Here is a 204,910-nt window from a genome sequence, read left to right on the forward strand (position 1 = left end):
CCGAAGACCGGCTTGCGGCTGAAGACCGGGATGACCTCGGTGATGATGCCGAAGAACGGCAGCGCCACGATGTACACCTCGGGATGGCCGAAGAACCAGAAGAGGTGCTGCCACAGCATGGGCCCGCCCGTGGCCGGGTCATAGACGTGGGCGCCGAGAATGCGGTCGGCCGCCAGGGCGAAGAGCGCGGCGGCCAAAAACGGGAAGACCAGGATCACCAGAAGGCTGGTGACCAGGATGTTCCACGTCATGATCGGCATGCGGAACATGGTCATGCCGGGGGCGCGCAGGGTCACGATCGTGGTGATCATGTTGACCCCGCCGAGGATCGTGCCCAGACCCGAGAGCGCCAGACCGACCACCCACATGTTGCCGCCGACGCCCGGGGAGTTCGGCGAGTCGCTGAGCGGCGCGTACGCCGTCCAGCCGAAGTCGGCCGCGCCGCCCGGGGTGAAGAAGCCACCGATCGCGATCGCCCCGCCGAACAGGTAGAGCCAGTACGCGAACGCGTTGAGCCGCGGGAAGGCCACGTCGGGCGCGCCGATCTGGATCGGCACCACGAAATTCGCGAACGCGAACACGATCGGCGTCGCGAAGAACAGCAGCATGATCGTGCCGTGCATCGTGAAGAGCTGGTTGTACTGCTCCGGTGAGAGGAACTGCATGCCCGGGCGGGCCAGTTCGGCCCGCATCATCAACGCCATGAACCCGCCGAGCATGAAGAACACGAAGGCCGTGATCATGTACATGATCCCGATCTGCTTCGCGTCCGTCGTGCGCAGGACACGGGCCAGCGCCGTGCCCTTGACCTGCCGCCGCACGGGATACGGCCGGGCCACCACGGGGCGAGGGGTAACTTCGGTCACCCGAACCTCCTCGACGTCGAGGGGCGGCCCACGATCTCGAGCCGCATTCTTCCGACCGTACTCACGACGGCACGCTTGTAAACGCGCACGCCAAGACCAACTTTGACGGTCCCGGCCCGGTGGTTCCGGACCGCGCCGACGACCTCGGCGTCGCTTTCCTCGACACCGCCGAAATGCACGCCGCGCCCTGATGCTTCTCGCCACTCCGGCCGCCCCGGCGGATCGCGCGATCAGGTGATGCGGCCGGCCCGCCGCGAGGGAAACAGTGGGGCGTGAACAGCTCCTTGTGGCGTACGCGATTGCGCGCCGGCCGACGGCCCGCGTGGGACACCGAGCGGCTGATCCTCGAGACCGAGCGCAAGGCCCTCCTGCGGCTCGGCGCCCTGGCCGGCAGCGCCCCCATCCAGGAGTTGTTCGATGCCATGGCCGAGGAACTGGGCCGCATCGTCGACATCGAGACCGGCGCGACCTTCCAGGACATGGCCGGCGTCTCCCGGTTCGACCCGGACGGGCTGATGACACTGGTCGCCAAGTGGGGGCGGCGTCCCGACTGGCCGTCCCCGCTCGGGTCCCGATGGTCGCTGGACGGTGACAGCGCCAACGCCCGCGTGTTCCGCACCGGCCGCCCGGCCCGCCTGGAGGGGAACATCCCGGTCACCGGGTCGATCTCCCGGCGGCTGGACTCGATCAACGCGATGTCGTCGGTCGCGGTCCCGATCTTCGTCGACAACCGGCTGTGGGGGTCCGCGACCGTCGTCTCCGACCGTCCGCGGCGCCTGCCGGCCAATACCGAGTCGCGGCTGTCCGGGTTCGCCGCGCTGGCCTCGACGGCGATCTCGAGCGCGCAACGCCGCGAGGAGGTGCAGCGGCTTTCCGACGAGCACGCGGCCATGCGCCGGGTCGCCACCATGGTCGCCCGGCAGGCGCCGCCCGACCGCATCTGTCAGACGGTGACCGAGGAGCTGGCCGCCCTGCTCGGCGTCGAGGACGTGCGGATCTTCCGCTACGACCCGGGCGGCGCGGCGACCGTCGTCGGAAGCTGGGGAAAGCCGGCCGGCGGCTCCACCCACGAGAGCCCGATCCTGATCGGCGAGCGGCTGTGGGGGGTGCTCACCGTCACCTCGTCGCAGCCCGGCCCCGTCCCCGACCGGGTCCAGCAGACGATCTCGGACTGCATCGACCTGATCGCGACAGCCGTTCACAACACCGACGCCGAGGAGAAGCTGCGCGCCTCCCGCAAGCGCATCGTCACCGCGACCGATCACGCGCGTCGGCGCTTCGAACGCGACCTGCACGACGGCGCCCAGCAACGCCTGGTCGCCCTGGCCCTGGAACTGCGCGACACCGACGTGCTGCAGGGGCAGGCCCTGGCCGAAACGGCCGGCGAGGTCGACTCGATCCTGACCGACCTGCGGGGCCTGACGCGGGGGCTTCATCCCGCCGTGCTCTCCCAGAGCGGCCTGTCCGCCGCCGTGCGATCGCTCGTGCGTCACTGCCCGGTCCCGGTGACGCTGACCCTGCCCGGCTCCTGGGCCGGGGTCGACGACCTGGTCGAGATCGCCTGCTACTACGTCGTCGCCGAGGCGCTGACCAACGTGGCCAAGCACGCTCGGGCGTCCGTGGTCGAGCTCGAACTGGCCGTCGAGGACCCGGACGTACGGGTCACCGTCAGCGACGACGGGGTCGGAGGCGCTGACGCCGTGGCGGGCACCGGGCTGCTCGGGATCGCCGATCGTGTCGAGGCGCTGGGCGGCTCCCTGGCCGTGGTCAGCCCACGCGGTGAGGGCACCAGACTGGTCGCACGGGTGCCGAGCGCGAGGCGTAGTACGGGAAGCGGGGTCAGACCAGATCGGGCACGAGGTTCCGAATAGCCGTGACCGACAACTCGGACTTGCCCACGAAACCGGCGGCCGGCGCGTTTTCGAGGAGCTCGACGTAATCTTCGGCGTCCCGCGTGGAAATCATGATGACGTGCCCGCGCAGATAGGGATAGCGGTCGACGAGCAGCCCCAGCAGACCGAATCCGCTCTCGGCGCCGAGCGACACGTCGACCAGTACGACGTCGGGATGCCCGAGCGCGACCGCACGCAGCGCGGATTCGGAATCGGTGGCGACGTCGACCGCCTCGACGCCCTGACGGCCGAGGCTACGGCGCGCGACGTCGAGAAACCGCTGATTGTCGTCTACCACCAGACAGCGAAACCGCACCCGGACAACAGTGTCAGACCGGGCGGCCGGTGCCATTGCAGCTAACCGGTAGGAATCGTTGTGCCGGTGGACACCCGGGGGCCGATAGCGTGATCGCGTGATGTCCGCCGATTCCCGGTTCGGCACTATCGAATCATGTTCTCGCACCAGCAAATCCCTTCTGTCTCCGAGGTCGGCGCCATCCGTGTGGCGGGCGAGGTCGACATGGCGACGATGCCGATGTGGGAGGTCGCACTCGAGGCCCTGAGCCGGGCCGCCGGGGACGCCGTCATCGACATGGCCGACCTGACGTTCATCGACGTCGGCGGCCTTCGCGTCCTGGTGCTGACGTCGCTGGCCATGAGCGCCCGGGGCGGCCGGTTGAGCCTGCGAGGGGTCTCGCCGGCCATCCGCCGGGTCATGGAGGTCCTCGGCTGGGCCGAGCTGTTCGGCTACCCCGGTTCGCGCGAGGGACGAAGCCACCCGCAGCCGGCCGCGTCAGCCGTCGTTGTCCCGTAGGAGGTTTGCCAGCTGCACGCGCGACCGGATGCCGAGCTTCGCGAAGGCGTGCCGCACGTGGGAACTCACCGTGTGCGGGGAGAGGAAGAGCTGCTGAGCCGCGCCACGGTTGGTAGCCCCGGCCGCGACCAGCCGCACGACCTTGAGCTCGGCGTCGGTGAGGCTGGCCCAGCCGTCGGCCGACCGCTCCCCCACCAGCCGGGACGAGGTGGCGTGACCGCGCAGGGAGCGGCTCACCCGCCGGACGTCGACGACCGAGCCCGCACCGCCGAAGATCTCCCCCGCCGTCGTCAGGTGAACCACCGCGACGTCCTGGTGCCCCTCGCGGATCAACCGCTGCCCCGCGTCCTCCAGAGCCAGCGCGGCCAGCAACGGGCGATCCGCGGCGAGCAACGCCCGCGAGGCCGACACGAGCTGATCGGGCGAATCGTCCAGAAGCCCATCGACGTACGCGGCACCGGCCGCGAAGGCGGGTGCGCCGGCTCCCCCGGCTCTCATCCGGCCCGCCGCGGCCGCGGCCCGCTCGATCAGCGAACCGTCCCCGGCGGCGGCGCCGATCCAGGTCGCCAGCACCACCGCGCCCATGTCGGCCGGAAGCGCCATCCCGCACGCCTCGAGCGGATCGTCGGCGAGCAGCCGCGCCGCGTAGAGCACATCGCCGCGGGCCGCCGCCGCGGTCGCGAGCACCCGGTGGGCCCACCGCCGCCCGACGACGCTGTCGCCGACCCGCAGGCGCCGGGCGATCGAGGTGGCCGCCCGCCCGAGCTTCGCGTCGCCGAGGTGCTGGGCCAGGGCGGCCGCCGTGGCCATGCGCAGCACCGTCACGACGGTGACCGGCGCGTCGTCGCCCTCGCCGGCTCCGGGTGTCTCCAGGTCGGCACGGGCGGCGACGAGCTGTCCGGTCATCATGTTCGTCAGCGCGGAGAGCTGGGTGCCGAGACTGCCCAGCGGCGCGTCGTGATCGCGGCGGGCGTGGCGAGCACCGTCGGAGAGCGTGGCCTTCCCCGCGCCCGTACGACCGAGGCAGTGCAACAGATTCCCGGTGTGCAGGTCGAGCATCGTGCCGCGGCGACGGGGCATGAGGTCGAGCTCGGCCGAGGCCGCCGTGCCGTCGAAGCGCCCGGCGTGAACGGCGGCGAGCGCCAGCCGGGCCGGCGCGGTCGACTCGTCGGCCGTGTGCGCGAGGACCTGCCTCGCGTGGTGTTCGGCGCCGGTCGCGTCGCCGCTCTCCAGCAGGTTGTAGGCGAGCCAGGCGCTGTGCTCACCGCGGTCGCGCGTGGTCAGGCCGCTCAGCGCGAGTGCCTGGCGGTTGTCCTCGACCCGCTCGCAGGCCGCCCGGACAGCCACCGTCGACTCGATCAGCCGTACAGCCGCCTCGTCCTCGGCGGAGAGAACGCCGGCCAGTGCCCGGTGCGCCAGCTCGGCCGCCTCCTCCGTGCGCATCACGCGGTGCAAATGCGTCAGCGCCGAGACGACCAGAGTGCCCCGGTCGGCGGCATCGGGAGGGCACAATTCCCAGGTTCGCCGGAACAGGTCGGCCGCCGTGCCCGGGTCGGCCGCGGCGATCGCGTGCGCCGCCGTCCGCAGCGTGGCGATCGCCTCGGGGTCTCCCGGCTCGGCGGTACGCGCCAAGATCTGGGCCACCTCGACCGTGTCGGTGCCGGTGCGCAGCAGCACGTCGATCGACTCGCGTTCCAGCAGCGAGCGCAGCGACGACGGCAGTGACTCACGCGCCGCCTCCCGCACCACGTCCTGCACGAATCGGATGCGCTCACCGCCGACCGTCAGCAGATCGGCCCGTACCGCGTCTTCGAGGGGTTCGATGAGGTCGGAGGCCGGGCACCGGGCCAGCCCCGCGAGCTGCGCGGCAGTGAACGAGGGCGGCAGCAGCGCGGCCATCCGGATCACGCGGCGGCCGGCGGCCGGAAGCTCCAGCAGCCTCTCGTCGACCGCCGTGGTGAGCCGGCGAGGCAGCTGCGACCCCTCAGCCCCGGCGCGGCCCTCGCTCGTCCGCAACCGATCCTCCTCGTGCAGTCCGCGCAGCAATTCGATGATCCAGTACGGGTACGGCTGCCCGTCGACCCTCTCGGTCATCGCGAGCAACGAGGGCTCGACCTCGACGCCGACGAAGTCCTCGACCACGGCGGCGGCCGCCGGCGCGGAGAGACCGCCGAGCCGCAGCGTCTCGGCGCCGGCGCTCTCGAGGCCGGCGAGAAGATCGCTGATGACCGGGCCGGCCTGGCCCCGCCGCACGGCCAGCACCCAGACGACGCCGGCCTGACGAAGGTCGGCCGCCAGGGTCCGGATGGCCGTGGCCGTCTCCGTGTCCGCCCACTGCAGATTGTCGATCACGATCATCAGCGGGCCGGCCTCGGCCGCCGTCGTCAGCGCCGAGTGAAGCCGCTGGACGATCCAGAACGACGCCCCGATGCCCTCGAGGAAGGACTGCGGGTCGGCGATCGGTGGCCGGGCGCCCAGCACCGCGGTGAGCAGGGGTGTGAACGGCGCGGCCCCGCCCCGGGCAGCCTCGGCCCGCAGGACGCGCATCCCGCTGCGCTCGGCCCGGTGAACGACCTCGTGCGACAGTCGTGACTTGCCGATGCCGGCCGGGCCGTCCACGATCAGCACGCCTCCCTCGCCGGCCCGGGCCGACGACAGCAGACGATCGGCCAGCGCGATCTCCGCGTCCCGCCCCCGTAACGGACTCGTACCGACCGGATCGAACTCGAGCGTCCGGCTCCGAGAATTGATTGCCATCGCAGCCTCTCGCGGTTGTGCAGCGGTGTGCCGGGGCGCCCGCGAGCGGGCCCGCCTCGGTCATGACCGTCATCCTCTCGGCCCGGGGCGGCCGGTGTCCTCGAAGCCTGCTGGGGTCTCGCCTACCAACCAGCCGGGGTGTCAAGCCCCCGCAAACGCGTATTCATGCGATGCCGCCGGCCTTCTCCCGTGTCAACCATTGGCAGTGAAAGCGCAGACGGACGAGGAGCGATCCCGTGAAGACTTCCCTGGTACGACCCCACTCCCTGGCGGCGGCCGCGGCCGTCCTGGTCATCGCCGCGGCCGGTTGCAGTTCGGGCAAGGGCTCGTCGATGACGGGGACTCAGCCCCCGACCGCGGGCGCATCCGCGCCGGTGCCGGCCCCGGCCGATCTGGTCAACATCCAGAACTTCGCGTTCAACCCGAACACGCTGACTGTCCCGGCCAAGACCGCGGTCACCTGGAAGTTCGACGACTCGACCGATCACACGGTCGTCGCGGACGACAACTCGTTCGCCTCGCAGCCGATGGGCAACGGTCAGACGTACAGCCACACCTTCGCGACGGCGGGCACCGTCGCGTACCACTGCTCGATCCACCCCTTCATGAAGGCCACGGTCACCGTCGAGTAGCGGCTCGGCGTGATGACGGTTCTCGACGGGGCATGGGGTGTGGGATGCGGATAGTGGTCGCCGACGATGACGTTCTGCTGCGCGAGGGCCTCGTCAGCATGCTGACCAACCGGGGCTTCGAGGTGGTGGGCAGCGCCGGGAGCGGGCCCGAGGCGATCAGCCGGATCCGCGCGACCAAGCCCGACCTGGTGATCCTCGACATACGCATGCCGCCCACGCACAGTCGGGAGGGCCTCGACGTCGCCCTGGCCATCCGCGCCGAGATGCCGCAGGTCGGCATCGTCATGCTGTCGGCCTACATCGAGGTCGACCACGCGACCGAACTCCTCCGCAGCGGCCGCGGGGTCGGTTACCTCCTCAAGAGCACGGTCACCGAGGTCGACCAGTTCTTCGACGCCCTCGACCGCGTCGGCCGGGGCGGCCTGGTCGTCGACCCCGAGCTGGTCGGTGAGCTCATCGCGGCGCCCCGGCGGTCGAATCCGCTCGACGGGCTGACCCGGCGCGAGACCGAGGTCCTCGAGCTGGTCGCCGAGGGGCGCTCGAACGTGGGGATCGCGCGGGAGCTGTTCATCAGCGAGGGAACCGTCGAGAAGCACGTTCAGAGCATCCTGAGCCGCCTCGGACTGTCCGAATCGGCGCAGGACCACCGCCGGGTCCTGGCCGTCCTCCGCTATCTCGAGGCCCCCCAGAACGGGAAAGTCGGACATAAAACTCCGGGCGGTTGAGATCGAGGGCGACCTCGCCACCCGGGCTGGGGCACGACCGTCCAGGCCCGTCTGCCGCTGCCGTGATCGGCCAAGGCCAGGAGGTGTGATGGAAACGAGAATCGCCGGCCGGCTCGCCGGTTGTGCCGAACGCTGCGCCGAGCTGGAAGCCTCGCGGCTGCGGCTCATCGCGGAGCACGACGCCGAGGTCGAGCGGATCGAGCGTGAACTGCACGACGGTCTGCAGCAGCGGCTGACCACGGTGGGCATGGAACTTCAGCTTCTCGAGTCGGCTCGGCCGTCCGGCGACAACGCGCTGGCCACGCTCGGCGAGGAGCTGGCGGCCCTCGCGGCCACCGCCCGGCGGCTGTCGCGCCGCGTCTTCCCGGCGATCCTCACCGAGGCCGGCATCGGTGCGGCGCTGCGATCGTACGCCCGGCAGGCGCCGCTGCCGGTCGAGCTGAACCTGCCCGGGCTCCGCCGCTATCCGGCCGTGGTCGAGATGACCGCCTACCGCCTGGTGGTGGGCGTGACCGAGGGCGCGTCCGGGACGTACGTCTCGGTGCGGGGCGGCGACAAGACCGGCCGGCTGCGGCTGATCGTCGAGGCCGACGGCGACGCCGGGGTGCTGATCAGCCCGCCGATCCGTGATCGCCTCGACGCCCTGAACGCGACGCTGCGTCTCGAGAAGGCCGCGGACGGCGTCCGCGCGGTGGTCGAGTTCGCGGCCGCGCCCGCCGTCACCGGCCGATGATCGACTCGACCGTGCCGTACCCGTAGTAGTAGATCAGGCGGCCGCCGAACGACTCGACGGTCAACGCGACCTCCAGGCGCTGGTCCGGCGCACAGGGGATGACGGCCAGGAACTCGCCGTCGGTCAGGCCCTCGGTGTAGACCTCGAGAATCTCCCGGTAATACGTCCAGTCCTGCATCAGGCGGGTCAGCCGCGCGGAGAAGCCGTGCCGGACTCCCCTCTGGTCCAGGATCCGCAGGCCCTCGTCGCCGTGGATCACCTCGACCACCTCGTCGTCGTCGAGGTCGACGGCCAGGGCGGCGGTCAGCCCGTCCACCCGTTCACGATCGGGCAGCAGAGCGGTCAGCGCATAGGTCGGGTGCACCTCGAAACGGTCGATGTTGTCGTCGATCGTCGGCATTTCTTTTCCCTTCGGACAACCGGCCGGGCAGAGTAGCCGGGCCGTGATCTCGTACTACCGTCTTTGCATCAAGGCGCCGCCAGCATCGTTCATTCATGCGATCTCTTTCGTCGAGTGATGTCATTTGTTTTCGAGGGTTTCCGTTACCGAGTTCATGCGATGCGTCCATGGCCTCGCGTCGCGTCCGGCCCCCGCCTACGTCACATGGTGGGAAAAGCCCTGCCCGGGGGCCGTGCCGTTTCTCACTCCGGTGGCTCCTCGAACCGGTGTCCTGCCACGGAAAGCACTGAAACCGCCTGATCGGGCCGCCTGGCATCGTCGCCCGGCCACCGCGGGTGTGGTGGAACACAATGGCTAAGCCCTGACGCGCCGGGCACCATTCGTTCGGATCAGCGGCGACGAGGAAGGCAACATCAGGGTGCGAAGGCGGGCGAGCAGTGGTCACGGACGACCTCGGGGGATCCCGGGCACGTGATCCCCGAATCCGAACGTGCGGCCCTGCTCCGCCTCGGCGTGCTGGCCGGAACCGCACCCATCCAGGACCTGTTCGATGCCATCGCCGACGAACTGAGCAACCTGGTCGACCTCGAAACCGGCCGGACGCGTCAGATCATGTCGGGGATCGGCCGTTTCGACGCCGACGGGATGATGACCGTCGTCGCCACACGCGGGACGCGCCCCGACTGGCCCGGCCCGGTCGGCTCGCGCTGGAAGCTCGACGGCGACAGCTCGAACGCCCAGGTCTACCGCACCGGCCGCCCGTCGCGGATGGAGAACGGCATCGAGGTCAACGGATCGATCTCGCGGCTGCTGGAAAGCCTGCACGCCACGTCGTCGGTCGCCGTCCCCCTCTTCGTCGACGACCGGCTGTGGGGCTCGGCGACGGTCGTCTCCGACCAGCCCGCCCCGCTGCCCGCGAACATCGAGTCGCGCCTGGCCGAGTTCGCCGCCCTGGCCTCGACCGCGATCTCGAGCGCCCAGCGACGCGAGGAGGTGGAGCGGCTGGCCCGCGAGCACGCCGCGCTGCGCCGCGTGGCCACCCTGGTCGCCCGGACCGCCGAGCCCGAGAAGATCTGGGACGTCGTGCTCGATGAGCTGGGCGAACTCTGCGACGCGCCGCTTTCCAGCCTCGTCCGCTTCGAGTCCGCCGACGCGGTGACGGTCATCGCGGCTCGCACCCCCGCCGGCCCCGTCGACGGCCTGCCCTCGCGGTGGCCGGCGGCCGGGAACACCATCTCGGCCAAGGTCGCGGCCCAGCATGCGGTCGTTCGCATCGACTGGTCCGGCGTCGAGGGCGCGATCGGTGAGATCGTCCGGGAGCGTACGAGCCTGCGGACCTCGATCATGGCGCCGGTGTTCGATCAGGGCGAGCTCTGGGGTGGCCTGGCGGTGCACGCCCCGAAGGAACAGTTTCTCGCGGCCGACACCGAGCGGCGGCTCGCCGGGTTCGCCGAGCTGGTCAGCACGGCCCTGGCCAACGCGACCGCCCGGGCCGAGGTCCGCCGCATCGCCGAGGAGCAGGCCACGATCCGGCGCATCGCCACCCTGGTCGCCCGGCAGGCGCCGCCGGCCGAGATCTGCCAGACGGTGGCCGACGCTCTGGCCGCCCTGTTCGAGGTCGAGGACATGCGGCTGTTCCGCTACGACCCCGGCGACGAGGTGACCGTGGTCGGCAGCCACGGGCTGATGGCCGGCGACTACCCGGTCGGCTCGAGCCATCGCCTTCTGGCCGGAACCGCCGTCGACCTCGTACGCCGTGACGGGGTGACCACCCGGCTCGACGGCTATGACGACATCGCCGGCGAGCCCGCGAGCGCCGCCCGGACAGCCGGCCTGCGATCGACCGTCGCCTGCCCGGTCTTCGTCGGCGACCGGCTCTGGGGCGCGCTGGCCATGGCCTCGCTGCAGCCGGGCCGCATCCCCGACCGGGTCCTGCCCCCGATCTCGGACTGCGTCGACCTGATCGCGACCGCCATCCACAACGCCGAGGCCGAGGAGCGGCTGCTGGCCTCGCGCGCCCGCATCGTGGCCGCCACCGACGAGGCCCGCCGCCGGTTCGAACGTGATCTGCACGACGGCGCCCAGCAGCGCCTCGTGTCCCTCTCCCTGGAGCTGCGGGCCACCGAGACCCTGGCCGGCGAGGCGCTCCGGACGGCGACCCACGAGCTCGACGCGATCCTGACCGATCTTCGTGACCTGTCGCGCGGGCTTCACCCGGCGATGCTGTCCGAGGGTGGTCTGCCGTCGGCCGTCCGGTCGCTGGTCCGCCGCTGTCCGACGCCGGTGCGGCTCGTCCTTCCGGACACCTGGGCGAACGTCTCCGAAGTCGCCGAGATCGCCTGCTACTACGTCGTCGCCGAGGCGCTGACGAACGTGGCCAAGCACGCCTCGGCCAGTGCGGTCGATCTCGAGCTGACCCTGGACGACCAGGGCGTACGGGTCACGGTCGCCGACGACGGCGTCGGCGGGGTCGACACCGGGGCCGGTTCCGGGGTGATCGGGATCGCCGACCGGCTCGAGACGCTGGGCGGGAGCCTGTCGGTGATCAGCCCGCCCGGCGGCGGCACCACACTGGTCGCCAAGCTGCCGGCCGCCAGGGTCGCCTCAACGCTGAACACCTGCCCATTCGGCTGAGGCTCGGAGCCGGCCGGCCTCGATCAGCGCGAGCAGGTCGGCCGGCCAGTGCTCGAGGTAGCGGAGGAACTCAGCGGTGCGGGAGTCGGCCTGCGGCCTCGAGGACACCGCGACGACGTCGCTGCGGCAGATCTCCGTCCAGCAGGGAACAGGGATGCCGGCCGAAGCCGCCATCAGCGACGCCATCGCCTCGCGCCTGGGATCTTCAACGGTGCAGCCAGTCGATCAGTTCGGGCGGGGCCAGCCGGGCGACCCGGGCGTCGTACCGGGAAAGCTCTTCGCCGGTGAGGATCTCGCGGGCGGCGCCTGAGGTGCCCCGGCGGAAGAACAGGGTGTTGTCGGGCCGAATCCCGGGCGGGGGCGGCACGAGAACGTCGTCTCGGGCTCTCATGCGCTCGAAGGTGGCCGCCTCGACGAGGGCGGGCCACGACTGCTCCGCGACGGTGATCCCGAGCCTGGCGGCGAGGCCGCGCATCTGCCCCTCGAGGTCGGACAGCAGGTCGTCGTAGTGCACCAGCACGACGTTCGGATCTGCTCGCCGGGTCCACGCTTCGGACAGGTGCCGCATGGTGGCGGGGAGGGAGGTCACCACGTCGTCGCCGTCGATCCACTTGAGCAGGGCGTCGCGCAGTTCCTGACGCGATACGTCCGGGGGCCGCGGCGGTGGCGGGCCGGGCGGCGCCTCCGGTGGCGGGCCGGGCGGCATTCCCGGCGGCGGGCCGGGCAACATTCCGGGCGGCGGGCCGGCCGGCATTCCCGGCGGCCCAGGCGGCGGCCAGGGTCGTGGGTGGTGGCCGGGCGCCGGCGGGGGTGCCATCAGCCGCTCCTGGTGGACCATCGACACGAACGCGTCGACCGGGTTGCGGGCGGTCACGACGTACGTGACCCCGGCGTCGGACGGAATACCGGCGAGCGGCGTGTGCGTCTTGATGAAGCGCCGGTGTCGCTGTGCGGCCAACTGGGCGTCGACGTGCTGGGGCGGCACGTCCGGAGTGTCCAGCCATGGCGACAACCGCCAGAGTGGAGCCGGCAGATCGGGCGTCTCGAAGATCAGTAGCGCGCAGATCATCTGCATCCAGGTCGTCCCGGACTTGCGGGGTGTGCTGATCACGATGTCGCCGGGCCGGAAGCGGAAGCCCAGCCATCGGCCGGATGTCATGCGGTGAGCGTAGCCACTAGTACTAATGACGTTCGCGAATGGATCGGTCGGCTGTACTGCCGCCCGGGACGCCGGTCGTAGCATGTTGGGTGGTCCAGGCCCGAGGGCGCCTGGCCGTCCAACGGGGAAAGAGCTCTTTACATGATTCGTCATGAACATGTTCTGGGGCCAGGAAACGCTCACACGCCGGACGCGGCAGCGGTGATCGCGGCCGTCGCCGGCGCGTTTCCCGACCGATCCTATTCGCAGGACGAGATCGGATCTCTGCTCGGCCTGGAGAACCGGGTCGTGCGGAAGCTCCTCCGCTCGCCCCACATTCGGCGCCGCCACCTATACCTGCCTGACCCGGACCCGTTCACCGGCCGCGCGCACACCGAGAGCCCGGCCGAACTGCACGCGAAGTTCCGGAACGGCGCGCTCGACATCGGATCACGGGCGATCCTCGACGCGCTCGGCCAAGCGTCCCTGGCACCGACCGATGTCGACTATCTGATCTGTGTCACGTCGACCGGCTTCCTGGTGCCCGGCCTCAGCTCGCTGTTCTCCCGCGAATTGGCGTTCAAGCGCGATCTCCTGCGCACCGACGTCGTCGGCATGGGGTGCAACGCCGGGCTCAACGGCCTGAACCCGCTCGCCGAATGGGTGCGTCATCGGCCGGGCCGGGTCGGGCTGCTGGTCTGCTGTGAGATCAATTCCGCGATCTACGTCGTCGACGAGACGCCGCGTACAGGCATTGTCAACAGTCTCTTCGGCGACGGCGCGGCCGCGGTCGTACTGACCGGCCATGACGGCAACGGCACCGGGCCGGCGCCCTCGTCCCGCACCCCGCGCGTCGTCGATTTCGAAAGCTTCTGCCTCCCCGAACAGTGGGGGTCCATGCGTTTCGACTGGAACGCCGAAGCCGCGAAGTGGAGCTTCTACGTCGACCGCGATATCCCGTACGTCATCGGCTTCAACGTGCGGGAGCCGGTGGAGACCCTGCTCAAGCGGAACCGGCTCGACCTCCCGGCGATCAAGCACTGGATCGTGCACACCGGCGGCGGTCTGGTCATCGAATCCGTGCGGCGCGGCCTCGGCCTCGAAGACCACGACCTGCGGCACACGAGTTCCGTTCTGCGCGACTACGGCAACATCTCGAGCGGCAGCTTCCTGGTCAGCCTGCAGCGCCTGCTCGCCGAGGGGCGCGTGGCCGAGGGCGACCGGGGCGTCATGGTGACGATGGGCCCGGGCGCACAGATCGAAACCGCGCTGCTCGATTTCGGCCGACCGGACAGCGACGAAGCCGCGCACAACGACGTAGCCGCGCACAACGACGTAGCCGCGCACAACGACGAAGCCGCGCACAACGACGTAGCCGCGGACAGCGACGAAGCCGCGGACAGCGACGAATAACAGGTTCGACGACGAGGAGCGGACATGTCGGATCGAAGCTCGCCTTTTACCGGAACCGTCCTGCCCCGGGGCCGGCCGTTCTGGATCGTCGACGGACGCGCCTACGACTTCACCGAATGGATGAAGCTGCACCCCGGTGGCGCGATGTGGTTCCGGCAGACCGAGGGCCGGGACATCAGCGCCCTCCTGCACACCTATCACCGGGAGCCGGCCCGGCTGCGGAAGTTCCTCGCGAAGTACGAGATCGAGGAACTCATCGGCAAGACCGTCCAACCCAAGATCGTCGTTCCGCCGCGAGCCAGCGAGACGCCATTTCCCACCGACAACCCACCGCCGCCCGCCGAGGGCGATCTGCTCCCGAAACTGGGCATCCCACCGTTCCTGCTGGCGCCCGACTTCGACGCGCGTACGGATCTGCCGAAGCTCGACTATCGCGACAGCGGAAGCCTGCTCGCCGAGATCCGTACGAGGTTGAACGCCACCTTCTCCAAGAAAGACCTGAAACGGTACGACCGCAGGTTCGACATCGTCACTTTCATCATCGGCGCCGTGCACGTGGCCACGCTCGTACTCCTGATCATCGACCTCCTACCCGCCTGGGCTTTCGTCGCCATCATGGTCGTGACGCGGACCTCACTGGCCGGCTCGGGTCACTATCACCTGCACCGGAAATGGAAAGACCAGCGCCGCTACACGATGCCGATCGGGAAGGCGCTCTTCGATATCAACTACGTCGGGACGAGCCTGATCGGATCTGACGGGCACGTCCTGTTGCACCATCCCTATCTGGGCTCCGGCGCCGACGTGAAGAAGACGTTCTTCGACAGCATGCTGCAGTTGCACCCGGCCCTGCGGATCCCGGGCTACACGCTGCACAAACTCGGCATCTGCCTGACCGGGTTGTCGTTCCGGGCCCGGGAGATCGCCAAGTTCGAGCGGCCCCGGCGCGAGGAGTCGGGCGTCGTCGACGCGATCCGGACGGACTTCTGGTTCATCCGCGCGTGGATCCTCGTCGAGTTCATCGCGTGCCTGGTGACGGGTCACATCGTGGCGTGGCTGGTGCAGTTCGTCATCACCCTGTGGTTCAACACGTTCCTCGTCGTCGCGAGCCACGACTTCGAGGAGGAGACCGAGGACGAGCTCGCCGCGATCCCCGAGCCGCTGCGCAACGACTGGGCCGCGCAGCAGATCGTGCTGAGCTACGACCTCACCGTCGTCGGCAACCGCTGGGTCGACCTGTTCCTCAGCGCCGGCCTCAGCCCGCACCGCGTTCACCATGTGCTGCCGTGGCAGGGCTCCGGATTCGCCAACCTCGCCAGCGAGACGACGGTGCGGGATGCGTGCGCCGAGGCCGGCATCGCCTGGGAGCGTCCGCGGAACCTGATTTTCAACCGTTTCCCGGCCGTGATGAAGCATTACCTGCTGTGCCCGGCGAAGCCGCCGACCATGCTCCCGCCTCCCCCGGGCGCGCCGCCGCCGCCGGAACCGCACCCGGCGCCACCACCGTCAACGGCCCGGCATCAGGTCGGTGCCCTCGCGCGCTACGCGGCCGACGGCTGGAGAGGGGTCGGTGTCTGAACCTCCGCGGGGGCGTCCAGGGCTACGAACTGCAGACCTCGCGCCTTGAGGGCCGGGATGACGACGCTGAGGGCGTTGTACGTCTGGGACCGGTCGCCGCCGCCGTCGTGGCACAGGATGATCTGACCCGGCTTGGTCGACAGCATGCGCTGCTCGATCTTGTTGACGCCGGGCCGGGCCCAGTCGCGGGGGTCGACGGTCCAGTCGAGCGCGAGCAGGCCCGCGTGCGCGACCTCGCGCAGAAGCTGCGGCGACCAGTCGCCGCCGGGGGAACGGAACAGCGTGGGGGCGTACCCGGTGGTGTTCTTGATCTTCGCTTGGGCCTTGACCAGCTGCTTCTGCACGAACGGGCCAGGCTTGGCCGCCAGCTTCGTAGGGTGACTCCACGTGTGGTTGGCCAGCTGGTGCCCGGCCCTGGACACGGTCTGGGCGACGGCCTCGTGGCCGAGCACCTGATTGCCGATCATGCAGAAGACGGCCGGGACGTGGTGCTTGTCGAGCAGCCGCAGGATCTTCGGCGTCCAGAGCGGGTGCGGCCCGTCGTCGATGGTCAGCGCGATCGCGTCGGCGGGGAACGGCGCGGCGCCCGTGGCCGCTCGGTATTCGGCCAGCGTGGAGATCGGGCGGCGCTGGACCGGCAGTTGCGGGGTGACGGCCGCGCTCTCGGGAGTCCGCGGCCGGGTGACGGCGGGCGACGACGGGGGCGGCGGCGCCGCAGCGGGTTCTTTGGTCGCGGAATGAGCGGCAACAGCGCCGGCGACGACCGCCACTCCGGTCACCCCCGAAAGCCCGATCAGCAGTTGCCGCCTGGTCAGGGAAAAGCCGGTGCGGGTCGCCCCGGGAACGGATTCCGCGACGGCCGGCTCCGCGGCACCCTCATCATCGGGAGCACCCGAACGAACGGGAACGGTCGACTCGTCGGAGGGGCCGGCAACCATCACCGCCGAATCCCGCACCGGCGCCGCCGCGAGCAGCGCCACCGTCGCCTCATCCGGCACCGCCGGGGTCAACGCCACCGTCGCCTCATCCGGTGCCGTTGCCACGGTCTCCCCGTCCGAAGCAACAACCGCGGGCAACGCCACCGTCGCCTCATCCGGAGTCGAAGCTTCGCCGGCGGTTACTTCGGAATCCACAGTGCCGGGCTCGAGCGGGGAAACTTCCGCAGTGGGCTCGTCCGACATCCGGCACCTCCGCTTCGGCGGCGCGACCCACCGAACCTGTCCGCGGTGCCGACCGTCAATTGATCATCCAGAGCGGGCGACGCTAGCACATCTCCTCAAATGCCCCCATCAGTGCGATAGTCCACAAAGGCCGTCCTCGAATTCCGGGCAAACCAACCGCATCGCGCCGGACACACCGCGCAGCAATCACCCTCCGGAACGGAGAGTCAGACTCCCGGCACGCCTGGTCAGCGAGCGCCCGGTCAGCCGACGGGAACCCGCGAGACCGGCGCCGGGGCAGCCACCGCCGGCCGCCACCAGTTCCAGCGGCCGAGCAGCGACATCGTCGCCGGCAGCAGCAGCCCGCGCACCACCGTGACGTCGAGCAGAACGGCCACCGCCATCCCGACGCCGATCTCCTTGACCGCGACCAGGCCACCGAGCACAAAGCCGAGGAACACGACCCCGATCGCCAGCGCCGCCGTCGTGACCACCGGCCCGGTCGCGGTGATCCCGGCCAGAACGGCCCGATCGTTGGCCGCGCGGCCGGAACCCGTACGCCGGTCCCACTCCTCCTTGATGCGAGCCAGCAGGAAGACCTCGTAGTCCATCGACAGCCCGAAGGCGAACACGAACAGCAGCAGCGGCGTGGTCAGGTCGAGCGCCCCCCACGGTTCGAACCCGAGCAGGCCGGCGCCCCAGCCCCACTGGAAGACCGCGACGAGAACACCCATGGTCGCGGCCAGCGTCAGCATGTTCAGGACAAGAGCCTTGACCGGTACGACCACCGACCGTGTGAGGGCGAACAACAGCGCCCCGGTCGCCAGCACGATGATCGTCAAGGCGAGGGGCACGCGCCCGGCCACCGACCGTTTGGCGTCGACCAGTTCCGCCGCGGGACCGGCCACCAGCACGGTCGCGGGCGCGTCGAGGGCCCGCAGGCGCGCCACCAGCGCCTGCGCCGCCGGGCCGTCAGCACTTCCGATCGGCGTCACGTCGACGACGCTCACCCCGGGCGGCAGGTCGGACCGCTCGAACATATCCGACGATTCAGGCAGGGTTTTCACCGTGGTCAACAACTCTTTGACCACGGCCGGATCCGCCTCGATGATCAGGGTCAGCGGCTGCTTCGGCGGGTCGTCGAATCCGTCCTGCACCGCCTCGTACGCCTGCCGTGCCTTGCTGCTATCCGGCAGCGAGCGGACGTCCGAGTTGGCGAACTCCACGAAGAACAGCGGACCGCTCAACACCAGCAAACCGACCGTCGCCGCCAACGCCACCGGACCCGGCCGGCGTTGAGCGAACGCGGCCAGACGGGACAGCACCCCGGGTCCTCGGGACTTCCGAGAAGCAGGAATGCGCCGGTGCGCAACCGCGATCAGCGCCGGTACGAGGGTCAGCCCGGTCGCCGTGGTCAGAGCGACGACCAGCGCCCCGCCCATCGCCATCGCCGACAACAACGGATCGCCGAACGCGAACAACCCCACCAGCGCCGCGGTGACAGCCGAGCCCGACACGAGAACCGCGCGCCCGGCCGTGGCGACCGTACGTGACATGAGCTCGGCCAGCGGCGCGCGCGGATCGGCCGCCCGTTCCTCCCGGAACCGCGCGATCATCAGCAGCCCGTAGTCGACCGCCAGCCCGATGCCGAGCAGCGTGACGACGTTGACCGTGTAGTCGCTGACCGGCAGGAAACTGGTCAGCCCGGTCAGCGCCAGCAGAGTAGCGGTGACCGCACCCAGCGCGGCGGCCAGCGGCAGCAACCCGGCCACCAGACCGCCCAGCGCGACGATCAGCAGCAGCCCCACGCAGACCAGCGCCACCGACTCGCCGATCGCCGCGTCGCGTACGGCCTGGTCGCCGAATTCTCGCTCGGCCAGCAGCTCCCCACCGATGAGGATCTCGGGAGCGTCGATGCGGTGCAGAGCCTCGCTCACCCGGTCGGCGACCCGCAACGCCTCCTCGTCGCTCAGATCCGGCTTCAACTCGACCGTGATCAGCGAGCTGCGGCCGTCCTTCGAGATTTCCCGAAACCCTGTGGTGTACGAGTCCTGCACCTCGGCCACGCCGGGAATCGCGCGGATCTCGAACGCGATGCGGGTGACGCTGCCGACCAGATCGGTGGCGTCGACCTCGCGTCCGGAGATGACGGCGACCAGTCGTTCGCCCTCGGGTGACAGGGTGTCGAGACGCTCCTGCGCGATGGTGGCGGGTGCTCCGGCGGGCAGCGTGTCGATCGTCTGCGTGCGGTCGTAGACGCTGCCCCCGAGCGCGGCGCCGGCCAACGCGACCACCACCCACACAGCGATGATCGCAAGACGCCGTACGTAGACCGTACGGCCGAAAGCAGCAAGCATGACGGCCTCCTGACCGGTGCCGGAGGGACCGTCGCGGCAACATCGAATCACCGCGCGCCCGCGTCACGCAACCACCAGGCCGGAGGCGACCCGATCGTCGGCTGACGGTCATCCGATAAGTGCCTTCACGAGGCACCACCACGATGATTGACTGGCGACCTGATCCCCTGTGGAGGAAGATCATCGTGAGTACGGGAACCACGCCGCAGACCGGTGCGCCAAGCGAGCCCACCGCGAATCCGCCCGCTCCGCCTACCCCGCCCGCGGCGCCGACCCCGCCCGCGGTGGTTCTCGGCCCGCTCGAGAAGGCGATCGCGGTGGCCCTGATCGCCCTGTTCCTGGTCTTCATCGTGGTGCTGATCTTCCTGCGGGCCTCGCCGCACTGGGATCGCCTGATCTTCCTGTTCGGCGGCCTCGAGGCGCTGGTCTTCGCCGCGGCCGGCGCGCTCTTCGGCACCGGCGTCCAGCGGGCCCAGACCGTACAGGCTCAGCAGGTGGCCGACCAGGAACGGCAGCGCGCCGACGCGAACGAGAAGGACGCGATGCACGGCCAGGCCGTCGCCGCCCTGGTGCGGGCCAAGACGGACAGCCGTGGTGGCGGCGACGGGCCGGAAGGGCGCGGAGCCCGGCCGATGCCGGGTGGCGGGCCTGTCCAGGGTGGCGGACCGGCGCAGAACGGTGGGCCGTCCGACCAGTCCCTGGCCGACCTGCGGCAAGTGGTCGACGAATGGTTCCCCCGGAGACGCTGATGCCGGCCGGTCAAGCGTCCACGCTGGTCATCCGAATCCTCGAGTCGGATGCGGAGTCGTTCCGCCTCGAACTCGACGACGGCGCGGGCACCCGGCTCGCCGAGGGGGTTCTCCCTCGCGTGCTTCCCCCGTTCGGCGCCGGCCAGGACGAGGATCCCGACCTGCTGATCCGCCAGGCCGTGCTGGAACAGTACGGCGCGGGCGCCGGCAAGATCGAGACGATCGGCGCCTACCTGTTCCAGTTGCTGGCCGCCGGCGGCATCGGCAACGCTTGGCACCAGGCCCGGGCGGCCGCGCCCGGCGCCCGGACCGTCCTCGACGTCCGCGCCCGCGCGATGGCCCGCCTGCCGTGGGAGCTGCTCAGCGACGACGGGTTGCCCGCCGTCCTGCCGCCGGGCGGCGGTCTGGTCCGCGGCGAGTTCCCGTTCCGGCCGGCCGCGGAGCCCGCGCCCGCGAACGGGACAGGCCCGCTGCGGGTGTTGATCGTGGTCGGCTCGGCCGAGCCCGATCTGAGCGCCGAGTCCGAGGTCGCGGCGATCCAGCGGGCGCTCTCCCGCCAGCCGTGGCGCGTGCACACCGAGGTGCTGGTCGAGCCGAGTCGCGACGACTTCTACGGCCGGGCCGGCGAGCTCAGACCGCACGTGCTGCATTTCCTCGGTCACGGTCGGTACGCGGCGGGCACCGAGACGCCCGTCCTCGCGATGAAGGACGCCATCACCGGCAAGGCGTGGTCGGTCTCGGCCACCGACATCCGGATGGGCCTGCTCGGCTTCGTGCCGCGGCTGCTCGTGCTCAACGCCTGCCGCGGCGCCGAGATCGACCTGCAGAACGGCGTCTGGGGTGTCGTCCAGGCGGGCATGGCGGCCCACATGCCGGCGATCGTCGCGATGCAGGGCCTGGTCGACTCGGCCGTCGCGGTGCGTTTCTCCGACGCGTTGTACGGCGCCCTGATCGCCGGTGAACCGGTCGACGTCGCCGTGGCGAAGGCCCGGCTCGACATCATCCAGGCGATCGGCGCCGAACAGCGCGACTGGGCGCTGCCGGTCCTCTACCTCAGCACCGACCCGGCCGAGGTCCTGCCGGTCACCTGCGGGCTGACCGCCGACGAGCGCGACACCCTGCGGCGGGTCGAGGAGTTCGAGGAGATGCGCAAGCTCGTCGACCGCGACGAGCAGCGCCGCAGCATGTGGTGGGCGATGGACCTGCCCGGCGGGCGGCCCGCGGGCCTGTTCGGGGTCACCGGGCCCGAGAAGGCGGGCCGCACCCGGCTGGCCTACTCGGCGCTGCTGACCAGCGCCAGCCGCGGCCATCACGCGCGCTACGTCGACCTGCGGGGCGTCCGGCGCATGTCGTGGCTCGAGGTGCTGTACGCCGTCCGGGACGGTCAGACCGGCGGGTCGTCGCTGCGCTCCCCTCTGCCGGCGGCCGCGTTCGCCGAGTTCAACCGCGAGATCGAGCGCCTGGCCGCGGGTCAGGAGCCACGCGCCGACGACCCGGTGCCCGCCGTGCCGCCCAGGCCGGGCTTCGTCGCCACCGGCGAGCACGCTCTCTCGTACGCCCAAAGGATCTTCACGCGGTTCACCGAGGCGCTGACGAAGGCCGCCGAGGACAGGCCGTTGACCGTGGCCATCGACCATCTCAGCATCGGTGCGCAGGGCGGCGTGCTCGCCGAGGACGTGCGCACCCATCTGAGCCCGATGCTGTTCGCTCCCGCGGCCCGGGGTGAGCTGAGACGCGTACGGCTCATCGTGGTGCTCCGGGACGATGAGCGCGATCTGCTGGGCGGGCCGGTCCGGGAGCTCATGCAGCCGGTCGAGGTCATCGGGTTCAGCCGCCGGCTGTTCTACTTCCTGCACCGCGAGCACTACGCCCGATCCGGGCACCCGGACGAGTCCTGGGACAAATTCGAGTTGATCCTGCAGGCCATCGCCGGCGACCTCGACGAATTCTGGCCTCCCAGCCTCTTCGCGTGGATCGAGACAGCCGTCAAGGGGTGGGGCAGCAGATGAACGACGCCTACCTTGACGAGCTGCTCAGCCGGCTGACCGCGGGACAGGACCCGTGGCAGGCACAGCGGTCGATGGTCGCGTCCGACCGGCAGGAGATCCTGCGGCGCTGCGCGGTGCCGCGCTCCTTCGACCGTACGATCTTCGACGAGGTGCTGAACCGGCCGGCCAAGGCGCCGTTGGACGAGCTCGTCCACGACGGGTACGCCGAGTCGGTGCCCGGTCCGGAGTCGCTGTTCCGGCTGCGGTCCGAGATCCGTGACGACTGGCTGGCCGAGTGGCCGGCCGGGCCCGAGGACAGGGTGCCGCCCGGGGTGGTCGAGTTGTGCGGCCGGCTCGCCGACGCCCACGCCGCGCACCGGGATCGTCTCGAGGAGCTGTACTACCTCGCGGTCGCCGATGGACGGCGGGCCGTGACCCTGGCGACGGAGTTGTTCGACGAGGCCGACCGCCGCTTCGACCTGGCCGGCTGCCAGGACGTGCTCGACACGCTGAGCGAACCGGGCCGCCTGCAGTGGCTGGGACCGGAACTGGCCGCGATCCGGGCCGACCGGCACGCCTACCTGCGGGCGAGGTCGTACTGGTCGACCGAGTTCCTGCAGTCCGCCCGCTATCTGAACCGGCCCGCGCTCGACGCCCCGCTCGAACGGCTGATCACCGGCGACGGCCCGCGGGTGCTGCAGATCCACGCTCCCGGCGGCAGCGGCAAGACGATGCAGCTCCGCTGGTTCATCGCCCGCTGGTGCGTGCCCGAGCCACGCCGCATCCCGTGCGCGCGCATCGACTTCGACCAGGCCTCGCCGACCGCGGCCGGGCAGCGTCCCTGGCTGCTGCTGCTCGAACTGGCCGACCAGCTCAACCGGCAGTTGCCCGGCGCGCCGTTCCAGGAGCTGCTGAACGACCGCGGGGTGCTGCGGTCGCTGCTCGACATCGTGCCGTCGCGCACGCTGGCCACCGCGCACGCGACCGGGCAGCTCAGCGCCGACCATCAGGTGTCGAAAGAGGTGACCGACCGCTTCATCCGCACCCTGGCCGAGACCGCCGGCGACCGGCCCGTGGTGCTGGTCTTCGACACCTTCGAACAGGTGCTGCTGCACCCCGAGGGCCGGCCCGGCGCGATCCTCGAGCAACTGGCCGAGGTGGTGCGAAGATGCCCGGCCGTACGGCTTCTGGTGGCCGGCCGCTACGACCTGCGCGACCCGGACCGGGTGCCGGATCTGGACGAGATCCTGCCCGGCCTGACGACCGTGGCGATCGGACCGTTCACCGAGGACGAGGGCCACGCCTACCTCACGAAGCGCGGTGTCACCGACGCGGGACTGGCCGGCGCCATGATCCTCAAGTCGGCCGGCGACCCGTTCAAGCTGGCCCTCTTCGCCGACCTGGCCCGCGACCAGGACGGGCTGACGATCGAGGAGGTGCTCGACTACGACGACCCCGAGACGATCAAGCTGGTGGAACGGATCATCTCGCGGGTCGACGACGGCCCGATCCGCTGGCTCCTGCGGTACGGCGTGGTTCCGCGACGGCTCAGCCGCAGCTTCGTCACCCAGGTGATGCCGCCCTATCTGCGTGCGGCGATGTCCGGGAACTCGCAGCTGGACGAGCCCAGGGACGACGCGCTGCCCGGGGCCGAGGAGGGCCGTCTCTTCCGCACCGACCTGCTGGCCAGCCGCGACGAGCCACTCGATCTGAACCCGGTGTGGCAACGGCTGACCCAGTACGCGTCCGCCTCCTCGTGGGTGTCGTTGCAGGTCGAGCACCCGGACTCGGTGCTGTTCCACCCCGACCTGCTCACCCCGATGCGCCGGGTGCTGCGCAAACAGGGCGTGTTCCTCGACCTGCACGCGGCCGCCGCCACCTACTGCGACCTGCGGGCCGAGCAGGAGCCGGACTCCTGGGTCGCCTGGACCCTGGACGCGGTCTTCCACCGGTTCCAGGCCGGCGCGGCGGACGCGGCCGATCGGTGGCTCGACGCGCTCGGCCGGGCCGAGAACCGCGGCGGTCCGGAAGACCGGTCCCGCGTGGCGGCCGAGCTTCTCCGCCCCGACTACGTCGACGACGAGGGCACACCCCTGCCCTTCGTGGACGACAGCGATCGGCTCCTGGTGCCGTGGACGCTGCTGGCCCGGGCTCATTTCGAGCGGGCCCGGGCGACCGTCCTGCGGGCCGAGCAGGCGGGGGCCGGGGCGGCGATCCGGATCGACGACGCCCTGGCCGAGCTGCGCCTGGCCGAGCGGTTGTGGTCGGACCACGGCCCGGCCGATGCGCCGACCGGCGAGATCACCCTGGTCCACGCGGTCGCGAGCCGGCTGACCGGCAACGTGGGCGAGGCCGGCCGGATCGCGGAGCGGGCGTTGCCGGACGCGCACGGGGCGGATCAGGTGGCTCTGCGTGAGCTCGTCGCCGACGGCCTGGTCGAGCGGGAACCCGAGCGGGCCATCGCCCTCTACTACGAGATCCTCGACGACGCGGACCTCCTGGCCCGGCGCGGGGTCGGGCAGAAACTGGCCCGGGTGCTGGCCGGACTCGACCAGACCCAGCAGGCGCTCGCCGTTCTCGGCGGCCTCGGGCACGAGCCGGCGCCGACCGACGCCGACGCGCCGGCGCTGATCGAGGAGGGCCGGATCTGGTTGCGCGCCGGTGATCCGGCCGGCCTCCTCGACCGGCTGCGCAACACGCCGCCCTCCCCGGCCCGAGCATGGTGCGTCGCCGCCGCCTACCTGGCGCAGGGCCGGCCGTTCCGGGCGCTCGCCCAGCTGAACCAGGCGATGGGCCAGCAGACGACTCCGCCGAGCGGGGTGCACGTGCGGCTCAATCTGGAGATGGCCGAACTGCACGCCGTCATCAACGCGACCCTGCTGAACCTCGACGCGGCCTACGCCGAGCTCGAGTACGTGACGTCGGGCTGGCGCGAACTCGGCGACGTCGAACGGTCCTGGTCGGCGGCCGGGGAACCGGCCGACTTCGACCTGCGGGGTGTGGCGACCCTCGGCCGGCACGCCGAATACCTGGTGTTCGGCTCGGGCGACGCCGAGGAGCACCGGGGCGGCGAGGGCTGGTTCCGGCGCCGGCTCAGCGAGCTGCGCACCGCCGTGGAGACCGGGCGGCCCGACCGTGACGAGTTGTTCCAGCAGACCGTACGGGTGATGGGGCCGGGCATCGCGCCGCACTGCACGGTGCGGCTCGGGCTGGTCATCCTGCCGGTCGACAGCGAGATCGGCGTACGGATGCTGCTCGAGGGTCTGCGGAGGATGGACACCCCGCGGGCCCGGCTCAGTCTGCTGGCACCCCTGCGCCGCAGCGAGCGGATCGACATCACGCCGTGGGAGCGGGACGAGCTCGACCAGCTTCTCGGCCTGCCCGAGGAGCTGCGCGACTCCGGCATCCTGCAGTTGATTCGTGCCGACGTGCAGCGCGTGTTCGGTGACCGGCGGCAGGCCCTGGACGCGATCGAGGACCTGGCCCGGCGTTGGCCGTCGGAGGAGGAGCTGCAGGACAGCAACTACCGCACGTGGCTGCTGCGGGACGCCGCCGAGCGCCTCGAACCCGGCAGCCGTGCCGTGGCGCACCTCGGCTATCCGATCTGGGAGGAGGAGTACGCGCCGGTGCTCTCCGGGTCGGGTGGCGTGCTCTGGTCACTGTCGAATCCCGGGCACCGCGACGTGAACAGCGTGCTCGACCAGGCCGAGACCCTGCTGGCGCGAGGCGGCGCGGCCGGGTCGCCGTGGGAGGCCTACCTGCACATCGGCCGCGCGCTGCACGGTCTGGCGGTCGGTGACGCCGGCCGGTGCCGGCAGTTCTGGCAGCGGGCCGAGCTGGTCTGGACCCGGATCAGGCCCCTGCTCCCGGTGCCGTACGCCGAGCGGTTCGGCGGGATCGTCGCCCCGGAGCTGCCCGACGAGGCGCCGCCGGCCGACCTTGATCCCACGATCGCGGCCTGGGCGCGGCGCCAGGCCGTCGTCGCGCTGACCCGCAGACGTGACGACCTCACGGTGACCCTGCGTCGCCCGCCGGGACCCGACCGGAAGTATCCCCGCGAACTGGCCCGGTTCGCCGGAGACGTCCTGTCGGCGCAGCTCGACGCCGTGGTCGACGACCTCCTCGGCTCCCGGACCACACTGCGGCCGCTCGTCGAGACCATCGCCCTGCTGGAGGAGGGCGCGTGGACCGATGCGATCGCCCTGCAGACCGACTCGACGCTGGTCGGCGCGATCCCCTGGGAACTCATCCCCGGCTCCTTCTGCCGGGTGCTGCGCGACTCGCTCACCGTCACCCACACGGTCGCCGCGCTGCAACGCGGGCTGCGGGCCGCCCTGGACGTCACGATCGCCGTCGACGGCTTGAACGGCCCCGAGACCGGGAACACCACCCGGTCGTTCCTGGCCCGCTCGGGCCGGTCGGGCCGGTTCGACGAGGCCGACTGGGAGGCCCTGCACCGCGCCGGCCGGAAGCCAGATCGGCGACCCGAGGTACTGGTCGTGCGGCCGAGCACCAGCCGCGAGCTGTCGCACGGCCGCGGCGGGCTCAGCGAGGGCGTCGACATCGCCCTGCTCTACGAGCGGCACGGCTTCGAGGTGACGACGACCGTCAACACCGATCCGAAGGCGCTGGCCGACCGGATCCGTAAGACCACCCTGCGCGGGCGCTTCGCCGTGCTGCACGTCGCGGGCGGTTTCGGGGCCAGCAGCAACGAGGTGTACGTCGAGTTCGCCTCGGCCCAGGAGGTGTCCGACCTCGGCAAACGGTTCGGCATGAGCTCGTCGTCGGCGCTGTTCGGCACGACCTTCGACCGGGCGTTCGCCGCCCTGCCACCCGAATATCCCCGTCCGCTGGTCATCCTCGACCCCGGCCGTCCGAAAGGGGACAGCGAGGCGATGCGCCAACTGGTGCTGCGCAACGCCTTCACCCACCTGCTGCTCGAACTGGGCAACATCCCGGTGGTGCTGGCCATGGGTCTCGACAGCACCTCGCAGTACGAGCGCCGCAACGACCTCGTACGCCTTCTGGCCGACGGCGGCACCGCGGCCGCGTTCATGCGATTCGAGGACGACAGGTTCCCGGCCGTCCTGTCCACGCACGTCCCGCCGTACGTCATGCAGCGCTGGTGGACCACGTGACGGCCGCGGACCGCAAGCGGGCCGAGCTGGCCGCCAAACTCGACAGCGTCCGCACCGAGCTGGCCGAGTGGCGCGCCCACAGCGAGGCCGGCCGGCCGCTGGAGAAGCACCACTCGCAGATCCAGCGCATCACCACGCGTATCGACGTGCTCGCCGACCTGGTCGCCGCGGACCTGGACGCCGAGAACGATCTGCTCGGGAACTGGCAGCAGATCGAGCTGCGCCTGCTCGACCTGCACCACGTCTGGGACTTCTTCCGCAGCAAGTTCGCCCTGCGCTGTCCGGCCTGGATCCGCGACACCCTCGTGGTCGCCGACGAGCTGATCTGGGCCTGCTACCAGCCGGCGCAGCAGCAGGCGGTGAAGGCGGGCGGTGTCGATCTGGCCGCCGTCCGGGAGCCGCCGCTGGCCTTCTTCGGCACCGACACCTCGCCCCTGGCCCTGTCCCGCCACGCGGTCTATCGCCGCCGGGGCCGGGCGGAAGACCTCTACACCACGCTCTTCGCCGACGAGCTGAAATCCCTGCCGGTGCCGGTCACCGTCATCCCCTGGCACCAGGCCGGGCACGTGCCCGACCTGCTGTTGCTGGCTCACGAGACCGGCCACCAGGTCGAGGACGACTTCGGCCTCACCCCGCATCTGCGGGCGGCGGGCCGGGCGGCGCTGTCGGCGGCCGGCGCGCCCGAGCATCGCGTAACGGCCTGGATGGGCGGCGACGACTCGGGCTGGCTCGGCGAGGTCTTCGCCGACATCTACGGCGTGCTCGGCGTCGGAGCGGCCTTCGTCGTCGCGCTCACGGATTTCCTGGCCGCGCCGGCCGAGGCAATCGCCGCCGAACAGGCGAGCGCCGCCTACCCGACGGCACACCTGCGCATTCAGGTGGCGCTGGCCGCGCTGCGGGTCACCTGCCCCACCGACCCGCGGGCGGCCGAGCTCACGGCCGCCTGGACCGGGGCGCACGCGCTCAGTGACTTCTCCATGGACGTCGAGCCACTGGTCAAAGGCCTGCTGGCCGGCCCGTACGCCGTCTTCGGCGGCAGGTCGCTGACCAGCGTGCTGTCCTTCGGATCGCGGTGGCCCGAGACCGCGATCGACGTGGCCCGTCTGGCCGAACCGGACCAGCCGTTGCAGGCCGGCGACCCCCGCACGCTGCTCGCGGCCGCGACCCTGTCCTTCGCCGCCGACCCGGCCGCCTACCGCGAGCATCACGTGGGGACCCGGGTTCTGGAGCGGGTGCGGGACCAGCAGGCCAAGGGCACCCGGTTCCGCAGCGCGGTGGCCGTGCGACCCGGCCTGATCGAAGCCGACCGGGCTGCCGCCGTAAAGCTCTACCAGCGCCTCGCCGACGCCCGGTCACGGTAAAGGCTCAAGCGGTCAGGGCGATGTACTTCTCCTCCAGATATTCGAGGATGCCGTCGCGCCCGCCCTCGCGCCCCAGCCCGCTCTGCTTGACGCCGCCGAAGGGCGCGGTCGGATCGCTGACCACACCACGGTTGACGGCGACCACGCACCGCCCGATTCCCCGGGCCGCCCCGGTCACCACCGCACTCAGCTCCACGGGGCAGCTTCTCCTCCGTCGATAGAACGACAATCAAACACACGACGCGGTTCAGGAACCGATGATCGGAAGCCAGTTCGAGTTGTCGACGCAGCCGCCGAAGGTCATGTTCTCGACCATCCGCACGAGGGACGCGTACGGGATCGACTCGCGGTCACGAACGCCGATGGTGACCGCGCAGGAGCCGGCCTGGATCATCATCTGACTGCCGGCACCGATGCGGAAAGGCGACGTATCACGGTCGATGTACCAGGTGCGGTGGCCCGCGATGGTGCGCATCGGCAGCTCGGTGTAGTTCTCGCCCCACAGGGTCATGATGCCCTCCATCGACATCATGCTGACTCTCAGCGGAGTGTCGCGCGGCATCGAGAGGAACGGGCCGGACGTCTCGCCGGGCCGGTCGGCCGGGGCGCCGAACCCGACCTGGGCCGACACCCCGTGTTCGGCCACGTCCCGGATCTCGGCGAAGCTGAGCGGCAGATCGAGCGGCACCCAGCCGAACCGCACCGGCGTCCGCGCCGTCGTCGGCGCCGTCAACCGGATCTTCTCGGCGACCCGCAGCATCGTGGCGCGATCCGACCCCTCGGAGACGGTGATCCAGACACCGGACGGGTCCTGCCAGCCCACCGCGGCCCCCCTGCGGTACGGCACCTCATCACGGCCGGGGATCGGGGCGCTGGGACCGGCCGACGGCACGGGCGGATCGAGATTCTCCACGTAGAAGGCCGGCCGCCCCTGCACGGTGACGCGCTCGCCACGGCGCAGTCGAGTGGGGTCGAACGTGCCGGGGTCGTATGCGGTGGCGGTGGCGCCGGAGTCGTTCCGGAGGTTGTCGATCGGCCGGACGATCAGGAACTGCGTCTTGTCCCGCGTGCCGAACAGCATGTTGAAGTAGATCGGGTCGGGCGCGAGCTGCAGGCTGAGCTGATGCGGCTCGCGGTAGTGGGTCATCGGCCCGGCCGGGTTCGGCGGCGGTTCGGCGGCGAACGTCCGGACGACGGCCGGCACGCCCGACACGAGGGCCACAGCGACGATGACGGCGGCGACCGCCCGCATCCGGTTGCGGTGGCGCAGCCGTACGGCGCCGGCCCGCGCCTGTTCCACCAGGCCGCTGCCGTCGGGAGCGAGAGCGGCGCCGCGCTCGAGGGTGTCCTTGAGCTTGTCGAGACTGGTCACAAGAAGATCCTTTCGCCGGCGGCCGGCTCGTCGAGTTCGATCCGTAACGCGGCCAGCGCCCGGCTGGCGTTGCTGCGCACGGTTCCGGTGCGGCGGCCGAGCACCTCGGCAATCTCCAGATCGGAGAGGCCCTCGTAGTAGCGCAGGACGAGCACCGCCCGTTGCTGGCGCGGCAACTTCATCAGCAGGCGCCACAGGTCGTCGTCGGGCTGGGCCTGTTCCGGAGCGTGCGGCGCCGACGAACCGTCGACCGCCTCCGGGCCCAGCGGCACGGTTTTCACGCGCCGTCGCCGCCGCAGCGACAGGAACTCGTTGGTCACCATCCGCCGCACATAGCCGAACGGGTCCGTCACCTGGCCGATCCGGTCCCACTTCACCAGCGCCCGGGTCAGCACCTCCTGCACTATGTCGCGAGCCTCTTCGCGGTCGCCGCTGAGCAGCACCGCATATCGCAGCAGCGAGGGCAACCGCGCCGCTGCGAACTCCTCGAAGCGCATCCGTCCTCCTGTCGGTGTCACCGCCTAGGATTGGAACGCGTTCCTTGCCGGATCCGCTGCATCGGTCATCTGGTGATCGGTTTGCAGTTGCCGGTCTTGTAGGTGGATTTGTTGTCCGGCACCAGGCCGTGACCGGCGACCGCGATGCGGATGCAGACCTTCTTGGCGTTGCCGATCACGCTCTTGTAGCGGTCGTCCTTCAGCGACAGCACGGACGGCTGGTGATCGTCGTAGTAGTACTTGCCGCGCTGGGCCTTCGGGGCGTGCGAACCCATCGTGTAGTCGGGCGGGTTCGTGCCGTCGCTGCCGTAGAAGTGCACGTGATATCCGGTGCTGATGTTCGGTTTGGAGCCGGCGTAATCGACGTCGTACGCGAGGGTCAGCTTCCCGTCGGTGACGACCGCCGACTTGAGGCACGCCCAGCGTTCGTTGCTCTTGATCTCCTCGGTGCACAGTTCGTCGGCGGGCGCGGTCGGTTTCGGCGACGCGCTCTGGCCGGCACTCGGCACCGTGGCGGCGACGTTGTTGGCGCGTTGGCCGTCATCGTCGCGCCCGAACTGTGCGTAGGCCACACCGCCGCCGACGAGCACCACAACCAGCGCGATTCCGGCGGCCACCAGCAGCCGGCGTCGCGACGCCGGAGCGGCGGGTGGTCTGCTGACCGGCCCGCCGGATGGTCTGCTGCCCGGCCCGGCAGGCGATCCGCTCACCGGCCCGGCGGATGGTCCGCTGACCGGCCCAGCGGGTGGTCCGCCCACCTGGTCGATGACTGGTCTGGTGACCTGGTCGTCGCCCGCCTTGCTCGCCGGGGATGGCACCGGGCTGCCTATCGGGGCTCGGGCCGTTCCGGTGAACGTCGCTTTGGGCAATTCCGGCCCGGTGGCCGCCTCCCGCCGCCCCGCTTCTTGCCGCCCCGCTTCATGTCGGCCTGCTTCTTGCCGCCCCGCCTCCTGCCGCTCCGCATCCGCCATGATCGGCGGCTCGGCTGCCTGACCGGCCGAGGCGCCGCCGGCCAGCCAGGCCGCGCCCAGCGCAACAGCGTGCTTCGGATGGGTGTCGACCGCTACCGGGCGGCCGATCTCGGCGCTGACCAGCTCGGCGACGATCGGCATCCGCGACGAGCCGCCGACCAGCAGCACCGAGTGCAGTTCCTCGGGAGTGCAGCCGGCCGACCGGATGGCCCGCTTCAACGCCTCGACGGAGCCGTACAGGACCGGTCGTACCATCGCCTCGAGCTCGGACCGGGTGAGCCGCACCTCGGTGACCACGTTGGGCAGCAGCACCGGAATGGACGTGTCGGTGTCGGCCGACAGCGCCTCCTTGGCCTGCACGCATTCCTCGCGCAGCCGCGCCACCGCCGCCACCGCGGCCGGGTCGTCCTCGTCGAGCTCGGCCAGCCGGCCGCCCAGGGCGTCGCTGACATGCTGGAAGACCGCGGCGTCGAAGTCGATGCCGCCGAGCCGTTCGATGCCCTCCGGCTGTCCGAGGATCTCGAAGCCGGATTCCGTCTTGCGCAGCACGGCCGCGTCGAACGTCCCGCCGCCCAGGTCGTACACCGCGATGATGTCCCCCGGGTCGATGCGGGACTGCTGTGCGTAGCTGACCGCCGCCGCCTCCGGCTCGGTGGTGTACGTGATCGTCCCGGGCGGGTCGGCCATGCGGACGGCCTGACGCAGCAGGTCGGTCTTGTAGGGGCCCCAGTTCGCCGGATGGGATACGCAGATCGCCGACGGCGGGCCGCTCTCCCGGCTGATCACCTCGTCGACAACCGAACGCAGCAGGTGGGACGTCAGCGCCTCGGCCGACTGGGGCACGCCGCCGAGCAGGATCGGCGTCGTGTCGCCCATGCGGCGTTTGAACTCGCGGGCCACCCGGTGCGGCTCGGTCAGTCCGCGACGGTTGGCCGGCTCGCCGACGAGGAACGTCTCGTCCTCGCGCAGCAGCACGACCGACGGGATGGCGGCGTTGCGGCTGCCGAGCGAGACGATTTCCGCGTGGCCGTCGCGCCAGGTCGCCGCGGCGGTGTAGGTGGTGCCCAGATCTATGCCGAGCGTGTACATCGGGTCGCTCCAAGGCTCGTAGTCGGACGGGATTGGGGGCAGGCCGGGGGGTTTCCCCCAGCCGGACCGGGGTCTGCTGCTCGTAGGCTGAGGACATGGCTTCCGCCCGTCCCCTCCGTGATGTGTTCGCCGACCTCACCGGCGCGCCGAGCGCCGCCGGCGACCCGGCCGGGCTGCTGCGCGACCAGGGCCACCCCGGGCTGCCCGACGAGCTCGTCGCCGAGGCCGTGGTCAGCTTCGCCGAGACCGCGCCGGTCGAGGTGGCCGAGCACCTGGCGCCCTACGTGACGGCGCACAGTGCGGTCGGCGCCGAGCCGGGGGCCGCCGACGTGGACGCCGACTGGTTCGACCTGGTGGGCACGACCCCCGACGTCGCCGCCGAACAGCCGGCCGGCCTCGACGATCTCGACGAGCTCGATTTCGGTACGGGCGCCGGCCCGGCCCTCCCCGACGACGATCTCGTCGGGGAGGGGGCCGAGACCGAGCTGGAGGTCGTCGAGCCCGACGCCGGACCGGGGCCGGAGCTGGACGACGGCGCGGACTGGGCGCCCACCGATCTCGAGACCGACCTGACCGCCGAGGAGCCCGACGACACCGACAACGACGGGGACCCGCTGGGCTGAGCCCTTCATCGGGATCGCCCCAGTTCGGCCAGCATCCCCTCGCAGGAGCGCACCGCCACCCGCGCGGCCACGGTCATCTCGTACGCGGTCATCGGGTTCTCGGCCCGGCGCTGCCAGCGGACCAGCGCCTGCTCGGCCGCCGCGGTCAGTTCGGGGACGGAAGCGTCCGGCGTCAGCCGCAATCGCTGCCCGGCCGAGTTGCCCGACCCGCCGATCACCTGTTCCAGATCGGCCACCACGTCGGCCTTCCCGGTGACCCACCCGGCCCGCAGGCTCGACAGCACCCGCAGCTCGTTGAACGGGTGCGCCGAAGCGACGATCCCCTCGACTTCGGCGGCCAGCGCCGCGCTGCCCGGCCGCTCGCAGGAGCGGGTGATGTCGGCCAGCGCGAGCAGCGCCGACCGGCTCTTGAGCACGTCACGGCGCTCGAGGAACAGCGACCCGATGATCTCCCGCAGGTGGTTGAGCCCGCTGCGTTCGGCCAGTTCCCGCGACAGCTCGGTGGCGGTGCCGGCCACCGCGCGGCGCAGCAGGGTGCTGGTCAGCCGTACGCCGAACAGCCCGAACCGGGCCAGCAGGGCCTCGCGTTCGAGCGATGTCAGGCCGAGCTCGGGCCTGGCCTGCACGAACCGGTCGACCGAGAGCAGCAGGTCCTCGGCCTGCCGCACGGGCAGGGCGGCTATCCGGCGCAGGTGGGCGACCTCGGTCTCGGTCAGCGTCACCGCGGTCTCGGCGAGCAGCCCGGCCACCGGCACGACCGACTGCACGAGCCGCCGTACGTTGGGGTCGTTGCCGAGCCGGGTCGCGATCCGCCGCGCGGAGGCCATCGAGTCGAGCCGCCCGGCGCCGATCTCGTCGGCCCGCGACAGCACGCCGATGGCGTTCACCGGGCTGGGCCGGGACACCTCGGTGTCGTGGAACGCCCGCAGGAATTCGACGTCGTTGGCGTGCAGGTGGCGCAGCAGGTAGATGACCGCGTCGGCCGGGGTCTCCTCGTCGTCGGGCACGAGCAGCCCCCACGTGCTGCGCGAGATCTGCTCGGACAGCGACCCGATGCCGGGCGTGTCGATCAGTGTCACCGACCGCAGCGCCTGCGACGGCCAGGTCACGACGAGCTGAGCCACGTCCTCCGCACGCAGGTCACCGAGGTCGATGTCGATGACCCCGTCGTCGCGGGTGAACCGAAGCCGGCGCGGCGAACCCTGCTGAGGGGTCGCCGTCACCCGATACGCGTGCCCGTCCTGATACCAGGTCACCACGCGGGTGCACTCGCCCGCGTCGGTCGGCGCCAGGCGCTCCCCGATGAGCGCGTTGAGCAGGGTCGACTTGCCGGCCTTGACCCGCCCGGCGACGGCGACCCGCAGCGGTTCGTCGAGCCGGTCGCGCACGGCGGCGAGACGTTCGTGGTAGCCGGTGCCCGCGTACACCGACAGGGCCTGTGCGAGCGTGTTCCGCGTACGGTCGATCAGGCTCATCCCATGACCGCCTCGGCGCGCTGCCGGAGCTGGCGAACGCGGCTCAGTTCGGACTCGACGTCGCGCAGCCGTTGTTCGCGGTCGGCCTGGGTGCGTTTCGCGGCCTCGGCCGCCCCGGCCAGCGCCTGGGCGTTCGACCGGTTGAGCTCCTCGGCGACCGCGCTGTAGTGATCGCGGAGCTGCCGCTGAACCCGCCGCAGCGTGTCGCGTGAGTCCTTGCCGGCCACGAAGATGACCTCGTCGCAGTAGCGGCGGATCGCGTTGCGGGCCTCGGTGCGCCGCCGCTGCACGTGGCGTTTCTTCTCCTCGCGCAGGCCGCGATGCCCCATCACCAGTCCGATGCCGAGACCGATCGGCCCGAGCTGCACGCCGACCAGGCTGCCGAGAATGATGAACATCAGGGCCCCGCCGTACGCGTTCTTGAGCGCGACCATGGCCTGTTTGGTCACCCGCATCCGCTGCAGGTCGATCTTGTGCTCGAATCCGTCGAGCGTGGCCAGCGACGCGGGGTCGTGCACCGGCGGCAGGCTTCCCGACGCCTCGTGGAAGTGGTGGCCGACCCGTTCGCTGAGCCGGCCCGCCCGCTCGCGCAGCAGCTCGTAGTTGCCGAGCAGCTCGTCGGCCAGCCTCGACTGCAGCCAGGGCTCCATCTCGGCCCAGGTGTCGGCCGGGTCGGTCGTCTCGACCGCGCGGTCCGCCTCGGCGATGACCGTACGCACCCTCGCCCGCAGATCGTGGTCGATGTCGGACGTGAGGTCGGTGATGCCGTCGTTGAGCGTCTGGTTCCACTTCGCGGCCGAGGTCTTGAGGACGTCGACGTGGGCCTTGACCGCGGTCAGTTCCCGTACGATCCGAGCGGCCGACTCGGGATCGGCCAGGGCCGCGCGTTCCGCCTCGAAGTGCGCCTCGAGCTGGTCGCACAGGGCGGCCACCTCGGCCACCGCGTCGTCGGCGAGCCGTTCGGCGGCCGAGCGTCCCAGCTGGTCGTTGAGGAACCTGACCACGTGGGTGTAGCCCGATTCGGCGTTCAGGCCGGTGTCGTTCGTCTTGACGGCCCGCGAGCGCATCGGCGACGACACCGGCATCACCGGCACCGGGCAGTGCTCGGCCAGGTGCTGCTCGTTGAGCTCGCGCACGCGGCGCCAGGCCGGGTAGAAGTCGGTCTTGGTGATGACGCAGGCGACGACCGGGCAGAGGTCGCTGGCCCGCCGCAGGAAGTCGACCTCGCTGCGGGTGAGCTCCTGGGCGGCGCCGGTCACGAACAGCACGGCGTCGGCCATCGAGACCGCGGCCAGGCTGGCGGCCGCGTGCGGGGAGGCGAGGCCGCCGACGCCGGGCGTGTCGACCAGGACCAGGCCACCGGCGAGGATCTTGCGGGGAAGCCGCACCTCCACCCCGCTCACGCGGTCGACCTCGGAACCGGAGCCCGGTTCGGCCTCGACGACGTAGCGGCGCACGTCGGCCATCGCGATGTTCTCGCGGCGCGGGCTCTCCTCGGTCTCGATCAGCAGGTTGGCCTCGGGCTGAGCGCCGTGCCGCACGTAGGTCGGCACGGCCGTGGCCACGTCGTCCTCGACCGGGCAGACGGTCGCTCCGACCAGGGCGTTGACCAGGGAGCTCTTGCCCTGTTTGAACTCGCCGGCCACGACGACGTGCAGCACCGGATCGTCCAGGGCGCGCCGGGCGGCGGCCAGCCGGGCGGCCGCGTCGGGCCGGTCGTAGGCCTCGCATGCGCGCAGCCCCAGGTCGACCACCGCGACCGCCTTGGCGGCGGGACCGGTGGTGGTGACGGCCTCGGTCATTGCTCCTCCCAGGTGGTGGTCGAACCGGCCGGGATCAGGCACGGCAACGGGCTGGTCCAGGCTCTCTCGGCCCGGCCGGCCCGCTGCCGTGCGACTTCGCCGCACGGTCAGCCGGTCACGACGGTGTTGTCGTCGCCGTTGACCACGTTGTCGTCATCGGTGGTCGTGGTGTCGACGTCGGTGATCGTGGTGTCGTTGTCGGTGACCGCTGTGTCGTTGTCGATCGTGGTGTCGTTGTCGGAGACCGTGGTGACCTCGACGTCGTCGTCGCTGGTCGTGATGTCGTTGTCGTTGACGGTCGTGTCGTTGTCGATCGTGGTGTCGTTGTCGTTGATCGTGGTGTCGTTGTCCTGCCGACTGCCGCCGGCGTTGCCGCCGCCGACGGAGACGGCCGAGCCGTCGTCGACGGTGTTGTTCGAGGCGTTGCCGGCGTCGCCCTCACCGAACGCGACCGCGCTGTCGGTGATCTCGGCGTCGGGCAGGTTGGCCACCTCGCCGTCGCCGAAGTTGAACACCGACTCGTCGGCGTCGCCGTCGACCTGGGCGCTCTGGTTGCCGTCGCCGACGACCGCGTTGTCGACGTCGTCGGCCACGATGCCCGTGTTGACGCCGGTGTTGACCGTGCCGGAGATGTCGTCGCCGGCCTGCACGGCGCCGTCGCCGGTGTTGGCCTGACCGAAGTTGTCCCCGTCGAGCAGCAGAGCCTCGTCGCCGGTGTTGGCGAGACCGTCGTTGTCGCCGTCGATCAGCAGCGCGCCGTCGCCGACGGCCGAGTTCACGTCGCCGTCGATGACCTGCGAACCGTCGCCGGTCGCCGCGTTGACGTCGCCGTCGCCTGAGCCGGCCACCGCGCCGTCGCCGGTCGCCGCGGTCACGTCGCCGTCGCCGGTGCTCGCCACGGCCCCGTCGCCCGAGTTGGCCACGGCCTCGTCGCCCGCGTTGGCGACCGCGCCGTCGCCGTTGGCGGTGACGTTGGTCAGGTCGCCGAAGACGTTGCTGTCGACGTCGACGTCCACGCTGTTGTCGTTGATGTTGGTGAAGTTGAGGTCGAGGCTCTGGGTGATGAAGTCGTCGCCCTCGTACGTGGCGTAGGTGACCTGGTTGAGGTGCTGCGCGACGTGCTCGACGGACTGGGTGCCGGCCGCGGCCGCGGGGGCGGCGGCCACGGTCGAGCCGACGGAGCTGCTGGCCGCGCTCGAGCCACCGGCGCCACCCGCGCTGCCCGCATTCGCACCCGAGCTGGTGAAGCTCTGCAGCGCCAGGCGCGCCTCGTCCGGAACCTGCGGGCTCTCCGCGGCCACGCTGACGGCGGCGGGGACGTCCACGGCCGACAGGTCGACGTCGGTCAGGCCCTCGGCCGTCAGGGTCCCGATCGGGTCCTCGGCGTACCGGCCGGCGAACTCGCGGTCGGACAGCAGGTTCGTCACGAATTCGGTCAGCAGATCGGTCGCGTTGGTGATCATTGTTCCTCCTCGCTCGGCGTGCATCCGGCTTCTTCATCCGGGCACAGCCCCAGCGTGCGGCCGACCAGTGGGTCCGAGCATCGGGGCGTCCCCCCTGCTGCGGGGGGACGACTAGGGGATCGGGGACGGCCCCTCACTCGCCGAGCACCTCGCGCAGCATGGCCAGCAGCTCGGCCCGCGTGCCCGCCCCGAGCTTCCCGCGGATGCGGGCGACGTGGTGCTCGACCGTCTTCGGCGCGATGTAGAGCTGCGTGCCGATCTCCCGGTGGGTGCTCCCGGCCAGCACCAGCCGCGCCACCGCCACCTCGCGGTCGGACAGGTTGCCGGCCCCGGTCGGCGCGGCGGTGGTCTCCGGCTCGGACAGCTCCCGGGCCCGTTCCAGCAGGTGACGGGCCGCGACCGGATCAGCCGTACGGATCGCCGCCTGACCCGCCAGCCGGGAGGCCTCCCACGGCAACTGGGCCGCGTGCAACCCGCTGGTCGCGGCGAGCACGGCCTCCGGTTCGACCTCGCCGGCCAGGACCGCCGCCCAGCTCGCGGCCGCGTCGCGCTGCGCGAGCGGCCGCGTTCCCCCGCCGGGCACCAGGGCCAGCCGGTCGGCGACCTCGGCGGCGGCGTCCGCGTCGTCGGCCGCGATCGCGATCATCAGCCGGACCCAGCCCAGGCCGATCACCCAGGTGGCCGACCCGTCGACGATCTTCTCCAGCAGGTCGAGCACCGGCTCGACCCGCTCCGGGCGGCGCAGCCGCGCGGCGGCGACCGCGAGCTCCTCGACCGGTTCGAGCTGCCACAGGTCGACGGCGCGGCGCGCCAGCAGCGGCTCGACGCCGGTCCACACGTCGCGCAGCCCGGCGATGTCGCCTCGCCGCCGGGCGATGCCGGCCGCCAGCGCGGCCCGCAGGAGCCGGTCGCGGCCCAGCGGCTCGGCCCCGGGCGGGCGCCGCAGCTCGCGCAGCGCGGTGTCGTAGCGGCCGGTCCGCATCCTCGCCCAGGCCAGCAGCAGGCGATGCCGCTCCTCGGCCACCGGCCCGCCGACCCCGGCGGCGTGCGCACGCCCGAGCAGGTGCTCCGCCGACGCGACATCGCCCGCCGCGACCGCGAGCAGGGCACCGACCGCGTGCGGGGTGTCCGGCAGGACGTACGCCGGGGGTTCGCGCTCCACCGCCTCGGCTGCCTCGATCAGCAACGGCAGTGCGGTCAGCGGATCACCGGCCGCGAGCATCGCCTCGGCCCAGCGCCGAAGCGCGGTCGGCCCCGGACTGTCGGCCACCGCCCGCGCCTCGGCGACCCGTCCGACCCCGGCGAGGGCCGGCACGGCCAGGACCGGTCCGGGAACGGCGGCGTCCAGCAGCAGCTCGGCGGCGCGCGCGGTGCGACCCTCGTGGGCGGCGACCGCACCGGCGACGAGAGCGAGCCGGGTCGAGCCGGCCATGCCGAGGGCGAACCGGTCCACCTCGACCGGCAGCCCGAGCAGCGCGCCGGCTTCGGCCCGGCCCTCCACCAGCGCGGCCGGGTCACCACCGGCGTCCGCGGCATCGTCGAACCAGGCCACCGCGGCGGCCGGATCAGAGAACCGCAGCCGCTCGCCCGCCTGCGCGTACACCGTGGCAGCGGCCGGTGTTCTGACCTCGGCCGCGCGGAGCTGCACGGCGGCACCGGCCGGATCGGTCCCGGCGGACAGGAGCGCGCCGGCGACCGCGTCGTGAATGCGCCGCCGCTCGGCCGGGGGCAGCTCGCCCAGCACCGCGTCGGCCACCGCCGGGATCATCCGCTCGCCGTCCGGCACGAGCAGGCCCTCGTCGCGCAACGTCCGCAGCCCCGCGGCCAGACCGTCCACCTCGAGGCCGGCCGCGGCGGCGAGCACGTGGTCGGTGAGGTCGAGCCGCAACGCGAGCACCCGCGCGGCCGTGATCACCGGACGGTTCAGAACCGCGAAACGCCGCTGCAGACGAACCACCAGCACGGGCGACGCGGTGGCGACCGCGGCGGCCACCGCGGGCATCCCGGCCGACGCCTCGAGAACGGCCGCGACGATCTCCGGTGACACCGGACGGCCCGTCACGGTGGCGACCAGCCGCGCCACACCGTCACGGTCGAGCGGGCCGAGCAACTCCACCCCATCGGCCGCGACCACCTCGTCGAGCCCGGCGAGCTCGGGCCGGTCGATCGTCGGCCGTCGGGAGATCGCCATCGGGGCGCCGTCGCGAGCGGCCCGCGTCAGTTCCCGCAGGGTGGCCGCGTCGAGGCGGTGAGCGTCGTCCACGATGATCAAACAGCCGTCGGCCCGCGCGGTCGCGAGGCCCTCGGATCCGGAGAACCACCACACCGGAGTGGCCGCCAGCGCGGCGAGACGGCGCAGCCGATGCGTGCGCCCGGCTCCGTCCACTCCGACGACGACGGTCACGGTCAGCTGCCTCCGTTCCCGCACGACGGGCCGGCCGTCACGAGCGAGGGGTGGTCGGCGAACACATTACGCTCCGTCGCGCCGGATGACAGTCGGCTGGCTTGTCCCCCGCGCGAGCTACCCGCAAGTGTCCACCGAGCGGTGATGCCTACGGGCCAGTAGATCCATAACTTTCTCTGTGATCGCGGCACCGGGCCGCGCCGGTCACTGGGGACGTCATCATGCGATTCGTCAAGCAATTGCTCGCCGTGGGCGCGGTGTGGGTCGCCGGAGGTCAGGCCGTCATGGCGGTCGACGGGAACGTCTGGCTGACCCTGCTTCTCGGACTCGTCACCGCCGTACTCGCTGTCATCGTCTACGCCTGGGTCGTCCGGAGCACCGAACGTCGTACGCCCACGGAGGTGGCCCGGGCCGGGGCGGCCGGACGGCTGCTGCGGGGCGCGCTGATCGGGGCCGGCGTGTTCGCGGCCGTCATCGCCAACATCGCCTTCCTCGGCCACTACGACCTGCACGGCCTGGGGTCGGTCGGAGGCGCGCTGGGCCTGCTCGGCTTCGCGGCCGCCGCGGCCACGACGGAGGAGCTTTTGTTCCGCGGCGTCCTGTTCCGCGTCCTCGAGGAGCGGGCCAGCACCTGGATCTCGCTGCTGGTGACCGGGCTGCTGTTCGGCGCGTTGCACCTGGCCAACCCCGACGCGACCCTGTGGGGCGCGGCCTGCATCGCGGTCGAGGCCGGCTTCATGCTCGGCGCCTGCTACGCCGCCGTCCGCAACCTGTGGGTGCCGATCGGTCTGCACTTCGGCTGGAACTTCGCCCTGGGCGGCATCTTCAGCGCCCCGGTCTCGGGCACCGGCGAGTCGAAGGGCCTGCTGGACGCCACCCTGTCGGGCCCGTCGCTGATCACCGGCGGCGCTTTCGGGCCGGAAGGCAGCCTCTACACGGTCGGCGCCGGCCTCATTCTCACGGTGGCCTTCCTGTGGCTGGCCCGCCGTCGCGGCAACCTTCGCTCCCGCGTGCGGCCGACCGTTACAGTCGCGCACTGATCGACACCCGGCGATTCCTGGACCGGTGGCGCCGGCTCGACGTCACGGTCCGGGATCTCCCGCTGGCCCTGGCGATGGTGGTCGCGTCGTTCGTCCCGGGGCTGGAGAACTACGGGACGCAGCTGGGCGACCTGCCGCACCGGCCCTTCGACGCGCTGACGGTTCCCGCGATCCTGCTGCAGTGCCTTCCGCTGGCCGTACGCCGCCGGTGGCCGGCTGTCTGCCTGGTGCTGGTGTCGCTCGGCTTCGGGTTCGACCAGCTTCGCGGCTACCACACGGTCGCCGGCACCGCGTTCCCGCTCGCGCTGCTCAGCGCGGGCGCGCACCTCGAACGGCACCGGCGGCTGGTCATCCTGCTGATCTGCGCGGCCTACGTGCCGTACGCGACAGCTCTGGACCGGGCCGGCTCGGGCGAGGGGATCGCCGGGTTCACGACGTTCTTCCTGGCCATGGCCCTGTTCTGGGGCGCCGGGGCGTGGCTGCGTCAGACCCGGGCGGCCGAGGAGGACCGCCGGGCGCGGCTGGCGGTGAGCACCCGCGCCGCCGAACGCGTCCGCATCGCGCGCGAGCTGCACGACGTGGTCACCCATCACGTGACGGCGATGGTGGTGCAGGCCGAGGCGGCACGCTACCTGACCGCCGCACCCGACCGGCTCGACCAGACCCTGACCGCGGTCTCCGACACCGGCCGGCGCGCCATCCGCCCCGCCGAGGGCGCTTCGGGCAAGAGTGGGCTGACCCCGCGCGAACTGGAGGTGCTGCGGCTGATCGCCGACGGCCTCTCGAACGGAGAGATCGCCGCCGCTCTGGTGATCAGTCATGAGACCGTGAAGACGTACGTGTCCCGGATCTTGACCAAGCTCGATCTGCGCGACCGGGTGCAGGCGGTGGTCTACGCCTACCGCAACGGCTTGGTGTCCTGAGGCAGCAGCCGTCGCATCACCTTGCCGGTGGCGTTGCGGGGCAGTTCGTCGAGGAAGACGACGTCGCGCGGCACCTTGTAGCGGGCCAGGTTCGCCCGCACGAAATCCTTCATCGCCTGGGCGTCGCGCTTCGCGTCGGCGGTGGGGACGATGAACGCGCGCAGGCGGGTGCCGAACTCGGCGTCGTCGACCCCGATGACGGCCGCTTCGATCACGTCGTCGTGCTGGGCGAGCAACGTCTCCACCTCGAGCGGATATACGTTCTCGCCACCCGAGATGATCATGTCGTCGGCGCGGCCGTCGATGAAGAGCAGCCCGTCGGCGTCGAAGTGCCCGCGGTCGCCGGTGTCCATGAACCCGTCGACGATCCGCCGGTCGCGGCCGTCGGTGTAGCCCTCGAACGGGATGCCGGTGCGCACGAACACCCGCCCGATCTCGCCGGGAGCCTTGACGGGCCGGTCGTTCGCGTCGAGGACTCTGACGTGGACGGTGACCGGGGGCCGGCCGACGGTGCCGGGAGCGCGGCGTGACTCCTCGGGGGTGGCCACCGACGCGACGGCGACCTCGGTGGAGCCGTACACGTTGTACACGACGTCGCCGAAGACGGTCTGGAAGCGGTTCGTCAGCTCGGGGCTCAGGGGCGAACCGGCCACGAAGACGGTCCTCAGCGACGTGGTGTCGTACCGGCTGATGATCTCGGGGCCGAGGGACAGGATGCGGGTGAGCATGGTCGGGACGGCGACCAGCATCTCGGCGCGATGCTCGGCGATCAGGCGCAGGATGTGCTCGGCGTCGAAGCGGCGGGTCAGCACGGCGTGGTTGGCCAGCGACAGGCCGACGGTCCAGGCGCCGAACCCGGTGCTGTGGAACAGCGGCGACGCGATCACCGCCGCACCCTGGCGCGGGAACGGGATGCGGTCGGCGATGACGGCGCTGGCCAGGGGCGACACCTTGGTGCGGGGAGCGCCGCGGGGCAGTCCGGTGGTGCCGCTGGTCAGGATGACGAACCCGCCGGGCCGCCCGGGCAGCGGTGGTGGCGTCACCGGATGGGCCGCGATCAGCTCGTCGATCGAGCCGTCGGTGACGTAGCGGGTGACCTCGGCCGGCAACCCCTCGACCACGTCGGCGAACTCGCTGTCGTGCAGCATGACGCGGACCTTCTCGCGCGCCGCCACGTCGATGAGCTGCTGCTTGGCCAGCCCGGTGTTCATCAGCGCGAGCCGCAGCCGGGCCCGGGCGCTGCCGCTGATCGCGAGGAGCAGGCCGCGGTGGTCGCGGGCCAGCACGGCGACGATCGAGCGTTCGGGCAGGCCGAGCGCGAGCAGGGCGTGGGCGAGGGCGTTCGACTGCTCGTCGAGCTGCCGGTAGGTGAGGGTGCCGCGTTCGTCGGTGACCGCCGGGGCGTCCGGGTGTTCGGCCGCGGCCTTCATGATCAGGGCGGCTTGGGGGCCGAGCCGGGCGTTGTTCCTGGCCGCCCGCAGCAGCCTGGCCGGCCGCAGCAGGTCGATGATGCCGATCTGGTGCATGCGGTGGACGGCGCGCAGGTGTTCGAGAGCGGGCATCGACGCCTCCTGGTGGTCTGCCGTGACGGTATGCGAGTGACCGGTGCCACGACAACCTGTACTCTTCGCCGGACCGCTCATCCCGGAAGGTGCCCCCCGACTTGCGCGCGTTGTTTGTGATCGCCCTCGCTGTACTGGCCGGGTTTGTCCTAAGTCCACTCATGCGCGCCGAGGCCGACTGCAAACCGGCCCCGGCGGCAGCCCCCGACGGCTGGAGCAACGAGCAGGTCGCCATGGCCCGCGTCATCGTCACCGTCGGAACCGACCGGCGGGTGCCCGACGAGGCCCTGGTCATCGCAGTCGCCACCGCGATGCAGGAGTCGAGCCTGCGCAACCTCAAGGGCGGCGACCGCGACTCCATCGGCCTGTTCCAGCAGCGCCCGAGCCAGGGATGGGGAACGCCGAAACAGCTGACCGATCCGAGGTATCAGACCGGGAAGTTCTACGACAAGCTGCTGCGCGTCGACGGCTGGCAGAAGATGCGGGTCACCGAGGCGGCCCAGGCCGTTCAGATCTCGGCCTTCCCGGAGGCGTACGCGAAGCACGTTCCCGCGGCCACCAGCCTCGTCGACATGCTGAACGCCCCCGCCTCCTGCACGGTGTGAGGCAGGCGGGCCGAGCGGGCCGGCTCGTGCAGCGGATGACCGACGCGGAAGACGGCGGCCGGCGTCGCGCCCACCCGATCGCTCAGGCGAGCCGCGGTGTCCGGGCAGTCCAGCAGCTGGCTGAGCGGGTGGACGGCCAGCCCGAAGCGGGCCAGCAACAGCCAGGTCCGCAGCAGGCGCCGGCCCGTGTCCCGCAGATCGTCCTCACGCCTGGTCACGACGAGCACGCTGCCGTCGTACCGCAGAAGGTGGTGACTGGTCGCCGCGAGCAGGGCGGGCAGCCCGAGCCGCCGCATCAGCGGATAGGCCCGCAGCGCACCGGAGAGCACCCGCGCCTCGACCCGGCTCAGACCCAGCGCCCGGTCGGTCAGCCCGTCGCGGTGATAGCGCGGGTCGCGCGGGTTCAGCCGAAGCCAGGAACGCAGCTCACGGGCCACCGGCGGGGCGCCGAACATCCAGCGATCAGCCACCGTCAGATCATCGGCCAGGGCACGGCTGCGCACGTGCACGATCCCGCCCTCGAGAGCGGCGAGAAGAACCAGATCCAAGAGCCCAGGCGCGTACGGTCCCCGCGCGACCCGCCGTGCGTCGACGTCCACGCGGTGGAAGATCGTGTCGTAGCGCTGCGCCGCCGGCACCAGCCGGATCCGCCGCGGATCGCTGAGGTCGCACGCCACGGACAGGCCCGCGTCGGCCGCGACGATCAGGCAGGTCTCGGCGAACGCGCCCATGCTCAGGGCCAGGTCTCGCCCGGTCGGGTCGGAGTGGGGCAGCGACCGGTCGGGGTCGACGCCGATGACGATCTCGTCGGCGCGGTAGTCGATGGTCCACGGCTGGGTGTTGTGCGCGCTGGGCGCCCGCCGGAACAGCGACTCGTGCTCACGAAGAACATTTACCCAGGTCATGTCGCACCTCTCTGATAGAAGGTGTATCCGTGCAGGGGCCGGCCGCCGGCCCGGCGATAGGACGCGGCCGACGCTTCGTTGTCGCGTTCCACGAAGGTGCTGCGCAGCGTCCGGTAGCCGCCCGCTTCGAGATGCCGGTGCACCTCGCGGCTCAGCAGCGTCATGTAGCCCCGGCCCTGCGCGCCGGGCACCACGCCCTTGATGACGAGCACCGCGTCGCGGCGGTAGCGCGACCGGGTGGCCAGCAACCGCACCTGTTCGACGAGGCCGAGGCGGCCGCCGGTGCGCATCAGGAACTCGGAGATGTCGGGGACGGCGACCACGAACGCCACCGGCCGGCCCGCCTTCTCCAGCCAGACCAGCAGGCCCTCGTCGAGCAGGAAGGCCAGGCCGTCGGTCTGCTCGGCGAGCTGGGCGGCCGAGATCTCGGTGTAGTAGCCGAGCTGGGCGAAGCTGGCGTTCAGCATCGCGCGCAGGATCGGCAACTGGTCGCGCAGCCCGCGGCGGGAACCGTGCCGGATCACCAGGTGTTCGGCTTCGAGGCGACGGTCGTCGAACCGGTAGGACGCGCCTGGAACCTCGACGACCCACGTGTCGGCCTCGAAGCGGCGGGTGAAGCCGTGTCGTTCGTACATGGCCGGGTAGTAGGCCGGGTTCCACGCCGAGTCGACGAAGCCGCGGGCGTCGAAGCCGCTGGTGATGACGCCGCCGGTCTGGTTGGGCAGCAACGCCACCGGGCCGAACAGCGCGCGTCCGTCGGCGGCGCTGCTCACGACGCCGGTCAGCGCGGTGAAGACGGCGTCGTCGTCGACGAACTCGGTGTGCCCGAAAAGCTGGCGGGGGCCGGCCTTGGCGTCGAAGGCCGCGTCGCGGTGCGTGCTCGTGCGGCCGACGACCCGGCCGCGGCTGTCGCGCACGACGTAGAGCGCGGCGACCCGCCGGTGCCTGGCGATGACCGACTCGGGCAGGGGCACGTACCGGTCGCGGGGGTGCAGCCGCAGCGGCAGCTCGCAGAAGTCGCGGAGGTCGGCCCGGGTGCGTACGAGGGTGGCTTTCATCCGCGGTGCACCGCCGGGCCTGCGTCTTCCGTGGACAGCGGCGTCCAGGTCGGCATGTGCGACAGGGTGTTGTCCTCGGCCCGCCACGCGCCGTTGCTGTAGCCGTGCGGCTGGGCGGCGAACAGCCGGATGAAACCGGCGGTCGCGTTGCGGCGGTCGCCGTCGTCGGTGAGCCAGCACATCAGGTCGCGGTGGTGGCGACTGCGGGCGAACTTGAGCATCGCGTCCTGGTCGCTGAAGAAGGCGATCGTGCCCAGCGTGTACGGGAACCGGTAGTAGACGGTGTGCCAGCGGTATCCGGACATCCGCTTCATCTGGCGGATCATCGGACCCCAGGCACGGATCGTACGGAACATCGCACGCGGCCCGGAGTAACGAGTGGCTCCGATGAACATCGCGCCGGCCCGGCCCTGCGGCGGGGCGGCGGTGAAGTCGGTCGTCCTCATGCCGCTTGCCCCTTCACCAGGTAGACGTTCTTGATCCTCGCTTCGGTGAACGGCCCTTCGCCGTGCTCGTGAACGACGACCCGCACATCGGCGGCGGACGGGTCCTCGGCGATCGACTCGGCGAAGTCGCGGCTCGAGCGGGTCAGATGCGCCAGCACCCCGACCCGGCACGTCTCGGCCAGCAGATCGTTCTGCGCGGCGTCAACACGTACGCCCGAACGCAGTTGAAGGTGGACCGTCGGGCGGCTCTCCAGATCGGCGCCCTGCACCAGCTCGAGACAGAAACCCTCGAGCAGATGCGCGTACGGATTGTCGTCGTACAGGCCGTACTCGATGTCCTGGGGGTAGAGGTTCGCCCCCATGTACGAGATCGTGCTGTCCTTGCGCCCGAACAGGAACAGCAGCGGCAGGTGCATCCCGTCGACCCGCATCGCCGCCGTCGCCTCGGCCCGCGCGCCGGGATCGCTGATGGCGTCGAGAAGCTCGGGCAGCGTGGCCAGCCGGCCCTCGTCGCCGATGTTGTAACGCACCTTCGGGTTCACCACGGCGGTCGAGTTGATCGTGCACAGGATCTCGGAGTCGGCCGTGGTCTCCAGGTACGTTTCCAGAGGGTTGTACTGGAACACCATCGGCAGCCGCTCCTCCCCCGGTCCGAGCAGCCGGGCCCGCAGCTCGGCGTCGGTGCGCAGCCGGCGGCGGACCCACACGCTGAGCTCGGTCTCGCCGGCCATGCCGATGGTCAGGTCGCTGGCGCCGTAGCCCGAGCGGACCTTGCGGAAGCGCTTCTCCAGGTAGTCGCGTAGTGCCTCGGTCATGCCCTCGCCGCCGACCAGCCCCGAGATGCGGTAGTCGGCCCACGGGAACCGTTCGGCGTCGAGCTCGTCGAGCAGGCGCTTGAGGAACGGCGGGTACGCGGTCACCACGTACTCGAAACCGGGGCCGAAATGCCGCAACGTGTCGATGATCTTGCGTACGTCGGGACCGATGTTCTTGACCATCGCGATGCGGGACATGGCAATGCCCGTGTTGGTGCCGGTCGCCCACGCCCCCATCGAGTAGGCGTTGATGACGAACCGCCGCTTCCCCGGGAAGATCATGGTCGCGTACGCCGCCAGGTTGCGATGCGTCGACGCCAGCTCGGCCCGGCTGCGGACCCAGTTGAACGGCTGCCCCGACGACCCGGACGACTCGTCGACCACACTCCCGGCGACCTCGAACCGGCCGTTGCGGCACCGCTCGTGCTCCGGGTAGGCCCGCACGTAGCCGGCCTTGCTGGTGGGCGGGTAGCCGGCCAGGTCGAACCAGCGGAACTCCCACCCGTTACGGCGCAGGAAGTCGGCGTAGGCCGGTACGTCGAGGGCGGCGAACTGGCAGGTCATCCAGGCGTTCAGGCGGGCGAAACCACCCATCCGCGGCCGGTAGTGCCGGGCCATGAAACGCCACACGGCCGGGTGCGACCGGTAGAGAGCGTAGGTGCCGCTGAGCGCGTAGCTGACAAGCCGGAGCGTCCACTGCCGCAGGGTCGATATCACGGGTATGACGCTATGAACTCCCGCCCGTCAGCACGTCCCCACGGCTACTCAACCCTTCTGAGTACGCGACCTCAGATGTCGCGGAGCCGTCCCGGCTGTGCTTGTCCGGGTCTTTGCCTCACGGTTACGTGCCAGCCGGTCCCATGATCGCGTTCCGCGCTCGATCGACAGCGGACGGTGACGGCATGAAGAAAATCGCCTGTGTCCTCATCGCCGCCGCCGCTGTCACCGTCGCCGCGATCCCGTCCCCCGCTGCCGCCGCCGTGGAACGCACGCCGCGGTGCACCTCCGTGCGACCCTCGCCGGACTTCTACGCCGGTGGGCGGGTCGCCTCGACGCCGATCGACGCCCGGTGCACGACCGTCTCGATCTCCCACGTTCGCGACGTTGCCCGCCCGTCGGACAGGTGCCAGACGTTCCTGGTCGCCCTGCTCTCCGCCGACGGACGGGATCCCACCTACACCGAGCCGGTGCGGGTCTGCTCGCCCTCAACCCGGACGCGCACGGTGATCGCCACCGGCGTTCCCGCCGGGTCGCAGTTCCGCGTGCTCTACCAGGTCGACTATCTCGAGCAGTCCGTTCGCTTCACGGTCTGGCGCTGATTCTCAGGCCCGCGCGTTCTCCCACATCACCGTGTACGCCTCGGCGCCGTTCAGCAGGTCCCGGCGCAGCGCCGTCGCGTCCGGGCCGGCCTGGTTGATCGCGTCGACGATCCAGTCGGCGTAGAGGCCGTACTGGGCCACGCCGTCGGTGTTGAGGTCGAACGTGCGGGAGCCGTACACCTGCTTGGTCACCTGGGTGCCGTTGGTCGCGGTGAACGGGTAGGTGAGCGGGCTCGACCCGGCGTTCAGGCGCGGGGCGGCCTGCACACCGAGACCGTTCACGTCGGTGCCGACCCCGTACCCGCTGATCCTCGAGCCGTTGGCCAGACCCTTGTTGGCCCGCCACTCCTCGAGGAACGTGGCCGTGTCCTGCCCGTCGTCCGAAGCCGCGAAGGCGTACCCGGCGACGAACCCGCCGACCCCGAGCATCCGGTTCACCATCGTGGGATCCGACCAGCTGTGCACCGACGCGACACCCGGATAGTTCGCCTGCTCGGCCAGGTCCAGCACGGCGGACGCGGCCCGCACGCTCATGTGATCGATGTGGATGATCATGCCGCGGTCCATCATGCGTTCGATCAGATAGCGTCCGAGCTCGGTCAGACCACGTACGTTGCAGATCTTGCCGCTCGGATAGACCGGCAGGATCGCCCCGGCCGGCAGGCCCACCCCGAGCTGCAGCAGCCGGGCGAAGTCGTCGTTGACCAGCGGCTGCTCGTTGTCGGAGGGCCCGGTGCACGAGGTCGCCTGCCACCAGTGACCGGTCGAGATCAGGTTACCGACGTTGACCGCGGCGCCGGTGACCCCCTCGTCGAAGCGGGTGCCACCGAAGGCGTTGTCGAACTTGTGCACGGGGTAGATGCCGCTGACGCCCATGCCGGCCAGCTCGTCGAGGCCCGCGTCGATCTGGGCCCGGGTGCACTGCGGCACGTCGTTGACCTCGCGGCAGCCGAAGATCTCGGAGTTCTCGACCCCGATGGTGACGGCCAGCTTGCCCTGGGCGGCGATCTGGCGCACCTGGGCCGGAGTCGTGGCCAGCCGGAACCAGCCCCGGCCGGGACCGCCGCTGCGGGCGTCCACATAGTCCTGCATCTTGCGCAGATAGGTGGCCTGGGCGCGGATCTGGTCCATCTCGTCGCAACTCGTGTGTTCCAGGGTCAGGCCGCAGATCACCCGGTTCGCGACCAGCAGCACGTTCAGCACCCGCTGCCCGGACTTCCAGGATCGTTCAAGGCTTCGGAAGTACGACGCCTCGTGCAGCATCGTGTCGTGCTGCGGCCAGTCGCCGAAGGTGGGCCAGCCGTCCTCGGCCGAATTGATCGGATCGGTGCCGGCGATGATCGCCTCGAGCAGCGCGCCCCAGCCGAGAGTCGCATGCGACGGACAGCCCTTGAGCGCGACCGGGGCTCCGCCCGGGGCGTACGCGTCGCCGCAGTGCAACGATCCGCCGAAGGCCTCGGCCGCGGTGACGTGCGCGTGGGCGTCGATCCAGCCGACGAGCTTGCCGTTGGCGTCGACGCCGGGAGCCGGGGTTCCGCTGATGCCGGTGGCGATGTCAGGGATGGCGGCGCAACCGGAGGCCGGGGCGAGCGCGATCGTCGAGTTACTGTTGCCGGCGCCGAGGCCGCCGAGGTAGACGCCGAGCTGCTGACCGGTCGCGGTGGAGACGAAGCGGTAACGGCCGTCGGCCACGCTGACCGTCCAGTCGGCCCGATCACCGTACGCATCACCGGCCCACACCCAGCCGAGCACGCTCTGATAGGGCGGCTTGCCGGTCGAGTCCCTGAGCAGGTAGCGGCCGAGCTGCGTGGCCTCGAACCGGAAGGGCTCGGCGCCGGCCACGGTGTTCTTGAACCCGTAGCCGACAGAATCTCGCCAGACGTAACCGCGAGAGGTCGCCCCGTCGAAGACCTGCAGCGTCGCGCACAAGCCTTCCAGGTCGTTCGCAGGGCTCCACGACGCTGATGCGGCTCGGGCCGCCGAGGCGGGCGCCGCCGCACCGGCAGACCCTGGCGCGGCCCAAGCTCCGACGAGCCCGAGCATGAGCACCAGCAGCCCCGCGGCCAATCGGCGCATACGTACGCCCCATCGCCTTCCGCGATGTCCTCCACTGACCGATGCCGGGGTCGACGCACTGGTGGACGGCAGCCTCGACATGGGAGCCCCCTCTGCTTGATCGCTGTCGGGCGAGTGTAAGAAAGCTCACACCTCATTCATAGATGTAAATGTGAAATTTTCTCTCAGACGCGTTCTCCACCGAACCGGCCGCCTCGCGCTCGGCCCGCATCCCACGTGACATGCAGAACCGGACGCAACCAGCCGGCGGACGCCCGACCCGGACCGCCAACGACAGACGTCCACGGCGAAAGCTTTCCATCGGGCAGGACTCGGCGTGAACGCGCAGGAGCCGGCGCGAACGCGCAGCACCCGGTGCGAACACGCAGCACCCGGCATGAACGGGCAGGGCGCGGCGAGCGGGGCCGGGCGCGTCAGCGGCGTCCGGCCCCTCGATGCGGTCAGCGGCGGAACTGGATCCAGTTGACGTTGACGAAGTCGTTGGGCTGGCCGCTGGTGAAGGTCAGGAAGACCGTGTGGCGGCCGGACACGTTCGCTACGTTGCCGGGGACGGAACGCCAGCTCTGCCAGCCGCCGGTGTTGCCGATCGCGAAGCTGCCGATCGGGGCGTTGCCGCGGCTGTCGACGCGTACCTCGACCAGGCCGCTGATTCCGGACCCGGCGCCGGAGGCCACGCGGGCCACGAAGTCGCGGACGCCGCCCGAGCCGAAGTCGACGTTGTCGAACTGCACCCAGTCGCCGCCGCGGATCGCGCCGATGTTCTGGCCGCCCTCGCTCGACGCCTCCACGATCACGCCGGACTGCGCGTTGAACGATTCGGCCTGGATCTGCGAGTACGCGTCCCGGACACCACCGGGAGGCGGCGTTGTCGTCGGCGGCGGGGTGGTGCTGCCGCCGCCCCGGGTGTAGACCGCCACGTAGTCGACCAGCATCGGGTGGCCCGGCACGGTGGCCGCGGTCGGCGTGCCGAAGCCGGCGACGCCGTTGGGGAAGCCGCCGCCCATCGCCACGTTGAGCAGGATGTGGTAGCCGGCATGGCTGGTCATGTTGGTCCAGTGGGGTTCGCCGACCTGGTTCTGGTTCACCGAGTGGAACTGCTGACCGTCCACGTACCACCGCAGTTGGTTGGGCGAGACGCTCCGGTCCCATTCGAAGGCGTACGTGTGGAAGTTGCCCTGGCAGGTCGAGCCGGGGCAGGCCCGCGAGGCGCCGATGCCGTTGGTCTCGTTGCACGGCCCGCCCGGGTTGACGCCGCAGTGCAGCACACCCCAGACGGAGTTGATGCCGTTGACGTTCTCCATCACGTCGAACTCGCCGATGACCGGCCAGCTGTACCGGTCGGCCCGGTACGGCGCGCCGAGCGCCCAGAACGCGGGCCAGTAGCCGAGGGCCGCGTTGCCGGTGACGTTCGGCATCTGGATGCGGCCCTCCATGCGCAGCACGCCGCCGGACGGGGCCTTGAAGTCGGTGCGCTGCGTCTCGATGCGCGCCGACGTCCACTGGCCGGAGCCGTTGCGCAGGGGCGTGATGCGCAGGTTGCCCGAGCCGTCGTGGGCGACGTTGGCGGTGCTGTTCGTATACGTCTGGATCTCGCCGGTGCCCCACTGCGGCGGGCCGCCGGGGTAGCTGGTGCCGGTGTCGATGATCCAGTTGGCGCTGCTGGGCAGGGTGTTGGCGGCGCCGGTGAAGTCGTCGGCCCAGACCTGGGTCCAGCCGCTGGGCGGCGGAGGCAGGGCGGCGCCGGCGGAGACGGCCATCGCCACCGAACCGGTGACGACGACGGTCGCGGTTGCGACGGCCAGGAGGCGGGTGCGGATAGTCATGGACATGCCCTTCTTTTCGGGCTGCACACGCTGACGGGGATAGAGCGCTCTCAGAAAAGTTTCAAGCGCGTTACGCAGGGCTGTCAATATTAACAACTATCGATGCCCGTTCGGGCAAGCCCGGCACCCGCCCGGCCCGCTCCTCAGATCCCGGGCGACCCCTTGAACGGGATGCCCGCGTCCGGCCCCGACGGCGCGGTGAGAGCCTCGGCCACACTGACCAGCCACTCCCGCGTACTGATCTCGTCGAACTCCGGGTCGTAATACGCCCCGGCCTCGGTGAGCCAGATCCGGGACAGGTCCTCCTCGGTGGCATCCGATTCGAGCAGGGTCGCGATCTCGGCCCGCAGCGCCTCGACGACCTCGGCGGATTCGCTGTCGCGGAACCTCTCCACGACCTCGATGGGCTCGTCGGCCTCGTCCTGGAAGTCCTGGTGGAAGTACGACTGGGCGAGGTAGGCAAGGTTGGTGTACATGTCACGGCTCCGGGAATGAAGTGATGATTCTGAATCCGCCGGGGGCGGTGGGGTCCTTCTGCAGGACGGTCGACACCTGCGAGACGCCGGTCTGGCTGATCGTCCCAGGGGTCGGGTTGGCCTTGTTCTTCGGCCCGAGACGAGTGATGCCGTCGGTCGACGGTATCGGGTTCTTGATGACGAGCCGGTCAGGCTTCCCGCCGGGTCCCGCGGCCGGGGCGGCGAGGAAAGCCGCGATCTGCGCCTGATTGGCCGAGATGTTGTCGGAGGTGGCCCTTTCCGCCACCGTGATGTCGGTGAAGGTCGAGGCGCTCGGAATGGGCCTGACCGCCTTGACGCCCGGGCTCGCCTTCGTTCCGTTCAGACGTTGATCCAGGTCGGCCTGGGTCTTCCCGACGTGGCGGTCGATCGCGTGGCCACCCTGCAACTCCTGAGCCTTGAGGTCGATGCCCCCATCGGTGTTCAGGGGAAGACCCAGAGAGGCCGGTACGGTTCCCGGCGCCGGTGTCGTGAGGCTCGACGGCGTGGCGATCGGTGCGCTTCCGCCCGGCAGGCTGCGCGTTCCGTTGCCGCCAGGCCCGGTCTTGACCGGGATGCCGCCGGCATTCGAGCCCTTGGAGATCTTCGAGCCCGCCACGCCGCCGGCCACTCCGCCGGCCGCCCCGAGAGCGCCGGCCCCGAGGATCGCCCCGGCGTCGAACCCGTCGCCCTCGGCCGCCTGGTTGATGACCTCGGCGCCGGCCTCCTCGCCGAACCCCTTGATCCCCTCCCCCGCGGCCTTCCCGCCGGTGCTGTTCACGAGCGGACCGATCGTCTTGGTGGAGCCGAACGACGTGCCGATCCCGTTGATGCTGCCCTTGCCCGCCTTGGTGACGGCCGGCGCCACCTTCGCGACCACGCCGGCCCCGGCCTTGACGCTCGCACCCGCCGCCTTCAGCAGCGAACCGCCGGGAACCAGGCCGACCAGCCCGAGCAGGAAGTCCCCCGCTTTGAAGTTCCCGCTGGCTATCGCCGATATCTGGGTGACCGCGAAGAGCGCTCCGCCGAGCAGAAGGCCGGCCACCGGGAAGAAGACGGCGACGGCCGCGATCAGCAGACCGAGCAGAATCTGTACGAACGGGAAGTCCGCGAAGAAGTCGGAGATCTTCTGGAAGATGTTCCGTTCCGGGATCGCCTCCGAAGCGGCCCGATCCAGCGCGTCGGAGGCGACTCGTTCGGCGGTGTCCCGCATGCTTTTCGCCTGCTGCGCCAGGCTGCGCGCGGCCGACATCTGCTGCTGCGCGGCCTCGATCTCCTGCTGCTGCCGCGCCTGCTCGGCCTGCTGCTCGGCGGTCGGCTCGGTGCCGCCGGCCGCGTCGGCCACTGAGCTCACGACCCCGGCGAGCGACTTCGCCGCCGTCGCCGCGACCGGTTCGGCCTGGTCGACCGCCCGGTCGAACGTGTCCTGCGCCTCTTGCAGCTGCGGCAGGTAGGCGCGGTAGGCGTCCGCGGCGTCATGATAGGACTGCGCGGTCTTGCTCAGCTTGTCGGGCAGATCGTCGCCGATCTTCTCCCGCAGCTTGTCCATCGCCGAGCCCCGGCCGCGAGCGACGTCGCCGTCCCGCTTGAGGACGTTCAACGCCTTCTCGGCCGCGTCGCCGATGTCGCCGTACCGTCTGATGACCCCCTGGATCTCGTCCGGATCACCGGGTACCGGGTCCGAGCTCATCCCGACGAGCTCGAAGTCCGCTGGCGTCGCGTGTCGCCGAGCCATCCTCACCTCTCCAGGTCCCTGGGGACGCCACCGGACGACGTCCCGGGACACACGGAACGGGGTCTCCCTTTGGTTCAAGGCCGTGACAAGTCGAACGCTGACGCCCGTACGACCGGCCGCGCTTACCTTTGGCAGGGGCTCAGCCCTCAAGCGTAGGCACAAATAGCGCGTCGTCACGCTTCCGGACAGGTCCCGCGGCGGTATCGTTCCCTGTCGTCGACGCAGCGGCGCGCGAAGGGGGCACGATGGCCGTCCTGGGAGTTCTTTCCCCGTTCCTGGGCGGGTGGTATTTCGGTGGGCTTCTCGAGGGGATCGCGCAGACCGCAGCCGACGCCGACACCGCCGTGGTTGCCGTACAAACACTCGACGCGGGCACCGACCAACTGGAACTGACCGAGCCGCCGCACCCGCCGTACCCGCTGGCCTGGGACCACGCCGCCGGCTTCGTCGTCATCGTGAACGCGGCGAGCCCCAAGTACCTGCACGAGATCCAGTCCTCCGGCCGTCCCGTCGTCGTGGTCAGCCACGAGTTCCCCGAGCTCGACTGTTCGACCGTCTTCCCCGACAACCGGGTCGGGGTGCGCGACGCGGTCGAACATCTCATCCGGCACGGGCACCGGCGGATCGCCTTCGCCGGTTTCCTGGGCGCGCTCGACCAGCAGGAACGGTACGAGACCTACCGCCGCACGCTGCGCGCCCACGGCATCGAGCCCGACCCCGATCTGGTCTTCGCGGCCGCCGACAATCAGGAGGCCGGGGGTGCCGGGGCGGCCCGCGCGATGCTGGCGGCCGGGCTGCCGTCGACCGCGGTCGTCGCGGGCACCGACCTGAACGCGATGGGCATCCTGCGGGTGCTGACCGGGGCGGGCTGCCGGCTGCCCGACGACCAGGCCGTCGTCGGCTTCGACGATCTGTCGGACGCCTCGTTCACCGAGCCGCGATTGACCACCGTACGGCAGCCGTTGTTCCAGGTCGGCGAGGTCGCGGCGCGGGTTCTGCTGGCGGCGATCGCCGGCACCGGCGGGCCGCCGAGGCGCCACGAGGTGGCGACCGAGCTGGTGGTGCGCGAGTCGTGCGGCTGTCCCGATTCGCACGGCAAGGAGTCGTTGTGGGCCGAGGGGAAGTCGCAGTACCGGGAGCGCACCCGGTTGCAGCGTTCGCTGAGCAGCCAGTACGACATCAGCCTCGACCTGTTGCGCAGTCACGAGGAGGATCCGCGGCAGTTGGGCTGGCTGCGCCGCACGTCGGCCCGGGCCGGTTGCCTCGGCATGTGGACGCCCGGCGAGCCGAGTCTCGAGATAGCCGGTCACTTCGACCGTTCGGCGTCCTTCCCGCTCACCTCCACCCGGGTTCCGCCCGGCGAGTTCCCGCCGGCCGGCATTCTCGACGAGGCCCGCGCCGAGCCCGGCTCGCTGACCTTCGTCGTGCCGGTGCGGGTCGGCGACCGCGACTGGGGACTGCTCGCCACGGTCGACCAGGTGGACCTGCAGGCGGCCACCGGACGCGAGCAGATCAACCAGTGGGCGGCGCTGCTGACGATGGCGCTGGACTACCAGGAGGTGCTGCGAACCCTGCGCGAGCAGGAGGAACAGCTGCGGGCGAGCGCGCTGCACGACCATCTCACCGGCCTGCCCAACCGCACCCATTTCCTGCAGCTGCTGGCGGCCGCGATCGAGCGCGGCCCCGACGTCGCCGTCCTGTTCGTCGACCTCAACGGCTTCAAACAGATCAACGACACGTACGGGCATGCCGTCGGCGACCAGATCCTGGTGGAGGTGGCCGACCGGCTGCGGGCCGAGCTCGGCGACCACGGCACGGCGGGCCGCTTCGGCGGCGACGAGTTCCTGGTGCTGCTGGACGCGCTCGACGACGACCACACCCCCGAGGCGACCGCTCGCCGGCTGCTGTCCGCACTCGACCGTCCCCACCGCCCGGACGGACGCCACCTTCTCGTCTCGGCCAGCATCGGCGTCGCCCTGACCCACGGTGCCCCCTTCGCCGACGCCGACGCGCTGGTGCGCGAGGCCGACACGGCCATGTACCGGGCGAAGTCCCGGCGCAGCGGCGTGGAGTCCGGGCACGCCTCAAAGGGTCGTTGACCTGGGAAGTCTGACCTAAAGGGCACCGTCTCGCTGGCTAATCTCCGAGGAGCGCCCCGGGTGTGCGGACGCCGCGCTACCCGGGCAGCGAACCGGACGGAGGGCAGGGCATGAGACGACTACTGGCGGCCGCCGTAGCCACGACGGTCGGGCTGACGATCGGCGGCACGATCCCGGCCGCGGCGCAGGCCCACCACGATCCCCCGAGCTACACGCCGCCGCCGATCGCGTGGGGCGCCTGTACCAACGCGACGCTGAAGGCGCGCGGCGCCGAGTGCGGTTTCGTGGTCGTCCCGCTCGACTATGCGAACCCGGGCGGCACAAAGATCAAGATTGCCGTCTCGCGGATGAAGCACAAGTCCGCCGCCGCTGACTATCAGGGCGTCATGCTGGTCAATCCGGGCGGTCCCGGCGGTTCCGGCCTCCTGTTCGCGGTGCTGCAACCGGCGATCCCCAACAATGTCGGTCTCGACTACGACTGGATCGGGTTCGACCCACGCGGCGTCGGCGCGAGCGTGCCCAAACTGACCTGCGACGGGAACGTCGCCGGCTACAACCGCCCCTACTACGTGCCGGTCACCCGAGAGCTGGAGCAGACCTGGCTGGACCGATCGAAGGCGTACGCCGAGGCCTGTGCCCGCACCGGCGGCCCGCTGCTCGACCACCTCAAGACCACCGACAACGTGAACGACATGGAGAGCATCCGCAAGGCGCTGGGCCGGCAGCAGATCAACTTCTACGGCTTCTCGTACGGCACCTATCTCGGCCAGACGTACGCCACGTTGCACCCCGAGCGCGTACGCCGCATGGTGTTCGACGGCGTCGTCGACCCGCGCGGCGTCTGGTACGACAACAACCTGAGCCAGGACGTCCAGTTCGACCGGAACATCGACACGTACTTCGACTGGGTCGCCAAATACGACGCGGTCTATCACCTGGGCGCCAGCGGCGAGACCGTCAAGGCCAAGTACTACGCCACGCTGCAGAAGCTGCGGAAGACCCCGGCCGCCGGCAAGATCGGCCCGGACGAGTGGACCGACATCTTCACCTCGGCCGGCTACTACGTCTTCGGCTGGCAGAACGTCGCCGCCGCATTCGCCGCCTACGTCAACGACGGGAAGACGACCGGGCTGCTCGAGCTCTACGCCGAGCCCGGTCCCGGCACCGACAACGGCTACGCCGTCTACCTCGGCACGCAGTGCACCGACGTGCAGTGGCCCACCAAGTGGAAGAAGTGGGAACGGGACAACTGGCGGCTCTACCAGAAGTACCCGTTCCTCACCTGGAGCAACGCCTGGTACAACGCGCCGTGCGTGTTCTGGGCGGGTGACGTCGGCCGGCCGGTCCGCGTGAACGGCGAGAAGGCCCCGCCGATCCTGATGATCAGCGAGACCGAGGACGCGGCCACCCCGTACGCGGGCAGTCTCGAGGTGCGCCAGCGGTTCCCGCGCTCGGTTCTCGTCGAGGGGGTCGGCGGCACGACGCACTCCGGCTCGCTGAGCGGGGTCGCCTGCACCGACAACACGATCGCGGCCTACCTGGACACCGGCGCCCTGCCCGACCGCGTGCACGGCGACCGATCCGACAAGCAGTGCGGCGCGGTGCCACCGCCCGACCCGACGGCCCCGGCTGCCCAGTCGCTGTCATCGGGCGGCAGCCTGAGGCCCGCCGTGCGGTGAGGTCCGACGCGTCAGCGGTCCTCGTCGGGGACCGCTGACGCCGGTGCCTTCTGCCGGTCGAGCCACTCGTCGAACCCGCTGGACGCGACCGGCTTGGAGACGTAGTAGCCCTGGATGACGTCGCACCCGATGCCGTCCAGCTCGGTCCAGGTGGCGCTGTCCTCCACGCCCTCGGCGATCACCTGGAGCCCGAGGTTGCGGCCGAGCTCGACCGTGGAGCGCACGATGACGGCGTCACGCTCGTTGGTGGTCATGTTGCTGACGAAGGACCGGTCGATCTTCAGCTCGTCCACCGGCAGGTTCTTGAGGTACGCCATCGACGAGTAGCCCGTACCGAAATCATCGATCGACAGATGCACTCCCAGAGCGTGCAACTGCTGGACGACCTGCAGGGCGCGGGCCGGATCAGCCATGATCGCGCTCTCGGTGATCTCGAGCGTGAGCAGCGGGGGCGGCACCTCCCAGCGAGCGAGCAGATCGGCCACCTCGCCGGGAAAGCCGAGGTCGAGCAGCCGGTGGGCCGAGACGTTGACGGCCACGCCGAGCTTCTCCCCGTTGAGCAGCCACGTCCGGCACTGCTGCAACGCCGTGTCGAGCACGAACCGGGTCAACGGCGTGATCAGACCGGTGTGCTCGGCGAGCGGGATGAACTCGTCCGGCGGGATCAGACCGTGCTCGGGATGCTGCCAGCGGACCAGCGCCTCGGCGCCGAGGACGGCACCGGTCCTGGCGTCGACCTTCGGCTGGTAGTGCAGCAGCAGCTGACCCCGCTCGATGCCCGCGCGCAGGTCGCCGGCCAGGGTGAGTTTGCGCGGGTCGCTGCTGTCCTGGCTCGCGTCGAACAGCACGTAGCCCGTACGCGTGGCCTTCGCGGTGTACATCGCGATGTCGGCCCGCTGCAGCAGTTCGTCGGCGGTGTCGCCGTGCTCGGGGCACAGCGCCGCGCCGATGCTGCCGCCGACGCTCAGGTTGAGCCCGTCGAGCGCGAACGGTTCCTCCAGCGCGCGCTGCAGCCGGGCCGCGACCTCGGCGACCTTGTCCGCGCCGGCGACCTCGGGCAGCAGGACGGCGAACTCGTCACCGCCGAGCCGGGCGACCATCTCCCCGCGGCGCAGCGCCTTCTGCATGCGCCGCGCGACCTCGATCAGCAGATGGTCGCCGTAGTGGTGGCCGAGGGTGTCGTTGACCTCTTTGAACCGGTCGAGGTCGATGAGCAGCAGGGCGGCCGAGCTCTGGTCGGCGCGGGTCCGGTCACCCGCGGCGGCGACGTGCTCGTGCAGCAGCACGCGGTTGGGCAGCCCGGTCAGGGCGTCGTGGGTGGCCTGGTGGGTGGCCCGCCGGAACGCCCGCGCGCGGATCCGCTGGGACTGCACCACCAGCAGCACCACGACGACGGCCGCGCCGCCCAGGATCAGCCAGGTGCCGAGGACGGCTCGGGTGCCGGCGTCCTCGGCCGTACGCCGGTAGTGCTGGTCGGCGTCGTCGATCGCCGCGGTCAGCCGCTGGAAAGCCGGGGCGCCCTGCCGCGCGTCGAGCTGCTGGGCGCGCGCGTGGTCGCCCTCGGCGAGCAGGTCGAACTCCTCGTCGATCACCAGGTCCCAGGCGACGTACGCGTCCTGCACCGCGCGGGCCTGAGCGTTGCCCGGATCACGCTGCTCGAACTCGCCGCCGATGGCATCGAAGACGTCGCAGATGTCATCGTGTGCCCGAACCGCCGCCGGGGTCAGGACCCGCGCCAGGACGACCTGCGATCGGAGCTCGCTCTGCTGCCAGGCCGCGGTCTCCATCTCGGCCATGAGCATCCGCAGCTCGCCGCGGTGCGTCGCCGAACTCTGAAGCTGAGCGATCGCCGCCGCGCTCACGCCGGTCACCGCGACCGCGCTCAGGATCACCAGCCACATCAGGCCCATCCGGACCCGGGGCGTCACACGGGCATCGACCACGCGACCGGTCCGTCGCCGCAGTGAGATGAAGGCCCGCATGAGCCCACTATCGGCACACCCGCCGTCCGGCCTGAGACCGAATCTGTCCGGGCGACGCGACCGGCTTCTGAGAACGCGCTGGTACCTGAGTACCACCGCGCGGCCGCAAGAGCCGACCGCGGTACCACGATCGGGGCGCGGCCCGAACCTAGCGTTGGGAGCATGATTCAGGTACGTGAGGTAACCAAGCGGTACGGCGCGAAGACGGTCGTCGACCGTCTGTCGTTCACCGCGCAGCCCGGACAGGTCACCGGCTTCCTCGGCCCCAACGGCGCCGGCAAGTCGACGACCATGCGAATGATCGTCGGCCTCGACGCGCCGACCTCGGGTGACGTGCTGGTCAACGGCAAGCCGTACGTGTCGTCGAAGGCCCCGCTGCACGAGATCGGCGTCCTGCTGGAGGCCAAGGCCGTGCACCCCGGGCGTACGGCGGTCAGCCACCTTCTCGCCCTGGCCCGCACGCACGGCATCGCGCGCTCGCGGGTCGACGAAGTGCTCGACCTGGCCGGCCTGTCGGCGGTCGCCCACAAGCGGGTCGGCGCGTTCTCGCTCGGCATGGGCCAGCGGCTCGGCATCGCCGCCGCGCTGCTCGGCGACCCGGCCGTGGTGATGCTCGACGAGCCGGTCAACGGGCTCGACCCGGAGGGTGTCCTCTGGGTGCGCAATCTGCTCACCGGTCTCGCGGCCCAGGGCCGTACGGTGATGTTGTCGTCGCATCTGATGAGCGAGGTATCGCTGATCGCCGACCACCTCGTCATCGTCGGCCGCGGGAAGCTGCTGGCCGACACGTCCGTGGCCGATTTCGTGACCACCGAGGGCGTCCGGGTCGTCACCGCCGCCCCCGACGAGCTGCGCGCCCTGATCGCACGCCCGGGCGTCACGGTCACCTCGACCGGCGCCGAGGAGTTGCTCGTCGCCGGCGTCTCGGCCCGCGAGATCGGGCTGGCCGCCGCCACCCGCGGCATCCCGCTGTTCGAACTCACCCCGCAGAACTCCTCGCTCGAAGAGGCGTTCATGGACCTGACCCGCGACGCTGTCGAATACGAGGCCGCCCGATGAAGATCACCGCTGGTGGCGTCGTCGCCGCCGAATGGACCAAGTTCTCCACGCTGCGCTCCACCTGGCTCACGACCGGCATCTCGGTCCTCCTGCTGATCGCCTTCGGCGCGATCGCCTCGGCCTCATTCTCGGGCGGCGGGCTGACCTCGGTCGATCTGGCCCTGTCGGGCAGCGTCCTGGCCGCGCTGTCGGTCGGCGTGCTGGGCGTGCTGCTGGGGGCGAGCGAGTACACGACCGGCATGATCCGGGCGACTTTGGCCGCGGTGCCGCGCCGGCTGCCGGTGCTGTGGTCGAAGAGTCTCGTGGCCGGGGCGGCCGCCTTCGTCACGATGACCGCCGGCGCCTTCGCCGCGTTCGCGGTCGGGTCGGCCGTGCTCAACGACAGGGTCGCCGGAATCGGGCTCGGCGACGAGGGTGTGGTGCGGGCCCTGCTCGGCGCCGGCCTCTATCTGGGACTGGTCGCGGTGCTCGGCGTCGCGCTCGGCGTGCTCGTGCGGTCCAGCGCCGGCGCCATCGCGATCCTGGCCGGCGCGCTGCTGGTCGTGCCCGGCCTGGCCCCGCTGCTGCCCGACTCGATCTCCGACGCGATCACCCCGTACCTGCCCAGCAACGCGGGCGGCGCCGTGATGGCGCTGACCCACACGGACGGCTCGCTGGCACCGTGGGCCGGTCTCGCGGTCTTCGCCGGGTACGTGGTCGTGACGCTCGCCGCGGCGGCGTACCGGCTCAAGAAGACGGACGCGTAGGGGAGACTCGGGCGATGAGCGCGCAGGGATGGCTCGTGGACCGGCAGGCCTGGCTGCGGGCGTTCGACCGGCGCCACCCGTGGGTCATGGACACCCTGGTGGCCGTTCCGATCGTGCTCTTCAGCATCCCGAACATCATCGAGAAGCCCCTGCCGGCCACCCTCGCGACCCTGGTGCTGCTGCCGCCGCTGTACTGGCGGCGGCGGTACCCGTTCCCGGCGTTCCTGGTCGCGGGGGCCGTCGACGCGATCCTGGGCTGGCTCGACGTCAGCGTCGGCGCCGGGGTGGTCCTGCTGGTGCTGCTTTTCGGCGTGGCCTCCCGAGGTACGTGGCGGTCGCTGGCCTGGGCCTCCGGGCTCACGGTGGCGCTGCTGCTCACCCAGATCTACCTGTTCGAGCCGGAGACGCCGAACCGCACCCTTACGTCGCTGCTGGCGCTGGGCACGGCGGTGGCCGCGATCGCCTCCGGGGTCGCGGTGCGCACCCGCCGGGCGTACCTCATCGCTCTGGAGGACCGCGCCGCCCGTCTGGAGGTCGAGCGGGATCAGCGGGCCCGTCTCGCCGTGGCCGACGAGCGAGCCCGGGTGGCCCGCGAGATGCACGACATCGTCGGCCACCACGTGTCGGTGATGGTCGGCCTGGCCGACGGGAGCGCCGCCCTCGCCCGGTCGCGGCAGGAGCAGACCGCCGAGCCGCTGCGGCTGATCGGCGAGACCGGCCGGCAGGCGCTCGCGGAGCTGCGGCGGGTGCTGGGCGTGCTGCGCGAGGAGGACGCTGATCCGGAACTACGGCCGCAGCCGGGCATCGACGATCTCGACCGGCTGCTGCCGAGCGTACGGGCGGCCGGGTTGCCGGTGACCTACTCGACCTCCGGTGAGCTCCACGCTCTCGGCAAGGGGCTGCAGCTCGCGGTCTACCGCATCGTCCAGGAGGCGCTCACCAACATCCTCAAACACGCGGGACCCGGCGCGATCGCTGACGTGAGTCTCAGTGTCACCGGCGGAGAGGTACGGGTTCGAGTGCGCGACAACGGCCGCGGCGCACCGGCCGCCCCGAGTCACGGCCTGCTCGGCATGCGCGAACGCGCCGCCATGTACGGCGGGGTGGTGACCGCCGGCCCGGCCGAGCGCGGCTGGGTCGTCGACGTCGTCCTCAAGGAGCCCGCATGACAACCGTGCTGATCGCCGACGACCAGCCGCTGCAGCGCATGGGGTTCAAGATGCTGCTCGACGGCACGCCCGGGATGGTCGTGGTCGGCGAGGCCTCGAACGGCGCCGAGGCGGTGCGGATGGCGGGCCAGACCCACCCCGACGTGGTGCTGATGGACGTCCGCATGCCCGGCATGGACGGCATTGAGGCGACCCGCCGGATCACCGCGGCCGGATCACGCACCCACGTCCTGATCCTGACCACCTTCGATCTCGACGAATATGTCTACGCCGGGTTGCGCGCCGGGGCGAGCGGCTTCCTGCTCAAGGACGCCCGGCCCGAGGAACTGATCGCCGGCATCCGCGCCGTGGCCGACGGCGACTCGGTGGTGGCTCCCAGCCTGACCCGCAAGCTGATGGACGCCTACCTGCAGGATTCGGCGCCGGACACGTCGGTCGATCCCCGCCTGAACACGCTGAGCGAACGCGAGCGAGAGGTGCTCGAGGCGATCGGTCAGGGCGCCACCAACACCGAGATCGCCCAACGCTTCACGCTGACCGAGTCGACGGTGAAGAAGCACGTCGGCCGCGTCCTGTTCAAGATCGGGGCCCGCGACCGCATCCAGGCCGTCATCTTCGCCTACGACAACGGCCTGGTTCACCCGCGCACGTGACGACCCGATCAGCGTCCGGTCAGGGTGAGGGCGGCGTCGACGATGGACACCGCGTCGATGCCGTGCAGGCGGTGGGCGTCCTCGAGGTCGGAGGACTGGCCGAACTCGGTGACGCCGAGGTTGCGGGTGCGGTCGCCGCGCAGCCCGGCCAGGAAGGCGAGCGTGTGCGGGTGCCCGTCGAGGACGGTGACCAGCGGGGCCGGCTGCGCGTCGGGGAACAGCACCCGCGCGATGTCGCCGCCCCGGCCCTGCGCCGACGAGAAGACCAGGTCGGGGCTGGTCAGGCAGACCACCCCGGCGGTCACCCCCAGCCCGCTCAGGTGGTTCGCGGCCGCGATGACCTCGGGCATCATCGCGCCGACGCCGACCAGGGTCACCTGCTCGGTACCGGGCGCGTGGTCGGTCAGCCGGTAGCCGCCGGCGACCACCTGCCGCCGGCGCCGTTCGCGCAGCACCTCGTCGTCGGGAACCGCGGCCAGGGCCGGATCGATCGGCCGGGTCGACAGGCGGAAGTACGCCGAGGTGCCGCCGGGCACGCCGACGTGGCGCATCGCCTCCAGCAGGCACCACTCCAGGTCCTGCGCGAACGCCGGTTCCCAGGCCACGCAGCCCGGCTGTTCCAGGCCGATCGACGGCGTCGTGATCGACTGATGCGCACCGCCCTCGGGCGCGAGCGTGACACCGGACGGCGTGCCCACGATGATCGACTGGCCGCCGGCGTAGATCCCGTACGACCAGGGTTCGAGCGCGCGGCTGATGAACGGGTCGTACAGCGTCGCGATCGGGATGAGCCGCTCGCCCCACCGCGACCAGGTCGCCCCGAGCTCGCCCAGCAGGCCGACCAGGTTGACCTCGGCGATGCCGAGCTCGATGTGCTGGCCGGTCGGCGCCTCGGCCCACTTCAGCACGCGCTCGGGGTCGTCGGCGAACCAGTCGCGCCGGTCGGCGACCGACCAGACGCCGGTCTTGTTGATCCACCCGCCCAGGTTGGTCGACGAGGCGACGTCCGGGCTGCACGTCACCACACGCGAGGCGGCGGCCGGTGCCTCCCGCACGAGGTCGGCCAGGAACTTCCCGAGTACGCCCTGAGTCGAGATCGCCGAACGATACGTACGCGTCAATGAGGTGGGAAGGTTGTCGACCGGACGCATCTGCACCGGGGTGCGCTTGAGGTCGGCGGCCCGCTGCTCGCACAGCTCGGCGGCCGGCGAGCCCGCGTCGAACGTACGCCACGGGTCGGCGCGGTCGGCGCCGACCGACTCGGCCAGGGCCGTCATCTGCGCGTCGGTGAGCAGCGCCGAGTGGTTGTTGGGGTGCCCCTCGATCGGCAGGCCACGCCCCTTGACCGTGTAGGCGAACACGATCGTCGGCCGGCTGTCCTCGACCTCGTCGTAGGTCTCCAGCAACAGCCCGACGTCGTGGCCCCCGAGGTCCCGCACCGCCACCGCGAGGTCAGCCTCGGGAATCGACCGTACGAGGACACGCAGCTGCTCCGAGCCGGTGTCCCCGATGATCCAGTCGGCGACCCGCCCGGCGTCGACGCGCAGCATCCGCTGATATTCCTCGTTGGGCATGGCCTCGAGCCGGGCCCGCAGCTCGGCGCCGCCCGGCCGCTCGAACAGCGCGCTGATCGTCCGCCCCCACTTGAGCGTGATCACCTGCCAGCCGGCCGCGCTGAACATGCCGGCCAGCCGGTCGATCTGGATGTCGGGAACGACGCGGTCGAGCGATTGCCGGTTCAGGTCGACGATCCACAGGATCTCGCCGAGCCGGGCCACCGACGGGTCGGCGACAGCCTCCCAGATGGCGCCCTCGTCGAGTTCCGCGTCGCCGAGCAGGCTGATGAAACGACCGGCGGGCGGCGGCGACGGGAAATGCCCGGCCAGATAGCGGTGCGAGACAGCCGCCCACAGCGCCGCGGTCGCGCCGATCCCGACCGAACCGGTGGAGAAGTCGACGGTGTCCGGGTCCTTCAACCGGCTCGGGTACGACTGCAGGCCGCCCTTGGCCCGCAAGGTGCTCAGATATTTCGGGTCGAGGTCGCCCAGCAGATAGTTGATGGCGTGCAGCACCGGCGACGCGTGCGGCTTCACAGAGACGCGGTCGTGGCGGGTCAGCTCGGCGAACCAGAGCGACACCATGATGTCGACCATCGACGCGCTCGACGCCTGATGCCCGCCGACCTTGATGCCGCTGGTGTTCGGCCGGCCGTGGTTGGCCGCGTCGACGATCGAGGTCGACAGCCACCGCACCCGGTCGGCCACCGCACGCAACGCCGCTTCGTCGGGCGGCGTACTGATCTGCGGTCGGTGGGTCACTGTCATGTCCGGGGTGCCTTCCTCGTGCCGGTTTGCCGGATACTCTCCGCCCCCGCCCCTTCGTGCCGCAACAGTCCGGCAGGATCCGCGCGTGGCACGCAACGATCTATGTATCGTCTGGGCCAGACCCGCATAATCGTTACGTGGACGCGCACGAATCGAACGCCCCCAGAAGAGCCGTTCTCGACGACGTCGACCGGCGGCTGCTCGACCTGCTCCGCGACAGCGCCCGAACCCCGGCGAGCGAGCTGGCCCGGGCCGTGAACCTGTCGCCGGCCTCGGTCAGCCGCCGCCTCGAACGGCTCGAGCGCCATGGGGTGATTCGGCGCTACGTCACCGTCATCGACGACCGGGCGGCCGGCGACCTGACGGCCTTCGTCGAGATCCGGCTGACCGGCGACACCGAAACGGGCGTACTCGAAGAGGCCCTGCGCGACATGGAGGAGATCCAGGACTTCTTCACCCTGGCCGGCGACCCCGACGTCCTGGTCCGGCTGCGCGTACGCGACGTCGACCACCTTCAGCGCGTCGTCAACCGCATCCGCCGCACCGGCAAGGCCTCCGGAACGAAGACGCTCATCGTGATGTATGCCTGGAGCCGCAGCGAGAACACCTCACCGTGAGCCGATCAGTTTCCAGTCGCCCTCGGAGATGACCTCAACCGTGCCGTCGACCACCTTGATAGCGGTGTCGTCGTCGATGGCGTAGGTCGGGACCGGGATTCCGGAGGCCCACTTCTCGATGTTGGACAGCCTGGTGTCTTCCATGTCCGGGTGATTGAGGTGCGGGTACAACGTGAAGTCGACCAGCCCCAGCGCCCGATCGCCGCCCTCGGCCAGGTCACTGCCGTCCGGCACGAAACCCAGGTCGAATTCAAAGTCGCAGTTGTACGGAGTGACGGCGATGCTTCCGGCGCTGACCCCGACATAAACCGTGTCGGTCAATGACGGCAGCAGGTCGGCCAGACCTGACTTGCGCAGCCAGTAGGTCAGGTAGAGCACATCGCCGCCCCAGACGAGTAGAGCATCGGCCTCCCTGACCGCGGGGACCCAGTTCTCGTCCCGAATGGTCGGCAGCGCGGTGAGTTCCAGCATCCCCAGCGACTTCCAGCCGAGCTGACTGAGCGGGGTCGAAGCCCGGCCGTGCATCGCCTTCCACGCCATCTCACCCCCGCCCGGGAAGGGGTGGACGCCGGTGGGGACGAACAGGGCCGTGGACTCGGCGATCGGTTTTCCGAGCAGGTCGACGAGCGCGCCGGAGATGCTCGGGTTTCGAATGCCCGACGACGTGAGAAGGAACTTCATGAAGTCCTCTTTCCTGGGACCGGCCAAGGGCTGAGTCAACCTCCGAACCACCGGTAACTCAAGGTCACCCCGAGTTGCCGCTGCGTACCCGGGACCGCGCGCCGACCAGGACGCTCTGGAAGTACGCATCCTGCGCGACAGGTACAACCGGGCCGCCGGGCTCATCGCGTCGCCCATCGGGGTTGCCGCACTCGGATAGGCCCGTGGTCATTCGGAGCCTGCGCCGCCTGGCTCCTCTAGGTGCTGACGGGCGGGTCGCCGCCGGATCTCGGCGGTCTGCTCGGTGACCGCGTCGATCTGGGCGGACAGCTTCGGATGCCGGGGAAGATGCCGTCGGGTGTCGGCGAGCAGGCCGGGAAGCGCCGAAGCGTCCGCGTCGCCGAGGGCGTCGTGCAGCCGGCCGAGGCTCTCGGTGGCGGCGTCGCCCAGATCGGTGAGGGCGGTGACCTGCCCGGCCAGCCGTCGCAGGTCGGCGGTGTTGTCGTTGGCCCACCGGGTGACGGCGCGGTTCGCGGCGCGGCGATCGCGTTCCGCCTGGACGCGCGCGTCCTGGGTGGCGCCCGCACCGGCCGTGGTTCCGCGCAGGTATCGGCGTTCGGCGGCCTGGCGGCTGGACACGCCGAGCACGGGGGCGAGACTCGCCCACGACACGCCGGCGGCGCGGGCCGCGGCGATCAGCACCGGTTCGAGGGCGGTCAGCTCGGCCTGTGCCCGGCGCAGCAGGACCAGGGCGTCGAGCAGGTCGGCCGGGCTGACCGGCTCGTTCCGCCTGACCGCGTCGGCGGTGCCGGCGAGTGCGGCCGCGACGGCGGCCAGGTCGCGCTCGTCGGTCATGCGGGGCCCCCTGACTGCGTACCGAAAATGTCATCTGTGAGACGACAAAGTTCTTGTCATCTGCGCGATGACGTGTTAGAAAAACCTTACGCGCATTGACCAGCCAAGTCGAGACCGCAGGAGGTGCAACATGTTGATGCGCAGCGAACCCTTCACCGAGGTCAACCGGCTCGCCCAGCAGCTCTTCGGCGCCGCGTCGGCCGGAACCTGGACCCGCCCGACGACGATGCCGGTCGACGCCATCCGCAACGGCGACGAGTTCGTGATCGCGTTCGACCTGCCCGGCGTGAGCGCCGACAGCATCGACATCGACGTGGAACGCAACGTCCTGACCGTGCGCGCCGAGCGCCGCCCCATCGACCTGGGCGAGCAGGCCGTGACCCAGTTGACCGAGCGACCCCTGGGCGTGTTCTCCCGCCAGCTGTTCCTCGGCGACGCGCTCGACACCGAACGCATCGACGCGGCGTACGAGAACGGGGTCCTGGTGCTTCGCATTCCGATCGCCGAGAAGGCCAAGCCGCGCAAGGTCGCCGTGGCAGCCGGCCAGAGCGGCGAGCAGAAGGTCATTACCGGCTGACGGACGGCTTTCTCGTCCGCTCACCACGACGGGTGGTGACCAAAAATGATCGACAACCTCGTGGTGCGGGCCCGGACCGCGTTGTCCCCTGAGTGGGACCACGGATTCGACGAGGCGTTCGCCGAGCTCGTCAGCAGCGACCCCGACCTGGTTCAGGCGGAGTTCGACGACCTCATCGCCGCCTCCTGGCCCGATCCGCCCGAACCCGCGCGGCCACCGGACCCGCCCACGCGTTCGACGCCGTCACCGGGCACCGCGGCCCTCGATCAGACATCAGCACGACCGAAGGAGGAGACGACCGACGACATCATCGACCACCAACGTCCGCCACCGTGACAATGAGGAGCGGCCCGCCCGGCTGGTTCGGCCGGCGGGCCGCTCTCCCGGTCGATCGGGCTCGGCCTCGGCCGGGCCCGATCCGTTGTCAGACCTGCTGGGTCTCGGTCGTGTCGGGGTGCCGCTCGACGGTGGCCTCCTTGACGAACTTGCCGGTGCTCGCGCTGCGATGGACCTCGCGGTCCTCGTCGCTCTTGTCGCCTCCGACGTGCTCAGTGGTCGTGGTGCTCGGCTCACGCTCGACCGTGCTGTCCTTGACGAACTGTCCGCTGCGGGCGCTGCGATTGACGTCGTGCTCGTTGTCGCTCATGGAAGAACCTCCGACATCCGTTCAACTCGATGTCCTGTAGTCCCCGCGCACCCGTCACCCGAAACGGACCACGTGCGCGCACGTCCCGGTCACGGGCTCTCGACCTCAGTGAACATCGCGGAGGCGGTTGTCGATCAACGCGGAGAGCTCGTGGGCCAGCGCGCCCAGGCTCTCCCCCCGGTAGACGCCGGCCAGCTCCTCCAGCAGCCGGGCCGCCACCGCGGCCTGCGCCGCCGTCAACGTTCGCGCCTGAACCCCGAACCCGTCCGCGTCACCGAGTCGCCCCCGAAGACGCTCGGAGTATTCGTCGCGGTCGAGCGGGTTGCCGAAACTGTCCCGGACGGACGCCGTCGGCCGGGGCGGTGCGTGACCGGCCGCCGGGGCCTCGCTGAACCGGGCATGATCGGGGCAGTAGTCGGTACGCCGGACCGGGTCTGACGTCCAGCCGGCAGCGTGATCACGAGCCCAGGACAGGGCGTCCGCGTCGCTGCGCCAGGCTTCGATCGGCGGCGGCTCCGACTGCACCGGGCAACCCGCGACGTCGCAACTGAGCACGACCCGCCGCAGCGTGCCTCCCCTGGACAAGTGGATGCTCACTACAGCCCACTCTCGTGGTCGTCGCGCCCGTGCGATCCAAGTCATCGCCGGCTGACGATCGGCCGCCGCACGTGCTCGATGCTACCGCCGTTTCTTCGTGCTCCGGCCGGCCTTCGCGGCGGCGCTGGTGGCCGGGACCGTCATGTCGCCGGCGAACACCCCGACCATCATGCCGGCACGGACCACCCCGTCCCGGTCAGGCGACGGCGATCTTCCCGTTGGTGCCGCCGCCGAAATGCGCGATCGCGCCGACGGCCCTACACCTTGGCGGTCCGAACCTCACCGGCGCGGTGCAGCTGGAATCCGGCCAGAACGCCACCGACCAGCACCGCGGCGAGGAGACCGACCGTGGCCACCGGGGAGAGGCCGAGCAGGACGATCACCAGCACCAGCGGCACCCCGGCGCCGGGCCACAGCAATGTCCCCCGCACCTGATGACCCAGCTGCGCCTGCATGACGGCGGCGCTGAGCAGATAACCCGCGGTGGCGATGCCGAGCACCCAGCGGGTTCCTCCGGCCAGGTGCGGGTCGGCACCGTGCAGCACCGCGTGTTCCAGCCCCACCGCCACAGCGGCCAGCGACACCGCCAGTGGCAGGTGCACGTACACGTAGAAGTCGTGGACGCCGTGCTTGGTGACCTCCTCGCCCTCCTTGACGAGCCGGCGCTTCGCGGCTCCGCCGGACAGGTCGAAGTAGATCCACCAGAGCGCCGCGGCCACCACCAGGGCCAGGGCGGCCACGACCAGCACGGCCGCCTTCCAGCCGCCGTCGTGCACCCCCGTGACGACCGCCGCGACAGACTCCCCCAGCACCAGGATGACGAACAGTCCGAAGCGTTCGGGCAGATGCTCCAGATGCAGCGGTACGGCGTCCTTCAAGCGGGCCGCGGCGGTCGGCCACACCACGTCCACCAGCACGCCGGCACCCCACAGCCAGTACCGGGCGGGCGTCGGGACGGCCAGCGAGATCAGCCAGATGCCGGCGCCGAGCGAGTGCCCGATCAGGTAGAGCCGTACGGTCGAGCGGGCTTCCGGCACGTGTCGCCACGCCCTTGCGTAACCCGCGATCAACGCGACCCGGATGACGACGTAGCCGAGAGCGAACCACCGCCCGGCCGGTCCGTCGATCTTGTCCACGGCGGCCGCCATCGCCACCACGCCCGCCATAGCGGCCAGCGTGAGCAGCCGGAACACGGCGTCGTCGGTGTCGAACCGGTTGGCGTACAGGGTGGTGCTGGCCCACGCCCACCAGCCGACCGTCAGGACCGCGGCGAATACCAGCGCACCGTGCCAGCTCTCGTCCTTCGCCAACACGTCCGCGCAGCGCGCCACGAACAGCACGAACGCCAGATCGAAGAACAGCTCCAATCGGGTCGCCGACCGGTTCGACTCCTGGTTGAGGTCCGGCGGCCGGACCGCCTCGACCTGCTCGGCCTCTTCCTCGTCGAGCTCTGTGTCCTCGTCATCGAGCCGATCGTGCGCGTGGGTCATGCCGCCTCCGATCCACCACAGTGAGCTGAGCGAGGCGACTACCCGGGCCGCGACCGTTTACACAACACCGGCACGGCCACGCCGGCCCACGGGTAGACATCGCTGGAAGTCGATGTATTCTGGGAGCGCTCCCAGTTCGCTTGCGTCCCCCACTCCGGCTCGAGGAGCTGAGACATGTCGCAACGGCATCGCCGCCCGGTCATCACGCTGGCCGGTCTGCTCATCCTGGCCCTGTCAGCGGTCCTTTTCCCCACGGCGCCAGTGGCCGGCGCGCCCCGCACCCACGCGGTGCCCCTCACCGAGCTGACCGTGGCAACCGAACAGGTGGCCTTCGGCCTGCGGCGCCCGATCGCGATCACCGGCGTCCCGGACGGGCGGATGCTGATAGCGGAGAAGGACGGCACCGTCCGCGCCTACCACCCCGACACCGGGTTGGCGGCCGACCCGGTGCTCGACCTGACCGCCCGCATCGACACGTCGGACAACGAGCGCGGCCTGCTCGGCATCACCCCCGCGCCGAACTTCGCCCGCACCGGGATCCTCTACGTCGCCTACACGAGCCTGCCCGCCGGCGAACTGACCCTGGCGCGAGTTCCCCTCGGCGCCCCCGACCGTCTGCAGGTGCTCCTGACCCAGCAACACTCCGAATACGGCAACCACAACGGCGGACAGGTCGCGTTCGGCCGCGACGGCTACCTCTACTGGTCGCTGGGCGACGGCGGCCACGCGAACGACCCGTTCAAGGCCGGCCAGGACCTCGGCACCCTGCTCGGCAAGATCGTACGGATCGACGTGAACCGCACCTGCGCGGCGAAACCCTACTGCGTCCCGGCCGACAACCCGTTCGTCCGCATGCCGGGCGCGCGACCGGAGATCTGGCTCTACGGCCTGCGCAACCCGTGGCGCTTCTCCGTCGACGTCGACAACTCACTGTGGATCGGCGACGTCGGCCAGGGCCTGGTCGAGGAGATCAACCACATCCGCCCGTCGCAGCGCGGCGCGAACCTCGGCTGGTCGTGCCGCGAGGGCACCCCGGTCTTCGACCCGCAGCAGTGCCGGCCCGGCGGCCGTTACACCGACCCGGTCTTCGAGTACGAGCACTTCATGACGGAGAGCTGCTCGGTCACCGGTGGCGTCGTGTACCGCGGATCCCGTACCCCCGAGGCGTGGGGAACCTACATCGCCAGCGACTACTGCTCGACCCTCGCCTTTGCCGTGCGCCCCCAACCCAGGGGCGGCTACGAGTCCGCCACGATCGGCCGCTTCCCGACCCAGCCGACCGCGTTCGGCGTCGACGTGCACGGCGAGCTCTACGTGCTCAGCGACCTGCCCGGATTCCTGAGCAAGGTGCGGTTCGAGCGGGTCTCGTGACTACCAGCGTTCCTGGTGGACGACGTCGTCGTACGGCCGGCGCTTGCGGGGTTCTCCGCTGACGTCACCGAACCGGTCGGCGTCCGGGGCCGCGTGCCCCAGCAGCGCGATGCCGATGGGGATGAAGTCCTCCGGGATGCCCAGCAGGTCGTGCAGCAGGTCCGCGTCGCCGCCGACGAACGCCGCCGACAGTCCCTCGTCGACCGCGGCCAGCATCACCAGGTTCATCGCGGCACCGGCATCGGTGTACCAGTAGGGAACGACCCACAGCGTGTCGTCGTCGAGGCCCTCGCGGACCTTCATCTTGTCGGGCTCGCGGTATCGCGCCTTGTAGATCTCCGGGCTGACGCAGATCACGATCTGCACCGGGGCCTGGGCGATGAAATTGTGGTGCCCGGAGATCTCGAACACCTCGTCCGCCGGGGCGGCGATCCGGTGCCGAGTCTCCGGGTCGAGCACGACGACGAACTCGACGCCCTGGCTGAAGCCGCCGCTCGGCCCTCGGCGAGCGAGATCCAGGATGCGCCGCACGGCGGCGGAATCGACTGGTTCGTCGCTGAAGGACCTGATCATCCGGCGCTTGCGCACAACTTCCCGAAACTCCATGACCATACGACGGCCCGCCCTCATACGGGGTTCAAGGAGCGGCTCGCAGAGTGCTGTGCGCTCGCTCACCCCTCGGACCGCGGCCCGCCACGAGGGCGGCCAGCGCGGTCGTGATCGGCACGGAGGCGACCAGCCCGATGGTCCCGACCGCGCCACGCAGGATCTCCTGGGCCAGGTATTCGCTGGTCAGAACCTGGGAGATCGGCTGGGCGCCGGTGGCGACGATTAGCAGCAGAGGCAAGGAGCCACCCGCGTACGCCAGCACGATCGTATTCACGGCGGAGGCGACGTGCGCGCGGCCGATCCGGATCGCCGCGCGGTAGACCTCGAGCCGGCTCCCGCTGCCGTCGCGGGCCAGTTCGGCGACGGTGGCCGCCTGGGTGACGGTGACGTCGTCGAGAACCCCGAGCGCCCCGATGATGATCCCGGCGAGCAGAAGACCGCGCATGTCGATGTTGCCCTGAACAACCGACAGGTACGAGTCGTCGTCGCCCGCGATGCCGGTGAGGTGCATCGCCGCCGTGAACACCACGCCGAGAACGCCGGTGAGCACCAGACTCGCCACCGTTCCGGCGACGGCCACCGACGTGTGGACGTTCACCCCGTGCGTCAGATAGAGGGCGGCGAACATGATCGCGGAGGCGCCGACCACGGCCACGAGCAGCGGCGACTCACCCTGAACGATCGCCGGGATGATGAACAGAAGCAGGACCGCGAAGCTGATCGCGAGGCCGGCCAGCGAGGTGAGCCCGCGCCATCGGCCGAAGAGCAGAATCACGGCGACGGCCAGGACCAGCATCCAGATCATCGGCATGGCCCGCTGCTGGTCGACGACCGTGTAGGCGCGGCCTCCGGGCACGGCGTCCGGCGCGTGCAGCAACACGATGTCGTCGCCGACGCGCACGACCGGGGCGCCCGGGCCCTGGGGCAGGTCGACCGTCGTGGTCGTTCCCGTTCCGGTGCCGTCGGTGATCCTTACGTCGGCCTGCCCGCACCGCGCGGGTCCGTCGCGTGTGCCCGCCGGCGGGCATTGCCGCTCGGTGACCGACACGACCGTTCCCAGGGCGCGCGCGTCTTGCGCGGAGCCGGGCGGCGCCACCTGTCCTGGCCACAGCACGATCATGGCGATCAGGGTGGCGAGCGCGATCGGCCCGAGGACGGCGACGAGGAGCCGGCGCGTATGCCGCGACGAAGGACCGGCGGGCGCGTGCCGATGCGAATGGGTCGCGGACACCCCATGCCGCGGCCGGTGATTTTCCGGGAACCAGCTCAACGAAACGTTCCTCCTGCGGGTCCACCTTTTCGGCCCCGCGCACACAATGAGAGGAAGGTTATCTCTCGGCGATGCGGTGAAAGAATCGCGGTGAAACGAATTCACGAATGCGCAATTGGATATGTGACCACTTTCAAACGGTGCGCAGGTCGAGCACGTGGCGGACGAAAGAGTTCGCGGTGCCGGCCGACCACCACAGGACACCGTTGCGATACCGGACGTCGCCCGCCTCCGGGCTGGCTCGTACGTGGCGATTCGTCTCGATGTCGAAGATCAGCAGCTCGTCGCGTCCGGTCAGCTCGGACGCCGCGGTGACTTGGGAGTACACCTCGAACCGGCCGAGCACGGCCACATCGCTGATGATCGTGCGGGCCGTCCTCCGGGCAACCTGTTGGCGGTCGGTCCCGTCGGTCCGCACGATCTCGATCTTCGGGTAGCCGTCGGCGTCGAGCGACACGGCCCGGCACCACAGCGGGGTGCAGGCGGTCGTGCCGCGGCGGGTCAGGGGCATCGGCCGTTCCTCGCCGGTCACCAGGTTGCGCATCCGCCCGGCGCCCGCCATGTCGGCCAGCCCGTCGACCATCCAGGGCCAGTCCGTCAGCGCCCAGTTCCCGGGCACCGTACGCACCTCGACGGGGCCGCCGGTCAGAGCCACCGACCGGATCTCGGTGCCCGACGAGGGCTCGGCGGCGACCCAGTGGACACGCTCGCCGGCGACGACCAGGTCGTACTGTGACTGATAGAAACGCGAGTCGCCGGTGTCGGCGGTCAGCTTGCGAATCTGCCGGCCGGTGCGCGAATCAGCGGCCCACATCTCTTGGCCGGCGCTCGTGTTCTCGGCCCAGACCACGGTGTCACCAGAGACGGCCGGACTCAGAAATGACGGGTTCTGCGCGAGCGGCAGACGTCTGAGCTCCCGTACGGTGTCACCGGGGCCGCGCTTCACCAGGCGCAGGAACTTCTCGTCCCGGCTCGGCGCGGACCCGATCGACGTCCGGGCATCAAGGAACACCAACGGCTCATAGGCGGTCCCGTCCGGCAAGTCGGCCGTGATCGTGGCCTTCTGCGCCGCCGGCCAGGCCAGCGCGACCGATGGTGGTGGCGGTGGCGGTTCCTCGGGCTTGGGCGCGCCCAGCAGCAAGGCGGCCGCGCCCAGGGCTATGCCGAGGCTGACGATCTGACCCCTGCCCGCCAATGCTGGTTCTCCGCCCGCCATCGGATCGAGACACCGATGCTAGTGCGTCACCGGGACGCCTTCGCGACGCCGGGCAATTGGCCTTCGTGGGCCATCTCGCGGAACCGGATGCGGGACAGCCCGAAGCGGCTGAGCACTCCCCTCGGCCGTCCGTCCACCATGTCGCGGTTGCGCCGGCGCACCGGACTCGAATCGCGAGGCAGGGCCGCCAGCCGCCGGAAAGCGGCCGCACGGGCCTCCGGTGTGGCCTCCGGCGAGGCGATGGTCTGCTTGAGTTCGCGGCGCTCGTCGAAGTAGCGCACGCTGAGCTCGGCGCGGCGCTTCTCGCGCTCGATCAGGCAACGGCGGGCCATCAGCGCTCCTCCCGGAACTCGACGTGCCGACGCAGCGCGGGGTCGTACTTGCGCAGCACCAGCCGGTCGGGGTTGTTGCGACGGTTCTTGCGGGTGACATAGGTGGTGCCGGTGCCCGCCGTGCTTCGCAGTTTCACGATCGGGCGTACGTCAGTGGTGCGGGTCATCAGAGCTGCACTCCTCGAGCGCGGAGCCGGGCGACGACCGCGGTGATGCCGTCCCGGTCGATGATCTTGATTCCGGTGGTGCTGACGTTCAGGCGCACGTACCGGCCCTCGGCGGGCACGAAGTAGCGCCGGCGCTGCACGTTCGGGTTCCAGCGGCGACGCGTACGCCGATGGGAGTGGGACACGTTGTTGCCGAAGGCCGGCTTCTTGCCGGTCACGTCACAGACGAAAGACATGCCCGCCACTTTACAATGAAAATCATTTCCAACAAGATGGGGACATGACCGATCCTCGTTCCGCCGTGACCGTGCTCGCCGGATTCACGGCGCCGGCCACCGACGCCGTAGCTCGCAGCCTGCTCGTGACCGACCCGTCGCTGATCCTCATCACGCACGACCTCACCCACGTCCGCGACGGCCTCGTCCGGCGCACCGCCCGCACGCGGGACGAGGTCCTCGAGGACGAGGTCACCGAACTGGTCCACGGTTGCGTGTCCTGCACACTGCGCGAGGACGTCATCCCCACGCTGGTCCGGCTGAGCCGCCGCCACCCCGGCCGCGAGCTACTCCTGGCCCTTCCCCCGGCCGTCGAGCCCGAAGCCGTTGCCGCCGCCTGCGCGGTGTCGAGCGTCGACGGGGTCGCCGTCACCGACGCCGTACGCTTCGACTCGTACGTCACCGTTGTCGAGGCGGCCAGCCTCCTCGACGACCTGATCACGACCGACGACCTGCGTGATCGCGGCCGGCACGCGGCCGACAACGACCACCGCACCGTGGCCGACGTGGTCAGCCGCCAGATCGAGTTCGCCGACACGATCGTCGTCTGGAGCGCCCCGGACGCGGACGCCGTGGAACGCGACCGCCTCACCGCGCTGCTGCACCGGCTCGCCCCGTGGGCGGCACACGTCCGCGTCGGCGACAATCCTGCGATCGACTGCACCGCCCTGGCCCGCCGGCTGCTGCGCACCGGCCGGCACAACCCGGAGGTGCCGGGCATGCTGGGCCGCGCGCTGGAGGGCTACCCGGTCGGCGTCCACGACCCGGCCGGCGACAACGGCGTCAACGCGATGCTGTTCCGCAGCCGCCGCCCGTTCCACCCGCAACGTCTGCACGACGCCCTCGACGACCTGACGAGCGAGGCGTTGCGCAGCCGCGGTCTGCTGTGGATCGCCACCCAGCCGGACACGGCGATCGGGTGGGAATCGGCCGGCGGCGGGCTGACCTTCGGCAACCTCGGCCACTGGCTCGCCGCCCTGCCCCGCGAACGCTGGGACGAGGCGAGCGACATGCGCCGCCTGGCCGCCGACGCCGCGTGGGACCCCTACTACGGCGACCGCACCACCGTCCTGTCATTCGTCGGTTTCAACCTCGACGTCGACGCGATGACCGCGACCCTGCGGCACTGCCTGGTCACCGACGCCGAGCTCGCCGAGGGAACCGACCGGCAGCAGGCCCTGCCCGACCCCTTCACCGGCCTCTTTCCCCTCGAGGACGCCCTCTCCGAGGGAGCGGTGTCGTAGCCCGAAGTAGGCCGGCGCGGGACGCCTCACGCCCGTGGGGCGTCCCGCACGAACCGCAGCACTTCGTCGACCAGCCGGACGGTCGCCTCATCCGGCAGCGAGTAGAACACCTGCCGCCCTCGGCGCCGCCGACGGACCAGACCCGCGTCGACGAGATGGCGCAGATGATGCGACAGCGCCGTCACATGCACCGGCACAACCTCGGCCAGCGCCGTGGGCGTGGCCTCCCCGGCGCGCAGCAGGATCAGGACGTGCAACCGGTGCTCGTAGGCCATGCCCCGCAACGCCTCCGCCGCCCTGGCCAATGTGGCCGGGCTGACCACCGTCACGCCCGACCGGCAGGCGCCACCGGAAGCCGGACGACGGCCGTCCGCAGCCGGGCCGGCAGCCAGGAGGCGGCCAGCACGGCCGTCGCGGTCAGCGAGATGCTCGCGCCGGCCGCGACGTTCCAGCGGCTCGAGATCCACAAGCCGACGAGGCCGCTGCCCACGGCGAAGACGATCGACAGCGCTGTGACGACGGGCAACCGGTCGGACCACAGCCGCGCGGCCGCCGCGGGTGCGACGATCAGCGACACCGCCAGGATCGTGCCCACGGCCGGCACCATCGTGACCACGACGACCTGAATGGTGAGCAGCAGAAGCAGATCCCAGCGGCCGATCGCCAGCCCTGCCGCCTGCGCACCGGACCGGTCGAAGCCGATCTGCAGCAGAGGCCGGGCGCCGACGGTCAACCCGACGGCGACGACGACTAGCACCACCGCCGTGACGACCAGGTCCTGTGTACCGACGGTCAGGATCGACCCGACCAGGAACGACGACAGGTCCCGGCTGAAGCCGCTCTGGGTGGCGACGAGCGCGGCGCCGAGCGCGAACCCGGCCGAGAGCAGCACCCCCGTGGCCGCCGACGCGTCCTGGCCCCGGCGACGCGTCAGGGCGACCACGCCGACGGCGACGATTCCGCCGGCGACGACACCGCCGAGCATGATGTTGACGCCGATGATCGAGGCCAGCACGATGCCGGGGAACGTGGCGTGGGTCAGCGCCATCGTGAAGAACGACAGCCGGCGCACCACCACGTGCACGCCGATCAGTCCGGCCAGCGCCCCGGCGAGCACGACCTCGGCCACGGCCCGGTGCAGGGCGTCATCCCACCAGCTCATGAACGGAACTCCTTCGCGCGGACGGCACCCGGCGTTGCCGTCGGGCGCGCAAAAGACGTACGGGAATCAGCAACAGGTAGGCGGCCACCAGCAGCAGCACCACCGAGGACGCCGAGGTCAGCGCCACGCCGTAGTGCAGCGAGGCGGTCCAGCTCACGAGCAGCCCCGCGTAGCCCGCGCCGATGATCAGAACCGTGCCGACGACCGCCATCACGGCCAGCCGGTCGGTGACCATGCGGGCCGCCGCGGCCGGGACGATCAGCAAAGCGACGACGAGGATCGTTCCGACGGCGCGCACCGACGCGACCACAACCAACGCCACCAGCACGTTGAGCCACAAGTCGAGCCAGCCGACGCGGAATCCGGCGGCCGCCGCCCCAGCCGGATCGAACGTACGGAACAGCAGCGCGCGGGCGCCGATGAGCAGGGCGACCAGGACCACGCCGGCCAGCACCGCGGTCTCGACGAGTTGGTCAGCTGTCACGGTCAGCAGACGACCGAACAAGAAGGCGGTCAGATCAGAGGTGTACGAGGTGCGGCGCGAGACCAGCACGACGCCGATCGAGAACATCGCGGTGAGCACCACGGCCGTCGCCGCGTCATCGGAAACGCGGCCGCCGCGGGTCAGCAACGTCAGCACCACCGCCGTCAGCAGGCCCGCGACCAGCGCCCCGACGACGAGCCCTTCCAGTCCCCCGGCGACGAAACCGATGACGACACCCGGGAACACGGTGTGCGTCATCGCGTCGGAGACGAACGCGAGACGGCGGGCGTAGACGAACACGCTGACCGGGCCGCAGATCACCGCGAGCAGCGCGATCTCGGCCAGGGCCCGGGCCATGAACGGCAGTTCGAACGGCGCGATCACGGCTCCACCAGCATCATCTGCCCGTCGGCGACGTCGACCACGTGACCCCCGTACGTCATGCGCAGTTTCTCGGCCGTGAGCACCTCGGACGGCGCGCCGACGGCCCACTGCCGTCCGTTGAGCAGGCACACCACATCGGCCAGATCACGGGCCACCCCGAGGTCGTGGGTGCTGATCACCAGTGCGGCGCCGCCCGCGCTGAGCTCGCGCAACACTCGTACGATCTCGTCCTGGCTGACCGCGTCGACACCGTTGAACGGCTCGTCGAGCAGCAGCAGCCGGGGCTCGGAGGCGATCGCGCGGGCCAGCAGGACCCGCTGCCGCTGACCGCCTGACAACGTGCCGAAACGGTGCCCGGCCCGGTCGGCCAGTCCGACCCGGTCGAGGGCTTCGGCGACCGCCCTCCGATCGGCGGCCCGGGCCGGACGCCACCAGCCGATCCGCCGGTAGCGGCCCATCATGACGACCTGCCGGACGCTGACCGGGAAGTCAGCGTCCAGCGTGTCGGTCTGCGGCACGTAGCCGGCCTGGCCACGAGCCGCCGACGGGTCCGCCCCCAGCACCGAGGCTTGCCCGGCCAGCACGGGTACCAGCCCGAGCACCGATTTGATGAGGGTCGACTTCCCGGCCCCGTTCGGTCCCACCAGGGCCAGCCGCTGTCCCGCACGCACGTCGAGGTCGACGTGGGTCAGCACGGCGGTGCCCTGATAGCCGACGCTGACACCGTCGTACCGCAGGGCCGGGCCGGTCATGTCAGCCGCCCAGCGCCGAGACGATGACCTGGGTGTTGTGCCGCTCGGCACCCAGGTAGGTACCCTCCGGCGTACCGGGCGCTCCGAGGCTGTCGCCGAACAGCGCGTCGTCCCCGCCGATCACCTTGACGCCGGCCTGCTGAGCGATGGCCTCCGCGCTCTTGGGCGGCAGCGAGCTCTCGGTGAAAATGGCCTTCGTACCGGTCGCCTTGATCTTCGCGACGAGGTCGCTGAGCTGCTGCGCCGACAGCTCGGCTGACGTGTCGAGGCTGGGAATGACCGACCCGACGAACTGCAGCTTGTAACGGTCGACGTAGTAGCCGAACGCGTCATGGTTCGTGACCAGCTTGCGGTCGGCAACCGGCAGTTTCGCGTACGCCGCCTCGTTGTCAGCGTCCAGCCTGTCCAACTCGGCCGAGTAGGTGCCCAGGTTCTTCGCGAACGTGTCGGCCTTGGCCGGGTCAGCGGTGGCCAGGCCCTTCTCGATGTTTGTCACCATGATCTTGGCGTTCTGCGGGTTGTGCCAGATGTGCGGGTCGTGCTCCTCGGCGTGTTCCTCGCCCTCTCCCTCTTCGTGGCCGCCCTCGCGTAGTTTCACGCCCTGGCTCGAATCGACCACGGCGCCCTGGAAGCCCGCGGCCTCGACGGTGCGGTCCAGCCACGCCTCGAGCCCGACGCCGCTCTTGACCACGACCTTGGCCGAACCGATCGCCTGAATGTCGGCCGGCGTCGGCTCGAACTCGTGCGGATCCACGTTCGGCTTGATGATCTGCGTGACCGCCACGTCGGACCCGCCGATGTTGCGGACGAAGTCGGCCACCTCGGGGGTCGTGGCGACCACCGCGAGCTTCGTGCCGCCGGACGCCGCGGACGCGCTGCCCGAGTCGGTGCCCGACCCGCAGCCGGCCAGCACCGTGACGGCCGCGGCAGCCGCCGCGAACCACGTTATGCGTTGCCGATTCTTCATCGTTCCCACTCCTGTCCCTCAGGAGCAAAACGATAATCGTTTTCATAAACAATCGTCTAATAGCGAGATGACTACCTGTGCACCTAAGCGTCGACCACGTCGGCATCAGCAAGAGCGGGCCCTACGCTCACTTCGGCACCGAGGAGAACTGCAGCTCGCCGCCGTGCTTTCCGAGACGCGCGTACGCGTCGGCGAGACGACACAGCACCGGAACCTGGCCGGGCCGATCCGCCAGCGACTCCGACAAGCGCAGAGCGCGCTCGCAATAGGCGATCGAGTCGTGATAGTCGCCCTGGGCGAAGCTGACCTGTCCGAGATTGCGATACACCAATCCCCGCTCGGCCTGTTTCCCGAGTCCGCCGAAAAGCTCGAGCGCCTGCCAGCGCCCCGCTTTTTCGTCGTCACCGACAGGCACGAGCCCAACCTCCTACGCCGGGGACGGCGCTTCATCATCGTCGGGACCGCATCGGAGGGACAATCGCCGGCGCCTCAGAGGCGTACGGGAAGGTCTGTCTTGCCGTTGAAGATGAACGTGGGGATCGGCTGGAGGCTGTCGGCCGGCTTGGCCAGGTCGAGGTCGGGGAAGTGGGCGAACAACGCCGGCAGAGCGGCCTCGGCCTCCAGGCGGCCGAGCGGCGCGCCGATGCAGTAGTGCACTCCGTGACCGAACGCCAGGTGGGTCTTGTCGGGACGATGGACGTCGAACGTGTCCGCCGCCGGTCCGTGCAGCCGGGGATCGCGGCCGCCGGCGCCGAAGCCCATGAGAACCGGATCACCCTGACGGATCACGACGCCCTCGCCGAGGTCGATGTCCTCGACGGCGTATCTCAGCGGCATGTTCTGCACGGGAGCGTCGAAACGCAGCGTCTCCTCGACGACGGCCGACCACCGAACGGCCCCCGCGAGGACGGCGGACAGCTGATCGCGATGGTTGAGGAGGTCCAGGACCGCGTTCGTGATGAGGTCCGCGGTGGCCGGTACGCCTCCGGCGACGGTGACGGCCAGCGCGAGCACACGTTCGTCGGCGGTCAGGTCTGCGGCCTGGGCAAGGACGGTCGCCATGTCGGCGCCGGGGGCGCGCTCCTTGCTCGAGATGAGCGCGGCGAAGAAATACATCGCTCCGTCGAGCTGCCGGGCGGCGACTTCCGCGTCGCCGGAGGGGGTCAGCAGGTCGAGCATCGCCGTCCTCGCCTCCGGCCATTCCTCGACCGGCACTCCGAACAGGTCGCACAGCGTCTCGACGGCGATCACCTGGGCGAAGCTCGCCCGGACGTCGACGATCTCCGCCGAGCCGGGCGTTCCGAGGGCGGCCAGAAGGGCCGGCAGTCGCCTCTTCAGGTTGGCGCTCAACACCTCGACCCGATCCGGCGTGAAGGCGAGCTCCATGATCCCGCGCAGCCGCCGATGATCCGACCCGTACGCGTTGAGGACCGTCGGCGAGATCAGGAACGGGGCGAGCGGCCAGCCGGGCGGCACGCTGTCCAGACCGGGCCAATGCTGCCCGGCGTCGCGGGAGATCCGGTCGTCCTCGGTCAGCCGCCTCAGTACGTCGTGTCTCGTCACCGACCAGGCCGCGATGCCGCCCGGCAGCTCAACCCGTACGGCCGGTCCGGCCGACTGGAGCTGGGCCGCGGTCTCCTGAAGCGAGCGTCCGGCCGGCTGCAGTGAGAAAACCTCTGCCGTCATGTCTTCCGTCTCCCTAGGTTGCGATGTGCAATATATTGCATGCTATCCGATCGATCATGTCGGTGAGCAGCGCCGATGACGTGGGCGACGACACAGATCAGTTCGGCCGGAATTTGAGCGGTCGACGAAACCACGGCCCGGCAACGTTCAGCGGCCCGCGAGCAGGGTCACAGTCGCAATCCTTGACCCTCCCCCGAGGAGAAGGTCAACCGTTGTCCAGGTCCGGCTGCCCTCGCGGGAAGCCGGCCGAGAAACCGTCTTCTGACGCAAGGATCGAGCACCGACATGAACACCTGGTTCATCACTGGCGGCACACCCGGCGGGTTCGGCATGGCCTATGCCGAGGCCGCTTTGGAGAACGGCGACCGCGTGGCACTGACCGCGAGACGCCCCGACGAACTGGCGTCGTGGGCGAAGCCGTACGGGGATCGGGTCTTGGTTCTTCCCCTGGACGTCACTGATCCGAAGCTCGTCGAAGCGGCCGTTCGCACTGCCGAGGAGCACTTCGGCGGGATCGACGTGCTGGTCAACAACGCCGGCCGCGGCTGGTTCGGGTCGATCGAGGGCATGGCCGACGCCGACGTCCGGCGCATGTTCGAGCTGAACTACTTCGCTGTCCTGACGGTCCTTCGCGCCGCCCTGCCCGGGATGCGCGCACGCGGCAGCGGATGGATCATCAACATGTCCTCCGTCGCCGGGATGCGCGGCATCGAGGGCTTCGGCTATTACAGCGCTTCCAAGTACGCCCTCGAAGCCACGACCGAGGTGCTGCGCGAAGAGGTCGAGCCGTTGGGCATCCGGGTGATGGCAGTCGAGCCGGGCGCCTTCCGCACCCGCGCCTACACCGGTTTCGCCGGCGAGACCGTCGAGGAGACCATCCCGGAATACCTGCCGGTCCTCGAGAAGGTCCGGGCCGCCATGATCGAACAGAACGGCAACCAGCCCGGTGACCCGCGCCGCGGGGCTCGCGCGGTGATCGCGGCCATGGCTCAGGAGAAGCCTCCCCACCGCCTGGTCCTCGGCAGCGGCGGGTTCGACGCCGTTGTCGCCACGCTGGAGGCGACCCTCCACGATGTCCGCGCCTCCGAAGCGCTCTCCCGGGGAGCCGACTTCCCCACCTCCTGACCCGGCGGGCCCGCGGCATGCTGCCGGAACGTCGTCCTCAGCAACCGCCGCGGGAGCGGTCAGTTCTGGTCGGACAGCAGCCGGGCCAGCTCGGCCGGATGCTCGAGCGGCATGAGATGACCGCCGGGCAGCACCGTGACGACGCTGGTCGGCAGGGCCTCCTTAAGCCAGGCCACGTAGGGGGCCGGCGGCACCGCAGCGGTGACCCACCGATAGCCGGCGCCTCGCTCGGCGATCGCCCGCAGGTCGGCCCGGCGATCGGCGGCGATCCGCTCGTCCGTGCCGTGAATGACCTCGTCCCAGTAGCCCAGCAGCAGGTCAGGCCGCGGATCGGTGGCGGTCTCGACGATCTCCCGGGCTTCACCGCGCAGCGACTCGATGCCCATTCCGGCCGTCATCCGATCCCAGACCGCCCGCCATCCCGGGCCGCGCAGCTCCGGCTCCAACGACCGCACCAGGTCGCCGAACGGGCCCGGCAGCAGGTACTGGTCCAGGTTCACGACCGCGCGGGTGGGGTTGCGAGCGGCGTAGACCGTCGCGATCACCCCTCCCACGGAGTGACCCACGACGGTTGGCGGCTCGGCCAGGCCCGCCGCGAGGATCTGGCCGTGGACGACCTCGGCGACCTCCTCCAGGTGGTACGACGACCGGCGTGGGGCATCGCCATGGCCGGGCAGGTCCAGCGCGAGAACCTTGCGGTCCGGCTCGGCCGCCGAGAGCTCCCGGATCAGCGGGTCCCAGTGCCGCCGGTCGAAGGTGAGCCCGTGCAGAAGGACGATCGGAGATGACATGCCCGGGAGGCGTAACCCGGCACTGAACGAGTCGTTCGAGACCCGGGTCACACCTGCCAGCGCGCCGGTCCACCCGCCGCCGGCTGATAGCGGAAGTGGCCGCCGGTGTGCACGGACGTCCGCAGGTGCGCCGCGGCGACGGGAGCAACCGGCTCCAGCCGGGCCAGCAACGCCCGCAGGGCCCGAGTCGCGTTGACCCGCGCGCGTTCCGCCTCGGCGCTGTGCCGCCGGGTCCGGCCGCCCAGACCGGTGGCCCGCTTCAACTCGGCGACCAGGGCGTTGCGCTCGGCGGCGAGGTTCACGGCGAGGTCGACGTCGCCGGTGCGATCGGCGGCGTCCATGCGCTGGGCGAGATCGGCGAGCCGGCTGCGATAGGCGCTGCGAGCCGTGGAGTCGAGCACGGGTTCGGCCTCGGGCGTCACCAGCCCGGCGCCACCCGCCACCAGATCGAGGGCGGTGATCTCACGTCCCGGGGCGGCCAGGAGCGTACGCAGATAGTGCAGTCCTCGGACGTCGCGCAGGCGGGCCTGCTCGGCGCCCGCGTCGAGGATCCAGTCGTCGCCGTCACGCGTCAGCCGCCAGACCGACGCCGCGGGCGATCCGCCGGGTTCCGGCAGACCGAGCTCCTCGGCGATCGATCTGGCCCGGGCCCGGTCGCCACGAGCCGCGAGAGTGGCCGCCAGCCAGGGCAGGGCGCCGAGCCGCTCCTCCTGCGCGATCGCCCGATCGAAGTGGTCGCGCGCCTCATCGTGCCGCCCCAGCGCGGCGGCCAGCCGGCCCAGATAGTCGTCGACCGGTCCGGTGACGGTGTTCGCTCCACCCCAGACGACCAGGCGACCGGCGTACGGCCGAAGTGTGTCGTAGAGGGCTTGAACAGCAGCCGGGGCCGCGCCGAACGACGCGACGAGGGCGAGGTCGGCGACCGCGCCGATCCAGCGGGGGCCTGCCCCGGCCAGCACGGCCGGCAGCAGGCGATCCACCTCGAGCAACGCCTCGGCGCCCCGGCCCGACTCGGCCAGGGCACGGGCCGCGGTCACCTCGAAGAAGTGTCCCGGCAAGCGCCGGGCGAGCGCCCGCAGCGGCTCGACCTGACCGGCCGCGTCACCGCGCAGCGACGCCAACCGGCCCCTCAGCGACGCGGTCAACCGGTCGGCGTCGGCCAGCCCGACCCGGCGGCCCTGCTCGGCCACCTCGGCGGCGAGCGTCTCGGCCAGCGCCAGACGGCCCCGGACCAGCGCGAGCACGGCCTGCCGGGACAGCGCGACGACCGCCGCCTCGGGATCGCCGTCCCGCTCGCCCGCCCGGGCGTACGACACCAGGGCCGCCTCCGCCGCATCCAGGTCACTAAGTTCGGCCAGCGCGGTGAACCGCCAGAACAGGCCCCGCCGTTCGAGGGCCGCGTCCCCGGCGCGGCGAGCAAGTTCGACGATCTGGGACGCCGTGGACAGTCGTTCGCCGGCCGCGGCCGGGTCCCACAGCGCGTGCAGCCGCCCGTCCAGCACCTCGGCGAGGGTCCGGGGATCGCCGGTGCCGCGCGCCAGCCGGACCGCCTCGTCGACGAGCTCCCGTCGCCGGGCCGGTGCGGACGGGTCGGCCAGCAGTTCGGCGGCCAGCCGTACGAGTACGCGCGCTCGACGGGCCGGCGGTTGTTCCCGCGAGGCGGCCTCTTCGAGGAGCCGTACGAGGGCCGTGTCGAGCCTGAGGAACTCGCCTCGGGACGGCGAAGTGAGGGCGAAGTCGACGACAGCGTCCTCGTCCGCTCCGCCCGGAACCGCGGCGGCGAGTTCGAGCGCGGGGCCGGGCCAGCCCGCGGTGAGCAGCCAGACCGCGTGCACCGTTGCGCGCGGCAGGCCCGGCAGCAGCTCGGCCAGCTCGGCCTCGGTCAGCGGGGCAAGATAGAGCCCGTGCTCCCGGGGCTGAACCTTGGTGACCAGCACCGCCGCGCCGTCGAGATCGGCCGTCACGGCGGCGCGGTCGTCGCCGTCGAGGATCACCAGCCGGGGGCCGGTTCCGCTCGCCGAGACCGTACGGATCACCGGCAGTCCTCGCTGCCGGGCGGCCTCGGCGGCCGCGTCCGCGAGCGCGGTCTTGCCGGACCCGGGCGGACCGATCACCGTCAGGCTCCCGCCCGCCCCGGCGACCGCACGATCCAGCAGCCGGTGCACCGCGGCAAGCTCACGACGGCGTCCGATCATGAATAAAGCGTAGGCGCCGCCGTGCACTCGTTGGTCACGGCGAGGCGCGAGGTCGCCGTACGGGAAGCGTTCTTGCGCCTGCCCACCCCCCAGGTCGCCGACCCGGGCACCCCCTGCCGGCCTGATCGAGGCGGGCCGGGCATCGGACGCCGACCCGGCCCGAATCACGGACTAAATCGCCGACGGTCACCTTACCTATCGGTAGCGTCAGCACTGTTCCGACAATAAATGGGGCTTTGAAAACACCCTCCACAACGGTGTAACAAGCAATGAAGAACGTTTTAACAGCCATCCCCATACGCTCGGATCGTAACGGCCTGAATTGCTGGGGGATGAAACCATGACCACCGTCACAGATGTTTTCGAGATAGATTTCGGCGACCCCGCGCCGACTGTAGATCGTTCGCATGATGATGCCCACGCGCAGATGCAGGAAATTCAGATCAACAATCGCGTCGCGCTGCTTCAGTTCTTGCGAACCCTGGTCTCGCCCGGCTCGACCCACACCGCCGAAGACCTGGTGCAGGAGACCATGCTGCGGGCCTGGCGTCATCTCGACATGGTGCCGGCCGAGGCCGAGTCGCAGCGGCGCTGGTTGTTCACGGTCGCCCGCCGACTGGCCATCGACGCGTACCGCAAGCGGCAGACCCGGCCCGTCGAGGTGGGCCTGACCGGCATCGATCCCCTTGACGCCGAGGGCGGGGCCGGCGATGCCGTGGTCGCGCAACTGACCTTGCGGCACGCCGTCGACCAGCTCAGCGCCGTCCACCGGTCCGTGCTGCACGAGCTCTACATCAAGGGCCGCACGCTCGACGAGGCCGCAGCCGAGCTCGGCGTCCCGGTCGGAACCGTCAAATCCCGCGCGTTCTATGCCGTGAAATCGGTGCGAGACGCGCTCATCACCGACTGAGTGCGGGGCCGCCGGCGCGGAATCGGCGTATCGGTCACGCCAAGGGTTCGGCATTCGAGTCGACGTCGAACACCTCGTCCAGACTCATCCAGTTTTCCCGGGCTGCCGCCGCGGCGCCCTCCGCATCCCCGATCCGGCAGAACTCGATGATCCGATTGTGCAAGGCGACTGATTCCCGGCCGTTCAGCGAGGAGAAACGGAGCCGTTCCAGCCGTCGCAGCACCGGCGTGAATTGCTCGAGAACCGAACGCAGAGCCGGATTGGCCGAGGCCGCCACCGCGATGCCGTGGAACTCGTCGTCGGCCGCGATGGCCGCGTCGACGTCGTCGGCCCGCAGCGCCGCCGCGAACCGGGTGTTGGCCGCCCGCATGGCTTTGATCTCAGCGGCGGTCATCTGGGGAACCGCCTCGCGGACCGCTAGCTCGTGCATGGCCGCGGTCACTGTCTGGGCCGCTCGGGCGGCGCGGGCGTCCAGCGGGCTCACCATCGTGTAGCGGCCGGGTTTGGTCAGGACGAGGCCGCTTTCCTCGAGCCGCGTCAGCGCCTCGCGCACGGGGGTGCGGCTCACCCCGAGCCACTGCGCCAGCTCGCCGTCGTTGAGTCGCTCCCCGGGGGCGAATGTGCCGTCGACGATCGCGTCCCGGATCGTCCGATAGGCATTTTCGCGCAACAACGAGCGCGGAACCATGCCCACGCGTTCAGGGATCGGCATGCAATATATTCCACACCGCAAATCGGGAGAAGTCAACGACGGTTGAGCCACGCCACAACACGGAGGGTAATCAGTAAGTCCACCGTACGGTATGGCTGACTTCTTCGGAGTGAAGCGGCGTCACCTGGGCCGAGTGGGCCGCGTCACCGCGGTGAGACATGCCGGACCATCCACGTCGTTAGAGTCATGGCATCCGAATCTGACTTTCAGCAACTGGCCAAAGAGGTCGACGGGCCCGTCCTCCGCCACAGCGACCCCGGGTACGACACCGAGTGCTTCACCTACAACCTGCTGACCCCGTTACGACCCGCGGTCGTGGTCGGCGCCACGAGCCCGGCCGACGTGCAGGCCGCGGTGCGTTTCGCCGGCGAGCACGGGCTGGCCGTGGGGATCCGCGGCGGTGGCCACATGCAGCCGTACCCCGCCGAGGACGCCGTGCTCGTCACGCTCGATCGGTTCAGCGATGTCACCGTCCACACCGAACGGTCGACCGCGCGGGTGACGGGAGCCGCACGCTGGTCGCAAGTGATCGACGCGACGACGCCGTACGGGTTGGCGCCGATGAGCGGTTCCTCGACCACCGTGGCGGCCATCGGCTACACGCTCGGCGGCGGCCAGAGCCCGATCTTCGGCCGGCCGTACGGTTACGCCTCCGACCACGTGCGGTCGTTCGACATCGTCACCGCGGACGGCGTACTGCGAACCGTGAACGCCGATGAGGAGCCCGAGTTGTTCGCGGCACTGCGCGGCGGCAAGGGCAACTTCGGCGTCGTCACCGCCATGGAGATCGAGCTCTTCCCGGTCACCTCCGTCCTCGCCGGCGGGATCTACTTCCCGGCCGAAAAGCTCGGCACCCTCCTGCGGACCTGGCGCGACTGGGCCGAGACCCTGCCCGAGCGGGCCACCACGTCGATCGCGGTGCAGAACCTGCCCCCGATCGACGAGCTACCCGAGGTTCTGCGTGGCGCACACGTCGTGCACATGCGGTACGCGTACCTGGGTCCGGCCGGCGTCGGCCGGGCGCTGCTGGAACCGCTGCGGGGTGTGGGCACCGAACTGCTGAACACGATCGCCGAGCAGCCCTACCGGCAGGCCGCGACGCTGCACAACGACCCGGTGGGGCCAATCCCCTACCAGGATCGAAGCCTCGGCCTGGCCGCGCTGCCCGACGAGGCGGTGGAGACGTTCGCCGCCCTGACCGGGCCGGGCAGCGGCAGCCTCCTGGCCAGCGTTGAGCTGCGGGCCCTCGGTGGCGCGCTCGACCGGAGGCCGGAGACGCCCGACTCGGTGCCCAGCCGCGGATTGCCGTACCAGCTGTTCGCTTTCGGGGTCGGCAACGGCGACCTGATCCCGGTGCTGCACGACCAGCTGGAGCACCTGTTCGCCGAAATGCGCCCGTGGGCCGACCCCCAGCACCGCCGGATGCTGAACTTCCTCTCGCCGGAGGAGGCACTCGACCCCGGCACACTGAGCGAGGTGTACGGCGCGGCGAACTATGACCGTCTGCTCGCCGTCAAGCAACGGTTCGACCCGCACACGATGTTCCGCATGAACCACACCCTGCGGCCTCGATAGGGCGATCACCGCGCGGTCGCACTCAGCGTCGGGCTCACCACAGTTCGCATTTTGCACTGGCACTCTCCAACGTCATGCAATATATTGCACTTCGGAGGCGATGACCCTCGACCCCGCTCAGAACCCGCCCCGGGCAACGCCGGGCGCGCCAACGGAAGGACGAGCCCCATGACCACCACCGATCAAGAGATCAAGAACGTCGTACTGGTCCACGGCGCGTTCGCCGACGGTTCGGGCTGGCGCGGCGTGCACGAAACGCTGACCTCCCGGGGCTACCGGGTCACGATCGTGCAGAACCCGCTGACCTCACTCGAGGACGACGTCGCGGCCACCACGCGGGTGCTCGACCAGCAGGACGGCCCGGCGATCCTCGTCGGCCACTCCTGGGGCGGCACCGTCATCACCGAGGCCGGCGTTCACCCGAACGTCGCCGGCCTGGTCTACGTGTCAGCCATCGCCCCCGACGCCGGCGAGACCACCGCGCAGCAGTACGAGGGATTCGCCCCCACACCCGACTTCGTCATCGACGTCGCCGAGGACGGCTACGGCTTCCTCAACCACGACAAGTTCAAGGCCGGATTCGCCGCCGACACCAGCGACGCCGACGCCGCCTTCCTGCGCGACTCCCAGATCCCCATCAACATGACCGTCTTCGCGACGCCAGTGAAGAACGCCGCCTGGCGCGACAAGCCGAGCTGGGCCGTCATCGCCGCCGACGACAGGGCCTTCGACCAGGCCATGCTGCAGCACATGGCCAAGCGCATCGGCGCCGAGATCACCAACGTCCCAGCCAGCCACGCCCTGTTCCTGACCCAGGCCGGGGCCGTCGCCGACGTGATCGAGACCGCCGCCCAGAACGCCCGAAGCGCTCGCTGACCGACCACCCACGACCGGCTCGCAACCCACCCGCGAGCCGGTCCCGGCCTCCCGGAGTGTGCCGCGATGTCCATCACGCCGTTCCAGGTGGCGCTGTGGATCGAGCTTCTCGCCGCCGGGCTCGGCGGCCTGCAGGGCGCCCTGTTCGCGGCCGGCGAGAAACACCGCCGCATCGATGTGCTCGGCGTCATTGTCATCGGGCTCGCCGTCTCACTCGGCGGCAGCCTGCTACGCGACATCGTGCTCAACCAGCCACCCGTCGTCATCTGGATGAACTGGTACCTGCTGGTCGCCGCCGCCTCCGCCGTACTCGGCATGCTCCTGCAACCGCTGCTCACCCGGGCCGACTGGCTGATCACCACCCTCGACGCCGTCGTCATGGGCCTGTTCGGCGCCATCGCCGCCTCAAAAGCGCTGTCGCTCGGCGTCGGCGTGTCCGGGGCGCTGGTCGTCGGCGTCATCGGAGCCATCGGCGGCGGAATCCTGCGCGACCTCATCCTGAACCGGCCGATCTCGTTCCTGCACGTCGGCACCCTGTACGCCGTCGCCGCCGGAGCCGGAGCGGGCGCCTTCATCCTGCTCGCCGAGTTCGGCACACCGACCCTGATCGCGGGCCTCGTCTGCGTGGTCGTCACCACCGTCGTACGTCTGGCCGCCGTTCACTTCGACTGGACCTTCCCCGAACAGCGGGCACTGAGCCCCCGGCGTTCGAGTTCACCGAGACCCGCCGCGACAAACGACTGAACCGGACCGCCCGTCCTCATCGCCGCGTGCTGTCGGAGCTCTGTTTCCGTGGCCGTTCCAACGAGGAAGCGGCCGCACTGCTCGGAATCCCGGTCGGCACGGTGAAGTCGCACTACGCGAAGCCATAGCCACCGCCTGCTGACGGCTGCCGCCTCGTCCTGACGTCGGGGAGTCGCCGGGTCAGCCGTTCCAGCGCGGGTCGCGGCCGAGGTAGCGCAGCAGCCCGGCGACCGCGTCGTCGCGGAAGTCCTCGGACACGGTCGGCCCGTAGGCGAAGCCACGCAGCGGCTCGACCGTGGCGCGGGCCGCGGGCTCGAGCTGCTCGGCCAGGGCCACGGTCAGTGGACTGGGTTGACCGGTGGCCACGGCGATGTCCCAGGCGTGTATCGCGGCGTCCAGCGCGCAGGCCCCGGCGGCCAGCTCAGGCGGCATGGTCGGGAACGGCGGCAACGGCGTACGCACCGACTCCGCGCCGGAATCGACGGACGCCCACGCGGCGGTGGCCGCCCGCACCGCGGGTTCGATCAGGTCGGCGACCTCACCGTCCAGGGTGGTCGGCGGCGCGAACGGGTCCCACGTCGGCAGGGGGCTGTCGCCGACCATCGAGGCCCAGCCGTGCTGGTCACCGGCGGCGTGGAACAGCACCTGGGTCACGGTCCACTGCGCGCACGGGGTGGGGTCGTCGAACCGCTCGGGCGTGACCCCGTCGGCGACCTCGGACAACAGCTCCAGCGACGTGGTGAGCACGGCGTACGCCATAACTCCTCCTTACCCGGTTCCCGCGTGGATGAGGTTACCGGCTCGGTCGAACGTTTCACACCCGCTGTCCGTGAACGGTGGAGTGAGCGGAAAACGGGTGACCGGGCTGGACGGCCTGCGCGGTCTGTGCGCCCTTTATGTGCTGTTGTTCCATTGCTGGGCGTACACGTTCCGGGGTTTTCCCCGCTACCGCGGTCCGGAGTGGCTGAGCTGGCTCGGGTTCGGCCGGCTGGCCGTGGTGATGTTCCTGGTCGTGTCGGGTTTCTCGCTGGCGACCGCGGCCGCGCGCAACGATTGGCGCCTGGGCAGCCTCAGCGAGTACGCCCGTCGGCGCGCCTGGCGGATCCTGCCGGCGTACTGGGCCGCGCTGGTGGTCAGCCTGGTCATCGCCTGGACCGTGGTGCGTCAGCCCCACTCGGCCGAGCCGACCTTCGAGTCGGTGGTGGTCTACACGCTGCTGCTGCAGGACCTGATCGTGGCGCCCACCCCGAACGGCGCGTTCTGGTCGATCAGCGTCGAGGCCCTGCTGTACGGCCTGCTTCCGCTGCTCGTGCTGCTGTGCCGGCGGATCGGCCCGGTGGCGATGCTGGCCGTCGTCACGGTGCCGGTGATCGTCGTCGGGGTCGTCGTCTTCGACGGGTCTCCGCCGCAGGACGACAACTGGCTGGCCCCGCACCTCGTGCCCGCCTTCGCGGCCGGTGTCGTGGCGGCCGCGGCGACCGGCGAACGGTTTCGGCGTGTGCCCTGGGCGCTGCTGTCGGTGGTCGCCGCGGTCCCGGTCGGCGTTCTGGTCGTGCAGCAGGGCTCGCGGTGGATGGTCGGGAACTACTACTGGCTCGACCTCGCGGTCGCTCCCGCGATGACCATGTTCCTTCTGGCCGTGGTGAACGGCCGGCCTGCCGCGCTGATCCGGCTGCTCGACTCGCGGCCGCTGAAACGGCTGGGGTCGTTCTCGTACAGCCTCTACCTGATCCATCTGCCCGTCGTGGTGGTGGTCACCCTGAAACTGGTCATTCCCCGGTTCGGCCGCGGGATGACCTCGTTCACGGTCACCACCCTGCTGGCCGGCGGCGTTTCGCTGGCCGGCGCCTGGCTGTTCGCCAAGCTGTTCGAGTCACCGTTCCAACGGCACCGGTCCTGGGCGGAGCTCAAGAACGGCCGCCGGCCCGAGTTGATCGACGCCGGCCGGCACCCGGCGAACCGCTGACTGATATTTTCGGGCTCCCCCAGCAGCGAGTGGAGAGACTGTGAAGGCGTTTCGCCGGGCGTTCGGCATCGGGCTGACCGGTCAGGTCGTGATCTTCGCACTGCTCATCGCGGGTGTGTTCGTCTCGGCCCGGCTCGGCGGTGAGGGCGGCGCGACCGTGGCCGCCCTCAGTTTCCTGCCCGCGCTGGTCGTGGTCGGCTTCGTCTATCTTGTCGCGCTGCTCGTCGTCGCAGCCGTGCCCGCGCTGCGCGCCAAAGCCGGCTCGGGGCCCGGGTTACTGCTGGGTTGGCTGGCCGGCGCCGTGGTGGTCACGGCCGTGATCGCGGTCGTCTTCGCGCTCAACTGAACGCGCGGCGCAACGCAGTCTCGACGGCATCGATCAGCGGTTCACCCTCCGTACGGGGGTGACGGGCCAGGCCCAGCTCGACGTCCGGCAACTTCGGCAGGGCGTCCGGGTCGTGGCAGGCCATCGACGGGTCGAGGTTCTCGGGCATGAGCGCGGCCACTCCCAGCCCGGCCCGCAGCGCGGCGAGCACACCGACGAGGCTGTTGCTCTCGAAGGCCACCCGCCACGGCCGGTCGAGTGTTTCGATCACGGCGGTCCGCCAGGCGCATTCGTTCGAGAACAGCACCACCGGCAGCGGATCGGCCGTCACGTCCACGCCCGCACCGACCGCCCAGACCAGCGGCCGCCGGATCGTCCACCGAGGCGGCCCGGGCAGATCCGGCACCTCGTCCAGCACCAGCTGAACCCGGCCCTCGTCATAGGCCTCGCGCATGTCGGCCCGCGAGACGCACAGCACCTCCAGGGTCGCGCCGGGGTGCAGCCGCGCCAGGTCGGCGAGCGTCTGCGAGAGACGCGAGGCGGCCAGATCCTCGAGCAGCCCGACGCCGCAGTGCCCGGTCAGCACCCGGCTGGTCTCGGTGAGAGCTTCGACCGAGAGCGACAAGATCCTTTCCGCGTACGGAATGAGCTCCTCACCCGCCCGGGTGGGCGTCACGCCGGCCGCCGATCGGTGCAGCAGCGGGCGGCCGACGACGCCCTCCAGTTTGCGGAGCTGCTGGCTGAGCGCGGGCTGGGTCTGGCCCAGCGTCGTCGCCGCACGGCTGATGCTGCCCGCGCGGACGGCGGTGACGAACGACCGCAGCAGGATGATCTCCAAATCCCTGGCCATAACAAATCATTATGGCAGACCCAACGTGATCGGCACTTCCTATAGCTCACCGATCCCTCTAGCGTCGAGGAGATGACCGGATACCGGCAGGTGCTCGCCGTGCCAGGGATGACCCCGCTGCTCGGCGTCTCCCTGCTCGCCCGCACCGCGATCACCGCCGACGTCACAGCATTGACCCTGTACGTCGTACTCGCCCTCGACCGGAGCTACGCCGCCGCGGGCGCGGTGGCGGCCGCCCTCACCGCCGGCGTGGCGATCGGCGGGCCCCTTCTCGGCCGTACGATCGACGCGCGCGGGCTGCGTGCCGTCCTGCTGTGCACGATCGTCGCGCAGGTCGCGTTCTGGTTGAGCGTTCCCGTGCTGTCGTTCCTGCCGTTGCTGGCCGCGTCGTTCGGGGCCGGGCTGCTGATGGTGCCCGCGCAGGCCGTGACCCGGCAGGCCATCGCCGCGATGACCACGGAGGAACAACGCCGCCCCGCGTTCGCCCTGGAGTCGGTGCAGGGCGAACTGTCCTACCTCATCGGCCCGGCGGTGGTGATCCTGGTCGCGGCGACGCTGCCACCCACCGCCATGGCATGGGGCGTCGGCGCCGCGATCGTGGCCGGCGGCACCGGAATCGCCCTGCTGAACCCACCGGTCGGCGGCCTTTCACCGGGCAACCCGGATGCGTCACACGGCCTCTCGGCCGGCGCTTCACGGCAGCAGCGGTGGCTGGGGCGCGGGATGGTCGCCGCGCTGACGATGGCCTTCGGCACGACGACGCTGCTCAGCGGCGTCGACCTCGCCATCGTGGCCACCCTGCGCGAGGCGGGCCAGATCTCCTGGGCCGCCGTGGTGGTGGTCGTGTTCGGGGCGTCGTCGATCGCGGGCGGTCTGATCTACGGCGCACTGACCCGCCCCATGCCGACGTGGCTGCTGCTGGGCCTGCTCGGGCTCCTCACGATTCCCGCCGGCCTGGCCCACGATTGGCTCTGGTTGTGCGTGGCCGTCATCGGCGCCGGCCTGCTCACCGCACCCACGTTGTCCACAGTGGCCGACGCGGTCAGCCGGCTCGCGCCGACCGGGGCGCGGGGCGCCGCCACCGGTCTGCAGTCGTCCGCGCAGAGCGCCGGCTTCGCGCTGGGCGCCCCACTCGTCGGCGCCGCGATCGACCTCACCACACCCGGGGCCGGCTTCGCGACGGCCGGACTGGCCGGACTACTCGCCGCCCTGATCGGCTACCTCATCTCCCGGCGGAAGACGCAGCCCGAGCCCGGTCCGCGTGCCCTGGCTCAGACCGTGTCGCCGGATCCGTCGACCTGAAGGATGCGCTGCAATTCGTCGGCCAGCACCCAGATCTGTGCGATCCGGCCGCCGTCGTCCAGGGTCAGCACGTCGATGCCGAGCCCGTGCACGGTTTTCCCGGTCGGCGCGAGCTCGCCCAACGGCGTCACCCACAACCCGGTGTGCCGCGCGCTGTGCTTGAACGCCACAGTGAGCTGGCCCGGCGCCGCGACCCGATCGACGATCTCGATGACATGCTCGGTGAACGCCGTATGCAACGCGCTCGCCCGGACAACCAGGTCGGCGACCGACATCGGCACCCCGTTGATCACCACCGGATCGGCGTAGAGCCGGGCGAACGCCCCAGCGCGTCCTCCCGCTCCGCCGAGCGTTCTCGTACGCCGTCGCCCCCTGGCCGAGGCCCGCTCGGTCATGCGAGACCTGCTCGCGGCCGCGCCCGGCCTCGACGCCGTCGCCGCGATGGTGACAAGCTCGCCCTCGCCGCCCTGCGCGAGGCCGGCGGCCCGCTACGCGTCAGCGGCTGGGACGACTCCGAACTCGCCCGGATCAACGACCTCACCACGGTGGCCCAGTCGCTGCGCGAACAGGGTGCGGCCTGCGCGGCCACGGCGCTCGGCGACCCCGCGCCGGATCACCGCGACGCCTGGCGACTCGTCCGGCGGGCAACCACAGCCGCCTGATTCGCCCTCGCGCTCACGGCTCCGGCGCTCGATCGTGCGACGCCGCGCACGAGCCCGTTTCGGTTGGAAGATCATGGCGATCGACCACCCGGCCCGCTTGGTGCCTCATTGTGATCGTGGGACGGGCAAGGGAAGGGTGACTCGAATCGTCGTACCCGCACCGGCGGTGCTGGTGAGCATCAGGGTTCCGTTCAGCGCCTCGACGCGGTCGAGCAGACCGGTCAGACCCGTGCCGCCGCGGGGATCGGCACCTCCCGCACCGTCGTCGGCGACCTTGATCATGAGCTGGTCCGGTCCGCCGGCGACGGTGACCCGCGCCCGCGTCGCGCCCGCGTGCTTGACCACGTTCGTCAGCGCCTCGGCGACGACGAAATACGCGGTCACCTCGACATCGCCCGGCAGCCGCTCAAGCGGCTGTGGGGTCAGGTCGAGGTCGACGGGGATCGTGGCGGCCACCACCAGCGAGTCGATCCCGGCGCTCAGGCCGCCGCGGGCGAGCGACACCGGAAGAATCCCGTGAACGATGTCGCGCAGTTCGACCGTCGCGCGCTCGGCGTGGTCGAGTGCCTCCCGCATGAGACCGGCGGTGTTCTCGCCCCGGGCCGCCGCCTCCAGACCGAGCTTGAGGGTAAGCACGGTCTGGACGAGCCGCTGCTGGGCGCCGTCATGCACGTCGCGCTGCAGTCGCTGCCGCGTCTCGTCGGCTGTGGCTACCACCCTTTTGCGCGATGCCCGGAGCTTCTCCTTGTTCTCGGCGTTCGCGATCGCGGCCGCCGCGAGCTCGGCGAACTCGGCCAGCCGGTGCTCGGCGCCGGCCGGTGAGGGAACTCGCGGCGCGGTGCTCGACAGCTCGCCCCACAGTTGCCCTTCCACGATCACGGGTACGGCTATCACCACTTCGTCGCGGTCCTGGGCGGCGGACCCCGTCGCCTGGGCGGAGAACCGGAGTGGTTGTCGGGCGTGCATCTCCCGGACACCGACCGGCTCCGCGTCCGCCGCGGCTTGAAAGCCCACGGGGATGGGGCTACGACACGTGGCGATCGCGGTGGCGCACCCGCCGTCGTACCGGAAGAGGTTCGCGGCCGATTTGGCGAGCACGTTCGAGGCCTCCCGCGCGACCGCCTCGAACACCTCGTCGAGGGCGGCTCCGCGCGCGACCAGCTCGGCGACCTGTCGCAGAGCGGCCTGCCGGGCGGCGAACCGCTCGAGTTCGCCGCGTGCCTCGACGTTCGCCAGGGCCGAGGCGATCAGCTCAGCGAACTTTCCCAGGCGTTCCTCGGTCCGCGTGGGCAGGCGGCGGCCTTCGTTCAGGGTCCCCAGGGCGCCCCACAGCCGGCCGCTGACGATGATGGGGACCGAGACACTCGACCCGACGCCGTAGTCCCGGTTGGAGTACGACCGGTCGGCGACCGTGTCGTAGCGGTCGAGCCGCGCCGGTTTCAGCGTGCGCAAAAGTTCGTCGAGAGTGCCGGCGTCGCCGACGGGGACCGTGACTTTCGTGCCCACCGGGGCGGGACCGTTGTGGTGAGCGAGGACGGTGAACGTACGACCGCCCTCATAACGGACGAGCGTGGTCGGTTCGTCGTAGATCAGGCTGGCCGCTTGGACGGCGACGGCTTCGAAGATCTCGGTCTCGCCGGCGCGCCGGGCCACCAGCGCCGCCACCCGCAGCAGAGCAGCCTGCTCGTCGGCCAGGGCGCGGACGCTTTCGCGCGCCGCCGCGCTGACCACCACCGCGGCGACGATCTCGGCGAACAGCGCCAGCCGGTCCTCGGTGCCGGCGGGCAGGGGACGGAGACTCGAGCTGACACTCAGCGCGCCCCAGAGGTTCCCGTCGACGGTCACCGGCACGGCCACGACGGCCCGTACGCCAAGATCCGTTGCCAACGGCGGGCCGGCGATGCGGGTGTAATCGTCGATGCGCTCGGCGCGGCCCGATCGCCACATCCGAGCCGCGACGCCGTCGCCGGTCAGGTGCAGCCGTGCGCCGAGGGGAACGTGCCCACCGGTCTGAGCCACGACGACGGACTCGGTCCCCTCGCCCTCGTATTTCGTCAGCGCGATGAGCGCCCCGCCCAGCCAGGCGGACGCCTCGGCGGTCACGGCCCCGAAGACGGTCTCGGGCGGTTCACCGGCGGCAGCGATCGAGGTCACCCGTCGCAGGGCGGCCTGCCCCCGCGCGACGTCGTGCATGTCGGACACGGCTCTGGTGGTGGCCCAGACCGACCGCAGTGAACGAACAGCCCTTCCTATGATCACGGGAGCGGCCTCCCTGACGCGGCCCACACGCACCTCGCCTCAGTTCGTCATCGGCGAATGTCGGCGCGCAGATAGGTCAGAACAGCCTGGACACGGCGGTGCTCGGTGTCCGCGGGGGCGATGTGCAGCTTCCGGAAGATCGCCGTCACGTGCTTCTCGACCGACGCCTGGCTGATGAGCAGGCTCTGGGCGATTCCCCAGTTGGACATCCCCTCGGCCATGGCCGCGAGCACCGCGAGTTCACGGTGGGTCAGCAACTGGAACGGGCCGGCTCGGGCACGGCGGCCGAACATCCGGGCGACCACCTCGGGATCGAGCGCGCTGCCGCCGGCGGCGACCCGCGTGATGGCGTCGACGAAGGCCTTGACGTCCCCGACCCGTTCCTTGAGCAGGTACCCGATGCCGTCGGGACGGTCGCCGACGAGTTCCAGGACGTACGCGGGCTCGCAGAACTGGGACAGGATCAGCACGCCGAGCTGGGGCGAGCGGCGGCGAAGTTCCATCGCGGCGCGCAAACCGTCGTCCTCGCGCCGTGGCGGCATCTGCACGTCGGCGATCACGACGTCGGGGCGGTAGGCGAGGGTACGCCGCATCAGGTCGTCGGCGTCGCCGGACTGGGCCACGACCTCGAGTCCCGCGTCGGTGAGGATCCTGACCAGGCCCTCACGAAGCAGGACGTCGTCCTCTCCCAGCGTCACCCGCAGTGTTCGGTCAGTGTTATTTGTCCGCATCGGTTCTGTCCTCGATGAGTCGTTGAAGGGCGGGGCTCGAGAGCTCGTCCTTGGGGAGGAAGCCGATCGCTCCGGCTCGGAGGGCGGCGGCGATGTTCGCCCGGTCGGCGTCGGAGGAGAAAAGTACGACGCGCATCGGCCACGGCCGGGCCAGAAGCCGGCGGGTCAGCAGGAACCCGTCACCGTCCGGCAGACCGATGTCGATCAGCGCGACATCAGGATGCAGACCTTCCGCACACGTGAGGGCCTCGGCGACCGAGCCCGCCTCACCGATCACCGTATGGCCTCGGCTCCGCAGGATGCGCACGACGAGGCCGCGGAGCGACGCGTCGTCGTCAACGATGAGGATCGAGCCCAGCATGTGCCCATCGTCGCAGCGCGGCACGCCTGGTGGTGGTAGGGCTTCCCAGAAAATCGCCAGGGTGGTCAGCGTCCGCGCCTCCCCTCCGGATCATGGTTGTTCGCCGGCAGACGGAATGCCAGGGCGGCTACGACGATCACCAAGGCGGCGCAGGCGAGCCAGACAGTCACGTAGCCGGCCTCGACCGTCACCGGTTTCGCGACGCCGGGAACGTGCGTCGACAGGGCCGCCATGAGGGCCGCGAAGGCCGCCCCGGACACGGCCCCGCCGACCGTCCGCGCGGTGTTGAGCAGCCCCGAGCTGATACCGACCGCGTCCGCCGGGGCGAGCGTCACCACGTATGTCGACAGCGTGGCCAGCACGAGACCGTTGCCGACCCCGACCATGACCTGCCAGATCACGAAAGTGGCCACCGCGTCGTGGGCCAGCGCCGTCAGCACGTACCCCGCGGCGGTCAGCAGCGCCCCGACGGCCAGGGCGGTCCGGCTCCCGGCCCGCTCGGACAGCCTCGGCGCCAGCCAGGTGCCGGCGAACGCAGCGAGACCGAAGGCGAGCAGCACGAGGCCGAGCTGCAGCACGGTGAGGCCCAGGCCGACACCGGTGCTCGCGGGCAGCCCGAGGTACAACGCGCTGGCCGCCTGGCTGCCGAACAACTCGGCCCCGGCGAATAACCCGGCCAGCACCGGCAGACCCAGGCCGCCGCGCATCAACAGCGACACGTCGACGAAGGGATACGCGACACGCTGCTCGAACCGGACCCAGACGGCGAGCACGGTCAGGCCGCCGGCGATCCCCCCTACCGTGCGGGCGTCCGTCCAACCCCAGCCGCTGCCGTTGCCGACCGCGGCGAGCAGCAGCACCAGCCCCGCGCTCAGCAGCGCGGCGCCGGCCCAGTCGAGGCGGCCGGTCGTGCGAAGCGTCGTCTCGGGCACGAGCAACGCCGCCACCGGGACCATCAGAATCATGAGGGCGGCGGGTATCCACAACGTCGCGGACAGGCTCAGGTGCTGGCGCGCCACCCCCGACAGCAGCAGACCGGCGCTCCCGCCCAGGGCCAGCGCGCCGACGATCAGCCCGATCGCCCGCCCGGCGAGAGACCCGGCGCGCTCCCGGACGATCGCGAACTCCAGCGACAGGAACGCGGCCAGCGGCCCTTGGACGGCCCGGCCCAGCAGCAGGATCTCGAAGGTCGGCGCGACGGCCACGAGCACCGACCCGACCGCCACCGAGACCGCCGCGACGACCAGGAATCGACGGTGACCGTAGCGGTCGCCGAGCTTGGACAGCAAGGGCACACACACCGCAGACGACAGCAGATAGACCGCATTGACCCAGTTCAGGCTGGCGGCGGCGGTGTCGTAGCGCTGCAGGATGCTGGGCAGCAGGGGTGAGAGCCAGCCCTGGGTGAGTCCGGAGGCGAACTCGAGGACCAGGAGGAAACCGACTACCGAGGCCACACCGCTCAGGGCCGCGATGGCGCCGAGCGGGACCGACGGTCGCGTTCCGTCCGCCCGCGTGCCTCGAGTGATCGGCATCATCGTCACCTTTCGCCGCGGTGTGCCATCACCGGCACGGCCGGGGGCACGGCGCTCGCGGCCGGCATGAAGGTCCCCCGGGCGAGACGCCGGACGGTGCGGGCCGCCAGTGCCGCGATGCCGAGGGTGAGCACGACGCCCAGGACCACCGTCCAGGCGGTCCTTCCCGGCACCCGCCCGGCGACCAGCCAGTTGACCGCCAACGTGAACGCGGCCGCGTAGGAGAACGAGAACGCCCACCAGCCCGGGCCGAACGGGACCCCGCGGTAGACCGGGATCAGCGTGAGCTGCACCAGCACCATCAAGATCGCATAGCCGGCCAGCCCTGCGGCGACCGCGTCGACGCGCCCGCCGTTCAGGAGGAACCAGGCGTTTCCCGCGACCACCGGCGGCGCGAGCTCGATCGCGATGGTGGGGCGTAACGGCACCGGCAGCGGGGGCGCGGTGAACAGCCGCAGCAGAACGATCGTGCCCAGGATGAGCCAGCAGATCACCCCGTAGCCGAACATGACCATGGCCAGGGTGCGGTGACCGAGAGCCGCGCTGCCGCCCGCGGCGATCAGACCGCCGCCGACGGTCGGCAGGAAGTAGCCGGGGTGCCACTGCGCGAGCTGCAGGTCCGCGATGATCCACGTGCCGGAGAGCCAGCCGCCGACCGCCACGGTCAGCACCAGAGCGACACCGAAGACGACCTCACCGGCCGTACGGGCATGGCCGGCCAGGGCGACGCCGAGGAACATCGGCACGATCGCGATCAGCGCGACGAACGGACCGAACACGGGATCATTCAGCTCGGTGCGCAGCCGGCCACCGCGTACGACGTTGCGCCCGTACCAGAGAAGGACGGCCAGCCAGACGCCGGCCGCGATGACCCACAGGGTGTCGGCCGGCCATCGGGGTGTTCCGGAGACGGCGTGAGCGGTGGCCCAGCACTGTGCGAGGCCGCAGACACCGAAAGGTATCCCGAACACGTTCGGTCCCACCCGGTAGGTGCGCACGGATCGCTCCTCTCTCAAGCGTCGCCGGCCGCGGCTTCGAGGATGATCCGAGCCGTCTCGGCCGGATGAGAGATGCCCACCACATGCGAGGCGCCGCTGATCTCGACGGTGTCGCGCGCCTTGGCCCGGGCGGCCATGATCCGATGGGCGCCGGCCGGGATGTTGTGGTCGAGTTCGCCGAACAGGAACCAGCTCGGCACGGACTGCCAGAGCGGCCGCTCCCCCGACGGCTCGGCCAGCGCCAGGTCGGTCACGGGCCGCTGGGTGACGGCCATCCAACGAGCCTGCTCCACGGGCAGGTCGGCGGCGAACTGGTGGTGGTATTTCTCCGGTGCGATGTAGGTGTCGGAGCCGCCCGCGGCCAACGGCACCGGCACGAGCGTCTCGGCCAGGGTCGAGCCGGGCGCCAGCGCCGAGGCGTCGGCGCAGCTCTCTCCCGCGTCGAGGGCGAACCCGGCCACGTAGACGGCCGCGATCACCCGACCGGCGGCGGCGTCGGAGGTATTGGTCAGGACCGCACCGCCGTACGAGTGCCCGACCAGGACCACCGGCCCGTCCAGGGTACGGATCAGGTCGCTCAGCAACGCCGCGTCCGACGCCACCCCCCGCAGCGGGGTGGCGAAGGCGATCACCCGGTGTCCCGCCGTCGTCAAAGGCTCCAGCACCCCGTTCCAGCTCGACGACTCCGCGTACGCGCCATGAACGAGCACCACTGTCGGCTTCATCTCTTGCCCCTCCCCCAGCCCGCCACGACGACCGGCATGGTGAGAGTCCCAAGGCGTACAGGCAGGAAACACCTGGTCAGCCGGATTCGCCGTTCCGGCTGACCCGATCGGCACCGAGGAACGCCCGGCCGCGTTTCGGGTCGGCCCGCCTGTTGAGCGCCGCCGTGCTCTGCCAGGTTCGGACCAGATCGGACAACCGAGGAGCACTCATGGCCACCATCACCACCGGCGCCGAAGTCGCCCGCAGCCTCCTGCTGCTGCGAGCGTGCGAAGCCCTGTCGGCCACGGAGACCGAGGCCGACGTTCTGGCCGCGGTCAGCGAACTGGCCGGGACCGGCCTCGACACGGGCAGCCTGAACACCTACATCTCCCAGGCGCTGGAGCGGGCACACCGGCGCGACGCGACGGCCGGCGTCGCCGACACGCTGCAGCAGGCGATCGTGTCCCGTACGCCGGTGGTGGAGCACTACGAGGCCGCCACCTGCTATCTGCCGTCCGACCGGCTGGAGCGGGTCGGCGGCGAGTGGTACGACGCGGTCGCCGGGCCCGGCGGCCAGCTCACGATGGTGATGGGTGAGGTCGCGGGAGACGACGTGGCCGCGGCCGGCCGCATGAGCCGGCTCCGCAGCATGGTCCGCGCCTACATCGTCGACCGCTCCGAGTCCCCGTCGGCTCTGCTGCGCCGGTTGGACGCGGCCGGCCATGCGCTCGGCGAGCCGGTGCGGGCCACCGCCGTCGTCGCCGTGGTCGAGCCCCGCGCCGACGGCGCCCACCGCCTGCGCTGGTCCAACGCCGGCCACCCGCCGCCGGTGCTGCTGCACCCGGACGGGACGGTGGAATCGCTCGGCGGTGAGGACCCGATGCTGGGCGCGAGCCGCAGCGCTTCGCGGCACACGACGAGCGTCCCGCTCCGGCCCGGTGCGACGGTTCTCCTGCACACCGCCGGGCTGGTGCACCGGCCCGGCCGTACGGTCGACCGCTGTTTCGCCGACCTGCACCGGCGGTTGCGCTCGGCGCGGCGTACCCGGCTCGAGGATCTGCTCGAGGACGCGGTCGCGCACGTCGGGGCCGGCCCCGGCAGAACCGTCGCGATGCTCGCCGTCCGGCTACCGGCCGAGGGCTGACCTCGCTCTCAGCCGGCGAACGGCAGTCGTACCCGGAAAGTGGTGCGGCCCGCAATCGAGTCGACGCGCACATCGCCGTGGTGGCGGACCGTCACGATGCGCCAGGCCGTGGTCAGGCCGAGTCCCACCCCCCGGCCGACCGGCTTCGTCGTGAAAAACGGGTCGAAGACGCGCGGGAGGATGTCATCGGCGATGCCGGTTCCGGTGTCCTCGATCTCGATCAGCAGGAAGGCGTCGTCGCGCCGGGTGCGCACAAACAGCGTGCCGGTGCCGTTCATGGCGTCGGCCGCGTTGTCGAGGAGACAGGTCCAGACCTGGTTCAGTTCGGCCGCGAAGGCCGGGATCGGCGGCAGGCCGCGGTCGTATTCCTTGACGACCCGCACGCCCGCGCCGAGGGTGCTCGCGAGAACGACCAGCGTGCTGTCGAGCCCGTCGTGGACGTCGACGATCTGCGAGGACGCCCGGTCCAGTTGGGTGTATTGCCGGACGGCGTCGACGAGGCTCGAGATGCGGGCCGACGCCTCCGCGATCTCGGCGCTCAAGGTGTCCAGCTCGATGCTCAGGCCGAGCCGCCGCAGAACCCGTTCGCGGGAGTCCCCCGGGCGGCCGGGCGGCCAGACCCCGGCGAACCATTCGTCGTCCAGGCGGGCCTGAACGAAGGTGGGGGCGAGCTCCCATCCGCCGGGGACGCCCTGGTCCTCGAGCCATTCCGCCATGCGGTCCTCGCGTTCCGCCGTTTCCAGGGCGCCGCTGGGCGGTTCGGCCGTCGCAGCGGCGGTGGCCGCCACGCGCAGCCGGGAGAAAGCGCTGAGCTCCTCGGACGCGTGGGGCCCGGCGGCGATCTCGGCGGCGTTCGCGTCGAGCGCGTCGATGCGTTCCCGCAGCGATGAGGCCGCCCGCGCGACGGCGGCCGCCGGATTGTTCAGCTCGTGGGCCAGCCCGGCCGCCAGGGATCCGAGGGCGAGCAGATGTTCGCGCTGCCCGATCGCCTGCCGCGTGCCCAGGCTGCCGTAGAAAAGGCCCTCCAGAAGGTGTACGGACATCGGGAACCATTCGCGCATGAGCCAGGCGAAGTCTTCGGCACTGAGCACGAAGAACCGGGCCGGTGTCTCGGCTCGCATCGAGTTCGAGTATCGGGGCAGACGCTCTCCCAGATAGGCCTGGAAAGCTCCGCCGAACACGCCGCGACGGCTGCTGCGGGTGAACTCGACGTCGTCCGGGCCGACCCGGCTGGTCAACGCGACCGTTCCGGCCAGCAGCACGAAGAACGACTCCGCGGGGTCGCCTTCGCGATAGACCCACCCGGCCGGCCGGTCCTGCACGGTGCCCGCCCGCCGCAGCCAGGCAAGCTGCCCGTCGTCGAGTTTCTCGAAGAGGAACAGGGTGCGCAGCTCGTCGATCCCGAGGCCGGGCGATGTCACGCCAGTACGCCGAGCACTTCGTTGAACGCCTCCGTCGACGACGGATGGGTGTAGATCGCGTCGCGGAGCTCGGTCGCGGTCACTCCGGTCCGCATGACCAGGGCGACCGTGTTGATCAGCTCCTGCGAGTCGACGCAGAGCAGCGCGGCGCCGAGCACCTCGTCCGAGCCGGCGTCGACCACGAATTTCATGAGTGAAGTCTGTGCAACGGGAAAGGGGCTGGGCAATCCGGATGGCCGGACTCGTTGTTCCGGCTCACCGGATCTGTTATCCGGCGCCTTCCCGCCCTCGGCGGCGCCGGCCGGAAGATACGTTCTGCGGAACGGAGGGCGGCGCATCGGGCCGGACAAGCTGGGGGTTCTGCACATGACCACTCGTATCTTGGTGGAGCGCTTCTTCACCATGCTGGGCAGTGGAGCGGACGCGGAGGACATCGCGAAGCTCTTCGCCGAGGACGTCGACTGGGACGTCCCCGGTTCGGCGTCACTGGCGTGGACCGGGAAGCGGTCGAACCGGGCCGAGGTCGCCGATTATCTGCGGACCCTGGCCGCGAACATCGTGCCCGAGCAGAATGTCGACGAGATCGAAGCCATTCTCTACGACGGGAAACACGCGGTGATGCTCGGCCGTTTCGGCCGCGTCGCCCGGTCCACCGGCCGGCCGTACGAGATGGAGGTGGCCATGCGTTTCGAGGTGAATGGTGACGAGATCACCAAGTTCCGCCTCTACGAGGACTCGCACCAGGTGGCCGGCGCCTACGCCGAATGACGGGCTTGCGGGTGCGCGGGCCGTGGACGGCGGCGATGCCCCTCAGCACCGGGTCGCCGGCCAGCAGCGCGTCATAGCGGTCGGATCGGCCGGGCATCAGGCCACTCTGCCAGGGCGGAACCTCGTGCGCGTTCGGGCTGGCCGTACTTCTGTTCCGGCGAGCACCCGCGGGTTTTCCGGCCGGCGGTTCTGGTCGGCCCGGACCGGCCTTGGCAGGTTGAGGACGTCATCGGACAACTGAGGGGCGCTCATGTCAACCATCACCGTCGGCACCGAGAACTCGACCTCGATCGACCTTTACTACGAGGACCACGGCAGCGGCCCGGCGGTCGTTCTGATCAGCGGCTGGCCGTTCGACAGCCGGTCCTGGGAGCCTCAGGTCCAGGTGCTGATCACCGCGGGATACCGGGTGATCGTCTATGACCGGCGCGGGTTCGGGCGGTCCAGCCGGCCGACCCAGGGGTACGACTTCGACACCCTCGCCGCGGACCTCGACAACCTGCTCACCGCGCTCGACCTCGACGACGTCACGCTGATCGGCTTCTCCCTGGGCACCGGCGAGGTCGCCCGCTACATCGGCAAGCACGGCACCGACCGCCTCAAGGCCGCCGTGTTCATCGAGAGCCTGGCGCCCTCGTTCGTCAAGTCCGACGAGAACCCGCTGGGCGTCGACCGGGCCGCCGTCGACGGCGTACGCGAAGCGATCCTGCACGACCGGCCCGCCTGGCTCACCGGGCTGATCGGCGACTTCCTCAACCTCGACCAGTTGCTCGGCAAACGGGTCAGCGAGGACGCCGTCCGCAACCTGTGGAACGCCGGCGCGGAGGCGTCCCCGTGGGCGACCTGGGCGTGCGTCCTGACCTGGCTGGACGACTTCCACGACGACCTGCGGCGCGTCGACGTCCCGACGCTGGTGCTGCACGGCACCGCCGACCGCATCCTGTCGCTCGAGGGTCAGGGCCGCCGCATGCACGCCGCCCTTCCCGCCGCACGCTATGTCGAGATCGAGGGCGGTCCGCACGTGATGTGCCTGAGCCACGCCGAGGAGGTCAACCGCGAGCTGCTCGCCTTCCTCGCCCAGTGATCCGCGGAACTCCTGTCGGCCTTCTCGCACCGCGCCCGCCGGTGATCCCGCAGCCGTGAACACAGAAAGGATCAGCCATGTCGACTCCTCCCGTCGAGCCGGACGCTCCCGCAGATGATCTTTCCGCCCGGCTCAAGCGCACCGAGACCCTGCGCCGCGGCTCGTCCATCACCGGCCGCGACATCATCCAGGTACGCACCGAGATCCCGGCCGGCGTGGAGTCCGGCTGGCACATCCATCCGGGTGAGGAGGTCGGCTACATCGTCGCCGGGACGGTACGGATGGAGATCCGCGACCAGCCCACCCTGGTGCTGCGAGCAGGCGAGGGCTTCCTCATCCCGCCCCGGACGCCGCACAACGCCACCGACCTCGGCCCCGACACCGGGCTGATGCTGTCCACCTACATCGTCGAGAGCGGGCAACCCGTCGCCACCTTCGTGTCCTAGGGCACCGGAAGACGGACACGCACTGTGGTGCCGCCACCCTCGGGGCTGCTCAGCGTCAGGGTTCCTTCGGCGGCCTGAACGCGGTCCGACAGGCCGGTAAGCCCGCTGCCGCGCAACGGATCAGCGCCGCCGATCCCGTCATCGCGGACCTCGATCGACAGGCCGGCGTCCTCGGCCTCGACCGAGACGTCGGCGTGGGTGGCGCGCGCGTGCTTCACGACGTTCGTCAGTGCCTCGGCGACGATGAAGTACACGGTGATCTCCAGCTGCTTGGGCAGCCTCGGCCCGGTCAGCCGGAGCTCCACGGGGATGTTGATGTCGCTGATCAGAGATTCGAGACCGGAGCTCAGACCACCCCGGGTGAGGGCGGCGGGCAGAATGCCGTGCACGAGATCGCGAAGCTCGGCGTTCGCGCGTTCGGCATGGTGCAACGCCTCGTCGATCTCGTCGGTGACCGTGTCGCCCCGGGCAGCGGCGTCCCGGGCGAGCCTCAGGGCGAGGATCGTGTGGACGAGCCGCTGCTGGGCTCCGTCGTGAACGTCGCGCTGCAGGCGCCGGCGGGTCTCGTCCGCGGTGGCTACGACACGAGCCCGCGACGCGGTCAACTGCGTCTTGTTCTCAGCGTTGGCGATGGCCGCAGCCGCCAGTTCCGCGAACTGCCGCAATCGTTCCTGGCCGCCGGGCGGCGAGGGCTCCGCGGCCCACGTCCTGAGCTCGCCCCAGCCTCGCCCTTCGACAGAGATCGTCACGGCGAGTTCGGTGCCTGCTCGCCGGGTCGTCTCGACGCCGTGGGTGGCAACGGTCGTGGCCGATCCGTCGCGGTCGTAGCGCCGCAATGCGATGTGCCGGCCGCCGAGCAGCCTCGATGTCTCGACGGCCACCGCCTCGAACACCTCCTCCAGGGCAGTACCGCGCGCCACCAGTTCGGCGACGCGGCGCAGAGCCGCCTGTTCCTCGGCGAGGGCGCGCAGGTCGTGCCGGGCCTGGGCGGAGGAGATGGCGGTGCCGGTCAGGTGGGCGAAGCTCGCGAGGTCGTCCTCGACGGCGGCTGACAGTGGCCGGCTCCCGACGGCGACCAGGGCGCCCCACAGCCCACCGTGGATGTGGATCGGCACCGCGGCACTGGCCGAGAAGCCGGAGCTGAAGGCGACCCGTGGCCAGCGGCCGGCGACCCCCGCCAGATCGTCGACCCGGGCGGAGCGGCGCGTCCGCCACACGCGTTGCACCGCACCGTCGCCGGTGCCGGGTGCCCGCATGCCCACCACGACGCCGGCCGGGGCACCGCTGAGGGCCATGATCTCCGTGGATCCGTCCGGCTCGTACCGCAGGACGGTCGTGAAGTCGACGCCCGCGAGGAACGACGCCTGGACGGCGACGGCTTCCAAAACCTGGTCGGTCGGGGCGCCCCTGGCGGCCAGTTCGGCGACCTCTCGCAGCGCGGCCTGCTGGCGGGCGAGGTGCTGAATCCTCGCCGTGGCCCGGCTGTTGGCCAGCGCGGAGGCGACGAGCCCGGCGAACTGCTGCAACCGCTGCTCGGTGTCCGCCGGCAGCCGGTCTGCGGTAGCGACGACCAGCATGCCCCACATCCGGTCGTCGACCATGACGGGGACGCCGGTGCTCGATGCGGCGCCGTCGTCCGGACGTGCCGCTTGCCACGTCCGCAGCATCTCTTCGACCGCTCCCTGGTCGTCGCCGGGGACGTCGATGGTGGAGCCGACCGGCGCCGAGCCGTGGTGGGTGGCGACGACGGTCAGGGTGCCTTCACCGGTCGAGCGGACCAGCGTCGTGGCCACGTCGCCGATCAAGGTGGCGGCTTCCGTCGTGACCGCGTCGAACAGTTCCTGTTCCCCAGTGCGCCGTGTCACCAGCTCGGCCACCCGGCGCAGAGCCGCCTGTTCGTCGACGAGCCGCAGGAGGCCGGCGCGAGCGCGGGCTCCCGAGGTCGCCACCGCGGCGATCTCGGCGAACGGCGACAGCCGCCGTTCAGTGTCGGGCGGTAGAGGCTTGTCGAACGAGACCACGGCCAGCATGCCCCACACCGCGTCGTCGATGTGGAGGGGCACGGCTGCACCGGCCGTGGCCGTCCGGCTTCGTGTCGGGTCGGCCGGACCGGGGAGGGTCTGGTAGTCGTCGATGCGAGCGGCCCGCCCCGTTCGCCGCACGACGACGGCCAATTCATGCACGACGGGGTCGGTGCTCCACCCGTCCGCGACATGATCCTGTCTGTCGGCCAGGACCGTGGCCGCGCCCGGCCGGTCGAATCGGGCAACGATCCCGGAATGTCCGGGCAGAAGGGTGACCGCCTCGACGGCCAACGCCTCGAAGACGTCGTCCGGGTCAGCGCCCCGCGCCGCCAGCGCGGCGACACGGCGCAGGGCGGCTTGCTCGTCGGCCAGTCCGCGCCGGTCGTCTCTGGCCTGGGCGCCGGCCACGGCGGCAGCGGCGATCTCAGCGAATTCGGCCAGGTGGTGCTCGAGATCCGCGATGACCGGACCGGAACAGGTCATCGCGGTGAGCACGCCCCAGAGTTCGCCCTCCACCAGGATCGGCGCCGCGGCTCCGGCGGTGATCCCGAGCTCGTGCATCCGGGCGACCTCAGCGCCGGCGAGATCCTCGTACGACTCGACCCGGACCGGACCGCCGGTGCGGTAGACCCGCAGCACCAGCCCCTCCGGGATGTGCGGAGCCCGTTCACCGATCGCGAGTCCCGCCGGGCCGTTGTGGACCGCGACGATCGACGCGACCCCGTCCGCCTCGTACCTGAGCATCGCGGTGAAGTCGACCGGGAACAGCCGGTAGGTCTCGGTGACGATGGCGTCCAGCACGGTCTCGCGTTCCGCGCCCCGGGCGATCAGGTCCGCCACGCGGCGCAACGCGTCCAGCTGATCCTCGGCCGGAGACCACGCGGCCGCGGTGCGCCGGGAGTTCACCGGCGGTGGCCGACCCCGTGCGGCGGATCCTGCCGCGTCCGCAGCGTCGGCGCGACGGCGAGGATGGCGAGGATGGCGGCGGTCAGCGCCCTCGCGCCGCCTGCCGCGCGGCTGATCGCCACCATTCCCCCTCACCCCCGCGACCTGAGCGCTCGGGCTTCGCCAGAGCCGCGGTCACCACCCTGTACGGTTTCTCGCGGCTGGCCACGTGTCAAGCGACCCGGCCGCGTTCTGCCTGTTCGCAGCGCTCGCAGAGGCGTCCGCCCCGGGTGCCGTCCGGGGTACTCAGCCGCTCACCAGCCGGGCCAGGCGGGGCAGCGCCTGGGCGCCGGCCACGGCGCGGTCGGTGAGCGCGCCCACCTCGTCGCCGAGCGAGGCGACCGCCTTGCGGTAGATGTCCATGTCGATGAGCTGCAACCGGCTCAGGTGCTCGGCGTTGTCCGTGGTGATCGCGCGGCCCAGCGACTGCAGGGCGACACTCGACCCGGTGCCCGCGCGGATGACATCGACGAGGGCGGGCAGGTCGAGGCCGAGACGCCCGGCGACGTCCAGCAGCTCGGCGATGTTCTCCTGGTTGGCCATCAGCAGGGTGTTGTTGAGCAGCTTGCCGGTCTGGCCGGCGCCGTGCCCGCCGAGGTGGGCGATCGTCGTCGCGAACGTCTCGAAGACCGGGCGTACCCGCGCCACCACCTCGGGATCGCCGCCCACCAGCACGGTCAGCCTCTTCTCGGCGGCGCCCGCGTGCCCGCCGCTGACCGGGGCGTCGACCACCTCCACCCGGTACGGCGCGGCCAGCCCGGCGAGCTCGACCGCGAACGAGGGCAACCCAGTGCCGTGGTTGACGAGCACCGAGCCGGGCGCGAGCGACTCCAGCAGCCCGCCCGCGGTGGCGACCTCGCGCACGTCGGGGTCGTCGCTGAGGCACAGCCCGACAACGTCGCTGTGCGCGCCGAGCTCGGTCACCGAGTCGTGCGCCTCGTACGGGACCCCGTCGAGGACGCCGAACGATGCCTTGCGCCGGGCGTAGGCGTGCAGCGGATAGCCGGCCTCGGCGACGGCGCGAGCCATGGGCGCACCCTGATCGCCCAGCCCGATCCATCCGATCCTCGGAAGCACTCTGGTCATGGTCATCATCCCTTTCAGGCCAGGCCGACGGCAGCGGCGGAGACGGCCCACAACCGCTCGGCGTTCTCCGGGTCGAGCGAGTACGGCGCCACGCTGCGAACGAGTTCCTCGACGTCGTCGGGCCGGCGGTCGGTCGGCACGGCTTCCTGGTTGTCGTTGAAGTAGCGCCCGCCTATGCCCTCCAGCAGCGGCGAGACGGCCAGCAGCACCGACGTCGAGGCGCCCTGCTCGGTGTTCTTCTGCAACTCGACGGGGGTGGCGAGCCGGCCGCCGACGTGGCGCTGCAGCGGGGTCGCGATGGCGCCCGGGTTCACCGCGTTGACCGTGATGCCGTCGTCGTGCCAGCGCCTGCTCGCGGCCACGGCGAACAGGTTCACCGCGGTCTTCGATTGGCCGTAGGCGAGCGTGGCGTCGTACGGCCGGAACTTGAAGTTGATGTCGTCGAAGACGACCGGCGAGAACAGGTGGGCGCTGGAGCTGAGGCTCACCACCCGGGCTCCGCCGGCCGCGGCGAGCGCGGGATGCAGCCGGGTGGTGAGGGCGAAGTGGCCGAGGTGGTTGGTCGCGAACTGGAACTCCCAGCCCTGCGGGTCGGGCGTCATCGACGGTAAGGCCATCACACCCGCGTTGTTGACCAGCAGGTGCAGCGGGCCTTCCCAGCCCGCGGCGAACGCGGCGATCGACGCGTGGTCGGTCAGCTCCAGCGGCCGCACCTCGACGCCTCGTCCGATGTCGCCGGCGACTTTGCGGCCGCGCTCGGTGTCTCGTACGGCGAGCGTGACCGAGGCGCCGCGGCGAACCAGCGAGCGGGTCGTCTCGACCCCGATGCCGGAGGCCCCGCCGGTGACGACGGCCCGCTTGCCGGTCAGGTCGATGCCCTCGGAGACCTCGTCGGCCGTCGACTTGGACCCGTACGGCGTGGTGATGCGCATGATCTTCTCCTAACACGGCGATTGTCCCGACGAGCGTCGATGCCGCGAATCAGGTCGGCCCACAACTCCTCACCGGATGCCACCTGCCGCGAACGAGTCGCGGGCCAGCACCGAGGAATCACCGACTCCGCGAGACTCGCAGCATCCGCGGCCGGAAACCGTCCGGTCGGCCGGATTCCTGCTCCGGCCGACCGGATCAAACCGTCGGACCAAAGGCCGGCGCAACGGGCCGGCCTGACCGGAAGTCGTCGTCGAGAGTTCGCGCGGCGCGCGCCGATACGCTGGTGACCTGGTGAAACGTTGGGTAGGGTCGCCGAACGGGCCGGGGAATCGGCCGCCGGCCACGGCCCCTGGATGAGCTATGGATCCCACGCCCGGCATCGATCTCGACAATCTTCGACGCTCGGCCGCCGAACAGGCGGCGCTCCGGCGGGTGGCGACGCTCGTCGCGCGGGGGGCGGCGCGCACCGAGATCTTCCAGGCGTTGGTGACCGAGGTGGGGATGTTGATCCCCGCGACCGACGCCGCCCTGGTGCGTCTGCACAGCGACGAGACGGTCACCATGATCGGCCGCTGGAACGAGTTCACGGGATACCAGAGCATCGGGCTCCGGCATCCGTTCGGCTCCGGCACCCTGGCCCGGGTGATCTGGGATACCCGGCGACCGAGCCGGATCCGCAGTTACGCGAACTCGTCGGGCCCACTGGCCGAGATGATCCGCGGCTGGGGCTGGCGGTCGTCGGTCGGCGCTCCCGTGGTCGTCAACGCGCAGGTGTGGGGGTTGACCGCCGTCGGCTCGACCAACGGTCAGATACATCCGCCCGGCACCGAGGAACAGCTCGCGGCGTTCACCGAACTGCTGGCCAGCGCGATCGCCAACGCACAGAGCCGCGAGGAGCTCGAACAACTCGCCGCCGAACAGGCCGCGTTGCGGCGGGTGGCCGAGCTCGCGGCGCACGACGCCCCACCCGAGGAGGTGCTGGAGAAGGTCGCCGCCGAGGCGTCGGGCCTGGTCGGCGTCGCGTTCACCACGCTGCTGCGCTTCGAGCCGGACGGGGCCACGGAGATCGTCGCGATTCACGATCCACCGGAGGGCTTCGCGGTCGGAATGCGGGCCCCGGCCGGCGGCGACGGCGCCATCCAGCGCGTGCGGCGGACCGGCCGGCCGGCCCGCGTGCACAGGCTGACGGAGATGTCGGGAGCGTGGGCGGCGTTGGCCGCAAGACAGGGAGTTCTCTCCAGCGCCGCGGCGCCGATCTTGGCCGAGGACCGGTTGTGGGGCGTTCTCGTCGCGGCCGGGCGAGGAGCTCTTCCCCCGCAGATCGAGGAGAAACTGTCGCGCTTCGCCGAGCTGGCCGGCACCGCCATCGCCAGCTCCCAGGCCCGCGCCGACGTCCAGGCGCTCGCCGACGAACAGGCCGCGCTGCTGCGTGTCGCCGAGCAGGTAGCCCTCGGCGGAGCGTCGGACACGGTGTTCGCGGCCGTCGCCGCCGAGGCGCGGCAGCTCTTGAACGGCCGGCCGATGACGCTCGTGCGCTTCGAGGAGGACGACTCGCTCACCGTGATCAGCCGAAGCGGTGGACCCGCGGCGCCGGGAACGCGGATCGCCTACCGGACCGCGACGATGCCCGACCGCGTCCGGCGAACAGCGCGGACCGTCCGCGTGGACGACTACCGGGTGGAACCCGACGCCGCTCTCGCCCGGCACTACGGTCTGGCCGCGTCGGTCGCGGCGCCCATCGCGGTGGAGAGCCGCGTGTGGGGGATGCTCACCGCCACCTCCCCCGTCGGACCGCTGGCCCACGGCGTCGAAGAACGCCTTCAGCGGTTCGCCAACCTGGTCGGTACGGCGGTGAGCAACGCGACGAGCCGCGCCCAGCTCATCGCTTCCCGCGCACGCGTCCTGACGACGGCCGACGAGACGCGCCGGCGGTTGCAGCGCGACGTGCATGACGGCGCGCAGCAACGCCTGGTGCAGACGATCATCACGCTGAAGCTCACGCGGCAGTCACTGTCCCAGGGTGACGTGCCGGCCGGGATCGAGGGCGTCGACGAGGCACTCAACCACGCCCAGCGGGCCGCCGCGGAGTTGCGTGAGCTCGTCCGCGGCATCCTCCCGGCGGCCTTGTCGCGCGGGGGTCTGCGCGGCGGCGTCGAATCACTGCTGACCGACATGGCGTTGCCGGTCGAGGCCACCATCGACGTGCCGCGGGTGGCGGTCGAAGCCGAGACCACCGCGTATTTCGTCATCGCCGAGGCGCTGACGAACGTCGTCAAGCACGCCCGGGCCGACCGGGCGTGGGTGCGGGCCGGCCTCAGCGCGGGCGAGTTGCACATCGAGGTCGGCGACGACGGCGTGGGCGGCGCGCAAGCCGCCGGCGGCTCCGGTCTGACCGGCCTGTTCGACCGGGTCGAGGCCCTCGGCGGTCAGCTTCGGCTCAGCAGCCCGGCCGGGCAGGGAACGACGATCTCGGCCACCGTGCCGGTCGGCGAGCCCTCGCCGCGCTGACCTCGTCAGACCTGGTTGGTGCCGCCGTCGGCGAACAGCTCGATGCCGGTGACGAAGCTGCTCTGGTCGCCGGCCAGGAACAGCGCGACCGAGGCGATCTCGGCGGGGCTGCCCATCCGGCCCAGCGGCACCTTGCTCGCCAGCGCGCCTTTGAGGTGCACGGCCTTGTCGGCGTCCGGGGCGAGCCCGGTGATGCCCGGCGTGTCGGTCGGGCCGGGAGTGAGCGTGTTGACCCGGATTCCGCGTCCCCGCAACTCGTTCGCCCAGGTGCGGGAGAACGACCGCACCGCCGCCTTGGACGCGCCGTAGACGCCGAATGCCTCGCCGCCCGTGGTGGCGGAGGTGGAGCCGGTCAGGATCACTGACGCGCCCTCGTTCAACAGGGGCAGCGCCTTCTGGACGGTGAACAGCAGCCCCTTGACGTTGGTGGCGAAGATTTCGTCGAAGTGCTGTTCGTCGATCTCCTCGAGGCGGCGGAAGGATTCGCCGCCCGCGTTGGCGAACAGCACGTCGATGCCCCGCCCCTGCCGGGTGACGGCCTCGAAGAGCCGGTCGAGGTCGGCGAGGTTCGCGACGTCGCCCTGAACGCCGGTGACGTCGGCGCCGATCTCCGCGATCGCCGTGTCGAGGGCGTCCTTGCGGCGACCGGTGATGAACACGTGCGCGCCCTCGGCGGCGAACCGGCGGGCGGTCGCCAAGCCGATCCCGCTCGTCGCACCGGTGATCACCGCGGTCCTGTCCTGAAGCTGTCCCATGCTGCCCCCTCAGGTTCCGGCGCCGGCTTCTGACTGTCGGCGTACGCCGGCTTCCCCCATCTCACATCGCCTGCCTGCATGCGTGCACCGGACGACCCGTACCGATGATCCGGCCGTCCGTAACAACCGATCCGGACAACCGGACGGAGGTTCCGGCCGCAGCATGTCACCGGCATCGCGATCGCGAGCAGCCGCCAGGTCGACGCCCAGCCCCGGCGGCTCAGCGGCCGGTCGATCTTCAGCCCGGCACCCATCAACGCGACGATCACATCGACCTCGGTCAGGTGCTCGGTCACCTTCGGATGCGCCAGTGCACGCGTGCTATCCGCCCCGACGGCATGGAACCATGCCCACGGCACTCAGCCGGGAGCGTCAGGTGACGTGCGGGACGTCGAGGTGGCGGTGCGTCACCCCGTACGGGAAAAAGAGGCGTACTGCGGTTCGCCCGTCACCGGTGTGGGTGAGGAGGACGTCGGCGAGCTGGCGTGCGACCCACAGCCCGGTGGAGTCGGCGGGGCTGGCCGGTGGCCGGTAGCCGGCGTCGGCGGGGATGGGCCGGCAACCACGGTCGTCCACGTGGACGATCAGGGTGCCGTCCTCGTTCCACGCGCGAACCCGTACCGGAGGCCGGCCGTGATGCACGCCGTTGGTGATGACCTCGCTGGCGGCCGAGACGACCTGACCGATCGCGGTCGGCACGAAGTGCTGCGACTGCGCCCATCGAGCGAGGGCGGAACGGCCCAGGGCGACCTCCCCGACGTGCCGAACGGTGAGGTCGAGGTCGGTGACCGGTGGGGGCGCGGGCATCGGTGGCTGCGTCCGGCGATTCACGTATTCGCTCGGCGCGGCGTATCCCGGGTTGTCCACGGCGCCCTTGGTCGTCCACTCCTGAGGGTGAACCTGCCGGATCCCGTCGATGACCGGGGCCGCCTGCTGCCGGTTGTGCCAGATGCACGTGATCGGACAGCCGTAACCGGAGAACATGCTGTTGGCCATGGCCTCGTAGCCCAGGTAGGCGGCGGCCCGGTCGACCGAGGTCTCGGGCACGGTGACCAGATCAGGCTCGGTGACGAGGTGAACCGTGCGCTGCCGGGCGTGCTGGTCGCGCAGATAGCGGAGGAACCGGGCGTACGTGAAGCCGAGCCGCTGGTAGAACCGGTCCGTCGGGGCCCAGAGCAGCGTGTCGGCGTCGCGGCCCAGCCGGTCCCGGACGATCGCCGCGGTCTGGTCGCCGACCACCATCAGGACGCTTTCGCGCGCGGCGACCTGGCGCCGCAGTTGCGGCACGAGAACGCGCTCGATGGTCTCGTCGACGTCGACGATCAGGGCGTAGTGGTCGAGACGCCCTCCGCGGCGGTGATTCGCCGACACGGTCATCGCACGCTCCGCCGATCTTGGTCTCCGCGATCCAGCACCAGGCCCGGCAACTCGCCCAGGCCGCACAGGTCCAGCATCATGCAACCTCACAGTCAGTCACATCCGCTGAATACCGTTCCATGAAGCACGACCGTCACCACGTCGACCCGCATCTATAGCCTCATGACCCGACTTGGTCAGAATCGCCGGAGTCCCCGACGTCCGCAACTCATCGCCACGAACGAGGGAACCCGGGCCGGTCGTACCGGCGAGGTTACGGGCGCCAGACCCAGGTCGGGCGGTCGTACAGGCGGGTGAACCCCAGCCGGAGCATGTTGTTCAGGGAGGGATTGGACTCCCCCTCGTCCGGCGTGCCGGTTTCGGAGACCACCCAGCGGCAACCGGCTTCGGCCGCCACCCGCGTCCGCTCCGCCAGCAGGGCCGACTGGGCGCCCCGGTTGCGGTGACTCTCCAGCGTGGCGCCGGAATTGAGCGACGCCGACTCGCCGTACAGGAAAAGGTTGGCCCCGGCCACCATCTTGTCGCCGTCCCAGGCGGCGAACGGACGGAAATCCGGGTCGGTGAACGTGGCCGCGTACAGCTCGTCGAAGTGGTCCGGCAGGCCGAAGGTGGTGAAGAGCAGCGCCGCCCACTCTTCGGCGTCCCGCTCGTCGACCGGCCCCACCCGCAGGTCGGTCGTGACCGGCTTGATCTCGTCGACCGAGGCGACGAGTTTCGCCATGCCGCCCTCGTGGGTGAGCCCGTGGGCGGCGCAGATCTCGGCCCAGTCGGCCGGCAGCGCCTCAGGCGCGATCTTGATGCGGCCCGACGGGCTCTGGCCCTCCCGGAAGACGTCGATCACCTCGGCGACGACCTGCTCGGTCACCGGCTCGGTGATGCCGAGGCCACAGGCCATGTTCCAGTTGCCGTCATGCGGATCATTACGCATCGTGAGGATGAAACCACCGCCGACCTCCGCCACGGCCGCGCCCAGCGCGGCCTTGCTCGGCTCCGTCAACAGGCCGGCCAACCGGGCGGTGACCGCGAGCTCGGTCAGCTCGGCCATACGGGTGCGGTGATTCAGGGGCACGTCTTGTTCCTTCTCGACATCCGGTGATCGAGCCTGTCGGCAAGCCGCAGCCATCAAACCCCCGGTTTGTCACAAACGACCGCCCTCCGCCTTCGATGTGACAGGGATCGCCCCGGTGGCTGGGCGGCCACGTCGCCCAGCCGGTGACCGTATCCGCACCGGGATCCGCCGGGATCACAGCGCGGCGGGTTCACAGTGCGGCGGGACCGAGCGGGGCCTCGACGACGGGCGTGGTGACCGGCGCCGGCTCCTTCAGTTCGACGAAGACGCTGTACGAAGCGGTGTCGCCGATGTTCTCGCCGGCATGTTCCTGCGCGTCCAGCCAGCGGACCTCGCCGGCCCGCACATCGACCTCGACGCTGCGGCCGCCGGAGGTGACACGACGCCGGAAGTCACCGAGCGGGATCATCACGCTGTCCGGATGCCGATGCACATTCGTGTGGTCACCGGGCTCGTCCCGATATTCCAGGACGCGTACCCGAGCGTTCTCAAAAAGCACCTTGTAGAGGGCCGGGTCGGTCGCGGCCGGGTCGTGAGGATCCATCGCAGTTTCCTTACGGTGCGGGATCGTGGGACTTCAGTCCCATATGGGACCACGGTACCATGATGGCGTGGCGGTGCCTTATGAGTCGACCGGACGGACGGCACAGAAGTCGCGTACCCGACTAGCGCTTGTCACAGCCACCCGCAAGCTGCTCGCCGCCGGATTCACCCCGACCGTCGAGGACGCGTCCGAACGTGCCGGCATCTCCCGCACCACCGCCTACCGCTACTTCCCCAATCAGCGCAGCCTGCTGCTGGCCGCCCAGCCCACGATCTCGCCCGACAGCCTGATGCCCCCCGACCCGCCGGCCGATCCGAGGGCCCGCCTCGACGCGCTCATGACCGCGTTCGCCCACTACAACTTCACCTGGGAACCCCAGCTACGCGCCTCGCTGCGACTGTCGTTAGAGCCGGCGGCCGACCAGCCGGTCCTCCGGCAAGGGCGCGCCATCGGCTGGATCGCCGAAGCTCTGGCGCCCTTACGCGACAGCCACCCGCACGTCGACGTCGACCAGCTTGCCGTGGCCGTCCGCTCGGCGACCGGCATCGAGACGCTCATCTGGCTCGTCGACATCGCCGGCTACACCCGCGAACAGGCCGCCGCCACCGTCAAAGGCACCGCTCGGGCGCTTCTGGACGCCGCCGTCCGCGGCGATGCCGGGTGACACGGCGCCCGGCTGACCGTGTGCGAGTCGGCTCGGCACACGGTCAGCGGAATCGGTCCCGGGTCAGCGGGCGGCGCCGACCGGCTCGGGCAGGGCCGGCGGCTCGTCCGGCACGGCGTCGCGCAGTTGTTCGCCCTCCACGTCGACGTTGGGCAGCAGGCGGTCCAGCCACCCCGGCAGGGCCCACGCACGCCGCCCGAGCAGCGCCATCACCGCGGGCACGATCGTCATTCGCACCAGGAACGCGTCGAGCAGGATGGCCGCGGCCAGCGCGAAACCGATCGACTTGATCAGCGGGTCGGGGGCCAGGACGAAACCGGCGAAGACACTGATCATGATGATCGCCGCGGCGGTGACCACGCGGGCGCCATGCGCGTAGCCGACGGTCACCGCCCGGGTCGGCGGGGCACCCCGCACGTACTCCTCGCGCATGCGGCTGACCAGGAAGACCTCGTAGTCCATGGCCAGCCCGAACACGATGCCGATGAGGATCACCGGCAGCAGGCTGACGATCGGGCCGGTCTGGTCGACGCCGAACAGGTCGGCCAGCCAGCCCCACTGGAAGACCGCCACCACCGCGCCGAACGTCGCCACCACCGAGAGCAGGAACCCGGCGATCGCCTTGAGCGGCACCAGCACCGAACGGAACAGCACGGTGAGCAGCAACAGGGCCAGAACGACGATCACACTCACGTACGGCAGCAGCGCCCCGCCCATTTTCGCGGCGATGTCGATCGTCACCGCCGTCGTGCCGGTGACCGACAGGTCGGCGCCGGTGCCGGCTCGCAGGGCGGCGTCGGAGTCCCGGATCGCGTGCACCAGGTCGGTGGTCTCAGTGCTGTCGGGCGCGGCGGCCGGCACGACCTGGAGCATCGCGGTGTCACCGGCCGGGTTGAACGTCGGCGGGCTGACCGACACCACACCGGGCAGGGTCTTGATCGTGTCGGCGGCCGCGGTCGCCGCCGCCCGCGGGTCCGCACTGCCGGCGCCGTCGACCACGACCAGCAGCGGTCCGTTGTAGCCGGCGCCGAATCCGGTGGTCACCAGGTCATACGCCTTGCGCTGGGTGGTGTCGGGCGCGGCCATGTTGTCGCCCGGCAGCCCCAGCCTCAGGTCGAGGGCCGGCAGGGCCAGCACCCCCAGCACGGCGACCGCCGACACCACGGTCAGCACCGGCCGCCGGGTGATCGCCCGGGCCCACCGCAGGCTCAGCGCGGGCCGCTCGCCGTCGGCCTCGAGGTCGCGTGCCCGCCCGCGGCGCCCGGTGATGCGCCGCCCGGCGAAGCCGACCAGCGCCGGCAGCAGGGTGAGGGCGATGAGCACGGCCACCGCGACCGCGCCGGCCGCCGCCAGACCCATCTCGGTGAGCACCGGGATGTTCACGACCGCCAGCGCGGTCAGCGCCACGAGCACGGTGAGCCCGGCGAACGTCACCGCCGACCCGGCCGTGCCGACCGCGCGCCCGGCCGCCTCCGCACCGGTCCGGCCCGCGGCCAGTTCGTGCCGGTAGCGCGACACGATGAACAGGGCGTAGTCGATGCTGACCGCGATGCCGAGCATCAGTGCCAGCGTCGAGGTGCTGCTGCTCAGATCGAGGAAGCCGGACGCGACCGAGATGCCGGCCATCGTGGCCGCCACCGCGAGGAACGCGGTGATCAGCGGCAGCCCGGCGGCGACGAGCGAGCCGAACGTGATGGTCAGGACGACCGCGGCCACGCCGAATCCGATCACCTCGCTCAGGCCCTGTTCCGGTTCGCTCTGCAGGGCATCCCCACCGGCCTCGACCGTCAGCCCGGCGTCGCGGCCGACCTCGGCGGCCTTCATCAGCGCCTCGCGGTCGGCCTCCCGCACCTCGGGAGCGGGAACCCGGAAGGCGACCTGGGCGTAGGCGATGGTGCCCTCGTCGTTGACCGTGCCCTGCAGCGGGTCGCTCACCTGGGCCACCTGCGGCCCGGTGCGCAGCGCCGCCACCGTGCGGCCGACCACGTCGCGGTTCTGCGGGTCGGTGAGCTTCTGGCCGGGTGGCGCGGCGAACACCACCCGGGCCTCGGCACCGCCGGCCGGCGACTCGCCGAAGCGTTCGCCCAGCAGGTCTTGCGCCTGCTGGGCCTCGGTGCCGGGGATGGTGAAGTCGTCGGAGGTCGGTCCGGACAGCGTGGCCGCGCCCACGCCGAGCAGCCCCAGCATCGCCAGCCAGATCGCCAGGACCAGCTTGCGCCGGTGGAAGCTGAACCGGCCGAGCCGGTACAGATAGGTAGCCATCGAAATCTCCCGAGCAGCCGGGGCAGGGACCGCTCCACCGTCGCGAAACGCGGGCCGGAAGTCGTCCTCCAGCGAGAGACAGTTCGCTACCACCTCCGCGGTACGCCGGGCCGCCGCCGGATACCACGTCGGGAGGACGCCACCGATGACAGCGCCGCGTAGCCTCGGCAGAGATGGAGACGACCGAGGGGCATCTGCTCGGGCGCTGGCGGGTCATCGCCGAGCGTCCGCTCCTGGTCGACTTCGTGCTGGCGTTCGTGCTGGCCGCCGCGGTGTTCAAGGCCGCGCTGCCCGAGTCGACGCACCGGCCGACGGGGTGGGACGTGCTGATCGCGGTGGTGGCGTTCGTGGCGGTGCTGGGCCGCCGCCGGCGACCGATGCTCGCGCTGGCCATCGCCACCACGGCCACAGCCGCCGCCGTCGTGCAAGAGGTCCGCAACCCGGGTCTGATCGTCGCGCTGGGTGTCATCACCTACTCGATCGCCGCCCACACCGACCGGCGCCGCGGCTGGACGTGCGCGGTGGCCGCGTCGTCGGTCGTCTACCTGACCGTGGTGCTGCTCAACCGCGACGTCTGGCTGCGTGCCGACGTACTCGGGCTGTTCGCCTGGGTCTTCCTGGCCGCCGCGGTGGGCGACGCCGCCCGCACACATCGGGCCTACGTACGCGAGGTGGAGGAGCGGGCCCGCCGGGCCGAACAGAGCCGCGAGGAGGAGGCCCGCCGCCGGGTCACCGAGGAACGGCTGCGCATCGCCCGCGAGCTGCACGACGTCGTGGCGCACCACATCGCGGTGATCAACGTGCAGGCCGGCGCGGCCACCCACATCCTCGAACGCCGGCCCGAGCAGGTGGCGCCCGCTCTGGCCCACATCCGTGAGGCGTCCAACAGCGTGCTCACCGAGATCCAGTCGGTCGTGGGCGTGCTGCGCGGCGCCGACGAGCCGGCCGACACCGAACCGGCGCCCGGGCTGGCCCGGCTGCCCGAGCTGCTGGCCGGGCTCGCCGCGGCCGGCTTCACGGTCGAGTTCCGCCGGCTCGGCGACCCGGCCGAGCTGCCGGTGGTGGCCGACCTCGCGGCATACCGGATCGTGCAGGAGGCGCTGACGAACGCGTACAAACACGGCGACGGCCCGGCCGAGCTCACCGTGCGGCACACCGCCGAGACGGTCGATGTCGAGGTGGTCAACGCCGTGCCCACGGGCACGCCCCCGCCCGGTTCGGGCTACGGACTGCTCGGAATGCGGGAGCGCGCCGCCTCCGCGGGCGGCACGCTCACCGCCGGGGTGGCCGGCGGCGATTTCCGTGTCCACGCGATCCTGCCGGCCGGCGCTCCGGCGCTGCCCGGGTTCGGCCCGGCCCGGTGCGAGCGGCTGCGGGCCGGCGTGCCGCACGACGTCGTGAACGGCCACGACGTGTCGATCAACGAGCCGGCCCGGCCGGTGGCGCCCTCGCCCGCATGCGTCGTGCCACGCGGCCGGGTGCGGCCGTCGTGACCATCCGGGTGCTGCTCGCCGACGACCAGGCGCTGATCCGGGCGGGCTTCCGCATGATCATCGACGCCGAGCCGGGGCTCGAGGTGGTCGCCGAGGCCGCCGACGGCCGCGAGGCGCTGGGCCTGGCCCGCACGACCCGGGCCGACGTGATCCTCATGGACATCCGGATGCCGCACATGGACGGCCTGGAGGCGACCCGGCGCATCGGCGCCGACGACGACCTGGCCGGCGTACGGGTGCTGGTTCTGACCACGTTCGAGAACGACGACAACGTGGTGCTGGCGTTGCAGGCCGGCGCGAGCGGGTTCCTCGGCAAGAGCGTGGAGCCGGAGGACCTGCTGCACGCCATCCGGGTGGTGGCCGCGGGCGAGGCGCTGCTGTCGCCGCGGGCAACTCGGGCGCTGGTCGGCCGGTTCCTCGACCACCTGCGGCCCGAGAGCCCACCGACGCCGGCGCTGGACGAGCTGACCGAGCGGGAACGTGGGGTCCTGATGCTCGTCGCGCATGGACTGTCCAACACCGACATCGCAGCGCGGCTGCACGTGTCGCCGCTGACCGTGAAGACCCACGTCAACCGGGCAATGACCAAGCTCGGCGTCCGCGACCGCGCCCAGCTCGTCGTCATCGCGTACCAGTGCGGTCTGGTCCGCCCGGGCGACACGGTGCCGGCGGACTGAGTACGACCCGGACGGCATAGTCACGAAGTCCTACCCCGACAGTTACGAGCCCAGCCAACTCGGGCCGCCCGCCGCCAGGCCCCACCGCGACCAGAAGTGCGTTCAGCGCGGCCGGGCGGTCAGCGATCGAGCGCCGACTGATATACCGTTTCACGTACGGGGACGAGACACCATCCCCGCCGGCTGCCCTGGCCCTCGGTAGCGCACCGCGTTCTGACAAGGTGCTGGGAGCAGCTGTGGTCGTTGGAATTTGTCATGCCCGCCTGACGGTGGTCCCCCGCTCGAGCCGGCCGGGCACCGGCGGCACACCCACAACAGGCCGGCCGTGACCGGCACGGACCGGCTTGCACCGGTCCCTCCGCTACAGCCTCCATACCTGCTCACAGCCGCGACCGACGGGCCGGGGGCCGGAGTTGCCATCACCGGCGACGCGAGCACCGCGGTGGTCGAGCTGACCGCACACGGCCCCTGGTCACAACACCTCGGCGAGCAGATAACCGCCCACCTGCACCTATGCCTCGCCGGACCATCGATTGCGATCATCATCGACCTGCGTCACATGGACGACCCGTACGCGATCAGCATGCCTTCCTGGCTGGCCGCCTGGCGCTGGGCCAGGCTCGAACCGTCCCCCGTGCACCTGACCTTCAGTCTGCCCACCACGACCGCGTTGAGCGGACGCCTGCGCAATCTCCGAGGACCTCAGCCACGCGTGTGCGCCACCGTGACCGAGGCACGGACAGCCATCGCCAAGCGGATCTCGCGCGCCGACCGGCTTCAGACCCGGCTGGCCCCGCTGCCCTCATCCGTACGGGCCGCCCGCAATCTGGTCACCCAGGCGTGCCAGGTCTGGCAGAGGACTACGACTCGTCCATACCGTGGCCACCGCATGGGGCGCCATGCCGGCCGACGGTGGCAAGGTCGTCTGGGCAACGGTGAATTCCTCTCCCCTCTGACCGGCGTTCAGCCGGGAGAACGAGGCGTACGGTGGACTTATCCGCTCTGGCGGTGCGTCACCAAGGAGTTCACATGGCCAACAAATCCGCGCACAAGGAAGACCGCAAGAAACAGGGCAGCAGCCTCAAGGAGAAGCGCGCCGCGAAAAAGGCCAAGATCCAAGAGAAGTCGACCTCGCACATTCCGCCCACCGGCCACTGACCGCGTCCCCGAGCTGCCCCAGCCCTCGGCAGCCCGGTTGATGCGGCCGTTGCAGGTCCGTCCGGCGTTCCGGAAGCGTACCCTTGAAGAGTCGCTCGAGACCCCGGTGGCTGATGCCTCGCCATCACTCTCGAGCGTTCGGAAAGGCGGCGGTTGTGCAAACCGCATCCCTCTCCCTCTCGGCCGCCTCGCCGCTATCCGCGAGAACATCCGGCACCGGGAAGGAACCCGACCATGGACACCGACGCCCTCACCCACCCCACCGACCCCGAGGTCGCCACCCACGCATTGGCCGAGGCCGCGACCGCCGCCGGATACGCCCCGTCCATCCACAACACCCAGCCGTGGCGGTGGCGGCTCACCGCCGACACCCTTGAGCTGAGTCTCGTACGCGGGCGGGTTCTGACGATCACCGATCCCGAAGGCCGGCTGGCCACGCTGAGCTGCGGCGTCGCTCTGCACCATGCCCGCGTCGCGCTGGCCGCGCAGCGCTGGGATGCCACCGTGACCCGAATGCCGCCGGGCGACCCCGACCTGCTCGCTCGCCTGCACGTCGAGCAGCGATCGCCGGTCGATTCGGCATCGACGTTGCACCTACGGAGCATCCCGCTGCGGCACACCGATCGACGTCCCCTGGCCGGCGCACCGGTCGGCCCGGCCGACCTGGCCGCCATCACGACAGCCGTCCAGGCCGAGGGCACGAACCTGCACACGCTGAAGCCCGACCAGATCCTCGAACTGGCCGCCGCCGCCGACCACGCGCAACGCAGCGAAATCGGAGACCCGGCCTGGCAGGCCGAGCTCGCCTACTGGACCGGCGACACCGCGCCACCCGGGACCAGTGTGCCGGACACGGCGATCCCCGACCGCGCCACGCAGACCACGGTGCCCGGCCGCGACTTCGGCCACCATGGTGACCTGCCGGTCAGCGCCGCACACGACAAGGCGGCCACGTTCGTGCTGCTCTACGGCGACACCGACGAACCGGCCAGCTGGCTACGCGCCGGCGAGGCCCTGTCGGCCGGCTGGCTCACCGCCACCGAACGCGGCGTCTCCGTCCTGCCACACAGCGCCCCGATCGAGGTCATCGCCGCCCGGCAGGCGCTGCGAGCGATGATCGCCAGCGTCGGCCACCCCTTCCTCGTGCTGCACCTCGGCACCACGGATCCGGCTGACACGGCAGCGTCGCACACGTCCCGGCTGCCGGCTGAGCAGCTGATCGACCGGGCCTGAGTACGGCACCCCGCGAGGCGCCCTTCAGCGGGCCCGGCGAAATGCGCGTACGGTCGAAGTGTCGCCCGGGACCCGGTGGCCGTTGAGCCCTCCGTCGCCGCCGACATCTCCCGCCGATCGTGGATCGTGCTGCGTTCGACACGCCTCGACCGGTCTTGGAGTCCGCACAGGAGCACGGATGCCGCCCTGAGTCGGCGGCGCCGCTCTCCGATCGATCCGTGCACGCGCTGGACGCGTCGCGGAACATGCGTCATGAACCACTTGAAGGAATGTGAGTGCGATGGTCAACATCGCCAACGGTCACGAAACGTCCACGTCCGCCACTTCCCCGGGTACGGCCGCACCGCCGAGACGAGACGGCAGGCATCATTCCGGCGCCGCCGTCGCCCCGGACGCCACGTTCACGATCACCGGTAGAACCGCGGTCGCCGCGCGGTACCTGCTGGCCGGCATCCGGCTCGCGCTGGGCTGGGTGTTCCTGTGGGCGTTCCTCGACAAACTGTTCGGCCTCGGCCGCGGCACTCCCGCCGCGAACGCGTGGCTGGACGGCGGCAGCCCCACCGCCGGGTTCCTCGGCAAGGCCGCCACCGGCCCGTTCACCGGTCTCTACAACGCGATCGCCGGGAACGTCGTCGTCGACGTGCTGTTCATGACGGCTCTGCTCGGCATCGGCGTGGCGCTGATCCTGGGCATCGGCATGCGGATCGCCGCAGCGGCCGGAGCCTTGCTGACGATTCTGATGTGGACCGCCGTCCTGCCGCCGGAAACCAACCCGTTCATGGACGACCACCTCATCTACGCCGCCGTGCTGATCCTGCTGGCCCTGCTCGGCGCCGGAACCACCTGGGGCCTCGGCCGCCGGTGGGCAGCCACCCCGCTCGTGCGGCGCAACACCTGGCTCATATAGAACCACGCGACGGTTCCGACCCCGGTGGCCCGCGGGCCATCGGCGTCCTCGAAGGACCGCCAGCACGGGTCCTTCGAGGATGGCCGGGGTACGCACAGACAGGAGAACCTGCGATGGCGATCCGCGATCAGTTCGCCCGAAGTCCTAACCGGCATCGCCGGACGGCGCTGCTGGGCGCGGTGACCTGCTATCTGTTCCGGCGCCGCCCGACTGGCCCGGACACGCGCGCTGCCGACACCGCCGGCGAGCGTGGTTGACTTCGGCTCTGGGGAACATCGGCCCACCCGCCCACGGCCGTGCTCCCGGATGGCACGCCGGACTGTCCGTGGCCACCCGGGCCCGCGCGGTCAGGCGTCGAGCTGTTGACGGAGCTTGACCAACGCGCGACTGAGCAGCCGGGAAACGTGCATCTGGGAGACGCCGACCTGCTCGGCGATCTCGGTCTGGGTGAGGTTGCCATAGAACCGCAGGGTGACGATGCGCTGCTCGCGGGCATCGAGGCACTTCATCGCGGGACCGAGCGCGATTCGGGCTTCCGCGAGCTCGTACTCGTGGTCGTCCTCGCCCAGGGTCTCCCCCAGCTCCAGTTTGCCGTCGGCGCCGGTGGGCGCGGACAGGGAGGTGGCGGAGTAGGCCCGGCCGCCCTCGAGTCCTTCGAGAACGTCTTCCTCCGTGACGTTCAGGTGGGCGGCGATGTCCGCGACGGTCGGGGAGCGGCCCAGGCTGTGGGTCAGCGTGCTGCTCACGGCGGTGATGGCCATCCGCATCTCCTGCAGCCGGCGGGGCACCCGGATCGACCAGGTGCGGTCGCGGAAGTGCCGCTTGATCTCGCCGACGATGGTCGGGATGGCGTAGCCCGCGAAGTCGACGCCGAAGCTCGGGTCGAACCGGTCGATCGCCTTCAGCAGACCCACCGTCGCAGTCTGGAACAGGTCGTCGACGGGCTCACCGCGGTTGGCGTACCGCTGGGCGAGGTGACGAGCCAGTGGCAGCCAGGCCTCGATCGCCCGATCTCGCACCGCCGGCCGGGACGGATGTCCCATGGGCAGCGCCGCCAGGTCGGCGACAAGGTCGGTGGCATCGTCGGTGGTGGTATTCGTTCTCGGTGAACGGCAGCGATCAGCCCTCACCTGTCCGGTCGTCCTGGTCATGGAACACCCCTTCTACGTACATCAGCAGAGGCTTCCAGACGTTCCCCACAGCCAGACGCGAGAGATCCGGAGAACCGGAACCGCGCCACACGTCGCTCAGCGCCCATGACACTAACCCATTCGGCCGACTATTGCCTAACCGAAAGTATGAGTTCCGTCACGGGCAGCACCCCGTCCGCTACCCTCAGAAGTCGTTGATCTCCACGCTGATCCGATGCCTGCTGGACGGCCAGGCCGGTACCGGCACCACCGCGAGCGCGCCTCCGCGTTGCCGCGCGATGATCGAGACGATTCCGCGTCCCGCCGGGACATATACGTCCGCGCCGGTGATGAAGGTCTGCGCGAAGAACTCCGGCAGCGGCGCGGTCAGGTCCGTGACGCCGTCGCCGTGCCGGTCGAAAGCGAAGATGCCGATCACCCGCTTCGCCCGGGGCGCGGTCGCGGCGTTCAGGGTGTTCCGGCCGTTGATCCACAGCTGGTCACCCTCGCCGCCCCACCACTCCTTCTGACGCCCGAAGGTCAGCGCGACGTGCCGCTCGCCCGTCTCGACCAGGGCGCCCAGGCCCTCGCCGGGGCGACCGGCCAGCAGCCGCAGGAACGAGTCGGAGCGCAGGAACGGCTGGAAATAGAAGTGATGGGTGAAGACGCCAGGGCGGACGACCGCGAACTCGTAGCGAGTGTCGCCCCGCAACGGGAAGGGACCGAAAGCACCGTCCCCGGCGAGCGGCTGGGTGTACGCGGGCCGAGCGGACAGCCGGCGGCCGGTCAGCGGGCCCACCGGGTAGACCTCGAGCGTGGCACCCGTCAAACCGGCGTTGCTCGGGAAGATCACCGCGCGTCCGGAGACCCGCGCCGGGCCGCGCTCGGGGACGACGGCCCTGAAACGCGGCTCCCGGCCCCGCAGAAACCGGAAGATCTCCCGGAAGGACTCCACCGACGAGACGGTCTGGGTATGCGACTGGCCGGGGAAGGAGACGTTGGTGCCACCGGCCACGGCCCGGGCCGGATCACCCTCACCCCAGACGGCCAGAGTTGGCACGCCACCGGGCGGGGCGGCGGCCGGACGCCCGTCCAGGTTCACGTAGTGGGCCACCCGCGCCGCCCGCTCAGGCGCGCTGTTCAGATAACCCTGCACGACGAAGGTCCCCAAGGAGTGGGCGAGCAGATCCACCCGGTCGGCGCCGGTGGTCTCGAGCAGCCGGGCGATGCGGGCGTCCAGGCCGGCATAGACCTGCGGCAGGATCGTCGCGATGTTCGGCGAATCGTACTCATGAGCCTCGATGATCCGGGCCGGATAGCCGTTGCTCGCGAGGCGCTTGGCCTGGGTCCGGAACTGCAACGCGGACCCGGCGCTGCCGTGGACGAAGACGACCGGGCGGAAGGCGGCCTCCGCCGCACCGGCCGCCGCGGGCGTAGGAACGGAGAGCCCGGCGACGGCCAGGGCCGCACCGGCGACGAGGGAGAGCAACTTTCGCATCGCGACTCCATATCGACGAGATTAAATCTGCACTGTCAGTGTGATTATGCCCCGGACGCGGGGCGGCGCCCCTCCCCGCAGATCGGCGCGGGTCCGCCTGCGCCGGCAACGCCCGACGACCCGATCGCGCATCACATTGATTGACAACGATGTAACACGGTCCTAGTCTCCGGAATCGGAGAGCGCTCTCCTTTGATGTCGGTCGTCCCCCGCGATGCGGCATCAGTGCGTTCCTGTCCCCGGAAATGAGGAATGCTCCCGATGCCGGCCCTGTCGAGACTTCGTTCCATGTCGATCGGATCCGTGGTGGTGACCGTGTCACTCGGTCTGACCCCCGTGCCTTCGGCCGCGGCCGTACAGACGGTGTGCAATCGCTATTGCGACGGCCGCGACGCGGCATCGGCGACGGCTGACCGGGTCGCGGCGACCAGCACCCTCTACGGGCGCCGATTCACCCTGCACGTCAATGACACCGACGCGATGGCTTGGGCCGTGGTGGAGGGTGGCCGGCCGGCCGACGAGGTGTGGATCGACCGCTCGTTCGACGGCGGCCGCACGTGGACGGAGAACGGCAAGCTCGGCGATACCACCATTCCGGCCGGCTCCACCGCGTGGCGCACGGCCCAGTACAACGTCGACGACTGGAACAACAACGGCGTCGGAGCGCTACGCGCCTGCGGCAAGGCCGGAGACCGCCCCGAGATCAGTTGTACGTCCTGGGCCCGCAGCACGTGGAACGCGTGGGACCGGCGGACCGCTGCGGCGACCGGCCTGATGATGCGTTTCGACCGCGGCACCGGACTGTTCGACGGCAACGGCTGGTGGACCGGCGCGAACGCGCTCACCGCGGTGATCGGCAACCTTCAGCGCAGCGGCATGAGGAGCTACCAGTACGCGATCACGACCACCTACGACAAGAACATCAACGCTCGCCAGGGACAGTTCCGCAACGAGTTCCTGGACGACACCGGCTGGTGGGGCCTGGCCTGGGTGGCCGCCTACGACGTGACCGGCGACAGCCGCTACCTGAACACCGCTCGCGCCGACGCCGACTGGATGCACGCCTACTGGGACAGCGTCTGCGGTGGCGGCGTCTGGTGGAAGACCGACAAGAAGGCCAAGAACGCCATCGAGAACAGCCTGTACATCCAGCTCAACGCCATGCTCAGCCACCGCATCCCCGGGGACACCACCTATCGCAGCCGGGCCGCGGCGGGATGGGCCTGGTTCCAGAGCACCGGCATGATCAACGGGTCGAACCTGGTCAACGACGGCATCAACCTGAGCACCTGCCGGAACAACGGCGACGTCACTTGGACGTACAACCAGGGTGTGCTGATCAACGGCCTGGTCGAGCTCAACAAGCTGACCGGCGACGGGAACGCCCTGGCCACCGCCCGCCGGATCGGCGACGCGATGACCACCAGCGGCTACCTGTCACCCGGCGGCATCCTGCGCGAGCCGAACGAGCCGGACACGTGCGGCGGCGACGGCGCCTCGTTCAAGGGCGCGGCGATCCGCGGCCTGGGCGCACTGAACACGGCAACCGGCGGCGCCTACAACACCTACCTGACCCGCAACGCCGACAGCGCCTACACCCGCAACCGCAACACCATCGACATGTACGGCTCCCACTGGACCGGCCCGTTCGTCGAGACGAACCACAGTTGCCAGCACAGCGCCCTCGACCTGCTGAACGCCGCACCGTAACTGCCCTCCCGCGGGTGACCGGGTCGGCGCCACCGGCCTCAGCCGGCCGCGCGACCCTCCACGAGCTCATATCGGCCCGCGTCATGAAGACGGCGGCCTGGCGCAGCACCTCGTCGTGCCGCGCCCGCGACCCGCTCGGCTGAGCGCGCGGGACCGGTGATCGGCCCTCCACAAGGGAGGTTTCAGCTCGCCGCCGCGAGGGCGTTGCGCACCTGGGCCGCGAAACCCGCGACCGTGAAGCCGGACGGAGGGCTGTCGATCAGAACCAGGTCGGAGATCGCGCTGGTGAGCCGGAGCGGGAGGATCGCCTGGTACTCGGGTGAGTGGTACCAGGTGTCGGCGGCGGTGCGGTTCGGGAACTCCATCAGGACGGCCGTGCCCGGCCACGCGCCCTCGATCACGTCGACGTCGCCGATGGCCAGCCACTTCCCACCGTACGGCCTGGTGGTGCTCTCGACCTGGTCGAGGTAGGCCAGGCCCTGGCCGTTCGGCACGCCGCCGGGGATACGAAGGTGCGTGATCACATAGGTGCTCATGTCGTGCTCCCCTTCGATGCTTATGCGGACAGTGTCGACTTCAGGTGCTGGGCCGTGGCGTCGGCGAGCACCTCGGGTAGGCCCGCGGCCACTCCGTCGAGCGCGACGCGGGCCACGCCGGCCGGGTCGACCTTCTGGTCGTCGGGGATGAAGCCGGCAAGGTCGGTGGACATCCATCCCATGAGCAGCGAGGTCACCGCTACACCGCGAGGGGCGAGCTCGGAGCGCAGCGCGCCGGTGGCCGCCCAGCTCGCCGCCTTGGCCGCGTTGTGCGCGCCGAGGGCGTCCACGTGGTACCAGGCCAGCACGGAGAGCACGTTGAGGATCGCGCCACCGCCGTTGGCCTCGATCACCGGCGCGAAGGCCCGGATCACCGTGAGCGGGGCGAAGTAGTTCACCTCCATCTCGGTGCGGACGTCCTCCATCGAGCCGGTGAGGACGGAGCCCGGGTTGAGCGCGCCGGCGTTGTTGATCAGCAGGGTGACGTCGCCGGCGGCCTTCGCGGCCCGTTCGACGGCGGCCGGATCGGTGATGTCGATCTCGATCGGGATCACTCCGGGCAGATCCAGCGTGGCCGGGTTGCGCACGCCGGCGTAGACCTTCGCGCCGCGTTCCAGCAGTTGAGAGGCGAAATGGCGGCCGAGACCGCGGTTCGCGCCGGTGACCAGAGCTACGGAGTTCGTGATGTCCATGCGGTTAGATTATGGGCGTCATGTATTCGCGTCAACGCGATAGATGACACATATCATCTACACTTGCGGCATGGGACGCGTGTCGCAGGCGCAAGCACAGGAGAACCGCAAACGCATCGTCGAGACGGCGGCGCGACTGTTCCGCGCGCGCAGCGTCCCGGCGGTGAGCGTGGCCGACGTGATGGCCGAGGTGGGGTTGACCCACGGCGGGTTCTACAAGCACTTCGCGTCGAAGGACGCCCTGGTCGCCGAGGCGGTCGGGCAGGCGTACGCGGAACAGACCGCCGCCCTGGCCGGGTTCGGACCGCCCGGGGCTCCGGCGACCCTGCAGGCGGCGCTGGACAACTACCTGTCCATCGACCACCGGGACGACCCTGGCTCGGGTTGCCCGTCCGCGGCGTTCGGCCCGGACGTCGCGCGCTCCCCGATGGAGGCGGCGTCCCGGGAGGCGTTCGCGAAGGGCGTGGAGACGTACGCCGGCCGGTTGGGCAACGACGGCCAGGACGGTCTGGTCGAGCTCAGCCTGATGGTCGGCGCGATGATCCTGGCTCGCGGGACGGCGGGTTCGGAGCTCTCCGAGCGCATTCTGGCCGAGGCGAAGGCCGCGCTTCTGGAGCGCGGTCAGTCAGGAGCCTGAGAGTACTCGATCACGGCTCGCCCCGCGTTGACCAGCGAACGCGCGACGACCTGCGGGTCGCCGCGATGGCCGAGGTGGCCACCGACCATGGCGCCGTCGCGCAGAATCACCAGCTGATCAGCGACGCCGGAGACGTCGGCCACGCCGATCTCGTGGAGGATCTGCTCGATCGTGGCCTTGAACCACCGCCGATGCGAGGCCACGACCTCGCGGACCGGATGGCCGGCGTCGGCGTACTCGGCGGCGGCGTTGATGAAGGGACATCCGCGGAAGCCGGGCGCGCAGCTCTCGACGCCGATACCCTCGGCGATCAGCCGCAGCGCCCCCGCCGGGTCACCAGGGGAAGACCGTCGGGCACCCTCGATGGCATCGCGTTCCGACTGGGCGCGCCGCTCGAGGTAGGCGACGACAAGGTCGTCCTTGCCCGGGAAGTGACGGTAGAAGGTCACCTTGGTGATGCCCACCTTGGTAATGATCTTGTCGGCACTGACGGCGCGGATGCCCTGCGCGTAGAACAGCACCGCGGCTGCTTGCAGGATGAGTTCCCTCATCGACGGCTTGGCGGCGCGCCCCGGCACGGGCGTCGGCAACCCGGCCGCGACCGGCGGCTCGAGATGCTGCTGTGTCATGCGTTCCACCTTCCCATGCTCGCCTTGTCGCTGCCCACACGCCTTGCTACGGTCGCCCCGTAGAGTTACTAGTTCGTCTACCTACAGATTTAGGTAAACGCACAGGTGTTCGCCGCTATTCCGGTTCGCCGTACACGCCCTGACTGGTCGCCGGCTCGGACTGCGGTCATCCCATGAGGAGGGGTCTTGGGAAGCACTCTGCGGTCAAGGTCCGGGGGCACGGCATGCCGGTGAACCAGACGCCCCTGCGCGGTAGAAGCCAGCAGGTGGAACTGATCAGGCAACGTCTGCTCGAGGCCGGCACCGGACACGGAAGCGTCCTGATTCTCGAGGGGCGGCCGGGCCTGGGCAAGACGGCGCTGCTGCACGCGGCAGCCGACGCCGCCGGGCGGATGGGCATCCGGGTCGGCTGGGGGGCGGTCACGGCCGGTGATCAGGTAGTGCCGATGGGACCGTTCGTCTCGGCCCTGTTCAACGGCGACGACCCGGTAGCCGATCCGGCGGAGCGCGGCCGGCTGCACTACGTGCTGGAGCAACGCCACCGGTTGCTGGACGAGCTCGAGGCCCTGCTGGAACAGGCCGCGCTGCGTTCGCCGATCCTGCTGTGCCTCGACGACATGCAGTGGGCCGATACCGGATCACTGGCCGCCCTGCAGACGCTGCCCTCCCGCCTGGCGAACCTGCCGATCGTGTGGCTGCCCGCATTCCGGGCCGGTCAGACCCCGCCCGGACCGCGCGCCACCGTGGAAGCCCTGCGCAGGTCGGGGGCCGGCTCCGTGCTTCTCGAACCGCTCGAGGCCGCGGCCACCGAAGAGATCGTCACCGACGTCGTACGGGCCAGGCCCGACCCGGCCCTGCTCGGCCTGGCGCAACGCGCCCACGGCAGCCCCTTCCTGCTGATGGAGATGCTCCACGGTCTCGAGGAGGAACGGCTGCTGCGGGTCGAATCCGGCTGGGCGTCGCTGATCGAGGCGAAGCTGCCCCGGCGGGTGCGCGACAGCATGCGCGACCGGCTCTCCCGCATGTCGGCGACGGCCGGACACCTGGCCAGCATCGCGGCCGTGCTGGGACGAACGTTCTCCTTCGAGCAGCTCGCGGCGATCCTGGACGTGTCGCCGGTCGCGCTGCTGGCTCCGGTCGGGGAACTGTTGCGGGCCGAGCTGTTCTACGAGGTCGACGGCGCCCTGGGCTTCCGGCACGACCTCCTGCGCGAGGCGGTGCAGGCAACCCTGCCGGCCTCCGCGTACCGGGCCCTGCAACGGCAGGCGGTCGACGCGCTGATCGCGACGGGGGTTCCCCCGGTGGAGGTCGCGGCGTCCCTCGCGGCCAGCGCGGTGAAGGGCGACATCGCCGCCGCGCGCACCCTGCAGGCCGCGTCGGCCGCGCTGTCCACATCAGACCCGAGCACCGCGGCCGATCTCTGCAACCGCGCCCTCGAGCTGCTGCCCGACGATGACGCGCTGCGGGGTTCGCTGGCCGCGCAGACAGCGTTGCTGTTGCACACCGCCGGGCGTACGGCCGAGGGCAAGGATTTCGCCGACGCGGTGCTGCGCCAGTTCATGCCCGTCGAGCAGGAGGCCGAGGTTCGGCTGACCATCGCCGGCATGATCGCACTGGCACCGGGCGTCCGGGCCGCCGCCGGTCGTCGCGCGCTCGAGCTGCCGTCGCTGTCCCCCACCCTGCGCGCCCGCCACCTCGCCGTCCTTACGCACAACCTGCTGGTGGCCGGAGAAGTCGCTCAGGCCGAAGCGCTGATGCCCCACGCCCGCGAGATGGTGGCGGCCAGCGCGGACCCGACCGCCGCGTTCGCTCTCGAACTCGCCGAAGGCGGGCTGGCCTGGATCCTCGGCGACTTCCGGCGCTCTCTCGAACTGATCCACAGCGCCGCACGCAAGGGAAGCTCGGTGGCCGACCCGACCCGGGCGATGCTGGCCCGCGAATGGCACAGCGAGCAGCTCGCACTGCTCGACCAGTACGACGAGTCGATGCAGATCACCCGTGACCGCCTCAAGGCCGCGCAAGCGGGTCGTCAAGGTTGGGGCGCACGCCTCTGGGAAGGCTGGTACGGCCGGCAACTGCTGCAGGTAGGCCGCCTCGCCGACGCATCCGCCACGTTGGAGACCACCGTCGAGGCGCTGGACGGTCACGCCGTGGCCGGTGTGCTCGAAGCGGCGACGGTCGTCGCCCTCGGCCGGGTCGCGATCCACACCGGCGACGCTCTGCAGCTCAAGCGATGCACCGCGATCATGCGAGAGGTCCGCGACACCGAAGCGATCGCCGTACGCCGCCAGGCGGCCTGGCTGCTGGCCCATCAGGCGTCGGCCGCGAACGATCAGGCCGAGTTGCGCCGCCAGTTGCTCGTCCTGGGCGAGCCGGAACGACTCACCCTCTTGCCACTGTGCCCTCAGGACGTGACCGATCCGGTTCACCTCGTACGGATGGCCCTGTCGATCGGGGACGGCGAACTGGTCGAGGCGATGGTGGCCCTGGCCGCCGAACGGTTGCGCCAGAACCCCGGAGTGCTCTCGCTGGAGGGTGCCGCCGCGCATGCTCGCGGCCTCGCCACCGGATCGTTCGACGACCTGGTCGAGGCGGCCCGGTGGTTCAAACGTGGTCCCCGGCCGCTGGCCACCGCGTCGGCGCTGGAGGACGCCGGTGTCGCGGCGACGATGCGCGGCCGCCCGGACGAGGCCGTCCCCATGTTCGGGTGTGCTCTCGTGACCTACACCCGGGCCGGGGCGACCTGGGACGCGGGCCGGGTCCGCGGCCGCCTGCGGGAGCTGGGCGTGCGACGCCGGCTCTCGACCGTGGTGCGACCGCAGCTGGGCTGGGCCGCCCTGACACAGTCCGAGCTCGACGTCGTGCGGCTCGTCGCCCAGGGCATGACCAACCGCATGGTCGCCGAGAAGCTCTTCCTGTCGGCGCACACCGTCAACACGCACCTGCGGCACGCCTTCAGCAAGCTCGAAATCAAATCACGGGTGGAGCTGACGTTCCTCGTCGCCCGGCACGACCACAACGTCTCACACACTGCGGGATAAGACCTCACGCGACCATGCGATGTGGCCGGTCCCCGCCGCTGCGATCTTTGTTTCAGACAAGCGGCAAGGAGCGGGTCATGGAGGCAGAACAGTCGAATCAGGCCGACACCATTGTCCTGGTACACGGACTGTGGGTCACATCGCTGAGCTGGGAAAACTGGATCGAGCATTACCGTAATGCCGGATACGACGTCGTCGCGCCGGCGTACCCCGGCCTCGACCTCGCAGTAGAGGACCTGCGGCGGGATCCGGAACCGATCGCGAACCTCACGATCGAGGGTGTCGCGGCGCACTACGAGAAAATCGTCCGCGAAATGGCGAACCCGCCGATTCTGATGGGTCATTCGTTCGGCGGCACGATCGTCCAGATGCTGCTCGACCGGGGGCTGGGCGCCGCGGGCGTCGTCATCGACTCGGTGCCGGTCAAGGGCGTGCGCACCGTGCCATTGAGCCAGGCCAGAGCGGCGTTCCCGGTGCTCGGGCACCTCTCGAACCGGCACAAGGCGGTGCCGCTGACCCTGGCCCAGTTCCAGTACGCCATCAGCAGCACCGGAACGGACGAGGAAACCCTGGCGGCCTACGACCGGTATTACATTCCGGGCCCGGGACGCATCGTCTGGGACGGTGTACTGGCGAACTTCAACTCCCATGCGGCCACCCAGGTGAATTTCGCCAAGACCGACAGGGCGCCGCTGCTGTTCATCTCCGGCGGAGCCGATCACCTCATGCCGCCGTCGGTCAATCGCTCCAACTACCGGCACTACGCCGACCACCCCGGCGCGACGGTCGCCTACGTGGAATTCCCCGGACGTTCACATTTCACCATCGGCGAACCGGGCTGGCAGGACGTGGCCGATTACGCGCTGAGCTGGGCCCGGAAACCGCGGGCGATCGACGAGCCGCAGGCAATTCACGAAATGTTTCCCGAAGCCGGTGAACGCCGGCTCGACAAGAATGGAGCAGAACAGATGGGGTTCGTTAAGGTCGGAGAGGAAAACTCCACCGACATCAAGCTGTACTACGAGGACCACGGAACCGGCCGGCCGGTCGTGCTCATCCACGGGTTCCCCCTCAGCGGACGCTCGTGGGAGAAGCAGGAAGCCGCCCTGCTCGACGCCGGCTACCGCGTGATCACGTACGACCGGCGCGGCTTCGGACGGTCCAGCCAGCCGGCCGTCGGCTACGACTACGACACCCTCGCCGCCGACCTCGACACGCTTCTCACCACCCTCGAACTCGACGACGTCACGCTCGTCGGATTCTCGATGGGCACCGGTGAGGTCGTCCGCTACCTGAAGGCCCACGGCTCGGCCCGGGTGCGCCGCGCGGCCCTGCTCGGACCGCTCGGACCGTTCCTGCGAAAGACCGACGACAACCCCGAGGGTGTCGAGACGGCGTACTTCGAGGGCATCAAGGCCGCCATCCGGGCCGATCGGCCGGCCGCGATCAAGTCGTTCCTCGACAACTTCTTCAACATGGACGTCCTCGGCGGCACCCTGGTCAGCGACTCCGCCTACCAGGACAGCTTCAACGTCGCGCTGGGCGCCTCGGCCATCGCCGCGGTGAAGTGCGTCGACGCGTGGCTGGAGGACTTCCGCGGCGACATCGCCTCGATCGACGTCCCGATCCTGGTCGTCCAGGGCGACGCCGACCGGATCCTGCCGCCGCCGGTCACCGGCAACCGGCTCCCCGCGCTGTTGCGCGACGTACGGCACGTCTCGATCGAGGGCGGCCCGCACGCGATCGGCTGGACCCACGCCGACCAGGTGAACAAGGAGCTTCTCGCCTTCCTCGGCTGAGCGCTCATCGACAACAGCACCGAACGAACCACTAGGAAAGGAACGTCATGTTCTCTCTCTCGAGCAAAGCCCGGCGAGTGGCGATCGGAGCGGCCGGTCTCGGCGTGCTGGTCGGCCTCGCCGGGGTCGCCGCGCCCGCCCTCGCCGAAACCAATCTCCCGCAGTCGGCGAAGGAGAAGCCGACCGTCGTCCTCGTGCACGGTGCGTGGGCCGACGGGTCGAGCTGGGACAAGGTCACGACCAAGCTCCAGCACGACGGCTACCGGGTGGCCGTCCCGCCGAACCCGCTGACCGGCGTGGCCGACGACGCCGCGAGCCTGCGCGCCTACCTGAGCACCATCACCGGCCCGATCGTCCTCGTCGGACACTCGTACGCGGGCATGGTCATCACGAGTGCCGCTCAGGGTGACAAGCAGGTCAAGGCCCTGGTGTACGTCGACGCCTACATCCCGGACAAGGGCGACTCGGTGCAGTCGCTGACCGGGGCGAAGCCGGGCTCGGTCTTCGCGGTCGACCCGACCACCGTCTTCAACTTCGTCCCGATCCCCAAGGCGGAGAAGGGTGTGGTCAACGCCTTCGTGAAGGCCGAGATCTACGGCAAGGCGTTCGCCGGCAAGAGCATCTCGGCCAAGGAGGTCGCGGTGCTGGCCGCCCGGCAGCGTCCGCTCTCGACGGCCGCCCTCGGCGAGGCGGAGACCGGCACGCCAGCCTGGAAGAGCATCCCCTCCTGGTCGGTGATCGGCAAGCAGGACGCCGTCATTCCCCCCGCTGAGCAGGTCGTCATGTCGAAGCGGGCCAAGGCGCACACCATCGAGATCGACGCGCCCCACCTGTCCATGGTCACGGCCCCGACCGCGGTCACCCACCAGATCGAGGCCGCAGCCCGGGCCACCGACTGATACGACAGCCGGCCGTGGCGCAGCGATGCCACGGCCGGCTTCCTTCCTTGGAGGCGTTCACATGCAATTCGTTCTCATGCATGGCGGGTGGCAGGCGAGCTGGTGCTGGGATGCCGTCTCGTCGGTCCTGCGCAGCAGCGGTCACCGGGTGTTCACCCCGACCCCGCGAGGCGCCCAACCCGATCGCCCTGGCCGAAGCGCTCCTGACCGTCACCGCCTGAGGGCGCCCAGGTAGGCGTCGATGGCCTGCAGATTCCTGGTCAGGCTCTCGAGACGCTGCGCCATGCGATCGCGCTCCCGCTGAACCCGGCGTACGAAATCCGGGGCGGGGTACCGCGAGTTCGCCGCCTCGGCCAGGCAGGGCAGCACCTCCCTGATGATCTCGGTCGTCAGACCCGCGCCGAGAAGACTACGAATCTGCTCCACCCGAGCGACCTGGGACTCGTCGTAGTCGCGGTATCCGTTCTCCTCGCGCCTCGGGCTGAGAAGACCCTGCTCCTCGTAGTAGCGGAGGAGCCGGGGTGACACCTCAGCCCGCTCGGACAGCTCCTTGATCCTCATCGACGCCTTCGCCGGGACCCCGGTCGCGCTGTCGCTCGGCGTGCCCGTCGGCGCATACCTCGGCCGGGCGGTCGGGTGGCAGCTCACCTTCGGCCTCGCCTCGGCGCTGACCGCCCTGCTGATCGTCTGGACCGCGTTCAAGCTGCCCAATTTCGCCGGCCAGCAGGCCGAGGACCGGGTTCCGCTGCGCACGATCCTCCGGCTTCGAGGCATCCGTACGGTCCTGGTGGTGACGGGCGCCTTCGTCCTCGCACACACGATCCTTTACACGTACATCGCTCCGATCCTGGCCGACGCCGGTCTGCCGGAGCATGTCGAGTGGATCCTGCTGGACTTCGGGATCGCCTCGATCGTCAGCATCTGGCTCACCGGCGTGTTCATCGATCGGCACCACCGTCGGCTGGTCGTGATCAGCACAGGGCTCTTCGCCGCGGCCGCGGTGGTGCTGACCGTGGCCAGTTCCAGCGCCGCGGTCGACTACGTCGCGGTCGCGGCCTGGGGACTCTCGTTCGGAGGGGCGGCCACCCTGCTGCAGTCGGCGTTGATGAGGGCGGCGGGAGAGCACGCCGACGTCGCCCAGTCGTCGATGGTGACCACCTGGAACCTGGGGATCGGCCTCGGTGGGCTGGTCGGCGGCGCGCTTCTGGCCGGTTTCGGCTCGAGCTCGCTCATCATCGCCACGGTCGTGCTCCTCGTGCCCACCGTGCTCGTGGTGATCCTCGCCCGCCGTCACGCGTTTCCCTAGCTCCCGTCCAGCAGCGCGAGCGCCCCGGCGGTCGCGGCGTCGGCCGAGGACTGCCGTCCGGTGGCTCGGGCGACGACGAACGCGCCCTCGACCACAGCCAGAAGGGCGGCCGCGGTTTTCGCCGGGTCCAGCTTCGACGACACGGAGCCGTCGTCCTGAGCTTCTCGGACGACACTCTCGAGAAGGTCGCCCAGCTCGGTGAACGCGGCGCCCAAGGACTCCCGCAAGCCGGGCTCGGCCAGGATCCCGGCGTCGTACGCGAAGCCGCCGATCTGGCACCCGCCGAGCGCGTCGCCGGCCGAGCCGAGGAACGCGGCCAGGCGATCCCGGCCCGTCGGCAGACCGTCCATCGCGGCCCGCACGGCATCGATCAGGTCGCGCCCGTTCTCGCGGACGACCTCCTGGCCGAGCTCGGTCTTCGCCGGGAAGTGGTGGTAGAAGCTGCCCTGCCCGACACCGGCATCGGCCATCACCTGCTTCGGGCTCGTCGTCGAGTATCCGCGGTGCCAGAAGAGCCTCTTGGCCGAGTCGATGATCAGCCGCCTGTTGTCCATGACACAAGAATAGCAAGCTCCATACCTGGAGGTAGGGTTGTTACCATACCTAGAGGTATGTATGGTCGATTGCAGCAGACGTTCACAAAAGGGAGAACCGCCATGACCACCACACCGTTCGTCCCCGTCCTGCAGTACAAGACCGAGAACCTCGACGGGTTCGAGATGTTCTACCGAGAGGCCGGCCCGGCCGACGCCCCCGTCGTCCTGCTCCTGCACGGCTTCCCGACCTCGTCGCACATGTTCCGCAACCTGATCCCGTACCTGTCGGACCGCTTCCGCGTCATCGCCCCCGACCTGCCCGGGTACGGACAGAGCGCCGCACCCGATCGCGCCGGGTTCGCGTACACCTTCGACAACGCGGCGAAGTACGTGCAGAAGCTGCTGACAAAGCTCGGCGTGACCAGGTACGCCGTCAACGTCTTCGACTACGGCGCGCCGACCGCCTGGCGGCTCGCCCTCGCGAACCCCGACGCCATCTCGGCGCTCATCGTGCAGAACGGCAACGCGTACGACGAAGGCCTGGACAACGACTTCTGGGTGCCGATCAAGCGCTACTGGGCCGACCCCAGCGAGCAGAACCGTGACGCGCTGCGCGAACTGGTCACCGTGGACACCACGCAGTTCCAGTACACCGACGGGATGACCCACGCTGCCCGCATCTCCCCCGACAACTGGACCGTCGACCAGGCCCTGCTCGACCGCCCCGGCAACGACGAGATCCAGCTCGACTACTTCCTCGACTACGGCACGAACCCCGGGCTCTACCCGGCCGTGCAGCAATGGCTGCGCGACACCCAGCCGCCGACCCTGATCGTGTGGGGCGCGAAGGACGTGATCTTCCCGGCCGAGGGCGCACACCCCTACAAGCGAGACCTGAAAGACCTGGAGTTCCACCTCTTCAACAGCGGCCACTTCCTCCTCGAGGACCGCCCCGACGAGGTCTTCCCGCTGATCCACGACTTCCTGACCCGCAAGCACACCTGACAAATCCAATCGTCGCCCGGTCACGGCTTGCCGTGGCCGGGCCGTGCGGCACGATGCTGTAGACGTTAAAAGATCTCCATCGAGATGCTCGATATCAATGATCTCCTTCAGGATTGCGCGCCGGAGATCGATACATGACGGACCTGCACATGGCCCACCGCCAGTACGCCGAGCGAGGGTTTACATTGGTCCGTCCGGCTGTAGCGTTTCCTCAAGACGGTGACTAAGGTCTTTGTGCATTCGTCGAGCAATGATCAATAGCCGAAACGGTGTAGTTCATGGAGCCAGGCAAGATGGATGTCCGCGTCGCGGTTCCGGGCGCCGATCCCGAAAGCGTTCAGGACCTGGCATTCGATCTTCGCCGGGCCATCCTTGACACCGACGTCGACGATGTCCGTCCGGCCACCACGGATGCCACCCCGGCGGGTGCGAAATCCGGTGCGGCTCTGACGGTCGGCGTGCTGGTGGTCACCCTCGCCCCGACTGTGGTGGAGGGCCTCATGACGGTCGTGTCGTCCTGGCTGAGCCGCCAGCCTCGTGACGTCGAGATCGAGGTGGACGGTCAGCGGCTGCGGGTTCCGGTGACCCGGCAGCAACGGGATGAGCTGGTCGCGGCCTATCTGCGCCGACTCGACCGCGAGTCATGAGCGCCGGGCCTCCGAGGCGGGCACTGTTGCTCGGCTGCAGCACCTTCGCCGACCCGTCGCTGGCCCGCCTCCGGTCGCCGCGCACAGATATCGAGGAACTCGCCCGGCTGCTGCGCGATCCCGACCATTGCCGTTACGAGGTCGCCACGGAGGTCGACTGTTCCAGCCAGCGCGCCCGCCGGGAGATCGAAAGCTTCTTCGCGGGAGCCACATTCGGCGACGCGATGAACCTCTTGTACCTCACATGTCACGGGGTGCAGGACAATCAGGGCCGGCTGTACTTCGCGTTCACCGATACCGAGCGTGATCTTCTCGGGTCGACCGCGGTATCCGCCGAATGGGTTCGAGAATGCGTGCACAACAGCCGGTCCAAGGCCACCCTCATCCTTGTCGACTGCTGCTTCAGCGGTGGATTCATCAAAGGCATGCAGGCTCGGTCGGGGGGCCCGAACGTCGAGACGCTGGTGCAGGACATGCCCCGCAGTACAGGGCTGGCCGTCCTCACCGCATCGGGTGAAACGGAGGCCAGCTTCGAGAACTCCGAATCCGCCGACGTACGCCCATCATATTTCACAGACGCATTGATCAACGGCATATCTTCCGGCGCGGCCGACCGCGATCGCGACGGCCGGGTCACGGTCGACGAACTCTACGACCACATCTACGAGCAGATCGTCAACGGGCCGTCGCCGCAACGACCGCGACGCCTCGGCGTCGGCGAGGGAGTGCTCGTCGTTGCTGACGCGCCCACCACAACGCCGTCGGCTGAGATCCGGCGCACGCGGCTGCTGGCCCACGGAATCCAAGGCTGGGTATCGTTCGACGGCGAGACCGCTATCGTCGGCAAGCTCACCCTGGCCAACAAGCCGAAGGGCGAGCACCGCTTCCCAGTCGGCCGGCTGTCCGGGGTAGTAATCAAGCATGCAACCCGTCTCCAACACGGGTTCCTCCAACTCGTGGTCGGCGGCGCCGCGCCGGCGGCTTCGCAGCAGGGCACGCTTGATTTCACCAAGTCGGCCAACGAGGACATGGCCCGGCTCCACGACGCGATCCAGTCTGCGATCGACGCGACTCACGGCCGGCCGCCGCTGGAACCGGAACCCACGGTCATCAGCCCTGCAGCAGCATCAATCGAGCCCACCTCGTACCCGCCCGCCGCGCCACCATGGACAAGTCCGGCGACCCCCGACACCACCGCGCGCCCGGCTGCTCCGGCTGGACGCCCGGACCCAAGAGCGGATCGGCGCAATGGGGAACGCGATGGCGAACAGGCCGCGAGGATCATCCCGATGGCCACCCTCGACGGGCTGGCGGTGTGCCAGTTCGATGTCGTCCGATGGCTGGCGCCATGGCGCCAGCACTGGGCTCAAGCCCTGGGTCGGCCTGCCACTGTTCCGGTGTGGCTGCCCATAATCGCCCAGCACATCGGCGGGCATGCAGCCCCACCTGGCACCACCGCGTCCACCTTCTACCCAACCCCGGAATACCTGGTGGGCTTCTGCAGCGGCATGCGGACCACGTGGGACCGGGCCACCGCGGACCGCCTGTTCCCGGCCGACCGGTCCACTCTTGCCGGCTGGATGACCTACCCCACCGATTGGCTGTCGCTCGGAAAGCCGTTCGCCGCTGCGACCATCGACGACCTCGCCACCGCCCGGCGACGCGCGCGGCGCGCGAAGACCAGACAGACGGCTCTGCGCACCGTACTGTGGGTGGCCGCCAGCCTGTTCTTGATCATGGAAATCGGCGCCATCGGCGCCACCTTTCAGGGGGACTGGACGGACGAGCAAGGCAAGCCGATCGGCAACCCCGTGGCGGTGGCGATCGCCGCCCACCTCATGTTCCTCCTGCCACTGGCCGGCCTCAGTTTCCTGATCGCCCTCGACCTACGCCGGTCTCGTCGGAAGTAGGCGTCGCCCGCCCAGCAGGGCAACAGAATGCTTCACCACGGCTCGACGAGTGGCCATGAATAAAGGCTCTCCAGCTGACTTCGTTGTGCCAGACTCGAATAGCCACCTCACGCGCACCGTGAGTGAATACGTGAGGTCCGGACGCGGGCCCACTGTCTACAACGCACGGCCCGCGGGCCGGGGCGATGACCTCGCCGGACGCCAGAACCTGCTCGTGACCGAGACCGTGCGGCGGGCCCGGTCCGGCTGGAACTAGGCTCCGAGGTATGACGACTTTGGCCGGCCGTACGATCGCGGTTCTGCGCAGTGAGCACGACAACCTCGCGAGCATCGTCCCCGGGCTCTCCGCCGAGCAGCTCACCGGCGCGTCGGGCGCCTCCGACTGGACGGTCGCCGATGTGCTCTCGCACCTTGGCAGCGGTGCCGAGCTCACGCGGGCCGGCCTTCGCGCGGCGCTGGACGGCACGGACGCGCCCGGGATGGAGTTCAACCAGGGCGTCTGGGACCGGTGGAACGCCCTGAGCCCGCAGGATCAGGCCTCCGCGTGGCTCGGCTCCGACGCGGCGCTGCTGGCCGACCTCGAGGCTGTACCGGAAGAGCGCCACGACGACGTCAAGGTCGCCCTCAGCTTCCTGCCCGAGCCACTCCCCCTCGCCTCGTTCGCCGCCATGCGCCTGAGCGAGGTCGTTCAGCACAGCTGGGACGTCCGCGCCGGACTCGACCCGGCGGCCACACTGCCCGAGGCGTCGGCGTTGCTGCTGGCCGAGCACCTCAGCAACGGTCTCAGCTTCATGCTCGGCTTCATGGGCAAGCCCGCGGCCGTACGGGAACACGCCGTCATCGGGATCGGCGAGACCTCGTACCGGATCGTCCTGACCGACCAGGTGCGGCTCACCACCGAGGACGTCCCCACGACCGCGACGTTCACCGGCGAGTTGGAAGCCGCGCTGCGCCTCGTCTACGGCCGCCTGACCCCGGAATACACCCCGGCCGGCGTCGAGGTGAAGGGCAACATCTCGCTCGACGAACTGCGCGCCGCCTTCCCCGGCTTCTGACCGCGCCGGGGTCGCCTTCCTGCCGGGCGCGTTCATCCTGGTCCTGGCCGCGTCCGGCACCAGGAGCCTGGTCCGCTCGATCCGGGCCGGTCGAACGTAACCGGCCGTCGACTGATCAGGCCGGGACGACGTACGGGAATTGGTCTGTGCGCATCTCCTGGTTGGTCGCCGGGGAAAGACCGCTGAGCACGGCACCGCCGGTGACCAGCGACAGCATCACCTCGGGCGCATTGTCGGCCAGGGTGCGCCCGTTGCGGCTGACGAAGCTGTACGAGGCCGGCGTGCCCACGGTGTACGACAGCACGTCCGGGAACAGCTCGCGGACCACGGACTGGGCGTAGCCGGTCGGGTCGGTCGACGTCCCGGTCGCGGCGACGCTCGCGGCGATGTGCTCGCCGATGTGCTTGCGGTCGGACTCCACGTCCTGTGACACGTGCTGCGTGTCGGACGGGTCGGTGAACTGCACGTCGTCGGGCCAGAAGATCGGCCACATCATCGGGTGCCCGGCCCGGTTGATCTGCCGCCAGCCGCCGGCGTCGGTGGCGAGTTTGGTGGCCGCCCACACACCGATCTGCGTGCCCGGCCGCAACCGCGGGTGATCATGGGAGACCTCGAGCACGATCGAGTCGACGGTGGTGCCGGCGAAGCTGTTCCGGGCGTCCTTCGGCTGCCACTGCGACAGGTCGACGGCCGCACCCGCGTTGACGGCGGCGTTGACCTTCGACAGCAGTCCGAGGTCGATGTAGAACCAGTCCTTGATCCGCCCGGCCCACAGCCGTACGCCCTGACCTTGCGCGATGTCGCCGGTGCGCCCTCGCAGCAGTTGTTCGCCGTCGGCCGAGTCGTCGCGGGCCTGGTCGCCGGTCAACGCGTGCAACCGCAGCGGCTGGCGCCCGTCGGCGTCGGGATCGGCGAACGCCACCCGGTACGTCAGGTCCTCCTGCTCGGCGCCGTCGAAGTGCACCTTGAACTCGTACCGGGCCTCGGTGTGGAAGCTCGGCTCCGAGTGCAGGCCGTTGACCGTGGAGTTCACGTCCATCACGAAGACTGTGCTGTTCTCCCCCGCGAAGACGCACAGGTCGTCGAGGAACAGCTGCCCGGTTTGTGCGGCCAGGGGCGTATCGAGGTGGTGGGACATCAAAGGTCCTCTCGCTGAGGGTATGTCGTCCAGTCGCTTCGTCCCCACCGTAAGCAGACGCGGACCCGCCCGGCCGACGTCGATCGAAGATCTGCACGGTGCGGCGACCAGGTTGAGCGTGCCGGGGCACAACGGTGGCGAAGCACACCCTCGAACCGCGCCTATGGGGGCTAGCACCAAAGACACGGGAGCCGGTCACCGGCGAGTCTGAGGGGGTAGCGCTGACACTGATGCTCGACCAGCCTCGATCGAGGGAGCACATGACATGAAAAAGCCCGCGCTGGTTCTGTTCGGCGTGGTCGTGGCACTCCTGGGCCTGCTCTTCACTCTGCAGGGCGCGGGCGTCATCCACGGCAGCGTGATGAGCGATACGACGTTCTGGACGGTCGCCGGGCCGATCATCATCGTGGTCGGGCTGATCCTGGCCTCGGCCGGAGTCCGGGGACGATCCCGCCGATGAACGAAGCGGGCCGCGACCCTGAACTCGACGGCAGGCCGGTCGGACGCCGTACGGTCCTGGGCTTGATCGCCCTGGCCGGCGCGGGTGTGGTCGGCGGCAAGGCCGTTCAGGACGGCCTGGCCAAGGTTCTGGGTCCGATCGAACTGCGTGATCCGACCGGCCTGATCTCTCTGCTTCCCTGGGGTGACTCCTTCCGGTTCTACTCGGTCACCGGCGCGGTGCCGACCATGAACGCCGAGACCTACCGGCTCACGGTCGGTGGCCTGGTGCGGCGGACGGCGTCATACACGCTGGCCGACCTGCGGGCGATGCCCCAGATCAGCCTCGTACGGGACTTTCACTGCATTACCGGCTGGCAGGTGTCTCAGGTGCACTGGTCCGGCGTCCAGCTCTCGACACTGCTCGACCTGGCCGGGCCGACGGCCGCAGCGACCGCGGTGCGGTTCCGTTCCTTCGACGGCACCTACACCGAGAGCCTCACCCTCGAACAGGCCCGGCTCGACGACGTCATCGTGGCCTTGACGATGCTCGGTGGCCCGGTCACCCACGAACACGGCGGGCCGGTACGCATGTACGTCGCGCCGATGTACGGCTACAAGAGCACGAAATGGCTGTCCGCCATCGAGCTGACCGCCGCCGTCGAGACGGGCTACTGGGAGCATCGCGGTTATCCGGTCGACGGTTTCATCGACCCGTCGCGAGGAAAAGGCGCATGACCGGCACGGTTCCGCGGTTCGGCGCAGTCACCCGCGCCGTGCACTGGTCCGTCGCCGTTCTGATGATCACGTGCATCGTCACGGCGGCGATCCTTTACAACGGGTCGATCGCCCTCGCGGTCGGACACCGGCACCTGGTCGAAACCGTCCACGTGTACGCGGGATTCGCGTTGCCGGCGCCCATCCTGCTCGGCGCGTTCTCGGCCGCCTACCGCCAGGACATGCGACGCCTGAACCGGTTCCTGCCGCGGGACTGGCGCTGGCTGTTCTCCCGTAAACGCCGCGACGGTTCCATCAAGGTCGGCAAGTTCAACGCGGGCCAGAAACTGAACGGCGCTCTCAGCGGCGGCGCGATCGCCGCCCTGCTCGGCACCGGAATCATCATGTACTTCCCCGGCCTCACCCGGCTGTCCTGGCGCACCGGGGCCACGTTCGTCCACGACTGGTTCGCGCTCGCGGTCGGGCTGCTGGTCGTCGGTCACATCTTCTACGCCGTCAACGATTCCGAGGCACAACGGGGAATGCTGAGCGGCCGTGTCTCGGAGTCATGGGCCCGCGCCGACCACGGGGCCTGGGCCGACGAGCTTCTCGGCCCAGCACGCGACGGGAAACCGGAAGCGTCGAACGACGCCGGCGTCACGCCGACGTGACCGTGGGTGCCGCGGACACGACCAGGTCGAGGTCGCGCATCGCCTCGGAGAACACCGTCGCCGGCACTTCGGTGAGGTCGACCGGCACGCCGTCGCGCAGGAACACCGCCGCGCCGAGACGGACCGGCCCGCCGCTGAAATGACCACCGGACAGCTCGGCGGCCACGGCGGCGGTCAGGTCACCGGCCCGCCGGGTCGCCTGCCAGTCGGCGTACTCGTGGTAGGTCGACCAGCCCCGCGCGGAAAGCAACTGGACCGCCACCGGCCCGTCGACCTCGGTGTCGGCGAACCGCAGCGACCGGCTACGAGTGTGCCGCTCGGCCGGGGTCAGCCGGTAGATCTCGCGGAAGGCCTGCTTGACGGGCTGGCTGATTCCGCGCCGGACCAGCTCGGCCTGCCAGCCGCTCAGCGTCCCGTCGGCGTCGAGCTGTAAAGGATGCGCGGCCGAGAGAGGGCCGGTCACCGGGACCCGTACGCCGTCCAGCCCGACCAGCGCGGGCCCGCCCACCGGATCGAGCAGCCCCACCACGCCGAAGCCGTCCGACCAGATCAGCCCGGGCAGCAGGACCGCGCCGGCCGGGAGCGCCAGCAGAGCGGCCAATTCGTCCTGGCCGAGCCGGTCGGCCGTGGCGACCAGCCGCTCGAGCAGACCCGTCCGCATGCGGCGGGCCTGGTCGCGCAGCCGCTCCTGATGCGCGCGGGCCTCGGCGTACGCGGGCTCCTTGCGAACGGCCGAGGGCACAGTCTTGAGCGCGCGGCCGCCCCGCTCGACGACGATCACCGCATCGGCGCCCTCGATCCGTACCGCGATCTCGTAGTCGCCGGCCCGCCAGCCGTCGGGGACCTCGGTCGCGATGCGCGACTCCATGTCCCACTCGAGCCGGGCCGCGGCCGGATAACCGGCGACCTGCGCGAGATGGTCGAGCGCGATCTCGACCGCGGCGGCGTGGCTGTGCCGCCGGTTCGGGCCCAGCTTGGCGCCGTTCTTCGCCGACTCGCGCAGAGCCAGGTAGCGGTCGAGCACGGACTCGCCGTCGTCGATCGGCAGCAGCCCGTACGCCGCGATGCCCTGGAGGGCCTTGTTGCGGAACCGCTTGAGCACCGCCGCGCGGTTCCAGCCCATCGCCGCGAGCACGGGCTCGAGGCCGTCGGCCCGCCCCTTGAGCAACTCGATCAGCCTGCGAGCCGGCCCCTCTCCGGCGGCCGCCACCGCGCCGCGCAGCTCGGCCAGGTCACAGCGCACCGGCTGCACCGACTCGCCGATGCCCTGTGCGGTGAGGTCGAACAGCAACCGCAGCAGCGGGGCGGCTCGCTCGAGCCCGAACAGGGCCAGCAACGGCATCGAGTCGCCGGCCGCGTGCCGGTGGCCCAGCGCCTCGAGCCGCTCGGCCTCGGACCGCTCCCGCAACGTCATCACCAGACGCTCGCTCTCGGCGGCGGTCAGCTCGGCCCGGCTGAGGCGACGGACGAGGGCGTCCTTGTAGCCGACGTTCCCGTCGGTGTCGGGGGCGACCGGCAGCCGGCCGGCCCAGATGTCGAGCCCGCGCAGCACGAAGCGCAGCCCGCGCGGTGGCACTTTCAGCGGCGCGATCCGTTCCCAGTCGGTCTCGTTCGGGGCCGCCGTCAGCCGCCAGACGATCGGGTCGAGATGGTCGCGCACCGCCGCGGCGCAATCCGCCCCGACCACCGGTGGTTGCCATCCGTCCAGGCCCGAGGTCCAGCCGAAGACGGCGTTGCCGAGGTACCGCTCGACGCTGAACGCCACCTCGACCAGTTCGGCGTCGAGCGCGTCCGCCTGGAACAGCGCTTCGATGACCTTCGCGGCCGTGTTCCGGCCCAGCACGCCGACCGGCGAGCAGATCATCAGCCGCAACAACCGGGTACGTCGTGTCGAGGGCGGCGCGGCCAGCACCTCGGCGGCGAGTGGATCACGCTCGTGCCGGCGGTGCACGCCACCGGTGAGGGCGGCGAGGATCGCCAGCCGTCGACCCGTCGGCCAGGGAGCGTCCAGCAGGTCGGTCAGGTCGGCCGTGTCGGCTGGTGGTGGAAAGGCCTCGTCGTAGAACGCGTCGAGCTCGGCCCACACCCCGTCCCGGGTGGACGGGAACCAGCTGTTGGGCGGCCAGGCCACCCCCTCGAGTTCCCGGTAGGTCGAGAGGCCGATCTCGGCCAGCGCGCTCCGGTCACCTCGTTCGGCTGCATCTCGGGCCTGTTTCAGCGCGTGCTTCAGCGGGATCTCGACCACGATCGACACCCTAGAACCCGGGTACGACACATTTCCGGGCACAGGCGTCCGTCGTACCGTCGATCGGGGCGCGCCCCGAGCTGCACCGGTCGGGGCGAGGTGCCGATCTGCCGACTCACGAGGACAGCCGGCACAGGCTGATCCGCGCGACCCCGCCTCCGACCCGGTTTCGCCCGCTGCCGCGGACCCGGTCCACCAGCCCCTGGACGGCTACAGGGTCACCTTCGTACCCATCGGTCTGAAGGTCGGTGTCTCCGGGAACGGACCCGCCAGCTACCCGGTCTCACGGGACATGCTGCACAACGACGGTACGGTGCCGGCCTCCCACTATCCGACCGCCGTGACGTCGCTGCGAACATACGTGCGGTCCAATGGGGGCAACTGGTTGATCATCTCGGTGTTGCGCCCGGAACGGACCACGACCGAGGTCGACCGAGCTGAGATCACCGAGTGGCTGACCGGCTGGGCGCTCAAGGGCGCCGAGGTGGTGGACACCTACGAGCTCGCGGCCGGCCGGGCCTGGCTCACCAAGTTCGCCGGTTCGGAGATCACAGCCCACAACGTAGTGATCAGCACGCCGGATGGTGCGGTAATAGTCGTCGACGGAAACAGCAACATGCCGATCGCCGATCTGAAGGCGGTGGCCGCGGGCCTGCTACCCCAGTGATCGACCCCCGCGCCGCGGGCACGGAAGCGTCCATGAACGACTGGTCGCACCGGCCGGCCTCGCGCGCGAGTCGAGTTCGGCCTACATCGACATGGACACACAGCAGCGCCGCTGGTAGTAGTGGGGCGTGCTGAGGGCCATCGAATGGATTGTGCTGGGACTCGGTAGCGCGGCCGCCATCGTCCACGGCGTTCGTCGCCACCGGCCCGCCCGCATCGGACCCTGGCTGCTCCTGGCCGGCGCCATCGTGACCAGCGCCGCCGGCGACGTGCTGACCGCGCTGAACCGGCCCGGCGCCGCCGACCTCTGCTTCTACGCCATGTTCGTGCTGGTCGCCTGCAGTCTGCTGCAGCTGACCCGGGTCGGCGCGATCCTCGTCGACCGGGCCCGGCTCATCGACCTGCTCGCGTTCTCGTGCTCGACGCTGCTGGTGATCTGGGTGTTCGTCATCGGCGACGCGGCCCGCATCGGGGACACCTCCGGGGCGTACGTCATCGGGGCCCTGCTGCTGCTCGCGGTGGTCGCCCGCCTGCAGGTCGCCGCGGGCCGCAACCTCTCGGCCACGCTGCTGGTCATCGGCGCGGTCGGTGTGCTGGTCAGTGACATCGTGCAGCCGCTGTGGCCGGGCCGGCTGAGCGAAACCGGGTTCGTCGTGCTCTACCTGGCCTGGGGCGTGGCCGCGCTGCACCCGTCGATGGTCCGGCTCACCGAGCCCGCGGCGCCGCGGCCGAGCCCGTTCCTCGCGCGCTGGGCGACCCTGCTGGGCATCTCGGTCGCCACCCCGCCGGTCGTCCTGTTGATCGAGGCCATCGACGGCACCGTCGGCGACGGCGTGGTCATCGCCGTGGCCGGGGCCATCACCCTGCTCCTGACCATCACCCGGCTGACCGACTCGGTGACCCTGAGCAGCCAGGCCCTGACCCGTGAACGGGGCCTGCGGCAGGCGAGCGCCGCCCTGGTCGCCGCGGCCGACACCCCGGCCGTGGACGAGGCCGTCCGAGCCGCGATCGCCCAGCTCATGCCGCCGGAGGCCGTCCGCAGCGCCGTCTTCGCCGCCGACGACCGCGAGCTCAAGCTCGAAACAGTGCCCGGGCCGCCTCACCGCAGCTGGTGGATCGAGGACGCGGATCCCGACTACGCCACGCTGGTCTGCCCGCTCTGGCTGGAACCGCTCGGCGTCGCCCGGCCCAGCGGCGGAGCCCTGATCCTCGAGGGTCGCCGGGACACCCTCACCGCCACCCGCGACACCCTCGAGGTGCTGGCCGCCCAGGCGGCGCTCGCGCTCGACCGCATCTGCCTGATGGAGGCGGTCGGCCGCCGCGACAGCGACCTCTACCTGCGCGCCGTGATCAGCAACAGCACGGACATGATGCTCGTGATCGACGAGGACCAGCGCATCCGGTACGCCAGTGTCTCGCTGCGCGAGCGTCTCGGCTCCGGCGACCTCTCGCCGTTGGCCACACTCGACGACCTGGTGCACCCCGACGACCGCTACCGTCTGCGTCAGGCCTTCCGCGGCTCCGGCGACGGGGTGGTGTCCTGTTCGCTGCTGCGGGCCGACGGCAGCCGGGTGCCGGTCGAAGCCACATACCGTGACCTGCGCGAGGACCGCCTGGTCCAGGGCTATGTCGTGACGATGCGGGATTTTTCCGTGGGCCCTGAGCCCGCCCGGCGCGACGACCTGGAGGAGTTACCGGCCCGGGTGAACCGGCGCAGCGCCCGGCACAAGTTCCGCTACTGAACACCTCCGTACGAGTCCGCACCGTGACATCGGAATCTGTGGTGCGGCGAGTCGCGTGGCGAGGATGCGTCCAGGGTGAGTTTCATGGCGTCCTCTCGAGGTGCTCACGTCCGGGCCTTCCGGCCCGCACGCCTGTCCTCGCAGAACATCAGCCGCAGACGGCCCGCGGCTCGTCAGAACAGGTGAGCCCGTACGGATCGGCGCAGCTCACGACAGTCGCGCATTCAAGCGATCCCCCTTCCCGGCGGATGCTGGTGAAGTGGCTTCAACGCCGCATGTGAGGGAGAGACCAATGAGATGGATCGCGGAGGCCGAATCGCTGCGCCTGGTTCCGGTCCGGGTGGCCGCACCCGGAGCGGAAGAGGTGACCATCGCCGTACGGGCCTGCGGCATGAACCCGGTCGACTACAAGATTCCGCCCGGCCCGGTCGGCTTCGAGGTCTCGGGGGTGCTGGCCGCGGTCGGCCCGGGTTCCCGGCACGAGGTGGGCGACGAGGTTCTCGCCTTCCGCGTCCAGGGCGGTTATGCCGAAGCGCTCACCGTGCGCGCCCGGGACGTCTTCACCAAGCCGCCGGAGCTGAGCTTTCCGCAGGCCGCGAACCTGTTGCTCGCGGGCACGGCGGCGGCCGAGATGCTGCACCTTACCCACGTCGGCGCCCGTGACGTCGTGCTGGTGCACGGCGCGGCCGGAGCCGTCGGCGTCAGCGTGCTCCAACAGCTCCGCGAGATCGGCGCGAGGGCCATCGGCACGGCGTCGGAGGCGAGCTTCGGAACGGTCCGGGAATTCGGAGCGACGCCGACCACGTACGGGCCGGGTCTGGCCGAACGTGTCCGCGCGCTCGCCGGTTCCGGGGTGACGGCCGCGCTCGACTGCGTGGGCACGCGCGAAGCTGTCGACGTCTCGCTGGAGCTCGTCAGCGACCGCGATCGGATCGTCACGACTGCCGCGCACGACAGGGCGTACGCCGAAGGGTTTCACGCCGTGGGCGGCAATGAGGCGAGCGTCGAGTTCCGTGACCGTGTGCGGCCGCACCTCATCGAGCTGGCCCATCGCGGGCGGCTGACCGTCCCGATCGCCCGGACGTTCCCGTTCGAGGAGGCCCCGGCGGCGCTGCGGCTGCTGCGCTCGGGTCACGCGGGCGGCAAACTGGCCCTGACTCTTCCGGAAGGTGCGCGATGATCGCCCTGAACGCTCGCCGTCGCCTCGGCGGTGCCGCTCGCGAACACCCCGGTCAGCCCATGACCTCGCCGACCGTCTTGACCTCCATGCCCCGGGACCTGATCGCCTTCATGATTTTCTCGAAGTCGTCGCGCGAGCACTCGGAGCTGTTCGCCGGCGTGGTCGTGACGACCCGGTGGAAGCAGAGGATGAGCCAGCCGCCGGCGCCGTGGGCCCGGTCGAGCAGGCCACCCCGGCCGACCAGGGTGGCCGGGTTCGACAGCCCCTTCTGGGTTGAGCTGATGCCGGTGAGGGAACGCAACCGCATCGGCATCGGCGGCGGGGTGTTCTCCCGGTTGTCCTCGGCGATGATCGACCGGCCGGTGGAGAAGTAGCGCTGCACGATCGACTCGACGCTGTGGCCGTCGGTCGTCCGGTCGAACTGGCCGCCGGGGTAGGCGAACGACTCGCTCTCGAAGCTGTTCTCGGTCATCCAGCGGCGTAGCGCCCCCGCGTCCTTGTCGACCGCCTCGGCGGTCACGCCGCTGTAGCGGGCGGCGTGCACGGCGCCCTGATAGGAGTGCCCGGCCACCTCCCACCCGGATTTGTCCTGCACCGCCCGCAGCTGGGCGGTCGTGAACTTGCCGCCGGTGCCGATCTGGTCGGCGATCGTGTACGTGGTTCCGCGGAAGCCGTATTTGTCCATGAGCGGACGGCCGTTGGTGAAAACGTCCTGCCAAGAGTCGTCGAAGGTGATCGACACGAGCCCGTTGGGGTGGGTCGAGTTGGTGTCCGGGACGATCTCGACTGCCTGAAGCCGTACGGTGCAGGGGCCCTGGCCGGCATCGATCACCGAGAACCGCATGTCGGTGAACCCGGCCCGGACCGAAGGCACACGGGCCGCGTTCATCGTGAACGCCCCGGCGGCGGCGTTGAGGTCGCCCCACTGCAGGGTGACCACCACCCACTCGCCGGACTGCACCCAGTTCTGGCCCTTCTGGTGGGTGTGCACCCGCCAGCGGTAGGCGTTGGCCAGGCTTTTCGTGCCGACGTAGAAGTTGATCCAGCGCAGCCTGTTCACGTCGGACACCTTGAAGATCAGGCGGAGGGCCTTGCCCTTAAGGTTCACCGGCGGGCCGCCCAGCCGCTCCAGGCCGGCCTGGTCGGCGTTGGCCCCCTCCTCGGTGGCCTTCCCGGCGGTGGTCAGCGAGACGGACTGCGTGCCGCGGACAAACTCGGTGGTGTCGTTGAGGACGGCCTTCTGGACGTTGCCGCCGGTGGGGGTCCAGCCGTGGCCCTTCTGGAAGTTCTGTGACCAGGACGCCTTCGTCAGCTCCGGAACGACGGAGGGCGGACCGACCGGCGCGAAGTGGGCCGAGGCTCCATGACCGAAGATCCTGGGACCGGCCAGCGCGGCCGCACCGCCCCCGGCCGCCACCACACCGGCTCCGACCGCGCTCGCCTTGAGCACGGATCGCCGTGACGCTCGGTGGGATCTGGGCTGTTCATGATCATTCACGGCGGCCACCCTAATACCCGTTGAGCTGGGACGGACCCCGGTACCGGAGCGGACCGGGTCTTCAGGCCGACAGCCACTGACGGGCGTTCTGCTGCGGGACCGCGAAGAACGTCGCCCCGGCGTAGCGGAACGTCTCGCCGGGCTTCTCGAGGGGCTCGACGATCCAGGCGTCGACGACGCGGCGGCCGTCGATGTTCACGTGGTCGCCGCCCTGCCCGTCGGAGAACTCGATGTCCCGCAGCCATCCGACGCCGTCGGCGTCGCCGCGCTGCCCGGCCGAGAACTCGACCACCAGGTCACCGACCCGCGGGCGCTTCATCCGTTCGCGGAGCTCGATCATCAGGTGTGACGTGTTGGTCATGGTCGAGGTCCAGAGCTCGTTGCTCAGAACGGCGATCAGCCGGGTCCTGCTGGGAAGGACCTCTGGCGTCGGTCGGGACTTGCGAAATGGCACACCCGAAAGTAGCTCGCCTTCGGCCGGGGTGAACCGCAGGTCATAGCGGGTGCGATCCTGCACACTCCGCGCCCGGACCTCGACGGCCCAGATGTCCCGGTTACTCGCGTTTTCCGATGATCGCGTCACCGAGGTAGCTCCGCACGACGTCGCTGCGCACCGCGTCGGCGTGGGTGTCGTCCTCGGCGATGGCGCTGCCGTCGGGCTTGGCGGTGAGGCTGTAGATCAGGTAGTGACCGCGTACGTCCCAGGCGAGGTTCGCGGCGGCCCGGCCGATGAGGTTGGACCCGCCCCCGGCGACCAGACCGCCGAAGCGGCCGTCGCCCTTGTCGATCGCCGTCTTGATGTCGCTCGCCGCCCGCAGTGCCCTGTCCCGGGAGTCGAGGTTGAAGATCCCGGCGGTGACCGCGACCGCGCCGTCAGCCGACTGCACCGTGGCCCGGACGACCTGGTTGCAGCCGGCCGCGACCAGGTCTTGGGCGACAGCGCCGGTAGCGGCGGTGCGGCAGTCGGCCGACGACTGTGTCTTGAGGACTTTGTAGGCGCCCGCACTGCCGGGGATCGTAGCTGCGGGGAATGCCTCGGCCACGGTCAGTTGCCGCGGGTCGGCCCGGCGATCGAGGATCTTGACCTGCGCGGATTCCTCGGCCTGGGCGTCGGCGTGCCTCAGGTACCACCAGCCGCCTCCGCCACCCAGAGCCAGCACGAGCAGAACGAGCATGACCACCAGTGGCGCCCGGGATCGTCCACTGGGCGGCGCCTTCGTTTCCGGCGCCGGCCGCGGCGGAACCTGGAAGGTCGCCGGGTGAGATCGGCCACCGTCGCCGTACTCGGAGGTCATGGCGCAGAGGCTAACCGAACGCGTTGTCGCCCGAACGGCCTAGCCCACCACTCGGCGACATGACGAAACGGCCATGGCGAAAACACTGAGAGGCCAGGCATGGCACCCGTTCGTTCAGCGCACACGTGACTACCACCGCGCGGAGGTAGCATGGCGCGGCTGATCAGCAAGATCAGTCGCCGACCGAAAGCATGGTATCACATGGGCATCCACATTGGATTGTTCGAAGTGCTCCTTGCCGCGGGATCCATCGTGACAATCTTCGCGCTGTCCATCCGGCTGTTCTGGAGACGCGGGATGAAGCCGTGACAAAACATGCTAAGTCCGCGCAATGGACTCCGGGCCGGGCCCTGCCCGCCGTGGTGCTCATGCTCGGTGGTGCATCGCTGTGGCTCTACCACCATGTGACCAAGTTCGAACACTTCGACAGTGATGTGTCGGCGTTCGAGGTGGTTTACGCGTTCGCCTTCGTCGTCTTCTTCCTGCAACTGCTACTGGCCACCTTCGACCGTCCGTGGCGGGTCAAGGACTCTGCGCAACTAGCCGAGCTGGACAGACTGAAGGTGGTGGCCGTCGTCCCCCTCTACAACGAGGACGTCGACGCCGTCATCGCCACGGTCCGGGGACTGATCGGGCAGACCCGTAAACCGGACGCGATCTTCATCCGGGACGACGGCTCGAACAAGGTCGACTACATGGCCACCGAGATGTGGGCGATCGAGGCCTCGAACGCCGAGGGCATCCCGCTGGTCTGGATGAAGGACAAGAACCGCGGCAAGCGGGCCACCCACGTGGCCGCGTCGCTGCGCTTCGCCGGCTGGGCGGACGCCTACCTCACCATCGACTCCGACTCGGCGCTCGCGCCGGACGCCCTCGAGAACCTGTTGCAGCCCCTCGTCGACCCGAAGGTCATGTCGGTCGCCGGGGTGTTCTTCACCTACAACCTCAAGGGTGTCATCGCCCGCGGTGTCGACCTGCTCTGCACGGCGTCCCAGCTGACCGACCGCTCCGCCGCCTCGGCGCTGAGCTCGGTGCTGGTCAACTCCGGTGGGCTGACCCTCTACCGCGCCCGGGTGATCGACGAGACCCGGCTCGGTTACGTCAACGAAAAGTTCTTCGGCCGGCACGTCGAGTTCTCCGACGACTCCTACCTGACGCTGCAGGCCAAGCTGCGTGGCAAGACGGTCCAGCAGGCCAACGCCTTCGCGTTCTGCGTCATGCCGGAGAAGATGTCGAACCACCGGCGGCAGTTCCTGCGCTGGCTGCGCGGCTCGTTCATCCGCTCGTTCTGGCGCTTCAAGTACCTTCCGCTGGGTTCCGTCGCCTACTGGCTGCACTTCGTCAAGTGGGTGCAGACCGTGGCCTCGACGATCGTGGTGGCCTACCTGTTCGTGGTGAAACCGGTCGCCGACACCGTCGACTGGCTGCGCGGCGGCGACACCTCGGCGCTGGTCAACGACGCCGAACTGCTCGGATACACCGTCGTCATGCTGATCGTGTTCGGCTACGTCCAGCTGCTGCGCGTGTTCACCGTCCGCCGATCCGATCAGAGCAGAGCGGCTCAGCTCGGATGGTTCCTGCTGCTCGGACCGGTCGTGACGCTGTGGCAGTGGTCCGTGTTGCGAGTCTGGCGACTGTGGGCCATCGCCTCGTGCATGCGTTTCAAGTGGGGCACCCGCCAACAGGTCGAGGTGTCCATCGGGGGTAACCATGAAGAAGTTCTTGCCAATGCTGCTGCTGCTGCTAATGGCTGGATGCGCGACGAAACTGCCATCTTCTTTGCAGGGCCGGCAATCCGCGATCAGCGCGACCGATCCGGCTCAGCACGCTAGCCCGGTCCGGGCCACGGCCGCGATGCTGCGGTCGGCCAAGCCCGGCTTCGGCATCACCTCGGAGCGGCCCGCCGCACTCGAGTCCGACCTGACCGCGAAGGAGACGGGCTGCCGCCCGAAATGGCGGGGTGTGTACGCCTCCCTCGGCGCCCCGTTCGAGCTGTCCCGGCTCACCGAGGCCGCGGGCGTCCCGTTCCTGACGGTGCAGCCGAAGGAACTCGGCTCGGCGGTCGAGCAGAAGAAGTGGACGCTGGCCTCGACGATCGCCGGGCAGCACGACGCCTCCTTCCGGTCACTGGCCCAGACCGTCATCGAGTACGGCGACCTGGTCGTGATCCGATACGCGCCGGAGATGAACGGTGACTGGTCGCCATGGGCGGCCGGCGTCAACGGCAACACCACAGCGCAGTACGTCAAGGCGTGGCAACACGTCGTGACCTTGTTCCGCAAGGCCGGGGCCACGAACGTGCTGTGGCTGTGGGCGCCCAACATCGCCCGTGGCGCGACCGTCAAAGGATTCAAGCAGTTCTGGCCCGGCGACAGCTACGTCGACCTGATCGGATTCACCGGCTACGGCGTCGGCAACTCGTACTACGGCTACGAGACCGAGGCCGCCGAGACGTTCGATCCGACGATGAAGGCGCTTGCCAGGATCACCAAGAAGCCGGTCGTCCTCGCCGAGACCGGGGTCAACGGCGAGCACAAAACCGCATGGATCACCAGCCTCGGACCCTGGTTGCGCAAGCACCCCAATGTGCTCGGACTCGTCTGGACCGACGAGAAGCCACCGCACTCCAGCGCCGACTGGCGCTTCACCGAGACGCCGCAGGCCCTGAAGGCCTTCAAGACGTCCCTGGTCCCCCATCTCTCCTGCCTGTCCGGCAGCTGACCAATCGCCGGCCCTTCCTGGCCGGCTACCCGCAACAAAGGAGCGACCGTGGCGGTCGACGTAGTCATTCTCGGCCTCGGGTACGTGGGACTCCCCCTCGCCCGCGAGGCGACCCGGGCGGGCCTGTCCGTCCTCGGATTCGACGTGAACCAAGCGCTGGCCGACAGTCTCAACGCCGGCCGGTCCCACGTCGACGACCTCACCGACGAGGACATCGCCGCCATGATCGGCAGCGGTTTCCGGGCCACGACCGACGAACGGGAGATCGCCGGGGCCGCGGCCGCCGTGATCTGCGTCCCGACGCCGCTGGCCGAGGGCGACGGCCCGGACCTGCGCGCGGTCACCGGCGCCACCGAGGCGATCGGCCGCAACATGTGCCGCGGGACACTGGTCGTGCTGGAGTCGACGACCTATCCGGGTACGACCGACGAGGTCGTACGCCCGCTGTTGGAGAAGCTGTCCGGGCTGACCGCCGGGATCGACTTCAACCTGGCGTTCTCGCCCGAGCGCATCGACCCGGGCAACGAGCGCTTCGGCGCGGCCAACACCCCCAAGGTGGTCGGCGGCTACACCCCCGGCTGCACCGACCGCGCCGCCGAGTTCTACGGCCGCTTCGTCGACACCGTGGTGCGTACGCGGGGAACGCGCGAGGCGGAGACCGCGAAGCTGCTCGAGAACACGTACCGGCATGTGAACATCGCGCTGGTCAACGAGATGGCGCGGTTCTGCCACGAGCTCGACATCGACCTGTGGGACGTCATCCGGGCCGCGTCGACCAAGCCGTTCGGGTTCCAGGCGTTCTACCCCGGTCCGGGCGTGGGCGGGCACTGCATCCCGATCGACCCCAACTACCTTTCGCACAACGTACGCACCCGGCTCGGCTACCCGTTCCGTTTCGTGGAGCTCGCCCAGGAGATCAACGCGACGATGCCGGCCTACGTCGCCCGCCGCGCCCAGAACATCCTCAACGAAGCCGGCCTGGCCACCAACGGCGCGAACGTGCTGCTGCTCGGGGTCACCTACAAGGCCGACATCGCCGACGAGCGCGAGTCGCCCGCGATCCCGCTCGCCCGTGACCTGCACGGACTCGGAGCGAAGCTCGGCTATCACGACCCCCACGTCGACAACTGGCAGCCCGGCGTCGACGTCGTCCGCGTCGATGACCTGCACTCCGCGGTCGCCCAGGCCGACCTGGTGATCCTGGTCCAGAGCCACCGCGACTACGACGCGGACAGCCTCGCCGCGAAGGCGAAACGGTTCTTCGACACCCGCGGCGTCACGCGCGGCGACGACGCGTTCCGCCTCTAGGACTCTTTTCGGGTATGGCGGCCGCTGACGTCAGGACACGCGGCCGCCGGTGATGTCGACCCGATCGATCGACTCGGTGAACTCGCCGGTCAGCGGCTCGGCGCCGGTGACCAGGCGAGGCCCGAGGATGAGGCTCATCGGGTCGGTCGGGATGACCGTACGGTCAGTGATGGTCTCGAGCAGGCGGTCGTCGAGCGTGAACGAGACATGCTCGGCGTCGTACTCCAGAGTCGCCGTGTGGAACTCTCCGTCGTACAGGTCCACCCCGGTGTCGACCCGGACCGAGCTGACCTTGCCGTGCTTGGCGCTCTCGACATAGAGCTGCGAGTCGGAGAAGGGCTCGTCGGTGGTGAAGCCGAAGTTGACCTCGTTGAACTTGCTGCCGTCGCGGGCCGGTCCGTCGTCCCACAGCGCGGCACCCCACCAGACCGGGCGCCCTTCCGGCCGATCAGTGAGCGCGAACCGGACGGTGAAACGGCCCGCGGTGAACCGTTCCGGCTTGTAGACAACCTTCGACCAGGAGCCGGGATTGTCCGGCTCGACGTCGGGCCGCAGGTGGAACCGGGCCTTGCCGCCGTCCTCGATCGTCGGGCAGCTCTTCTCGCAGCGCCAGACGTTTGCGTTGAGGGTGTCGAAATTGTCGACGAAACTGTGGGCGGCGGGAGTCTGGCTTTGTGACGCCACGATGATTCCGGCCGCCAGAAGCGCCACCGCCGATCCGCCGGCGACACCCCACGCTTTGGAACCCATCCCAGCCTCTCCATGCCTCGCAGCACAAAGTATCTCAGGCCGGTTGTTCGCCGCGTCGCCGCACGGCCCCCACGTGCGGCGACGCGGCCGAGGAGGGCTCAGACGCAGTGGTCGTCCCACTGCAGCCAGGTCATACCCTTGTAACCGACCGTGCCGCCCCAGTCGATGCAGGCGCTCGGCGCATACACATAGACCGGGCCGGCGTACTGGGTGTAGTAGCCCTCGTCGTCGATCCACTCGTTACTGGACGACAGCTTGATCGAGGCTTCCATCCAGTCGCGCTCGCCGGGGGTGTTGCTGACGACGACGACGCAGTTCCAGCCGTTGTTGTAGGTCAGGAACGCCCGGCCGGTGCCGGTGCCGCCGACGCTCATCGAGTCGATCTGCCGGTAACCGCTGCCGCACGCACCGTTGTAGGTGGCAGCCTGCGCCGGGACGGCGGTGACAGCGAGCGTGGCGGCGGTGACGGCGACCGCGGCCGCTGCCTTTCGGAGGGCGCCCATCAGCAGACCGTGCTCGTGGAGCCGCCGGTGCTGTTCAGATATCCGGTGACGTGCGTGCAGTGCGCCGCGGTGTTCGCCGGAGCGCCCCACAGCTCGGCGCGGGTCGTGTTGTTGAGGGTTCCCTCGCCGAGGTCGTCACCGCTCTGGGTGTGGTCGATGACGTGGACGTAGAGGTCCCAGTTCGAGTGCGTGGCACGGTACTGCTCCCACACGTAGATGTAGGCGTAGTTGTAGCCGCACCCGTAGTACTGCTTGACCGAGGCCGCCTCCATGCCGCCGACGGTCAGCACCCGGGTGGTGCCGATCTGCCGGACGCTGGAGCAACTGGCCGGGGTGCTGGCCAGGGCAGCGGTGGGGTTGACCACGGTGGCGACGCCGGCGGCGGCCACGACGACGGCGGCGCTGGCGAGACTCTTACGAAGAAAGGACATGGCACCCAGGTAACCAGTCGGTCAGCGGCCCGGAACAGGTGTCGAAACGGCCACCATTCCGTCCCCCGGCCGAATTGGATTGCCCGGCGGCCACTGCGTCCGCCGGGGCCGCGGACGCCAATGAATCGTTGGAGGCGGCCCAGCTACGCTGCCGAAACATCGGACCACTCAATGCAACAAGCCGTTTCCCTTAATACCTCCAAGGACTCGGTTACGCTCCTGCCAGACGGCCGGTGCCGACATGTTGCGCGGGCCTCCCCATTCGTCACAATCCATGCGGTTCACACCGTAGGAGGACCTCGCATGTCCAAATCTCTGGCTCGGCGGCTCGGAACCGGGCGACGCTGTACGCCAGTGCGGCGGTACCGGACGGGTCGTACAACCTGGTCGTGGTGAGCAACGGTGCGCCGGACGCCGCCGCCACCGATCCCGACTACTTCCAGACTGCCGTGACCAGCAGTTCCGCGTTCACCGTCGGAGCCTTCTGACCCTTGGCTCGTGCGGCCCGGCACCCGGTGGGTGCCGGGCCGTGCCATTTTGGACAGCGCGGCGTACAGCCACAGTGAGGCCCCCAACCTCGGCCGCATCCTGTCCAAGCTCGACCTGCGCGACCGGGGGCAAGCGGTGATCCTGGCCTACGAGTGCGGCCTGACCCGCGTGCGGGCACCTTCGGGGGTGGCGGCGATCGACGACGTTCGTAGCCAATCGCGGAAACTGGTCCCGGTGCGGGCCGCGGGCTGCCGCCCGTAGCCGTAGACCCCATCGTTCTGTGCCCGCGCCATTTCGGTCAGCGCCGCGACAAAGCTGCCGGACAGGCCGAACCCGTCGAGCATCGATCGATACTCCGCGATGCTCTGCTGCCGGTAGGTCACCGGACGGCCCAGCACGTCGGCCATGACCTCGGCCATACCGGCCGGGGTCAGGTCGTCCGGCGACACCAGGGGGACGCTGTCCTGGCCGGACCACGTGGAGTCGCGGAGCAGCCGGGCGGCGGTCGCGGCGATGTCCTCGGTGGCGGTCAGCGGGAGCGGCCGGTCGGCGTCCAGCGGCTGCGGGAAGACACCCTCGTCGCGGATCATCCCCGCGCCGGCCAGGAGGTTCTCCATGAAATAGGCCGGTCGCAGTGACCGATAGTCGGCTCCGGACGCCTCGATGACGTCGTCCATCGCCCACGCGGCGGCCAGGGCGCCGGCCGGCTCGGGGTAGCCGCGGCCGATGCTCGAGACCGCCACGATCCGGCTCGCGGTGGCCGCGGCCGCCCGGGCGTACGAGACGTACTGCTCGGTGACGTCGGTCGACTGCCGGTCGGGCGGCACCAGCAGGAACAGGCTCCGCGCCCCGTCGAGCGCCTTGCGCAGTACCGCCGGATCCCGGTGCGACCCGGCCACGACGTCGACTCCGCGGACCTTGGCCGGGTCCCGGGCGATCACCCGTACCGGCTCGTCCGCCTGACGGAGCAGCTCGACGACGCGTCGGCCTATTTGTCCTGTTGGGGTGGTAACTACGATCATGTGCCCATCCTGCGGCGGTCCCGGTCCGGCCGGAAGGACCATTCCGGTCACGCTCGTTACCCTGGGGGTAACGTGGGCTCATGGAATCGCGGGCGCTCGGCTACTTCGTGGCCGTCGCCGAAGAGCTGAACTTCACTCGGGCCGCCGCCCGGCTCGGCATGAGCGTGCCGCCGCTGTCCCGCGCGATCCGCCGCCTCGAGTCCGACCTCGGCGTGACGCTGTTCGCGCGCAGCCCTCAGCGGGTCAGCCTGACCCCGGCCGGCGAGACGCTGCTGGCCGAGGGCCGTCTCGCCCTGGACGCGCTGCGGGCCGCCGCCCGCCGCACCCAGCGCACCGAGACGGCGTCGCTGATCCTGGCCATGAAGGCCGACGGCGACGCCGGGCTGCTCGACTCCCTCCTGACCCGCTACCGGGCCGACCCCGACGCGCTCCCCGTCACGATCCGCCTCTGTGGCTGGGGTGCGCAGCCCCGTCTGCTCCTGACCGGCGAGGCCGACGTCGCCCTCGTCACCGAACCGTTCGACCACACCGGACTGGACACCGAGGTCATCCACCGTGAGCCCCGGGTGGCCGCCGTCGCGTCCAAAGGCCCCCTCGCCGCCCGGGCGACGCTGACGCCGGGCGACCTCGGTGACCCGGTGATCCCCGACGGCGTCACCGACCTCGCTCAGCTCCTGACGCTGATCGAGATGGGCCGGGTGAGGGCCGCCTCGCTGCCGTCCTCGATCCGTGCGCGCTATCCGCGCCCCGGCATCACATATGTCGACATGCCCGACGCCCCGCCCGCGACGCTGGCGATCGCCTGGCCGGCCATGTCACGCTCCCGTGCCACCGCCGCCCTCGTCCGGGCGGCCGAGCACGCCGCACTCGAACGGTCAGGCTGAACGGCGCGGTTCTCCCTTTGCCACCGATGACGGCCGTTTCGGGTCCGACGTTCGGCGACCTCGCCTCGCGGAGGGAAAGGCAAATCTTCTGACCCTGATGTTCCCGACCTCCTCCGGAGCGGTTCTCGCGGACTAGAGTCACTCCCGGGCTCCGGCTATCAGGAACGGTCCCACCGCTGGGTCGACATGACGGGAAAGTGCCGGCCGCACGGCGAGAACCACGCGGGAGCGTGCCGATGGACGGGCTGACGGGCCGGGGCGAGGAATGCGCCCTTCTCGACCGGTTGATCAGCGCGGTCGGCGCCGGCGAGAGCCGCGTGCTCGTGGTTCGTGGTCAGGCCGGTGTCGGTAAGACCGCCCTGCTCGACCACGTCTCCACCCACGCCACCGGTTGCCGGGTGCTGCGGATCGTCGGGGTGCAGGCCGAGATGGAGCTGCCCTACGCCGGCCTGCATCAACTGCTCGCGCCCTCGATCGGCGTTCTGCAACGACTGCCGAAACCGCAGCAGAGGGCGGTCGGCACAGCGTTCGGGTTGAGCCCGGGTCCGACACCGGACAGGTTTCTGGTGGCGCTGGCGGTGCTCGGGCTGCTGTCGGAGGTCGCCGCCGAGCGGCCGCTGCTCTGCCTGGTCGACGACGAGCAGTGGCTCGACCGGGCGTCGGCGCTGGCGCTCGCGTTTGTCGCCCGGCGTATCGCGGCCGATTCGATCGGCCTGATCTTCGGCACCCGGCATCCGGGCGAGGAACTGGCCGGGCTGCCCGAACTGGTGGTCGAGGGGCTGCGCGACGACGACTCCCGGACGCTGCTGGAGTCGGCGCTGGCCGCCCCGCTCGACCCCCGCGTCCGCGATCTCATCGTCGCCGAGGCGCAGGGCAATCCCCTGGCCCTGCTGGAACTGCCGCGCGGCCTGAGCCCGGCCGAGCTGGCCGGCGGGTTCGGCCTGCCCTCGGCCCTGCCCGTTCCGGTCCGGATCGAGAACAGCTTCGAACGCCAGCTCGACAGCCTCCCGGCCGCCACCCGCCGGCTGCTGACCTTGGCCGCCGCCGACCCGTCAGGTGATCCACTGCTGGTGTGGCGAGCCGCCGAGAGGCTGGACATTCCGGCCGGTGCCGCCGGGCCGGCGACCGAGAGGGGCCTGGCCGAGTTCGGGGCGCGGGTGCGGTTCCGGCATCCGCTGGTGCGGTCGGCGGCCTATCGGTCGGCGCCGCTGGACGACCGGCGGCGGGCCCACGCCGTTCTGGCCGAGGTAACCGACCCGGCCACCGAACCGGACCGCCGGGCGTGGCACCGGGCGCAGGCCGCCGAGGGAGCGGACGAGGACGTAGCCGCCGAGCTGGAGCGCTCGGCGGGCCGCGCCGAGCAACGTGGCGGGCTGGCCGCGGCCGCCGCGTTCCGGGAACGGGCCGCCCTGCTGACCCCCGATCCGGGCCGCCGGGTGGGGCGCCTGCTGGCCGCGGCCCGCGCCGCGCAGGAGGCCGGCACGCTCGACGCGGCGCGGGAACTGCTGGTTCTGGCCGAGGCCGGCCCGCTGGACCCCTTGCACACGGCCGAAATCGATCACCTGCGTGGTCTCCTCGCCCTCGATGAGCAGCGCGACGGCGTCGCCGTCCCGCTTCTGCTGAGCGCGGCCAAGCTGCTCGAACCCCTCGACGCGGGCCGGGCTCGCCAGACCTACCTGGAAGCTCTCATGGCCGCCGTCGGGGCCGGTGAGCTGGGCGCGCCCGGTGGCATGCGGGCGGCAGCCGAGGGAGCCCTGGCCACGCCGACGGCGCCCGGACCCCCGCGCCCGGTCGACCTGGTCATCGACGGACTCGCCCGGTGGAAGCTCGAGGGGCACACGGCCGCTGCCGGAGCGCTGCGCCGGGCTCTGGAGCCGGTGCTGCCTCCGCAGGCCGAAACCTTCGACGCCGGCAGCTGGCTCCGGCTCATCGTCGGCGGAAGTCATCTCGCCATCGCCCTGGAGGTGTGGGACTTCGAGGCCTGGCGCTCCCTGGCTCAGCGGCAGGTGAAGGTCACCCGCGAGCTCGGCGCCCTGGTCCAGTTGCAGGTCGCGCTCAATCATCTCGGCGGAGTTCACCTGCTCTCCGGCGAGCCCGGAGTGACCGAGCGGCTCATGGACGAATGCAACCTGGTCGCCGAGGCCAACGGCAGCCGGCCCGACGACTACACCCTGGTGATTCTCGCGGCCTGGCAGGGCCGGGACGCCCACGCCTCGGCCCTGATCGAAACCGCGATCAGGAATGCCGCCGGACCCGGGGTGGGCCAGATGATCAGCTCGGCCGGCTACGCGAGCGCGGTTCTGAACAACGGCCTGGGCCGGCACGACGTCGCCCTGGTCGCCGCCCGGCAGGCGTTCCTGGCCGACGAGTTCGGATTCGGCCCGCAGGTCGTTCCCGAGTTCGCCGAGGCGGCCGCCCGGACCGGCGACACCGACGCGGTCCAGGCGGCCCTCGACTGGATGGCCGGGCGCACCCGCGTGACCCGTACCGATTGGGCGCTGGGCCTCGACGCCCGGATCCAGGCCCTGGCCGCGGAGGGCGACGAGGCCGACCAGCTCTACCGCTTCTCGATCGAGCGGCTGGGCCGGACCCCGATCCGGACCCAGCTCGCGCGGTCACACCTGCTCTACGGCGAGTGGCTGCGCCGGCGGGGCCGCCGGGTCGACGCGCGCGAGCAGCTTCGCACCGCCCACCACATGCTCGACGACATGGGGATGGCGGCGTTCGCCGACCGGGCCCGCCGCGAGCTGCTCGCCACCGGCGCCACCGCCCGCAAGCGCGCCGCCTCGATCGTGCCCGACGGCGAGAAACTCACCTCGCAGGAGGCCGAGGTGGCGCGCCTGGCCCGGGACGGCCTGTCCAATCCCGAGATCGGGGCCAGGCTGTTCATATCGTCCCGCACCGCCCAATATCACCTGCGCAAGGTCTTCGCCAAGCTCGGTGTCAGCTCGCGCAGCCAGCTCCACCGCGTCCTGCCGGACGCCAGCCTGCACGGCTGACTGGCCAGGTGGCGGACGCGATCGCCGGCCACCCCCGCGACGATGACGGTTGGCATCGCCGAGCAGCTCACGGCTACGCCGTCGGGTCCGGGCCGGACGGTCCCCGTTCGAGGCGCTCATCTGGGGGGAACACATGACTGTCATCGACAAGATCCCGGTTCCGGCCCACGGGCCCGATCCGGTGGGTGCCGTCACGCTGAGGGGACGGGAATCAGCGCTGGCCCTGATCGATCGCCGCCTCGCCGATCTGCGCGACGGGCACGGCAACGTGCTGCTGCTCGACGGAGGACCGGGCATCGGCAAGACAAGGCTCCTCGACGAGTTACGGAGCCGGACCAACCGGGCCGGGTTACCCGTCCTGCGGGCCGAAGCCGTCGACGGGCAGCAGAATGTACGGTTCGCGCTGTTGGTGGCGGCCGTGTTCGGCGCCCAGCCACCGATCACCGAAGTACAGCACGTGCGCGACGCCGACCGACGCGGCGACCTCGGCTACTGGCTGGTTCACGAGCTGACCGAAGGGCTGCGGCGAGCCTCGACCCGTACACCCCTGGTGGTGATACTGGACGGTCTGCAATGGGCGGATTCCGCCACCACCAATGCGATCCGGGCGATCAGCGCCGGGCTGCGGAACTCCGCCGTGCTGTGGGCCCTGGCGGCTCGGCGGGACCAGGCCGGCGACGGGCTCCGGAAACTGTTCACCGAACTCGCCGACGGCGGCGCGGACACCGTGAGTCTGGGCGGGATTCGCGCGGCTGCCGTCCCGGCCCTGATCGAGGACGTCGTCCGCACGGCGGCCACGCCGCGATTGCTCGGGCTGGCCGAGCCGGCTGACGGCCACCCCTTCTGGCTCATCCAGTTGCTGTGCGGACTCCGCGAGGAGGATTGCCTGCACGGCACCCGAGGACCGGCGACGCTGCCTCGACGGATCACGCGCTTGATGCAGGAACGGTTGGAGGCCCTGACACCGCAGGCGCGGCGCCTGGTGCGAATGGCCGCCGTGATGCCGCCCCGGTTCACCGCCGACCACCTGGCCGGTCTGACGGACAGTCATGCCACCGAGCTGATCGAGCCCCTGGACGAGGCGATCCGGGCGGGACTGCTCGCCGTGGACGGCGCCCGGTTGCGCTTCCAGCCGGAGCTGCTGAGACACGCGACCCGCGAGACCATGCCGGTCTCTCTTCGACGGGCCCTGGACCGCGAGGCGGCCGAGGTGCTGCTGCGGGCCGGGGAGAATCCGGTCGAGGTAGCGGCCGGCGTGGCCGAGACGGCGGAAGTGGGTGACCGGCCGGCGGCCTCGGTGCTACGCGCGGCGGCCCGCGCTCTGGCCGCCTCCGACAGTGGCGCCGCGGCTGACCTCTGCGTCCGCGCTGTCGACCTGCTCACGGCGGACGACGCCGAGCGCGGGCCGACCGCGGCCGAAGCAGCCGAACTCCTGCACCGGGCGCACCGCGTGAGCGAGGCCGAGCTGCTCGCGGACCGGGTGATCGCGGGTCCGCTGACGACCGGCAGCGAGGCCGAGCTGCGTCTGACGATGTCAACGATGGCGTCCCGGCCGCTCACCGACCGGATCCGGGAGAATCACCTCGCGCTGAACCTCACGGGCATCGACCGGTCGACGCGGAGGCGGCACCACGTCCAGCTCGCTCAGAACCTGCTGCTGGCCGGCGATCACGAGTCGGCGTACCGGCTCGCGCGCCGGACGCTGGCGGGCACCCAGGAGACCGGCGACCCGGAACCCGATGGTGCCGCCCGGCTCGTGCTGGTCGCCACGCACATCGCCCGGGGTGACGCGAGCACCGCTTCGACGGAGCTCTCCGGGCTGCTGGGCAGCGGGCCGCCGCTCGCGCTCGGCGCCGACAACGTTCTGACAGCGGCGCTGTGGCACTGCCTCGGGTGTGACGAGGAAGGGGGAACCGTACTGAAGGACTGCCTGGGCCAGGCCCGGCGGGAACGCAACAGTCCCCTTCTCGCTCTGACCACCCATATCCGGGCGCAGGCCGGCCTGATCGCCGGCCGGCTGACCGACGCTCGCGCCGACCTGGACTCGATCGACCCGGACCACGAGCAGGGCTGGGCGCTCGTGCTCCGGATGGTGACCGCGGCCGGACTCGCCGTCCACCTGGGCGACCGGGACCTCGGCCGGGCGGCCACCGCGGCGGCCAAGCGCCTGCGCTCGGCGGACGGACCCAGCGAGCGGCGTTGGGCCGGCCGAGTCCTGGCCATGTCGGCCGCCCAGCGCGACGACATGGCGTACGCCTGCCGGTTGCTGGCCCAGGACTCCCTGGTGCCGGGCGCCCCACCGGTTCCGTACGACATGTCCTTCCTGGTCGCCGCGGCCCGGATCGCGGTGTCGGCCCGTGATCGCGATCTCCTCGAGCGGGTCACCACCGCCGCCGCCGCGCACACCGGGAACAGCGCCGCGCCGGCGTTCGCGGTCGGAGCCGATCATGTCGTTCGGCTGGTCGACGGCGACGCTGCGGGACTGCTCGCTGTCGCTGACCGGCACTCCGGCTCCCGGCCGCTGCTGGCCGCGGCGGCGACCGAGGACGCCGGCCGCATTCTGGTCGAGGACGGAAGCACAGCCGCCGGCCTGGAGCAGCTCAACCGGGCCTTCGACGCCTATGCCGCGGCCGGGGCCGTGGCCGACGCCCAGCGACTCCAACAGATGTTGCGCCGGCACGGCACGCACCGGCGGGTCATGAAGCGTCGCCCCAGCAGCGGCTGGGACAGCCTCACGGAGGCCGAGCTGGGCGTCGTCCGGATCGTCGCGACCGGTTCCACCAACCGCGAAGTGGCCGAACGTCTGTTTCTGTCGCCGCACACGGTCAACGCTCATCTCCGCAACGCCTACGCCAAGCTCGGCATCGCGTCCCGCGTGCGACTGGCGAACATGCTGCGAGACTACGACGGCTGACCCGCCGTGAGGCGGCGTAATCGATCAGGGTCTGGACCTCGGTGACCGTGTTCGAGTCCGATCCCCGAGGTGCGGGATTCCAGCGGCGCCGTGGGTAGTAGGAGCAGGTGAGAAAGACGGTTCTGGTAAGCGGCGCGTCCGGCTTCATCGGCTCCCACGTGGCTGCACGCCTGGCCGAGGAGGGTTACCGGGTGCTTGCCATGACCCGGCACCCCCGGGATTATCACGGCGCGGGGGAGCCGACCGAGGCGGATGTGTCCGATCCCGTCAGCCTGGCGGCGGCGTTCGCCGGGGTCGATGTGGCCTACTACCTGGTCCACTCGCTGGCCTCGGCCGATTTCGAACAACGCGACGCCGACGCCGCCCGCAACTTCGCGGAGGCCGCGGCCGCGGCTCAGGTGGAACGGATCATCTACCTCGGTGGGCTCGGCGCGAACGACGGCACGTTGTCGGCGCATCTGCGGTCCCGGCGGGAGGTCGAGGACATCCTCAGATCCGGTCCGGTGCCGGTGACCGTGTTACGCGCCGCGGTGGTCATCGGCCACGGCGGTATCTCCTGGGAGATGACGCGGCAGCTCGCCCACCGGTTGCCGGCGATGGTGACGCCGCGATGGGTGCGCACCCGGACCCAGCCGATCGCCCTGCCGGACGCGGTGCGCTATCTCACCGGGGTGCTCGAGCCGGTCGAGGCCCGCGGCCGCACGTACGAGATCGGCGGCCCGGAGGTACTGCGCTACATCGACATGTTGCAGCGCGTCGCCAAGATCCGTGGAAGCCGGCTGCCCAACCTCACCGTGCCGCTGCTGACCCCGCGGTTGTCGTCGGCGTGGCTCAAGTTCGTCACCGACGTCGACCTGGCAACCGCCCGCAACCTGGTCGACTCCATGTCCACCGAGGTGGTCGTGCACGACGACGCCATCATCCGGCTCGTTCCCGGCACGCCCCTCGGCTACGACGACGCGGTGCGGCTCGCCCTGGCCGACCGCGAGCGGGCCGCCCGGCACGACCGGCAGCGGGCGGCTCGGTGACGTCGGCCTGGCTGAGCCGCGCTCGACGTACCGTGGGTCCCTCGCTGATCGACCCGGTCGACCGCGACCACCACCAGACCGACCGGGAGTTCCGAAGGCGCCGCGTCGTCGTCGCGATCACCCTGCTGGCCGGCGCCGTCCTGCTGGGGATCTCCCTGTCGGTACGCCCCGGCGACGACGTCTTCTACCTGCTCACGGTGCTGGTGGCGCTCACCTGGGTCACCGGAGCGCTGCTGTCCGGGCCGCTGCACCTGGGCCGCATAACGGTCCGCGACCGGCTGCGACGCCCGATCGTCACGCCGATCGTCACCGGGCTCCTGCTGGGCGCCGTCTTCGTGGCCGGCTCGCTCGTCGTCCGCGAACTGCCGCCGCTGCGTGAGCTGGTCAACAGCGTCCTGGCCCACGCCCGGTACGGCGCCGTCGTGCCGATCGTCGCCGTCACGCTCCTCAACGGCGTGGCCGAGGAGGTCTTCTTCCGCGGAGCGCTGTTCGCCGCGATCGGCCGGCGGCACGCCGTCCTCATCTCCACCGTGATCTATGCGGCGGCGACGGTCGCCACCGGCAACCTCATGCTGGTGTTCGCCGCTTTCGTGCTCGGCCTGATCCTGGCCCTGCAGCGCCGCGCATCCGGTGGCGTCCTCGCCCCCATCCTGACCCACATCACCTGGTCGACGACGATGGTGCTGGCGCTGCCCGCCTTGATCCGCGAGTAAGTGACACCAGTTCGGCGGCCACGCCCGGTTCGAGGACTGATTCGCCGCGGACGGCGGCGCGGACGGCTTCCATCAGCCGTTCCGAGGAAGCGTCCTTGACCAGGTAGCCGATCGCCCGGCGCGGATCGCGGGGAACACGTCGGCGTCGTCGTCGAAGGTGGTCAGGGGCGATCACCTTGACCTGCGGGTGGTTCGCTCGGACGTGCCGGGTCGCGGTCGTCCCGTCCATCACCGGCATCCGCAGGTCCACCAGCACCACGTCCGGTGACGCCCCGCCCGGCCAGTTCCACTCGGCCGCCCCGGCCTGGGCCTTGCGATCACGGCGTCGCGATGCGCCGCTGCCCGCCGAGCCGGAACCGTTTCACCAGACGTACGAGGTGTCGTAGGGACCGCGGCGCGACCCGGTCAAGAGTTGTCGATTTTGGTCAGGGTGGTGGCCTCACCGTTGGTGACGGTGACCGCCACCAGGCCGCCCTGACTCGCGGTCAGCCACTTCGTGAACTTGGCCGCCGAGATCGACCGGCCGGCGCCGGCGCGCACCGAAACGATGTCGGCGCCCCCGTCCACGTTCTCCCACACCGTCAGCTTCGGCGCCGACCGGACCGGGATCGTCACCTTCGTGCGGCTCTCGACGATCTGGAACGGGTCGCTGCACCGGATATCACTCGGATCGATCTTGAATTGCTTGCAGTAGTCCGCGCTGTCCATCACGATCACGGGCTGGGCCACCGCGGAGTGCGCGACCGGATCGTACGAGTAAAGCTCCACGACCGACTGGCTGGAACCGGTCGTCGGATCGGTGAAGTGCGCCGGCTGACCCACCACCGGCGACCGGAGATCGACGTTCGCGAAGGCGACCGTGGCGTCCCGATCGCTGGCGTCGTTGAGCACACCGAGCACCACCCGGCCCGCGACCAGCTGCGGGTCGGTGACCGGCATGCTCACAGCGGGCGTGCCGTCGACCGTCACCTGGGCGATGCCGTTGCGCACGGCGATGCCGGCCCGGTGCGTCCGCCCGACCCGGAACGCGGTCGAGGCGACCCGCTGCTCCGAGGTGAACCCGTTCCCCGAGCTCTCGTCGATCCCGAGCCGGATCTCGTTCTCGCAGAACGAGGCCGCGTATCCGCGCTGGTCGACCATCCGGAACCAGATCACCGCGCAGGCGCCCGGCGAGACTACGCCGACGTCGGCCGTGATCGTCTGGTCGCCCGCGAACGAATCCGGCGACCCCTTGCACTGATAGAGGGGAGACATGTGGGTCGTCGCCAGCATCCGCCGGTCGAAGGTGCACCACCCGGCGGCGCTGTCGGCAGCCCGGTCGGCCTTCCACAGGCCGGGCCGGTCGAGCTGGTCGGACACCCCCGGCCCCTGAATCCGCGGCGGGCCCGCGACGGCCACCGACGACCGGGGCGCGGGCGCACTTCGCGACGCCGACGGCGACGACACCGACGCCTCGCCCCGCTGGTCGCGCGCCAACGCGAACCCGGCGCCGGCGCACACGACGGTCGCCGCCGCGGCCACGGCCACCCAGCGGCCGGCCCGCCGACGACCGGGGGCGCGTACGCCGGAAGTCCGCACCCGGCCCGTGAGCTGCGCCGCCTCAGCCGCCATGAGCAGCTCCGGCCGCTGGGCGAGCGCTCCCCCGGTCTCCGCCGCCAGCAACAGGTCGAGCAGCTCATGCGCGGTCGGCCGCTCGGCCGGATCCTTGGCCAGCGTGCGGCCCACCAGGTCACGCAACGACCCGTCCAGCCCCGTCAGGTCGGGCGGCTGGGTCAGAATGCGCGCCGCCGTAGCGGCCGGCGAATCCGCCCGGAACGGGGTACGGCCGGTCGCCGCGTAAGCCACCACGACACCCCACGCGAACACGTCCGCCGCCGGCCCCACCGTGTGGTCCGAGTCGCTGTCGAACCGCTCCGGCGCCATGTACGCCACCGTGCCGACCATCTGATCGGTCTTGGTGTGCCGGCTGGTCGCCTCGAGCGCCCGCGCGATCCCGAAGTCGATCACCTTGGGGGTGCCGAGCGAGAACAGCACGTTCTGCGGTTTCAGATCTCGGTGGATGACCCCCACGCCGTGGATCGCCGCCAGCGCCGTGGCCACCCCGACCGCCACGCTGTGCAACGTGCCGCCGTCCAGCGGCCCCCGCTCCCGGATCACGTCGGAGAGACTCGGCCCGTCGACGTACTCGACGACCAGGTATGGAGTGTCGTGATCGGGGTCGGCGTCGAGCACCGCCGCCGTGCAGAAGCCGGGCACCTCGCGGGCCCGGTTGACCTCGCTGCGAAAGCGCCCCCGGAACTCGGTGTCCCAGGCGTGCTCGGCCCGCAACATCTTGACCGCCACCAGCCGGCCGTCCGGCGAGCGCCCAAGAAAGACGGTGCCCATGCCGCCCTCGCCGAGACGACCGAGCAGCTCGTAGTCACCAAGCCGGCGGGGATCGTTCGGCATCATTGAATGGGTCACACGCGGCAGGGTAGCGGCATCCCACCGGACCCGGCACACCGCGATTCGCAGCGGATCCCCCATGCCGGCGGACGACGCATCACCGCGACAACCGATGATCGGGGGACGCGACCGGGCTCCATGATCACGCTCTGCTACTAATCGGTGCGAGGACCCTTGACCGCACGAAGAGGTGACGCATAGATTCCTGTCACTACTTCCGGAAGGGATTCGAAAGTTTCGGACCCTCATCGTCCTCGTCGCAAGGAGTTCCGGTGCGTCCTCATCGGCTTACCCTTTCTGTCGTCAGCGCCGTCGTGCTGCTGGGCGGACAGCTGACGTTCGCCGGGTCGGGCCCGGCGGGCGCCGCGCCCGCCGCCGCGAAACCGTCGCCACCGGCCTACCCGGCCGATTCGCTGCGGGCGCTCGCCGCCCGCGTGGGCCTGCGCATCGGCACCGCCGTGAACCCCGACCTGCTCGGCACGAACGCCAAATACACCCAGATCACCGCGGAGCAGTTCTCGTCGGTCACCGCGGAGAATGCGATGAAATGGGCCGAGGTGGAGCCCACCCGCGGCGTTCACACCTGGGAGAAGGCCGACCAGCTCGTCGCCTTCGCCAAGAAGAACAAGCAGCTGGTACGCGGCCACACGCTGCTCTGGCACAACCAGCTACCGGCGTGGCTGTCCTCCGACGGCTACACGACCACCCTGTCGAACGACGAGGTGAAGGCGGTCCTGAAGAAGCACATCTTCGACCAGATGCGCCACTTCAAGGGCGACATCTGGCAGTGGGACGTGGTCAACGAGGCCTTCGACGACAACGGGCAGCCCCGCCAGACGATTTGGTACAAGGCGTGGGGCGGCCTCGGCTACATCGCCGACGCGTTCCGCTGGGCGCACCAGGCCGACCCCAAGGCCCTGCTGTTCTACAACGACTACAACCTCGAGTTCACCGGGGCGAAGAGCGACGCCGTGTACGCGTTGACGCGTTCGCTTCAGGCACAGCGTGTGCCGATTCAGGGCATCGGATTCCAGGGGCACCTCTCCACCCAGTACGGCTACCCCGACCTGTCGAACAACCTCGAGCGCTTCGCTGCCCTGGGGCTCAAGGTCGCCCTCACCGAGGTGGACGTCCGCACGCAGACCAAGGCGGACGCCGTCAACGAGCCGGTGAACCCGCTCGCCCCGTACGCCCAGGAGAGCTACTGGTCCCGCACGCTCAAGGCGTGCCTGGCGGTCCGTGCCTGCGTCTCGTTCACGCCGTGGGGCTTCGGCGACGCTTACTCGTGGGTGCCCGGCTGGTTCACCGACCCGCAGGAGGGCGCCGCCCTGATCTACGACGAGCAGCTCAACCCGAAGGGACAGTACGACGTGCTGCGGCAGGATCTGGCGCTCGCCTCGGGCGCCCCGCGCCGCTGAGCACGACCCGCTGCCGTGGCGGCCCGCCCCCGCTACCGCCAGCGCGACAGCAGCGTCGCCGAAACTCTCGGCGAGGAAGGCGCGTCGAGAAACGGGCTGCGGCAGTTGCGCTCTGCCGAACTGCCGCAGCCCGTTCCGCTGATGTGTACGCGCTCGGGCTGATCCGGCCGGGCGCGTTCGAGCGGGACCTCCGGGGCGTCGACATATCGGCCAAGATCGATAGTCCTGTGCGGACATTCCTCGGGTTTTCCCTTGCGACTCCAATGTGACCCATGGCACAGTCATTGGCACTCAGTGCCGCGCAGCCATGATTTGGCGGCACAGCGTGCTCGTCTGGAGGTTCGCAAATGAGTCGAATGCTGGCACTCGCGACCGCGGTGGTGAGTGCGACGGTGATCTTCGGGCCGAGCCCGGCCTCGGCCACAACGAGCACGCCGCCAAGATGCGCGGAGCTGACCGGAACGGCGATTCCGTCGTCGGCGATCAGCCTGCCGACCCGGGGCGGCCGCGTCGACTCGGCATCCGTGGTGACCCGGGTGGTGAGCGGCCGGACTGTTGAGTTCTGCAGCGTCGGCGCGTCGCTCTTCCCGAAGGACCCGTCCGCTCCGGACATCAGGCTGCAGCTCGCGATGCCCGTCGGCTGGAACCGCGGCACGATGATGTTCGGGGGCGGCGGCTACAACGGAACAATCCCCGACATCACCCAGAACGTGCCGTTCGGGCGGCCCGATGCGCCCACTCCCCTGGCTCGGGGATATGCGACCTACGCCAGCGATTCCGGCCATCAGGCCGGACCGGCCGGATCCCTGGACGGGTCCTTCGGCGTCAACGACGAGGCCCTTCGAAACTTCGCCGCCGGCGATGCGCTCAGGAAGACCCACGACGCCGCCATGTATCTCGTCCGTCGTGGCTATGGCGCCGGACCCGGCCTGACGTTCTTCGCGGGCGGCTCGACGGGCGGTCGCGAGGCCCTGGTCGTGGCGCAGCGGTGGCCGACCGCGTTCGACGGCGTCATCTCCGCCTACCCCGCCTGGAACAACACGGCCGAAGGCCTCTACCTCGGCTATCTGACGCAGGTGATGTCCCGGCCCGGCGCGTTCCCCGGGCCGGCCAAGCAGACGCTGCTCTACAACAGCGTCATGGCGGCCTGCGACGGGCGCGACGGTGTCGAGGACCGCATCATCTCGAACCTCGGCGGCTGCCACTTCGACCCCCGGGTGCTCCGCTGCCCGGCCGGCGCCGACTCCGGGCCGGCCTGCCTCTCCGACCCGCAGATCGCCTCGGTCACGGCAGCGTCCACACCGTTCCATTGGCCGTACCGCATCGCCAGCGGCGAGCGGTACTACCCCGGATTCCCGTTCCTGTCGGGCGCTGACATGAGGACGCCCTATCTCGGATTCGGCACCACCGCGCCCGCCAACCCCATGCCGGCCACCAGCGGGTACGGGTTCCAATACTGGGACCAGTGGGTGAAGTACTTCCTGACCCGGGACGCCGGTCACAACTCCCTGGTCGTGGACCCACGGCGACCCGGGAAATGGCTCCCCCGGATCAGCTACCTCTCCACCATCCAGGACCGCAACAACGCGGACCTTCGTCCCTTCGCGCGGGCCGGCGGACGGATGATCCTGATGCACGGCTCCGCGGACGAGCTGGTCTCCCACCGGTCCACGAACGACTACTACCGACGCGTGCTGGCCACGGCCGGAGCCCGGCAGACCAACGCGTTCCTGCGGTACTACGTGGCGCCGGGCGCGAACCACGCCAACTTCGGTGCGCCCGCGTTCGCCGCCACCTGGGACTCGCTGTCCGCCCTGGAACGCTGGGTGCGGGACGGGCAGCCGCCGTCCGGGCCGGTGGTGCAGGACCCCCGGGACGGCCGGACACGGCCGCTCTGCGAATACCCGGGCTGGCCGAGATACCGCTCGGGTGATCCCGGGAGCGCCCAGAGCTTCGTGTGTGCCCAGGGGACCAAGTGAGGGCGGCGATCCGTACCCGGGCCTTGACCAAGGTCTTCCGGGGTTTCCGTGCGGTCGACGAGGTCGACCTGGAGGTTCGTGAGGGCAGCGTGCACGCGCTGGTCGGTCCCAACGGTGCGGGCAAGACGACGTTGTTCAACCTGTTGACCGGCTTCCTGTCCCCGACGTCCGGGACGATCACGGTGTTGGACGAGGACGTCACCGGCCTGCCGCCCGAACGGGTCGCACGCCGCGGCGTGGCCCGGTCGTTCCAGATCACCAGCCTCTTCGACACCCTGACGAGCCGCGAGCATGTGGAACTCGCACTTCAAGGGCACACCCGGCACGGGTTCCGGTTCTGGCGGTCGGAGAGACTACTCGGCCGGCATCGCGCCCGCGTGGACGAACTGCTTGAGCAGGTGGGACTGATGCCGCTGGCCGACAAGCAGGCCGGGCTTCTCGCGTACGGGCAGAAACGCGCGCTGGAGCTGGCTCTGGTGCTGGCGCTGGACCCGCCGGTGATGCTCCTCGACGAGCCGACGGCCGGGATGGGGATCGAGGATGTCGACCGTACGATCGATCTGGTCCGTCGCCTCGCGGCCGGTCGCACCGTGGTGTTCGTCGACCACAACATGCACGTCGTCGGCAGCCTGGCCGACCGGGTGACGGTGCTGCAGCAGGGCCGCATCCTGGCCGAGGGCGGCTACGACGAGGTCCGCACCGACGAACGGGTGATCACCGCGTACCTGGGTGAGGCCGAGCATGCTTGAGGTCACCGGACTGACGGCGTGGTACGGCCAGGCGCAGGCGCTGCACGGGGTCGACCTTCGGGTGGACGAGGGCGAGGTCGTCTCGCTGGCCGGCCGTAACGGCGCCGGCAAGACCACCCTGGTGCGGTGCCTGATCGGGCTGCACAGGCAGGCCGGCGGCACCGTACGTCTGCACGGCCGCGACATCACCGGCCGGCCGGCGCACCGCCGAGCCCGCGCCGGCATGGGCTGGGTTCAGGACGACCGCGGCATCTACGCGGGCCTCACTGTCGAGGAGAACCTACTGTTGCCGCCCACGGTCTCCGACCGGGCCTGGGCGCTGAAGCAGGTCTACGACGCCTTTCCCGTGCTCGCCGAGCGCCGCAAGGCGCCCGGCACCACGCTCTCCGGCGGGGAGCAGCAGATGCTGGCCATCGCCCGGGTACTGCGGACCGGCGCCCGTCTGCTGCTCATGGACGAGCCATCGGAGGGCTTGGCCCCGGTGGTCGTAGCCCGGATCGGGGCGATCATCCGCGAGATCAAGGCCACCGGCGCCGGCGTGCTGCTGATCGAGCAGAACGTCAAGTTCGCCGCCACCGTGGCCGACCGGCACTACCTGCTCAGCCAGGGCCGCATCGTCGAGTCCCTCGACAACGACGATTTCCGGCGCCGCGAGGGCGACCTGCTCAAACACCTCGGCATCTGACCACTGGGGAGAACAGCATGGAGAGCAAGCGAAAGTGGGCCTGCGCCTCGGCCCTGACGGTGACGATGCTGCTGAGCGCCTGCGGTGGTGGCGGCCCCGGAAGTTCGGGCGGTGACTTCACGGGCGACAAACTGGTGCTGGCGGTCCTCAATGACCAGTCCGGGATCTACAAGGACGCGTCAGGGCCGAACTCCGTCAAGGCGGTCAAGATGGCCGTGGCCGATTACCAGAACAAGTACGGCGACAAGGCGGTCGTCACCAAGATCGAGGTGACCTCGACCGACCATCAGAACAAGCCGGACATCGCCAACACCAAGGCCGCCGAGCTGTACGAGCGCGGCGGGGCGGACGTCATCCTGGACGTGCCGACCTCGTCCGCCGCCCTGGCCGTTGCCAACCAGGCGAAGAACCACAAGAAGCTGTTCCTGGACGTGAGCGCGGCGACCACGGCGCTGACCGGGGCCCAATGCAACAAGTACACGTTCCAGTGGGCGTACAACACCTATCTGCTCGCCAACGGCACCGGCGCGACGGTCACCCGCAACGGTGGCAAGAAATGGACGATCATCTACCCCGATTACGAGTTCGGCCAGAACATGACCAAGTCCTTCACCGACGCGGTCACGAAGGCGGGTGGCACGGTTCAGGAGACCATTCCGACGCCGTTCCCGAACGAGAACTTCGCGACCTTCCTCACCAAGGCCGGCAGCGGCAACCCCGATGTGATCGGCACGATGCAGGCCGGCGGTGACCTGATCAACCTGGTCAAGCAGTTCAACGAGTCGGGGCTGAAGGACAAGGGCGTCGAGCTGGCCGTCGGGCTGATGCTCATCAACGACATCCACTCGCTGGGCGTGGAGCAGTTCGCCGGCACGCTGTTCACCGACCCCTGGTACTGGAACCAGGACCCCGAGGCCCGAGCCTGGGCCGACCGGTTCCTGGCCGAGACCGGGGCCCGCCCGAGCTTCGAGCACGCCGGCAACTACTCAGCCGCGCTGCAATACCTGGAGGCGGTCCAGGCGGCCGGCACCGACGACGCCGACAAGGTGGTCGCCAACCTCGAGGGCAAGAAGGTCAACGACGTGTTCCTGCGCAACGGCGAGATCCGGGCGACGGACCACTCCGTCGTCCACGACGCGAACCTCGCCCGCGTCAAGAAGCCGGCCGACGTGAAGGAGGACTGGGACTACGAGGAGATCGTGGCCAAGATCCCGGCGGCCGAGGGGTTCCCGCCGGCCGAGGCGTCCGGCTGCTCGATGAAGCCATGAGTGCGGTCGTTCAGTACGCCGTACAGGGGTTGGCGGCCGGCAGCTTCTACGCGTTGGCGGCGCTGGGGCTGGCGGTCATCTTCGGGGTCCTGGGCGTGGTGAACTTCGCGCACGGCGCGTTCTACATGCTCGGCGCGGTCGCCACGGCGGTTCTGCTCGACACCCTCGACCTCACGCTGTGGTGGTCGCTGCTGGTGGTGCCGGTGCTGATGTTCGGGTTCGGCGTCGTGGTGGAGCTGCTGCTCGTCCAGTGGCTGCTCCGGCTCGATCCGCTCTACAACCTCTTGCTCACGTTCGGCCTTACGCTGGTCCTGGTCGAGCTGGTCAAGCAACGGTACGGCGTTTCCGGGCTGCCGTACCGGCTGCCGGGCGGGCTGCAGGGACGCGTCGATCTGTCCGGCGTGGTGCTGCCGCGCTACCAGTTGTTCGTCCTGCTGTTCTCGGTCGCGGTGTGTGTGCTCGTCTGGCTGGTGATGACGCGGACCCGGATCGGCATGATCGTCCGGGCGGCGACCGAGAAACCCGAGCTCGCCCGAGCGCTGGGCATCAACGTCGGACGCTGGGTGACGCCGGTCTTCGGCTTCGGCGTCGCGCTCGCCGGCCTGGCCGGGGTGCTCGCCGCGCCGTTCCGGGCGATCACCGCCGAGATGGGCAACAACTTCGCGATCATCCTGTTCGCGGTCGTGGTCATCGGGGGGCTCGGGTCGATCGTCGGGGCGGTGGTCGCGGGCTTCCTGGTCGGCCTGGTCGAAGCCTTCGGCCAGGCGTACGCCCCGACGTTCGCGCAAATCCTGATCTTCGTCCTGATGGCCCTGGTCATCCTGATCAGACCGGCCGGTTTGTTCGGACGGCAGGAGGCGACAACATGACCCAGTCCGTGATCACGCAGGCTCCGGCCGACGGGGCCGACGTTGCCGTGGCCGCGAGCAACCCGAGGCTGCGGTGGATCCTGCTCGCGGCCGGCCTGGTGGCGGCGCTGGCGCTGCCCTGGTTCGTGTATCCGCCGGTGGCGATGGACATCGTGGCGCTGGCGCTGTTCGCGATCGCTCTGGACATCCTGCTCGGCTACACCGGTCTGCTGTCCTTCGGACACGCGGCGTTCTGGGGCAGCTCGGCGTATGTGACCGGTCTGATCGCCACGCATTACGGCCTGCCGTTCCCGGTGGCCGTCATCGGTGGCGCGGTCTTCGCGATGATTCTCGCGCTTCCCATCGGGTACGTGTCGGTGCGCCGCTCCGGGATCTATTTCGCGATGGTCACCCTCGCCTTCGCCCAGATGGTCTACTTCATCGGCTATCAGTGGAGCGACCTGACGGGCGGCGAGAACGGGCTGCAAGGCGTACCCCGGTCGTTCTTCGGCATCGAAGCGGTCGAGACCGACTCGTTCTACTTCTATTACGCGGCCCTGCCGATCCTGCTGTTCGGCATGTGGGCGGCGTGGCGGATCGTGCACTCGCCGTTCGGGCGGGTGCTGGTGTCGATCCGCGACAACGCGCCGCGTGCCCGGGCGCTCGGCTACGAGGTCGACAAATACAAGGCCGTCGCCTTCGTGCTCTCCGCCGGCCTGACCGGCCTGGCCGGTGGTGTGTTCGCCATCAGCCACGGGTTCGTCGCACTGACCGAACTGCACTGGACCACCTCGGGCGACGTCGTGCTGATGACGGTCCTCGGCGGCATCGGCACGTTGTGGGGCGGCATCGTGGGCGCGTTCCTGACCGTGATGCTCGCCGACTACCTCGCCTCCTCCGGCTTCCACGGCATCGACCTGATCACCGGCTCGGTCTTCGTCCTCGTGGTGCTGCTGTTCCGCCGCGGAGTCTGGGGTACCGTCCGCCACCAGTGGAATTCCCGGCGGCGGCGCCGCACAACGTCAGGAGAGGGCACCGGTCGGTGACTTCGCGGAGAATACTCGACACCAAGTACCGGATCTCGGAAACGGCGATGGCCCTGTTCCTGAAGGAGGGCTACGCGAACGTCACGGTCGAGGCCGTCGCCGAGGCGTCCAGCGTGTCCCGCCGTACTGTTTTCCGGCATTTCGAAAGCAAAGACGAACTCGTCTTCCCGGACCACACCGAACGCCTCGGGCTGGTCGAGCGGTGTCTCGCGGCGGCTCCGGAAGGCTCCGATCCGGTGGATGCCGTCATCACGGCCACCGCGGAGTCGCTGCGTGAGTTCCTCAGCCGGCCCGAACTCGTCCTCCGGCGCTACAAACTGACGCGTATCGTGCCCGAGTTACGCAAGCGGGAGGTCGTCGAACACGAGCGGTACGTGGCACTGACCCGGTCGTACCTGCGCGATCATCTCCCGCCCGACGCACCCCCGTTCCAGCCGATGGCCCTCGCCGCCCTCATCGACGCGATCCACCGATCGGCGCTCGGCAACTGGGTACGCGGCGGCGGCGCCACCGACCCCGAGGCCGAACTGATGGCGGGCATGGAATGGGTGCGCCGCATGGTGGATCACCAGTCGGCGTTCTCGACCGCTCCTCTGCTTCTCGCGGTGCTCCCCGACACGCCGCAGACCCGCCGCATGCTGACCTCGTTGAAGGACGCCGCGGAGGAACTGCCCTGACCACGGCGATCAGTGATCTCGGTCCTGGCGGAGGAAGCACGACAGGAGGTGCCGGAACTCGCGCGGGTGCTCGATCGCCGGCACGTGTCCGCATCGACCGAGCACGTGAAGGCGGACGTCGATCAGGTGGTCGAGCAGGGGCAGGGCGGCGGTCGCGAGCGGGGTGATCCGGTCCTGGGCGCCGTGTACGAGCAGCACTGGCGCGCGGATCGCGGCCAGCGTCGGCGCCGTCAGGGTGAGGTCGGCGGCCCACCGTGCCCTGGGTGGAGGGAACAGCGACGCGAATGCGGCCGCCCCCGTTCGCATCGCGGCCGCACGCGCGTCGACTGCCGAATCGGTCACGAGCGCCTGGTCGAGGAAAAGGCGACTCAGCATGTCTCGTGCCCCGAGCGGGCCGGGAGGGGCGGCCCAGAGCGCGTCGAGGTCGGCTGAGAGCGGCGCTCCGGGTGCTCCCATCGTCGAGACCGCGACGACATGGGTGACCTGCTGGGGGCGCGCGGCCGCCAATGCCAGCGCCACGGCACCGCCCATCGAGTGACCCACCACGGCGTAGTGCTGGGCCCCGAGGGCATCCATCAGTCCGGCGGCCTGCTCCGTCCACAGTCGCAGCCCGCCCCGGGAGCCCGCCGGGACCGGCGTACGGCCGAAGCCCGCCTGGTCGGGGGCCACCACGTGCCAGGACGGGCCGAGCGCCTGCGCCGTCGCCGCCCAGGCTCCGGATCCGGTCGTACCGGGTCCGGAGCCGTGCAGCATCAGAACCACGGGCCCGGCGCCGCTCTGCAGGACGTGGACCGGGGAGCCGTCGACGGTGACCGTCACGCGGAGTTGACGGACTTCGAGAAGACCTCCATCATCGCCCGGCCGAACTGCGGCATGTCGGGCCAGCCCCGGCAGGAGACGAGGTTGCCGTCCACGACGTCGGGAGCGTCGATGACCGTCGCGCCCGCGTTCTCCATGTCACCGGTGATCGGCGGGAAGCACGCCGTCTTGCGACCTTTCAGCAGCCCGTAGACCGCCGGCACCTGCGCGCCGTGGCACACCAGCGCGATGGGGAGGTTGCGCGCGAAGAAGTGCTCGGTGATGCGCCGGACGTCGGCGTCGACCCGGATCCACTCGGGGGCCCGTCCGCCGGGGATGATGAGGGCGTCGTAGCGCTCGACGTCGACCTCGGCCCAGGGCACGTCGACCGGCAGCTTCCGGCCGTTCTTCTCCACGTAGGCGTCGGAGTTGGGGTCGAACTCGTGGATGACCAGTTGCACGTCACGCAGCGTCCGTGACGAGACGTCCACGTCCCAGCCGCCCTCCTGCACGCGGTAGTAGGGATACATGGTGTCGAGCTCCTCGGCGGCGTCGCCGGTCAGGAGCAGCGCTCTGGGCACCTGCTTCTCCTCGCATCTGGGGGCGGTTTAGGCAAATCCAATCCGATCCGATCCGGTCGAACCAGCATTCCCCGGCCCGGCCCGCCCGTCAAGCCTCCACCTCCGTACAGTCCTCGTCCTTGACCTCGTCGAACAACCGCCGGAAACGCTCGCCGGACCGCAGGATGTGCCGGCGCATCGCGTACGCGGCGGCGTCGGGATCACGCGCTGCGATCGCGGCCACCACCTGGTCGTGCTCGTCCATGGCCAGGTGGGTGACCTGGGTGTCGTGGTGCAGGCGGAAAAGGTGCACGTGGCTGTGCAGGCGAGCGAGCGCTTCACGGATGACCTGGTTCTCCGCGCTCAGGGCGATGAGATTGTGCAGAGCGGCGTCGCGCAGTCCGAAGGCGCCGTACGCCGTGAGCCCGCTGCCGCCCTCCAGCTCGGCCATCTCATCCAGCATTCGTCGCAGGCCCGCCACCTGCTCCAACGACGCGCGTTCGGCGGATCGGCGCGCCGCCGCGGGCTCGAGGAGCAGGCGGACCTCGAGCATGTCCTCGAATCGCTGACGGGTGATTTGAGGGGGAATGCGGTAGCCGGCGTGGGGCACCCGCACGACCAGGCCCTCCGCCTCCATGCGATTCAGAGCGTCTCGGATCGGCGTCTGCGAGACCCCCAACTCTCGCGCCAGGACGTCGATCGTGACGCGGGAGCCGGGTTCGATCCGGAGCGACATCAGCTGTCCGAGCAGGGTTTCGTACACGTCGTCGGCCAGCCTGCCACCGGCTCGGCCAGCCGTTGTCTCGCCCGTCATGGCCCGGCTGACCCGCGCGATCGTCGCTTCGTCGTCCATCGTGACGTGAGGTCCTCTCTTGCGCCTTCACGGACTGTTGACATCACTCGCAACGCTGCGTCATGCTGACGCCCTCACCAGATCGTATAGGAAATGCGCGGGATGCTCGCCATCCCGCACCGGCGCGGAACCGCCCGCATCGCTCCACTTCGATCACCTGAACCTCTCAGAAGCTTGCTCGACGTCCTGTCCGGTCCGCCACCGCACCGCAATGGACGAGGACTCGTGACGCCGGCTCTCCGCAACAACCCGGCAACACCTCCGCAACACCTCAGAAATTGAACGGCGAAGCACATAGCGAGGCTCCAGAAGTCCCTTCCCAGAAAGCAGGCAAGAACATGCGGTATCCCAGGCGAATAGGGCGAGGCTCCAGTCCCGGTCGAAGGGTCCAGCTGGCCGCGGCGGCCATAGTTCTCGTGGCCACGACCATGGCGGCCTGCAGCGACGGCGAGGACGGCGCCGCCCAGGTGAGCGCGCCCAAGGCGCCGGCGGCCATCCCGGAGCTCACCAAGGACCCGCTGACCCTCAGCTTCATCTGGTTCGAGTGGCCCCCCGCCCAGGCACTCGAGAAGTTCGCGAACGAGGAGTACAAGAAGATTCGGCCGAACGCGACCATCAAGGTCAACACCGTGCCGAACGCGAACTGGCACGACGCGATGTTCACCCAGTTCGCCGCGCGCAAGACCGACTTCGACATCGCGATCCTGGACTCGCAACACATCGGCGAGGCCGTGACGAACGGCAACATCCTCGACCTCACCGATTTCGTCAAGAACAACATCGACACCAGTGCCTACAGCCCGTACCTCCTGGCCGCCTACGGCCAGTACCCCCAGGCCGAGACCGGCAAGCGCGACGAAAGCGCCAGCCTGTACGGACTGCCGCTGCTCGGCGACACCTGGACGATGATCTACCGCAAGGACCTGATCGGCGACAAGGCACCGCAGACCTGGGACGAGATGATCGCGGCCGCCACGAAGTGCCAGGCGGACAATCCCGGCGTCAGCGGACTCGCGTTCCACCAGGCCAACGGCTCCGACGCCGCGGCCGTCACCTACAACACGGTCAACGGCGTCTACGGCGGCAACCTCTGGGACGCCAAGACCCGCAAGATCGACGGCGTCCTCAACGACCCGGCCGGCCAGGAGGCGATGGACGTCCTGGTCAACAAGATGAAGCCGTTGACCGCCAAGGGCTCCGGCAACTGGTTCATCGACGAGGTGAACGCGGCGGTCGCCCAGGGCAAGGCCTGCATCGCGTTCAACTGGATCGCCGCGAGCGGCGGCCTGCTCGACCCGAAGCAGTCGACGCTCGGCAAGTCGCGGGAGCAGATTCTCGGCAAGCTGGGGTTCGCCACCCTGCCGAAGCAGAAGACCGACCTGGTGCCTCTCGGCGGCATGGGGATGCACGTGTCGGCCTACTCCTCCGCGGCGAACCAGGCCGAGGCGTTGAACTTCATGAAGTGGTTCGAGCAGGCTGACATCCAGAAGAAGTGGGCCGCGGCCGGCGGCGTGCCGTCGCGGACGGACGCCATTCAGTCGCCCGAGTTCCTCAACGCCGGGCCGTTCAACAAGGTGTACGCCGACTCGGTGCCGCGGATGCGGGACATGTGGAACGTGCCCGAGTACGCACGTCTGGTCGACATCGAGAACACCAACGTGAACGCGGCCCTCAACGGCGCGAAGAGCCCGACCGACGCGCTCAACGACATCGCCAAGGAGCAGCAGAGCGTGCTCGACTCCAGCGGTAAAAAGGGCGGCGGCGGACTGTGAGTGCCCCCGTCCCTCTGACGACCGATCGTCCCGGGCAGGTGGCGTCGACGACGCCGCCGGCCCGGGGCCGGTCCCGCTGGTTGAGCGACCGCCGGCTCGCCGTGGCCTTCATCGCGCCGGCGCTGCTGCTGTTGCTCGCCATGTCGGTGTTCCCGTTGCTGTGGGCGTTGTACCTGTCCTTCACCGACTACTCGGCCACTCGCGGCGGGGCGGCCAACTGGGTCTGGTTCGGAAACTACACCGCGATCTTGACCTCGGCGCAGGTGCACCTGCGGGCCTTGACGACTTTGATCTACGTGGTCGGCGCGGTCGGTCTGCAGACCGTTCTCGGCTTCACCATCGCCTACCTGATCTCGCGGCGCACGCACGGGCGAGGACTGCTGACCACCCTGTTCCTGGTTCCGATGATGTTGTCGCCGGTCGTAGTCGGGCTGTTCTGGCGGTTCATGCTCGACGCGCAGTTCGGCGTGGTCAACAGCATGCTCGGCTCGCTCGGCCTGGGGCAGGTGGAGTGGCTCACCAAGCAGCGGACGGCGTTGCTCTCCCTGATCGTGGTCGACACCTGGCAATGGACCCCGTTCATCATGCTCATCGCCCTGGCCGGCCTCACCGCGGTGCCCAAGTATCTGTACGAGGCCGCCTCGATCGACCGGGCATCCGAGTGGTTCCGGTTCCGCACCATCACTCTCCCGCTGGTGTGGCCGCTGCTGCTCATCGCCGTGTTGTTCCGGGCCATCGAGGCCTTCCGGCTGTTCGACCTCGTCTACATCCTGACCAGCGGAGGCCCGGGGGTCTCGACCGAGACGTTGTCGTTCCACGTCTACAAGGTCGCGTTCCTGGGCTTCAACACCGGGACCGCCTCGGCGTACGGGATTCTCATGGTCCTCATCGTGATCGTTCTGACGCAGCTCTACCTGCGTTACCTGAACAAGCTCAAGGAGGACTGATGGCCGTCTCCGTCAACGAGGCTGTGTCCGCCGGTCCTGTCCCCGATCACGCGCCCCCCGCGCGCCGCCGTGGCTTCCGGGGCCGCTCGGTGCTGGAGGTCGCGCTGCTGACCGCGCTGGCCGTCGTGATGCTGTTCCCGGTGCTGTGGATGATCGAGACGTCCATCAAGGAGAACCGCGACGTCTACGCCGTACCGGCGAAGTTCTTCGATTTCAAGGTCACGCTTGACCATTACCGGGACGTGTTCGTCTCCTCCGGCGGCGGCGGTCGCTCGACCCTGTCCGTCGCGTTCCTCAACTCCGTCCTCGTCGCCGGCGTCTCCACGGTGCTGGCCACCTTGCTGGGGGTCCCGGCCGCCTGGGCCTACTCACGCTTCTCCGTGAAGGCCAAGAAGGATCAACTGTTCTTCATCCTGTCCACGCGCTTCATGCCGCCCGTGGTGGTCGTGATCCCGATCTTCCTCATGTACCGCCAGGTCGGGCTCATCGACCACCCGCTCGGCCTGATCCTCATCTACACCGCGTTCAACGTCCCGTTCACGATCTGGATGATGAAGGGGTTCGTCGACGAGGTGCCCGCGGAGTACGAGGACGCCGCCATGCTCGATGGCTACACCCGTTTGCAAGCGTTTCGGAAATTCACCCTCCCCCTGCTTGTGCCCGGCATCGCCGCGACGGCGGTCTTCGCACTCATCTTCTCGTGGAACGAGTTCGTGTTCGCCATCTTCCTCACCTCCAGCGACAACGTGCGGACGGCCCCACCGGCCATCGCCGGCCTCATCGGCGGCACCACTGTGGACTGGGGGCTCGTGGCCGCTTCCTCCGTGGTGTTCGCCCTACCGGTGCTCATCTTCGCCTACCTGGTGCGCAAGCACCTCGTCGCCGGTGTGACGCTCGGGGCGGTGCGACGCTGATGGCCGGCATCGAGGTGACCGCCCTGCACAAGCGCTACCCGGACGGGACCGTCGCGGTTGAGCACGTGGACCTGTCCATCGCCGACGGCGAGCTGTTCGTGATGCTCGGCCCTTCGGGGTGCGGCAAGACGACCACGCTGCGGGCCATAGCCGGCCTGGAGAGGCAGACGACGGGCGACATCCGCATCGGGCCCACGCTGGTCAACGACCTGCCGCCGGCCGAGCGCGACATCGCCATGGTGTTCCAGTTCTACGCCCTCTACCCGCATCTGAGGACCCGCGACAATCTGGCGTTCCCCCTGCGGGCCGAGGGACTGCCCAAGGCCGAGGTGCGTGATCGGGTCGAGGAGGCCGCCCGGCTGATGCGGCTCGAACCGCTCCTGAACCGGCGACCGCGCCAGCTGTCCGGCGGAGAGCAGCAGCGCGTCGCGCTCGCCCGCGCCCTGGTGCGACGACCGCGCGCCTTCCTCATGGATGAACCCCTCACCAATCTGGACGCCGAGCTGAGGGCGGACATGCGTACGGAGATCAAACACCTGCAGGGACAGCTGGGGACCACGATGGTCTACGTCACCCACGACCAGGTCGAGGCGATGTCCCTCGGTCACCGGATCGCCATCCTCAACAAGGGCCGCGTCGAGCAGATCGGTACGCCGCTGGAGGTCTACAACCGTCCGGCGAGCCTTTTCTGCGCCGCGTTCATCGGCTCCCCGCCGATGAACCTGATCGAGGTGGAGGTAGCCGACGGGGAGCTGCGCGGTCAGGGTGGACTGGCCCTCACGCCACCGCCGGGCCTGCCGCGCGACCGTCGCCTGGTCGCCGGCGTCCGGCCGGAGGCGCTGGAGGTCGCCGAACCGGGGGCGGAACGGTCGGTGCCGGCCCGCGTGGTCTCGGCGGAATGGCTGGGCGACGAAGTCATCTACGTGGTCGACCACGGCGGCCAGCGCGACGTACGGGTTCGGATGCCGTCGACCGTCCGTTTCGACGCTGACGCGAAGGTCGGGCTGCGGCACACGGGCGTCGCCCCCGCGGTCTACGACGTGAGCACGGAAGAGCTGGTGGCCTGATGGGAACCGTGACAGCACAGGGGCTGCGCAAGTCCTTCGGCAAGGTCCAGGCCCTGGACGGCGTGACGCTCGACGTGCCGGACGGCTCGTTCTTCGTCGTGCTCGGACCCTCCGGGGCAGGTAAGACGACGACCCTGCGAGCGATCGCCGGCCTGGAGAAGCTCGACGCCGGGTCGGTGCATCTGGACGGCCGGGACGCGACCGACGACACCCCGGCCGAACGCGACCTGGCCATGGTCTTCCAGAGCTACGCCCTCTACCCGCGACGCACGGCGTACGAGAACATCGCTTCACCGCTGCGGGCACGCCACCGTCCTTCGAGCGAGATCGCCGAGGCCGTCGAGCGGGTTTCGAACCTGCTGCACATCGAACGTCTGCTGCAGCGTCGTCCCGCGCAGTTGTCGGGCGGTGAGATGCAACGTGTCGCCCTGGCCCGGGCGCTGGTCCGCAGCCCGCGCGCCTTCCTCATGGACGAGCCGCTGACGAACCTCGACCTCAAGCTCCGGGTCGAGATGCGTACGGAGCTCACCCGCATTCACCGCAGCCTGGGGGCAACCTTCGTCTATGTCACCAATGACCAGGTCGAGGCCCTTTCCATGGCCGACCAGGTCGCGGTCCTCAAGGAGGGGAAGGTGCAACAGGTCGGTACGCCGACGGAGGTGTACGAACGTCCGGCCAACCAGTGGGTCGCGGGATTCGTCGGCAGCCCGCCGATCAGCCTGCTCGCCTGCCACGCCGAGGGAGATCGTCTGGTCGGCACGGAAGGCTGGACGCTGCCTCGGCCCCGCTGGACCACGGCCGAGGACGGTCGTCCGCTGATGCTGGGCCTGCGCGCGGAGGACCTGTCCGTCGAGCAGCGTGGGGACGCGTCGTTGTCCGGTGAGTTGTACGGGCTCGAGCCGCTCGGTGACCGTACGGTGGTCGACGTCCGCGTGGGAACCAAGATCCTCAAGGTGAAGGCCCGGCCCACCGTCGCCGGGACGCCGGGTGAGCGGCTGCACGTCACCGTCGACCTGGACCGTGCCCATCTGTTCGACGCGGGCACCGGGCTGTCGCTGTCCGAGGCGGGAAGGTAATCCATGACTGATCCAATGAACGTCCTGGCCCCCGAACACCGCCGGCTCCGGATTGGCGACGCCTGGCGCGACGCCGCCGGCGGAGCCACCTTTCCCGTAGAGGACCCGGCCACCGGCAAGACCATCGCCGAGGTGGCGGACGCCGGCGTTGCCGACGGGCTCGCCGCTCTGGACGAGGCCAGCAACGCCATGTCGACGTGGGCGGCGACCCCGCCGCGGAAACGGTCGGAGCTGTTGACCGCGACGTACCGGGCCCTGACCGAGCGGTCCGAGGAGGTCGCCCGGCTGATAACGCTCGAGATGGGCAAGCCGCTCGCTGAGGCGCGGGCCGAGGTGGCCTACGGCGCCGAGTTCTTCCGGTGGTTCGCCGAAGAGGCGGTGCGCGTCGAGGGGCGCTACAACACCGCACCCGCGGGCGGATATCGCATCCTCACCGTGCCGAAGCCGGTCGGACCCTGCGTCTTCGTGACGCCCTGGAACTTCCCGTTGGCCATGGGCGCCCGCAAGATCGCTCCCGCGCTGGCGGCGGGGTGCACGACGATCACCAAGCCGGCCGGCCAGACGCCACTGACCATGCTGTTGCTGGCCCGCATCATGGAGGAGGTCGGCGTTCCCCCGGGCGTCGTCAATGTGGTGACCACCAAGCGTTCCGGCGAGCTGGTCTCGGCGCTGCTGGCCGACAGCCGGACCCGCAAACTCTCGTTCACCGGGTCGACCGAGGTCGGGCGCGTTCTGCTGCGGCAGGCCGCGGACAACGTCCTGCGTACGTCCATGGAGCTGGGCGGCAACGCGGCCCTGATCGTGTGTGCCGACGCCGACCTGGACGTCGCGGTCGACGGGGCCATGGTCGCCAAGATGCGTAACATCGGGGAGTCCTGCATCGCGGCCAACCGGATCTACGTCGAGGAGCCGGTACGCGAGGAGTTCACGGCACGCTTCGCCGAACGGATGGGCGCACTCGCGGTGGGCCACGGTCTCGACGACGGCATCGACGTCGGGGCGTTGATCGACGAGGCCGCGGTCACCACGATCGACGGGCTCGTCGCCGACGCGGTCGATCGCGGCGCCCGGGTCCTGGTGGGCGGCGAACGTCCGGCCGGGCCGGGCCACTTCTACCCACCCACGGTCGTCGTCGACGTGCCCGGCGACGCGCGGATGCTGAAGGAGGAGATCTTCGGCCCGGTGGCGCCGATCGTCTCGTTCACCTCCGACGACGAAGTGATAGCCAAGGCCAACGACACCGAGTACGGCCTGGTCGCGTACGTCTTCACCCGTGACCTGGAGCGAGCGTTCCGGTTCGCCGAGGGGCTGGAGACCGGGATGCTCGGCGTCAACCGCGGCCTGATCTCGGACCCGTCGGCCCCGTTCGGAGGCGTGAAGCAGTCCGGGATCGGCAAGGAGGGGTCGCACGAGGGCATCCTCGAATACCTCGACCTCACCTACGCCGCGATCGACCTGCCGGTTTCAAGGAGGAACCCCCATGCTTGAGACCGTCCGTGGACCACGTCAGCTGATAGTGGGCGAAGGGGTCGCGCAGAACATCCCACGGGTGGTGGCCGAGCTCGGCTCGCGCGTCCTCATCGTGACCGACCGCGTTCTCCTGGCCCAGCCGGGCGTGGCCGGCATCGTGGATGCCGTACGAGACAAGGTCGAGGCCGTCGAGGTGTTCTCCGACGCGACCCCGGACGTGCCCCTCACCGACGTCGCCCTGGCCGTCTCGGCCGCGGCCGAGGTGGACGCCGACGTGATCCTGGCCATCGGTGGCGGCACGGTGATCGACCTCGCCAAGATCGTCGGCGTCATCCGGCGCCACGGCGGGACGCCGCGCGACTTCTACGGCGAGTCGAAAGTGCCGGGGCCGACGATCCCGCTCGTCGCGGTCCCGACGACGTCAGGCACCGGCTCCGAACTCACCCCCGTCTCGGTGCTGACCGACCCGGACCGTGAACTGAAGGTGGGCGTCTCCAGCGTCCACATCGTGCCCGACTTCGCCATCATCGACCCCGAACTCACCTACTCCTGCCCGGCGACCGTCACCGCCCACTCCGGCATCGACGCGTTCTGCCACGCGGTGGAGAGTTACACCGCGCGACCCCGGCCCCACGGACCGCGCGACCCGGTGGAGCAGGTCTTCCTCGGCCGCAACCCGATCACCGACCACTATGCGCTTCGGGCCGCGGAACGGATCGCCCGTAGCCTGCGCCGTGCCGTCAAAGACGGCGGCGACACGCAAGCACGCGCGGACATGTCCTACGGATCCATGCTGGCCGGGCTCGCCTTCTCCCACGCGGGCAACGGGGCCCCGCACGCCCTCCAATACCCGATCGGCGCGGCCACGCACACGCCGCACGGCCTGGGCGTCGGGCTGCTGCTGCCCTACGCGCTGGACGCGGCCAAAGATGCCATCGGCGACCGGCTGGCCACCCTCGCCCGGGTGTGCGGGCTCGACGTCAGCGACGCCTCGGACGCCGAAGCCGCGGACACGTTCCTCACCTGGCTCGACGGTCTGCTGGCCGACATCGGCATCCCGCCCACCCTGGCCGACATCGGCGTGGCCCGCGCCGACCTCCCCCGCTTCGCCGAGATGGCCGGCGGCGTCACCCGCCTGATCCAGAACCACCCGGGCCCGACCGACACCGCCGGCCTGACCGCGATCCTCGAAGCGGCCTGGAGCGGCGACCGGACCCGGCCCGTCCTGACTCCCTGACCGACCGTCACCGACCGTCACCGGCCGCCTCCGCGTTCAGCGCTCGGCGCGGGGAGCGGAAGGGTCAGGCTCAGAGACCGGTGAATGACTACAACGTCGATGGCTGTCGGGTTAGCCTCGCTCGGTGATCAACGGCGCCTTCGAGACCCACATAACCGTCGCGGCCGGGGAGGCGGAGGGGCTGTCGGTGTTCGCCGCCGAGCACGGCCTCAAATTCCTCCACATCCTGCTGGACCGAGGTGACACGCATTCACAGCCGATGATCACCCTGCGCGGCTCCGGTGCGTTCGATCAGCAGCAGGCCGAGGCACGTGACTGGTGCGAGCGGCTGCAGGCGGTGGGGATCCGCCCGGTCCGTGTCAAGATCGAAGCGACGCCGTGGTCGACCGGGGTTCCGCAGACCGACCGGGACGCCGCCGACGAGCCCGATGACCGTTACTTCGAGCACCACATCAGGGTGCGTCTGCCGTCCGAACACGTTTCCGACCTGTTGGCCGTCACCGACGTCGCCGAGCGGCACGGCGCTCGACTGTCTCGCAACGCCCGCCGGCGGGGATCCGACGGCGGCCACGAGCGTTTCGTCAACCAGCGTTGCCGACTCGTCGGCCGAACCACCGCGACTGAGCGCCTCGATGCTCTGGTCGCCGACCTGCGGACGGCCGGGCACAAGATCGAATCCGTCGAGCAGGAGTATGTGGTGCACGACAGCCACCTCGGCCTCGACCGCGGCTGGCTGACCCCCGTCCTAGCTCACTACCAGGACCGGTACGAGAACCGGAAGCGCGCCGCCCCGGCCGGGCCGGACTTCCCGCCCACCTACCGCCCACTCCCGGGCGGCTGGGAGGTCGAGCAGCGCGCCGCCTTCGACCCGGCGCTCAAACAGCATCAGAACGCGTACACGGCCGGTGAACCGCTCTTCACCGACCCGCGCCTCGGACAACGCTGGCGCGACGCCCGTCGCGAGGCGATGCGCCACCTGCTCACCGTGCTCGCCGCGACCCGCTGGGCGAATTATCTGGTTCTTCGCGGCAGCGCCACGATGGGAGCATGGGTGGGCCACTCGGCCCGAGAGCCCGGCGACCTGGACTTCGTGATCACCCCGCCGACGATCACCAGCGGCAGCGCGGACGCGGACGAGTTGTTCGCGGGGATCACCGCCGCCCTGGAAGCCACTCCCGGGGCCGGACTACAGCCGGACCAGGCCACACAGTCGGCGATCTGGACCTACGAACGTGCCGACGGCCGCCGCATCGTCATCCCGTTCAGCACTCCCGGACTACCTGACGGGACCGTCCAGATCGACATCGTCTTCGGCGAGAACCTGCCCACGGCGCCCGAGCCCCTCACGGTCCTCGGGGTACCGGTCGTCGCCGCCACCGCCGGCCTTTCGCTGGCCTGGAAACTGCAGTGGCTGGCCACCGACATGTACCCCCAGGGCAAGGACCTGTACGACGCCGTCCTGCTGGCCGAGTACACCACGGTCGATCTCGCGTTGGTCCGTGATCTGATGCGCCCGGAGTTGGGAGACGAGGCCGACCAGTTCACCGCCGTCACCGTGCTCAGCTGGACCTACGTCGACTGGCAAAACTTCACCGACGCGTACCCCACCGTCGACGGCACCGTGACCGACTGGCTGCACCGCCTCGCCCTCGCCCTCGACCAGACCTGACCGGTTCGATCAGGAATCGATTGACGAGGCCACGGCGGGCAAGCGAATCGACAGCGAAGCTGACCCTGCCATCGGCCAGGCGGTGGGCAGGGTGCGAAGGTTTCGGCAGGACCGGGCGTTTCAGCGGTGAGGACGGGCTCGGGCAGCCATGGGCCGGGGCAGGTCTCGTGATCGCCGTTGAATGACCGTCACGTATTGACGACATTCGAATACCCGCCTACGTTTGGCGGGGTATTCGCACATTTCGTCCCCCTCTGGCCGACGCGTGCGCCTATCGATCGGAGGGCCAATCAGGATGACTCGACCGAGAGCCGCGTTTGCGGGTGTCGGCGTGGTGGCGTTGCTGGCTACCGCCTCTATCGCTCCGGGAACCGCCGCGCAGGCATATGGACCGGGCGCCCAGGGGTGCGTCGACCACAGCGTGGCATTGTCGGTCGAGGAGAGCCGGCTCACTTTTACCCTGCCTGAGAACAGCGATCCGGCCCTGCTGCAGAGCAAGCCGTTCGCGCGGCAGATGATCGAGGGCGCCGGCTTCCAGGACTTCACCCCGGCCCTCGTCGCGCACCTCTGCGGCGCCCGCTCACTGAAGGCCGCCGAGAAGGTCATCGCCCGCGACGCCGAGCGGCTGTGGGACATGGCGGTCGACCGGGCGCAGCAGCACGGACAGGTGCGGGGCACCCTCCCGCACAGCGACGACCGGCCGCTCTACTGGACCAGGGTGGAGGCGATGGCCGCCGTTCGCCAGTGGACCCCGACATTCCCGCTCCTCTCCGGCCAGCGCCTCCAGCTGATCGAGACGTTCGACCGTACGGCGCGCGGCATGGCGGACATCAACCTACCGGCGGGTTCCGGTGTCAAACGCGTCATCGTGAGCGGTTTCGACCCGTACACGCTGGATGGCGGTCAGGTCGGTACCGCACCCGGCGCGGCGGGCAACAACGTCCGGCACGGCAACCCGTCCGGGGCCACAGCGCTGTCGCTGGACGGCACGCGATACCGCACAACGGACGGCAAGACCGCCTACATCGAGGCGTACACACTTCCGGTGAGCTATCCCGAGTTCCGGCGCGGATATCTGGAGGACACCGTCGGGCCGTACATGATGCCCGGCCCGCGGCAGGTGGACGCGTCGATCACGGTCAGCCAGGCCGTGGGTTCCGAATTCTGGCTGGAGCAGTGGAACGCGCGCTACCACGGCGTCTCCGCCGGGAACGACCGCTTCCGGCCCTGTCCGCTCGTCAGCGCCGTTCCGCAGCTCGCGGTGAACAATCCCGAGTGCAACACCATGGTGGTCGACCGTTGGGGCGGACCATCGACGTTCGATCTGCGCGATGCGCCGCAGTGGACCAGCGCGACCCTGCCGGTGGCGTCGATGATCGCCGCACGGACCGGTGCCGACGTGCCTCGGCCGCCGGGTGACGAGTGGCCCGACGAGTCGGTCGCCTTCGGGGTCATCTGGCACACCAACTACACCGAGTTCCCGGACTGCACCTCGACCGCACGGGTGACGCGCAACAGCCCTCCGCCGGTGGAATATCCGCCGGCGAATCCGCCGATCCCGCCGGACGCCCAGTCCTGCTCCTACAGCGGTGGCGGCGGGAACTATCTGTCCAACGAGAGCGCCTACCGCAACACGCTTCTGCGCGACCGTATGGGCTTGTCGATCTCGGCCGGTCATATCCACACCCCGGACATGCAACGCTTCGAGACCGCGTACGGCCCGAGCGACCCGACGTTCGACGCCTGGCGCCTCGCGATCGCCCAGCAGGCCCGCAACCTCATTCAGGTCGTCAGCGACGAGGCCTGAAAGGACGGATGACCTGGCGCACGCCGGAGTGGGTAGCCGTGCGATACAGCACTCTGTACGGCCCGGACACCTGGTACACACGTGGCGGCTCGGTTACCCCTCGGTGACATGGTCTTCGTCTCGCGCTTTCGCGGTCAGAGAAGGCCGCGTACGGGCGCTAAGAGTGCTGGCCTTCGCGGTGTCGCTCGCGCACCACCTCGGAATCCACGATCAGGTGTTTCATGCCGTCGAGGGGGTGCTGCTCGATCGCGGCTTGCTGCTTCGGCCGGTGAGCGAGTTCGGAGGCGGCACGTTCGGTTTTCGACCGGGCCGGCCGATCGTTGGCGACGAGGACAGCGAACCAAGGCAGCAACACCATGCCCGTGACACACAGCACCAGCCAGGGCCACAGCGGGGCCGGACGTAGGCTGACCACTGTGGCGCCCAGCACGAGAAAGCCTACGCGCACACCCATCATCACCATGTAACGGATGTGCCGGCTGCGGACCAGCTCTTCCTGACTTCGGGCCGCGTCCGTGACGAGAACGGCGCCCTTCGGCTGTCTCTTCACGATGCGATTCTCCGATACATCATCATCATGCGATCTCCTTGCCGTGTTCCTCTCGCGCTGCGACCTAGGCAATTCGTTCAGTGCCGAACCAGCCGACGCAAACCTCCACATCAATGACGACGCGACACCCGGATATGTGACATGCGGTTCGGTCTTGTGGTGGCCGGACCTGCGGAGGACCCGGATCACATCCGGTCACATGACGCAGTCCTGGACCGTCAGTATGAAATGAGGGTTCGATCCGCGAGTACGCGACGGTGGCTGCGAGCCGGGATAGTGTTGTTGATCGTTTCGGAGCTGGTCGTCGGCGTCTGGCAGTACATGTTCGATGTCGCCGGTCTCGGTCTGGGGTTCGCCGTGGCCCTGCTGTTCGCCGCGGTCACTCTGGATAATCGGATAGTAGGGGGTTCCCTGGTTTCCTTTGCTGTGTACGCAGCCGTCCACTTCGTCTACCAGGTGTTGCATTTCACCGACTCGGCGGCAGATCGCATGGGCGGTGTCCTCATTCTTGAGTTCTTGTTGGCCGTTGGTCTGCTTCCTTTGTCACACCGACTGAAGCAACGAGAAACGAGGGCTCCGGCGCGCCCGTCAGCCGCTGCTCCCGGGGCCTTCGATCGTCGCTGAGCAGCTCGGACGCTGTGTGACGTACCTCGCCTCCGCCGTTCCCAGATGTCACATCCGAGCCGCCTGCGGCGTCATGACCATATGGCGAAGAAGAGTGAAGAGCGCCGGCCGAACCTCGTTGCAGCGGTGGCGGCCGGAGCCGACGAGAGATACCAGGTCGCGACCCCACTCCGGTCGCTGATGAACAGGGTGTTCCCGAACCACTGGTCATTCCTGCTGGGCCAGATCGCGATTTGCTCATTCGTGATCTTGCTGATCACCGGCGTGTTCCTGACGATCTTCTTCGAACCGTCGATGCAACCGGTCACCTACGACGGATCGTATGTTGCGCTGCGCGGCACAGAGGTTTCGCGGGCCTACGACAGCGTTCTTGATATTTCGTTCGAGGTGCGTGGTGGGTTGTTCGTCCGGCAGATGCACCACTGGGCGGCTCTTCTGTTCATGGCCGCGCTGATCCTGCAGTTGGCTTTCAGATTCTTCACCGGGGCCTTCCGCAAACCGCGGGAGGCCATCTGGGTCATCGGGGTTGTCCTGTTCGTGCTCGCGTTCCTCGAGGGGTGGAGCGGCTACGCCCTGCCCGACGACCAGCTCTCCGGCACCGGCCTGCGCATCGCGGACGCCATCATGCTCTCGATTCCGGTGGTCGGCACATGGATCTCGGCGTCGCTGTTCGGTGGTGAATACCCTGGGACTGTCATCATCGAGCGCCTCAATGTCCTTCATTCGTTCGTGCTGCCCGGACTCGTGCTGGCTGTCATCGCCGTGTCCGCCCTGCTCTCCCTCAGACAGCGGCCGGCGCAGTTCCCCGGTCCCCTGCGGACAGAGGAGAACGTGGTCGGTGAGCGGCTGTTCCCCCGGCATCTGATGAAAAGCGGCGGTCTGTTCTTCATCGTGTTCGGCGTGCTGGCGCTGATCTCAGGAGTGCTGCAGATCGGCCCGGTCTGGTTGTTCGGTCCGTCATCCGGCAGTGACGCGGCCGCGTCGAGTCAGCCTGACTGGTACGCGATGTTCCTCGACGGCCTGGTTCGCATCTTCCCGCCGTGGCAGATCACCATCCCGATCGGCGACGGATACTCGATTCCGCCGGTGTTCTGGCCCGGTGTGGTGATCTTCGGCGGAATGCTGACGGTAACGGCTCTGTATCCGTACATCGAACGGCGCCTGCGCCGGGACGACTCGTGGCACAACCTGCTCGAACGGCCACGGGACGCGCCGCAGCGCACTGGCCTGGGCGCGATGGCATTGACCTTCTACGCCGTCGCCCTGGTTTCCGGAGCCAACGACATCATCGCCGACAAGTTCCACATCAGCATCGCCGCGATGGTCTGGGGCGGACGCGTCGCCTTGGTGCTCGGCCCGGCGCTGGCCTACTTCATCACCGTGCGGATCTGCCTCGGCCTGCAACAGCACGACCGTGAGGTGCTCGCGCACGGCATCGAGAGCGGCATCATCCGACGGCGTCCGGACGGCGGTTTCGTCGAGGTGCATCAACCGCTGTCGAAAGAGCCTTTGCCGTACTCGGGCTGGGCAGTTCCCAAGAAGATGAACCGCGTCGGAGCGCTCGCCCCGGCGGTCAGAGGCTTCTTCTTCCCCGCTGAAAAGCCGCCCCACGACGGAGAGCTTTCGCCGGCCAGTGGGGAGGAGCGCGAGAACGAGCGAAAAGATGTGACAACGTAGAGACTCAGCACGTTCCGCTGCCGCTCCGCCGGCCCTCGAACTCGGGGCCGACGTCGGCATCCCCGCCCCAACCCGGGGCGACGAACGGTAGCGGGAGAGTGCGTTGTCGTCACCGTTGTCCCAGTGCCTCGGCACCCAGCTGTCGAACTCGGATTTTCCGGCCGGCGCCACTGCGGTACCGGGATGTCGGCGTGCCGATACATCGTCGGCGGGTCGGATTGCGCCGACCTTACAAATCGGTCAGCCGGGTTTTCATGGGACCCGGTGGGACTTCCGAAGCAGGTGCGCCAGGGCGGGGCAGAGTCAGGCGACGCGGGCGGCCAGCTCGCCGATCGCGTCGATGAGCTGGGCGCCGTGCAGAAGGGACGCGTCGTTGTGGTCGGCCCCTTGGACCGGCACAACCTGAGCGGGTCCAGCAGCCTTGCCGGCCACAGCGAGACTCTGCTCAGGCGGCACGATGGAGTCGGCCGTGCCGTACACAACGAGCGTGGGTGTCTCGACCCGCGCGATCACCTCGGTCACCGGGAAGCGGTCGCGTGCCAGCAGCCGCACCGGCAGGAACGGATAGTGCTCGCGGCCCGCCGCGGGGAGATCGGTGAACGGCGACCGCAGGATCAGGCCGGCGGGCGGGTGTTTCGCCGCCAGCGCGGTCACTACTGCCGCGCCGAGGCTCTCGCCGAAGTACAGCAGCCGCTCGGCCGGTATGCCGGCCTCCCCGACGAGGAACATGCGCGCCGCTTCAACGTCGCGGGCGAGTCCTTCCTCGCTCGGCCGGCCAGGGTTGCCCCCGTAGCCGCGGTAGTCGACGAGCAGCGCCGTCAGGCCTCGGCCGGCCAGGGCGGTAGCGAGTGGCGCGCGAGTCAGCCTGTTGCCGGCGTTGCCCGGCGCGACCAACACCGCCAAGTGGCGGTCGGCCGTCCCCGGTGGCGGCTCGACCAGCCATGCGGTCAGGCAAAGCCCGTCAGCGGTGCGCAGGGTGACATCGCGCGCCCCGGGAATCACCCGGGCTGCCGCCGGCGGCGGTGACCGGTCCGGGAAGTAGATGAGCCGCCGTTGCAGCAGCCAGGCCGCCGCGATGAGCAACGCCCACAGGACGAATATCGCGAGCACACCGCGCACGAAAGCCGACACCTTGGGCATCGTCTCATTGTCAGCCTGCCGTGACACCCGCCTCTCCTGGACGACCGAGCCACCGCGCGCCCTCTGAATACCTGCGCACCCACGCCGACCTGGAAGGGAACGTCAGGATTTGATCCAGTCGAGGATGTCGGCGTCCAGCTTTTCCTGGTAGTCGCCCTGGATGCCGTGCGGCGCACCCTCGTAGATCTTCAGCGTGCCGTCCTTGACCAGCTTGATCGACTTCAAGGC

180 protein-coding genes and 5 pseudogenes are annotated in these 204,910 nt (G+C 70.2%); 93 read left to right on the top strand and 92 right to left on the bottom strand.

Features of this window, described 5'->3' with window-relative positions; translation table 11 throughout:
• Window positions 1-866 (bottom strand): cytochrome c oxidase subunit I (locus EER30_RS33175; protein ID WP_205650525.1); only part of this gene is annotated, 866 nt, incomplete at its 3' end.
• Between the two features lie 272 nt (window positions 867-1,138).
• Between EER30_RS33175 and EER30_RS33180 the strand changes: the two genes are divergently transcribed.
• The gene (locus tag EER30_RS33180) at window positions 1,139-2,737 is read left to right on the top strand and encodes a GAF domain-containing sensor histidine kinase (RefSeq protein ID WP_127504623.1); all 1,599 of its coding nucleotides are present in this window, start codon (window positions 1,139-1,141) and stop codon (window positions 2,735-2,737) included.
• Here the strand turns inward: EER30_RS33180 and EER30_RS33185 are convergent.
• Window positions 2,706-3,200: a response regulator gene (locus tag EER30_RS33185; protein WP_205650526.1), complete on the bottom strand. Its 495-nt coding sequence runs from the start codon at window positions 3,198-3,200 to the stop codon at window positions 2,706-2,708. The genes EER30_RS33180 and EER30_RS33185 overlap by 32 nt on opposite strands.
• Window positions 3,201-3,209: 9 nt before the next feature.
• On the opposite strand from EER30_RS33185, the gene EER30_RS33190 reads away from it, so the two are divergent.
• Window positions 3,210-3,572 carry an STAS domain-containing protein gene (locus EER30_RS33190; protein WP_127504624.1) on the top strand — a complete coding sequence of 121 codons (363 nt, stop codon included), beginning with the start codon at window positions 3,210-3,212 and terminating at the stop codon, window positions 3,570-3,572.
• Here the strand turns inward: EER30_RS33190 and EER30_RS33195 are convergent.
• Window positions 3,552-6,329, bottom strand: a complete 2,778-nt coding sequence (locus EER30_RS33195; protein ID WP_127504625.1) for an AAA family ATPase — start codon at window positions 6,327-6,329, stop codon at window positions 3,552-3,554. The two genes, EER30_RS33190 and EER30_RS33195, sit on opposite strands and share 21 nt — an antisense overlap.
• 236 nt (window positions 6,330-6,565) lie before the next feature.
• Here EER30_RS33195 and EER30_RS33200 point away from each other — a divergent pair, with 236 nt between their 5' ends.
• The 3 genes from EER30_RS33200 (at window position 6,566) to EER30_RS33210 (ending at window position 8,419) form a co-directional block, all read left to right on the top strand.
• The gene (locus EER30_RS33200) at window positions 6,566-6,961 is read left to right on the top strand and encodes a plastocyanin/azurin family copper-binding protein (protein ID WP_205650527.1); all 396 of its coding nucleotides are present in this window, start codon (window positions 6,566-6,568) and stop codon (window positions 6,959-6,961) included.
• Between the two features lie 44 nt (window positions 6,962-7,005).
• Entirely contained in the window at window positions 7,006-7,686 is a 681-nt protein-coding gene (locus EER30_RS33205) for a response regulator (protein ID WP_127504626.1), read from the top strand.
• 88 nt (window positions 7,687-7,774) lie between these two features.
• Complete coding sequence (locus EER30_RS33210; RefSeq protein WP_127504627.1) at window positions 7,775-8,419, top strand: histidine kinase; 645 nt, start codon at window positions 7,775-7,777, stop codon at window positions 8,417-8,419.
• On the opposite strand, the gene EER30_RS33215 is transcribed toward EER30_RS33210, so the two are convergent.
• Window positions 8,406-8,819 (bottom strand): hypothetical protein, encoded by a 414-nt coding sequence (locus EER30_RS33215; RefSeq protein WP_127504628.1) that lies wholly within the window; start codon window positions 8,817-8,819, stop codon window positions 8,406-8,408. The genes EER30_RS33210 and EER30_RS33215 overlap by 14 nt on opposite strands.
• Before the next feature lie 471 nt (window positions 8,820-9,290).
• On the opposite strand from EER30_RS33215, the gene EER30_RS33220 reads away from it, so the two are divergent.
• Window positions 9,291-11,453: a GAF domain-containing protein gene (locus EER30_RS33220; protein ID WP_127504629.1), complete on the top strand. Its 2,163-nt coding sequence runs from the start codon at window positions 9,291-9,293 to the stop codon at window positions 11,451-11,453.
• Here EER30_RS33220 and EER30_RS33225 read toward each other — a convergent pair.
• The gene (locus EER30_RS33225) at window positions 11,424-11,639 is read right to left on the bottom strand and encodes a hypothetical protein (RefSeq protein WP_127504630.1); all 216 of its coding nucleotides are present in this window, start codon (window positions 11,637-11,639) and stop codon (window positions 11,424-11,426) included. The two genes, EER30_RS33220 and EER30_RS33225, sit on opposite strands and share 30 nt — an antisense overlap.
• 19 nt (window positions 11,640-11,658) lie before the next feature.
• A complete protein-coding gene (locus EER30_RS33230; RefSeq protein WP_127504631.1) occupies window positions 11,659-12,612 on the bottom strand; it encodes a sulfotransferase domain-containing protein in 954 nt (317 codons plus the stop codon).
• 141 nt (window positions 12,613-12,753) lie between these two features.
• On the opposite strand from EER30_RS33230, the gene EER30_RS33235 reads away from it, so the two are divergent.
• Window positions 12,754-14,004 carry a type III polyketide synthase gene (locus tag EER30_RS33235; protein WP_127504632.1) on the top strand — a complete coding sequence of 417 codons (1,251 nt, stop codon included), beginning with the start codon at window positions 12,754-12,756 and terminating at the stop codon, window positions 14,002-14,004.
• A gap of 24 nt (window positions 14,005-14,028) precedes the next feature.
• Window positions 14,029-15,582, top strand: coding sequence for a fatty acid desaturase (locus EER30_RS33240; protein WP_127504633.1), 1,554 nt, complete (start codon window positions 14,029-14,031; stop codon window positions 15,580-15,582).
• Here the strand turns inward: EER30_RS33240 and EER30_RS33245 are convergent.
• Complete coding sequence (locus EER30_RS33245) at window positions 15,546-16,625, bottom strand: polysaccharide deacetylase family protein (protein ID WP_127504634.1); 1,080 nt, start codon at window positions 16,623-16,625, stop codon at window positions 15,546-15,548. The two genes, EER30_RS33240 and EER30_RS33245, sit on opposite strands and share 37 nt — an antisense overlap.
• A gap of 380 nt (window positions 16,626-17,005) precedes the next feature.
• Window positions 17,006-19,099 carry an MMPL family transporter gene (locus EER30_RS33250; RefSeq protein WP_127504635.1) on the bottom strand — a complete coding sequence of 698 codons (2,094 nt, stop codon included), beginning with the start codon at window positions 19,097-19,099 and terminating at the stop codon, window positions 17,006-17,008.
• A gap of 185 nt (window positions 19,100-19,284) precedes the next feature.
• Between EER30_RS33250 and EER30_RS33255 the strand changes: the two genes are divergently transcribed.
• The 4 genes from EER30_RS33255 to EER30_RS33270 are packed head-to-tail and all read left to right on the top strand — an operon-like array spanning window position 19,285 to window position 28,335.
• Window positions 19,285-19,848 (top strand): hypothetical protein, encoded by a 564-nt coding sequence (locus EER30_RS33255; RefSeq protein ID WP_164842560.1) that lies wholly within the window; start codon window positions 19,285-19,287, stop codon window positions 19,846-19,848.
• Entirely contained in the window at window positions 19,848-21,857 is a 2,010-nt protein-coding gene (locus EER30_RS33260) for a CHAT domain-containing protein (RefSeq protein ID WP_127504637.1), read from the top strand. Before EER30_RS33255 ends, EER30_RS33260 begins: the two co-directional genes overlap by 1 nt.
• The gene (locus EER30_RS33265; protein WP_127504638.1) at window positions 21,818-26,974 is read left to right on the top strand and encodes a hypothetical protein; all 5,157 of its coding nucleotides are present in this window, start codon (window positions 21,818-21,820) and stop codon (window positions 26,972-26,974) included. Before EER30_RS33260 ends, EER30_RS33265 begins: the two co-directional genes overlap by 40 nt.
• Window positions 26,971-28,335, top strand: coding sequence for a hypothetical protein (locus EER30_RS33270; RefSeq protein ID WP_127504639.1), 1,365 nt, complete (start codon window positions 26,971-26,973; stop codon window positions 28,333-28,335). The genes EER30_RS33265 and EER30_RS33270 overlap by 4 nt, the downstream gene beginning before the upstream one ends.
• A 4-nt stretch (window positions 28,336-28,339) precedes the next feature.
• On the opposite strand, the gene EER30_RS49475 is transcribed toward EER30_RS33270, so the two are convergent.
• The 4 genes from EER30_RS49475 to EER30_RS33290 all read right to left on the bottom strand — a co-directional run bounded on the left by EER30_RS49475 (window position 28,340) and on the right by EER30_RS33290 (window position 32,264).
• Window positions 28,340-28,531, bottom strand: coding sequence for an aldehyde dehydrogenase family protein (locus EER30_RS49475; RefSeq protein WP_349290899.1), 192 nt, complete (start codon window positions 28,529-28,531; stop codon window positions 28,340-28,342).
• Window positions 28,532-28,582: 51 nt separating this feature from the next.
• Window positions 28,583-29,707, bottom strand: coding sequence for a hypothetical protein (locus EER30_RS33280; protein ID WP_127504640.1), 1,125 nt, complete (start codon window positions 29,705-29,707; stop codon window positions 28,583-28,585).
• A complete protein-coding gene (locus tag EER30_RS33285; RefSeq protein ID WP_127504641.1) occupies window positions 29,704-30,204 on the bottom strand; it encodes a SigE family RNA polymerase sigma factor in 501 nt (166 codons plus the stop codon). The genes EER30_RS33280 and EER30_RS33285 overlap by 4 nt, the downstream gene beginning before the upstream one ends.
• A gap of 65 nt (window positions 30,205-30,269) precedes the next feature.
• Entirely contained in the window at window positions 30,270-32,264 is a 1,995-nt protein-coding gene (locus tag EER30_RS33290; protein ID WP_127504642.1) for an Hsp70 family protein, read from the bottom strand.
• 95 nt (window positions 32,265-32,359) lie between these two features.
• On the opposite strand from EER30_RS33290, the gene EER30_RS33295 reads away from it, so the two are divergent.
• Window positions 32,360-32,887, top strand: coding sequence for a hypothetical protein (locus EER30_RS33295; protein WP_127504643.1), 528 nt, complete (start codon window positions 32,360-32,362; stop codon window positions 32,885-32,887).
• A gap of 5 nt (window positions 32,888-32,892) precedes the next feature.
• On the opposite strand, the gene EER30_RS33300 is transcribed toward EER30_RS33295, so the two are convergent.
• The 4 genes from EER30_RS33300 to EER30_RS33315 all read right to left on the bottom strand — a co-directional run bounded on the left by EER30_RS33300 (window position 32,893) and on the right by EER30_RS33315 (window position 40,031).
• On the bottom strand, window positions 32,893-34,362 hold the full coding sequence (locus tag EER30_RS33300; protein WP_127504644.1) for a dynamin family protein: 1,470 nt from the start codon (window positions 34,360-34,362) through the stop codon (window positions 32,893-32,895).
• On the bottom strand, window positions 34,359-36,164 hold the full coding sequence (locus tag EER30_RS33305) for a dynamin family protein (protein ID WP_127504645.1): 1,806 nt from the start codon (window positions 36,162-36,164) through the stop codon (window positions 34,359-34,361). The genes EER30_RS33300 and EER30_RS33305 overlap by 4 nt, the downstream gene beginning before the upstream one ends.
• A gap of 107 nt (window positions 36,165-36,271) precedes the next feature.
• Entirely contained in the window at window positions 36,272-37,627 is a 1,356-nt protein-coding gene (locus EER30_RS49620; protein WP_127504646.1) for a hypothetical protein, read from the bottom strand.
• A gap of 133 nt (window positions 37,628-37,760) precedes the next feature.
• On the bottom strand, window positions 37,761-40,031 hold the full coding sequence (locus EER30_RS33315; protein WP_240670456.1) for a helix-turn-helix transcriptional regulator: 2,271 nt from the start codon (window positions 40,029-40,031) through the stop codon (window positions 37,761-37,763).
• Window positions 40,032-40,252: 221 nt separating this feature from the next.
• Here EER30_RS33315 and EER30_RS33320 point away from each other — a divergent pair, with 221 nt between their 5' ends.
• The 3 genes and pseudogenes from EER30_RS33320 to EER30_RS50060 form a co-directional block, all read left to right on the top strand.
• On the top strand, window positions 40,253-41,071 hold the full coding sequence (locus EER30_RS33320; protein WP_127504648.1) for a CPBP family intramembrane glutamic endopeptidase: 819 nt from the start codon (window positions 40,253-40,255) through the stop codon (window positions 41,069-41,071).
• Window positions 41,068-41,772: pseudogene (locus EER30_RS50055) on the top strand (histidine kinase); the annotation flags it as partial. The gene EER30_RS33320 and the pseudogene EER30_RS50055, both read left to right, overlap by 4 nt.
• Window positions 41,770-41,994, top strand: a pseudogene (locus EER30_RS50060) (response regulator transcription factor); the annotation flags it as partial. The pseudogenes EER30_RS50055 and EER30_RS50060, both read left to right, overlap by 3 nt.
• Here the strand turns inward: EER30_RS50060 and EER30_RS33330 are convergent.
• Window positions 41,970-43,556, bottom strand: a complete 1,587-nt coding sequence (locus EER30_RS33330; RefSeq protein WP_240670457.1) for an AMP-binding protein — start codon at window positions 43,554-43,556, stop codon at window positions 41,970-41,972. The pseudogene EER30_RS50060 and the gene EER30_RS33330 sit on opposite strands and share 25 nt — an antisense overlap.
• Before the next feature lie 161 nt (window positions 43,557-43,717).
• On the opposite strand from EER30_RS33330, the gene EER30_RS50065 reads away from it, so the two are divergent.
• Complete coding sequence (locus EER30_RS50065; RefSeq protein ID WP_432417582.1) at window positions 43,718-44,161, top strand: peptidase M23; 444 nt, start codon at window positions 43,718-43,720, stop codon at window positions 44,159-44,161.
• On the opposite strand, the gene EER30_RS33340 is transcribed toward EER30_RS50065, so the two are convergent.
• From EER30_RS33340 to EER30_RS33355, 4 genes are read right to left on the bottom strand one after another with little or no spacing between them, the layout of a single operon-like run.
• Complete coding sequence (locus tag EER30_RS33340; protein WP_205650529.1) at window positions 44,065-45,066, bottom strand: nitroreductase family protein; 1,002 nt, start codon at window positions 45,064-45,066, stop codon at window positions 44,065-44,067. The two genes, EER30_RS50065 and EER30_RS33340, sit on opposite strands and share 97 nt — an antisense overlap.
• Window positions 45,063-46,124 carry a GNAT family N-acetyltransferase gene (locus EER30_RS33345; protein WP_127504651.1) on the bottom strand — a complete coding sequence of 354 codons (1,062 nt, stop codon included), beginning with the start codon at window positions 46,122-46,124 and terminating at the stop codon, window positions 45,063-45,065. The genes EER30_RS33340 and EER30_RS33345 overlap by 4 nt, the downstream gene beginning before the upstream one ends.
• Entirely contained in the window at window positions 46,121-46,570 is a 450-nt protein-coding gene (locus EER30_RS33350; RefSeq protein ID WP_127504652.1) for a DUF4188 domain-containing protein, read from the bottom strand. Before EER30_RS33350 ends, EER30_RS33345 begins: the two co-directional genes overlap by 4 nt.
• Window positions 46,567-48,102, bottom strand: a complete 1,536-nt coding sequence (locus tag EER30_RS33355) for a phenylacetate--CoA ligase family protein (protein WP_127504653.1) — start codon at window positions 48,100-48,102, stop codon at window positions 46,567-46,569. The genes EER30_RS33350 and EER30_RS33355 overlap by 4 nt, the downstream gene beginning before the upstream one ends.
• 185 nt (window positions 48,103-48,287) lie before the next feature.
• On the opposite strand from EER30_RS33355, the gene EER30_RS33360 reads away from it, so the two are divergent.
• Window positions 48,288-48,704, top strand: coding sequence for a hypothetical protein (locus tag EER30_RS33360; RefSeq protein WP_127504654.1), 417 nt, complete (start codon window positions 48,288-48,290; stop codon window positions 48,702-48,704).
• A gap of 3 nt (window positions 48,705-48,707) precedes the next feature.
• Here the strand turns inward: EER30_RS33360 and EER30_RS33365 are convergent, their stop codons facing one another.
• From EER30_RS33365 to EER30_RS33380, 4 genes are all read right to left on the bottom strand, one after another.
• Complete coding sequence (locus EER30_RS33365; RefSeq protein WP_127504655.1) at window positions 48,708-50,780, bottom strand: amidohydrolase family protein; 2,073 nt, start codon at window positions 50,778-50,780, stop codon at window positions 48,708-48,710.
• A 440-nt stretch (window positions 50,781-51,220) separates the two neighbouring features.
• Window positions 51,221-52,537, bottom strand: a complete 1,317-nt coding sequence (locus EER30_RS33370; protein WP_240670466.1) for a carbohydrate-binding protein — start codon at window positions 52,535-52,537, stop codon at window positions 51,221-51,223.
• A gap of 209 nt (window positions 52,538-52,746) precedes the next feature.
• On the bottom strand, window positions 52,747-53,079 hold the full coding sequence (locus EER30_RS33375; RefSeq protein ID WP_127504657.1) for a contact-dependent growth inhibition system immunity protein: 333 nt from the start codon (window positions 53,077-53,079) through the stop codon (window positions 52,747-52,749).
• A gap of 1 nt (window position 53,080) precedes the next feature.
• Complete coding sequence (locus tag EER30_RS33380) at window positions 53,081-54,787, bottom strand: RNase A-like domain-containing protein (RefSeq protein WP_127504658.1); 1,707 nt, start codon at window positions 54,785-54,787, stop codon at window positions 53,081-53,083.
• A gap of 290 nt (window positions 54,788-55,077) precedes the next feature.
• Here EER30_RS33380 and EER30_RS33385 point away from each other — a divergent pair, with 290 nt between their 5' ends.
• Together EER30_RS33385 and EER30_RS33390 are read left to right on the top strand one after the other, a co-directional pair.
• On the top strand, window positions 55,078-56,931 hold the full coding sequence (locus tag EER30_RS33385; RefSeq protein ID WP_127504659.1) for a substrate-binding and GGDEF domain-containing protein: 1,854 nt from the start codon (window positions 55,078-55,080) through the stop codon (window positions 56,929-56,931).
• A 110-nt stretch (window positions 56,932-57,041) separates the two neighbouring features.
• On the top strand, window positions 57,042-58,610 hold the full coding sequence (locus EER30_RS33390; RefSeq protein ID WP_127504660.1) for an alpha/beta hydrolase: 1,569 nt from the start codon (window positions 57,042-57,044) through the stop codon (window positions 58,608-58,610).
• An 11-nt stretch (window positions 58,611-58,621) separates the two neighbouring features.
• Here EER30_RS33390 and EER30_RS33395 read toward each other — a convergent pair whose 3' ends face one another.
• Window positions 58,622-60,553: a putative bifunctional diguanylate cyclase/phosphodiesterase gene (locus EER30_RS33395; protein ID WP_164842562.1), complete on the bottom strand. Its 1,932-nt coding sequence runs from the start codon at window positions 60,551-60,553 to the stop codon at window positions 58,622-58,624.
• 201 nt (window positions 60,554-60,754) lie between these two features.
• On the opposite strand from EER30_RS33395, the gene EER30_RS33400 reads away from it, so the two are divergent.
• From EER30_RS33400 to EER30_RS33415, 4 genes are read left to right on the top strand one after another with little or no spacing between them, the layout of a single operon-like run.
• Window positions 60,755-61,651: an ABC transporter ATP-binding protein gene (locus EER30_RS33400; RefSeq protein ID WP_127504662.1), complete on the top strand. Its 897-nt coding sequence runs from the start codon at window positions 60,755-60,757 to the stop codon at window positions 61,649-61,651.
• Window positions 61,648-62,397, top strand: a complete 750-nt coding sequence (locus tag EER30_RS33405; RefSeq protein WP_127504663.1) for an ABC transporter permease — start codon at window positions 61,648-61,650, stop codon at window positions 62,395-62,397. Before EER30_RS33400 ends, EER30_RS33405 begins: the two co-directional genes overlap by 4 nt.
• 14 nt (window positions 62,398-62,411) lie before the next feature.
• Window positions 62,412-63,566 carry a sensor histidine kinase gene (locus EER30_RS33410; RefSeq protein ID WP_127504664.1) on the top strand — a complete coding sequence of 385 codons (1,155 nt, stop codon included), beginning with the start codon at window positions 62,412-62,414 and terminating at the stop codon, window positions 63,564-63,566.
• Window positions 63,563-64,219: a response regulator gene (locus EER30_RS33415; RefSeq protein ID WP_127504665.1), complete on the top strand. Its 657-nt coding sequence runs from the start codon at window positions 63,563-63,565 to the stop codon at window positions 64,217-64,219. Before EER30_RS33410 ends, EER30_RS33415 begins: the two co-directional genes overlap by 4 nt.
• An 8-nt stretch (window positions 64,220-64,227) precedes the next feature.
• Here EER30_RS33415 and EER30_RS33420 read toward each other — a convergent pair whose 3' ends face one another.
• Window positions 64,228-66,543 (bottom strand): transketolase-like TK C-terminal-containing protein, encoded by a 2,316-nt coding sequence (locus tag EER30_RS33420; protein ID WP_127504666.1) that lies wholly within the window; start codon window positions 66,541-66,543, stop codon window positions 64,228-64,230.
• 137 nt (window positions 66,544-66,680) lie between these two features.
• On the opposite strand from EER30_RS33420, the gene EER30_RS33425 reads away from it, so the two are divergent.
• Window positions 66,681-67,160 (top strand): Lrp/AsnC family transcriptional regulator, encoded by a 480-nt coding sequence (locus EER30_RS33425; RefSeq protein WP_127504667.1) that lies wholly within the window; start codon window positions 66,681-66,683, stop codon window positions 67,158-67,160.
• Here EER30_RS33425 and EER30_RS33430 read toward each other — a convergent pair.
• Window positions 67,152-67,841 (bottom strand): Type 1 glutamine amidotransferase-like domain-containing protein, encoded by a 690-nt coding sequence (locus EER30_RS33430; RefSeq protein ID WP_127504668.1) that lies wholly within the window; start codon window positions 67,839-67,841, stop codon window positions 67,152-67,154. The genes EER30_RS33425 and EER30_RS33430 overlap by 9 nt on opposite strands.
• A gap of 207 nt (window positions 67,842-68,048) precedes the next feature.
• Window positions 68,049-68,675 carry a type III effector protein gene (locus EER30_RS33435; RefSeq protein WP_127504669.1) on the bottom strand — a complete coding sequence of 209 codons (627 nt, stop codon included), beginning with the start codon at window positions 68,673-68,675 and terminating at the stop codon, window positions 68,049-68,051.
• Window positions 68,676-68,805: 130 nt separating this feature from the next.
• Here EER30_RS33435 and EER30_RS33440 point away from each other — a divergent pair, with 130 nt between their 5' ends.
• Together EER30_RS33440 and EER30_RS33445 are read left to right on the top strand one after the other, a co-directional pair.
• Window positions 68,806-69,252, top strand: coding sequence for an Hsp20/alpha crystallin family protein (locus EER30_RS33440; RefSeq protein WP_127504670.1), 447 nt, complete (start codon window positions 68,806-68,808; stop codon window positions 69,250-69,252).
• Between the two features lie 45 nt (window positions 69,253-69,297).
• A complete protein-coding gene (locus EER30_RS33445) occupies window positions 69,298-69,588 on the top strand; it encodes a hypothetical protein (RefSeq protein ID WP_127504671.1) in 291 nt (96 codons plus the stop codon).
• Window positions 69,589-69,676: 88 nt separating this feature from the next.
• Here EER30_RS33445 and EER30_RS33450 read toward each other — a convergent pair whose 3' ends face one another.
• The 3 genes from EER30_RS33450 to EER30_RS33460 form a co-directional block, all read right to left on the bottom strand.
• Complete coding sequence (locus tag EER30_RS33450; RefSeq protein WP_127504672.1) at window positions 69,677-69,898, bottom strand: hypothetical protein; 222 nt, start codon at window positions 69,896-69,898, stop codon at window positions 69,677-69,679.
• Window positions 69,899-70,003: 105 nt separating this feature from the next.
• Window positions 70,004-70,483, bottom strand: a complete 480-nt coding sequence (locus EER30_RS33455) for a hypothetical protein (protein ID WP_127504673.1) — start codon at window positions 70,481-70,483, stop codon at window positions 70,004-70,006.
• Between the two features lie 269 nt (window positions 70,484-70,752).
• Window positions 70,753-71,985: a low temperature requirement protein A gene (locus tag EER30_RS33460; protein WP_127504674.1), complete on the bottom strand. Its 1,233-nt coding sequence runs from the start codon at window positions 71,983-71,985 to the stop codon at window positions 70,753-70,755.
• A 174-nt stretch (window positions 71,986-72,159) separates the two neighbouring features.
• On the opposite strand from EER30_RS33460, the gene EER30_RS33465 reads away from it, so the two are divergent.
• A complete protein-coding gene (locus EER30_RS33465; protein ID WP_127504675.1) occupies window positions 72,160-73,356 on the top strand; it encodes a PQQ-dependent sugar dehydrogenase in 1,197 nt (398 codons plus the stop codon).
• Here the strand turns inward: EER30_RS33465 and EER30_RS33470 are convergent, their stop codons facing one another.
• From EER30_RS33470 to rpmB, 6 genes are all read right to left on the bottom strand, one after another.
• Window positions 73,357-73,962: a nitroreductase family protein gene (locus EER30_RS33470; RefSeq protein ID WP_164842563.1), complete on the bottom strand. Its 606-nt coding sequence runs from the start codon at window positions 73,960-73,962 to the stop codon at window positions 73,357-73,359.
• 31 nt (window positions 73,963-73,993) lie between these two features.
• Window positions 73,994-75,085, bottom strand: a complete 1,092-nt coding sequence (locus tag EER30_RS33475) for a YibE/F family protein (RefSeq protein WP_127504677.1) — start codon at window positions 75,083-75,085, stop codon at window positions 73,994-73,996.
• Between the two features lie 283 nt (window positions 75,086-75,368).
• Window positions 75,369-76,430, bottom strand: a complete 1,062-nt coding sequence (locus EER30_RS33480) for a hypothetical protein (RefSeq protein WP_127504678.1) — start codon at window positions 76,428-76,430, stop codon at window positions 75,369-75,371.
• 47 nt (window positions 76,431-76,477) lie between these two features.
• A complete protein-coding gene (gene rpsN / locus EER30_RS33485; RefSeq protein WP_127504679.1) occupies window positions 76,478-76,783 on the bottom strand; it encodes a 30S ribosomal protein S14 in 306 nt (101 codons plus the stop codon).
• A complete protein-coding gene (rpmG, locus tag EER30_RS33490; RefSeq protein WP_127504680.1) occupies window positions 76,783-76,950 on the bottom strand; it encodes a 50S ribosomal protein L33 in 168 nt (55 codons plus the stop codon). Before rpmG ends, rpsN begins: the two co-directional genes overlap by 1 nt.
• Window positions 76,950-77,186: a 50S ribosomal protein L28 gene (rpmB, locus tag EER30_RS33495; protein WP_127504681.1), complete on the bottom strand. Its 237-nt coding sequence runs from the start codon at window positions 77,184-77,186 to the stop codon at window positions 76,950-76,952. The genes rpmG and rpmB overlap by 1 nt, the downstream gene beginning before the upstream one ends.
• A gap of 44 nt (window positions 77,187-77,230) precedes the next feature.
• Between rpmB and EER30_RS33500 the strand changes: the two genes are divergently transcribed.
• Window positions 77,231-78,469: a CobW family GTP-binding protein gene (locus EER30_RS33500; protein WP_127504682.1), complete on the top strand. Its 1,239-nt coding sequence runs from the start codon at window positions 77,231-77,233 to the stop codon at window positions 78,467-78,469.
• Between the two features lie 26 nt (window positions 78,470-78,495).
• Here EER30_RS33500 and EER30_RS33505 read toward each other — a convergent pair whose 3' ends face one another.
• The 7 genes from EER30_RS33505 to EER30_RS33535 form a co-directional block, all read right to left on the bottom strand.
• On the bottom strand, window positions 78,496-78,798 hold the full coding sequence (locus EER30_RS33505) for an ArsR/SmtB family transcription factor (RefSeq protein ID WP_240670458.1): 303 nt from the start codon (window positions 78,796-78,798) through the stop codon (window positions 78,496-78,498).
• Window positions 78,795-79,631, bottom strand: a complete 837-nt coding sequence (locus EER30_RS33510; protein ID WP_127504683.1) for a metal ABC transporter permease — start codon at window positions 79,629-79,631, stop codon at window positions 78,795-78,797. Before EER30_RS33510 ends, EER30_RS33505 begins: the two co-directional genes overlap by 4 nt.
• The gene (locus EER30_RS33515; protein ID WP_127504684.1) at window positions 79,615-80,499 is read right to left on the bottom strand and encodes a metal ABC transporter permease; all 885 of its coding nucleotides are present in this window, start codon (window positions 80,497-80,499) and stop codon (window positions 79,615-79,617) included. Before EER30_RS33515 ends, EER30_RS33510 begins: the two co-directional genes overlap by 17 nt.
• Complete coding sequence (locus EER30_RS33520) at window positions 80,496-81,251, bottom strand: metal ABC transporter ATP-binding protein (protein ID WP_127504685.1); 756 nt, start codon at window positions 81,249-81,251, stop codon at window positions 80,496-80,498. The genes EER30_RS33515 and EER30_RS33520 overlap by 4 nt, the downstream gene beginning before the upstream one ends.
• A 1-nt stretch (window position 81,252) precedes the next feature.
• Window positions 81,253-82,218, bottom strand: a complete 966-nt coding sequence (locus EER30_RS33525) for a metal ABC transporter substrate-binding protein (protein ID WP_127504686.1) — start codon at window positions 82,216-82,218, stop codon at window positions 81,253-81,255.
• A 127-nt stretch (window positions 82,219-82,345) separates the two neighbouring features.
• Window positions 82,346-82,633, bottom strand: coding sequence for a tetratricopeptide repeat protein (locus EER30_RS33530; RefSeq protein ID WP_127504687.1), 288 nt, complete (start codon window positions 82,631-82,633; stop codon window positions 82,346-82,348).
• A gap of 74 nt (window positions 82,634-82,707) precedes the next feature.
• Complete coding sequence (locus tag EER30_RS33535) at window positions 82,708-83,904, bottom strand: cytochrome P450 (protein WP_127504688.1); 1,197 nt, start codon at window positions 83,902-83,904, stop codon at window positions 82,708-82,710.
• Window positions 83,905-84,189: 285 nt separating this feature from the next.
• Between EER30_RS33535 and EER30_RS33540 the strand changes: the two genes are divergently transcribed.
• A complete protein-coding gene (locus EER30_RS33540; protein ID WP_127504689.1) occupies window positions 84,190-85,029 on the top strand; it encodes an SDR family NAD(P)-dependent oxidoreductase in 840 nt (279 codons plus the stop codon).
• Between the two features lie 59 nt (window positions 85,030-85,088).
• Here the strand turns inward: EER30_RS33540 and EER30_RS33545 are convergent, their stop codons facing one another.
• Window positions 85,089-85,820, bottom strand: a complete 732-nt coding sequence (locus tag EER30_RS33545; protein WP_127504690.1) for an alpha/beta fold hydrolase — start codon at window positions 85,818-85,820, stop codon at window positions 85,089-85,091.
• Between the two features lie 47 nt (window positions 85,821-85,867).
• Window positions 85,868-88,015 carry an AAA family ATPase gene (locus EER30_RS33550; RefSeq protein ID WP_127504691.1) on the bottom strand — a complete coding sequence of 716 codons (2,148 nt, stop codon included), beginning with the start codon at window positions 88,013-88,015 and terminating at the stop codon, window positions 85,868-85,870.
• Between the two features lie 427 nt (window positions 88,016-88,442).
• On the opposite strand from EER30_RS33550, the gene EER30_RS33555 reads away from it, so the two are divergent.
• On the top strand, window positions 88,443-88,925 hold the full coding sequence (locus EER30_RS33555) for a sigma-70 family RNA polymerase sigma factor (RefSeq protein WP_164842564.1): 483 nt from the start codon (window positions 88,443-88,445) through the stop codon (window positions 88,923-88,925).
• Window positions 88,926-88,959: 34 nt separating this feature from the next.
• Here the strand turns inward: EER30_RS33555 and EER30_RS33560 are convergent, their stop codons facing one another.
• Window positions 88,960-89,637 carry a GntR family transcriptional regulator gene (locus EER30_RS33560; protein WP_127504693.1) on the bottom strand — a complete coding sequence of 226 codons (678 nt, stop codon included), beginning with the start codon at window positions 89,635-89,637 and terminating at the stop codon, window positions 88,960-88,962.
• 186 nt (window positions 89,638-89,823) lie between these two features.
• On the opposite strand from EER30_RS33560, the gene EER30_RS33565 reads away from it, so the two are divergent.
• The 3 genes from EER30_RS33565 to EER30_RS33575 all read left to right on the top strand — a co-directional run bounded on the left by EER30_RS33565 (window position 89,824) and on the right by EER30_RS33575 (window position 92,832).
• The gene (locus EER30_RS33565) at window positions 89,824-91,212 is read left to right on the top strand and encodes an FAD-binding oxidoreductase (RefSeq protein ID WP_127504694.1); all 1,389 of its coding nucleotides are present in this window, start codon (window positions 89,824-89,826) and stop codon (window positions 91,210-91,212) included.
• A 168-nt stretch (window positions 91,213-91,380) separates the two neighbouring features.
• Window positions 91,381-92,088, top strand: coding sequence for an alpha/beta fold hydrolase (locus tag EER30_RS33570; protein WP_127504695.1), 708 nt, complete (start codon window positions 91,381-91,383; stop codon window positions 92,086-92,088).
• Window positions 92,089-92,154: 66 nt separating this feature from the next.
• Complete coding sequence (locus tag EER30_RS33575; RefSeq protein WP_127504696.1) at window positions 92,155-92,832, top strand: trimeric intracellular cation channel family protein; 678 nt, start codon at window positions 92,155-92,157, stop codon at window positions 92,830-92,832.
• A gap of 180 nt (window positions 92,833-93,012) precedes the next feature.
• Here EER30_RS33575 and EER30_RS33580 read toward each other — a convergent pair whose 3' ends face one another.
• Window positions 93,013-93,591, bottom strand: a complete 579-nt coding sequence (locus EER30_RS33580) for a TIGR03086 family metal-binding protein (RefSeq protein WP_127504697.1) — start codon at window positions 93,589-93,591, stop codon at window positions 93,013-93,015.
• A gap of 97 nt (window positions 93,592-93,688) precedes the next feature.
• Here EER30_RS33580 and EER30_RS33585 point away from each other — a divergent pair, with 97 nt between their 5' ends.
• Together EER30_RS33585 and EER30_RS33590 are read left to right on the top strand one after the other, a co-directional pair.
• Window positions 93,689-94,798: an acyltransferase family protein gene (locus tag EER30_RS33585; protein WP_205650530.1), complete on the top strand. Its 1,110-nt coding sequence runs from the start codon at window positions 93,689-93,691 to the stop codon at window positions 94,796-94,798.
• A 40-nt stretch (window positions 94,799-94,838) separates the two neighbouring features.
• The gene (locus tag EER30_RS33590; protein ID WP_127504699.1) at window positions 94,839-95,144 is read left to right on the top strand and encodes a hypothetical protein; all 306 of its coding nucleotides are present in this window, start codon (window positions 94,839-94,841) and stop codon (window positions 95,142-95,144) included.
• On the opposite strand, the gene EER30_RS33595 is transcribed toward EER30_RS33590, so the two are convergent.
• Window positions 95,137-95,973: a LysR family transcriptional regulator gene (locus EER30_RS33595; protein WP_127504700.1), complete on the bottom strand. Its 837-nt coding sequence runs from the start codon at window positions 95,971-95,973 to the stop codon at window positions 95,137-95,139. The genes EER30_RS33590 and EER30_RS33595 overlap by 8 nt on opposite strands.
• Before the next feature lie 72 nt (window positions 95,974-96,045).
• Between EER30_RS33595 and EER30_RS33600 the strand changes: the two genes are divergently transcribed.
• Window positions 96,046-97,275, top strand: a complete 1,230-nt coding sequence (locus tag EER30_RS33600) for an MFS transporter (protein WP_127504701.1) — start codon at window positions 96,046-96,048, stop codon at window positions 97,273-97,275.
• Here EER30_RS33600 and EER30_RS33605 read toward each other — a convergent pair.
• From EER30_RS33605 to EER30_RS33635, 7 genes are all read right to left on the bottom strand, one after another.
• Window positions 97,245-97,670, bottom strand: coding sequence for an ester cyclase (locus tag EER30_RS33605; protein WP_127504702.1), 426 nt, complete (start codon window positions 97,668-97,670; stop codon window positions 97,245-97,247). The genes EER30_RS33600 and EER30_RS33605 overlap by 31 nt on opposite strands.
• A gap of 372 nt (window positions 97,671-98,042) precedes the next feature.
• Window positions 98,043-100,130 (bottom strand): sensor histidine kinase, encoded by a 2,088-nt coding sequence (locus EER30_RS33610; RefSeq protein WP_240670467.1) that lies wholly within the window; start codon window positions 100,128-100,130, stop codon window positions 98,043-98,045.
• Between the two features lie 113 nt (window positions 100,131-100,243).
• Window positions 100,244-100,900, bottom strand: a complete 657-nt coding sequence (locus tag EER30_RS33615) for a response regulator transcription factor (protein ID WP_164842581.1) — start codon at window positions 100,898-100,900, stop codon at window positions 100,244-100,246.
• Between the two features lie 13 nt (window positions 100,901-100,913).
• Window positions 100,914-101,288 (bottom strand): response regulator, encoded by a 375-nt coding sequence (locus tag EER30_RS33620; RefSeq protein ID WP_127504705.1) that lies wholly within the window; start codon window positions 101,286-101,288, stop codon window positions 100,914-100,916.
• Window positions 101,289-101,353: 65 nt separating this feature from the next.
• Entirely contained in the window at window positions 101,354-102,823 is a 1,470-nt protein-coding gene (locus tag EER30_RS33625) for an MFS transporter (protein WP_164842565.1), read from the bottom strand.
• Between the two features lie 5 nt (window positions 102,824-102,828).
• Window positions 102,829-103,821, bottom strand: a complete 993-nt coding sequence (locus EER30_RS33630) for an SLAC1 family transporter (RefSeq protein WP_164842566.1) — start codon at window positions 103,819-103,821, stop codon at window positions 102,829-102,831.
• A gap of 14 nt (window positions 103,822-103,835) precedes the next feature.
• Complete coding sequence (locus EER30_RS33635; RefSeq protein WP_127504708.1) at window positions 103,836-104,546, bottom strand: alpha/beta fold hydrolase; 711 nt, start codon at window positions 104,544-104,546, stop codon at window positions 103,836-103,838.
• Between the two features lie 209 nt (window positions 104,547-104,755).
• Between EER30_RS33635 and EER30_RS33640 the strand changes: the two genes are divergently transcribed.
• Window positions 104,756-105,670 (top strand): PP2C family protein-serine/threonine phosphatase, encoded by a 915-nt coding sequence (locus EER30_RS33640; protein WP_127504709.1) that lies wholly within the window; start codon window positions 104,756-104,758, stop codon window positions 105,668-105,670.
• Between the two features lie 8 nt (window positions 105,671-105,678).
• On the opposite strand, the gene EER30_RS33645 is transcribed toward EER30_RS33640, so the two are convergent.
• Window positions 105,679-107,091, bottom strand: a complete 1,413-nt coding sequence (locus EER30_RS33645) for an ATP-binding protein (protein WP_127504710.1) — start codon at window positions 107,089-107,091, stop codon at window positions 105,679-105,681.
• A complete protein-coding gene (locus tag EER30_RS33650) occupies window positions 107,088-107,282 on the bottom strand; it encodes a hypothetical protein (protein WP_205650531.1) in 195 nt (64 codons plus the stop codon). The genes EER30_RS33645 and EER30_RS33650 overlap by 4 nt, the downstream gene beginning before the upstream one ends.
• Window positions 107,283-107,457: 175 nt before the next feature.
• Between EER30_RS33650 and EER30_RS33655 the strand changes: the two genes are divergently transcribed.
• The 3 genes from EER30_RS33655 to EER30_RS33665 all read left to right on the top strand — a co-directional run bounded on the left by EER30_RS33655 (window position 107,458) and on the right by EER30_RS33665 (window position 109,389).
• Window positions 107,458-107,859 carry a nuclear transport factor 2 family protein gene (locus EER30_RS33655; RefSeq protein ID WP_164842567.1) on the top strand — a complete coding sequence of 134 codons (402 nt, stop codon included), beginning with the start codon at window positions 107,458-107,460 and terminating at the stop codon, window positions 107,857-107,859.
• Window positions 107,860-108,109: 250 nt separating this feature from the next.
• Entirely contained in the window at window positions 108,110-108,943 is an 834-nt protein-coding gene (locus EER30_RS33660; RefSeq protein ID WP_127504712.1) for an alpha/beta fold hydrolase, read from the top strand.
• A 77-nt stretch (window positions 108,944-109,020) separates the two neighbouring features.
• Window positions 109,021-109,389, top strand: coding sequence for a cupin domain-containing protein (locus EER30_RS33665; protein WP_127504713.1), 369 nt, complete (start codon window positions 109,021-109,023; stop codon window positions 109,387-109,389).
• On the opposite strand, the gene EER30_RS33670 is transcribed toward EER30_RS33665, so the two are convergent.
• The 4 genes from EER30_RS33670 to EER30_RS33680 all read right to left on the bottom strand — a co-directional run bounded on the left by EER30_RS33670 (window position 109,386) and on the right by EER30_RS33680 (window position 114,376).
• Entirely contained in the window at window positions 109,386-112,319 is a 2,934-nt protein-coding gene (locus tag EER30_RS33670) for a GAF domain-containing protein (protein ID WP_164842568.1), read from the bottom strand. The two genes, EER30_RS33665 and EER30_RS33670, sit on opposite strands and share 4 nt — an antisense overlap.
• A complete protein-coding gene (locus tag EER30_RS49485) occupies window positions 112,316-112,444 on the bottom strand; it encodes a hypothetical protein (RefSeq protein WP_255437028.1) in 129 nt (42 codons plus the stop codon). The genes EER30_RS33670 and EER30_RS49485 overlap by 4 nt, the downstream gene beginning before the upstream one ends.
• A gap of 160 nt (window positions 112,445-112,604) precedes the next feature.
• Window positions 112,605-113,444, bottom strand: coding sequence for an NAD(P)-dependent oxidoreductase (locus tag EER30_RS33675; protein WP_205650532.1), 840 nt, complete (start codon window positions 113,442-113,444; stop codon window positions 112,605-112,607).
• A 14-nt stretch (window positions 113,445-113,458) separates the two neighbouring features.
• The gene (locus tag EER30_RS33680; RefSeq protein WP_205650533.1) at window positions 113,459-114,376 is read right to left on the bottom strand and encodes an SDR family NAD(P)-dependent oxidoreductase; all 918 of its coding nucleotides are present in this window, start codon (window positions 114,374-114,376) and stop codon (window positions 113,459-113,461) included.
• A gap of 361 nt (window positions 114,377-114,737) precedes the next feature.
• Here EER30_RS33680 and EER30_RS33685 point away from each other — a divergent pair, with 361 nt between their 5' ends.
• Window positions 114,738-116,885 carry a sensor histidine kinase gene (locus EER30_RS33685; protein WP_127504716.1) on the top strand — a complete coding sequence of 716 codons (2,148 nt, stop codon included), beginning with the start codon at window positions 114,738-114,740 and terminating at the stop codon, window positions 116,883-116,885.
• A 5-nt stretch (window positions 116,886-116,890) separates the two neighbouring features.
• Here the strand turns inward: EER30_RS33685 and EER30_RS33690 are convergent, their stop codons facing one another.
• The 5 genes from EER30_RS33690 to EER30_RS33710 all read right to left on the bottom strand — a co-directional run bounded on the left by EER30_RS33690 (window position 116,891) and on the right by EER30_RS33710 (window position 120,630).
• The gene (locus EER30_RS33690; protein WP_127504717.1) at window positions 116,891-117,640 is read right to left on the bottom strand and encodes an SDR family oxidoreductase; all 750 of its coding nucleotides are present in this window, start codon (window positions 117,638-117,640) and stop codon (window positions 116,891-116,893) included.
• Window positions 117,610-117,936 (bottom strand): hypothetical protein, encoded by a 327-nt coding sequence (locus tag EER30_RS48980; RefSeq protein ID WP_240670459.1) that lies wholly within the window; start codon window positions 117,934-117,936, stop codon window positions 117,610-117,612. Before EER30_RS48980 ends, EER30_RS33690 begins: the two co-directional genes overlap by 31 nt.
• A gap of 76 nt (window positions 117,937-118,012) precedes the next feature.
• Complete coding sequence (locus tag EER30_RS33700; protein WP_127504718.1) at window positions 118,013-119,017, bottom strand: MEDS domain-containing protein; 1,005 nt, start codon at window positions 119,015-119,017, stop codon at window positions 118,013-118,015.
• A gap of 253 nt (window positions 119,018-119,270) precedes the next feature.
• Window positions 119,271-120,086: a GNAT family N-acetyltransferase gene (locus tag EER30_RS33705; RefSeq protein WP_127504719.1), complete on the bottom strand. Its 816-nt coding sequence runs from the start codon at window positions 120,084-120,086 to the stop codon at window positions 119,271-119,273.
• Between the two features lie 190 nt (window positions 120,087-120,276).
• Entirely contained in the window at window positions 120,277-120,630 is a 354-nt protein-coding gene (locus tag EER30_RS33710) for a cupin domain-containing protein (RefSeq protein ID WP_127504720.1), read from the bottom strand.
• Between the two features lie 67 nt (window positions 120,631-120,697).
• Here EER30_RS33710 and EER30_RS33715 point away from each other — a divergent pair, with 67 nt between their 5' ends.
• Window positions 120,698-121,294 (top strand): TetR/AcrR family transcriptional regulator, encoded by a 597-nt coding sequence (locus EER30_RS33715; protein WP_127504721.1) that lies wholly within the window; start codon window positions 120,698-120,700, stop codon window positions 121,292-121,294.
• A gap of 63 nt (window positions 121,295-121,357) precedes the next feature.
• On the opposite strand, the gene EER30_RS33720 is transcribed toward EER30_RS33715, so the two are convergent.
• On the bottom strand, window positions 121,358-123,556 hold the full coding sequence (locus EER30_RS33720) for an MMPL family transporter (RefSeq protein ID WP_127504722.1): 2,199 nt from the start codon (window positions 123,554-123,556) through the stop codon (window positions 121,358-121,360).
• Window positions 123,557-123,729: 173 nt separating this feature from the next.
• On the opposite strand from EER30_RS33720, the gene EER30_RS33725 reads away from it, so the two are divergent.
• From EER30_RS33725 to EER30_RS33740, 5 genes are all read left to right on the top strand, one after another.
• Complete coding sequence (locus EER30_RS33725; RefSeq protein ID WP_127504723.1) at window positions 123,730-125,049, top strand: sensor histidine kinase; 1,320 nt, start codon at window positions 123,730-123,732, stop codon at window positions 125,047-125,049.
• Complete coding sequence (locus tag EER30_RS33730; protein WP_164842570.1) at window positions 125,013-125,726, top strand: response regulator; 714 nt, start codon at window positions 125,013-125,015, stop codon at window positions 125,724-125,726. Before EER30_RS33725 ends, EER30_RS33730 begins: the two co-directional genes overlap by 37 nt.
• A 1,029-nt stretch (window positions 125,727-126,755) precedes the next feature.
• Window positions 126,756-126,884 (top strand): hypothetical protein, encoded by a 129-nt coding sequence (locus EER30_RS49490; protein WP_255437029.1) that lies wholly within the window; start codon window positions 126,756-126,758, stop codon window positions 126,882-126,884.
• Window positions 126,885-127,118: 234 nt separating this feature from the next.
• Window positions 127,119-128,117 (top strand): Acg family FMN-binding oxidoreductase, encoded by a 999-nt coding sequence (locus EER30_RS33735; protein ID WP_127504724.1) that lies wholly within the window; start codon window positions 127,119-127,121, stop codon window positions 128,115-128,117.
• Window positions 128,118-128,397: 280 nt separating this feature from the next.
• On the top strand, window positions 128,398-129,024 hold the full coding sequence (locus tag EER30_RS33740; protein ID WP_127504725.1) for a DoxX family membrane protein: 627 nt from the start codon (window positions 128,398-128,400) through the stop codon (window positions 129,022-129,024).
• Window positions 129,025-129,371: 347 nt separating this feature from the next.
• Here the strand turns inward: EER30_RS33740 and EER30_RS33745 are convergent, their stop codons facing one another.
• Together EER30_RS33745 and EER30_RS33750 are read right to left on the bottom strand one after the other, a co-directional pair.
• Window positions 129,372-130,175, bottom strand: coding sequence for an RNA polymerase sigma factor SigF (locus EER30_RS33745; RefSeq protein ID WP_127504726.1), 804 nt, complete (start codon window positions 130,173-130,175; stop codon window positions 129,372-129,374).
• A gap of 184 nt (window positions 130,176-130,359) precedes the next feature.
• Complete coding sequence (locus EER30_RS33750; RefSeq protein WP_127504727.1) at window positions 130,360-131,652, bottom strand: alpha/beta hydrolase; 1,293 nt, start codon at window positions 131,650-131,652, stop codon at window positions 130,360-130,362.
• A 288-nt stretch (window positions 131,653-131,940) separates the two neighbouring features.
• On the opposite strand from EER30_RS33750, the gene EER30_RS33755 reads away from it, so the two are divergent.
• Window positions 131,941-133,362: a glycoside hydrolase family 76 protein gene (locus EER30_RS33755; protein ID WP_205650534.1), complete on the top strand. Its 1,422-nt coding sequence runs from the start codon at window positions 131,941-131,943 to the stop codon at window positions 133,360-133,362.
• Between the two features lie 182 nt (window positions 133,363-133,544).
• Here the strand turns inward: EER30_RS33755 and EER30_RS33760 are convergent, their stop codons facing one another.
• Both EER30_RS33760 and EER30_RS33765 read right to left on the bottom strand, forming a co-directional pair.
• Window positions 133,545-133,898, bottom strand: coding sequence for a DUF1330 domain-containing protein (locus EER30_RS33760; protein WP_127504729.1), 354 nt, complete (start codon window positions 133,896-133,898; stop codon window positions 133,545-133,547).
• A 20-nt stretch (window positions 133,899-133,918) separates the two neighbouring features.
• The gene (locus tag EER30_RS33765; protein ID WP_127504730.1) at window positions 133,919-134,590 is read right to left on the bottom strand and encodes an SDR family oxidoreductase; all 672 of its coding nucleotides are present in this window, start codon (window positions 134,588-134,590) and stop codon (window positions 133,919-133,921) included.
• Between the two features lie 70 nt (window positions 134,591-134,660).
• On the opposite strand from EER30_RS33765, the gene EER30_RS33770 reads away from it, so the two are divergent.
• Complete coding sequence (locus EER30_RS33770; RefSeq protein WP_127504731.1) at window positions 134,661-135,227, top strand: TetR/AcrR family transcriptional regulator; 567 nt, start codon at window positions 134,661-134,663, stop codon at window positions 135,225-135,227.
• Here EER30_RS33770 and EER30_RS33775 read toward each other — a convergent pair.
• Window positions 135,212-135,856 carry a TetR/AcrR family transcriptional regulator gene (locus EER30_RS33775; protein WP_240670460.1) on the bottom strand — a complete coding sequence of 215 codons (645 nt, stop codon included), beginning with the start codon at window positions 135,854-135,856 and terminating at the stop codon, window positions 135,212-135,214. The two genes, EER30_RS33770 and EER30_RS33775, sit on opposite strands and share 16 nt — an antisense overlap.
• Before the next feature lie 224 nt (window positions 135,857-136,080).
• Here EER30_RS33775 and EER30_RS33780 point away from each other — a divergent pair, with 224 nt between their 5' ends.
• From EER30_RS33780 to EER30_RS33790, 4 genes and pseudogenes are all read left to right on the top strand, one after another.
• The gene (locus EER30_RS33780) at window positions 136,081-138,897 is read left to right on the top strand and encodes an ATP-binding protein (RefSeq protein WP_164842571.1); all 2,817 of its coding nucleotides are present in this window, start codon (window positions 136,081-136,083) and stop codon (window positions 138,895-138,897) included.
• A 77-nt stretch (window positions 138,898-138,974) separates the two neighbouring features.
• A pseudogene (locus EER30_RS48095) lies at window positions 138,975-139,721 on the top strand (alpha/beta hydrolase); the annotation flags it as partial.
• A 144-nt stretch (window positions 139,722-139,865) separates the two neighbouring features.
• Complete coding sequence (locus EER30_RS48100; RefSeq protein WP_205650537.1) at window positions 139,866-140,696, top strand: alpha/beta fold hydrolase; 831 nt, start codon at window positions 139,866-139,868, stop codon at window positions 140,694-140,696.
• A 47-nt stretch (window positions 140,697-140,743) separates the two neighbouring features.
• Window positions 140,744-141,595: an alpha/beta fold hydrolase gene (locus tag EER30_RS33790; protein ID WP_127504734.1), complete on the top strand. Its 852-nt coding sequence runs from the start codon at window positions 140,744-140,746 to the stop codon at window positions 141,593-141,595.
• 210 nt (window positions 141,596-141,805) lie between these two features.
• Here EER30_RS33790 and EER30_RS33795 read toward each other — a convergent pair whose 3' ends face one another.
• Window positions 141,806-142,156: a MerR family transcriptional regulator gene (locus EER30_RS33795; RefSeq protein ID WP_127504735.1), complete on the bottom strand. Its 351-nt coding sequence runs from the start codon at window positions 142,154-142,156 to the stop codon at window positions 141,806-141,808.
• Here EER30_RS33795 and EER30_RS33800 point away from each other — a divergent pair.
• Window positions 142,146-142,901: an MFS transporter gene (locus EER30_RS33800; protein ID WP_127504736.1), complete on the top strand. Its 756-nt coding sequence runs from the start codon at window positions 142,146-142,148 to the stop codon at window positions 142,899-142,901. The genes EER30_RS33795 and EER30_RS33800 overlap by 11 nt on opposite strands.
• Here EER30_RS33800 and EER30_RS33805 read toward each other — a convergent pair.
• Complete coding sequence (locus EER30_RS33805; RefSeq protein WP_127504737.1) at window positions 142,898-143,455, bottom strand: TetR/AcrR family transcriptional regulator; 558 nt, start codon at window positions 143,453-143,455, stop codon at window positions 142,898-142,900. The two genes, EER30_RS33800 and EER30_RS33805, sit on opposite strands and share 4 nt — an antisense overlap.
• Before the next feature lie 102 nt (window positions 143,456-143,557).
• Between EER30_RS33805 and EER30_RS33810 the strand changes: the two genes are divergently transcribed.
• From EER30_RS33810 to EER30_RS33825, 4 genes are all read left to right on the top strand, one after another.
• Window positions 143,558-144,442 (top strand): alpha/beta fold hydrolase, encoded by an 885-nt coding sequence (locus tag EER30_RS33810; protein ID WP_127504738.1) that lies wholly within the window; start codon window positions 143,558-143,560, stop codon window positions 144,440-144,442.
• A gap of 278 nt (window positions 144,443-144,720) precedes the next feature.
• On the top strand, window positions 144,721-145,089 hold the full coding sequence (locus EER30_RS33815) for an effector-associated constant component EACC1 (protein WP_127504739.1): 369 nt from the start codon (window positions 144,721-144,723) through the stop codon (window positions 145,087-145,089).
• A 26-nt stretch (window positions 145,090-145,115) separates the two neighbouring features.
• Window positions 145,116-146,999 (top strand): caspase, EACC1-associated type, encoded by a 1,884-nt coding sequence (locus EER30_RS33820; RefSeq protein WP_164842574.1) that lies wholly within the window; start codon window positions 145,116-145,118, stop codon window positions 146,997-146,999.
• A 266-nt stretch (window positions 147,000-147,265) separates the two neighbouring features.
• Window positions 147,266-148,054: a maleylpyruvate isomerase family mycothiol-dependent enzyme gene (locus EER30_RS33825; RefSeq protein WP_127504741.1), complete on the top strand. Its 789-nt coding sequence runs from the start codon at window positions 147,266-147,268 to the stop codon at window positions 148,052-148,054.
• A gap of 115 nt (window positions 148,055-148,169) precedes the next feature.
• On the opposite strand, the gene EER30_RS33830 is transcribed toward EER30_RS33825, so the two are convergent.
• Window positions 148,170-149,192 (bottom strand): DUF4331 family protein, encoded by a 1,023-nt coding sequence (locus EER30_RS33830; protein ID WP_127504742.1) that lies wholly within the window; start codon window positions 149,190-149,192, stop codon window positions 148,170-148,172.
• Window positions 149,193-149,457: 265 nt separating this feature from the next.
• On the opposite strand from EER30_RS33830, the gene EER30_RS33835 reads away from it, so the two are divergent.
• From EER30_RS33835 to EER30_RS33845, 3 genes are read left to right on the top strand one after another with little or no spacing between them, the layout of a single operon-like run.
• A complete protein-coding gene (locus EER30_RS33835; RefSeq protein WP_127504743.1) occupies window positions 149,458-149,652 on the top strand; it encodes a hypothetical protein in 195 nt (64 codons plus the stop codon).
• Window positions 149,649-150,368, top strand: a complete 720-nt coding sequence (locus EER30_RS33840; protein WP_127504744.1) for a molybdopterin-dependent oxidoreductase — start codon at window positions 149,649-149,651, stop codon at window positions 150,366-150,368. Before EER30_RS33835 ends, EER30_RS33840 begins: the two co-directional genes overlap by 4 nt.
• Window positions 150,365-151,018: a cytochrome b/b6 domain-containing protein gene (locus EER30_RS33845; RefSeq protein WP_127504745.1), complete on the top strand. Its 654-nt coding sequence runs from the start codon at window positions 150,365-150,367 to the stop codon at window positions 151,016-151,018. Before EER30_RS33840 ends, EER30_RS33845 begins: the two co-directional genes overlap by 4 nt.
• Here the strand turns inward: EER30_RS33845 and EER30_RS33850 are convergent.
• Complete coding sequence (locus EER30_RS33850) at window positions 151,005-153,272, bottom strand: DUF4132 domain-containing protein (protein WP_127504746.1); 2,268 nt, start codon at window positions 153,270-153,272, stop codon at window positions 151,005-151,007. The genes EER30_RS33845 and EER30_RS33850 overlap by 14 nt on opposite strands.
• Before the next feature lie 172 nt (window positions 153,273-153,444).
• On the opposite strand from EER30_RS33850, the pseudogene EER30_RS33855 reads away from it, so the two are divergent.
• The 3 genes and pseudogenes from EER30_RS33855 to EER30_RS33865 all read left to right on the top strand — a co-directional run.
• A pseudogene (locus EER30_RS33855) lies at window positions 153,445-153,930 on the top strand (hypothetical protein); the annotation flags it as partial.
• Window positions 153,931-154,057: 127 nt separating this feature from the next.
• Window positions 154,058-155,671 carry a PAS domain-containing protein gene (locus EER30_RS33860; RefSeq protein WP_164842575.1) on the top strand — a complete coding sequence of 538 codons (1,614 nt, stop codon included), beginning with the start codon at window positions 154,058-154,060 and terminating at the stop codon, window positions 155,669-155,671.
• Between the two features lie 292 nt (window positions 155,672-155,963).
• Window positions 155,964-156,851, top strand: a complete 888-nt coding sequence (locus tag EER30_RS33865; RefSeq protein WP_127504747.1) for an NADP-dependent oxidoreductase — start codon at window positions 155,964-155,966, stop codon at window positions 156,849-156,851.
• Between the two features lie 52 nt (window positions 156,852-156,903).
• Here the strand turns inward: EER30_RS33865 and EER30_RS33870 are convergent, their stop codons facing one another.
• The 3 genes from EER30_RS33870 to EER30_RS33880 all read right to left on the bottom strand — a co-directional run bounded on the left by EER30_RS33870 (window position 156,904) and on the right by EER30_RS33880 (window position 159,644).
• Entirely contained in the window at window positions 156,904-158,349 is a 1,446-nt protein-coding gene (locus tag EER30_RS33870; RefSeq protein ID WP_127504748.1) for a polysaccharide deacetylase family protein, read from the bottom strand.
• 61 nt (window positions 158,350-158,410) lie between these two features.
• Entirely contained in the window at window positions 158,411-158,932 is a 522-nt protein-coding gene (locus tag EER30_RS33875; RefSeq protein WP_127504749.1) for a hypothetical protein, read from the bottom strand.
• Window positions 158,904-159,644 (bottom strand): hypothetical protein, encoded by a 741-nt coding sequence (locus EER30_RS33880; RefSeq protein WP_127504750.1) that lies wholly within the window; start codon window positions 159,642-159,644, stop codon window positions 158,904-158,906. The genes EER30_RS33875 and EER30_RS33880 overlap by 29 nt, the downstream gene beginning before the upstream one ends.
• Before the next feature lie 150 nt (window positions 159,645-159,794).
• Between EER30_RS33880 and EER30_RS47445 the strand changes: the two genes are divergently transcribed.
• The 4 genes from EER30_RS47445 to EER30_RS33895 are packed head-to-tail and all read left to right on the top strand — an operon-like array spanning window position 159,795 to window position 163,673.
• The gene (locus tag EER30_RS47445) at window positions 159,795-159,953 is read left to right on the top strand and encodes a hypothetical protein (protein WP_164842576.1); all 159 of its coding nucleotides are present in this window, start codon (window positions 159,795-159,797) and stop codon (window positions 159,951-159,953) included.
• Entirely contained in the window at window positions 159,950-161,476 is a 1,527-nt protein-coding gene (locus EER30_RS33885) for a glycosyltransferase family 2 protein (RefSeq protein ID WP_164842577.1), read from the top strand. Before EER30_RS47445 ends, EER30_RS33885 begins: the two co-directional genes overlap by 4 nt.
• A 22-nt stretch (window positions 161,477-161,498) precedes the next feature.
• A complete protein-coding gene (locus EER30_RS33890) occupies window positions 161,499-162,365 on the top strand; it encodes a glycoside hydrolase family 26 protein (RefSeq protein WP_164842578.1) in 867 nt (288 codons plus the stop codon).
• A gap of 48 nt (window positions 162,366-162,413) precedes the next feature.
• Entirely contained in the window at window positions 162,414-163,673 is a 1,260-nt protein-coding gene (locus EER30_RS33895) for a nucleotide sugar dehydrogenase (protein ID WP_127504753.1), read from the top strand.
• A 30-nt stretch (window positions 163,674-163,703) separates the two neighbouring features.
• On the opposite strand, the gene EER30_RS33900 is transcribed toward EER30_RS33895, so the two are convergent.
• The 4 genes from EER30_RS33900 to EER30_RS33925 all read right to left on the bottom strand — a co-directional run bounded on the left by EER30_RS33900 (window position 163,704) and on the right by EER30_RS33925 (window position 166,868).
• Complete coding sequence (locus tag EER30_RS33900; RefSeq protein WP_127504754.1) at window positions 163,704-164,423, bottom strand: LamG domain-containing protein; 720 nt, start codon at window positions 164,421-164,423, stop codon at window positions 163,704-163,706.
• A gap of 98 nt (window positions 164,424-164,521) precedes the next feature.
• Entirely contained in the window at window positions 164,522-164,926 is a 405-nt protein-coding gene (locus EER30_RS33905) for a spore-associated protein A (RefSeq protein ID WP_127504755.1), read from the bottom strand.
• Entirely contained in the window at window positions 164,926-165,357 is a 432-nt protein-coding gene (locus EER30_RS33910; protein ID WP_127504756.1) for a hypothetical protein, read from the bottom strand. Before EER30_RS33910 ends, EER30_RS33905 begins: the two co-directional genes overlap by 1 nt.
• Window positions 165,358-165,992: 635 nt before the next feature.
• The gene (locus EER30_RS33925) at window positions 165,993-166,868 is read right to left on the bottom strand and encodes an NmrA family NAD(P)-binding protein (RefSeq protein ID WP_164842579.1); all 876 of its coding nucleotides are present in this window, start codon (window positions 166,866-166,868) and stop codon (window positions 165,993-165,995) included.
• Window positions 166,869-166,948: 80 nt separating this feature from the next.
• Here EER30_RS33925 and EER30_RS33930 point away from each other — a divergent pair, with 80 nt between their 5' ends.
• The 5 genes from EER30_RS33930 (at window position 166,949) to EER30_RS33950 (ending at window position 175,406) form a co-directional block, all read left to right on the top strand.
• Window positions 166,949-167,752, top strand: coding sequence for a LysR family transcriptional regulator (locus EER30_RS33930; RefSeq protein WP_127504759.1), 804 nt, complete (start codon window positions 166,949-166,951; stop codon window positions 167,750-167,752).
• Between the two features lie 236 nt (window positions 167,753-167,988).
• A complete protein-coding gene (locus EER30_RS33935; RefSeq protein WP_127504760.1) occupies window positions 167,989-170,751 on the top strand; it encodes a helix-turn-helix transcriptional regulator in 2,763 nt (920 codons plus the stop codon).
• 133 nt (window positions 170,752-170,884) lie between these two features.
• Complete coding sequence (locus EER30_RS33940) at window positions 170,885-173,665, top strand: ATP-binding protein (RefSeq protein WP_127504761.1); 2,781 nt, start codon at window positions 170,885-170,887, stop codon at window positions 173,663-173,665.
• Window positions 173,666-173,772: 107 nt separating this feature from the next.
• Window positions 173,773-174,693 (top strand): NAD(P)H-binding protein, encoded by a 921-nt coding sequence (locus EER30_RS33945; protein WP_127504762.1) that lies wholly within the window; start codon window positions 173,773-173,775, stop codon window positions 174,691-174,693.
• Window positions 174,690-175,406: a CPBP family intramembrane glutamic endopeptidase gene (locus tag EER30_RS33950; protein ID WP_205650535.1), complete on the top strand. Its 717-nt coding sequence runs from the start codon at window positions 174,690-174,692 to the stop codon at window positions 175,404-175,406. The genes EER30_RS33945 and EER30_RS33950 overlap by 4 nt, the downstream gene beginning before the upstream one ends.
• Here the strand turns inward: EER30_RS33950 and EER30_RS50070 are convergent.
• Both EER30_RS50070 and EER30_RS33960 read right to left on the bottom strand, forming a co-directional pair.
• Window positions 175,354-175,707: pseudogene (locus EER30_RS50070) on the bottom strand (response regulator); the annotation flags it as partial. The gene EER30_RS33950 and the pseudogene EER30_RS50070 overlap by 53 nt on opposite strands.
• A 104-nt stretch (window positions 175,708-175,811) precedes the next feature.
• Window positions 175,812-177,869, bottom strand: a complete 2,058-nt coding sequence (locus EER30_RS33960; RefSeq protein WP_240670462.1) for a serine/threonine-protein kinase — start codon at window positions 177,867-177,869, stop codon at window positions 175,812-175,814.
• 254 nt (window positions 177,870-178,123) lie between these two features.
• Here EER30_RS33960 and EER30_RS33965 point away from each other — a divergent pair, with 254 nt between their 5' ends.
• From EER30_RS33965 to EER30_RS34000, 8 genes are all read left to right on the top strand, one after another.
• Window positions 178,124-179,269, top strand: a complete 1,146-nt coding sequence (locus EER30_RS33965; RefSeq protein WP_127504763.1) for an endo-1,4-beta-xylanase — start codon at window positions 178,124-178,126, stop codon at window positions 179,267-179,269.
• 347 nt (window positions 179,270-179,616) lie between these two features.
• The gene (locus EER30_RS33970) at window positions 179,617-181,248 is read left to right on the top strand and encodes a tannase/feruloyl esterase family alpha/beta hydrolase (RefSeq protein ID WP_205650536.1); all 1,632 of its coding nucleotides are present in this window, start codon (window positions 179,617-179,619) and stop codon (window positions 181,246-181,248) included.
• Window positions 181,245-181,997: an ABC transporter ATP-binding protein gene (locus EER30_RS33975; protein ID WP_127504764.1), complete on the top strand. Its 753-nt coding sequence runs from the start codon at window positions 181,245-181,247 to the stop codon at window positions 181,995-181,997. Before EER30_RS33970 ends, EER30_RS33975 begins: the two co-directional genes overlap by 4 nt.
• Window positions 181,990-182,682 (top strand): ABC transporter ATP-binding protein, encoded by a 693-nt coding sequence (locus tag EER30_RS33980; protein ID WP_127504765.1) that lies wholly within the window; start codon window positions 181,990-181,992, stop codon window positions 182,680-182,682. The genes EER30_RS33975 and EER30_RS33980 overlap by 8 nt, the downstream gene beginning before the upstream one ends.
• Window positions 182,683-182,699: 17 nt before the next feature.
• Complete coding sequence (locus EER30_RS33985; RefSeq protein WP_127504766.1) at window positions 182,700-183,950, top strand: ABC transporter substrate-binding protein; 1,251 nt, start codon at window positions 182,700-182,702, stop codon at window positions 183,948-183,950.
• On the top strand, window positions 183,947-184,819 hold the full coding sequence (locus EER30_RS33990) for a branched-chain amino acid ABC transporter permease (RefSeq protein WP_127504767.1): 873 nt from the start codon (window positions 183,947-183,949) through the stop codon (window positions 184,817-184,819). The genes EER30_RS33985 and EER30_RS33990 overlap by 4 nt, the downstream gene beginning before the upstream one ends.
• The gene (locus EER30_RS33995; RefSeq protein ID WP_127504768.1) at window positions 184,816-185,844 is read left to right on the top strand and encodes a branched-chain amino acid ABC transporter permease; all 1,029 of its coding nucleotides are present in this window, start codon (window positions 184,816-184,818) and stop codon (window positions 185,842-185,844) included. The genes EER30_RS33990 and EER30_RS33995 overlap by 4 nt, the downstream gene beginning before the upstream one ends.
• The gene (locus EER30_RS34000) at window positions 185,841-186,521 is read left to right on the top strand and encodes a TetR/AcrR family transcriptional regulator (protein WP_127504769.1); all 681 of its coding nucleotides are present in this window, start codon (window positions 185,841-185,843) and stop codon (window positions 186,519-186,521) included. Before EER30_RS33995 ends, EER30_RS34000 begins: the two co-directional genes overlap by 4 nt.
• Window positions 186,522-186,530: 9 nt before the next feature.
• Here EER30_RS34000 and EER30_RS34005 read toward each other — a convergent pair whose 3' ends face one another.
• From EER30_RS34005 to EER30_RS34015, 3 genes are all read right to left on the bottom strand, one after another.
• Window positions 186,531-187,340 (bottom strand): alpha/beta fold hydrolase, encoded by an 810-nt coding sequence (locus tag EER30_RS34005; RefSeq protein ID WP_127504770.1) that lies wholly within the window; start codon window positions 187,338-187,340, stop codon window positions 186,531-186,533.
• Window positions 187,337-187,900, bottom strand: a complete 564-nt coding sequence (locus EER30_RS34010; protein WP_127504771.1) for a DJ-1/PfpI family protein — start codon at window positions 187,898-187,900, stop codon at window positions 187,337-187,339. Before EER30_RS34010 ends, EER30_RS34005 begins: the two co-directional genes overlap by 4 nt.
• A gap of 88 nt (window positions 187,901-187,988) precedes the next feature.
• Entirely contained in the window at window positions 187,989-188,732 is a 744-nt protein-coding gene (locus EER30_RS34015; RefSeq protein ID WP_127504772.1) for a GntR family transcriptional regulator, read from the bottom strand.
• Between the two features lie 416 nt (window positions 188,733-189,148).
• Between EER30_RS34015 and EER30_RS34020 the strand changes: the two genes are divergently transcribed.
• The 9 genes from EER30_RS34020 (at window position 189,149) to EER30_RS34060 (ending at window position 200,691) form a co-directional block, all read left to right on the top strand.
• Window positions 189,149-190,504 carry an extracellular solute-binding protein gene (locus EER30_RS34020; RefSeq protein WP_240670463.1) on the top strand — a complete coding sequence of 452 codons (1,356 nt, stop codon included), beginning with the start codon at window positions 189,149-189,151 and terminating at the stop codon, window positions 190,502-190,504.
• Between the two features lie 38 nt (window positions 190,505-190,542).
• Window positions 190,543-191,451: a carbohydrate ABC transporter permease gene (locus EER30_RS34025; protein WP_240670464.1), complete on the top strand. Its 909-nt coding sequence runs from the start codon at window positions 190,543-190,545 to the stop codon at window positions 191,449-191,451.
• The gene (locus EER30_RS34030) at window positions 191,451-192,365 is read left to right on the top strand and encodes a carbohydrate ABC transporter permease (protein ID WP_127504775.1); all 915 of its coding nucleotides are present in this window, start codon (window positions 191,451-191,453) and stop codon (window positions 192,363-192,365) included. Before EER30_RS34025 ends, EER30_RS34030 begins: the two co-directional genes overlap by 1 nt.
• Entirely contained in the window at window positions 192,365-193,432 is a 1,068-nt protein-coding gene (locus EER30_RS34035) for an ABC transporter ATP-binding protein (protein WP_127504776.1), read from the top strand. Before EER30_RS34030 ends, EER30_RS34035 begins: the two co-directional genes overlap by 1 nt.
• Window positions 193,432-194,508: an ABC transporter ATP-binding protein gene (locus EER30_RS34040; RefSeq protein WP_127504777.1), complete on the top strand. Its 1,077-nt coding sequence runs from the start codon at window positions 193,432-193,434 to the stop codon at window positions 194,506-194,508. The genes EER30_RS34035 and EER30_RS34040 overlap by 1 nt, the downstream gene beginning before the upstream one ends.
• Before the next feature lie 3 nt (window positions 194,509-194,511).
• A complete protein-coding gene (locus tag EER30_RS34045) occupies window positions 194,512-195,996 on the top strand; it encodes an NAD-dependent succinate-semialdehyde dehydrogenase (RefSeq protein WP_127504778.1) in 1,485 nt (494 codons plus the stop codon).
• Window positions 195,989-197,215 carry an iron-containing alcohol dehydrogenase gene (locus EER30_RS34050; RefSeq protein WP_127504779.1) on the top strand — a complete coding sequence of 409 codons (1,227 nt, stop codon included), beginning with the start codon at window positions 195,989-195,991 and terminating at the stop codon, window positions 197,213-197,215. Before EER30_RS34045 ends, EER30_RS34050 begins: the two co-directional genes overlap by 8 nt.
• Window positions 197,216-197,339: 124 nt before the next feature.
• Complete coding sequence (locus tag EER30_RS34055; protein WP_240670465.1) at window positions 197,340-198,884, top strand: nucleotidyl transferase AbiEii/AbiGii toxin family protein; 1,545 nt, start codon at window positions 197,340-197,342, stop codon at window positions 198,882-198,884.
• Between the two features lie 295 nt (window positions 198,885-199,179).
• Window positions 199,180-200,691: a hypothetical protein gene (locus EER30_RS34060; RefSeq protein WP_127504780.1), complete on the top strand. Its 1,512-nt coding sequence runs from the start codon at window positions 199,180-199,182 to the stop codon at window positions 200,689-200,691.
• A 157-nt stretch (window positions 200,692-200,848) separates the two neighbouring features.
• On the opposite strand, the gene EER30_RS34065 is transcribed toward EER30_RS34060, so the two are convergent.
• Window positions 200,849-201,241, bottom strand: a complete 393-nt coding sequence (locus EER30_RS34065; RefSeq protein ID WP_127504781.1) for a DUF3099 domain-containing protein — start codon at window positions 201,239-201,241, stop codon at window positions 200,849-200,851.
• 282 nt (window positions 201,242-201,523) lie between these two features.
• Between EER30_RS34065 and EER30_RS34070 the strand changes: the two genes are divergently transcribed.
• Together EER30_RS34070 and qcrB are read left to right on the top strand one after the other, a co-directional pair.
• Window positions 201,524-201,865 carry a hypothetical protein gene (locus EER30_RS34070; protein WP_127504782.1) on the top strand — a complete coding sequence of 114 codons (342 nt, stop codon included), beginning with the start codon at window positions 201,524-201,526 and terminating at the stop codon, window positions 201,863-201,865.
• A gap of 81 nt (window positions 201,866-201,946) precedes the next feature.
• Window positions 201,947-203,542, top strand: a complete 1,596-nt coding sequence (qcrB, locus tag EER30_RS34075; RefSeq protein ID WP_127504783.1) for a cytochrome bc1 complex cytochrome b subunit — start codon at window positions 201,947-201,949, stop codon at window positions 203,540-203,542.
• A gap of 303 nt (window positions 203,543-203,845) precedes the next feature.
• On the opposite strand, the gene EER30_RS34080 is transcribed toward qcrB, so the two are convergent.
• Complete coding sequence (locus tag EER30_RS34080) at window positions 203,846-204,682, bottom strand: alpha/beta hydrolase (protein ID WP_127504784.1); 837 nt, start codon at window positions 204,680-204,682, stop codon at window positions 203,846-203,848.
• Window positions 204,683-204,910 lie beyond the last annotated feature (228 nt).

Origin of the sequence: Actinoplanes solisilvae (genome assembly GCF_003999975.1) — a bacterium.
In the GTDB taxonomy this organism is placed as follows: Bacteria; Actinomycetota; Actinomycetes; order Mycobacteriales; family Micromonosporaceae; genus Actinoplanes; species Actinoplanes solisilvae.

Bases quoted from the DNA above. Each gene is read 5' to 3' on its own strand.
- EER30_RS33190 (WP_127504624.1), top strand. From the start codon at position 3,210: ATGTTCTCGCACCAGCAAATCCCTTCTGTCTCCGAGGTCGGCGCCATC.
- EER30_RS33195 (WP_127504625.1), bottom strand. From the start codon at position 6,329: ATGGCAATCAATTCTCGGAGCCGGACGCTCGAGTTCGATCCGGTCGGT.
- EER30_RS33205 (WP_127504626.1), top strand. From the start codon at position 7,006: ATGCGGATAGTGGTCGCCGACGATGACGTTCTGCTGCGCGAGGGCCTC.
- EER30_RS33210 (WP_127504627.1), top strand. From the start codon at position 7,775: ATGGAAACGAGAATCGCCGGCCGGCTCGCCGGTTGTGCCGAACGCTGC.
- EER30_RS33215 (WP_127504628.1), bottom strand. From the start codon at position 8,819: ATGCCGACGATCGACGACAACATCGACCGTTTCGAGGTGCACCCGACC.
- EER30_RS33225 (WP_127504630.1), bottom strand. From the start codon at position 11,639: ATGGCGTCGCTGATGGCGGCTTCGGCCGGCATCCCTGTTCCCTGCTGG.
- EER30_RS33230 (WP_127504631.1), bottom strand. From the start codon at position 12,612: ATGACATCCGGCCGATGGCTGGGCTTCCGCTTCCGGCCCGGCGACATC.
- EER30_RS33235 (WP_127504632.1), top strand. From the start codon at position 12,754: ATGATTCGTCATGAACATGTTCTGGGGCCAGGAAACGCTCACACGCCG.
- EER30_RS33240 (WP_127504633.1), top strand. From the start codon at position 14,029: ATGTCGGATCGAAGCTCGCCTTTTACCGGAACCGTCCTGCCCCGGGGC.
- EER30_RS33250 (WP_127504635.1), bottom strand. From the start codon at position 19,099: ATGCTTGCTGCTTTCGGCCGTACGGTCTACGTACGGCGTCTTGCGATC.
- EER30_RS33260 (WP_127504637.1), top strand. From the start codon at position 19,848: ATGCCGGCCGGTCAAGCGTCCACGCTGGTCATCCGAATCCTCGAGTCG.
- EER30_RS33285 (WP_127504641.1), bottom strand. From the start codon at position 30,204: ATGCGCTTCGAGGAGTTCGCAGCGGCGCGGTTGCCCTCGCTGCTGCGA.
- EER30_RS33290 (WP_127504642.1), bottom strand. From the start codon at position 32,264: ATGTACACGCTCGGCATAGATCTGGGCACCACCTACACCGCCGCGGCG.
- EER30_RS33295 (WP_127504643.1), top strand. From the start codon at position 32,360: ATGGCTTCCGCCCGTCCCCTCCGTGATGTGTTCGCCGACCTCACCGGC.
- EER30_RS33300 (WP_127504644.1), bottom strand. From the start codon at position 34,362: ATGAGCCTGATCGACCGTACGCGGAACACGCTCGCACAGGCCCTGTCG.
- EER30_RS33305 (WP_127504645.1), bottom strand. From the start codon at position 36,164: ATGACCGAGGCCGTCACCACCACCGGTCCCGCCGCCAAGGCGGTCGCG.
- EER30_RS49620 (WP_127504646.1), bottom strand. From the start codon at position 37,627: ATGATCACCAACGCGACCGATCTGCTGACCGAATTCGTGACGAACCTG.
- EER30_RS33320 (WP_127504648.1), top strand. From the start codon at position 40,253: ATGCGATTCGTCAAGCAATTGCTCGCCGTGGGCGCGGTGTGGGTCGCC.
- EER30_RS33330 (WP_240670457.1), bottom strand. From the start codon at position 43,556: ATGCCCGCTCTCGAACACCTGCGCGCCGTCCACCGCATGCACCAGATC.
- EER30_RS50065 (WP_432417582.1), top strand. From the start codon at position 43,718: ATGCGCGCCGAGGCCGACTGCAAACCGGCCCCGGCGGCAGCCCCCGAC.
- EER30_RS33340 (WP_205650529.1), bottom strand. From the start codon at position 45,066: ATGACCTGGGTAAATGTTCTTCGTGAGCACGAGTCGCTGTTCCGGCGG.
- EER30_RS33345 (WP_127504651.1), bottom strand. From the start codon at position 46,124: ATGAAAGCCACCCTCGTACGCACCCGGGCCGACCTCCGCGACTTCTGC.
- EER30_RS33350 (WP_127504652.1), bottom strand. From the start codon at position 46,570: ATGAGGACGACCGACTTCACCGCCGCCCCGCCGCAGGGCCGGGCCGGC.
- EER30_RS33360 (WP_127504654.1), top strand. From the start codon at position 48,288: ATGAAGAAAATCGCCTGTGTCCTCATCGCCGCCGCCGCTGTCACCGTC.
- EER30_RS33365 (WP_127504655.1), bottom strand. From the start codon at position 50,780: ATGCGCCGATTGGCCGCGGGGCTGCTGGTGCTCATGCTCGGGCTCGTC.
- EER30_RS33370 (WP_240670466.1), bottom strand. From the start codon at position 52,537: ATGGCCGTCTCCGCCGGCGCCGCCCTGCCTCCGCCGCCCAGCGGCTGG.
- EER30_RS33375 (WP_127504657.1), bottom strand. From the start codon at position 53,079: ATGTACACCAACCTTGCCTACCTCGCCCAGTCGTACTTCCACCAGGAC.
- EER30_RS33380 (WP_127504658.1), bottom strand. From the start codon at position 54,787: ATGAGCTCGGACCCGGTACCCGGTGATCCGGACGAGATCCAGGGGGTC.
- EER30_RS33385 (WP_127504659.1), top strand. From the start codon at position 55,078: ATGGCCGTCCTGGGAGTTCTTTCCCCGTTCCTGGGCGGGTGGTATTTC.
- EER30_RS33390 (WP_127504660.1), top strand. From the start codon at position 57,042: ATGAGACGACTACTGGCGGCCGCCGTAGCCACGACGGTCGGGCTGACG.
- EER30_RS33400 (WP_127504662.1), top strand. From the start codon at position 60,755: ATGATTCAGGTACGTGAGGTAACCAAGCGGTACGGCGCGAAGACGGTC.
- EER30_RS33405 (WP_127504663.1), top strand. From the start codon at position 61,648: ATGAAGATCACCGCTGGTGGCGTCGTCGCCGCCGAATGGACCAAGTTC.
- EER30_RS33410 (WP_127504664.1), top strand. From the start codon at position 62,412: ATGAGCGCGCAGGGATGGCTCGTGGACCGGCAGGCCTGGCTGCGGGCG.
- EER30_RS33415 (WP_127504665.1), top strand. From the start codon at position 63,563: ATGACAACCGTGCTGATCGCCGACGACCAGCCGCTGCAGCGCATGGGG.
- EER30_RS33420 (WP_127504666.1), bottom strand. From the start codon at position 66,543: ATGACAGTGACCCACCGACCGCAGATCAGTACGCCGCCCGACGAAGCG.
- EER30_RS33430 (WP_127504668.1), bottom strand. From the start codon at position 67,841: ATGAAGTTCCTTCTCACGTCGTCGGGCATTCGAAACCCGAGCATCTCC.
- EER30_RS33435 (WP_127504669.1), bottom strand. From the start codon at position 68,675: ATGACCGACGAGCGCGACCTGGCCGCCGTCGCGGCCGCACTCGCCGGC.
- EER30_RS33440 (WP_127504670.1), top strand. From the start codon at position 68,806: ATGTTGATGCGCAGCGAACCCTTCACCGAGGTCAACCGGCTCGCCCAG.
- EER30_RS33445 (WP_127504671.1), top strand. From the start codon at position 69,298: ATGATCGACAACCTCGTGGTGCGGGCCCGGACCGCGTTGTCCCCTGAG.
- EER30_RS33450 (WP_127504672.1), bottom strand. From the start codon at position 69,898: ATGAGCGACAACGAGCACGACGTCAATCGCAGCGCCCGCAGCGGACAG.
- EER30_RS33460 (WP_127504674.1), bottom strand. From the start codon at position 71,985: ATGACCCACGCGCACGATCGGCTCGATGACGAGGACACAGAGCTCGAC.
- EER30_RS33465 (WP_127504675.1), top strand. From the start codon at position 72,160: ATGTCGCAACGGCATCGCCGCCCGGTCATCACGCTGGCCGGTCTGCTC.
- EER30_RS33470 (WP_164842563.1), bottom strand. From the start codon at position 73,962: ATGGAGTTTCGGGAAGTTGTGCGCAAGCGCCGGATGATCAGGTCCTTC.
- EER30_RS33475 (WP_127504677.1), bottom strand. From the start codon at position 75,085: ATGATCGTGCTGTGGCCAGGACAGGTGGCGCCGCCCGGCTCCGCGCAA.
- rpsN (WP_127504679.1), bottom strand. From the start codon at position 76,783: ATGGCCCGCCGTTGCCTGATCGAGCGCGAGAAGCGCCGCGCCGAGCTC.
- rpmG (WP_127504680.1), bottom strand. From the start codon at position 76,950: ATGACCCGCACCACTGACGTACGCCCGATCGTGAAACTGCGAAGCACG.
- rpmB (WP_127504681.1), bottom strand. From the start codon at position 77,186: ATGTCTTTCGTCTGTGACGTGACCGGCAAGAAGCCGGCCTTCGGCAAC.
- EER30_RS33500 (WP_127504682.1), top strand. From the start codon at position 77,231: ATGACCGATCCTCGTTCCGCCGTGACCGTGCTCGCCGGATTCACGGCG.
- EER30_RS33510 (WP_127504683.1), bottom strand. From the start codon at position 79,631: ATGAGCTGGTGGGATGACGCCCTGCACCGGGCCGTGGCCGAGGTCGTG.
- EER30_RS33520 (WP_127504685.1), bottom strand. From the start codon at position 81,251: ATGACCGGCCCGGCCCTGCGGTACGACGGTGTCAGCGTCGGCTATCAG.
- EER30_RS33525 (WP_127504686.1), bottom strand. From the start codon at position 82,218: ATGAAGAATCGGCAACGCATAACGTGGTTCGCGGCGGCTGCCGCGGCC.
- EER30_RS33535 (WP_127504688.1), bottom strand. From the start codon at position 83,904: ATGACGGCAGAGGTTTTCTCACTGCAGCCGGCCGGACGCTCGCTTCAG.
- EER30_RS33540 (WP_127504689.1), top strand. From the start codon at position 84,190: ATGAACACCTGGTTCATCACTGGCGGCACACCCGGCGGGTTCGGCATG.
- EER30_RS33545 (WP_127504690.1), bottom strand. From the start codon at position 85,820: ATGTCATCTCCGATCGTCCTTCTGCACGGGCTCACCTTCGACCGGCGG.
- EER30_RS33550 (WP_127504691.1), bottom strand. From the start codon at position 88,015: ATGATCGGACGCCGTCGTGAGCTTGCCGCGGTGCACCGGCTGCTGGAT.
- EER30_RS33555 (WP_164842564.1), top strand. From the start codon at position 88,443: ATGCAGGAAATTCAGATCAACAATCGCGTCGCGCTGCTTCAGTTCTTG.
- EER30_RS33560 (WP_127504693.1), bottom strand. From the start codon at position 89,637: ATGCCGATCCCTGAACGCGTGGGCATGGTTCCGCGCTCGTTGTTGCGC.
- EER30_RS33565 (WP_127504694.1), top strand. From the start codon at position 89,824: ATGGCATCCGAATCTGACTTTCAGCAACTGGCCAAAGAGGTCGACGGG.
- EER30_RS33570 (WP_127504695.1), top strand. From the start codon at position 91,381: ATGACCACCACCGATCAAGAGATCAAGAACGTCGTACTGGTCCACGGC.
- EER30_RS33575 (WP_127504696.1), top strand. From the start codon at position 92,155: ATGTCCATCACGCCGTTCCAGGTGGCGCTGTGGATCGAGCTTCTCGCC.
- EER30_RS33580 (WP_127504697.1), bottom strand. From the start codon at position 93,591: ATGGCGTACGCCGTGCTCACCACGTCGCTGGAGCTGTTGTCCGAGGTC.
- EER30_RS33595 (WP_127504700.1), bottom strand. From the start codon at position 95,973: ATGGCCAGGGATTTGGAGATCATCCTGCTGCGGTCGTTCGTCACCGCC.
- EER30_RS33600 (WP_127504701.1), top strand. From the start codon at position 96,046: ATGACCGGATACCGGCAGGTGCTCGCCGTGCCAGGGATGACCCCGCTG.
- EER30_RS33605 (WP_127504702.1), bottom strand. From the start codon at position 97,670: ATGACCGAGCGGGCCTCGGCCAGGGGGCGACGGCGTACGAGAACGCTC.
- EER30_RS33610 (WP_240670467.1), bottom strand. From the start codon at position 100,130: ATGCACGACGTCGCGCGGGGGCAGGCCGCCCTGCGACGGGTGACCTCG.
- EER30_RS33620 (WP_127504705.1), bottom strand. From the start codon at position 101,288: ATGCTGGGCTCGATCCTCATCGTTGACGACGACGCGTCGCTCCGCGGC.
- EER30_RS33625 (WP_164842565.1), bottom strand. From the start codon at position 102,823: ATGCCGATCACTCGAGGCACGCGGGCGGACGGAACGCGACCGTCGGTC.
- EER30_RS33635 (WP_127504708.1), bottom strand. From the start codon at position 104,546: ATGAAGCCGACAGTGGTGCTCGTTCATGGCGCGTACGCGGAGTCGTCG.
- EER30_RS33640 (WP_127504709.1), top strand. From the start codon at position 104,756: ATGGCCACCATCACCACCGGCGCCGAAGTCGCCCGCAGCCTCCTGCTG.
- EER30_RS33650 (WP_205650531.1), bottom strand. From the start codon at position 107,282: ATGAAATTCGTGGTCGACGCCGGCTCGGACGAGGTGCTCGGCGCCGCG.
- EER30_RS33655 (WP_164842567.1), top strand. From the start codon at position 107,458: ATGACCACTCGTATCTTGGTGGAGCGCTTCTTCACCATGCTGGGCAGT.
- EER30_RS33660 (WP_127504712.1), top strand. From the start codon at position 108,110: ATGTCAACCATCACCGTCGGCACCGAGAACTCGACCTCGATCGACCTT.
- EER30_RS33665 (WP_127504713.1), top strand. From the start codon at position 109,021: ATGTCGACTCCTCCCGTCGAGCCGGACGCTCCCGCAGATGATCTTTCC.
- EER30_RS49485 (WP_255437028.1), bottom strand. From the start codon at position 112,444: ATGGTGGCGATCAGCCGCGCGGCAGGCGGCGCGAGGGCGCTGACCGCC.
- EER30_RS33675 (WP_205650532.1), bottom strand. From the start codon at position 113,444: ATGACCAGAGTGCTTCCGAGGATCGGATGGATCGGGCTGGGCGATCAG.
- EER30_RS33680 (WP_205650533.1), bottom strand. From the start codon at position 114,376: ATGCGCATCACCACGCCGTACGGGTCCAAGTCGACGGCCGACGAGGTC.
- EER30_RS33685 (WP_127504716.1), top strand. From the start codon at position 114,738: ATGGATCCCACGCCCGGCATCGATCTCGACAATCTTCGACGCTCGGCC.
- EER30_RS33690 (WP_127504717.1), bottom strand. From the start codon at position 117,640: ATGGGACAGCTTCAGGACAGGACCGCGGTGATCACCGGTGCGACGAGC.
- EER30_RS33700 (WP_127504718.1), bottom strand. From the start codon at position 119,017: ATGACCGTGTCGGCGAATCACCGCCGCGGAGGGCGTCTCGACCACTAC.
- EER30_RS33710 (WP_127504720.1), bottom strand. From the start codon at position 120,630: ATGGATCCTCACGACCCGGCCGCGACCGACCCGGCCCTCTACAAGGTG.
- EER30_RS33720 (WP_127504722.1), bottom strand. From the start codon at position 123,556: ATGGCTACCTATCTGTACCGGCTCGGCCGGTTCAGCTTCCACCGGCGC.
- EER30_RS33725 (WP_127504723.1), top strand. From the start codon at position 123,730: ATGGAGACGACCGAGGGGCATCTGCTCGGGCGCTGGCGGGTCATCGCC.
- EER30_RS33730 (WP_164842570.1), top strand. From the start codon at position 125,013: ATGCGTCGTGCCACGCGGCCGGGTGCGGCCGTCGTGACCATCCGGGTG.
- EER30_RS49490 (WP_255437029.1), top strand. From the start codon at position 126,756: ATGGCCAACAAATCCGCGCACAAGGAAGACCGCAAGAAACAGGGCAGC.
- EER30_RS33735 (WP_127504724.1), top strand. From the start codon at position 127,119: ATGGACACCGACGCCCTCACCCACCCCACCGACCCCGAGGTCGCCACC.
- EER30_RS33740 (WP_127504725.1), top strand. From the start codon at position 128,398: ATGGTCAACATCGCCAACGGTCACGAAACGTCCACGTCCGCCACTTCC.
- EER30_RS33745 (WP_127504726.1), bottom strand. From the start codon at position 130,175: ATGACCAGGACGACCGGACAGGTGAGGGCTGATCGCTGCCGTTCACCG.
- EER30_RS33750 (WP_127504727.1), bottom strand. From the start codon at position 131,652: ATGCGAAAGTTGCTCTCCCTCGTCGCCGGTGCGGCCCTGGCCGTCGCC.
- EER30_RS33755 (WP_205650534.1), top strand. From the start codon at position 131,941: ATGTCGATCGGATCCGTGGTGGTGACCGTGTCACTCGGTCTGACCCCC.
- EER30_RS33760 (WP_127504729.1), bottom strand. From the start codon at position 133,898: ATGAGCACCTATGTGATCACGCACCTTCGTATCCCCGGCGGCGTGCCG.
- EER30_RS33765 (WP_127504730.1), bottom strand. From the start codon at position 134,590: ATGGACATCACGAACTCCGTAGCTCTGGTCACCGGCGCGAACCGCGGT.
- EER30_RS33770 (WP_127504731.1), top strand. From the start codon at position 134,661: ATGGGACGCGTGTCGCAGGCGCAAGCACAGGAGAACCGCAAACGCATC.
- EER30_RS33775 (WP_240670460.1), bottom strand. From the start codon at position 135,856: ATGACACAGCAGCATCTCGAGCCGCCGGTCGCGGCCGGGTTGCCGACG.
- EER30_RS33780 (WP_164842571.1), top strand. From the start codon at position 136,081: ATGCCGGTGAACCAGACGCCCCTGCGCGGTAGAAGCCAGCAGGTGGAA.
- EER30_RS48100 (WP_205650537.1), top strand. From the start codon at position 139,866: ATGGGGTTCGTTAAGGTCGGAGAGGAAAACTCCACCGACATCAAGCTG.
- EER30_RS33790 (WP_127504734.1), top strand. From the start codon at position 140,744: ATGTTCTCTCTCTCGAGCAAAGCCCGGCGAGTGGCGATCGGAGCGGCC.
- EER30_RS33795 (WP_127504735.1), bottom strand. From the start codon at position 142,156: ATGAGGATCAAGGAGCTGTCCGAGCGGGCTGAGGTGTCACCCCGGCTC.
- EER30_RS33805 (WP_127504737.1), bottom strand. From the start codon at position 143,455: ATGGACAACAGGCGGCTGATCATCGACTCGGCCAAGAGGCTCTTCTGG.
- EER30_RS33810 (WP_127504738.1), top strand. From the start codon at position 143,558: ATGACCACCACACCGTTCGTCCCCGTCCTGCAGTACAAGACCGAGAAC.
- EER30_RS33815 (WP_127504739.1), top strand. From the start codon at position 144,721: ATGGAGCCAGGCAAGATGGATGTCCGCGTCGCGGTTCCGGGCGCCGAT.
- EER30_RS33825 (WP_127504741.1), top strand. From the start codon at position 147,266: ATGACGACTTTGGCCGGCCGTACGATCGCGGTTCTGCGCAGTGAGCAC.
- EER30_RS33830 (WP_127504742.1), bottom strand. From the start codon at position 149,192: ATGTCCCACCACCTCGATACGCCCCTGGCCGCACAAACCGGGCAGCTG.
- EER30_RS33835 (WP_127504743.1), top strand. From the start codon at position 149,458: ATGAAAAAGCCCGCGCTGGTTCTGTTCGGCGTGGTCGTGGCACTCCTG.
- EER30_RS33840 (WP_127504744.1), top strand. From the start codon at position 149,649: ATGAACGAAGCGGGCCGCGACCCTGAACTCGACGGCAGGCCGGTCGGA.
- EER30_RS33845 (WP_127504745.1), top strand. From the start codon at position 150,365: ATGACCGGCACGGTTCCGCGGTTCGGCGCAGTCACCCGCGCCGTGCAC.
- EER30_RS33865 (WP_127504747.1), top strand. From the start codon at position 155,964: ATGAGATGGATCGCGGAGGCCGAATCGCTGCGCCTGGTTCCGGTCCGG.
- EER30_RS33880 (WP_127504750.1), bottom strand. From the start codon at position 159,644: ATGACCTCCGAGTACGGCGACGGTGGCCGATCTCACCCGGCGACCTTC.
- EER30_RS47445 (WP_164842576.1), top strand. From the start codon at position 159,795: ATGGCGCGGCTGATCAGCAAGATCAGTCGCCGACCGAAAGCATGGTAT.
- EER30_RS33890 (WP_164842578.1), top strand. From the start codon at position 161,499: ATGCTGCGGTCGGCCAAGCCCGGCTTCGGCATCACCTCGGAGCGGCCC.
- EER30_RS33900 (WP_127504754.1), bottom strand. From the start codon at position 164,423: ATGGGTTCCAAAGCGTGGGGTGTCGCCGGCGGATCGGCGGTGGCGCTT.
- EER30_RS33905 (WP_127504755.1), bottom strand. From the start codon at position 164,926: ATGGGCGCCCTCCGAAAGGCAGCGGCCGCGGTCGCCGTCACCGCCGCC.
- EER30_RS33910 (WP_127504756.1), bottom strand. From the start codon at position 165,357: ATGTCCTTTCTTCGTAAGAGTCTCGCCAGCGCCGCCGTCGTCGTGGCC.
- EER30_RS33925 (WP_164842579.1), bottom strand. From the start codon at position 166,868: ATGATCGTAGTTACCACCCCAACAGGACAAATAGGCCGACGCGTCGTC.
- EER30_RS33930 (WP_127504759.1), top strand. From the start codon at position 166,949: ATGGAATCGCGGGCGCTCGGCTACTTCGTGGCCGTCGCCGAAGAGCTG.
- EER30_RS33935 (WP_127504760.1), top strand. From the start codon at position 167,989: ATGGACGGGCTGACGGGCCGGGGCGAGGAATGCGCCCTTCTCGACCGG.
- EER30_RS33940 (WP_127504761.1), top strand. From the start codon at position 170,885: ATGACTGTCATCGACAAGATCCCGGTTCCGGCCCACGGGCCCGATCCG.
- EER30_RS33970 (WP_205650536.1), top strand. From the start codon at position 179,617: ATGAGTCGAATGCTGGCACTCGCGACCGCGGTGGTGAGTGCGACGGTG.
- EER30_RS33980 (WP_127504765.1), top strand. From the start codon at position 181,990: ATGCTTGAGGTCACCGGACTGACGGCGTGGTACGGCCAGGCGCAGGCG.
- EER30_RS33985 (WP_127504766.1), top strand. From the start codon at position 182,700: ATGGAGAGCAAGCGAAAGTGGGCCTGCGCCTCGGCCCTGACGGTGACG.
- EER30_RS33990 (WP_127504767.1), top strand. From the start codon at position 183,947: ATGAGTGCGGTCGTTCAGTACGCCGTACAGGGGTTGGCGGCCGGCAGC.
- EER30_RS33995 (WP_127504768.1), top strand. From the start codon at position 184,816: ATGACCCAGTCCGTGATCACGCAGGCTCCGGCCGACGGGGCCGACGTT.
- EER30_RS34015 (WP_127504772.1), bottom strand. From the start codon at position 188,732: ATGGACGACGAAGCGACGATCGCGCGGGTCAGCCGGGCCATGACGGGC.
- EER30_RS34030 (WP_127504775.1), top strand. From the start codon at position 191,451: ATGGCCGTCTCCGTCAACGAGGCTGTGTCCGCCGGTCCTGTCCCCGAT.
- EER30_RS34035 (WP_127504776.1), top strand. From the start codon at position 192,365: ATGGCCGGCATCGAGGTGACCGCCCTGCACAAGCGCTACCCGGACGGG.
- EER30_RS34040 (WP_127504777.1), top strand. From the start codon at position 193,432: ATGGGAACCGTGACAGCACAGGGGCTGCGCAAGTCCTTCGGCAAGGTC.
- EER30_RS34045 (WP_127504778.1), top strand. From the start codon at position 194,512: ATGACTGATCCAATGAACGTCCTGGCCCCCGAACACCGCCGGCTCCGG.
- EER30_RS34050 (WP_127504779.1), top strand. From the start codon at position 195,989: ATGCTTGAGACCGTCCGTGGACCACGTCAGCTGATAGTGGGCGAAGGG.
- EER30_RS34060 (WP_127504780.1), top strand. From the start codon at position 199,180: ATGACTCGACCGAGAGCCGCGTTTGCGGGTGTCGGCGTGGTGGCGTTG.
- qcrB (WP_127504783.1), top strand. From the start codon at position 201,947: ATGGCGAAGAAGAGTGAAGAGCGCCGGCCGAACCTCGTTGCAGCGGTG.
- EER30_RS34080 (WP_127504784.1), bottom strand. From the start codon at position 204,682: ATGCCCAAGGTGTCGGCTTTCGTGCGCGGTGTGCTCGCGATATTCGTC.